This is a genomic window from Pseudomonas entomophila, assembly GCF_023277925.1.
Taxonomy (GTDB): domain Bacteria; phylum Pseudomonadota; class Gammaproteobacteria; order Pseudomonadales; family Pseudomonadaceae; genus Aquipseudomonas; species Aquipseudomonas entomophila_D.
On sequence record NZ_CP063832.1, the window covers coordinates 1,680,731 to 1,911,416 of the forward strand.

The window sequence follows — 230,686 nt, forward strand, 5'->3', positions numbered from 1 at the left end:
GTGAAATTGAGGCTTCTTTTGCCGCTCGACCAGCGCCAGACCTATATACGACCCGTGGCCCCGCCAGGACGGGTCTGATGGGCCTTTTGCAAGGAACCGCACATGGACTCGAACACCCCCAACCCACACCAGGCCCTCCTCGAACGCCAGTTGCCCGCCTGGGCCCGTGACGCCGCCCCTGAACACTGGCAACGGTTGGGCGAGGGTATCGTGCCGGCACAGGGCCTGCCCGGCGCCGAGGCCGACTGGTTCGCCAATGCCGCGCCCCACCTGCGCGAGGCCGCGCAAGCCAGCCAGGCACGCTTGATGGCCTCGCAACGTTCGTTGGCCGCGCAACTACGCGGGCTGAAGAACATCACCGAGTTCGCCGAGCCCCTGCTTGCCGAACGCCTGCGCAACACATACGAATTCAACGCCCCGCTCCGTACAGCCGGGCTGGTGTGGCTACGGCACTTGTTTACCTTCCAGGTGTATGTCACCCACCACGAACACCGCACGCTGCTCGAAGCGGCCCTGCAGAACTTCGGCGACCCCATCACCTTCAGCAAGGACAGCGCCCTTGCCCTGGACGGTGACTGGACAGTGCGCGAGACCACGGTGACCGGCAGGACGACCCTGGGCGACAGCGAAACGATGGTGGACATCACCCTGCCTTCCGAGCAGGTGACCATCAAGCCGCTGGCGCTCTCGCCCGCCGACTTCGCCAGGGCTTGCCGCGAGCTGGACCTTGGCCAACGCTACCAGACGCACCTCGATACCCTGTTCGCCCCCTCTGCCGTTCGCCAGGCCGCGGTCCGTGTCCATCAGGACAGCCTGCGCCTGGCGAGCGACCTGGCCAGGGTGCGCCATCAACTGAGCGGCGCAGGCCGGGATGCCGTGCAATCGATGCTGGCTGACGGCTGCGCGTATACCTGCAAACAGATGTGCCTGTTCGGCGTTACCCTGCACGAAGCCGTCATTATCGACACAGGCGCGACCGGCCTGCTGCTCTATCTGCCAGGGCACCAAGAGGCACTCCGCGCGTTCGACAACCTCGATGCCCTGCACCAGCGGTTATGCCAGGATCTGTTGGCCGCAGCGTTCCGCCAGCGCTTCATGGACTACGTGCCGAGATCGCAAATTGCCCTGTTTTCCAGCCGGCTCCAGCAGAACCTCGACGCCAGGGGGAACACGCCCGCAGATCAGCGCTGGGCACTACGTGATGGCGCCGACCTGCACCTGGCAACGTCACCGATCACAGGTGATCTGTACGATTTCCTGCACGATGACCACCTGGCGCGTCTCAAGCGCGAGGCCAGGCAAGTGGCCGTGCCAACCGCCGATGCCGACGAGCTGGTGTACAAGGCCCGCAAGGCCCTGTGGGACAGCGTTGGGCTCAATGCGCTCATGATCGGCGCCCTGTTCGTGCCGGCATTGGGCACGCTCATGACCGCCGTCATTGCCTACCAACTGCTGGATGAAGCCTACGAAGGCTATGAAGCCTGGCAGGTCGGCGACCGCAAGCAAGCCATGCAGCATCTCAAATCAATCGCGATCAACCTCGCCGTGATAGGCGGCTCGCACCTTGCCGGAAAAGCCGTGAAAGCGCTTGGCTCGAGCGAGTTGATGGAAAGTCTCGAGCCCGTGACCTTCGACGACGGTAGCCAGCGCCTGTGGCGGCCGGTACCAGGGCGCCTGCTGCAGGACTACCCGCGCTTGACAGCGCCAATGGTCAGGCGCATGCAGGTCGAGGGGCAACTTCCATCGCAAGCCCTTTCCTCCGTGCAAGACGACTCGGCCCAGCAGTTCCTGAACAGTGCGCTGGAAGGTCTTTACCTGCCAGAGCAAGCCAGCGCCGATAGCGAACGGCTGATCATCAATGCCCTGCCCCAGCTCCCCGGATGGCCAGCGCAATTGCGCCTGGAGCTGCGTGCGGGCTCTCCGCGAGGCGCGTTGCTGATGGCCTCGGGCGCCGAGCAGGGCAGCCGCACATGCATCGTGATCAAGTCCGCCGAGGGCTACGAAGCCTACCTCGGGGAACGGCCAACACCGCTGCCTCGGGATCACGACCTCGGTAGGGCTGTCCTCCAGGCACTGTCCCAGGGCGATCGCCAAGCTCTGGGGCTGGCACACGATGATATCGGCAGTCTGCGCAGTGCGATCCACCGCCTGGTGGCGTCTGATAACACCCGCGCCATGCGCCTGCTCGAACCCTCTGCGATGGGCTGGGGATCGGGCGGCGGGCTGTCGGGCGGCATGGAAGCGCCGGCCCCGGATATGGATATCGGCGCGGCGTTTCGACGCTACCGACAACTCTATCCCGAGGTCGCTGACGTCCAGGTCAACCAACAACTGACACAATGGAGGGAAGCTGGCCTGGACCCTGCGCAACAAATAGCCGACCTGGAACGCCAGCTCATGGACTTTCGCGAGGCGCTGCGGACCTGGGCCGGCAACCATCCGTTGCGCCATGCCACCGCCCGCAGGCTGGTGAGCAACTGGCAATGCATTTCGGAATACGCCGAAGAGGAAGGGGAGGCAGTACACCAGCTCAACCTGACCGACCTCGCGTTGACCGATGAGGACCTGGCCGCCCTGGCGTTACCGGACCGCTTCCAACATATCCAGCGGGTTGAACTGAGCGGCAATCGCGACCTGACCGAGCTGCCCGCGGAGTTCCTCGAACGATTCCCCCGCTTGGAGCGCTTGCACCTGATGAACTGCGGGCTGACGCAGATCCCCAACATCGCGGTGCCGGAGTCCCTGCAATGGCTCGACATGCAAGGCAATCGAATCGTCTGGAGCGACGCCAACCAAGCGGCACTCGACCGTCTGAGCGACTTGCGCATGCTGGACCTGTCGCACAACCCTCTGGCCCGAAGCCCCGACCTCGGCCAATTGGACGACCTCGACCTGCTCAACCTCAACCACTGTGAGCTAACAGAATGGCCTACGGGTATGCGCACTGATGACGACTGGCGCCCGACGGTGTTCGACCTGCGCGACAACCGCTTCGCGAGCCTGCCGCAAGACTTGCAACTGTCGCGGGTTGCCGCCCAGAACCTGTGGCTGGAGAGCGAAGAGCTGAGCGAGCAAGTCAACCAGCAGATCCAGGCCTACTACGATCAGCACGGCATCGACCTGCTGGTCGCCGATATCGACTATGAGGACATACTCGAAAACACCGACGTCACGGACAGGACAATCTGGAACGACCTGCCGCTGGCCTATCGCCGTGAGCTCCGCGGGCTGCAGGATTTGCCCGACTACAGCCAGCCGCAGTTGTGGCAGCGGCTGCGCACCTTCACCGATCCTCGGGTGAAGGACTACGCCTTGTCGATTGGCGCAATGAGGTTGCTGGACGGCGAGGTATTCCCCCCACCTTTCGAGGAATGATGCCTGGGCGGATGGTTCATTTCGCCTCCTGAGCCAGACTGGTGTTTTTCAGCCGATGAGCGCATGCTCGTCGGCTGAAGCGTTTCATCATCTGAATTAGAGAGGTGCAGTGCCCATGGACCGTCTGCTCGATTCGCTGTTTCCCACCCCCGAGGACATTCCCGAAGCCTGGCGCCTGGGTGAGCCCCTGGAACAACGTGATTACCTGGTCGCCGGTGAACTCAGGCGCTGGGACGGGCCACTGGCCACGGTGCGCAGCCCAGTCTGGCTGAAGGATGGCGACGGCGAACGCCAGGTTACCCTCGGCAGCGCTCCACTGCTGGACGCCGACACCGCGCTCACCGCCCTCGACGCCGCCGTCGCCGCCTATGACAAAGGCCGTGGCGCCTGGCCCAACATGCGTGTGGCCGAACGCATCCAGCATGTCGAGGCGTTCCTCGCGCGCATGCGTGAACAGCGCACGGCCGTGGTCAAGCTGCTGATGTGGGAGATCGGCAAGAACCTCAAGGATTCGGAAAAGGAATTCGACCGCACCTGCGACTACATCGTCGACACCATCAACGCCCTCAAGGACCTGGACCGCCGCTCCAGCCGCTTCGAACTGGAACAGGGCACCCTCGGCCAGATCCGCCGTGCGCCATTGGGCGTGGCATTGTGCATGGGCCCCTACAACTACCCGCTGAACGAGACCTTCACCACGCTGATCCCGGCGCTGATCATGGGCAACACCGTGGTCTTCAAGCCGGCCAAGTTCGGTGTGCTGCTGATCCGCCCGCTGCTCGAGGCATTCCGTGACAGCTTCCCGGCCGGGGTGATCAACGTCATCTACGGCCGTGGCCGCGAGACGGTGAGCGCCCTGATGGCCAGCGGCAAGGTCGACGTGTTCGCCTTCATCGGTACCCATAAAGCCGCCAGCGACCTGAAGAAACTGCACCCGCGCCCGCACCGCCTGCGCGCGGCCTTGGGCCTGGACGCCAAGAATCCCGGTATCGTGCTGCCCCAGGTCGACCTGGACAACGCCGTGGACGAGGCCGTCACCGGCGCGCTGTCGTTCAACGGCCAGCGCTGCACCGCGTTGAAGATCCTCTTCGTGCACGAGGATGTGGTCGATGCGTTCCTCGACAAGTTCCAGCGCAAGCTGGCGGCGCTCAAGCCCGGCATGCCCTGGGAGCCGGGCGTGGCCCTGACGCCGCTGCCGGAGCCTGGCAAGGTCGACTACCTCGATGCGCTGGTGGCCGACGCCACAAGCAAAGGTGCCAAGGTACTCAATGAAGGCGGTGGCCAGAGCCGCGGTTCGTTCTTCTACCCCGCCCTGCTCTATCCGGTCAGCCGCGACATGCGGGTGTACCACGAGGAACAGTTCGGCCCACTGGTGCCGGTGGTGCCCTACCGTGATCTGCAGACCGTCGTCGACTATGTGCTCGACTCCGACTACGGCCAGCAATTGAGCCTGTTCGGAAACGACCCCGAGACCATCGGTGCACTGGTCGACATCTTCGCCAACCAGGTGGGGCGCATCAACCTCAATGCCCAGTGCCAACGTGGCCCGGACACTTACCCGTTCAACGGCCGCAAGAACAGCGCCGAGGGCACGCTGTCGGTGCACGACGCACTGCGGGTGTTCTCCATTCGCACCCTGGTGGCAACCAAGTTCCAGGATGCAAACAAGCAACTGATCAGCGAGATCATCCGCAACCGCCAGTCGAGTTTCCTGTCCACCGACTACATCTTCTGACATCCCGTTCGCCGGTTTGCCGGCGAACCGTTTTTCATAGGAAAACGATCTAAGGCGATTGTCGATTTTCCAGCCGTTTGAACGACTCTAATCACCCAGGTATTGCAACCCACCCACGTGAAAGGAGTTACGACAATGGCAGTCAAACCCATCCCCGAAGGCCAGCACAGCATCACCCCCTACCTCGGTATCGAGGGTGCCGCCAAGGCCATCGAGTTCTACAAGAAGGCCTTCAACGCCGTCGAGATGTTCCGCCTGGAAGGCCCGGATGGCCGGATCGGCCACGCGGAACTGAAAATCGGCGACTCTTCGCTGATGCTCGCCGACCCTTGCAACATGCCAGACAGCCTCAAAGCCACCCAGAGCATCAAGGATCCGGCTGTCGGCCTGCATCTCTATGTCAAAGACTGCGACAAGATCTATGCCCAGGCCATCGCCGCCGGCGCCAAGCAGGTCACGGAATTGAAGGATCAGTTCTACGGTGATCGCAGCGGCGCCCTGAAGGACCCGTTCGGCAACGTCTGGTTCGTCTCCACCCACAAGGAAGACCTCAGCGTCGAGGAGATCCGCGCCCGCGCCGCGAAAATGTTCGCTGGCCAGTAAGCCCCAGGCCGCGAGCCTCAAGCCAGAGTTGAAAGCATCGCCGCTTTGCTTGAAGCTTGAGGCTCGTAGCTTGGAGCTGCTTCTTAATGCGTATCATCGAAAAATCCGGCGCGCAGGTGCGCAGCCTGACCCTGGCCGAAGAGGAACTGCTGGCCGGTTTCGCCACCGGCACCCTGTCCGGCCCCCGCCTGCTTCAGGCCAATCAACTGCTCATGAAGGTACGTGGCGCCAACCAGTGGCTGGCCTGCGACTGCCGCAAGGATGCCCTGCCGGTGCTCAACGTCAGCCTCAACGGCAATACCGGCACGCTGTTCCTGCGCAACAACCCCGACACCCCCGAGCACAGCACAGGCTGCCCATTCACCAAGGATCCACGGGAAGCCGGCGAGCACGGCGAAGAAATCACCCAGCCCGCCGCCTGGCTGGCACCGGATACGCCCTTGCGCCTGCTTGGCGACTATCGCCGCACCCATGACAGCGAAACAACCGTTACCCCTCGCGAACCGGGTGAGCGCCGTGAGCAGCAACGCCTGTTGTCGTTGCTGCTGACCTGGATCGAAGCCAGTGGCCTCAACGTCTACGCCACCCATTTGAAGAAAGACCTCACCGCGCAGTTCGCCGAACTGCGTGGCGTCGCCAGCCGCTACCCGCTGCTGGAACGGGTACCGGCCAGCAACTACCTGGAAACCCGCCTGGACATGAAGCACATGATGATGCTCAAGGCCCGGCTGCGTGAAGCCACGGTATTCGGTAACCACCGCCGCCATGGCTTGCTGCTCGATTGTGTCGAACAGGTCAAGGGGCGCAAGGTCGTCACGGCTCGCAGCGAAGACGGCTTCGACTTCCAGGGCCATCACCAGTACTGGGGCGGCAGCCGTGCGGCCGGCCCGTTGCTGGCGCTGGCGCTTTATTCGCCCGCCACCGCGGGCAGCCACTTCTACGAACTGATTCATGTGACCAGCGTCCCCGTGTTGTCACGGGCGCATCTGTTCCCGGTCTACCGCGACGAAGAACGCGAGCCACTCAAGGCGCTGGTGTCGCTGATCGACTGGATGGCAGGCAAAGGGGTGAAGGTGTTGATGCGCCGGCCGGTGATCGGCGGCCAGGTGATGGACGAACTGGTGCTGACCTCGGACCAGGACCGTGTGCTGTCAGTGTCGTTGCTGGAGCAGCCGCTGGGGCCGGAGCCGGACACCGAGAACTTCAAGCGCTATGCCGACTTCAAGAGCCTGGAGACCTTCCGCAAGTATGTGGCGGGGTTCTTCATGCGCGAGCGTTAGGTGCGCCACCCCTAAGCCTTGCGCGCCCCCTGTAGGAGCGGCTTTAGCCGCGATCACCCGCGAAGCGGGTGCTGGACACCGCAGCGCCTGCATCGCGGCTAAAGCGCCTACAGGCTAGAACGCCGCCTTGAAGATCGCTTCGATCTCCACCTGGCTCGCCACCCGCGGGTTGGTCAACCCGCAGGCATCCTTCAGTGCATTGGCCGCCAGCACCGGTACATCCTCAACCTTCGCTCCCAGCTCTGCCAGCCCGGCCGGAATACCGATCGCCACAGCCAGGTGCTCGATGGCCGAGATCGCCGCGCCGGCGCCCTGCTGCGCATCAAGACCGCACACCTTCACGCCCATGGCCTTGGCCACGTCGCGCAGGCGCGCCGCGCTGACCTTGGCATTGAAGCGCTGCACATGGGGCAGCAGCACGGCGTTGCACACGCCATGGGGCAGGTCGTAATAACCGCCCAACTGGTGCGCCATGGCATGCACATAACCCAGCGAGGCATTGTTGAATGCCATGCCCGCCAGGAACTGCGCATAGGCCATGTTCTCCCGCGCCCGCAGGTCGTTGCCGTCAGCCACCGCCTGGCGCAGGTTGTCGCTGATCAGGCTGATGGCCTTGAGCGCGCAGGCGTCGGTGATCGGCGTGGCCGCCGTCGAAACATACGCCTCGATGGCGTGGGTCAGGGCATCCATGCCGGTGGCGGCGGTCAGCCCCTTGGGCATGCCGACCATCAGCGCCGGGTCGTTGACCGAAAGGATCGGGGTGACGTTACGGTCGACGATGGCCATTTTCACGTGGCGTGCCTCGTCGGTGATGATGCAGAAGCGCGTCATCTCGCTGGCCGTGCCAGCGGTGGTGTTGATGGCGATCAGCGGCAATTGCGGCTTCGCCGAGCGGTCCACACCTTCATAGTCACTGATATGGCCACCGTTGGTGGCGCACAGGGCGATGCCCTTGGCGCAATCGTGGGGCGAGCCGCCGCCCAGCGAAACCACGCAGTCACAGCGCGATTGGCGCAACAGCGCCAGGCCCGCCTCGACGTTGGCAATGCTTGGGTTGGGCTTGGCGCCGTCGAACACCACCGAGTCGATGTCACGCATGGCCAGCATGCCCGCAATACGTTCGGCCACCCCGGCCTTGGCCAGGCCCTGATCAGTGACGATCAGGGCCTTGCGCAGGCCGTAGCCGGCGATGGCGGTCATCGCCTCGTCCAGGCAGTCGATGCCCATGATGTTCACGGCGGGAATGAAGAAGGTGCTGCTCATGGCCAAGTCCTCTCACGCTGACGGTTTGCCTTGAGCATCCCCCTGAACGACAGCGGGCATCTTGACCCAGGGCAATGTGCCGCGCACCTCCACAGCAGAAGCCGGCGTGCCGGCGAACCGCCGCTTGACCTTACCCCAGGAACAGCCGATATGCCGGGTTCTGCGTTTCATCCCAGTATCGATAGCCCATTTCATCCAACGCTTGGGGCAACCCAGCCAGCTCGTCATCCGGCACCTCCAGCGCAGCGAACACCCGTGCCTCCGCCGCGCCGTGGTTGCGGTAATGAAACAGACTGATGTTCCACCGCTTGCCCAGGCGCTCGAGGAAACCGAGCAATGCGCCCGGTCGCTCCGGAAACTCGAAACGCAGTACCCGTTCATTGACGCCTGGCGCCGCATGCCCGCCCACCGTGTGGCGCACGTGCAGCTTGGCCAGCTCATTGTCGGTCAGATCAAGCACCTGGTACCCCTGCTCACCCAAGCTGGCCAGCAACTGCTGGCGCGGATCGTGCTGCGGATGGGTCTGCACCCCGACGAACAATCGCGCTTCCTTGTCCGGGTAATAGCGGTAGTTGAACTCGGTGATCTGGCGCTTGCCCAGGGCCTGGCAGAAAGCGCGGAAGCTACCGGGCTGTTCAGGGATGGTCACGGCGATCACCGCTTCACGCTGCTCGCCCAGCTCGGCGCGCTCGGCCACATGGCGCAAGCGATCGAAGTTGACGTTGGCACCGGAGTCGATGGCCACCAGCGCCTGCCCCTGCACCCCCTCACGGGCCACGTACTTCTTGATACCCGCCACCGCCAGGGCACCGGACGGCTCGGTGATCGAGCGGGTATCGTCGTAGATGTCCTTGATCGCCGCGCACAGCTCATCACTGCTGACCGTCACCACCTCGTCGACGAAGTGGCGGCACAGCTCGAAGCAATGGGCGCCGATCTGGGCCACCGCCACACCGTCGGCGAAAGTGCCGACCTGCGGCAGGATTACCCGTTCACCGGCAGCCAAGGCCGCCTGCAGGCAGTTGGAGTCTTCCGGCTCGACACCGATCACCCTCACTTCAGGGCGCAGGTACTTGACGTAGGCGGCGATGCCGGCGATCAGCCCGCCGCCACCGACCGGCACGAAGATCGCGTGCAGCGCGCCGGGGTGCTGGCGCAGGATCTCCATGGCCACAGTGCCTTGGCCGGCGATTACGTCCGGGTCGTCGAACGGCGGCACGAAGGTCGCGCCGTCGCTGTCGGCCAACGCCAGCGCGTGGGCCAGGGCATGGGGGAAACTCTCGCCATGCAGCACCACGTGCCCGCCACGGGAGCGAACACCCTCGACCTTGAGCGATGGCGTGGTGGTAGGCATGACGATGGTGGCCTTGATGCCCAGGTGCGCAGCCGCCAGTGCCACACCCTGGGCGTGGTTGCCGGCCGACGCGGTGATGACCCCGCGCTCGCGCTGGGCGGGCGTCAGGCGTGACAGCCGAGTGTAGGCGCCACGGATCTTGAAGGAGAACGTCGGTTGCAAGTCTTCGCGCTTGAGCAGCACCCGGTTACCGAGCGCCGCGGACAGCGCGGGCGCCACTTGCAGGGGGGTCTCGATGGCCAGGTCGTACACGGGCGCGCCAAGAATGCGGCGCACCTGCTCGGACAGCAGCTGCTGGGGTGCTGCGGGGGTACGGGGGCTGACGTTCAGATTGGTCATCGATGGCTCCTGGTTCTTGTTTGAAATGCCCAGGAGTCAGAGAGAAGAAACCCGCCTCCAGGGCGGGTTCGGTGCACGTACGCGCTAGCCCGCCAAACCGATAATGGCGGTAATAATAATGCTGGCGGCGAAGGGGTGCGGGAATGTGTTCATGGGTCGGGAACTTAGCGCGGGCGAAGCCGGCGCGTCAACACCCTTTCGCCACTTCCTGCGCCGAAACCGGCACGTCGAACACTTTGTCGAAGCCCCACTGGAACACGAATGCATAGACGAAGAAGAACACGAACAACGCCAGGTTGGTCACCAGTGCCGCCCACAGGCTGATATCCAGCCAGTAGGCCACCAGCGGCAGCAGGATCAGCACCAGCCCACCCTCGAAACCCAAGGCATGCAGCAGGCGGCGCATGAAGGTACGGCTGCGCTTGTGCTGGCGCGCTTCCCAACGCTCGAACAGCCAGTTGTAGGCCATGTTCCAGCTCATGGCGATGGCCGACATGAGGATCGACAGCACCGTCGACTGGGCCATACCGGCACCGAACACCAGCTCCAGCGCCGGTGCCACGCAAGCCACGGCGATGGCTTCGTAGAGGATGGCCTGGACGATCTTGCGTGCCTTGCCTTGCATGTGCGACTCCCTGAAGAAAAGACCTACAAAGTTACTCGAAGCAGCCTGTAGGAAAAAGCCTGAAATACATTGTTAACTGATCATTCAGTCAAGATTCGCTAGCATAAACGTTTCAGCATCACCCTTCTCCCTGGCACACGAACAGTCGCCGGGCTTCTTCAGCCCTGGCCTTCAGACACGTTCGGCACTGGCCTGTCGCCACAATTCGCGACAGCCTCCCCATTGGACAACCCGATATCCGGCTGCTTGTATCTATGACTTGCAAGCAGCGGCAAGTCCTACCACTTCGTCCAGGGAATCGTACGAGGATTGAGACGATGGATCACACCGTCATGATGGTATTCGGTACCCGCCCTGAAGCAATCAAGATGGCCCCGCTGGCCCGCGTGCTGCGCACCTGGCCCGGGATCGACCTGCATATCTGCTCCACCGGCCAGCACCGGGAAATGCTCGAACAGGTCCTCACTGCGTTTGGCCTGAAGGTCGACCAGGACCTGCAGGTGATGACCCAGAATCAGACCCTCAACGGCCTGTCCCGCGACCTGCTGGACAAGCTCGACCAGGCTTACGAGCAGGTCAAGCCCGAGATCGTGCTGGTCCACGGCGATACCACCACCAGCTTCGTCGCCTCGCTGGCCGCCTTCCAGCGGCACATCCCCATCGGCCATGTCGAAGCCGGCCTGCGCACTGGCAACCTGCAACAACCCTGGCCCGAGGAGGCCAATCGGCGCCTGACTGGGGTGCTCGCCGACCTGCACTTCACACCCACCCGCGACTCCGACGCTAACCTGATCCGCGAAGGCGTACCCCCCGAGCACATCGAGGTCACCGGCAACACGGTGATCGATGCCCTGCTGTGGATGCGCGACAAACTCAAGCACAACCATTGGCGCCCGGCCGCCGACTCGCCACTCAATGTGCTACGCGACGACCAGCGCATGGTGCTGATCACCGGCCATCGCCGCGAAAACTTCGGCAGTGGCTTCGAGCGTATCTGCCTGGCCCTGGCCGAGCTGGCCCTACGTTACCCTGACGTGCAGTTCCTCTACCCCGTGCACCTCAACCCGCAGGTGCAGCATGCCGTGTACAGCGTGCTTTCCGGGCGCGCGAACATTCACCTGGTGGACCCCCAGGACTACCCGCATTTCGTCTGGCTGATGAACCGCGCCCACGTGATTCTCACCGACTCCGGCGGCGTGCAGGAAGAAGCGCCCGCGCTGGGCAAGCCAGTACTGGTACTGCGCAAGGTCACCGAGCGGCCCGCCGTGCTCAAAGGCGGCACGGTCAAGCTGGTCGGCACCCTGACCGAGCGCATTGTCCAAGAAACCAGCCAGTTGCTCGACGACCCGGCCGCCTATGAACGCATGGCACGGGTCTTCACCCCATTCGGTGACGGCCACGCCAGCGAGCGCATCGCCGAGCGCCTGACCCACTGGTTCGCCGAACAATCCGCCGCACGGGACAACGCATGAGCCTGGCTTTCATCGATTTCCTCACCTATGTCCTGTTCGGCCTGAAGATCCTCGCCATCATCCTGGCCACGCTGATGTTCGTGCTGGGCCTGGACGACCTGTTCATCGACCTGTGCTACTGGGGCCGCAAGCTGATCCGGCGTTTCCGCATCTATGACAAGTTCGAGAAAGCCGACGAGAAACGCCTGTTCGAGGTGCCGGAAAAACCCCTGGCGATCATGGTCCCGGCCTGGAACGAAGTGGGCGTGGTCGGCGAGATGGCGCGCCTGGCGGCCTCGACCATCGACTACGAGAACTACCAGATCTTCGTGGGTACCTACCCCAACGACCCACAGACCCAAGCCGACGTAGACGCGGTATGCCTGCACTACCCCAACGTGCACAAGGTGGTCTGCGCCCGCCCCGGCCCCACCAGCAAGGCTGACTGCCTGAACAACATCATCGACGCCATCCTGCGCTTCCAGCAGGACGCACGCATCGAGTTCGCCGGGTTCATCCTGCATGACGCCGAAGACGTCATCTCGCCCATGGAACTGCGCCTGTTCAACTACCTGCTGCCGAACAAGGACATGATCCAGATCCCGGTGTACCCCTACGCGCCGGAGTGGAAGGGCTTCACCGCCGGCCACTACGTCGACGAGTTCGCCGAGAACCACGGCAAGGACGTCATCGTGCGCGAGGCGCTCACCGGCCAGGTGCCCAGCGCCGGGGTCGGCACCTGCTTCAGCCGCCGGGCGATCAGCGCGCTGCTCGAGGATGGCGACGGCATCGCTTTCGACGTGCAGAGCCTGACCGAGGACTACGACATCGGTTTTCGCCTGAAGCAGAAGGGCATGAAGTGCATCTTCGCCCGCTACTCGATCACCGACCCAGCGCTTGCCCTCAAGCAGGACTGGCGCCCCGGCATGAGCCGTGAGTTCTCCCAGGTGATCTGCGTGCGCGAGCACTTCCCGCGCGACTGGCAACACGCCATTCGGCAAAAATCGCGATGGATCGTTGGTATCGTCTTCCAGGGCACCAGCAACCTCGGCTGGAGCCGCAAGGGCGCGCTCAACTACTTCCTCTGGCGCGACCGCCGCGGGCTGTTCGCCTACCTGCTGAGTTTCCTGGTCAACTTGTTGTTGCTGGTGCTGCTGGCCATGTGGCTGGTCACGGTGATCGCGCCGGAGTCGTGGCGCTTCATGTCGATCCTCGGCGACAGCAAGCTGCTCTCCACCCTGCTCTGGCTCAACGGCTTGCTGCTGGTCAACCGCCTGTTCCAGCGCGGCTGGTTCGTCACCCGCTATTACGGCATCTTCGAGGGGCTGCTGTCGGCGCCACGGATGATGTGGAGCAACTTCGTCAACTTCTTCGCCAACCTGCGCGCCCTGCGCCAGGTCATGGAGATGGGCGACTCGCGCCGAGTGGCCTGGGACAAGACCACCCACGAGTTCCCTGCCCTCGCCTCGCCTGCGCGCACACCCCTGGGCCAGCGCCTGGTGGAGAAAGGCCTGATCAGCGAGGAGCAACTGCACCAGGCGATCACCAGCCCGGTGCGCCGGCGCCTGGGCCGCGAGCTGCTGCTGCGCGGCTGGCTTGACAGCGAACAACTGGCCGAAGCCCTGGCCGAGCAACTGGACCTGCCGTGGGCGCCACTCAACCCGTTCAAGATCGCCCCCGCGCTGATTGCCAAGCTGCCGCGCAAGCTCGCCACCCATTACGGCGTGCTGCCAGTGGACGAAGACGGCGAGACCCTGGTGCTGGCCAGCGAGAGCCCGGTCAGCCAAGTATCGCTGGGGGTCATCAGCCGCCAGCTCAAGCGCCCGGTACGCGCCCGCCTGGCCCCCCAGGGCCGGGTAACGCTCGGCCTGCGCTACCACTACCCAAGCGAATGGCAAAAACCCGAGACTCGCGAGATGCTCGCTGTGCTCGAGCGCCACCAGGACGATGCCAGGTTGCTGGAAGAGGTCAGCACCCACCAGGTCATGCTCGGCACCCTGTTGCAGGTTCGCGGCATGGTTCCGGCGACCCTGTTCAACCAGGCGCTGATCGACTTCGACCCCGAACAGCAGAGCCTGGGCGAGCACCTGATCAGCCGCGGCATCATCACCGAAGAGGTCCTGCAGCAGGCCCTCGCCGAACAGGCCAGCGAGCAGCAGGCCGCCTTTGACCTGACCCGGGAGGTGGCATGAAGCCCCGTCTTTCCCTGTCGTTCGCCAGCCTGCTGCTGTGTGCTTGCGCCCTCGCCGCGCCGACGGCACCGATGACCGACTTCCAGCGTTTCACCAGTTTCCCGTTCATGGAGCGCGGCTACCGTGAAGCGCAGAAAGACAACTGGCCCGAGGTCGAGCGCCTAGCCCGCCATGTGCTCAAGCGCGTGCCCAACAACAACGAGGCCCGTGCCCTGCTGGCCGAGGCCCTCGCCCACCAGCGCCGCTACAAGGAGGCCGAGGCGATCGCCGAGGTTCTCGACGACAACCCCGAGCACGCCGATGCCCTGCTTGAGCTACGCCTGACCTGGATCGAGCAGGACCCACCGCCCGCCAGCCAGGTCGAAGGCTGGATCGCCAGCAGCAACAGCAATCAACGTATCCGCCTGTGGCAGGCCTACAGCCTGAGCCTGGCCAAGTTCGGCGGCGCACACCGAGCCCTGGACTGGCTCAACCACTTGCCGCCGCGCGACGACGGCAGGGTGCTGCGCCTGGCCCGGGGCAACTTCTCCGAACAGTTGCGCAACTGGGGCGAAACCATCGATCAGCTGCAACCGCTGGCCGACAAGGGGCAACTGCCACCAGAGGACTGGCAGCGCCTGGCCAATGCCTATATCCAACGGGTCGACGAAAAAGGCCTGAACACACTCCTGGCCAGTGCACCCTCGCAAGCAGCTGCCACCCGTGCCCGGCTGGCCATGGCCGAGCGCGCCATCGCCATGGGCCACAACCAGCAGGCCGAGCGCTGGCTGCACAGCCTGCCGGCCGATCAACTGCAACAGCCTGAACAACGCCGGCAGCTGTGGGCGCTCGCTCGCGAGGGTGACGACGCACCGCTGGTGCAGCACTTGAGCAATGAACTGCAGCGCCCCTGCCTGGAAACCGTCGACTGGCTGTCACGCAAGGACCTGGCCTTGGCCCGCGAACAGCTCAAGGGCTGCCAGGCCAGCGACGATCCTCGCGCCTACGCCATCCTCAAGCAGCGCCTATATGGCGACCCGCCTCAACCTGCGCAACCACGCACGGCGGCGCAGTGGGAGCAGCGCTACCGCCAGACCGGCGACCTCGCCGCCTTGGAGCAAGCCAGCTTCATGCTGCTCGACCAAGGCCACGCCGAGCGCGCCCGACAACTGCTGGATCAAGCCTACGACCGCCACCAGGGGCGCCTGGCGCCCTCGCTGTTGCAACGCCTGGGCACCCTCTACGCGCGCAACGACAGCCCGCTGGACACCCGACGCATGCTTGCCCTGCTGCCCCAGGTCGATGCCACCACCCGTGGCCTGCTGCTTGCCCGCCTGGCCGAGGCCGGCCAGTGCGAGGCGGTGCGCGGCGCGATACCGGCCAACCCGAGCGAAACCGGACAGTACCGAGCCCTGGGCCGCTGCGCGATGCCCGACCAGCCCGGTGAAGCAGTGGTTTACTACCAGGCCGCCGAACGCCTGGGCGACTCGGGCAGCCGCCTGCCCCTGGCTTACGCCCTGGAGGCCTCCGGCGACTCGCAGGCAGCCCTGCCGATCTGGAACAGCCTGCCCGCCAGCGCCTGGACCGACAACGCACGCCTGACCGCGGCGCGTGGCGCGCTGAACACTGGCGACGCCAGCAGCGCCCGGCGTCATTGGGACGCCGCCGCACACGCCAGCGCCGACGACTGGGCGTTGGGCGCGGCCATCGCCCAACGCCAGGGCGACCTGCCACAGGCGCTTGCTTACCAGCGCGAGGCCCTGCGCCATGCCCCGCGCGCCGAGCACTACTACGCCGCCGCAGGTACTGCCCACCAAGCCGGCGATACGGCCCAGAGCACCGCCTGGCTGGCCGAGGCCGTGCGCCTGGCCCCGGACCAGCCGCGCTACCGCGCCGACTATGGCATGCGCCTGGCCGCCGCCGAGGACAAGGTCCAACGCCGCCAGTCGATCCCCTACCTGGAGCAGGCCACCCGCGACTTCCCCGAAGACTACCGCCTTGGCGAAACCCTCGCCCTGCGCTACGACGAAGTCGAAAACAGCGCCGCGGCCCGCCGTGAGTTGCGCCGGGTACTGGATGTGGAGCAGAACCTGGTCGACGGCGATGACCAGTACGGCAGCCTGGAAGCACGCAAGTACCGCCAGCGCCGCGCCCATGAAACCCTGTCGCGGCGCGACAGCGTCACCCTGGCCAGCACCTGGTCACCCGCCGGCACCTCCACCAACGACCGCTTCCTCGACAACGGCACCCGCAGCGGCAGTTCGCGCAAGGCGCAATCGCAGAACGTGCAGCTGGCGCTGTGGGACCACGCCCTGGGCGAGGAGCCCAGCCGCAACGGCAGCACCCTGTCGGTGTATGGTCGGGTACTGTTCGGCGGCCAGAGCCGCACCGACTACGCGCAGAGCATGGGTACCGGTGTAGGCCTGCGCTACAAGCCGCTTGGCCAGGCCAACCTCAACCTGTATGCCGAGCTGTACCACCAACGTCAGATCGACAGCGCGCACTACGGCGGCCTGAGCCTGGGCGAGCTGCTCAGCCCGACCAAGGTCGGCAGCAACTGGGGCGACCTGCGTCACAACGCCGAATCGAGCAACGACCTGCTGCTGCGCGCCACCGCTTCGTTCCTGGATCAGGGTAAGTACCGCAACGACTGGCGTATCGACGAGGACGCCTGGGACGAGCGTTTCCTCTACCTCGACGCCGCCTGGTGGACCCGTGCCGGCGACCATGCGTGGCTGTCGCGCTTCCAGCAGGGCCATGCGTGGAAGCTGCCCAGCCAGTCGCCGCAGACGATCATGCCCTACGGTTTCCTCGAGTTCTCCAGCCAGGACCCGAGCAACGACTGGCGCCAGGACGCCCGTGCCGGGGTTGGTGTGCGCTGGCAATGGTGGTTCGACGATGACCGCTACAACGCCTACCGCGGCTCGCTGAAAGTGCGTGCCGAGTACCAGCAGGCGTTGGGCGGCAACCTCTACGAACGCGCCAACGGCGTACTGCTGGGTGTGGAGATGAACTTCTGATGCGTACCTTCCTGGCTGCCTGCCTGCTCGCCCTGTGCCTGCCCGTCCAGGCCGACCAACGTCTGTTCTATCAACCACTCAACCGCGACGCGAACGTCACCTCAGCGCAATGGCAACACCTGTGGCGCGCCACCGTCGCCCAAGGCGGCAAGACCCTGATCGTGCAGTGGAGCGTCTATGGCGACAGCGACTTCGGCGGTGCCCGGGGCTGGCTGGCCAACAGCCTGCGCCAAGCCCGTGCCCAGGGCCTGGAACTGGTGCTCGGGCTGTACATGGACCCGGCCTACTACCAGCGCCTGGAAGCACTCGATGGCGAAGGCCTGACCGGCTACTTCAAGGCCCAACTGGGCCGTTCGCTCAGCCAGTACCAGCAACTGCGCGCCAGCTGGGAGCTGCCGGTCAGCGGCTGGTACCTGCCGCTGGAGCTGGACGACCTGCACTTTCGCGACCCCACCCGGCGCGATGCGCTGTACACCCAGTTGCAGGCCTTCAACCGCCAGCTGGACAAGCCCCTGCACATCAGTGCCTTCAGCGCCGGCCAGCTGTCGCCACGGGTCACCGGCGCGTGGCTCGACCAACTGGCGAGCCTTGGCCTGAATGTCTGGTGGCAGGATGGCGCGGGGACCGGGCGCTTGGCACCGCTGGTGCGCGAAGGCTATGAACAGGCGCTGCCCTGCCGTGTGGGAATAGTGCGCGAGGCATTCCGCCAAATCAGCCCGCCCGCCCACCCCTTCCGCGCGGAACCGGCACAACCGTCACTGCGTGGCGGCTGTCACGCCGAAGCGGTATTCGCCCTCAGGTATCGGCCCTGGGCCAAGGGCGTACTTTCCCAAGATTGAGTACTACCCCCTGGATCAACACTGTATCTGTAGGAGCCGGCTTTGCCGGCGAAGAGGCCAGAGCAGCCACCCCTGCACAGACCTTGAAACGACCAGCCAACAAATCTGAAGGACCTCGCCGGCCTGCCATGTACAAGACCCTCGAAGCCCACGTCCGCCAGCAGGTCGCCCCCGCTGCCCTGCGTGCCGAATTCCGCCAGCACGAATTCGAGGCCATGCGCCGCTTCTGCCAACTGATCTTCTGTATCGGCATCGCCATCTGGCTGGTCTTCGACCTGATCGTCAGCTACCTGGGCGGCCAGGGCTTCACCTGGCTGTCGGGCCTGTTCGTCGCCCTGCTGTGCAGCCTCACCGTGGTCCTGGGCTTCACCCGCAAGAGCCAGCACTTCGACGTGCTCAACCTCGTGTTCGTGGCGGTGATCACCCTGGCCATGCGCCTGGTGATCGAGGGCATCCCCATCGCCCTGCGCCCGGTGTGGCTGGTGCTGGGGGTATCGACCGTGCTGTACACCGTGTCGGTGCTGCCGGTGCGGCGCTGGTCGTTCTTCTGCGCCATGGGCATCACCTGGATCATGCTCAATCCTTTCTTCCACACCCGCATCGAAGCCTTGGAGCTCGAAGGCGCGATGCTGATCAGCTACGCGGTGTTCCTCAGCGGCCTGGTGATCTACAGCTACCTGCGCATCCGCCAGGCCAAACTGCACAACTTCTACCTGACCAAGGTGCTGCTGGAGCAAGCCTACATCGACGCCCTGACCGAGATCCCCAACCGCCGTTCGTTCATGGCCAAGGCCGAGAAGCAGCTGCAACTGACCGGCCCTGGGCAGTTCCTGGCGATGATCGATATCGACAATTTCAAAAAGGTCAACGACCGCTTCGGCCACGACATCGGCGACGTGGTGCTCAAACGCGTGGCGGGGCACATCAAGGCGGCGATGGTCGGCTTCGAAATCGCACGGTTGGGCGGCGAGGAGTTCGCGATCTTCTTTCAAGGGCTGGACGAGCAAGGCGCCGAGCAGCAGGTCGAGGCCTTGTGTCGGCGGGTGCGCGAAGACGCTGCGGAGCACCCGGTGACCATCAGCATCGGGCTGACCCGGGTCGATAGCGGGGACACCCTGACCCTAGCGCTGATTCGCGCGGACCAGGCGTTGTATGCGGCCAAGCACACAGGCAAGGACCGGTTCGTGGTGTGGGACCACCGTCTTGTGAATGCCTGAAGTGCGCTGTTCGCTAGTAAGGCTGGCCCCTACAGGCTAACCGGTGCTAGCCGGCCGGCAATCGAATCCTGAACTGTGCGCCCCCCAATGCCGACTGCGCCACGGTCAGTGTCCCGCCCTGCCCCTCGATGGCCCGCCGACTGATCGCCAACCCCAACCCGAACCCACCGGTATTGCGATCACGGCTGCGGTCCAAGCGGTAGAACGGCTGGAAAATCCGCTCGCGCTCCTCGCTCGGGATACCAATGCCATCGTCCTCCACCGTCAGCAGGCAGGTGCCATCCTCATCGAGGTGCAAGCGCAGCAACAGGCTTTCGTCGCAATAGCGCATGGCGTTGCGCACCAGGTTCTGCACGGCGCGCGCGGTCAGCCGTGGATCAAGCACGAAGCGCGGCAGGTTCGCGTCGGCGCGCACCTCCCACTGGATGCCACGGCTGTCGAGCTCCTCGGCGAACCCCCCCAGCACACTGTCCACCAGCTCCAGCAACGACACCTCGACCCGCTCGCGGGCCTGATCGAGGCTTTCCATGCGGCTGTACGAAAGGAGCTCAAGCACCAGCTCATCCAGCTCCCGCACGTGACCAACCAGTTCCAGCAGGCGCTTGCGGCTGGGCTGCGGCACCTCGTCGAACAACAGCACCAGGCCGAAGTCCAGGCGGGTCAATGGGGTGCGCAGCTCGTGGGACACCGCATTGAGCAGTTCACGCTGTTGATTCACATGACGTTCCAGATCGCTGGCCATGGTGTCGAACACCCCGGCCAACTCGCCGATATTCGAGCGTGGCGAGATGTGCGTGCGCTCGGACATCTCGCCATGGCCCAGGCGTCGGGCGGTATCCTTCAAGCGCTCCAGGTCGCGCCAGTGCGGCCACACCCACAGTAGCAGGCAGCCAAGCATGGCCGCGCCGATCAGCACGGTCACGCCCCACGACAACACGTTGATGTCCAGCGGGTCGTCCGGCGCATGCAGGCGTACCATCCACTCCCCGTCCAGCGGCGCCAACGCCGTTTCGTAGTAGCCCCAGTCGGCCAGCCGCACCACGAACAGGCCACGCTCGAGCCGGGCTTTCTCCTCGGTGCTCAGGTCGGCGTCGGCGATGCGCTGCAAGCGCACCTCCAGCGGCTTGAACGCTGTGGCCAGGTCCTTTTCCACCGCCGGCCACTGTTCCTGCGGCGCCTGCTGGAACTGGCGCACGATCAGGGTCTGCACACCCTTGGCCTGTTCAAGGTTGTAGGCCAGGAAGCGCTCATGGAACAGCCCGACGATGGTGTCGGGAATCAACGCGATCGCGCCGGCATAGGCGACGATGATCACCAGGTACAGCCGCACCAGGATCTTGAGCATGGCCTGTCAGTACTCCCACTCGACCCGGCTGAACAGGTAGCCCTTGCCCCACACGGTCTTGATCTTGCGCGCCTCGCCGGCGTTATCGTCGAAGCGCCGGCGCAGCTTGGAGATGGCCACGTCCACCGAACGGTCGGTGCCGTTGAACTCGATGCCGCGCAATTGCTGGAGAATGCGGTCGCGGCTCATCACCTCACCGGCATTGCGCGCCAGCACCACCAGCAGGTTGTACTCACCGCTGGACAGTTCCACCTCCTCACCGCGCCAGCTCACGCTGCGCTCGGCCAGGTCGATGCATAGGCCGCCGACCTGGATCAGGTCGCTGTCCAGGCGCGGCTCGTTGACGCTGCTGCGGCGCAGCAAGGTGCGCACACGGGCCAGCAGCACCCGGGGCTCGCAGGGTTTGGTGACGTAGTCGTCGGCCCCCATTTCCAGGCCCAGCACCTGGTCGTGGCTGTCGTCGCGGGCGGTCAGCATCAGGATCGGCAGGCATTGCGTCTCCTGGCGCAGCAGGCGGCATACCTGCAGGCCATCCAGGCCGGGAAGCATGAGATCGAGGATCACCAGGTCCGGTTTCTGCCGGCGAAACTCGTCCAGCACATGGTCGCCCCGGGCAATCACCCGGACATGGAAATCGTTGCGTTGCAGGTAGCTGGCGATCAGCTCGGACAGCGCGCTGTCGTCTTCGACCAGGAGAATGTTGGGCATAAGTGAATTTGACGAAAGATTGAAGTTAGGCAGGATATAGAATCCTGCGCCAGGCACCGCCAACGCTTCACACTTTTTCACATACCGCCTACACAGCTTAACAGCGGCCACGCGAACGGCTGCCTTAACATACGCTCGATCAATTCCGGAAGATCTGTATGTCCACTCCACGCTCCCTGCGCCTGCGCCCCTTGGCGTTGCTGGCGCTGATGACCCTTTCCCTGGCCGGCTGCAATGACGCCACCGACCAGGAAGAACAGGCCCCTGCCCCCCAGGTCCGGGTCGAAACTCTCGCCGTCCAGCCGCTGGCCATCAGCACCGAGCTCAGCGGCCGCATCCTCGCGCCACGCACCGCCGAGGTCCGCGCCCGGGTGGCCGGCGTGGTGCTCAAGCGGGTGTACCGCGAAGGCAGCGACGTCAAGCAGGGCGATGTGCTGTTCCTGATCGACCCGGCACCGTTCAAGGCCGACTTCGATAGCGCCCGCGCAACGTTGGCCAAGGCCGAGGCAACCGTGTACCAGGCGCGCCTGCAGGAGCAGCGCTACCGCGAACTGGTCGACGACAAGGCGGTCAGCCGCCAGGAATACGACAACGCCCGCGCCGCCTTCCTCCAGGCCGATGCCGCGGTCGCCGAGTCCAAGGCAGCCTTGGAGCGCGCGCGTCTGAACCTCGGCTATGCCACCGTGACCGCACCGATTTCCGGGCGCATCGGCCGCGCCCTGGTCACCGAGGGCGCGCTGGTCGGTCAAAGCGAGACCACGCCGCTGGCCACCATCCAGCAGTTGAACCCGATCCACGCCGACGTCAGCCAGTCGACCCGCGAGCTCAACGCCCTGCGCCGCGCCTTGCGTGCCGGCGAGCTGCAACAGGTCGGCCAGGACCAGGTCAAGGCCACCTTGGTGCAGGATGACGGCAGCGCCTACCCGCTGCCGGGCAAGCTGCTGTTCTCCGACATCAGCGTCGACCCAAGCACCAACCAGATCACCCTGCGCAGCGAGTTCCCCAACCCCGACCTCGACCTGCTGCCCGGCAGCTACGTACGCGTGCGCCTGGAGCAGGCCGTGCAACCTCAAGGTATCAGCGTGCCGCAGCGGGCCATCCTGCGTGACAGCGCCGGCGTGCCCAAGGTGCTGGTGGTCGATCACCAGGACCGTGTCAGCGAGCGCCCGGTCACCCTCGGCAGCGCCCAGGGCGACCGCTGGATCGTCAGCGAAGGCCTGGCCCCAGGCGATCGCGTAGTGGTCGAGGGCCTGCAACACGTCAAGGCCGGCGACCAGGTGCAGGTCGACGAGCAACCGGGCGCCACCGCCGTCGCCCAACACAACGGCCAATGAGGGCCTGATCCATGCCGCAGTTCTTCATCGACCGCCCGGTGTTCGCCTGGGTGGTCGCCTTGTTCATTCTCCTGGTCGGCGCCCTGGCCATCCCGCAGCTGCCGGTGGCCCAGTACCCCGACGTGGCACCGCCACAGGTGGAAATCTACGCCGTGTACCCGGGCGCCTCGGCGGCGACCATGGACGAAAGCGTGGTCAGCATCATCGAGCAGGAGCTCAACGGTGCCGACAACCTGCTCTACTTCGAGTCGCAGAGCAGCCTGGGCAATGCCACCATCACCGCCAGCTTCCAGCCTGGCACCAACCCGGACATGGCCCAGGTGGACGTGCAGAATCGCCTGAAGGTGATCGAGTCGCGCCTGCCACGCCCGGTGACGCAACAAGGCCTGCAGGTGGAGAAGGTGTCCACCGGCTTCCTGCTGCTGGCCACCCTCACCTCCGAGGACGGCAACCTGGATGAAATTGCCCTGTCGGACATCCTCGCGCGCAACGTGATGAATGAGATCCGCCGCATCAAGGGCGTCGGCAAGGCGCAGCTGTATGGTTCGGAACGGGCCATGCGCATCTGGATCGACCCGGCGAAGCTGGTCGGTTTCAAGCTCACTCCCAACGACGTGGCCGAAGCCATCGCCGCGCAAAACGCCCAGGTCGCCCCCGGCAGCATCGGCGACCTGCCCAGCCGCCCGACCCAGGAAATCACCGCCAACGTGGTGGTCAAGGGCCAGTTGAGCACGCCTGAAGCGTTCGCCGCGATCGTGCTGCGCGCCAATGCTGACGGCTCGACAGTTACCGTCGGCGATGTCGCCCGGGTCGAGATCGGCGCCCAGGAATACCAGTACGGCACCCGCCTCAACGGCAAGGCCACCAGCGCTTTCAGCGTCAAGCTGTCGCCCGGCGCCAACGCCATGGAGACCGCGGCCCTGGTCAAGCAGAAGCTCGACGAGCTGTCGCGCTACTTCCCGGCCGGCGTGAAGTACGACATCCCCTACGACACCTCGCCGTTCGTCAAAGTGTCGATCAAGCAGGTGATCAGTACCCTGGTCGAGGCCATGGTGCTGGTGTTCGCCGTGATGTTCCTGTTCCTGCAGAACCTGCGTTACACCCTGATCCCGACCCTGGTGGTGCCGGTGGCGCTGATGGGCACCTTCGCGGTGATGAACGCGCTGGGCTTCTCGATCAACGTGCTGACACTGTTCGGCATGGTGCTGGCCATCGGCATCCTGGTGGACGACGCCATCGTGGTGGTGGAAAACGTCGAGCGGATCATGGCCGAGGAAGGCCTGCCGCCGAAGGAGGCCACGCGCAAGGCCATGGGCCAGATCAGCGGGGCCATCGTCGGCATCACCCTGGTGCTGGTGGCGGTGTTCCTGCCGATGGCCTTCATGCAGGGCTCGGTGGGGGTGATCTACCAGCAGTTCTCGGTGTCGATGGCGGTATCGATCCTGTTCTCGGCGTTCCTCGCCCTGAGCCTCACGCCAGCCCTGTGCGCCACCCTGCTCAAGCCACTGGAAAAAGGCGAGCACCACGAGCGCAAAGGCTTCTTTGGCTGGTTCAACCGCCGCTTCGAGGGCATGAGCAACGGCTACCAGCGCTGGGTGACCCACGCGTTGGCCCGCAGCGGTCGCTACCTGCTGGTCTACGCCGCATTGGTGGCAGTGCTGGGCTACGGCTTCAGCCAGCTGCCCACCGCCTTCCTGCCCACCGAGGACCAGGGCTACACCATCACCGACATCCAGTTGCCGCCAGGCGCCAGCCAGGCACGGACCATCGAGGTAGCGCAGCAGATCGAAGCGCACAACGCGGAAGAGCCGGGCGTGGCCAACACCACACTGATCCTCGGCTTCAGCTTCTCCGGCAGCGGGCAGAACGCGGCCCTGGCCTTCACCACGCTCAAGGACTGGTCCGAGCGGGGTGGTGACGACAGCGCCCAGTCCATCGCCGACCGTGCAACCATGGCATTCACCCAGTTGAAGGACGCCATCGCCTATGCGGTGCTGCCACCGCCGGTGGACGGTCTGGGCGAGTCGACCGGTTTCGAATTCCGCCTGCAAGACCGCGGCGGCATGGGCCACACGGCGCTGATGGCCGCCCGCGACCAACTGCTGGAACAGGCGCGCAAGAGCAAGGTACTGGTCAATGTGCGCGAAGCCTCGCTGGCGGAAAGCCCGCAGGTGGAACTGGAGATCGACCGTCGCCAGGCCAATGCGCTGGGGGTGTCGTTCGCCGACATCGGCGCGGTACTCGACACCGCGGTGGGCTCCAACTACGTCAACGACTTCCCCAACCAGGGCCGCATGCAGCGGGTGGTGGTGCAGGCCGAGGGCGACCAGCGCAGCCAGGTCGAGGATCTGTTGAGAATCCACGTGCGCAACAGCAGCGGCAAGATGGTCCCGCTCGGCGCCTTCGTCAGCGCCCACTGGCGTAGCGGCCCGGTGCAGTTGACCCGCTACAACGGCTACCCGGCGGTGTCCATCTCCGGCGAGCCGGCGGCGGGCCACAGTTCGGGCGAGGCGATGGCCGAGATCGAACGCCTGGTGGCACAGTTGCCGGCAGGCTCCGGCCTGGAATGGACCGGCCTGTCGTTGCAGGAGCGCCTGTCCGGTAGCCAGGCGCCGCTGCTGATGGCCTTGTCGCTGCTGGTGGTGTTCCTGTGCCTGGCGGCGCTGTACGAGAGTTGGTCGATCCCCACCGCGGTGCTGCTGGTGGTGCCATTGGGGGTGCTCGGCGCGGTGCTGGCGGTGACCCTGCGCGGCCTGCCCAACGACGTGTTCTTCAAGGTCGGCCTGATCACCTTGATCGGGTTGTCGGCGAAGAACGCCATCCTGATCATCGAGTTCGCCAAGGACCTGGTGGACCAAGGCCACAACGCAGCGGACGCGGCGATACAGGCGGCGCGCCTGCGCCTGCGCCCCATCGTCATGACCTCGCTGGCGTTCATCCTCGGCGTGGTGCCCCTGGCCATCGCCAGCGGCGCCAGTTCGGCGAGCCAGCAGGCGATCGGCACCGGGGTGATCGGCGGCATGCTCAGTGCCACGTTTGCCGTGGTGTTCGTGCCGGTGTTCTTCGTGGTGGTGATGCGGTTGGCGGGGCGCAAGCCCGTTAAAGCCGGAGTGGCCACCGCTCGCGAAGCCTGACTGGACAGGCGCCCCGTTGAATGAGAGGGTTCCCGGCATCGACTGCCCGGAACCCTTTTTCATGTCCACTACCCTGCCCCCCTGCTCCATCCTCATCCTCGCCGGTGGCCGTGGCCAGCGCATGGGCGGCCGCGACAAGGGCCTGATGCCCTGGCATGGCGAACCGCTGGTGGCCCATGTGCAACATGTGGTGCGCGAGTTCTCCGACGACGTGGTGATTTCCTGCAACCGCAACCAGGACCGTTACGCCCTCTACGCAGACCAGTTGGTGTCGGATTTCGAGGCAGACTTCCCCGGGCCGCTGGCCGGGGTGATCGCGGGGCTCGGGGTGGCACGTCATGATTGGGTGGTGATGCTGGCGTGCGATGCGCCGCTGATTGACCAGGCGTTGGTCGAGGGGCTGTTGAGGTTGGCTGTCGAGCATGACAGCGCAGCCATGGTGCGCCAGGGTGGGTACTGGCAGCCGATGTTCAGCGTGCTGCCGCGCCGGGTGCTGCCGATGCTGGAGCAAGCCTGGGCATCCGGTGAACGCAGCCTGCAGAAAGCCTTGTTGGGGGTGGTGCCGGTACAGGCGCTGGAATGCATGGACAATGACCAACGCCTGAGCAACTTCAACAGCCCGGAGCTCCTGCGGTGATCACCGCTGTGGTCGACGCAACCCGGTAGGAGCCGGCTTGCCGGCGAACACGCCATGACATGTCAGTTGCCCGTCACGGCCCTTTCGCCGGCAAGCCGGCTCCTACCGGATCGTACCGACCAGGACGCTGCGTCAACGCGCAAGCTCCTCGATGCTGATCTCGCGCATCCTGAATTTCTGCACCTTCCCCGTCACCGTCATCGGGAACTCATCGACGAAGCGGAAATGGCGCGGCACCTTGAAGTGCGCGATCCGCGCTTTCGCCCACTCGCGCAGCTCATCCTCGCTGGCGGCATGCCCGGGGTGCAGGCGCACCCAGGCGACGATCTCCTCGCCGTACTTGCTGCACGGAACGCCGATCACCTGCACGTCGGCCACCGCCGGGTGGGTGAAGAAAAATTCCTCCAGCTCACGCGGGTAGATGTTCTCCCCGCCGCGGATGATCATATCCTTGCTGCGCCCGACGATACGCACATAGCCCTGCTCGTCCATCACCGCCAGGTCGCCGGTGTGCATCCAACCGTCGCCGTCGATGCTCTCGGCCGTGGCCTTGGGGTTGTTCCAGTAGCCGATCATCACGCTGTAACCACGGGTGCACAGTTCACCGACTTCGCCGCGCGGCAGCGTGGCGCCCTCGCTGTCGATGACCTTGGTTTCCAGGCGCGGCTGGGTGCGGCCAACGCGGGTCACGCGGCACTCGAGATCATCGGCGGCGCCTGTTTGCAGTGACACCGGGCTGGTCTCGGTCATGCCATAGGCGATCTGCACCTCTCTCATGTGCATCTCGTCGATCACCCGGCGCATCACCTCGATCGGGCAGGTGGCACCGGCCATGATCCCAGTGCGCAGGCTGGACAGGTCGAATTCGCCCCGCCGCGGGTGGTCCAGTTCGGCGATGAACATGGTCGGCACGCCGTACAGCGCGGTGGCGCGCTCCTCGGCAACCGCCTGTAGCGTGAGTAGCGGGTCGAAGGCGTCACTGGGGTAGATCAGGGTGCTGCCATGGGTCATGCAACCGAGGTTGGCCATGACCATGCCGAAGCAGTGGTACAGCGGCACCGGCACCACCAGCCGGTCGTGCTCGGTGAGGCCTAGGCTCTCACCGACCATATAGCCGTTGTTGAGGATGTTGTGGTGGCTCAGCATCGCGCCCTTGGGGAAGCCGGTGGTGCCGGAGGTGTACTGGATGTTGATCGGTTCGTGGCGGTGCAGGCTGGCCTGGCGCGCGGCCAGTGCCTGTGGGGTGACCTCATCGGCCCGCGCCTGAAGAGCGTGCCATGTCAAGAAGCCCTTGGGCGGCTCGGCGGCCAGGCTCACCACCCCGCGCAACTCGGGAAGACGCTCGCAGACGAGCTCGCCACAGCGACTTTCGCCAAGAGCGGGCGCCAGCCCCAGCACCATGGCGTGGTAGTCGGAGGTTTTGAACGCGTCGGCACAGATCAGCCACTTGCAGCCAGACTGGCTCAAAGCGTATTCCAGTTCGCTGGTGCGGTAGGCCGGGTTGATATTGACCAGGATCGCGCCGACCTTGGCGCTGGCGAACTGGGTAATGCACCATTCGGCGCAGTTCGGCGCCCAGATCCCCAGGCGGTCGCCGGCTTGTACACCCAAGGCCATCAGGGCACGGGCATGGCGATCGACGGCCTCGGCCAGTTGCCGCCAGGTGAAGCGCAGGTGCTGATGGCGAACCACCAGTGCCTCGCGGTCGGGGAAGCGAGCAACGGTGGTATCGAAAGCGTCGCCGATGCACTGGGTCAGCAGCGGTTTGTCCGGGTTGCCCTGGGTGTGGCTTGGCTGGGTCATGGGGTGCTCTTGTTATTGTGGTGAGTGTTCAGGCCCTTTCGCCGGCAAAGCCGGCTCCTATACCTGTAGGAGCCGGCCTTGCCGGCGAAGGTCGCGACACCGATCTAGCGGACGAACACCTGCGGTGTGGTGGTGGACATGTCGCCACCCGGCAGCTTGATGCTCCCCACTTTCTCCAAGGTATTGGGGTCGAACACCGCCAGGTCGTTGAACGTGCCGCCCAGGTACAACTTGTCGCCCTTCTTGTCGAAGGTCACGCAGTAATAGGTGTGCTCCAGACTAGCCGCCTTGATCAGCTTGCGCTGCTTGATGTCGTATTTGGCCAGGCGGTTGAGCACCCCGTACATCTGGTTCGGGTCCTTCGGCGAGCGCAGGCCGGTGAAGTACAGCTCGGTCAGCTCGGCGAACTCCTCGGTATGCGCCTTGCCGGTCTTCAGGTCGATGCTCAGGTAGCCGTACAACGGCTCGGCGGTGGCCGGGTCCTGCTTGGCATCCTTGAACCTGGCGATGGTGTAGAGCATCGAGAACTCGTGCCGGGCGCTCTGGTGCGGCCAGAAGTACAGCACGTCCGGCGCGCCGTACCCTGGGCGGTTCCAGCTGCGCAGCGGCAGCGCCACGCTGTACTGACCGGTCTTCACGTCCATCTTGTAGATGTCCGGCCCAGCCACATACAAGCTGCCGTCATCGGCGGCACGCATCAGGTAGACCTGGCGCGGCATCGGGAAGGTGCGCACCGGCTTGGCATCCAGGCCATCCCCGGTACTGAACACCTCCAGACGCGGCGGCTTGACCACATAGTGGTCGTTAAGGCGCTGGCTGGGGTTGACCGTGGCATACACCTCCTTGCCATCGGGGCTGATGGCGAACGAGTACATCGCCTTGCCCACCTCGCCCGGCACGCTGGACAAGTTGGCGTGGAAGGTGGTCCTGCAGCTGTCCAGGTCGATGCCGTAGAGATCGGCGAAATGGTTGTTGAGCACATAGGCGGTGCGGTTGTCCGGCGCCATCACCGCCGTGCCGGGGCCGAACGCATCGGGCATGCGGCAGGTCTTGTACAACGAGTCACTGGCCACCTCGACCACGTGCAGGTTGTTCGGGTAGTTGGTGGCGATCAGGTACTCATGGCCGGCCTTCAGGGCCGGGCCTGCGTCATCGGCCTGGGCCGCCCAGGTGCAGGCCGTGGCGGCAACGGTGAGCGCGAGTTGCGCGCAGAGTCCAGGTTTCATGCGGTTTCCCCTTGTCGTTCTATTTGTCTTTCGGGAATACGGTGCCCAGGTTGCGCCAGTCTTCCTGGGAGTTGGTCGCCTGGGCATTCCAGTCCTGGTAGGTGCTCATCATGTCCGGCACCTGGGCCGGCCACCAGCAGGGGTCGGAGCAGCCGTACAGGTCGGCTTCCATCGGCTGGCACAGCGAGCTGACGCCACCGAAGGCATCGACCTCCCAGCCCGGGTCGGTGGTGGCGGTGCAGCCGGCCACGGCGCTCATGGCCAGCACTTCGTCGACGCGGTCTTCGGCGGCGGCCTGTTCGAGGATGCGCGCCTTGTTGTTCAGCGGTTTGAGGTGCTTCATGTCAATGCGCCTTCCGAGGAGTGATGTAGCGATCGATGAAGGCCGGGTTATTGGCCATGATGCGGCTGTAGACCTCGATGCCGAAATCGACCCAGTCGCGCATCAGCTCGCAGTAGTGGTAGGTCGGATGCTGCGGGTCGCCGTAACGGGCATAGCTCTCGTGGTAGCAGCCACCGGAACACAGGTTGCGGATGCGGCAGCTGTCGCAGCCGGTGCCGCTGCGGTCCAGGCGTTGCGAGAGGAAGTCGTTGAGCTGCGCCTGCTTCACGCCTTGATGCACGTTGCCGAAGGTCGGCAGGCTGGAGCCGGTGAAGCGGTGGCAGAGGTTCAACTCGCCTGCGTGGTCCACGGCCAGCATCTTCAGGCCCGCGCCACACGGCAGGGCCTTCTTGTGGCCCTCGTGGATGTCGGTGATCAGCTGGTGCAGGTTGGAGAAGCCAATGTTGCGGTGCTCCAGCGCCGCGTCCAGGTAACGCCGCCCCAAGGCCTTCATGCTGGCGAACACCTGCACCAGTTCCTCGCCGGTGAGGTTGAAATCGGCCATGTCGCCGGAAGTCACCGGGGCAAAGCCCACTTCAGCGAAGCCCAGCTCGTTGAACAGGTGGTTCCAGATGGTCTCGACATCGGTGATGCCGCGGGTCAGGGTGACCCGCGCACCCACCGGCCGGCTGCGGTAGCGCGACAGCAGCATGTCGGCCTTGCGCCGCACCACGTCGTAGGTGCCCTGCCCACCCACGGTGATACGGTTGCGGTCGTGCACGGTCTTCGGCCCGTCGATGCTGACGGACAAGCCGAAACGATGGGCGTCGAGCCAGTCGACGATCTCTTCGTTGAGCAGCGTGGCATTGGTGGTCATGATGAACTCGACCTGCTTGCCTGCCTCGGCGAAGCGCCGCTCGCAGTAGGCGACCATGTGCTCGATCAGCGCCCGGTTGGACAACGGCTCGCCACCGAAGAACACCACGCTGTAGCGCGCTTCATCGGGTGACTCTTTGAGCAGCATCTCCACCGACGCCTCGGCGGTGGCGCTGTTCATCTTGCGGCCGGCCGAAGGTTTGTCGAGGTCCTCCTTGTAGCAGTAGGTGCAGCTCAGGTTGCAACCGGTGTTGACGTTGAGCACCACGGTGTTCAGCGCGGTGCGCTCGACCTGCTTGAGCGCGATCTCCGGCGTCAGCGGCGAGCCGTCGCTGACCACCTCCAGGGCAATCAGCTCGCGCAGGGTTTCCTCGATGTCCTGTCCGCTGAAGCGCTGGCCGAGGAGCTGCATCAGTTCCTCGGCGGAGCAGCCCTGGCGACGCAGGGTGTCGATGATGCCGCCGGTTACCGCGTCGGCGGCGAACAGCGAACTGCTGGGGATATGGAACAGCATGCGGTCGGCATCCACCTGCACTTCATGCAGGTTGCGTTCGACCAGGTTCAGTAGTGCGCCCATGGCGACCTCCCGGTAATCGATTCGTCAGGTTGATGCCTATGGCAGCGGCGGGTTGTTCCAGCGCTGCACGGTGACAATCAGATGCCCCTCACCCTGCTGGCCGCCGTCGGCGAGCGTGGCGATCACTTTCAGGTTGCCGGCGTTATTGGTCATCATCTTGCGCTCGGGGTTCGGCCCCGCGCCGCCTGGCACGAACACGCCGTCGGCCTGCATCTGCCCGGCGAACTTGAGGTCCTCGTCCTCGACGGCCCGCTCGTTGAACGGCTCGACCTTCCAGCTGGCCGGCAGGTAGCCGATGCGCAGTGGCTGGCCACTGGCATCCTTGCCCCAGGCCTCGGCCTCGAAACGCCCCTGGACCTTCGGCACCGAGGCACCGTTCTCGCCGATACGGGCGATGGAGAACGCCGGCACCACCTTGACCTCTTCAACCTTGTCGTACACCGCCAGTTGCAGGCCCTTGAGGGTGCCCACCGCGACTTCACGCAGCCCCACGGCGGCATCCTTGGCGGCGCGCGCCTTGACCCGGATCAACGTCGGGGACGACTCCAGCACCTCGGTCACCTCCACGCCCACACCCAGCGCCGGCGTGCCCGACAGGTCACTACCCACCAGGGTGACCTCGCTTTCGCTGCCCACCTTGATGAACGCCGGCTGCACCGCCAGCAAGCGGCCCTGGCCGGCCTTGGCGGCGCTGAAGTCCAGGCCACGCTCGTCGTGCTCGGCCTCGAACATGCGGCCTTTCATCTGCCCGTCGATGGCCGCGAACACCTGGCGCAGGTTGGCCTCGCCGACCTTCACAGTGCCGCGCCACTCATAGCCGTTGTAGAGGATCGCCGAGCCGCTGCCGTTGAACGGCGTGCCGTCGGCATAACGGCCCTTGACCTCGACCTTGAAGGTGTCGCCCTGGTCGGCGCTGACGCTCATCACCCCGCGCACATCGCCCTTGGCCAGCATATGGCCGCTGAACGCCCACTGCCCGGCCAGGGCCTCGGCCTTGGGCCGGGCCTTGAGCCACTCGGCCCAGGCCGGGTTGTCGAGGGGGTAGCGCTTGGCCAGGTCGGGCACCATCTGCTTGAGGGCGATGTCCAGCCAGTCGCGGTCGCGGGCCTGGGCCTGGTATTCGAGGGACGGCCACTGGCTGAGGTGGAAGTTGACCAGGTGCTCCCACTCCTTGGCCGGACGCCGTTGCAGGGCGACCCGGGCACCGGAGTGGCAGCGCCCGCACATCTGGCTGAGTTGATCGTCGAAGTGCTCGACGGTGTTCAGCCGACGCTCCATGGCGTAGCGCACACCCTCGGTCTCGCTGGGGGCCAGACCCTGCTTGTCGGCCAGGTACTTGACCAGGGTGCGGCGGTCGTCGTCGCTGATCGAAAGGCCGTGCATCACCTGCATGCGGGCGATGCTCATCAACCAGCCTTCCGGGGTCTTGCGCTGATGGCTGATGCGGCTGTAGCTGTCGTTGCCCTCGGGGATATGGCACCCCATGCACTTGTTCTGCAACAGGCTCGGGCCCTGCTCGGCCGCCATGGCCTGGGCGGACAGCAGGGCGGTGGCGACCAGCGCCAGAGTGCCCGCCCGCCGCCGGAGTCGAGTCGTGTTCAAGGTCAGACCTCCACGGTGTTGTTCTTATCGTTTTTCGCACGCTTGGGTACTGCGGTGTGCATGTGACAGTGGCGATACAGGAAGTGTGCCAGTTGGGGCAAAGGTGTTGCGGATCAAGCGTTTGGATAGTTTCAGGGAACAGTTCGGCGCGCCATGGCGCGCAAGCAAACGTTCCATTTCGCGACTGTGTGTTTCACCTTGAGACACCGGGCCCGCGGCACAGGCCATCGCCGGCAAGGCCGGCTCCTGCAGAGTAGCGAGAGGCGAAATGGCCGCCCCGGTCAACTGTTCCATCGCAGTCTCAACAGCGTCTCAATGTGCAACAGGCGGCTTGCCTCAGCGCCGCCACTTAAGCCCTGAAAATGTCCAACTATCAAAGCGTTGGATGACCAGCCGGGTATTGGCACGGCCATTGCCAATGGCTGTTCACATCCAATGACAAGAGGCACCGCCCCATGCATTCCGAACTGCCCATCCTCCCCGCCACCCGCGCCTTCCTCGCGCGCAAGCTGAAGATGCGCATCGGCGCCGACTGGCAGGACGCCGCCAGCGGACGCACCATGACCTTGCGCAACCCGGCCACCGGCGAGGTGCTCGGCGAGGTGCCCGCGGCCGCGCCAGCGGATGTGGACCGGGCAGTGCAGGCCGCGCGCCAGGCCTTCGACGCCTCGCCCTGGAGCCGCCTGCGCCCGCGGGAGCGGCAGAACCTGCTGTGGCGCCTGGCCGACCTGATGCAGCGCGACGCCCAGGAGCTGGCCGAACTCGAATGCCTGAACAATGGCAAGAGCGCCGCCGTGGCCCAAGTGATGGACGTGCAGTTGGCCATCGACTTCCTGCGCTACATGGCCGGCTGGGCGACCAAGCTCGAGGGCAGCACCGTCGAGCCGTCGCTACCGCTGATGCCCAACGACGAATTCCACGGTTTCATCCGCCGTGAGGCCGTGGGTGTGGTCGGTGCCATCGTCGCCTGGAACTTCCCCCTGCTGCTGGCCTGCTGGAAGCTCGGCCCGGCCCTGGCCACCGGCTGCACCCTGGTTCTCAAACCAGCCGACGAGACGCCGCTGACCGCCCTCAAGCTGGCCGAGCTGATCGATGAAGCCGGCTATCCGGCCGGCGTGTTCAACGTGGTCACCGGCACCGGCCTCGAAGCCGGCGCCGCCCTCAGTCGCCACCCCGGTGTCGACAAGCTGACCTTCACCGGCTCCACCGAAGTTGGCAAGTTGATCGGCAAGGCAGCCATGGACAACATGACCCGCGTCACCCTCGAGCTGGGCGGCAAGTCGCCGACCATCGTCCTGCCCGACGCCAACCTGCAGGACGCCGCCGCCGGTGCCGCCACGGCGATTTTCTTCAACCATGGCCAGGTGTGCTGCGCAGGGTCCCGGCTGTATGTGCACCGCAAGCATTTCGACAACGTGGTTGCCGATATCGCCGCTATCGCCAACGGCATGAAGCTGGGCAACGGCCTGGACCCCTCGGTGCAGATGGGGCCGCTGATCTCGGCCAGGCAGCAGGAACGGGTCACCGGCTACATCGACCTGGGCCGGGAGCTGGGCGCCACCATCGCCTGCGGTGGCGAGGGTTTCGGCCCGGGCTACTACGTCAGGCCGACAGTGATCGTCGATGTCGACCAACGTCACCGTCTGGTACAGGAAGAAATCTTCGGGCCGGTGCTGGTGGCCATGCCGTTCGACGATATCGACGAAGTACTGCGCATGGCCAATGACAACCCCTATGGCCTGGGCGCGAGCATCTGGTCCAACGACCTGGCGGCGGTGCACCGGATGATTCCGCGTATCAAGTCCGGGTCGGTGTGGGTCAATTGCCACAGCGCACTGGACCCTGCGCTGCCGTTCGGTGGCTACAAGCTCTCCGGTGTCGGCCGCGAGATGGGCGCGGCGGCAATCGAGCATTACACCGAGTTGAAGTCGGTGCTGATCAAGCTCTGAATGCGCATTGCCTTTGCGATCGAGCGCCGCCCGCGCGGCGTATCGCGGATGAATCCTACATCGGTTGCAACGTGCCGCACCTGTAAGCGCATGGCATGCCTGGCTCGAAACAAACCTGTAGGAGCGGATTCATCCGCGATACGCCGCACAGGCGGCGCTCGATCTGGAGACCGCTGCATGACACTCGCCTGGCACTTGGCCACCCCGGTGATCTTGCCCAACCTTCTACCGAGGCTCACTCCTGGTGCTGCTGTTGCTTCCACAACGCCAGGTTCTGCGCCAGCCACTGCTCGGGCAAGGGGCTGGCAACGATCTCCCGCATCTTTTCCGCCATTTGCTTGCGCAGGGCCGGCTGGTTGCAGGGCACATTGCGCGACAGTGCCAGGTACAGGCCCTCGCTGGAAACCGGCGGGTCCAGCACTTCCAGGCGCGTCTCCATGCCCTGGGTCTCGGCCAGCGCCATGCCGGGGTAGCGCTCGTAGATCACATAGTCGTTACGCTTGAGCAGAAGCTTCTGGAATGCCTGCGCCGCGCTAGGCACCGCCTCAAGGTTGAGGTTGGCTCGGGCATAGTCGTCGAACTGCTGGCCGTAGCTGTTGTTGACCAGCGTGCCCCCGCTACGCCCCTTCAGATCCGCCCACCCTGAGTAGGCAAAACCATCACCCTGGCGCACCCAGACCACACTGGGGGTGTTCAAGAAGGCGGGCTTGATGAAATCCATGACCTGCTGTCGCGCCCGGGTCAGAAAATACCCAGCGAGCATGTCGATGCGCCCAGTGCGCACTTCTTCCTGGGCCCGTGACCAGGGGCCGGCATACACCACATCGACCACCAGCCCCAGTTCTTCGGCCAGGTGCTTGAGCAGGTCGGCGTTGGCACCGATCAATTGCCCGGGATTGTGCGGATCTCGCCAGAGATAGGGGGGGTACTCGGGGTTGCCCGTCGCCTTCAGGTGCCGGCAGTCGTCCGCCGCCTGTGCGCCTGTGGCCGTCAGCGCCAGGACCAGGCACAGTGACCGGCCCACATTACGTCCGCTCATTTGCGACCCTCGGCTCATTGGACATTTTTCAGAAGTGAGTGGACGGGGTCCGATGCCCTTCAGGGCACAAATGGCACATTCTGCACGATAAATGGCCACTCGCCACTGCTCACTGAAGCCTCTGTTGCTGCGGTACATCGTCACACTGCGCCACCCAGGCGAAACAGCTAAGCTGAACAAGCCATTCCCACACAGGCCCATGGCCTGCCCAGCAAGAGCCTCGACATGACCGACCGACCCGTTTCCTGCTTGCTGCTCTGTACCCTCGCCCTGGGCCTTGCGCTTGGCGCGGGCTGCTCCAGCAAGGCCCGTTACACAGCCGCCAACGCAGGTTCCAACTGCTATGCCAAGGCCATGCCCAGCAATGGTGAAGGTGGCCTGGCCTTCGCTAACACCCTGGCCATGGCGCGCAAGAAGTCCATGGCCAGTTGCATCCGCTACGCCGGGCGCTCCGGCGGCACGCCTGACTCCTGCCAGGTGGTGCTCGCCCAGTGCAAGCGTTAGCTCAGCGCTTTCACCGCCTCATCGATCAGGTTCGCTACATCCTTCGCCCTCGACGCCAGGGAGGCATGGCTGGCGTCTAGCGTGATGACCTTCTTGGCGCCTAATCGATCAGCCATCTTGCGCTGGTTGTCCGGGTGGATCATGTGGTCCTTGCTGGAGATCTGGTACCAGGACGGCTTACTCTTCCATGCCGGCTTGGTGATGGTGTCGCCAAAGGTGCTGGCCAGCGGCGCCTTCTGCGTTACCCCCATGACCAGCCCATCGTCCTTCGGCAGATCCTGGCAGAAGCTTTCATGGAACTTGTCGGCCTTGAGCCATAAGTAACCATCGCTGTCCGGCGCCAGGTTTGGTGCTGCGGCGGGCAGTTTCTCCTGCGTGATGGCGCCAGGGCTTTCGCCCGCATCCGGCGCGAAGGCGGCGATGTAGACCAGCCCCTTCACATTGTCCGCATTGCCCGCCTCGGTGATGACCGCGCCGCCATAGGAGTGCCCCACCAGTACCACCGGCCCCTCGATCTGCGCCACCACCTTGCGGGTGCGCTCGACATCGTCGGCCAACGACGTCAATGGCATTTCCACGGCGCGCAGGCCTGTGTGGCCCTTGCGGTCCAGCTCGACGATGACCCGCCCCCAATGGGCGGCTCCGCCCCAGAAACCATGAACCAGGACAACAGTAGGCTTGGTGCTCATGAAGGCATTCCCTCGGAGGGTGGCATGGCTGGGAAGTGGGTGCATCACACCCGTCGAAACAGCATAGGTGAGTGGTGCAATGGCGATAGATCAAAGCCATTGGCCGTCGCCCGCGCTCATTCCCAAAGCCACTGGATTCATGCGGTCCAATCCCGAGCTTGACGTATACGTAAACCTGGCTTTAGGTTATCCCCATTCCACCCGCCGAGCCCAAGCATGACCAGCCAGACCTACAGCATTTCCGACCTCTCCCGCGAACTGGACATCACCACCCGCGCCATTCGCTTCTACGAGGAACAGGGCTTGCTCAGCCCCGAGCGCCGAGGCCTGGAGCGCATCTACTCGGCCCGCGACAAAGTCACCCTCAAACTGATCCTGCGCGGCAAGCGCATCGGTTTCTCGCTGGCCGAGTGCCGCGAGCTGATCGGCCTGTACGACCCTACCGGTGGCAACCTCAAGCAGCTCAACAGCATGCTCGCCAAGATTGCCGAACGGCGCGCCCAACTGGAGCAGCAGATGCTCGACATCCAGCAGATGCACCTGGAGCTGGACACCGCCCAGGAGCGCTGCGAGCAAGCCCTGGCCGCCACCCTGAACCAGCAGCACCCCAACCGTTGACCCGCCACAGGAACCCCGCCATGTCATTGCCAGAAAGAGTCCGCCTGGTCGAAGTCGGCCCGCGCGACGGCCTGCAGAACGAAGCCCAACCCATCAGCGTCGCCGACAAGGTGCGGCTGGTGAACGACCTTACCGATGCGGGGCTCGGCTATATAGAGGTGGGCAGCTTCGTTTCGCCCAAGTGGGTGCCGCAGATGGCCGGTTCCGCCGAGGTGTTCGCCGGTATCCAGCAACGGCCAGGTGTCACCTATGCAGCGTTGGCGCCCAACCTGCGCGGTTTCGAGGATGCACTGGCCGCAGGCGTGAAGGAAGTGGCGGTGTTCGCCGCAGCCTCCGAGGCGTTCTCCCAGCGCAATATCAACTGTTCGATCAGCGAAAGCCTCACGCGTTTCGAACCGATCATGGAAGCGGCGCGCAATCATGGCGTGCGGGTGCGCGGGTATGTCTCTTGCGTGCTGGGCTGCCCCTACGAGGGCACGGTCACGGCCGAACAGGTCGCGCCGGTGGCCCGCGCCCTGCATGACATGGGCTGCTACGAGGTCTCGCTCGGCGACACCATCGGCACCGGCACCGCCGGCGCCACCCGCCGCCTGTTCGATGTGGTCGCGGCCCAGGTGCCCCGTGAGCAACTGGCCGGACACTTCCACGACACCTATGGCCAGGCACTGGCCAATGTCTATGCCAGCCTGCTCGAGGGGATCGCGGTGTTCGACAGTTCGGTGGCCGGGCTGGGCGGCTGCCCCTACGCCAAGGGCGCCACCGGTAACGTAGCCACTGAGGATGTGGTGTACCTGATGCAAGGCTTGGGTATAGACACCGGCATCGACCTCGAGCGCCTGATCGGCGCGGGCCTGCGTATCAGTAAAGTGCTCGGCCGGGCCACCGGTTCGCGGGTTGCCCGTGCACGTGGCGCACGCTGATTCACACGAATGTCACGCAACTGTGGGCGGAGTGTTACCGCCCACAGGTTGCTCAGGGAAAAATCGGGTAACAGGGAAACAATTCGACAGAATCCCACCCTTGAGCATTCCGTGGGATTCATGCAAGCCATTGATTTTAAAGGAATTTGAAAAGTTGGCACGCTACCTGCTTTATCTCTGGTACAACAAGAACAAAAAACGCGACAACCAATAAGAACAATAGAGAACGGCTCTGACATAACAAGAACAACACGGCAGAGGCGTAGCAAGCAGATTTTTTTGGAGTCGACGTGCTTTTCAGGGGCCCGCCCCGCAACCTGACACAGAACAATAAAACTACCCGCAAGGTAGCGGCAGTCACGGTTGGATCACGTTGGATGAACGCAGGTCAGCGCTCAAAAAAATACGTTTGCTCTTGGCCCCGGATAGGGGCCCTGCGGTACCGAGGCAACGGCTGACAAAAACAACAACAGGCCCGTCTCCAATAATAATAAAAGAGCAGGCAACAACGCTTTGAGGGGAGCTTCGGCTCCCCTCAGTGCTTCCTGCCCTCCTCGTCCTTGTGCATCCTCCCTTCGTTCCCACCCTCCACCTTCTCCACCAGTACCGGCATGCTGCACAGCACCAGCAGCGCCAGCACCGTGCTGATCAATGCCGTGGCCTCTCGCCCCATGCCCGCGGCAGTGCCGATGGCGGCCGTCATCCAGAGCCCAGCGGCGGTGGTCAGGCCTTTCACGTGGCTGGTGTCCTGGCCATGCCCCTTGAGAATGGTTCCAGCCCCCAGAAAGCCAATACCGGCGACAATGCCCTGGATGATCCGGCTCAACGCCTGTTGGTCCGCACCGGCCATGCCAGGGGCGAGCACGAACAGCGCCGCGCCCATGCATACCAGCATGTGCGTGCGCACCCCGGCTGCCTTGCCCTTGCTCTCTCGCTCGAACCCCAGCACCGCGCCCAGCAATGCCGCCATCAACAGGCGCAAAAGCACCTGCGTCACTTCGCGCTCATCGGTGATATCGGCAAATTCGGCCTGCACCGCCATCCAGATGGATTCCCAAGTCTGCATGGTCGCACCTCCCGCTCTCTAGCTCACCCGCCTCTGCAGGGACCGGCTTGCCGGCGAGGCGGGCAACGCGGTCCTGGCACCGGCCATGCCGGTGTTCGCCGGCAAGGCCGGCTCCTACAGGCGTTCATGTTGCGGTAGACCTCCATCCATCCCCTGAGTGCGCCACAATCTGCCCAGCGACCGGCGCAGGTGCGGTAGAAAGCCGCAGGTATCTGCCAATAAGCGCTCAAGGTTGCGCGATACAAGGGATGGAAGGTGGACCACGATCATCTGATATGGTTTTTATCGAGTTACCTGAGTCTGTGCTGCAAACAGATCGGAGGCCATAGTGCCCTGGCCTGATCGAGGCCTGATGAGCGATGAACCATGAGCGATAGAATCCCCTTCCGAGTCATCGAGATTGCCCCTGCCGCCGCCAACAAGAGCAAAAGCCAAGCGGATGGCAGCATTCACACCCGTAGCTTCACCGGCTTCTACCGCACCCTGCGGGTCGCCTTCGCGGGCCTGTTGTTCGCCCTGTTCTTCGGCACCGCGTGGTTGCAATGGAATGGTCGCCAGGCCGTGCTCTGGGACCTGGCCGAAAGCAAGTTCCATATTTTCGGCGCCACGTTCTGGCCCCAGGATTTCATCCTGCTCTCGGCGCTGCTGATCATCTGTGCATTCGGCCTTTTCGCCATCACCGTATTCGCCGGCCGGGTGTGGTGCGGCTATAGCTGCCCACAGAGCACCTGGACCTGGTTGTTCATGTGGTGCGAGAAAGTCGCCGAGGGCGACCGTAACCAACGCATCAAGCTGGCCGCGGCGCCCTGGGGCCTGAACAAGCTGGCCCGACGAACCCTCAAACATGGGTTGTGGCTGGCGATCGGCGTGGCGACCGGGCTGACCTTCGTCGGCTACTTCACCCCGATCCGCCCGCTGGCACAGGAGCTGTTCACCCTTGAGCTGAGTGGCGTGGCGCTGTTCTGGGTGCTGTTCTTCACCGGCGCCACCTACATCAACGCCGGCTGGATGCGCGAGGCGGTGTGCATGCACATGTGCCCCTATGCCCGCTTCCAGAGCGTGATGTTCGACAAGGACACCCTGGCGGTGGCCTACGACCCCAGCCGCGGCGAGTCCCGCGGCCCACGCAAGAAAGGCAGCGACCCGCGCAGCCAGGGCCTGGGCGATTGCATCGACTGCACCTTGTGCGTGCAGGTCTGCCCCACCGGCATCGACATCCGCGACGGCCTGCAGATGGCCTGCATCGGCTGCGCCGCCTGCATCGATGCCTGCGACGGAGTGATGGACAAGATGGGCTATGCCCGAGGCCTGGTCGGCTACAAGTCCGAACACAACCTGCAGGGTGGCAAGACCCACTGGCTGCGCCCTCGCCTGCTGGGCTACGCGACCGCGCTGGTAGTGATGATCGGCGCGCTGATCGTCGCCCTGCAGATGCGGCCGATGGTGTCGATGGATGTGATCAAGGACCGTGGCCTGTTCCGCGAGAACGCCCTGGGCCAGATCGAGAACATCTACCTGCTCAAGATCATCAACAAGACCCCACAAACCCAGCACTATCGCCTGCGCCTGGTGGATGCCGACGGCTTCGAGCTGCATGGGCGCACCGAATTCACTATCGCGCCGGGTGAAATGAGCGAACTGCCAGTGTCGGTGGCGATGCTTGCCGATCGCCCGGCCAGCAGCTCCCAGGAGCTGGCCTTCGAGATCCAGGACAGCGACCAGCCTGGCGTGCGCAGTGTCGCGACGAGCCGCTTCGTGGCGCCGATGAACCGCTGATCCCTTACACTGCCCCTCACCTTGCCTGCAGGTTGCGACAGATCATTACAATGAAACGCTACGAACGATTCGCCGACGACATTGCCGAACTGATCCGCTCCGGGGTGCTCGGCCCTGGCCAGCGCGTGCCCTCGGTGCGTTATGCCAGCCAAACCCACGGCGTCAGCCCGTCCACGGTGTTCCAGGCCTATTACCTGCTGGAGCGCCGTGGCCTGATCCGCGCCCGGCCGCGCTCAGGCTACTTCGTCAATGCTCACGCCCCACGCCCGTTCAGCGAACCCCAGGCGCAAGCGCCGGCCAGCGAGTCCACCGACGTGGATGTCAGCGGCCTGGTGTTCTCCATCCTCGACTCGATCAAGGATCCGCACACCGTGCCGTTCGGCTCGGCCTTCCCCAGCCCCACGCTGTTTCCCCTGCAACGCCTGTCGCGCTCGCTGGCCAGCGCCAGCCGGGCAATGGACCCGCGCATGGTGGTCACCGACCTGTCGCCGGGCAACCCGCAACTGCGCCGGCAGATCGCCCTGCGCTACATGGTCGGCGGGCTGATGCTGCCCATGGAGGAACTGCTGATCACCAACGGTGCGCTGGAGGCGCTGAACCTGTGCCTGCAGGCGGTGACTCAGCCCGGCGACCTAGTGGCGATCGAGGCGCCGGCCTTCTACGCCTGCCTGCAAGTGCTCGAGCGCCTCAAGCTCAAGGCCGTGGAAATTCCGGTACATCCGCGCGAAGGCATGGACCTTGGCGTGCTCGCCAAAACCCTGGAAAAACACCCGGTCAAGGCCGTGTGGTGCATGACCAATTTCCAGAACCCAGTGGGCGCCAGCATGCCGGAGGCGAAGAAGCAGCAACTGGTCGAGCTGCTGCGCCGCCATCAGGTGCCGCTTATCGAAGACGACGTCTACGCCGAGCTGTACTACTCGCAGCAAGCACCGAAGCCGGCCAAGGCCTTCGATACCGAGGGGCTGGTGATGCACTGCGGCTCGTTCGCCAAGAGCCTAGCCCCGGGCTACCGCATCGGCTGGGTCGCCGCCGGGCGTTTCGCGCAGAAAATCGAACGGCTCAAGCTGATGACCTCGCTCTGCGCGTCGATGCCGGCCCAGGCAGCCATCGCCGACTACCTGCAACACGGCGGCTACGACCGCCACCTGCGCAAGCTGCGTTATGCGCTGGAAGGCCAGCAGGCCAACATGCTCGCCGCCATTGCCCGCCATTTCCCGGCGCAGACCCGCGTCAGCCAACCTTCCGGCGGCTACTTCCTGTGGCTCGAACTGCCTGAGCAGATGGATGCGCTGAAGCTGTTCCACATGGCCCTGGCCCAGGGCATCAGCATCGCGCCGGGGCCGATCTTCTCGCCGACCCGACGCTTCGGCAACTGCATTCGCCTGAACTACGGCAGCCCCTGGGGCGATGGCCCCGAGCAAGCCATGGAGACCCTCGGACGGATCGTGCGCTCGTTCTAGCCGCGGGCGGGCCGGCAGGCTAAAGTGGGGCCTCGCCCTCCTGCGGACTCCTGCATGCCCGACAGTGAAATCAAGGCTTTGCGTCAGCGCAACGCCGAACTCGAGAATCGCCTGACCCAGCAAAATGGCATAGACGACAGCCTGTACCGTTTTCTGTTCGACACCATGGATGAAGGCTTTTGTGTCATCGAGTTCTTCGACGGCCCCCACGGCCCGCTGAGTGACTACATCCATATCGTCGCCAACGCCGCCTACGCCCGCCACGCCGGCATCCCAGACGTGGTCGGGCAGAAGCTGCGGGAAATGGTGCCGGACGAGGCCGACGACTGGGTCGCCCGTTACGGCGAGGTGTTGCGTACCGGCCAGCCGTTGCAGTTCGAACAGGAACTGGTGGCCACCGGGCGGGTGCTGTCGATCACCACGTTCCGTATCGAGCCCGCCGAGCGGAACCAGGTAGCCGTGCTGTTCCAGGATGTCACCGAGCGGCGCCGCGCGGAGACTGCGCTACAGCAACTCAACGATCACCTCGAACAGCGCGTGGCCGATGCCCTGGCCGAACGCAGCCTGTTCGCCGAACTGGTCGAACGCAGCGTGGCAGGGGTGCAAGTGGTCGACACTTCGTTGCGTTTCCTGGCCGTGAACGCACGCGCGGTGAAAGACTTCGAGTTGCTGTTCGGGCGCACGATCAAGGCCGGAGACACGTTGGCAGCCTGCCTCACCGGGTTTCCCGAGGAGTACCAACGCTCACTGGCGTTCTGGCGCCGAGCACTGGCGGGTGAAAGCTTCATCGAAGTGATCGAGTACGGCCGCGCAAAGCACCTGCAGCATTTCGAATTGCGCTTCAACCCGTTGCGTGATGTCAGTGGCACGATTATCGGTGCTTACCTCTTTGTCTACGACATCAGCCGTCAGGTCAGCGAGCAGCAACGCTTGCTGGAGGCCGAGGATGCATTGCGCCAGGCGCAGAAGATGGAAGCTGTCGGCCAGCTCAGCGGCGGCATCGCCCATGACTTCAACAACCTGCTCGGAGGCATCCTCGGCGCCCAGGAGCTGGTTCGCCAACGCCTGGAGCAGGCACGCCTGGGCGACATCCCAGCCTTGCTCGATACCGCGAGCGATTCGGCGCGACGGGCTGCGGCACTGGTGCATCGGTTGCTGGCCTTCTCGCGCCGCCAGACCCTGCTGCCACAGGCCACCTCGGTTGGCGTGCTGATCCTCGACATGGAGGAACTGATCCGCCGCAGCGTGGGCCCGGCCATTACCGTGAGTGTCAGTTGTAGCCCGGACCTGTGGGCGACCTTCATCGACCCCCCGCAACTGGAAAGCGCCCTGCTCAACCTGTGCATCAACGCCCGAGATGCCTTGCCCGGTGGAGGACGCATCGACATCCGCTGCGCTAACCAATCGTTCGATCTGGCACATGCCGCCACGCTGGATCTCGCGGCAGGCGATTACCTGCAACTAAGTGTCGAAGACAATGGCCGCGGTATGCCAGCGGAGGTGGTCGAGCGCGCCATCGACCCCTTCTTCACCACCAAGCCGCTCGGCCAGGGCACAGGGCTGGGGTTGTCGATGGCCTTCGGTTTCGTACGCCAGTCTGGTGGACAGTTGCAGATCCAATCGACGCCAGGAGCAGGCACGCGAATCGATCTGTACCTGCCCCGTCACCATGAAGCGCCCAAGGCGCCGCAAGCCCGCCCGATGGCCGAAAGGCTGACGCAGCCTGAGCGTGCGCGGATCCTGCTGGTCGAGGACCAGGCCGCGCTACGCCTGGTCATTGGCGAGGTGCTCGATGAGCTCGGGCATGAGGTGGAAGGGGTTGAGCACGGCCCGGCCGCGCTGGAGCTGTTGGAGCACGGCTTCGTACCGGACCTGCTGATCAGCGATATCGGCTTGCCAGGCGGCCTCAACGGGTGCCAGGTCGCCGAGGCCTGCCGAGCCTTGCATCCGAGCCTGCCAGTGCTGTTCATCACCGGCTATGACGAGAGCGCGGCACTCAGCGACGGGCAGTTACCTGCGCGCACCGCCGTATTGCGCAAACCGTTCGAGCTGCCGGCCATCGCCGACCTGGTCGCGCAGTTGCTGGCGACCGAGTAACCGGCGTCAGCGCCCGCCACTCAGGTCGATGAAGGTGCCCGTCGAGTAGGACGCGCTGTCCGACAGCAGCCAGAGGATCGCCTCGGCCACTTCCTCGGGGCGCCCACCGCGCCCCATGGGCAGGCCTGGCTCGAGCTTGGTGACGCGTTCGGGGTCACCGCTCAAGGCGTGGAAGCCGGTATGGATATAGCCTGGCCGTACGCCATTGACGCGCACCCCCTCGCTCGCCACTTCCTTGGCCAGGCCAATGGTGAAGGTATCCAGCGCGCCCTTGGAGGCGGCGTAGTCGACATACTCATTGGGCGAGCCAAGCCGCGCGGCCATGGATGAAACGTTGACGATCGCCCCGCCCTGCCCGCCATGGCGCCGCGCCATGCGCAGCAAGGCGTGCTTGGCGCAGAGCATCGGGCCGACCACGTTGGTCTTCATGACCTTGAGCAGACGGAACTCTGACATCTCCTCCACCCGGCCCTGCTGGCCAATGGTACCGGCATTGTTGACCAGCGCGGTGACCGGCCCCAGTTCGTGGTCGACGCGCTGGAACAACCGCACCACCTCGTCCTCGACGCTGGCGTCGGCACGCACGGCGATGGCCGTGGCGCCCAGCTCGCGAACCTGGGCCAACACCGTCTCGGCGGCCTCGTCGTTGGCGTGGTAGTTGATGCAGATGCGATACTCCTGTTGCGCCGCCAGCAATGCGGTGGCGGCGCCGATGCCCCGGCTGGCGCCGGTGATGACGATGACCTTGTCCATGGATCTGCCAAATTGCCCGGAAAAGACCTACAAGATTAGGGGAAACACCCCAGCCTGATCAATGCCACCGCCCGCTGCAGGAGCCAGCTTGCTGGCGAACCGCACCACCACCGTGTGCCCGCTGTTCGCCAGCAAGCTGGCTCCAACAGCTCTTTTTTTGTCAGTGCCCTGCCGCAGCGGGTCCCGCCTTGGCGGTGAAAGGTGGCTTGGCCAGCCACACCAACACGATCAGCCCGGCGAACACCCAGGTCAGCAAGGTGAAGTAATCCACCGTCGACATCATGTAGGCCTGGCTGTTGAGGATCTGCTCCAGCTTCGCATAGCTCTGCTGGCCGGCCCCACCCAACTGCTCCAGGGCATGCCGGGTGGCCGGGTCGAAGGTGCTGATGTGCTCGCTCAGGTAGGCATGGTGCTGGTCGGCGCGGCGAATCCAGATCCAGGTGGTGAGCGACGCGGCGAAACTGCCGCCCAACGTACGCAGGAAGGTGGCCAGCCCCGAACCATCGGCGATTTGATGCGGCGGCAGGTCGGACAGCAGGATACTCAGGGTCGGCATGAAGAACAGCGCTACTCCGATGCCCATGAACAGCTGCACCAGGGCGATATGGGTGAAGTCCACCTCGTTGGTGAAACCGGCGCGCATGTAACAGCTGGTGCCGATGGCGAGGAACGCGATGCCGGCCAGCACGCGCAGGTCGAAGCGGTGTGCATACTTGCCGACGAAGGGCGACATCAACACCGGCAACAGACCGATCGGCGCCACCGCCAGCCCCGCCCAGGTGGCCGTGTAGCCCATCTGCGTCTGCAGCCATTGGGGCAGGATCAGGTTGATGCCGAAGAACCCGGCATAGCCGCCCACCAAGACCAGCGTGCCAATGCGGAAATTGCGGTGCACGAACAAGCGCAGGTTGACCACCGGGTGGCGGTCGGTCAGTTCCCAGATGATGAAAATCGCCAGGAACACCACCGAGATCAACGTGCCGACGATGATGAACGACGACTCGAACCAGTCCAGGTCATTGCCCTTGTCCAGCACCACCTGCAGCGCCCCCACCCCCACGATCAAGGTCAGCAGACCGATGTAGTCCATCGGCTGGCGGCTGGTGACCACCGGCCGCGCACGCATCTGCTGGCGCACCACGGCCGCGGCGAACAGGCCGATAGGAATATTGATGAAGAAGATCCACGGCCAGCTGTAGCTGTCGGTGATCCAGCCACCCAGTATCGGCCCGGCGATCGGTGCCACCACGGTGACCATCGCCAGCAACGCCAGGGCCATGCCCCTTTTCGCAGGCGGGTACACGGCGATCAGCAGGGTTTGCGTCATCGGGTACAACGGGCCGGCCACCACCCCCTGCAGCACCCGGAAGCCGACCAGCTCGGGCATCGACTGGGCAACGCCGCAGAGGAACGAGGCCAGCACGAACAGCAGTGTGGCCCAGATGAACAGCTTCACCTCGCCGAAGCGCCGGCTCAGCCAGCCGGTCAGCGGCAATGCGATGGCGTTGCTCACCGCGAACGAGGTAATCACCCAGGTGCCCTGCTCGTAGCTGACCCCCAGGTTGCCGGAAATGGTCGGCAAGGCGACGTTGGCGATGGTGGTGTCGAGCACTTGCATGAACGTCGCCAGCGACAGACCAATGGTGGTCAGCAGCAGGCTTGGTGGGGTGAACTGCGCGGGGGCCGCCTGGCTCATCGCTGGGCCGTCTTGCCGGTGGCGCTGTTTTCGTGGATCAGCCGGGCGATCAGGTTGTCGGCTTCGACCAGCTGGCGATCATAGACCTGGGTGGTGTAGCTCGCCTGCTGTGGCGCTTGCTGGGCCAGGGCCGGACCGCTCTGATCGTGCAGATCGACTTCGGCGACGGTGGACAGGCCAATGCGCAGCGGGTGGTCTTTCAGCTGTTCGGGGTTCAGGTGGATACGCACCGGCACGCGCTGGACGATCTTGATCCAGTTGCCGGTGGCGTTCTGCGCCGGCAGCAGGGCAAAGGCGCTGCCGGTACCGGCCCCCAGGCTGTCGACGGTGCCGTTGTACTTCACCTCGCCGCCGTACAGGTCGGCGGTGATCTGCACCGGTTGGCCGATGCGCATGTCGCGCAGTTGGGTTTCCTTGAAGTTGGCATCGATCCACACCTCGTCCAGGGGAATCACTGCCATGGTCGCGGTGCCCGGTTGCAGGCGCTGGCCCAGTTGCACAGTGCGCTTGGCGACGTAGCCGGTGACCGGCGCCACCAGAGTGGTGCGCGCGTGGTCGAGGTAGGCCTGGCGCAGGTCGGCGGCGGCGGCCATGACCTCCGGGTGCGAGGACACCACCGTGTCGTCGACCAGCGCAGTGCTGGTGTTGAGCTGCTGGCGTGCACCATTGACGGCCGCCTGGGCCACGACCAGGTCGTCGTGGGAATGGGCGATTTCTTCCTGGGCGATGGCACCGCTGTCGGCCAGCACCTTGCGTCGGTTGTAGTTCTGTTGGGCCTTTTGCAGCTCGGCCTGGCGGGTTTCCAGCTGGGCCTTGAGCGAATCGACGTTACTGTACAGCCCTCGCACCTGGCGCACGGTACGTGCCAGCTTGGCCTCGGCGGCCTGCAGGGCAACCTCGCTGTCGGCCGGGTCGAACTGCAACAGCACCTGGCCGGCGTGCACCAGGTCGCCGTCGTCGGCACCGATGCTGGTGACGGTGCCAGTGATCAGCGGGGTGATTTCCACCACGTTGCCATTCACATAGGCATCGTCGGTGCTTTCGTGCCAGCGCCCGACCACGCTGTACCAGGCCCAGGTGCCGGCACCCGCGAGGGTCAGCAACAGCAACAGGGCGAACAGCCAGGCCTTGCGCTTGCGTGTGTTGTCGGGCGCGACGGCGAGGGTGGAGGTGTCGGCGGGAGTGGCCATGACGGTACCTTGGAAAATGCGTGACAGGGATCAACGATCGCCGAAGCGGCGGATCGTCAGGGGGTCGCCGGCGCTGATCAGCACCTTGGCCAGCAAGCCTTCGAGGGTCTTGAGCTCTTCAGGCTGCAGCACCCCGACCAGCTCGTTCATCGCCGCCGCGCCCACCTGTGGCAGACGGTCGGCCAGGCGCTGGCCGTCGGCGGTCAGGGCCAGGCGTACCTGGCGACGGTCGTCCGCGCAGCGATGGCGCAGGACCAGGCCCTTCTGCTCGAGGCGGTCGAGCATGCGGGTCATCGAACCGCTGTCCAGGCCCAGGTAGCGGCACAGCTCGGCGGGCGTGTCGACCTGATACTGGGTGACGATGATCAGCACCTTGAACTGGGCGGCGGTGACGCCGTCGGCTTCGAGGTGCCAGTCGAGGATGCGGTCCTTCAGCAGGGCGGCGCGACCGAGCAACATGCCGATGGTGCAAGTCTGGAAGTTTTCCGGGGTGAAATGGGACATCGGGATCTGCTCGGGGAATTGTATGAAAATATTACTGCTTAGGCAGTGAATGTCAAAGCCTTGATTAGCTGACTAACAAAAAATTCATGGATGGAGCAAAACCCACTGTTTTGACGCGGCCTCTGTAGGAGCGGCTTTTAGCCGCGATCACCCGCGAAGCGGGTGCCAGAGATCGCGTTGCCTGCATCGCGGCTGAAGCCGCTCCTACAAGTCAGGGCTGCGCCCGCAACCCCAACGCCTCGACCAGGCCACAAGCGATCGCCATCCCCACCAGTTCGGGCAGGCTCGCGGCCTGCATGCGCTTCATCACCCGCCCCCGGTACAAGTCGATGGTCTTCACGCTCACCCCCAATTGCTCGGCAATCTCACGATTGCCCAGCCCCTGCACCAGTGGAATGAACACATCACGCTCACGCGGGGTCAGGCCGTCGATGCGTGCCTGTACCTGCGCCACCTCACCACTGCCCGCCCGGACCACATCGGCGCGGCTGAGCGCGGCCTGCACGCTGTCGAGCAACAACTGGTCGTTGTAGGGCTTCTCGATGAAATCGATGGCGCCGGCCTTGAACGCCCGCACCACGATCGGCACGTCGGCGTGGCCACTGACGAAGATCAGCGGGATCTGCAGCCCCCGCTCGCGCAGCGCTTGCTGTACCGCCAAGCCACCCAACCCTGGCATGCGCACATCCAGCAGCACGCACGCCGGCCCCTCGTCCACACAGGCCTCCAGAAACGCCTGGCCACTGGTGAACGGCAGCGCCCGCAGCCCCACCGACTCCAGCAGCCATACCGTCGAGTCGAGCATGCCCGGGTCGTCGTCCACCACATACACCTTCGCTTGCACCACCGTCCCCCTCCTCATCCGCGATTCACCGCCAGGCGGCAGCACAGCACCAGCCCACCCTCTTCACCCGCCCGCGCCCAGAGACTGCCGCCAAAGCCCTCCACGATGCTGCGGCTCATGCTCAGCCCCAGGCCCAGGCCGTCGACCTTGCTGGTGGTGAACGGCGTGAAGATGTCGTCCAGCCGCTCACGTGCAACACCCGGCCCTTGGTCAGCCACCTCCAGCAGCACCCCATCGTCCTGACGCGAGGCGCTGAGCAGGATACGTGACGACTGCCCAGGGTGCTGCTCTCGATTGGCGTCGATGGCATTGCGCAGCAGGTTGACCAGCACCTGCTCCAGCAAGACACGGTCGGCGTACACGGTCGGCAGCGCCCCGCTCACCCGCTGCTCGATGCGTACCTGCGCCCCTGCGGCCTCCCAGGCGCACAGGCGTTGTGCTTCGTTGGCCACCTCGGCGGCATCGAGGGCTTGCAACTGCCGTGGCCCCTTGCGCAGGAACGCGCGCAGCCGGCGAATAACCTCGGCGGCGTGGGTCGCCTGCGCGCTGATGCGTTGCAGCCCCTGGCCGACCCGCTCGCGGGCGTGCCGATCTTGGTCGGGATTGTGCAGGTAACGCAGGCTGGCGTTGGTGTAATTGAGGATCGCCGCCAAGGGCTGGTTGATTTCGTGGGCGATGCCCGAGGCCAATTCACCCAATGTCGCGACCCGGGCGCTATGAGCCAGGCTTTCCTGGGCTTCGATACGCAGGGTGATGTCGCGAGACACCGCGACAATCTCCACCACCGCGCCGGTGTAGGTCTCTCGAATCGCTCGGCAGGCAATCTCGAACCAACGGTAATGGCCATCGGCGTGGCGCACTCGGCAGGTCATGGTGTAATAGCCATCCTCGTCCAGGGCGGCGGCGGCCTGCAACAGCACCTGGCGCCGCTCGCGCGGGTGCAGGAATGGGCGCACGGCGCTGCCGCGCAATTGCTCCGGCCATACCCCCAGCAGGCGGAATGCGGCGGGCGTGGCGTCGAGAAAGCGCCCGTCTGGGCTGTGCCGGGAAATCAGGTCCGTGGTGTTTTCGGTAATCAAGCGGTAGAGCCGCCGGGCCCGACTGGCGTCCCGCACGGCCTGGCGTTCGTCGCTCGCGTCACGACAGCGGGCCAGTACCTGCTGGCCCAGGTCGTCGGGAATGAAGGTCCAGAGCAGTATGCGCTCACCCACCTCGGCCTCGACCTCGCTGATCGCCCGCCCCTGGCGAAGGCAGGCACGCACCAATGCGCCATGGTTGGGCGGCAACCAGCGCCTGAGTTCGGCATCACTGCCCATCAGCGCCTGCAAGGCGAGATTCAGCCGCAGCGGCCGAGCATCGGGGGCCAGCAATACACTCGGCTGGGGGTCCTTGGCGAGTAAGGAAGTTGTCATGGTATCCACGGGCAACGGCTCTTTTATAGTAGTTTTACCATATTGCTATAGTCGATCTTCCATATACGATAACGGTTCGCGTAAAAAAGCGACAGGGAGGCATCGCCCTCCCTCACCCTGATCAGAGCTAACAATCAGCCACCGGGGGCCAGGCGCACAGAATGCGCACGCCTCCTTCACAGGACCACCGCATGTCGATCTTCTCCCAGGGCCTGATGCCTGCCCCCGTCAATCATGTAGCCCTCACTCCGCTGAGCTTCATCGAGCGCACCGCCTCGGTATATGGCCACTACCCGGCCGTGATCCACGGCGCCATCCGCCGCGACTGGCGCCAGACCTACGCCCGCTGTCGGCGCCTGGCCAGCGCCCTCCAGGGCCGGGGCATCGGCCATGGCGACACGGTGGCGGTGATGCTGCCGAACATTCCGGCCATGCTCGAGGCGCACTTCGGCGTGCCGATGATCGGCGCGGTGCTCAACACCCTGAATGTACGCCTGGATGCCGAGGCCATTGCCTTCATGCTGCGCCATGGGGAAGCCAAGGTGCTGATCGGCGACCGTGAGTTCCACGGTGTTATCCGTGAAGCCCTGGCGCTGCTCGAATACCCACCGCTGGTGATCGACGTGGACGATCCGGAGTACGGCGAAGGCCAGCCAATCAGTGAGCTGGACTACGAGGCCCTGCTCGCCGAGGGTGACCCTGCCTTCGCCTGGGCATGGCCCGACGACGAATGGCAAGCGATCTCGCTCAACTACACCTCCGGCACCACCGGCAACCCCAAGGGCGTGGTCTACCACCACCGTGGCGCCTACCTCAATGCCCTGGGCAACCAGATGACCTGGTCGATGGGCCAGCACCCGGTGTACCTGTGGACCTTGCCGATGTTCCACTGCAACGGATGGTGCTACCCCTGGACCATCACCGCCCTGGCCGGCACCCATGTGTTCCTGCGCCGGGTCGACCCGCAGAAGATCCTCACCCTGATTCGCGAGCACCAGGTCAGCCACCTGTGCGGCGCGCCCATCGTGCTCAATGCGCTGGTCAACATGCCCGACAGCGCCAAAGCCGCCATCGACCACCCGGTGCACGCCATGGTCGCCGGCGCCGCGCCGCCGGCCAAGGTGATCGGCGCCGTTGAAGAGATGGGCATTCGCATCACCCACACCTACGGGCTGACCGAGGTCTACGGCCCGGTGACGGTGTGCGCCTGGCATGCCGAATGGGACGACCTGGCGCTGGAGGCACGGGCGGCGATCAAGTCGCGCCAGGGCGTGCGCTACCCCACCCTGGATGGGCTGATGGTGGCCGACCCGCACACCCTCGAACCGGTGCCGCAGGATGGCGAGACCCTGGGGGAGATCTTCATGCGCGGCAACACCGTGATGAAGGGCTACCTGAAGAACCCCGAGGCTACCGCCGAGGCCTTCCGTGGCGGTTGGTTCCACACCGGCGACCTGGCCGTGCGACACCCGGACGGCTATGTCGAGATCAAGGACCGGCTCAAGGACATCATCATTTCCGGTGGCGAGAACATCTCCACCATCGAGGTGGAGGACGCCCTGTACAAGCACCCCGCCGTGCTCGAGGCCGCGGTGGTCGCCCGTCCCGACGAGAAATGGGGCGAGACGCCCTGCGCCTTCGTGACGCTCAAGACTGGCCATGGCGCCACCCGCGAAGCCGAGATCATCGCCTGGTGCCGCGAGCACCTGGCCGGCTTCAAGGTGCCGAAGACCGTGGTGTTCGGCGAATTGCCCAAGACCAGCACGGGCAAGATCCAGAAGTACGTGCTGCGCGATCGGGCCAAAGCCCTGTAACCCCCCTGATTGTCCTGTAGGAGCGGCTTCAGCCGCGATCACCCGCAAAGCAGGTGCCAGGCACCGCGATGCCCGCATCGCGGCTGAAGCCGCTCCTACAAGCCCCAAGCTGGGCACTTTCCCACAGAAACCAGACAAGAGCCTCAGATGACCGACTACAACGCCCCTTTGCGCGACATGCGCTTCGTCCTCAAGGACGTGTTCCAGGGCCCTGCCCTGTGGGCCCGCCTGCCCGCCCTCGCCGAACGGGTCGACGCCGACACCGCCGATGCAATCCTTGAAGAAGCCGCCAAGCTCACCCGCCAGCTGATCGCGCCGCTCAGCCGCCTCGGCGACGAACAAGGGGTGCAGTTCGAAAACGGCCAGGTCCGCACACCGGATGGCTTCCGCGACGCCTGGCGCACCTACCGCGAAGGCGGCTGGGTAGGTTTGGGCGGTAACCCCGAGCACGGCGGCATGGGCATGCCGAAAATGCTCGGGGTCCTGTTCGAAGAGATGATGTACGCCGCCGACAGCAGTTTCAGCCTGTACTCGGCCCTCAGCGCCGGCAGTTGCCTGGCCATCGATGCCCATGCCAGTGAAGCGCTCAAGGCCACCTACCTCGCCCCACTGTACGAGGGCCGCTGGGCCGGCACCATGTGCCTGACCGAACCCCACGCCGGCACCGACCTGGGCCTGATCCGCACCCGCGCCGAGCCCCACGCCGATGGCAGTTACCGTGTCAGTGGCAGCAAGATCTTCATCACCGGCGGCGAACAGGACCTCACCGAGAACATCGTCCACCTGGTACTGGCCCGCCTGCCCGACGCCCCACCCGGCCCCAAGGGTATCTCGCTGTTCATCGTGCCGAAGCGCCTGGTTGACCAGGACGGCAACCTGGGCGCGCGCAACGCTGCATATTGCGGCTCGATCGAGCACAAGATGGGGATCAAGGCCTCGGCGACCTGCGTGATGAATTTCGACCAGGCCGAAGGCTATCTGGTGGGTGAACCGAACAAAGGCCTGGCGGCGATGTTCACCATGATGAACTACGAACGCCTGTCCATCGGCATCCAGGGCATCGGCTGCGCCGAGGCCTCCTACCAGAGTGCCGTGCGCTATGCCAGCGAACGCCTGCAGAGTCGCGCTGCCAGTGGCGCCCTGGACAAGCAGCGGATCGCCGACCCGATCATCGTCCACGGCGATGTGCGGCGCATGCTGCTGACCATGCGGGTCATGACCGAAGGTGGCCGCGCCTTCGCGGTCTATGTCGGCCAGCAACTTGACATCGCCCGTTACGCCGAAGACCCGTCCGAACGCGAACGCGCCCAGCGCCAGGTCGCCCTGCTGACGCCCGTGGCGAAGGCGTTTTTCACCGACAACGGCCTGGAAAGCTGCGTGCTCGGCCAGCAAGTGTTCGGCGGGCACGGCTACATTCGCGAGTGGGGCCAGGAGCAACGTGTGCGCGACGTGCGCATCGCACAAATCTACGAGGGCACCAACGGCATCCAGGCCCTTGACCTGCTCGGGCGCAAGGTCCTGGCTGACGGTGGCCAGGCACTGGCCAGCCTGGCCGCAGAGATCCGCGCTTTCTGCGTCGATGCCGCGCTGCACCGCGAGGCGCTGCAGGAGGCGCTGGTGCGCCTGCAGCGAACCAGCGCCTGGCTGCAGGCGCAGGCGGGCAAGGATAGCAACCTGGTCAGCGCCTCGGCGGTGGAATACCTGCACCTGTTCGGGCTGACCGCCTACGCCTACATGTGGGCGCGCATGGCCCATGTGGCCATGGCGCGTCACGCCGAGGACCCGACGTTCCATGATGCCAAGCTTGCCAGCGCGGCATTCTTCTTCCAGCGCGTGCTGCCGAGGAGCCTGGCACTGGAAGTGACGATCCGTGCAGGCGCAGGCAGCCTCTATGCAATGGCGGCGGGGCAGTTCTGATAAGCAGGGTCGTATCTGCGCAGGCCTGCCCTGGCACAGATACGACCCATCCTCATATGCGACGATTTTTCCTACAATTGATAGTCATTCGCCATTAACACGTTCTCGACAGGCCCGCCCGCAGGTAGAATGCCGCAAAACCGGGAGCCGCAATGAACCAGGACCGCCTCATTCCCAGCGAAGACGATGCCATCACCGACGCCGCCGCGCACTGGTGCATGCGCCTGCACGCCGACGATTGCACGGCGGCCGAGCGCCAGGTGTTCAGCCAGTGGCTGGCCGCTGACCCACGGCATGCCGAGGAATACCAGGCGATGCTGGAGATCTGGCAGACCGCCGACCTGCTCCCGCGTACGGCCACGGTCGTCGAGCTCAAGCCCTCGACAGCACGGCAGGCTCCAGCGCGCCATTGGCGCCCTTTCGCTTGCGCGGCGGCGGTTGCCCTGCTCGCCCTGCCCCTGGCCGGCTGGGTCGGCTGGGAGCAAGGCTGGCTGCCCAACAGCTACCAGCACTTCGCAACCACTGACCACCTGCAACGGGTGCGCCTGAGCGACGGCAGCAGCGTCGAGCTGAACCTGCACAGCGAGCTGCGCTACCTGAACTACAAGGACGAGCGTCGCGCCACCCTGGTCAAGGGCGAGGCGTTCTTCAAGGTCGCGCACGACAGCAGCCACCCGTTCATCGTCCATGCCGGCAACGGCCAGACCCGGGTGACCGGTACCCAGTTCAACGTGTGGAAGTACCAGGACCAGGTCAAGGTGACCCTGGTGGAGGGTTCGGTGCTGGTCAGCAGTGCCGGCAACTCCGGTGGCTACCGGCTTGGCCCGGGCATGCAGGCCAGCTACGACAAGGGCGATTTCGAGCCCCAGCTGGCCCAGCGCGACGACTACGACAATAACCTGGCCTGGCGCAACGGCAAGTTGGTGCTGGACAACCTGAGCCTTGCCCAGGCGCTGCCGCTGATCAACCGCTACCTCGACAAGCCGCTGCTGCTGGCCGACGACAGCACCGCCGGTATTCGCATCAGCGGCATCTACAGCACGGCAGAGGTTGAACGCCTGGTCGACACCCTGCCCAAGGTGCTGCCGGTCTACCTCACCCGCAGCAAGGACGGCAGCACCGTCCTCAACCGAATCGTCCCGGCCCCCAGCCGCGGCTGAGGCCGTGCCTCAGAGGGTCATCGCCGCCAGCCAGCCAAAGGCCAGCAATGGCAGGTTGTAGTGGATGAAGGTCGGCACCACGGTATCCCAGATATGGTGGTGCTGGCCGTCCACGTTCAGGCCGGAGGTCGGCCCGAGGGTGGAGTCCGAGGCCGGCGAACCCGCATCCCCCAAGGCCCCGGCCGTACCAACGATGCATACCGTGGCGACCGGGTCGAAGCCAAGTTGCACGCACAGCGGCACGAAGATCGCCGCCAGGATCGGCACCGTCGAGAACGACGAACCGATGCCCATGGTCACCAGCAACCCCACCAGCAGCATCAGCAGCGCGCCGACACCCTTGCTGTGGTCGATCCACTGAGCCGAGGCCTCCACCAGAGTCTTCACTTCCCCCGTGGCCTTCATCACCTCGGCAAAGCCGGAGGCGGCAATCATGATGAAGCCAATCATGGCCATCATCTTCATGCCTTCGGTGAACAGGTCGTCGGTCTCCCTCCAGCGCACGATGCCCGACAGCGAGAAGATCAGGAAACCGACCATGGCGCCGATGATCATCGAGTCCAGCCACAGCTGGATGATGAACGCCGAGGCGATGGCGACACCCGCCACCAGCAGGGTCAACGGGTTGTACTGCACGCTGACCTGTTCCACCTGCTCGATGCGCGCCAGGTCGTAGTCACGCTTCTTGCGGTAGCTGAAGAATACCGCCAGCAGCAGGCCGGCCAACATGCCCGCGGCCGGGATGGCCATGGCATGGGTCACGTTCACGCCACTGACATCCACGCCGGCACGGCTGACGTTGGCCAGCAGGATCTCGTTGAGGAAGATGTTGCCAAAACCCACCGGCAGGAACATGTAAGGGGTGATCAGGCCGAAGGTCATCACGCAGGCGATCAGGCGGCGATCAAGGCGCAGGCGCGTCAGCACATACAGCAGCGGCGGCACCAGCAGGGGAATGAAGGCGATATGGATCGGCAGGATGTTCTGCGACGAAACCGCCACCACCAGCATCAACCCGATCAACAGCCACTTCACCTTGCCGCCATCTTTGTGGCCCTGCCGGTCGACCATGGCCAAGGCGCGGTCGGCCAGGGCATGGGCCAGCCCAGACTTGGCGATGGCCACGGCAAACGCGCCGAGCAAGGCATACGAGAGCGCCACCGTGGCACCGCCGCCCAGGCCGCCGTTGAAGGCCTTGAGGGTGCCTTCGATACCCAGCCCACCGACCAGCCCCCCGGCCAGGGCGCCGATGATCAGCGCGATGACTACATGCACGCGGGACAGGCTCAGTACCAGCATCAGCCCGACCGCGGCAATCACTGCATTCATGGTGTGCAAACCTCGTTACGACAGACAAAAAGCGAGCGTTCCGGCAACAGGCCGCGCACAGGCGGTAGCCGGACCATGGGATGTTGTTATGAAGGGCGCACACTCTGAAGCACAGGCCGTGATATGTCAAAACCGTCTGCCCCGCGGCCCTTCGCTTGCTATAGACGAACGTCGAAGCTTTAAATTGAACGTTTGAATAAAGAAAAAAGGGCGACCGCCGACACAGTCGGCAGCATCAAACCTATTAGAACGGAATTGCCCCAATGCCTTCGCTGCGACAACTCTCGATTCAATGGAAGATCACACTGCTGGCAGGTTTGTGCCTGGCGGCCATCGTCACCCTGCTGGTCGGCCTTTCGCTGTACCGCATGGACCACAGCTCGGACCTGGTCAAGGCCAGCAGCATGAAGATGCTCACCGAGGCGGCCCAGTCGCGCATCGAATCCCAGGGCGAGGTCCAGGCCCTGAACATCCGCCGCCAGTTCATGGACGCCTACCAGTACGGCGCCGGCTTCGCCCGCCAGGTGCTGTTCCTGCGCGAGCAGGCGGAAAAACGCTTCCTCGATGCCTACGACCTGCGCCAGGACATGACCGCCCAAGTGCGCGCGGCCTTGCAGGCCAACCCCGACCTGCTCGGCCTGTCGCTGGTGTTCGAACCGGGCGCGCTGGACGGCAAGGATAAGCTGTTCGCCGGCCAGGACGCGCTGGGCAGCAACGAAACCGGGCGTTTCGCCCTCTACTGGTCGCAACCCCGCGCCGGCCAGCTGACCTCGATGGCCCTGCCCGAGCACGACATGGCCAACACCGAGATCGGCCCCAGCGGCCAGCCGGCCAACACCTGGTGGGTGTGCCCGCGCAGCAGCGGCCAGGTGTGCGTGGTGGAGCCGTACTTCTATGACATCGACGGCCAGCGCGTGCTGATGACCAGCATCGTCTTCCCGCTCAAGGCCAACGGTAAAGTGATCGCCACGCTGTCCATCGACATCAACCTCAACAGCCTGCAGGCCCTCAGCCAGACGGCCAGCCGCAGCCTGTACGAAGGCCGCACCACGGTCGGCATCCTCAGCCCGGTCGGTTTGCTGGCCGGCTACAGCGCCGACGCCACCAAGCTGGCCCAGCGCTTCGACCAGGTCGACCGTGCCCAGGGCGCCGAGATGGTGCGCAAGCTCGGTGAAGGCAAACTGCAGATCCTCCACGACCAGCAACGCCTGAAAGTGCTGGCCGCGTTCGAGCCGATTCCCGGCGGCAAACCCTGGGGCGTACTGCTCGACGTCCCGGAAAGCGCCCTCACCGGCCCGGCCGAAACCCTCAAGGTCGAACTCGACGCCCTCAACACCAGCGGCACCCTGCTGGAACTGGGCCTGGGCCTGGCCGCCGCCATCGCCGGCCTGCTGCTGGTATGGCTGATGGCCCGTGGCGTGACCCGGCCTATCCTCGGCGTGGCAACCATGCTCAAGGACATCGCCAGCGGCGAAGGCGACCTGACCCGCCGCCTGCAGTACGCCAAGCAGGACGAACTGGGTGAACTGGCGGGCTGGTTCAACCGCTTCCTCGACAAGTTGCAACCGACCATCGCCGAGGTAAAACGCTCGGTACAGGCCGCCCGTGGTACCGCCGACCAGTCGGCGGCCATCGCCGCCGAGACCAGCGCCGGCATGGAGCAGCAGTACCGCCAGGTCGACCAGGTGGCCACCGCCTCCCATGAAATGAGCGCCACCGCCCAGGATGTCGCCCGCAGCGCGGCCCAGGCCGCCCAGGCCGCGCGCGATGCCGACCAGGCCACCCGCGAAGGCCTGGCGGTGATCGACCGCACCACCACCAGCATCGACACCCTGGCCGCCGACATGAGCAGCGCCATGGCCCAAGTCGAAGGGCTGGCGCAGAACAGCGAGAAGATCGGTTCGGTGCTGGAGGTGATCCGCTCGATCGCCGAACAGACCAACCTGCTGGCGCTCAACGCCGCCATCGAGGCCGCCCGTGCCGGTGAAGCTGGACGTGGCTTCGCGGTGGTCGCCGACGAGGTGCGCAACCTGGCCCGCCGCACCCAGGAATCGGTGGAAGAAACCCGCCAGGTGATCGAGGCCCTGCAGGCCGGCACCCAAGTGGTGGTGGGCGCCATGGACAGCAGCCATCGCCAGGCCCAGGGCGGAGTGGAACAGGTCGGCCAGGCCGTCACCGCGCTGCAACGCATCGGCCAGGCCGTAACGGTGATCACCGACATGAACCTGCAGATCGCCAGCGCCGCGGAAGAGCAAAGCGCAGTGGCCGAGGAGATCAACAGCAACGTCGCCACCATCCGCGATGTCACTGAATCGCTGTCGGGCCAGGCCAACGAATCGGCGCGAGTCAGCCAGTCGCTAAACAGCCTGGCCAACCAGCAGCAAGGCTTGATGGACCAGTTCCGCGTCTGACCCTCACCCCAGAAAATGGCCGGCCTCCTGCTGGGGTCGGCCTTGCCGAGCCCCCTTAGGAGCCAGCCTTGCTGGCGAACACCGGCAAAGCCGGTGCCATCTCCCACTCAGTAATCGAACCGTTCCACCGCCCGCCGCCGATCATTGTCATCCCGCCGGTCATACCCCGCCGTGGTCTGGATATTGGCGTGGTGCGCCAGCTTCTGGGCGATCGACAGGTCGTGTTCCTCGATCACCCGGGTAATGAACGCCCGGCGAAAATCATGGGGCATGATCTTCGCCCCGACCTGCGCCCCACGCTGGCGGGCGATGTAGTAGATGGCGTGCTTGGTGATGCGCGCCCGGGTGATATGGCTGCCCCGGCGAATACGGTTGAACAGGAACGCATCGTCACGCTCCCCCGCCGGCAAGTGCTGGCGGCGTAGGTCGAGCCAGGCCTGCAACTTGTCAAACGCCCAGGCCGGCGCGTACTTGACCAGTTCACGATTGCCCTTGCCCAGCACCTGCACGCTGCGCTCGTTGAAGTCGACCTGGGCCAGGTTCACGTCCACCGATTCCGACTTGCGCATGCCGGTGCCATACAGCAGCGCGAGGATCGCCGCATCGCGCACGCCCTGTGGTCGCGGATCGGCGGCGCAAACATCCATCAGCTCACGGATCAGGCTGCGCCGCAGGTTGCGTCCTGCGGGCAGTCGGCTGCCGCTGGCCGGCTTGATTTCACGGATCTTCAGCAGATGCTCGTGTTCGATCAGACCCTGGCGCCAGGCTTCGTTCATGACCCCACGCACCGCATTCACATACAGCGACGAGGTATTCGGTGCATAGTCGTCCGCGCGCAGGGCCGCCACCAGGGCGATCACATGGCCGGGCTCGAGATGGTGCCAAGGCACATCGACGATATCGCAATCGACGAAACCCAGCCGATCGGCGGCGTCCTGGAGGATGTAGCGCATGGTCAACTGGCTGGACGGCGCCAGGCGCGCGAGATACTGCAACAGTGGGTTGCGCAGGAGGTCGGTCACAACGGGAATCCTGTAGCGGAGCTTCGGCGCGAGATGGCAACGAGAAGCGCAAGGCAAGTCATATCGACCATGATTCAAGTCAGAATGACAATAAAGCATCAGGTCATTATGACCTATGCAAGTGCCATCACCTTGATATACAACGGTTTCGGCGATGGCACGGATCGTGATGGTACCCCATACACTCCCGCTGATCGAACCAAGGTTCTCCTCATGCTCATCCAGCCCATCGCCGCACGTCCGCGCCAGGCCCTCTGGGCCCTTGGCTTTCGCCCGTTCTTCCTAGGCGGCAGCCTGTTCGCCTTACTTGCCTTGCTGCTGTGGGCCGGTACCCTGACGGGCACCCTGCAGCTTTCACCCTCGGGGGGCATGCTGGCCTGGCACCGCCATGAAATGCTCTATGGCTTTGCCGCTGCCATCGTTGCTGGTTTTTTGCTGACGGCCGTGCAGAACTGGAGCGGCATTCCCGGCCTGGGTGGTCGCCCCCTGATGGGTTTGTTCCTGCTCTGGCTGCTGGCACGGGCAAGCTGGTTCCTGCCGCTGCCGGCAGGGTTGATGGTAGTGCTCCAGGGCGCTTTCCTGCCCCTGGTTGCCGTGGCCCTGGCACGGCCAATCATCCAGCGGCGCCTGCGTAACAATTACCCGATCGTGGTGCTGGTCCTGCTGCTGGCGTCCTGCCAGTGGTTGACGCTGGTGGGCTGGTTGAACCACGACGAAAGCTGGCAACGGCGTGGCGTGCTTGCCGGGCTCTGGCTGGTGGCAGCGATGATGAGCGTGATCGGCGGCCGGGTGATCCCCTTCTTCACCCGTCGCGGGCTGGGCAACATGACCCCGGCACCCGCACGCCCCTGGCTGGACCGCACCTGCCTGGTGGCGAGCGTGGCCCTTCCAGTCAGCTACCTGGCGGGGTTCAACGACACCCCACAGCCGTTGATGGCCTTGCTGTTCGGCACCCTGGCCGTGCTGCACGGGGCACGCCTGGTACTGTGGCACGACCGTGGCCTCTGGTACGTGCCACTGTTGTGGTCGCTGCACTTGGCCTATGCCTGGCTGGTGCCGGCGTGCCTGGGGCTGGCGGTGTGGCATGCCGGGGTGGAAATCAACCCGAGCCTGGCGGCCCATGCGCTCACGGTCGGGGGCATGACCGGGCTGATCGTGGCCATGATGGCGCGGGTCAGTCTCGGACACACCGGGCGCCCCCTGCAGGTGCCGCGCAGTGTCGGTTGGGCCTTCGCGCTGATCCAACTGGCGGCGCTGGCACGGGTGGCACTGGTGCCGTTCACGCCGCTGGGGCTGGGTGTGTCGGTGCTTTTGGGCTGTGCTGCGTTGTTGCTGTTCCTGTGGCATTACCTGCCGATCCTGATGCGCCCCAGGGTGGATGGGATGCCGGGATAGCGGAGCGCCTGCAATGGTTGCGAGCTGTAGGAGCGGCTTCAGCCGCGATCACCCGCGAAGCGGGTGCCAGACACCGCGTTGTCTGTATCGCGGCTAAAGCCGCTCCTACAGAGGTCCTGTCAAACCGATGTTCCATGAAAGCAGGTTGGCATTGCTGCTCGCCCGGCAACGTCGTGTGGTCTACAGTTGCAGCGCCCCCCTCCAAGTCCGAGACAGCATGGCCTTCCACCACCTGACCCGCACCCACCCCCGCCTCAGCATCGCCACCCTGGCCGGCCTCCTCGGCGCCTGGCTGATCCCCGCCGACGATACCGTGCAGCGCATCCTTGCCGGCTGGAACGTCGGCGTGTGGCTGTACTTGTTCATGGTCCTGTGGCTCAGCGTGCGAGCAACAGCGGGCAAGGTCCGCCAGGTGGCCAGCATCGAAGACGAGAACGCCGGCCTGGTGCTGGTCACCGTGATCGTGGCGGCCATCGCCAGCCTGGCCGCTGTCACTTTGCAACTGGTGTCCAGCCGTGGCCTGGAAGGCAGCGCGCAGGCTCTGCACTATTTGTACACCGGCCTGACCGTGGCCGGCTCATGGCTATTGATCGGCTGCGTTTTCAGCCTGCACTACGCGCGGTTGTTCTACACCAACGACCACCGCGAGCCGCCGTTGCGCTTCCCCGATAACGAGCGCAACCCGGACTACTGGGATTTTCACTACTTCTCGTTCACCATCAGCGTCGCCGTGCAGACCTCGGACATCGGCGTCGGGGGGCGCGCCATGCGTAAGGCAGTACTGGCCCACTCACTGGTAGGCTTCGTGTTCAACACGGCGATCCTCGGCTTCACCATCAACATCGCCGCCGGCCTGCTCGGCTAGCACTCGCCGGGCGCAGGCGACGATGCGCCGGCAGGCCTCCTCCAGCACCTCGGCATCCAACACCAGCCCCAGCCGCACATGCCCGGCCGCGCTTGGGCCGAAGGCATCTCCGGGCAACAACGTCACCCCCTCCTCCAGTAGCAGGCGCTGGGCGAAGATCTGCGCGCTGAGCCCACTGCCGCGGATATCGAGCATCACGAACATGCCGCCCGCCGGACGATGCACTCGCACCCCCGGGCAGCCTTCCAGCGCCGCGCAGACCCGATCACGCCGCTGGCGGTAGGCCTCGCGCATCCGCCGTACTTCCGGCAAATCGCGCTCCAGCGCCAGGCAGGTGGCCTGCATGACGAATTCCGGCAGGCCAAACAGCATGGCCATGGCCAGGTTGCCCAGATGCGCCGCCAGCGCCTTGGGCCCGATCACCCAGCCCACTCGCCAGCCGCTCATGGCATGGGACTTGGACAGGCTGTCGATCACCACGCAGCGCTCGGCCATGCCCGGCAGGCTGAGCGGGCTTGGCGCCGGGCTGTCATAACTCAGGTTGCGATACACCTCGTCGCAGACCAGCCACAGGTCATGTTCACGGCACAGCTGTGCAAGGCTCGCCATGTCGGCCGCATTGATGGTCGCGCCGGTGGGGTTGTGCGGGCTGTTGAGCAGCACGCCACGGGTATGCGGGGTGATGGCTCGGGCCACTGCGCCAGGGTCAAGCCGAAAGCCCTCTTCCGAGCTGACCGCCACCGGCACCGCCTGCGCGCCACAAGCACCGAACACACCGTGGTAGGTGACATACATCGGCTCAGCGACGATCACCTCGTCGCCGGCTTCGAACAGGCACTGGAAAGTCGCGTACAAGGCGCACTGGGCGCCAGCGGTGACAACCACCTGGTCCGGGTCGAGGGGCAACTGGCGGTCGTTTACGATGGCCTGACGCAAGGCCAGGCTGCCGCGCACATCGCTGTAGTGGGTGTCACCATGCCGCAAGCTGACGACCGCTGCCTCGACCACCGCCGGTGGCGTGTCGAAGTCCGGGTCGCCCATCGACAGCAGAAAGATCTCGCGCCCCTGTCGGCGCAGGGCCAGGGCCTGGTAGTGGATATCCCAGGCAGCGGCCGCCTCGCCGGCGATGCGTTGGGTGAGCGTGGAAAATCGCATGGCTACCTCCCTGTCTGCCCGACCCGCACCGCTGGTCCGAAATCGCTGCCAGTAAACATAGCAGAGCCGGGCGCCTCGCCAGTGCCCGGCCCACAGGACAAACGTTTGCCCCGCCCTACGCCCGCCGACCGGTCGCGATGACAGCAATGTGACAACCGTCATGCATTAGCACATTTGCCATATTTTCCAGGGAACACTGCCATGGCAGGTGCTATGGTTAATTCCCGACGGCCAGGCACGGCCAGGCACGGCCACCCTGATCACCACGTTCACGTACGAACAAGGAGGCTGGCATGAACAAGATGACGTTCCCCAACGCCTGCCAGGTGATGCGTTGGCATTTTCACCCACTGGGGTTCGAAGCCAGCATGGACGCACCTCGCAGCATGGTTGCCCGGCTCTTCGACCGGGCCACGGGCGTGACACTGCTGGCCATCGCCGGCATTCCCTGTACCGCGATCATGGCCGCCGCCGACGTCGAGCGCATCATCGAAGCCGTCGAAGCAGAGCTGGAAACCTTCGACCTGGTCGGCGGCTCGCTGCACGACGCGGTCTGAACTCAAACACCCCACTTGCGAACGACCGGAATGGCCGTGGTGTCCCGCTGGCCAAAAACCTGGCAACGTCTTTACTTGCTGTTACACCCCTTCACCCTGGTGTGAGCCTATGAAGATCGTGGTCACCAGCATTCTCGTCGACGACCAGGCCAAGGCCCAGGCGTTCTATCACCACGTACTGGGTTTCCAACCCAAGCACGATATCCCGATGGGCAAGCACCGCTGGCTCACCTTCACCTCACCCAACGACCCCAACGGCGTCGAACTGTCGCTCGAACCGGATGCCCACCCCACGGCAAAAGCCTACAAGACCGCCCTCAAGCAGGACGGCATTCCCGCCACGTCATTCGGCGTTCGCGACATCCAGGCCGAATACATCCGCCTGTGCGCCGCGGGCGTACACTTCACTCAGCCACCGACGGTGATGGGACCGGTTACGGTGGCGGTGTTCGACGACACCTGTGGCAACCTGATCCAGATCGCCCAACGTCACTGAGAAAGTGGCTGGCGGCACACGTGCAGTCCATCTACATTCCTGACTTCACCCAGCGCAGCCACAACAAGGAAAATCCATGCGCTTCGAGTTCAGCGAAGTCCTCAACGACCTGGTCGACTACTTTCTTCTCGGTGATATTCAACTGCTCGAACACTTCAAGGATGAACACGACCTTCCCGACGACCTGGCCCGGGCCTTCACTCAAGGCGACAGTGGCGACCAGGCGGTGCGCGAAGGCGTGATCCTGCCCCTGGCCGGTATCGACAACCTGCCCTACCGTATCGTCTTCAGCCTCGGCGCTGGCACTCCCGCCCTGCTCGAGCCCGGCAGTCGCCTTAAGCACCATCGCAAGGGCTATCGGCTGCGGGTCGAGAACCGTTCGCTGATGCTATTCACCTGGCGCGTGCTGCAGCATTTCACCCGCAAGAGCATGGGCGACCTGTTGGCGCGCTACCAGGAGCCGGGGCGGCCGCTCATCGAGCTGGACAATGGCTGGTATGAAGTGGAAGTGCTGGCGGGTGCCGTGGTGCGGGATGGTTTGTACGAACCGGCGTTCGAGTTCGTGTTAACGAAGACCCATGGCCCTCGCGCCGATGCCGAGGTCGACACCGGTTATCGTTATGGCCTGCGCGGGTACTTCGACTGAGTACAGGGAACAGAGCCTTCCGTAGGAGCGGCTTTAGCCGCGGTGCCGACGACGCGGTGCCCGGCACCCGCTTTGCGGGTGATCGCGGCTGAAGCCGCTCCTATGTATGGACTCGCCTACATTGTCTACCTGCTTTTCGAACAAGGTTACCCGGTTGCATCTATGTATCAGGCCTATTCGAGGAAGCTTGGTGCTTCTGGCCAACATCGGGGTGAGCTCGCAGCATGCCCATTACATTTAGGCCTCTTGGGCCGGTAGGAGCGTAGGCATTAATCCGCGACGGTCTTACCTAGGGTCGATGTTCACTAGCAGGGGCTGGGGCGCTCGGCACCCCGGTGGCGTAACACCGTAAGTCAGTGGCTCATGGCGGGCTCCTGACGATCGTTCGGTTGGCGTTGGTAGACCTGCTCACCTTGTAGCAGCACCCAGATGATGCGCAGATTTCGATTAGCCAGTCTGATCGCCGCCTCCTTGCGACCAAGTCGAGTTAACCATCGCAAGAGGCGGCGATCGTCTGGCTGATCGGAATCAGGCTTCAAATGGCTAAGAACCGCGTGCGCACCCTGGATCATCATGCTGCGCAGGTAGCCGTCACCTCGCTTGCTCATCTTGCCTAGCCTGACCTTCTTTCCACTGCTGTGCTGGTCGGGCACCAGGCCAAAGTAAGCGGCAAACTGTCGAGCATTGGGGAAACGCGAGGGTTCAGGCTGCTTGGCCAGCATCGCTGTGGCGATGATCGGGCCGACACCGCGTATCGTCATCAGGCGGCATGCGACCTTGTCGGCCTGCGCCGCTGTTTCGAGCCGTCCTGTCAGGATGGCGATACGCTCACTCAGATAGCGCCATTCGGCGAGCAGTTCATCGAGCAATTCACGCAGCAGATCTGGCAATGGTTGAGTCGTATCTTCAAGAATGCGCGGTACACCGTGGCTGACGGCTAAATCGCCTTGCGCCAGGGCGACGCCCTGTTCCAGTAACAGGCCGCGGATCTGGTTGCCTAGCGCGGTGTGGCGCCTGACATAGCCTCTGCGGGCGCGGTGTAAGGCTTGAATCGCCAAAGCGGCAGTGCTCTTGATCGGCACCGCAGCAATGCTGGTATCCCGGCCTGCGCGCAAGATGGCATGGGCGTCGTTACGATCGTTCTTGGCACCACTGCGGTGCTCCGCCACTCGCTGCGCGGGCAGGATGCGGACTGGCGTTCCCTGCGCCTGTAGCAAACGCCCCCATGCTTGAGCGCCGGGGCCACTTTCCATCAGGACCGTCACGGTGGGTGGCAGCCTGGTCAGGAACGCATGAAAGGCTTCACGGGATTTGATTCGATCTTCGTAGATGACGCGCCCGGAACCGTCATCTCCGGCCACCTGAAAGACTTGCTTGGCCAGGTCGACTGACAGATGTTGGCAAAGCGTTACATCGTTGGAAGACAGGGAATTGCGCTTCGTCCTATGCTTGCTCATGGTCTCGCCCTCGCTGCCGTTGGCTTTTTAGAACGCCACCGTGGCACTGTGATGCCTCGGCGGGGGCGAGTCCATCCGATTACAGTGGTCCTGCCAAATCAATGGATATCCCTATCCTTGGTCTCCGGCAGGAAGAAGATCCCCAGCACCGCCGTCATCACCGCGATCACGATCGGGTACCACAGCCCGTAGTAGATATCCCCGGTCGCCGCCACCATGGCGAACGCCACGGTCGGCAGGAAGCCACCGAACCAGCCGTTGCCGATGTGGTACGGCAACGACATCGAGGTGTAGCGGATACGCGCCGGGAACAACTCCACCAGCCAGGCGGCGATCGGGCCGTAGACCATGGTCACGTAGATCACCAGGAGGGTCAGCAGCACTAGCACCATCGGGTAGTGGATCTTCGCCGGGTCGGCTTTTTCCGGGTAGCCGGCTTCCTTCAGCGCCGCCCCGAGACTGGCGGTGAAGGCATCGTTCTGTGCCTTGAAGTCCGCCGCCGCCAGGCTGCGGCCATCGAAGCTCGACAACACCCGCTCACCGATGTGCACCTGGGCGACGCTGCCGGGCTCGGCGGCCCGGTTTTCGTAGGGGATGGCGCGCTTGGCCAGCAGGCTCTTGGCGATGTCACAGGAACTGGTGAAACGGGCCTTGCCCACTGGGTCGAACTGGAACGCGCATTGCCCAGGGTCGGCCACCACCACCACCGGGTTCTGCTCCTGGGCGACGAACACATCCGGGTTGCCGTACTCGGTGAGCCCCTTGAAGATCGGGAAATAGGTCAGCGCCGCGATGATGCAGCCGGCCATGATGATCGGCTTGCGCCCGATGCGGTCCGACAGGCTGCCGAAGATGATGAAGAACGGCGTACCGATCAACAGCGAGCCGGCAATCAGCAGGTTGGCGGTCTGCGGGTCGATCTTGAGCATCTGCATCAGGAAGAACAACGCGTAGAACTGCCCGGTGTACCACACCACCGCCTGGCCGGCGGTGCCGCCGAGCAGCGACATGATCACCACCTTGAGATTGTCCCAGCGGGCGAACGACTCGGTGAGCGGTGCTTTCGACGCCTTGCCCTCGGCCTTCATCTTCATGAACACCGGCGACTCGTTGAGTTGCATGCGGATGTACACCGAGATGGCCAGCAGCAGGATCGACAGCAGGAACGGGATACGCCAGCCCCAGTCTTCAAAGGCTTCGGTACCCATCGCCATGCGGCAGGCCAGGATCACCAGCAGCGACAGGAACAGCCCAAGTGTGGCGGTGGTCTGGATCCACGCGGTGAAGAATCCGCGCCGGCCCTTCGGCGCATGTTCGGCCACATAAGTGGCCGCGCCGCCGTACTCGCCGCCCAGTGCCAGCCCTTGCAACAAGCGCAAGGTGATGAGGATGACCGGCGCGGCCACGCCAATCGCCGCATAGCTCGGCAGGATGCCCACCACCGCGGTGGACAGGCCCATGATGACGATGGTGATGAGGAAGGTGTACTTGCGCCCGATCATGTCCCCCAGGCGGCCGAACACGATGGCGCCGAACGGCCGTACCGCGAAGCCGGCGGCAAAGGCCAGCAAGGCAAAGATGAACGCAGTGGTTTCATTGACGCCGGCAAAGAAGTGCCTGGCGATGATCGCCGCCAGCGAGCCGTACAGGTAGAAGTCGTACCATTCGAACACGGTACCCAGTGAAGAGGCGAAAATGACCTTGCGCTCCTCCCGGGTGATACCACGTTGGGGCGCGCTACTGCCCGTGGATGCGCTGTCGAGGACCGCCATGGGTCGCCTCCGTCAAGTTGTCGCGGGCCGGAGTGTCCCAAACAGAATCAAACGCACGCACCCAGGCCCCAGGGCTTTACCGGTTGCGCGAACCACGACGAGGCAGGCCTCGGATCGCGGCAAGGTCACCTGAAGCATAATCGGCTTTGTCGGGATAGCCAGTGTGCCCCGGCCCTCACACCAGGAAGCGAGCGACCTCGTCAATCACCTGCGGCATCTGTTCGCGGTGCGGCGCTCGTCCGCAACCTGCCACGATCCGATTCAGCTCGATCCGGTTGCATCCGAATCCAATATGTACCACCCCTGCCAGCTTCTGCCGCTGTTGAATGGCCGCTTACCTTCATGGAGCACGACCATGCACAGCATCCCCCCCCCTACCACCAGCAGCAGATCCTGCGCAGCTTGCCCGGCTGGACGAAACACCTTCATCACACACAGGCCAGCAGGCTGCTGAGCCGCGCGCGTGCGGAGCACGTCAACGCAGAAGGCCAACTCCCGGAATGGTTCACGCAGGCTAGCCCCAAACAGAGGGCCGACCTGCGCAATGCCATCCATCGCCGGGCCACCAGCCACAAGGCATTGGCCAAGGCGCTGAACGGTCTGCGTGGTATCACCGAGTTTTGCGAACCCCTGCTGCAGGCGGAACTCGGCCTGACGGTCCCCGTGACAGACGCACAATTTCGCTTCCAACCCTTCACTTCACACCAGGAAGGCGACTTTCCCGACCCTGATGCCTCGCACTACACCCCTCGCCCGCCGTTGTTTACCGAGCAGCCGACCGGCAGCGCGACCCTCACCAGCCTGCTAGAGGCCGCCCTGCACAACTTCGAGGGCATGGCCGAGGTCGGCTCGTTCAGTACCTTGCAAGCTAGCATTACAGACAGCGCCGAGCTGCCTGGCCTGACCACCAGCCAGTTCGTGAGCCGCTGCCGCATGCTGGACCTGGGCAAGCGCTACCAGGCCCACCTGCAAAGCCTGTATGGCGGTGACCGCAAGGCCCAGGTGCAGCCAGCATGGGTCCAGGCCCGCCGCGACGAACTGGCAGTGAAATGCATGATCGCGCATTTGCGGGGCAAACTCAGCGACGCGGGCTACCAGGCGCTGCGCCAGTTCTGTGTCACCGATACCGCCCCGCGCTACGGCACCCACCCCATCGTGGCGCAGACCCTGACCATGCTCGACATCCAGGTGCACGACCTGCTCCTGTTGACGCCCACAGGCATAACCACACCACCTTGTATCGCCTATCTGCCTTTCGATGACGAACATCCCGTGCAGGAGTTCGCCAACTTGCTGGCCCTGGGCAGGTATGTGCGCCGGCGCCTGCTGGAGCCCGCCTATCGCGGACGCTTCCTTGAGCATGTCGCGCTGAAGGATCGCCCGGAGATGGCCAGGAAGCTGACGGCCAGGCTGTTCGAAAAACGCCGTCCGGATGTGATCCCCCTCGAACCGCCTTCACCCGCTTTTGGCGAAACCGAACCCGGCGTGCATCCCTGGCAAGGGCAGGTGGCCGACGAGGCGCACGAGGAAGATGACGCACCGCGGCCCGCCCGCTTCCCGGCGCTGGCGGTGCATCAAGTGCCGATCGCCTTCCCCGTCTGGCCCAAACTCTTCAATGCCCATGTTCAGCGCCTGCAGGCTGATGCCCGCGGGGTCGCGGTCCCGACGGCGGACATGGATGCCAAGGCACGTGCCGAGCGCCTGAAACACTGGGCCGAACGCGGCCTGACGCTGCTCAACGTCGCCGCCATGTTCGTCCCGGGCCTCGACGCGGTCATGCTGGCCGTGGGAGCCGCGCAAGTAATGGCGAGCATCTTCCATGGTTTCGAAGCCTGGTCCGAAGCAGACAATGCCGAAGCGGTGGCGCAAGTCGAGTCGCTGCTCGTCAATCTCGGCGGCGTCATCGTCATCGCAGGTGCCGCCAAGGTGGCGAAGGCCTCCGGGTTCGTCGACTGGATGCAGAGCATCTGGGTCGACGGCGAGCAACGCCTGTGGCACCCGCAACTCGAACAGTACCGCAGCCCGGTCGCGCTGCCTGAGGGCCTGCTGCCAGATGCAGAAGGCATCCTTGACCATGACGCGCGACACTTCATCAAGCTGGCTGACCACCTCCACGAAGTTACCCGGGACGCCGAGGGCCACTGGCGCATCGTGCATCCGCACGATCCACAGGCTTATCAGCCGCGAATCGAGGGTAACGGCAAAGGGGCCTGGCGAATGCAGCACGAACGCCCACAGGACTGGAGCCGCGTCACATTGATGCGCCGCCTCGGCCCACTCGGCACGGGCTTGAAGGACGAAGACCTGCTCGCCGCACTCGACAGCACGGAGCTGGACCGTGGCGTGCTGGAACAACTGCATGCCGATGGCAGGCGCCCCCCGGCGCTGCTCGAAGACGCCTTGCGACGACTTGAAGCCGACACAACCACCGACGACATCATCGCTCGTACCCGTGCGGGCAGCCCGTTGGCCGCCTACAAGCAGTTCGCCATCAGCGTGCTGGGCGAACTGCCCGGCTGGCCCGAAGATGTCGTGTTGGAAGTGTTCGACGGCACCGAGCCAATGGGAAGCGCGACGCGCTATGGGCGCGACTGGCTGGGTGACACCGTGATCCAACTGACCCGGACCGATCTGGACAATGGCGATCTGGCACGCATCGTCCTTGAGCATCTGGACGAAGACGTGGTCAACGCACTGTTACCCGAGGGTACCGATACCGCGCACCGCCAGCAGGCGCTGCAGAACCTGATGGCCGACCAGCTCGCAACGAAGCGTCAGTCGCTGTTCGACAATTTCTACAAGAGCACCTGCGAAGCCGCCTGGCCCTCGACAGGCCCCCTCGGCCGACAGTTTCCGACCTTGCCCAGGCAAGCGCTGGAGGAGCTGGCTGGCCAGGCCAATACCCTCGAACGGGAAACCCTGCTCGCCGGCCGCGTGCCCCTGCGCATCGCCGAGGAAGCTCGCCTGATGCAAGCCCGCGTACGCCTGGACCGAGCCATCCTGGGCCTGTACCGAAGCAGCCTGGCAAACGCCGACACCCAGAGCATCCGTGCCAGCCTGCTTGCCCAACATCCACAGTGGACGGCCGAGCAGTGCTACCACGCCGCATTGGCCGATCGCCCACGCGCCGCCCGCCTGATCGGCCAGCAACCGCTGCCCAGGGGTTTTCGCTCGCCGTTACGCCTGAGCGATGGGCGTTTTGGCTACCCCCTGAGCCCCGGCATTTTCGCCTCCAGGGCCGAGCGCGAACTGCACGCGCTGTACCCAGGCCTGGCCGACCGTGAGCTGCGCCAGTTGCTCACCACCCTGCGTGCCAGGGGCAATGCGACCGAACAGATCCAGGCGCTACGCACACAGCTGGATGGACTGCGCCAACAGCTGACGGACTGGGCAAGCATGGGTGCCAACGACTGGGGCGAGGAAGTCGGGCAGTTCTACAACCGAGCTTGCGATGTTCTGATACGCGCTTGGCAGCGAATGGAAGGGGAAACGCTCACCCTGTCCAACCTGGCACTCGATGCAATGCCATCACTTTCGACGCGTTTCGACCACATCACCGAACTGGTGCTGGAGAATCTCAATGTGATCGAGTTGCCCGACGACTTCCTGCAAGCGTTCCCATCATTACGACGGGTCGAGGTGATAAACAGCCCACAGATGAGCGCATCCTCCATCCTGCGCGCCTTGCGTAACGCCCCACAACTGCGCGAACTGCGCCTGGACGGCATGCCCATGGGGCAACTGCCCGCCGAGGCCAATGAAGTACTGCCACAACTGCAGCACCTGCGCAGCCTCTCCCTGCCTCGCAACAGGCTGACGCTCACCCCACAGGATCTGCAGATGCTGGCCGGACTGCGCCTGGAAACCCTGGACCTGCGCTTCAACAACATCACGCTGGACGCAGACACGGCGAACCAGTTCCGCAATATGGGCGAACTTCGCGAGTTGCGCCTGAGCATCAACCCACTGGTTACCAGCCCCGACCTGACCGGCCTCGACAACCTCGCCACCCTGCATCTGGACAACTGCCAGCTCGAACGCTGGCCCGCTGGATTGAGCGGCTTGATGCAGCGCACACCGAGCATGCTGCGCGAGCTCGACCTGAGCATGAACCGTATCGACCAGGTGCCCGACATGCAGGCCTTGCTGGTATCCCCCTACGCGGACGGACTGCTGGGAAGGCGCTCCCAGTACCGCTGGCGATTCAACTACAACCCACTGGACGAGAACGTCCGCCGCGGCCTCGAGGTGGCGGGTGTATCAGTCGAACCGCTCTTCGAAGACCCAGGCCAGGGGCTTGCGCCCGCCCCTGCGACAACACCACGCATCAACTGGCTGGAGCACGCGACCGAACCACAGAAAACGACGTGGAAAGCACTGTTCGATGGAGACAGGCATGCCAACCTGCGCCAGGTCGTCGAACAGGTCGGCATGTCCGCCAGTGCGCGACGCCAACCCGAGGCGTTCGCCCGCCAGGTCTGGGCATTGCTGGAGCGGGCCGCAGCCAGCACCCGCCTGCGCAAGCGGCTGGAGCAAGTCGCCAGTGAGTTTCCGGTATCCTGTGGCGACGCCGGCGCCGATGCATTCGGCACCCTGCAGATCGAAATCATGGCCTACGATGAAGCCGCTGGCGCGCAGGTAACCACACCGCGGCTGTTCCAGTTTTTCCGTCGCCTGTTCCGTCGCGATCAGGTCAACGAACTGGCCCAGGCGCTGTTCAACGCCCGCCAGGCCAGGCGCAATGCCATGCAGGCCCTGGACGCCTGGCGCGCCTTGCCGGTAGGCGATCGTGGCGTGAAGCCGACGGTGCCACCCCTGCACCGTTTCGACACCGTGTCGGACGACGTGCTGATCAACGGCCTGGGCCAGGGGCTTGACCTGATCGAGATGCGCCTGGCCCTGCGCACGGGTTTGTCGAGCAGGCTCGACTTCCCCGAGCTTCAACGCGACATGCTGTACCGGGACACCGCCGATATTTCGGTCTGGACTGAGGAAGCCATCGGCGATGAAGTCGAGAAACGGGACCTGGACGCCCAGGCTCGCCGTCAGTGGATCTCGCGGCAACCGACCTGGCGGCGCCTGTTGCGCTCAGAATATCGAGCCCGGTTCGATGCCCTCAGGAAGCGCTGGGATGTTGGCGTGGACTATCTGGAAGGGAATGACCTGGAAGGGCCGCTAGAGCCCCCCGTGGCCGATGCGCTGTCAAAGGCACTGCAACGCAGCCCGCTGGGTGAGGATGGCCAGCCACTGCGCCTGGAGATCGCCAGCGACCAGTACGTCACGGGCATGAACCGCATGGCGCTGGGCCTGGAGGAGGACCAGGACGCCCTCTACCTGAAACTGACCACGCGCCGCGACCCCAACAACTGATCTACAGGCCACGCAGGTCTTCGAAGAAGGCCTGCCGCCCCTGCACCTGGCTCGACGCGCGAGGCTGCCCTGCGGCCTCGCCACTGGGCTTCTCCACATACCAGTAGCAGTGCCTGGCCGCCCGCGTGACCGCAACATAGGCCAGGCGCTGCACTTCCTCTTTCTGTGCCGTGTCGAACGCCTGCGCATCCCCTGGCTTGCCCAGGCCGGCCAACCGGTACACCTGGTTCTTGTAGGGCGAGCTGGTCAGGTACTGGCAGTCCCCCAGCATGAACACGGCATCGGCCTGCAACCCCTTGGCACTGTGATAGGTCAGCTGGCGCAGCCGGCGCTGCCCCGGCGGCAAGCTAGAATCAGCTTTAAGTAAAGGTAATATTTCTTTTTCAATCAATAACTTATCGATACTTTTTCGAAACAGAATCATCACTGTTTCACCGCGTTCGTAATGCTCGATCAAGGTCTGCGCCAACGCTGCCTCGTCACGTTCGAACACTTTCACCGGTGACAACGGCAACGTTGCCGCCAACCCGCTCGCCCGGGCCTTCTTGCCCGCGATCGCCGGCGCGCCTTTCACCAGATGCTCGGCGGCATCGATGATGTGCTGCTGGCTGCGGTAGTTTTCCACCAGCATCACCCGGGTGTTCGATGGTGACGGGAATGCCTTGGTGAACTCCATGAAGTACTTGGGCGAGCTGCCGCGCCAGCCATAGATCGACTGCCAGTCGTCACCAACGCACATCAATGACCCATGCTGGGCCGCGCGCCCCGTGTGCATGCCCGGGCCACGACGACGAATCTCCGCCAGGCTGGCGCGCAGCCAGCTGACGATCTGCGGCGAAACATCCTGGAACTCATCGATCATCAGGTGCGCCAGCGGACGCAGCAGCGGGTCAGGCAACAGCGCCAGGTTCTCCGGATTGTTTTCGCCGAACAAGGCGAACATGCGGTTGTAGGTCATCACCGGCGGCGACTGCGCCATCAGGTGCGCCTCAAGGGCCTTCCAATAGAGCGCCAGGGCCTCGAAGAATGCCGCGTCGCTGTCACCGGCGGGGAAACTCATGGCGGCCACGGCGGCATTGACGTCCAGGCCAAGGTTCTCGATGAAGCTGGCGGCAGTGACGAAAGCGTCGAGCAATGGCGATGCCGCCAGCTCCCCCTTGACCTTGTACTCAAAGCCCGGCCCGGCCATGGCATCGCCTGCGAGCGACGCCGCCAAGCGTTTTGCCGAAGCATAATTATCCAGCCATATCAGAGGCTTATCGCAGAAAGCTTGAAACAGCGTGCGCTTCACTGCCCACTCCGCCCGCACCGTCAGCTTGGCGCCGGGACGCTGGTACTGAGCGCTCTCGGAAGGATCGAAGCCCAGGACCACCCAGGCATCCAGCCCTTCCAGACGACCTTGCACGTGGAAACGACTACCGCGAATCTGCACCGTGTCGCGGCAGGGCTCGATGCCCTTGATCGGCCAGGCGCCGGCGGCGAACCAGAGGTCCTCGATCACATCGCACAGCTCCTCGTCGCGCTGGGCCGCCAGTTGCGTGACCTGCGCGCGCTTCTGCACATCCGGGTGCTCCGGGTCCAGTGGCTTGAGCAACAGGGCTTCCTGGCGCAGCACGCCGACCAACTCGGCGAAACGAGGGCTTTCGCCCAGCAGCACGCTGTAACAGAGGTTGAGCTGCTGGCGCTGAGCATCGTTCAGGCGCAGGTCGAAGGGGTTGCTCTCGGCATTGGCTTCACCACCGACGGGCATCTCGTTGCCCAGGGTCTCGAACGCACGCACCTGGGCGAACCCTGGCAAGCTGCGCACCAGCGGCAGGATGCGTGAGTGGAAGGTGCGCACCAGCTCACGGCCCTGGGCAGGCGACAGCTCGATCTGCCACAGCGCGAACACCTGCAGCAGGCGCTGGATGAAATCCTTGCGCGACTCGCGGGTGAAGGTCACCACGGTCATGGCGTCCAGCTCGAAACCCAGGTAATGGCGCAACAGCAGGATACGCAACACCAGCGAAGTCGACTTGCCGGCCCCAGCCCCCGCCACCACGCAGGTGGTCGGCGTGTCGCTGAAGATCAGCTTCCACTGCGCCGTGCTGGGCTGGGCCGAGGCTGGCAAGCGCTGGGCCACGTCGGCCTTGAAGCGCTTTTTCAGCTCGGCGGTCAACGGCAGGCGCCAGTCGTCGAACAGGTTGTCGTCCCGGCCCGGCACGCCTGAACCGTCGGGCCGGCTGTCACGGATCACCAGTACCTGACGCCCGGCTTCGTAGCCCTCCACGCGGCCACGCTCGTAGCCGTCACGCAGGCCGTCGGCGTGGCCGTTGCGCAAGCCATCGGCATGGCCAAGGAACCACGAGTCGCGGTGCTGTGCCCGCAAGCGGCTCAGGCCACGCCCCAGCAGGCGCGCGGCGAAGCGGCGCAGCCAGGGCAGTTGGGCGGGCGGGGTCAGGTCGGCCGGAGCCTGGGGATGCTCGTGAGACACGGTCACTCCATTGAAAATCGAAACAGCAGGCATGTTCGCCTCATCCGCGGCAAAGCGCCAGCGAATGCTTATGGATCAGTGGATTAGGCGATGAATCGCATGCGGTATAGCATCTAAATTATCTATTTTATTGATCATATCTAGCCGATATTTACGCTTTTTTTAGATATTTAAGCCGCGCATCATGGCCCCATTCCACCGAATCCAAGGAGCATCATCATGCTGCAACTGCGACCGTTCGAAAGCCTGGGCCACGCCAACCACGGCTGGCTCGATGCCCACCACCACTTCTCGTTCGCCGAATACCACGACCCGGCACGGCTGCACTGGGGCAACCTGCGGGTGTGGAACGACGACCTGATCGCCGCCGGCAGTGGCTTCCCGCCGCACCCGCACCGCGACATGGAGATCATCACCTATGTCCGCGAAGGCGCCATCACTCACCAGGACAGCCTCGGTAACAAAGGCCGTACCGAAGCGGGCGACGTGCAGGTGATGAGTGCCGGCAGCGGTATCGTCCATAGCGAATACAACCTGGAGAAGGTCGATACGCGCATCTTCCAGATCTGGATCATCCCGCAGAAGCTGGGCGACGCGCCGTCCTGGGGTACCCGGCCATTCCCCAACGGTGAGCGTGGCGAAGGTTTCGTGACCTTGGCCAGCGGCCGTGAAGGTGACGAGGACAGCCTGCGCATTCGCACCGATGCCCGCCTGGTGGCCGCCACCTTGCGTGCCGGAGAAAGTGCCGAGTACCACTTCGACAGTGGACGCCGTGGCTACCTGGTGCCGGCCAAGGGCGTGATCGAGGTAAATGGTTTGCAGGCCAAGGCCCGCGATGGCGTGGCGATCGAGCAGGAAAGCGTGTTGAGGGTGACCGCGCGCGAGGACAGCGAGATCGTGCTGGTGGACGTGGCCTGACTCAGCACCGTCTTGCCCCACTGATCCGATATGACCTCCGTAGGAGCGGCTTCAGCCGCGATGCAGGCACCGCAGTGCCCAGATCGCGGCTGAAGCCGCTGCTACACCTGTGGGAACCACCTGCGAAACGCGTCATTGCCGACGCCTGAAGGTCTCCGACGGCAACTCACCAAATTGCTGCCGATAGCTCTCCGAGAACCGCCCCAGGTGCAGGAAGCCATAGTCCAGTGCCAGCTCGGTGACACTGCGCACGCCGCAACTGGCATCGCCCAGGCACGCCCTCACCCGCTCCAGCCTGCGCTGGCGAATGTACTGCTTGGGTGTGGTCCCCAAGTGTCGATCGAACAACCCGTACAACGACCGTAGGCTCAGGTTCGCCTGCTCGGCCAGGGTTTCAGCGCTCAGCTCGAATTTCAGGTTGTCTTCGATGTACCCCAGGATCCTTTCCAGGCCCGCCCCGCCCAACGACTCCCGGCGCACATTGGTGCTCATCAGTGTCAACAGCTTGCTGGCGACGATCTGGCTGTAATGCCCCTGCACCCGAGGCAGCGAATCGCTGACTTCGGCTTCGTTGCAGACCATCCCCAGCAAGCCGAGAAAACCATCCAGCTCATCCAGCCGGTAATGATTGCGCAGAAAGCGCACGCCACCGCTGGGCCGCTGCCAGCGCTGCTCGTCGCAGATCGACTCGAGCAGACGCACCGGCACCTTGAGAATGAACTTCTCGCAGTCTTCGGAGTAGGTCAGGTCCACTGGGTCGTCCGGGTTGATCAGCAGCAGCTCGCCCGGCACCAGGTAGTGCTCACGCTGGCGGCCGCGCCAGAGGCAATTGCCGTTGAGCAACACCTGCAGGTGGTAGATGGTTTCCAGCGCCGGCGAGGTGACACGCACGCTGCCACCATAGCTGATACGGCACAGGTCCAGCTCGGCGAATTTGCGATGGCTCAGGCTGGCCTGGGGGTGCGTGGTGCGGGACAAGCCGATATGGTGCTGGCCCACATGCTGGTTGACGTAGTCGGACACCGCATAGGGGTCGGCGCGGTGGAACACGCAGCTTTGCTCGCTCAACAGGCGGCTTTCCATGGGCAAGGCACTCGCCATCGTTATTGTTATGGGCGCCGTATCCTGCGGCCCGGGCGGGCTGCGAACGCGGTCGGTCACGGTCATTCTATCCGGCCGCCACAGGGGCGTCGGGGCAGTCGACAGTCGGCTGGTAGCGCCCACACTAAGCAAAAAACCTGGCTATGGGCAATGCGGCCTGGGCAAACGATGGGCGGATAGCGGACATCGGTCCAGGCCATGCAGTTCGATAATCGGACAGTACCCGGACCGTTGGTAATCTCTACAGGGAGGCAGAGCGGCTCACATTCACATGGCGTGACGCAGCATCTCCACCACCTGCGCATGCAGCGCCTTGTCACCACAGGCCACCACGCAGCCGCCATTCTGCGCCGAGCTACCGTCCCATGCCGTGATCACCCCACCCGCGCCCTCGATGATCGGCATCAGGGCCTGCACGTCATAGGGCTGCAGGCTCGCCTCGACGATCACGTCGACGAAGCCCGACGCCAGCATGCAGTAGGCGTAGCAGTCGCCGCCGTAGCGCATCAGCCGAGCCTGGCCTGCCACCTTGTGAAAGGCCGCCTGGCGCGCTTTGGTGTCGAACATGTCGGGGGTGGTGCACATCAGCGTGGCCGAGGCCAGGTCGGTGCAGGCACGGGTCTTCAGGGGGGCGCCACTGCGCCAGGCGCCTTCCGGCGTACCGACGAACCGTTCACCGGTGAACGGCTGGTTCATCACGCCAATCACCGGGCGGGTACCGTCGTTGAGGGCAATCAGCGTGCCCCAGAGCGGCAGGCCGGTGATGAAGGCGCGGGTGCCGTCGATCGGGTCGAGCACCCAGGTCAGCGGGCTGCTGCCAACGGCCTCGCCCTGCTCTTCACCCAGAATGCCATGGTCCGGGTAGCGCGCCTGGATCAGCTCGCGCATGGCGTCCTCGGCGGCTTTGTCGGCCACGGTCACTGGGTCGTACAGGCGCCCGCCCTTGTCCTCCACCTCCAGGCTTGCGCGAAAATACGGCTGGATCGCGGCGGCAGCGGCGTCGGCCAGCTGTTCGGCGAAGCCGCGGAATTCGCCAATCTGTTCTGCGCTCAGGGACATGGAACGGGCCTCGTTGTGTGCAAAGGGCTTGCATCATACCCGACTGCCAGGAGAACCGAAGCGGCCCTGCAACAACCGATATTGTCATGCCATTATTGCCGCTTCATTTAACCGTCACTGAACCGTTGTACTAGGATAGCAAGCAGCTCCAACGGCCGTGCCGTCAACCAAGGACGCTGGTTACTGGCGTGCACGGGCCTTCGTTCCACAGCACATCATGGATGACACGATGAATTCGCACCTGCTTTTTCCGCAGATCGGCAAAGTCATAGCCAGTACCGGCAGCCGTCATTTCCCCCAGCGGCTGCACGACCTGATCCAGACCCACTTGACCATCGATGCCACCCTCATTCGCCAGATGCGGGTGGCTGGCGCCTGCTCTTCCCGCCCCGACGCCACCTTGCTCAGCGAGACGGTGTTCAGCACAGGCGAGCCAGGCGATGCCTTCGACGAGCCAGCGCGCCTGCACCTGGCGCGGCGCAAGGATGGCTACCGCTACGAGATCACGGTCTTGCGCGCGAATCCGCGCTATGGGTTCTCCGCCGTCGAACGCAGTCGGCTGGAGGATATCTCCCCACTGCTGCTGCCCATGCTCGAGAAACACATCAGTGCCCTGCAGCCCACGCAGCCAGAGCCGAGCGAGCCGGAAAGCCTGGAGCAGCGCTTCATCGAACGCCTGCGCCAGGCCGATATCACCTTGTCGGAGCGGGAGATGCAGGTGTGCAAAGGGCTGCTCGCCGGACGCACGGCACCACAGCAGGCTGAGCACCTGCAGCTGAAGGTCAACACCGTCGAAAGCTACCTGCGGCGGGCGGCGATCAAACTGGGGATCAGTGGGCGCAATTCGTTGATGCGATGGATGTATGCACAGGGCGATTGAACCGAGTATTGAACTGAAACGACCTCTGCAGGAGCGGGTGCCAGTCACCGCGATGCCCGCATCGCGGCTAAAGCCGCCCCCACGCAGAACTGACAGCCGACAGCCAATCGACTGTTACCACTGAATCGTTTCACATGCGGCCAGCGGTTGCGGCTAGAATCCCGAGGAACCCTCCGCCCGCAACCGTTTCGCCAGGATACCCGATGCTGACCGCCCTGCTGTTCGACCTCGATGGGACCCTCACCGACACCGATACCCTGCATCTGCAGGCCTTCCGCAAACTGCTGCATGACCATGACGGCCGCGCGCTGACCCAGGAGCAGTTCGATACCCAGGTCAGCGGGCGCTCCAACGGCCTGCTGTTCGCCGAACTGTTCCCGCACGCGGACAACGCCGAACGCCAGAGGCTGGCGGAGCGCAAAGAGGCACTGTTTCGCGAGCTGTCACCCAACCTGTCGCCCCTGCCTGGCCTGCTCGACCTGCTGACGCACGCCGAACAGCACGGCATCGGCATGTGCGTGGTGACCAACGCCCCACGCCTGAATGCCGAGCACATGCTGGGTGCCATGGGCCTGGATGAGCGCTTCAAGCATGTGCTGGTCGCGGACGAGCTGGAACGCCCCAAGCCCGACCCGCTGCCGTATCTCACCGGCCTGCAACGCCTGGGCGCCGACGCTGGCCAGGCACTGGCCTTCGAGGACTCGCTGCCAGGCGTCAAGGCGGCCGTCGATGCCGGGATCTTCACTGTGGGGTTGGCGACCACGCAGCCGGCCGAACGGCTGCGGGAGGTTGGGGCGCAGTTGGTGATCGAGGACTACGATGACCCGCGTTTGTGGGCATTGATCGAGCAGATGCAAGCGCCTCTGTAGGAGCGGCTTCAGCCGCGATGCGGACAACGCGTACCTGACACTCCCCTGACACCCGCTTTGCGGGTGATCGCGCCTGAAACCGCTCCTACAACGGCCCTTCCTCCCATCCCCCGCCGTTCGTCGGCCACGTGCCTTTAACTGTCGATTCCACCGCAGCCCCGTTCGACCACAGGTTGAATCCCTCAGCCTGGAGTCACCACCATGACCCACCCCAAGCACACCGTGGTCTCGCGCAGCCAGTGGCTAGCCGCCCGGCAACAACTGTGGCTGCACGAAAAGGCGTTCACCCATCACCGCGACGAACTGGCCGCCGCCCGCCGCGCCTTGCCATGGGTGAGAATCGAACACGACTACCGCTTCCAAGGCCCTGACGGCGAACTTGGCCTCGACGGGTTGTTCGCCGGACGCAGCCAGTTGCTGGTCTACCATTTCATGTTCGTCGAAGGCTGGCAGGAAGGCTGCCCGGGCTGCTCGTTCCTGGCCGACCACTTCGATGGCGCCAACCTGCACCTGGCGCACCACGACGTGTCGTTGGTGGCGGTGTCCCGCGCCCCCTACGCCGAGTTCCAGGCATTCCGCCACCGCATGGGCTGGCACTTCCCGTGGTTTTCCTCCCACGGCAGCCGCTTCAACCAGGACTTCGGCGTCAGCGTCGCCACCGACGGCACCGCCCAGTACAACTACGAGCCTTACACAGGCAGCGAGAACGAGCTGCCCGGGCTGAGCGCCTTCTACCGCGACCAGGATGGTAGCCTCTACCACACCTACTCCACTTACGCCCGGGGCCTGGATATCCTGGTCAACGCCTACAACTTCCTCGACCTGGCCCCATTGGGCCGTAACGAGGCGGGCACGATGGACTGGGTGCGTCACCACGACCGCTACGAAGGCACCGATGCCAAGCCGCACTGCTGCGCGAAATGAGTCAGGAAGCCACCACCTCGTTGCTGGCCTCAATCCGCGCCGCGTAGCGCTGGGCCAGCACCGCGCAGACCATCAGCTGGATCTGGTGGAACAGCATCAGCGGCAGGATCATTGCGCCGATGCCACCACCGACGAACAACACCTGCGCCATCGGCACGCCGGTGGCCAGGCTTTTCTTGGAGCCGGCGAACAGGAGGGTGATGCGATCCTCGACGTTGAACCCGAACACACGCCCGAGCAGGCGCGTGCCCAGCAGCACCACCGCCAGCAGGATGCCGCACACGGCGAACAGCCCCGCCAGGTGCTGCGCCGAGACGCTGTGCCACAGCCCGGTGACCACCGCTTCGCTGAACGCGGTGTAGACCACCAGCAGGATCGACGCCTGGTCGACCATTTTCAACCAGCGGGCGTTGCGCCGGACCCAGTCGCCAATCCAGCGGCGGGCGATCTGCCCGGCGACGAAAGGCACCAGCAGCTGCAGGGTGATCTTGAGCACGGCATCCAGCCCTGAGCCGGTATCTCCGGAGGCACCGAGCAGCATCATCACCAACAACGGCGTGAGGAAGATCCCCAGCAGGCTCGATGCCGCGGCGCTGCAAATGGCCGCCGGCACGTTGCCACGGGCCAGCGAAGTGAAGGCGATCGCCGACTGCACCGTAGCCGGCAGCGCGCACAGGTAGAGCACCCCCAGGTACAGCTCGTTGCCCACCAGTGGCACGAACAGCGGCTTGAACGCCATGCCCAGCAAGGGGAACAGCACGAAGGTGCAGGCGAATACCAGCAGGTGCAGCCGCCAGTGGCCGGCGCCGGCGATGATGGCCTCGCGCGACAGCTTGGCGCCGTGCAGGAAGAACAGCAGGCCGATGGCCAGGTTGGTCAGCCAGCCGAACAGCACCGCCCCTTCGCCGGAACAGGGCAGTACGGTGGCAATGAACACCACCCCGAGCAACGCCAGGGTGAAATTGTCGAAAAGCATGCGCAAATACTTCATCACGTATTCCGTCTTGTCATTGTGCAAGCCCGGACGATAAGGTCTGCGCTTTTCCCGCGCTAACGCCGGAACCCCTGGCAATGTCGCCCAACGGACAGGCGCAGGCTACAGGTTCCCGTATCGCACTTCGACAAGGACTGCTTTTCCATGAAACACACCCACCGCCTCTGCCTCGCCGCCACCCTGGCGTTGGCCAGCCTGCCGGCCCTGGCCGACGATCTGCAGTCGACCGTCGATGACGTCATCCAGCCGCTGATGCGCGAGCAAGGCATCGCCGGCATGGCCGTGGCCCTGTACGTCGATGGCCAGTCGCACTACTTCAGCTATGGCTATGCGAACACGCAGGAAAAACAGGTCGTGACCCGCGATACCCTGTTCGAGGTCGGCTCGGTGAGCAAGACCTACACCGCCACCCTCGCCGCCCTGGCCAGCGCCGAAGGCAAGCTCGACCTCGCCGCGCCTGCCAGCCGCTACCAGCCAGCCCTGGCCGGCACCGCGATCGGCAGCGCCAGTGTGCTGGAACTGGGGGCCTACAGCGGCGACTGCCTGCCACTGCAATTCCCGGACGAAGTGCAGACCGACAAACAGGTCCTGGCGTTCTACCAGCACTGGCAGCGCCGGTTCGAACACGGCACCATGCGCTGCTACTCGAACCCCAGCCTGGGCCTGTTCGGCAATCTGGCAGCGCGCTCGCAGCAACGCCCGTTCGCCGAAGTGATGACCCAGGATGTGCTGCCACGGCTGGGCCTGCACCACACCTACCTGGAGGTACCGGCCAACGCTCGCGGGCTGTATGCCCAAGGTTACGACGCCGCCGACAAGCCGGTGCGGGTCGGCCCCGGTCCCTTCGCCGACGAAGCCTATGGCATCAAGACCAGCGCCAGCGACATGCTGCGCTACGTCCAGTTGCAGGTGCGACCAAACGAACTCGACCCGGCGCTGCGCAAGGCCATCGCCATCACCCAGGCCGGCTACTTCCAGGTCGGCGCCATGACCCAAGGCCTGGGCTGGGAGCGCTACCCGTATCCAGTGGCCCTGGACACCTTGCTGGCGGGCAATGGCGCCAACATGATCCGCGAGCCCCAGGCCACCAAGGCCCTGGTCCCCAGCCTCCCCGCCGAGCCCGCCGCCTGGTACAACAAGACCGGCGCCACCAACGGTTTCGGCGCCTATATCGCCTTCGTGCCCTCGAAGCAGATGGGCATTGTCCTGCTCGCCAACCGCAACTACCCCAACGAGGAGCGCGTGCGCGCCGCCCAGCGCATCCTCGCCAGCCTGGAGCGCTGAAACATGTTGAGAATCCTCGGCAAGGCGTCATCGATCAATGTACGCAAGGTGCTGTGGACCTGCACCGAGCTGGGTCTGCCCTATCAACGCGAAGACTGGGGCAGCGGCTTCCAGGCCACCGACACACCGGAGTTCCTGGCCCTGAACCCCAATGCCATGGTGCCGGTGATCGTCGATGACGACTTCGTGCTGTGGGAGTCCAACAGCATCCTGCGCTACCTGGCCAACCAGCATGGCGGCGCCCACCTCTACCCTGCCGCGCCGCGTGCCCGCGCGGCCGTCGACCAATGGCTCGACTGGCAGGCCACCGACCTCAACGATGCCTGGCGCTACCCGTTCATGTCCCTGGTGCGCCAGTCCCCCGCGCACCAGGACCCGGCGTTGCTGGCCGCGGCTAGCGCACAGTGGACCGCGCGGATGCGCCTGCTCGAACAGCGCCTGCAAGCCACCAATGCGTACGTGGCCGGTAGCCACTTCAGCCTGGCCGACGTGGCCATCGGCCTGTCGCTCAACCGCTGGCGCCGTACGCCGCTGGAGCACCCGCCACTGCCGGCGCTGGAGGCGTATCACACGCGCCTGCGCCAGCGCGCGGGCTTCCTCGAGCACGGCGACAATGGAACCCCATGAACTAAAAGCAGGATTGTCCGACAAGATGTAGTGCTAAAAAATATTCACTACAAAACTGTTGACGCCCTTCCCGGCCCTTGTGCATGATGAGGCCGTCTCCCCGATCGGGAGCGGTGGCAAGGGTGTTCCAGACGGCCTGCGCGGTAACGCAGGCCGTCCGTGGAGAGGGAAACTGCCCAGAAGGCAGCGTGAGAAAGCCCCTGTTGCGATGCTGCTGTAGCAGCCTTGGTTAGTGCGCTACATGGTGTAGCGCCGAATGTGAACTTCACCTGCGAAATTCACCGACGAATAGAGTAATGGGGGCTTTGAAATGATGAACTTGAACAACAATCCGACCATCCACCAACTGGCCCAGCTGTTCGCCGCGCGCAAGGACAGCCTCGACGACCACCTGCTGTGGGTCAGCCAGTCCGGCGAGGTCCGCCTGGACCGCCTGCCGCCCAACACGGTCGAAGCCGAATTCGAATCGCACATGCCCAGCATGCGCGCCCGCTTCAAGGTCTACCGCCGTGGCCAGGGCTACGTCGGCAAGAAGGCCGCCGCCGACACCACCTTCGTCGGCCGCGTGCTCCAGACCCTGCAACAAGAATGGCCTGCGGCCCGTGAGCGGCAGGCAGTCAAGGTGATCGACTCGCTGAACTGAAACAGGTTCAACCAGTAGTACGCCGCTTCTTGAGCCCGGCCTGAACCGCCGGGCTTTTTCATGCCTGCTAGTATCCTGCTCTTTTCACCCTGGAGCATCCGATGAACACCCCTGCCTTTGGTACCGATGACGCCTCCTACCAGGCCGCTGGCGGCATTGACGGCCTGCGCCGGCTGGTCGATGACTTCTACCGGCTGATGGCGCAAAGCCCGTCGGCCGCCAGCGTACGGCGCATGCACCCGGACGACCTGTCCGGCTCGCGCGACAAGCTGGCGTGCTTTCTCAGCGGCTGGTTGGGCGGGCCGCGGCTGTACAGCGAACGCTACGGTTCGATCGCCATCCCTTCGTTCCACGCCCAATGGCCGATCAGCGAAGCCCACAGCGCCATCTGGCTCGACTGCATGGCCCAGGCCATTGCCCTGCAACCTTGGTCAGGCGAGTTCGCTGAGTACCTGCTGCGCCAGCTGCGGGTGCCTGCCGAACGCATCGTCCAGGCCAGCCGCAACCGCCACGCTCAGGCCTGAAGCCGGCGCGGCAAGCGCTCTGGCAGCGGTACGGCGCCGGTGGCCAGCGCACGGGCGCGATCCACACCCCAGACCAGCGCACGGGTCATGGTCTCGCCGGGGCGCGCGGGGTAGTACTCTTCCAGCAAGGCCTTGCCGTTACTGGCATACAGCCCGAGAAACAACTGCGTGGCGCCGAGACGCGACAAGCGCACCTGCACATCGAGGCTGGTGCCATCGCTCAGTTCTTCGTCGTGGCTGCGGCTGTGCAGTTGCGCATCGGCCCACTGCCAGTAGGTCTCTTCCCTGATTCGCATTGAAATCAATACTCCGTTTGGTCAAATGCCGCGCAAGAAAAACACAGTCGCCAGCCTCCGGCGAGGGCGACACACCGATACCATGAGCAGGATCAAGGAATGCAAAAAAAACCCCGCCGTTGGGCGGGGCGCTGTGTGCGTCGGCTTACTTCCTGGCGGGGAAGCGAGGGGTGAAGCGACCTTTCTTGGCGCGCTGCAGGTGTGCCGGTGGCAACTGTTCAGTCTCGTCCAGGGTCATGTTGGCGAAGCCCAGGCGCAAGAACGACTGCCCGCAGCGCACCTGGTTGTTGATTGGGAATGCATCGTTCAGGTCTTCGAAATAGGATTCGCTCATGCCCAGACTCCCTCAAGCGGTGACCGTGCCGACAAACAGTTCGTTTGCCTAGATAAACAGCGGTCCGATGAAGTGAGACTAGCCGGTCATTTGCAGACCTGTCGGACAATCCGGCATTGCCCGACCGATGGCAAACTTACATCACTTCAAGCGCACCGCCGTGCCGGTGGCGAAGACCACGACCATGCCCCCCTGCACCGACGGCATGCTGATTTCGAAGTCCACCCCCACCACTGCGTCGGCTTGCAACTGCCGTGCCCGCGCCTTGAGTTCCTCGGTGGCTTGCTCGCGAGCCTCCTTCAGCGCGCTCTCCAGGGTCTGCGAACGGCCGCCGAAGAAGTCGCGAAAGCGTGCGAAGAAATCGCGCACGAAGTTGATCCCCTGCACCGATTCGGCGCTGACCACGCCGAGGTACTCGGCGACGGGGCGGCCTTCAAGCTGGCTGGTGGTGCTGATGATCATGGGCTTGCTCCTGACAAAAAGAAGCCGATGCTAACAAATTAAATGCCTGTAGGAGCCAGCCTTGCTGGCGAACCGCGGTGACGGGGTTCGCTAGCAAGGCTGGCTCCTAAAAGAGTTGTGGCGCTTTTTAATGGGCGGTGGCGGCGCGCAGTCGCTGCCCCAGGCGTGGCCCGAACACGTTGATCAGCAACCCCAGCATCACCAGCAACGCCCCCCAGCACTGCGCCGTGCTCAGGCGTTCCCCCAGCAGCACGGCGGAAGAGCTCAGGCCAACCACCGGCACCAGCAACGAGAACGGCGCCACCTTGCCCGCCGGGTGGCGCGACAGCAGCGTGCTCCACAGGCTGTAGCCGACCATGGTGGCGACGAAGGCCAGGTAAAGCAGCGCCAGTACCGAACTCCAGCTGATGTTGGCCAGCGCATGACCAATCCGCTCTGGCCCTTCCAGCCACCAGGACAATGCCAGGAACGGCAACGGTGGGATCAACCCGCCCCAGATCACCAGCGCCACCAGGTCAACCTTGCCGAAGCGCCGAGTGATGATGTTGCCCATGCCCCACATGGCGCCGCCACACAGGGTCAGCAGCAGGGCGATCACAGGCACGTGGCTGCTGTTCTCGCTACCGATCACCGCCAGCCCGCTGGCCGCCACCAACAACCCCAGCACACTGGCCAGGCGCAGCCGTTCACCGAGAAACAGCGCGGCGAAACCGAGGGTGAAGAACGCCTGGGATTGCAGCACCAGCGAGGCCAGCCCCGGTGGCATGCCGCTGTACATGGCCTGGAAGAGAAAGGCGAACTGGCCCAGGGAAATGGTCGCGCCATAGGCGATCAACCAGCGCCAGGGCAGGTTCGGCCGCTTGACCAGCAAGACCGCCGGGAAGGCCACCAACAGAAAGCGCAAGGCCCCCAGCAACATGGGCGGCAGGCCATCGAGGCCAACCTTGATGACCACGAAGTTGACGCCCCAGGCGATGATCACCACCAGGGCGATCAGCAGGTCCTTGAGTGGCATTGCACGCATTCCTTCTTCAGGCTGTTATAGAAATATTTCGTTGCAGCATAAGGTCAATCGCCTGCGAGGGACCAGCACAGTTAGCCCCTAGCCTTGCGCAACAGTGGGCTGTGATGGCCCCAAGAATGGGGCTGAAATTCGCGTGAACCTTCACTTGACCAGACTTGTATATACATGCTCATATCAAGCCTCGGTCATCCGCCCTGCGTTGCGCCGATGGCCGCCGCCCCTCACAAAAACAACGAAGCGGAGCCCTCCCCCGATGTCCAGCAAACCTGTGATCGAGCGGCGCTCGATCGACTACATCCCCGAGTCTGAACGCCATGGACGGGTGTACAGCCAATTCACCCTGTGGCTGGGAGCCAACCTGCAGATCACCGCGATCGTCACCGGCGCCCTGGCCGTGGTATTGGGCGGCGATGTGTTCTGGTCGCTGATCGGCCTGCTGATCGGGCAACTGGCCGGGGGCACGGTGATGGCCCTGCACGCCGCCCAGGGGCCGCGCCTGGGGCTGCCGCAGATGATTTCCAGCCGGGTGCAGTTCGGCGTCTACGGCGCGGCCATTCCCATGGCCCTGGTGTGCCTGATGTACCTGGGTTTCACCGCCACCGGCACGGTGCTTTCCGGCCAGGCCATCGGCCAGTTGCTCAGCGTCAGCGATAGCACCGGCATCCTGATCTTCGCCGGGGTGATCGTGCTGGCCACGTTGGCCGGCTACCGGGTGATCCACTGGATCGGGCGCCTGGCCAGTGTGCTGGGGATCATCGCCTTCATCTACCTGTTCAGCCGCATCCTGATGCTCGCCGACATCGGCCAGTTGCTTGCCAACCGCCATTTCAGCTGGGGCAGCTTCCTGCTCGCGGTGTCACTGGCGGCGTCCTGGCAAATCGCCTTCGGCCCCTACGTGGCCGACTACTCGCGGTACCTGCCCAGCAGCACGTCGCCGGTGAAGACCTTCCTCGCCGCCGGCCTGGGCTCGGTGATCGGCGCCCAGGCCTCGATGATCCTCGGCGTGTTCGCCGCCGCCATTGCCGGCGGCCAGTTCTCGGGACGCGAAGTGGCCTATATCGTCGGCCTGGGCGGTGCCGGTACCACCGCGGCGCTGCTGTATTTCTGCATCGCCTTCGGCAAGGTGACCATCTCCACCCTCAACAGCTACGGCAGCTTCATGTGCATCGCCACGATCATCAGCGGTTTGCGTGGCCACCTGCACATCAGCCGCGTGCAGCGCCTGGTGTTCGTGCTGGCGATCGTCGGTGCGGCCACCCTGCTCGCCCTGCTCGGCCAGCATTCGTTCCTCAGTGCGTTCAAGTCGTTCATCCTGTTCCTGCTGACCTTCTTCGTGCCCTGGAGCGCGGTCAACCTGGTGGATTACTACTTCATCACCAAAGAGCGCTACGACATTCCGGCGCTGGCCGACCCCAACGGCCGCTACGGGCGCTGGAACTGGCCGGGTATCACGGTATACACCTTTGGCGTGCTGGTGCAGATGCCCTTCATCGACACCAAGCTGTACACCGGGCCGATGGTCGCGCACCTGGGGGGCGTTGATGTGTCGTGGCTGATCGGGTTGGTGGTGCCGAGCGTGCTGTACTACTGCGTGGCCCGCCGTCGCGCCGGCGAGGCGCCGTTGCACATCATCGTGCCTGAGGCACGCTGATCGCCTGTAGAACCGATGGGGTGCCTCTCGCTCATGGCGCTGAACGCACCCCATCGACTTGACTGCGCCCACGGACCCGTTGCCAGGCCCGCGGGGCAGGTGCAACACCTTGTCTATCCGTTGCAGGGGCCTTAGAACGCCCAGTCCAGGGTCAGGCCGACACCGTGGCTGTTGTCGCGGCTACCCAGCAGCCCGTTGTAGTCCAGGTTGACCCGGGCCTGACGGCCCAGGGCGACCCCCGCCCGTAGACCGACCACCGCCGCATCACGATCCAGGGACAGCGCCTGCACCTTGTAGCTATCGCCCTGGCCAGCGAAGGCCAGGTGCTGGTCAGCCCCGGTGGAGCTGAGGTTGTGCTGCCAGCCCAGGGTGGCGGAAAGCTCCACCGCCTGGCCGCCGGACAGTTGCAGTTGCTTGCCGGCACGCATGCCCAGGGTCGAGAGCCAGGCGTCGCGGTTATCCTGCCCTCCCTTGAGCGCGGCAGCGCCGCCATGCTCCTTGAAGCTGTCGCTGTCGATATGCACATAGGCCAGGTTGGCGAACGGCTCCAGCGCCATGCCCGGCACGGCGACCTTCCAGGCGGCTTCGCCGAACACCTGGGTGCTCTGGGCATCGCGCTTGCTCTTCAGACGGTCACTGACCTCGTTGTACTGCAGCTCGCGCTTGGTCTCGATGCGGTGCCAGCTGTGGCTGCCGCCCAGGCTCAGGCGCACCTGCTCCAGTTCCTTGCCGGCATAGGCACCCAGATGGTAGCTATCGACGCTGGCCGAGGAATGACGACCATCGCCCATGCTCAGTGAACTGTCGCTGTAGCCGGTGAAGACGCCGATGCGGGTGTCTTCGCTCACCTGCCCGTCGGCCCCCAGCAACAGGCCGCCAATGGAACTGCTGTAGCGCGCCCGAGCGGAATCACCGTCGGCCTTGCCCCAGGCCCCCAGGGCCTTGACCCACAGGCCGTTGCCCTGGCCATCCACGGTCGCAGCGGCGAGACGGGTACGCTCGCCCATGGCGTCGCGCAGCTGGCGGCTGTCGTTGAGCAGCAGGTTGCCCACCGCCGGGTGGATTTCCCCGGACAGTTGGTCGAACGCCTGCCGGGCGCTGGCGGCATCGGTCGACAGCAGCAGGCTCTCGTAGACCGGGTTGCCCGCGCCGAGTCGATCAGCGGCTGCGGCCACCGAACGCTGGTTGGCGGTCAAACCGACACTGGCGAAGCTGGCGCTGCGTTGCACCGCCAGCTGCACCCCGTTGCCGCTATAGGCCAGGCCGCCCCCAAGGAACAGCAGGTTGGACTGCACGTTGGCGAAACTGCCCTGCACGCCGCCCGCCGCATCCAGGATGTCAAACTGACGCCCCACCAGGCTCGGCGCCTGCTGGGATTGCAGCGAAACCCCGGGGTTCTGCAGGTCCAGGGCCAGGTTCGCCCCGCCCAGAGACACCTTGCCACCGCTGACCAGGCGGTCGCTGCCCGTGGCATCCACCTCCACGGCATAGGTCGAGCCCGGCTGGAAGGTCACGTCGGAGCTCACCTGCAAGGTGCCGATGGAGTTGCCTGGCGCCACCACGCCGCCGGGGTTGACCACCAGCGCGCCGATCCGGCCATTGCCGCCCAGTACGCCACCGGCATTGACCGCCACCGTCGATTGCAGCGAACCATTGACCGCCAGGCGTCCCTGGTTGACCAGGGTCGGGCCGGAGTAGGTGTTGTTGCCGCTGAGCACCAAGGTGCCGATGCCTTGCTTGGTCAGGCCGCCATGGCCAGCGATATCGTTGCTCCACAGGTCCAACCCGCAACCCAGGCTGTTACAGAGCCGCTGGGTCGGCTTGCCGGCATCCACCACGGCGCCGATACCCGGCAGGTCGACCACGAACTGGCTCGGGCCGTAGCCACCGGCGATGCGGAATTCCTCAGGAATGTCCTGTTCAGTGACCAACATGCCCGGGCCACGGATCCCCTTGTCCAGGTCGATCATGCCCCAGCCGTACAAGGCATCGATGCCGGGCGCGCCCATGTCGGTGGCGGTGGTGCGCAGCACGCTGGCGATCTGTGCGCCGCTCATGTAGGGGAAGCGCTCCATCAGCACCGCCGCCGCACCGGCGGCATGGGGCGCGGCCATGGACGTACCGTTCTTGTTGGCGTAGCCCTGGGTCAGGTCGGCCAGGCTGGTACCACCAATCACCGCGCTGTAGATCCGGGTGCCGGGGGCCGAGACGCAGAAGCTCGCGGTATAGCCGCAACGGGAGGAGAACGTGCTGACCAGGTACGGGTTTGTGCTGCTGGTGTCGGGGTTTTGTTGCAACGCCGCCACGGTCAGCCAGTTGGGGGCGATGTCCGGGACGAAATAGCCCAGCCCGGCAATCGCATCGGGGTTGTTCAGGTTGTAGTCGTTGCCGGCGGCGAAGATCGTCAGGACCCCGCTGCGGGCGGCGGCGATGGCCCCGTCATAAGCGCCACCGGGCAAGGTGCCCAGCAGCGGCTGGATCTGCGCGAACTGCGCCCGGGCATCGTCCACGGTGAAGTGCGGGAAATCCGGGTTGCGGCCGCCCTTGGCGAAGCGATCGGTGATGCCGATGCCCCAGCTGTTGTTGATGATCCGCGCGCCGCTGGTCACCAGGCTGTCCCAGCCGGCCTTGTACACCGCGCCATCGTTGCCCAGGACGATACCGTCCTCGGGGCCAGGGTCACCGTTGTCGGCGCTGATGATCTGCGCGGCGTAGGCCACGCCGTGCATCGACACGCCATCACGGTTGCCGGCGGCGATCCCGCCGACGTGGGTGCCATGGGAGCCGAGTTTGCCGTCCGAGCCCACCGACGGGCTGCCGTCATAACGGAAAGCATCGCCGGCCTTCACCGGGATGTAGGGGTCGGTGTACTGGCGGATACCGCTGGTGACCAAGGTCACGATCTTATCCTTGCCGGCGAACTCGGGGTGTGGCGCGTAGACCGGCTGGTCGAAGATCCCCAGCTTCACCCCCTTGCCGCTGTAGCCGGCGGCATAGGCGCTGTCGGCGTGAATCGCCCCCAGCCCCCAGTCGGCCTTGAATTCGTCGCTGCGCCAGCTGCCGGCGTCGCCGAGGCGACCACTCTCCACGTAGGGCGCGGCCTGGGCCGTGCCCATCAGCGCCGCCCAACCCAGCAATGCCCGACCCAGCGGGGCCAGGGCCCAGCCCTGCGCGAACGCGCTGTCATCCTTTCTGACTTGCTTCACTACGACCTTCCTTAGTTGCATTGATGAAAAACCGCGTTGTTAACACTCCGTATTGCAACGCCCGGCCGGCGAGCTCCAGGCCAGCGCCAAGACGCTTCAGAAACGCCATTGCAGGTTGAGCCCCGCGCCATGCTGTTGCTCACGACTGGCCAGGCGCCCCTGGTAGTCCAGGCTCAGGTCCAGGTCGCGGGTCAGCCCCACCCGGGCCTGGAGCCCCACCAGCGCGGCATCGCGCAAGGCGGGTGCAGCCTCCACCCGGAACGGCTGGTCGCTAGCGGCGAAGGCCAGGTGCTCGCGGTCCTGGGTGCCGCTCAGGCGGTGCTGCCAGCCCAGGCTTGCCGCCAGTTGCAGGTCCTGCTGCGGGCCCAGTTGCCATTGCTGGCGCCCACGCAGGCCCAAGGTGCTGAGCCAGGCATCACGCTGCTCGTCACCGGCATGCAGCGCCGCCGCGTCGCCCTTCTCGTGGAAGCCGTCGCGGTCCAGATGCTGGTAGGTCAGGTTGGCGAAGGGCTCCAACTGCACCGCCGACAACGGCAGGCGATACGCCGCCTCGGCGAACAGCTGCTGGCTGCGGGCATCGACCCGCGCACGCTGGCGGCCGGACACTTCGCCATAGGCCAGGTCGCGCCGGACCTCGGCACGGTGCCAGCTGTAGCTGGCGCCCAGGCTCAAGCGCAGCCGGTCCAGGTCGTGGCGGGCATAGGCGCCCAGGTGGTAGCTGTCGACCGTGGCGCGTGAGTGGCTGCCGCCCATGCCCAGGGAGCTGTCGCTATAGCCTGCGGCCAGGCCGGCCCGGGTCTGCTCGTCGAAGTCACGATCCAGGCCCAGCAGCATGCCGCCCAGGGAGCTGGTATAGGATTCGGTGCCCTGCACGCCCTCGATACGTCCCCAGCTGCCCAGGCCCTTGAGCCAGAGCTGGGTCGAACCTGGCTCGCCCGCGGACGCGCCTGGCGCATTGGCATTGCGTGCAGCACCTTGCACACGCTCACCGAAGGCATCGCGCAAGGCCGAACCCTGGCTGAGCAGCATCGAGTCCAGTGCTGGGTAGATTTCCCCGGCCAGCTGCCGCAGGCCATCCCGGGCTTGGTCCGGCGAGGTCGAGAGCAGCAGGCTTTCATACACGGGATTGCCCGGCCCCAGCCGCTCCACGGCGCCGCCGCTGGCGCGCTGGTTGGCCGTGGCACCGATACTGTCAAACGTCGTGCCGCTGCGCGTTATGTCCAGTTGCACGGCGTTGGCCGAATAATCGAGTACGGTCCCCAGAAACAGGTAAGCGGGCTGGACCTGGGCGAAGCGCCCGTTGACGCCACCCGCTGCCTGGAGGATGTCGAACTGGCGCCCTACCAGGCTGGCTACCGGGCCACCGGCCAACAGGTTCGGCCGAGCCTCGGGCGCCAGGCTCAGATTGGCGCCACCGACACTGGCCTGGCCGCCAACGACAAGCCGGTCGCTGGCCGTGGGCGACAGCTCCAGCCGGTAGCTCGAGCCCGGCTGCAAGTCGAGGTTGCCAGCGACATTCAAGGTACCGATGGAGTTACCCGGGGCCACCACGCCCCCGGCGCTGGCGGTCAGGGCACCGATGCGGCCGTTGCCACCCAGCGTGCCACCTGCGTTGACCGTCACCGCCGATTGCAGGCTGCCGTTGACCACCAGCAAGCCACCCTCGACCCGGGTCGGGCCGCGGTAGCTGCTGTCCCCCGTGAGCGCCAGCCAGCCAGCCCCGGACTTGACCAGGCTGCCTTGGTAGACCCGCTGCGCGGCAGCCGCGTCGCGGGCCATGCCCAGGGCATAGTCGCTGCGATCCTGCTGGCTGGCGCCCGCGGCCAGCCCATGCTCCCAACCGCGATCCTTGAGAGTCTGCTGCCAGGCTTGACGTTCCGCGGCGTCCTCGGCCTGACGCTGCACCAAGGCCTGGTCGGAGATGCCGTTGCTCCAGCTATCGCCCTGCCCGCGCCCCAGGTTGACGTCGAACTCACCCAGCAACTGCCCGGGGCCGTGCAACGCCCGGCCCAGGTCCGGGACGCCCCACCCCACCCGGTCGCTAGGCCCCTGGGTCGGCGAACCATCGAGCTGGCGTGAGGTGGTCAGCAGCACTTGCAGGGCCTGCTGGTTGTTCAGGTAGGGGTAACGCTCCATGACCAGGGCCAAGGCCCCGGTGGCATGAGGCGCGGCCATGGAGGTGCCGTTGTAGGTGGCATAGCCGCCCCCGGCCACGGTACTGGTGATCGCCGCCCCCGGGGTCGCCAGGCACCAGTACTTGGCGATGCCGCACTGGTTGTATTTCTGCTGGTTGTTCTTGTCCAGGCCCGACACCGCCAGCCAGTGGCCCTCCAGCTCCGGCTGGAAGTACGGCAGCGCCGAGCGCACGCTGGCATTGGCATATCCGCTGTTGCCGGCGCTGAACACGTTGATCACGCCACGGCGCGCCACGTCACCGGCGGCGTCGAGCCAGGTGTCCTGCTGGAAGTGCTGGGCATAAGCCGCACGCAGGCCGCCCAAGGTGTTGTAGTTGACATCCTTGGGCTGGCTGCCCCAGCTGTTGTTGATGGCCCGCACCCCGGCATCCACCAGGGCATCGTAGACCGCCTTGAAATACTTCGGGTCGGGGCCGGGGCCGAACAGGAAACTGTCGTTCTTGTTGGTGTTGCCCACGTAGACCTGGGCATTGAAGGCCACGCCATGCATGCCAGCGCCATCACGGGCCGCGCCCATGGTGCCGGTGACATGGGTGCCATGGTTGTCGTTGGCGCCATTGAGCACCCCGGACACACTGAACGGGGTGCCGTCCAGGTACTGGCCGGTGGCGGTCACCGGGTGAAATCGTCCGGGGCTGGCCTCAGGATGGGCGGCATCGAAGCCCGAGTCCAGGGCACCGATGCGGACCCCGGCGCCGGTGATTCCGGCGGCGTAGGCCTGGCTCGCCTGCATGCGCTCCAGGCCCCAGTCCTGCTGGTACTCGGCCGAACGCCAGCTGGCGGGGTCGCCCAGGCGGCCGGTTTCCTGATAGGCCGCCGCAGCCGACAGCGGCAGCCCGGTGGCGAACGCCAGGCACAGGGTGCCCGTCAGCGTCTTGAGCTGATCACATCTCACATCCATGTTGATGACTTCTCTTGTTTTTGTTGTCGGGTCGCCCGTTCCTGGTCGACCGGTGTGTCGCTGCATTGTTCGGCCGCAAGCCTGCGGCACCAGAGCCAAAGGCGCTCTTGCGTCTCTGGTCAGGTTACTTCGGCCTCAGGCCAAGTAGGTTGCCTTCGGTTACAAAAATGCGAGCTTCTGAAATTGGTCACAATAAGTCAATCCGTCTTGATACACCCTCGGCAGAATCAGCGCACTGTCAGGCCAATGCGCTGGAGCATGGTTGAGTACGGCCGATTGAAATGGAGTGGGGCATGAAGATGCTAATGTGCAGCACCGCGACCCCGAGCAAGTGAGGAACCCCAAGATGGTTGACACCCCCTCCACCGTGAGTGAACAGCCGCCCTCGCAAGCGGCCCGGCAGCCCGTCGGCTTGTTCGAAGCCTTCCTGTTCTGGCTCAAGTTGGGGTTCATCAGCTTTGGCGGGCCCGCCGGGCAGATCGCGATCATGCACCAGGAGCTGGTCGAGCGCCGGCGCTGGCTCAGCGAGAAACGCTTTCTGCATGCGCTGAACTACTGCATGTTGCTGCCTGGCCCTGAGGCCCAGCAGCTCGCCACTTACATCGGCTGGCTCATGCACCGCTCCTGGGGCGGTGTGATTGCCGGCGCCTTGTTCGTGCTGCCTTCGCTGTTCATCCTGATCAGTTTGTCCTGGGTCTACGTCGCTTTCGGCGAGGTGCCCGTAGTGGCCGGGATCTTCTATGGCATCAAGCCGGCCGTCACGGCGATCGTCGTTCACGCGGCCCACCGGATCGGCTCGCGAGCACTGAAGAACGGTGTGCTGTGGGCCATGGCCGGGGCCTCGTTCGTTGCCATCTTCGCCCTCAATGTGCCGTTCCCGGTGATCGTGTTGGTTGCCGCCATCGTTGGCTATGCAGGAGGCCGCCTTGCCCCAGGCAAGTTCGCGATCGGCGGCGGCCATGGGGCTATCAAGGACAGCGTTGGCGGGGCCCTGATCGATGACCACACCCCACCGCCGCCGCATGCCCGTTTCAGCTGGGGGCGCCTGCTGCGTCTGCTGCTGGTCGGTGCCGCGCTCTGGGGCCTGCCCATGGGGCTGCTGACGCTGTCATTCGGCTGGGGCGCAACCCTGACGCAAATGGGCTGGTTCTTCACCAAGGCCGCCCTCTTGACTTTCGGTGGCGCCTACGCGGTATTGCCCTATGTCTACCAGGGCGCTGTCGGGCATTACGGCTGGCTGACACCGCCCCAGATGATCGATGGCCTTGCCTTGGGGGAGACCACGCCAGGCCCCCTGATCATGGTGGTCGCCTTCGTCGGCTTCGTGGGGGGGTATGTGCATCCGATGTTTGGCACCGACCACCCGTTCCTTGCCGGCGCGGTTGCAGCGAGCCTGGTCACCTGGTTCACCTTCCTTCCATCGTTCCTGTTCATCCTCGCCGGTGGCCCGTTGGTGGAGTCGACGCACAACGAGATGAAGTTCACCGCACCGTTGACCGGCATCACGGCGGCGGTTGTGGGGGTGATCCTGAACCTGGCCCTGTTCTTCGGCTACCACGTGCTTTGGCCGCAAGGCTTTGGTGGGGCCTTCGACTGGCCTTCAGCGGTGATCGCAGTTGCTGCAGCCATTGCCCTGTTCCGCTTCAAGCAGGGTGTGATCCAGGTGCTGCTTGCCTGCGCCCTGGCCGGGCTGGCGGTCCACCTGTTGCGCGTGTGATACCCGCAGCCCCGTCATCCAGCTGTCACTCAACTGTCGTAATCTGCGGCGCAACTCCGTGCCAAAGGTCCCCGGCATGCCTCGCCTGATCCCTCTGTTGCTGTGTCTGCTCCCGGTGCTGGCCATGGCCGCCCCCATGCAGTTGCGCATTCAGGGCTCCAACACCATCGGTACCGCACTGGCCCCAGCGCTGGTCAGTGGCCTGCTCAAGGCCCAGGGCGCCAGCTCAATCGTGGTGACGCCTGGGCCCGCGCCCAACGAGACGCTCATCAGCGCCCGGGGCCGCGACAACCAGCCGGTGCGTATCACCATCGCCGCCCATGGCACCCGCACCGGCTTTGCCGCCCTGGCCAGCGGCGAGGCCGACCTGGCGACCGCCTCGCGGCCGATCAGCAATGCCGAAGCGCAGCAGCTGCAGGCCCTGGGGGACATGCGTGGCGCCCGCAGCGAACAGGTCATTGGCCTGGACGGCGTAGCGGTGATCGTCCACCCCGACAACCCGCTTTCACAGCTGAACACCACACAACTGGCGCAGGTTTTTTCCGGGCAGGTCCAGCGTTGGGAGCAACTGGGCGTGCCCGGCGGCGCCATCCACCTGTATGCCCGTGACGACCGCTCCGGCACCTTCGAGACCTTCAAGGCGCAGGTGCTTGACCCTCGGCACGGCGAGCTGTCGCCCCAGGCGCGGCGCTTCGAATCGGCCGACGCGCTGGCCGAGGAGGTCCTGGGCGACCGCCAGGCCATCGGTTTCAGCGGCCTGGCCACGGTGCACGGCACAAAGATGCTGGCAGTGGCCGAGGGCGATGCGCCCGCCCTCCCCCCCAGCCTCGCCCTGGTGGCGAGCGAGGATTACCCGGTGTCGCGTCGCCTGTTTTTCTATCTGCCCGACAATGCCAAGCCCCTGGCCCGGGCGCTCGCCGAGTTCGCCCAGAGCCCCGCCGGCCAGGCCATCGTCGCCGACCAGGGATTCGTCGCCCAGCAGATCAAGGCGTTGCCCGTCCCCGTCCAACCCGGCATGCCGCCGCGCTATCGCGCCCTGGCCAGTGAAGCCCGGCGCCTGACCGTGAACTTCCGTTTCCAGGAAGGCAGCGCCAACCTCGACAACAAGGCCCTGCGTGATGTGCAGCGGGTCGGCGACTACCTGCGCCACGCGGGCAAGTTGCATGAGCAGGCCGTGCTGGTGGGCTTCGGCGACCCCAAGGAAACCCCGGGCCGCGCCGCCCTGCTCTCGCGCCTGCGGGCCATGGCGGTGCGCCGTGAGCTGGCCCGCGCAGGGGTGGCGGTCAAGGATGTGGCGGGGATGGGCGACGAGCTGCCGGTGGCCGGCAACGACCTGGAGCAGGGGCGCTTGCGCAACCGGCGTGTCGAGGTCTGGGTGTACTGACCCGTTCAGCGGTAGTCGGGCAGTTCGACCCGCGCCACCAAGCCTGCGCCATTGCGATTGCGCAAGGTCAACTCGCCCCCCTGTTCACGCACGCTGGCCCGGGCGGCCGACAACCCGAGGCCGACGCCACCGGTGTCGCGATTGCGCGACCCCTCCAGCCGGTAGAACGGATCGAACACACGCTCCAGCGCCTCGTCGGGAATGCCCGGCCCCCGGTCACTGACCTCGATGACGATCAAGTGCGCACTGCGACTCAGCGCGATCTGTGGGTCACGTGCATATTTCACGGCATTTTCCAGCAGGTTGACGATCACCCGCTTGGTCGCCAGCGGGCGGCCGTCATGCACCAGGTGCGCAGGGCCGCTGTACTCGACGGCCACCTGCTGGTCGCGGTAGTCGTCGACGAGGGTCTGCAACAGCTCGGCCAGGTCGTAGGCAGTGCGCTGCTCCAGTTGCGTGCCTTCGCGGAAAAACGCCAGGGCAGCGTTGATCATCGTCTGCATCTCGTCGACATCGCTGACCAGCTTGCGTTGATGGTCGGTATCCTCCATGAACTCGCTGCGCAGGCGCATGCGCGTCAACGGTGCGCGCAGGTCATGGGAGATGGCCGCGAGCAGGTGGGTGCGCTCGCGCAGGAAATGCTGGATCTGCGCCTGCATGGTGTTGAAGGCGATGATCGCCTGGCGGATCTCCTCGGGGCCTTCGACCACGATGGGTGGCGCCTGCAGGTCGCCACCGAAACGCCGTGCCGCGCTGGCGAAGCGCTGCAGCGGGTTGGCCAACTGGCGGGTGGCCCACCAGGCGACCAGCAGGGTCGCCACCAACCCCAGGCCGATGACCACCGCCAGCCGCGCCGTCACGCTCAGGCCCCAGCTGCGCTGCGGCGGCACGAACGACAGCCAGCTGCCGTCGGGCAGCGCAACCAGCGCCGCGTAATGCGCTTCGGTGCTGCCCGCGGGCCAGTCAGCTGGGTTGTACACCTCGATGGCACGCTCAGGCCCCAGCAACTGCTCCAGGGCCGGCACTTGCCGCGAATAGAGCTGCGTACCAGGGCCAGGCAAGCCAAGCTCATCACGCTGAGTGCTCCAGCGCACCTGTAGTGTGGGTGTGCTCGCCGCCTGTGCCAGTTGCAGGCGCAACGATGCCGGCGCGGTCTCGATCACCCGGGTGGTCACGGCGATCTGCTCGAGCAGGCCGGTACGGTCGATGGGCGGCCGCGCCCAGCTGCCGGCCACCTGGACGAACAAGGCATTGAGCGCCAGCGAGGCCAGCAGCGCGATGAAGATGGTCAGGGCGATCCGCCGCCTGAGCGTGTCGCGGCCGAGCAGGCGCCAGATCACGCGCGGGTCACCTTGGCGGTGAACAGGTAGCCGCCGTTGCGCACGGTGCGGATCAGGTCCGGGCGTTTGCTGTCGGGTTCGATCTTGCGCCGTAGCCGGCTGACCTGCACGTCGATGCTGCGATCGAATGCGTCATGGCCATGGCCACGGGTGAGGTCGATCAGTTGCTCGCGGGTGAGGATGCGCTGGGGGTGCTCGAGAAACACCACCAGCAGGTCGAACTCCGCACCCGACAACGGGATCATCACATTCTCGGGCGAACGCAACTCGCGGCAGGTGATATCCAGGCGCCACCCGGCAAAACCGATCACCGGCCGGGCGGCCTCGCCTCGTGGCACCTGCTCGCCAGCGCGACGCTGCACGGCGCGCAGGCGGGCCAGCAGCTCGCGGGGGTCGAAGGGTTTGGTCAGGTAGTCATCGGCGCCCAGTTCCAGGCCGATGATGCGGTCGCTCAGTTCCGCCATGGCGGTAAGCATGATGATCGGCACCCCGAGCTGCGCACGCAGCTTCTGGCACAGGCTCAGGCCACCCTCGCCCGGCATCATCAGGTCGAGGATGATCGCGTCCGGGCACTGCCGCTCGATCGCCGCCCACATCGACTGGCCCTCGGTGGCCAGGTCCACCTCGTAGCCCTGCTGGACGAAGAACTGCTTCAACAGGGCAAGGATTTCCACGTCGTCATCGACGATCAGCAATCTGCTCACGGTCATACCGGTCCAGGAAAAAGGCGTATCTAAAACCATTGCACAGCGCCGGTCATATATTTCAATCGCGCAACATTTCATCACGCCCGACACGTTCCAGACATCACCTGGCAAAAATAGCCCTGCACCCTGCGGGCCTTCAACTACTCGAGGGCTCATCATGACGATCACCGACACCCGCAACTGCATCGACCGCCGCGAAGGCATCGCCCCCCTGGTGCTCAGCGCGCGCACCACGAGCCGTGGGCAAACGGGTTCGCTGCTCGTGCAGCAGGTGAGCCTGGACCTCGCGGACGATCAGAGCCAGATCACCCTGCGCCGTTACTTCGAGCATTACGACCCGCAGTGCGGCGAATGGGTCGAGTACTGCCACAGCGTGCCGACCCGGGACCTCGTCAACTGGCTGATGGCCCACGGGCAACTGCACATCCATGAATCGCGGGACGGCGCCCCCCGTCGGGCCCTGCAAGCAACGCCACATGAAGGCACGCGCCCATGAGCCGCCGCCATCTGCTGGCCGTGGTGCTGACCAGCACCCTTGGCCTGTCGGCGTGCAGCAGCAAGCCGGCGCCGTCCGGGTTTCTCAGCGACTACAGCCTGCTCACCCGGCAGCAGGCGTCATCGGACCAGACCGTGCTCAGCTGGGTCGACCCGCGATGGCCACGGGGCCGCTACATCGAGGTCTACCTGCAACCGAGCCAGTACTATCCCGCGCCGACACCCAGCACGCGCATACCCCAGGCCACCCTCAGCGCCATCAGCCACTACTACGACAAAACGCTGCGCAGCGAGCTGGGCAAAGTGATGACCGTGGTCGACAAGCCCGGCCCCAACACCTTGGTGGTCAGGCCGGCCATCACCCGCGTCAGCGCCGATACCCAGAGCCTGCGCTTCTACGAATGGCTGCCGGTCACCCTGGTGGCGGCGGGGGTCAGCAGCGCCGCGGGTATTCGTGACCGCGACAGCGACATCGCCACCGAGCTGGTCTTCGAGGCGGGCACCAGCGGCCGGGTCATCGCCGAGGCGATGCTCAGCGGCACCGGCACACCGCTGGAAAACGATGCGCAGGCAATGACCGCCGACAACGTCAAGGCCGTGCTCGACGGCTGGGCGGTCGGCTTGCGCCAGGCGTACGTGGCGAACTACCGGTAGTGGACTGCGCTCGAAGCAACGAAATGTAACAGCCTCGTGCAGGCACCTCCGGCATTCACATCTAGTATCAACTCCATGTGATGCCGGGCCCCTCTGACGGTTAGCGCCGCCATGTCGGAATCACTGTTGCCATGCAACGTCGACAATCAAGGAGGGGCTCATGACGGCTCTGCATACATTCCTCACCGATTCATTCCTCGGCACCAGCACCTGGTTGTGGCTGGTGTTCATCGTCATCGTCATCGGCCTGCTGGTGCTCGACCTGGGGGTGCTGCACCGCCAGGAGCGCGAGATCGAGATGCGTGAAAGCCTGCTGCTGTATGCCGGCTACTTCAGCGTCGGCGTGCTGTTCGGCGCGTGGGTCTGGCATGAGCTAGGGGCCCAGGCGGCGCTGGAGTTCTACACCGGTTTCCTGGTCGAGCAGTCGCTGTCGATGGACAACGTGTTCGTCATGGCGTTGATCTTCAGTTTCTTCGCCATCCCCCGCCGCTACCAGCACCGCGTGCTGTTCTGGGGCATCCTCGGCGTGGTGGTGCTGCGGGCGATCATGATCGGCGTGGGCGCGGCGCTGGTGCAGCACTTTGCCTGGGTGCTGTACATCTTCGGCGCCTTCCTGCTGTTCACCGGGGTGAAGATGGCGCTGGCCAGGGACGATGCCCACCCGGACCTGGCCAACAACCCGGTGCTGCGCTTCGTGCGCCGGCACATGCGGGTCACCGAGCAGATCCATGGCCCGCGCTTCTTCGTGCGCCTGACGCCTCCCGGGGCAACCAGTGCGATCCGCTATGCGACGCCGCTGTTCCTGGCCCTGGTGCTGATCGAGCTGGCCGACCTGGTGTTCGCCGTCGACAGCGTGCCGGCGATCTTCGCCATCACCCAGGACCCGTTCATCGTCTACACCTCGAACATTTTCGCCATCCTCGGCCTACGCTCGCTGTATTTCGCCTTGGCGGCCTTGCTGCACCGGTTCATCTACCTCAAGTACGCGCTGGCGATGGTGCTGATCTTCATCGGCTGCAAGATCTTCTACCACGGGCTGGTGGGCAAGGTGCCGGCAGCCTTGTCGCTGGGGGTGACGTTCGGGTTGCTGCTGGGTGGGGTGTTGTTGTCGCTGCTGCGTACCCGTGACAAGAAGCCGGATGCAGTGGACAGCGATGAGGCCAGGCGGTCGTGAACCACCTGGAGCGCATTCGCGGGTGAACCCGCCCCCACCAGCTGAACGCCGAACCTGTAGGAGCGGGTTTACCCGCTATGGGCTGCAAAGCAGCCCCAATTCCACCAGCACGCAGGCTCTGAAGTCAGGGGGCCACCCCCTCGACAATGATCACCCGCGCCTGGGCCACCCCCTGGCGATGCCGGCAGGCCGCCTGGTACAGCTCGGAGCGATAACACGCGACGGCCTGCTCATACGAATCGAACTCGATCACCACGCTACGCTGGGGCGTCACCCCGCCTTCCATCGCCTCGCTGCGCCCACCCCGGGCCAGGAAACGCCCGCCAAACGCGGCGAACGCCGCCGGCGCGCGCTGGGTGTATTGCTGGTACTGCTCGGGGTCGCTGACATCCACATGGGCGATCCAGTAGGCCTTCATTCGTCGTGCTCCTGTTGCAGGGTGAATTATGTATTATGGTATACCATAATTTCACTCAACCACCGTGAGCGTGCAGCATGGCCTTCAACCGCATCGAAGAACTCCTCGACGACTATCGCCAAGGCAGAATGGTCCTGCTGGTGGATGACGAGGACCGGGAAAACGAAGGCGACCTGCTGATCGCCGCCGAGCGCTGCGACGCCCAGGCCATCAACTTCATGGCCCGCGAGGCGCGGGGCCTGATCTGCCTGACCCTGACCGACGAGCACTGCCAGCGCCTGGGCCTCGAGCAGATGGTGCCGAGCAATGGCAGCGTGTTCAGCACCGCCTTCACAGTGTCGATCGAAGCGGCCAGCGGTGTCACCACCGGCATATCCGCCGCCGACCGGGCGCGCACCGTGGCCGCCGCCATGGCGGCTGATGCCCGCCCCGAAGACCTGGTGCAGCCCGGCCACATCTTCCCCTTGCGTGCCCGCGAAGGCGGCGTGCTGACCCGAGCTGGCCATACCGAGGCCGGTTGCGACCTGGCCCGCCTGGCCGGCTTCAGCCCGGCGTCGGTCATCGTCGAGGTGCTCAACGACGACGGCACCATGGCCCGGCGCCCGGACCTGGAAGTGTTCGCCGCCCGCCATGGCATCAAGATCGGCACCATCGCCGACCTGATCCACTACCGCCTGAGCACCGAGCAGACCATCAAGCGCATCGGCGAACGCGAACTGCCCACGGTGCACGGCACCTTTCGCCTGGTCACCTACGAGGACCGCATAGAAGGCGGTGTGCACATGGCCATGGTGATGGGCGATATCCGCCGCGAACAGCCGGCCCTGGTGCGGGTACACGTGATCGACCCGCTGCGCGACCTGGTGGGGGCCGAATATGCCGGGCCGGCCAACTGGACGCTGTGGGCGGCGCTGCAGAAAGTGGCCGAGGAAGGCGCCGGGGTGGTGGTGATCCTGGCCAACCATGAGTCTTCGCAAGCCCTGCTGGAACGGGTGCCGCAGCTCACACAGCCGATGCGACCCTACCAGCGCGGGCAGTCGAAGGTGTATTCGGAGGTCGGCACCGGTGCGCAGATTCTTCAGGACCTGGGCGTGGGCAAGCTGCGCCACCTCGGGCCACCGCTGAAATACGTTGGCCTGGCTGGGTATGAGCTGGAAGTGGTGCAGAGTATTCCGTTCGAGGGCAACTGATATTTGTGGTGCCTGCAATCGCGGGGCAAGCTCACTTCCACAACCTGTGGGAGCTGGCTTGCCCTGCGATTACGCCACCTTGATTCAGATATTGGCAGGGACAACAGCTACCCATGAACGCGATAGAGGCCTACTGCGATGCAGGATAGAAAGAGCCCACCAAGCATCATTACCTCGCCAGCAAACAAGCGCCGCCTGAGGTCTGCTGGAAAATTTCGCAATTCGAGCCTATCGAGCTCGCCGCGCCTGATGTGAATGCTGGACCAAGCGAGAATCCCACTGACCGCCCCCAGCAAAAGCCATCTAGACCCAAAGGCGGTAGTTCCCCAAATGTTTTTCTGAAGTTCAAGCCAACTGCTACTGCGAAGGGCGGTCATGACCCGATCGAAATCACGGCCCCATGCAAGATGGGCAATCAAGGCCATTCCTGCCAGGAAACTTGCAATAGGCCCTAAAAGAAAAATCATCTGATAACCCACCCACCAATTACGCGGATTAGGAATCATTGAGGCATCCATTCGTATATGACCTCCCCCGTGATTTCTCCAATCTCGTTTCCTGATGGACCAAACCATGGGAAGCTCATCCGATGCCGCCCTATATAAATGCTCATAGCTTCCCAGACTGTATCAACATGCAAGCAACAATTAACCAACCTGCACCTAGGAATTCCAGAGAGATCGCCAGCTTCATCCGTCGTCTCAGATAGACAGGGAAACTTTGACTATCCTCAGGGTCTAGCCACCCCTGTCGAAGTGCCAATTTCGGCCACAGCGCAGCCACTGACATGGCACTCACAACTAGGAACCTCGACTTCAGCGTTGACCCCCCATATCTTCACCTCTTCGTACAGACCGCTACTTCGCCGAAAGGAAGTACACATCACTTCGAAGTGACGTTTACTTGCAATGTGCAATAAAATTATGAGCCCTGAAAGCAGGATCAGAAACGGTGCCACCAAGAAAGCAATCCTGTAGGCCAGGGCCCACTCTCTGAAATCAGTCATTCGATGCCTCATAGATCAGCTTCCCTGCCACTTCACCACCTTTACCAAGAGATAATTAGCTGCCACCCACAATGGTTATACCGCAGACTGTTTTACCCCAGAGATCCAATACAACGCCTGACCTGGCCCAATGCATCGCCCCCTTGGCTGCACGCAGGGCTCGCTATGAAAACTACATTTCAAAACCGAAAAATATACATGGACAACAACAATAACACCCCAATAGTAAGGCAATTTATTGCTAATTTAATACGGAATTTCAGGTACTTCGGAAACTCGTCAACATCTCTAGGGTCCAACCATCCTCGGCGAACCCCCAGAGATGGCCAGGTGAATGCCGAACTCATCGCCGATATTATTAATGCCCGAGACCGAAGGGAATGTGTTCCCCATACCCTGATTTCTTCCTCCAGCCCTGAGCTTCTCCCAAAAGCGCAACACATCACTTGAAAATGGCGGGACCCAGCAATTTGGAGCGTTATAAAAATGCCTGTCAACATGAGCAGAAATGGAGTACCCAGCAACACAAGCTTGAGGATATTAGGCCAGCCGCTTATATCAATCATATACGACCTCATAGAGCAACTCCCCAAACTCACCCCCGAAGTACTCACCCGACTTCGCCGCAACCAAAGAAGATCCACCGACCAAGGCTATACCGCAGACTGCTTTACCCCAAGGGCCAAGCCTACATACGGCGTTGGCTGCGTACGACCCTGAAGCAGCTCCCGCTCCAGCGCCTACTACCCCCCCAGAGAAGCTCCCCGTTTCAGTAAAGCGAATTTTCCGGCATTCCTCCGTCTCTCCTGCGCGACAAGCTTCCTGCACCTTCAAATACGACGCAGCTGCTCCCAGCCCTATCGCCACATACCCACCGTATTTCAAATACCGTGCTGTCTTCGCCACTTCATCCAGATGCGTGGCATACCCCGGTATCTGTCCCGCTCCACCAGCCTTTTTCCAGTGGTGCACCAAGCGCTTGGGCGATATCCCAAGGTCACGGCGCAGGGTGTCGTAGGTGCCCAGGTTCAAGCGTTTGTGCAAGAACGAAGTGCTCAACTGCGCACTGAGCTGCTGATACAGCGCCTGGCGCGATGCGAAGAACTCTGGGCTTCTGAGGTGCCCCTGCAAGGCGAACTGACGTTGATGCAGCGCTTCAATGCCTTTGAGAGTGTTCTTGACCTGCCCCAGACCTTTTTCAAGCATGTCTTTGCCCACCCCCATCGAAGTACTTGCACCACTCAGCACACCCGCGATTTCACCGATGTGCTCCATCATGAAATTGGCTTCTTCCTCATCGAGCATCGCCAGCGCTTGACGCGCACGTTCGGCGGCACGCATCAGCTCCGCTTCTTCGCGGGTGCAGGCGGTGGTGTTCCAGGGGTCGCCAATGATGAACATTTCCCCGGCCTTGAACCCTTCGTCGAAGGTCGGGTTCAAGCGCCTCAACCGATTGATCGGCAGCGAAGCCTGGTCCGTGCTCAGGTTTAGCAGCACCCGTTCACCGGACATGCTGCGCGGCACGATGTAGAAGCCGGGTTCGAGCGCAGCCTGCGAAGGCGAGACGCGGCCCGGCGTAGATATCGCGGAAAATGCCTGGGCGTTTTCGGCAGCGGGTGCCGGCCGGGCAACGGGGGTTGCAACACCAGGCGTTCGGTTGTGCAAAGCGTTGTCGTGCAATGGTGCCATCACCCTGTTGCTACCACTCGGACAGCCACAGGTCACCTGCGCGCCATCCATCACCACTGCCTGGCCGTCGGAAGTGAACCAAGGGACACCCTCGACGACTACGCCTGCTTTGCCACACCGCGGGCATCGTGTGGTCACATCCCCAACCCGGAGGACCTTGCGCCCGTCATAGATGTAACTACTACCACTGGCAATGCAGACTGCCCCCGTCGTGGTGACGTCGCCATCGACTGCCTGGCCTTTGCCATCAATATTGGCGCGATTCATGTGCAGGTTCCTTTTGCTTGGGGAAGCTCGGGAACCTAGCAGGTGAATTTGCGTGCGTTGGCTGGGCGGTAGCGGAAGAGACGCTTCCTACATCCAGAGAGGAAGTTTCTGCGATCGAGTCGCGGGACAGGTCAGTGAATACGACAGGCCCTTGGGCGCAAGGCAATGGTTCGAGTGGCGGCGGCCACATGCCTGGCGATGGCCTGGCAGTGCTCTTGAGATCGAGCGCCGCCCGCGCGGCGCATCGCGGATAAATCCGCTCCTACATTCGTTGCAACGTGCCTATGCCTGGCAGGCCATGGTTGTCCGCCTTGTTGGTATGACGCGATCTATCGATTGGCGCTACCGCCCTGTAGGAGCGGATTTATCCGCGATGCGCCGCGCAGGCGGCGCTCGGCCTCAGCGGCGCTGCAACGCCAACGCCGCCCCCCTAGAAGGGTTCTCCGCCATCCGTGGGTAATCCGCTGATGGCCGGTCGCGCCGTCCTCTTGCGAAAAGTTTGGAATACCATAATATGATATCCCGTAGACCTTAAAGACTGCCGGCCACACCTACACTTCAGAAACGGCCACGCATCACCCGTTTGTAGCTGCTCCCCGAACACATTTGGCGGGCGCCAGAAGCCCGCCTCGAATAACAAAAGCAACGAGGGCGTAACCATGCTGTTGAGCAAACGAGTCACCGCAGTGCTGGCTGCCAGCCTGCTGACCTTGGCCTGCCAGGCCACCCAGGCGGCCGACAGCCTGAACTTCGTCAGCTGGGGCGGCACCACCCAGGACGCGCAGAAACAGGCATGGGCCGAGCCCTTCTCCAAGGCCAGCAACATCAAGGTCGTGCAGGATGGCCCCACCGACTACGGCAAGCTCAAGGCCATGGTCGAAAGCGGCAACGTGCAATGGGATGTGGTCGACGTGGAAGCCGACTTCGCCCTGCGCGCCGCCAGCGAAGGCCTGCTCGAACCCCTCGACTTCAGCGCCATCCAGCGCGAGCGCATCGACCCGCGCTTCGTCTCCGACCACGGTGTCGGCTCGTTCTTCTTCTCCTTCGTGCTCGGTTACAACGAAGGTAAGCTCGGCACCAACAAGCCGGTGGACTGGACCGCGCTGTTCGACACCAAGACCTACCCCGGCAAACGCGCCCTGTACAAATGGCCGAGCCCCGGCGTGCTGGAACTCGCTCTACTGGCCGATGGCGTCCCGGCCGACAAGCTCTACCCACTGGACCTGGACCGCGCCTTCAAGAAACTCGACACCATCAAGAAAGATATCGTCTGGTGGGGCGGCGGCGCTCAGTCGCAACAGTTGCTGGCCTCGGGTGAGGCTTCGCTGGGTCAGTTCTGGAACGGCCGCGTGCATGCCCTGCAACAGGACGGCGCGCCGGTCGGGGTGAGCTGGAAGCAGAACCTGGTCATGGCCGATTTCCTGATCATCCCCAAGGGCGCGAAAAACAAGGACGCGGCCATGAAGTTCCTGGCCAACGCCAGCAGCGCCAAGGGCCAGGCCGACTTCGCCAACCTCACCGCCTACGCCCCGGTCAACCTCGACAGCGTCAGCCAGCTGGACCCGAAGCTGGCCCCCGACCTGCCCACCGCCCATGCCCCGGACCAGGTGACCCTGGACTTCGCTTACTGGGCGAAGAACGGCCAGGCCATCGCCGCCCGCTGGAATGAGTGGTTGGTCAAATGAAAGTCGCCATCAACGCCCTGCACAGTGCGCAAGGTGCCCCCAGCGGCACCGGCGCACCCACGGCGGCCCCGCGCCGCCAACCCCTGGCCCAGCGCTGGCGCGGCAGCCGCAACCTGCTGCCAGCGCTGCTGTTCCTGGGGCTGTTCTTCTTCGCGCCGCTGATCGGCTTGCTGCTGCGCGGGGTACTGGAGCCCGTGCCGGGCCTGGGCAACTACGAACAGCTGTTCGCCAACTCGGCCTATGCCCGGGTGCTGTTCAACACCTTCTCGGTGGCCGGCCTGGTCACCCTGATCAGCGTGCTGCTGGGTTTCCCGCTGGCCTGGGCAATCACCCTGGTGCCACGGGGCTGGGGCCGCTGGCTGCTGAATATCGTGCTGCTGTCGATGTGGACCAGCCTGCTGGCGCGCACCTATTCCTGGCTGGTGCTGCTGCAGGCGTCGGGGGTGATCAACAAGGCGCTGATGGCACTGGGCATCGTCGACGCGCCGCTGGAGATGGTGCACAACCTCACCGGCGTGGTGATCGGCATGAGCTACATCATGGTGCCGTTCATCGTCCTGCCGCTGCAGGCGACCATGCAGGCCATCGACCCGATGGTGCTGCAGGCTGGCGCCATCTGCGGCGCCAGCCCCTGGACCAACTTCTGGAAGGTGTTCATCCCGCTGTGCCGCTCGGGCCTGTTCTCCGGGGCGCTGATGGTGTTCGTCATGTCGCTGGGGTACTACGTGACCCCGGCGCTGCTCGGTGGTGCGCAGAACATGATGCTGCCGGAGTTCATCGTCCAGCAGGTGCAGTCGTTCCTCAACTGGGGCCTGGCCAGCGCCGCCGCCGCGTTGCTGGTGTTGATCACCCTGGTGCTCTTCTACTTCTACCTGAAGCTGCAACCGGAATCCCCGGTCGGCAACGCGAGGTAAGCCGCCATGCTCCTGACCCCCAACGCCATGGGCCGCCCGCTGCGCACGGGCCTGTACCTGACCACCGGGCTGATCGCGGCGTTCCTGTTGCTGCCGATCCTGTTCATCGTCCTGCTGTCGTTCGGCTCTTCGCAGTGGCTGGTGTTTCCACCGCCAGGCTGGACCCTCAAGTGGTACGGCCAGTTCTTCTCCAACCCCGAATGGATGGACGCCGCCCTGGCCAGCCTCAAGGTCGCCGTGCTGACCACCCTCGCCGCCGTGGCCCTGGGCCTGCCCACCGCCTTCGCCCTGGTGCGCGGGCGCTTCCCCGGCCGCGAACTGCTATACGGGCTGTTCACCCTGCCGATGATCGTGCCGCTGGTGATCATCGCCGTGGCGGTGTATGCGCTGTTCCTCAAGCTGGGCTACACCGGCACGCTGGTCGCCTTCGTGGTCAGCCACGTGATCGTCGCCCTGCCCTTCACCATCATCTCGATCATCAACTCGCTCAAGCTGTTCGACCAGTCGATCGAGGACGCCGCGGTGATCTGCGGTGCCTCGCGCCTGCAGGCGATCATCAAGGTGACCTTCCCGGCCATCCGCCCGGGGATGATCGCCGGTGGCCTGTTCGCCTTCCTGGTGTCCTGGGACGAAGTGGTGCTCAGCGTGATGATGGCCAGCCCCGAACTGCAAACCCTGCCCGTGAAGATGTGGACCACCCTGCGCCAGGACCTGACCCCGGTCATCGCCGTCGCCTCGACGCTGCTGATCGGCCTGTCGGTACTGATCATGGTCATCGCCGCCGCCCTGCGCCGGCGCAACGAAGTCAGCGCCTGAGCGCCCGGAGACAACAACAATGAGTGCAGTGATGAAAGACGATGCGCGCGGCTTGCCCCTGGTCAGCCTGCGCAACCTGAACAAGCACTACGGCGACTTCGCCGCGGTGGACAACATCGACCTGGATATCCAGGACGGCGAGTTCCTCACCTTCCTCGGCTCCAGCGGCTCGGGCAAGTCCACCACGCTGTCGATGCTGGCCGGGTTCGAGACCCCGAGCAGCGGCGAGATCCTGGTCCAGGGCCAGTCGCTGGTGAACGTGCCGCCGCACAAGCGCGGTATCGGCATGGTGTTCCAGCGCTACTCGCTGTTCCCGCACCTGAACGTGCGCGACAACATCGCCTTCCCCCTGGCCATCCGCAAGCACAGCGCGAGCGAGATCGCCAAGCGCGTGGACGCCATGCTCAAGCTGGTGCAGCTGGAGCCGTTCGCCCACCGGCGCCCTGCCCAGCTCTCCGGTGGCCAGCAGCAGCGCGTGGCGATTGCCCGGGCGCTGGTGTACGAGCCGCGCATCCTGCTGATGGACGAACCGCTCGGGGCGCTGGACAAGAAGCTGCGCGAGGACCTGCAAGACGAGCTGCGTCAGCTGCATCGGCGCCTGGGCATCACCATCGTCTACGTGACCCACGACCAGGAGGAAGCGATGCGCCTGTCGCAGCGCATCGCCATCTTCAGCCATGGGCGGATCGTGGGGCTGGGCACGGGCTACGACCTCTACCAGAACCCGCCCAATGCCTTCGTCGCCTCGTTCCTGGGCAACTCCAACTTCCTGCGGATCACGGCCAGTGGTAATGGCGCGGGCAGTTTCGAGGGGCAACCAGTGGCGATTCGTCTGACACCGGGGTTGGCGAACGGGCAGGCCGCACAGGTCATGGTGCGGCCGGAAAAAGCAGTGGCGTTGACACTTGAGCAAGCGACACGCGAGCCGCTGCCTGGCGGCTGGAACGAGGTGGACGCCCGTGTCGGCGAGGTGCTGTTCCTGGGGGAAAGCCAGACCTGCCATGTAGTGACCCAGGGCGGGACGGAACTGACGGTCAAGGCGTTGTCCGCCGCCGGCATGCCCATGCAGCCGGGCGACCGGGTCAAGGTGCGCTGGGCGCTGGCTGATGCCTGCATCTACACCGAGCTGTAGCTGAAAAGCTTTCGCCGGCAAGCCGGCTTCTACGGGTACAGCGCCGACTGCGCGCCTGTAGGAGCCGGCCTTGCCGGCGAATGGGCCTCAATCCCGCGCCAAGGCCTCGATCGGGTCCAACCGCGCGGCATTCCTCGCCGGCACGAAACCGAACACGATGCCGATCAGTGTCGAGCAGACGAACGCGGTCACGATCGACCCCAGCGAGAACACCATTTCCCACTGCTTGACGAACAACGCGAACAGGTAGCCGATCCCGTACGACAGCCCGATCCCGATCACCCCGCCGATCAGGCAGACCATCACCGCCTCCACCAGGAACTGCTGGCGGATATCCGACTGTCGCGCCCCCACCGCCATGCGGATGCCGATCTCGCGAGTACGCTCGGTCACCGACACCAGCATGATGTTCATCACCCCGATGCCCCCCACCACCAGCGAGATCACCGCGATCAGTGACAGCAGCAGGGTCAGCGAGCGGCTGGTCTTCTGCACCGTCTGCATGATGCTGTCGAGGTTGTTGGTGAAGAAGTCCTTGGTGCCATGGCGCTGCAGCATCAGCTTGTTGACCTCCTCCTCCACCCGCTTGCTCGGCAGGCCGTCCTTGATCCGCACGCTGATGCTGTCCAGGTGGCGCTGGCCCAGCACCCGCCCGGCGGCGGTCTCGTAGGGCATCCACACGTTCAGCGAGTTGCCGGCGACGAACAGGTTCTTGTTCTCGGCAGTCACGCCGATCACCGTACACGGCAGGCTACCCACCAGGATCACCTGCCCCAGCGCCTCGACCCCGGGCGCGAACAGGCGCTTGCGGGTGTTGTGGTCGATCACCACCACCTGCGCCTGGCGCCGGGCGTCGTCGGCGCTGAACACGATGCCCTCGGCCAGGGGGATGTTGCGTACCTGGAAGTACTGCTCGCTGACCCCGTTGAGCTGCACGTCGGCGTCGATGTTGCGGTAGCGCACCAGCGAACCCTGGCCGATCACCGGGGTGGCGCTGTCGACGTAGTACAGCTCGTTGAGCGCGGTGACATCGGCCGGCGACAGGGTTTCGATGGCCTTGGCGCGGCTGTCACCAAAACTTTTGCCCGAGTAGATGTCGATGGTGTTGCTGCCGATCGCCTGGATATCCTTGAGCACATAGCCCTTGGCGCCCTCGCCGATCGCCGAGATCGACACCACCGAGGTGATGCCGATGATGATCCCGAGCATGGTCAGCAAGGTACGCATGCGGTGCGAAATCAAGGCGATCCAGGCCATCTTGAAGGCCTCGCGGAACAGCCCGAGGCTGGCCACCAGCCGCCGTGGCGCCCGTTCGGCGGCCGGCTGCACCTCATCAACCGGCTTCGCCACCTCGCGCACCGTGCGCCGGTCGTCGACGATCTGCCCGTCGCTGACTTCGATGATGCGCTCGGCATGGGCGGCCACCTTGGGGTCGTGGGTCACCAGGATCACCGTGTGCCCGGCGGCGTGCAGTTCCAGCAGGATGTTCATCACCTCCTTGCCGCTGGCGGTGTCCAGGGCCCCGGTGGGCTCGTCGGCGAGGATCACCTCGCCGCCGTTCATCAGCGCCCGGCAGATGCTCACCCGTTGCTGCTGGCCACCGGACAACTGGCTGGGGCGGTTCGCCAGGTGCCCGGCCAGGCCCAACCGCGTCAGCAGTTCGCGGGCCCGTTGGTGGCGCCCGGCCTGGGGCACGCCGGCGTAGACCGCAGGGATCTCCACGTTGCGCAGGGCATCCAGGTGCGGCAACAGGTGATAGCGCTGGAAGATGAAACCGAAGTGGTCACGCCGCAGCGCGGCCAGGGCGTCGTCGTCCAGGTCGCGGGTTTCCTGGCCATTGACCTGGTAGCTGCCGCTGCTGGCGTGGTCCAGGCAACCAAGGATGTTCATCAGCGTCGACTTGCCCGAGCCCGAGGCGCCGATGATCGCCACCAACTCGCCGGCACGGATCTGCAGGTCGATATCCTTGAGTGCCAGGAACTCGCGGTCGCCGGCCATGAACCGCCGGCTCACGCCCGTCAGGCGCAACAGCGGCTGGCCCTGCGCCACCGCCCGCGTTCGCTGCGGCGACAACTCGACAGTCATGTCCATGGTCATGCCCCCGCCTCGCCTGCCACCGGCTCGCCGATCACCACCCGGTCGCCCTCGGCCAGGCCCGCCTTGACCTGCACCTTGACGTTGTTGTTGATCCCGGCCTGCACCTTGCGCACCTGGGCGAAGCCCTTGGCGTCGAGCACCCGCACCGCGAAGCTGCCATCCTTGTCGCGTGGGCCCAGCGCCGCCACCGGCACGGTCAGCACCCCTTGCGCGGTGTCGAGGACGATACGCACCTGGGCGGTCATCGAGATGCGCAGGCGGTGCTCGGGGTTGGGCACCTCGAACAGCGCGTTGTAGAACACCGCGCTGGCCTGGCGGGACGCGCCGCTGCTCTTGTCGCTGCTTTCCAGGTAGTTCTGCGGCGCAGGCTCGGTGCCGCGCAGCTTGGCGTAGTAACGCTGGTCGTCACCGAGGATGGTGAAGTACACCTGCTGGCCGGGGCTGATGTGGATCACATCGGCCTCGGACACCTGCGCCTTGATGGTCATGGTGTCCAGGTCGGCGAGCTTGAGCAGTATCGGCGCCAGCTGGTTGGCGATCACGGTCTGGCCTTCCTGGGTGACGACCCCCACCACATGGCCATTGATCGGCGCGACGATGCGGGTGTAGCCCAGGTTGACCCTGGCCGTGTCGACCTGCACCTGGGCGCTCTTGATCTGCGCGTCCAGCGACAGCAGGTTGGCCTGCTGCACCTCGTACTCGGACTCGGCGTTTTCAAAGTCCTGTCGCGAGATCGACTCGTCCGTCTGCAGCACTTCGTAGCGCTCGTAGACCCGCTTGGCCTGCTTGAGCTTGGCCTGGGTCGAGCGGCGTTCGGCCTGTAGCTTCTCTGCGTCCACCTCGGCCTGGCGCAGGGTGTTGCGCAGCACCAGCGGGTCGATTTCGGCCAGCCACTGGCCTTCGGTGACTTTGTCGCCCAGCTTGACCTTCAGCGACTTGAGCTGCCCGGAAACCTGGGCACCGACATCCACCTGGCGGATTCCCTCCAGGGTGCCGGTAGCCAATACCGCGTTCTCGATGTCGCCCCGTTCGACCGTGGCGGTGATGTACTGCGGCGGCTTGGCCGGCGCCTGCACCGCGTACAGCACGATACCGGCGACCAGGGCGGCCGCGGCGCCCAGCGTGACCTTGCGAAACTTCGACTTTTCCATGAGTTCCCACTACTGATCAGAGAGGGGCCGCGCTGCGGCCCTTTCGCGACACAAAGCCGCTCCCACAGACAATCTTTCGCCTGGCTTCACGACAACCTCGTCTTCAAGGCCAAGGCCTGGCCGTCATGCCACCACGCCGCCAGGCTGAACACATCCGGCACCTTGAGGATGCTGAAGTGGTTGCCTGGCCCCTGCCACACCTCCAGGGTTGGCGTCAGTTGCCGCCAGCCCTCCTCCATGGCCCGTTGCTCGCGCTGGTTGCCAGCGGCATCCAGGGCCGGGTCGGTCACCAGCACCAGCCGCGCCAGGCCGTCGAAAGGCACCTGTGGCCGGTAGACTGTGCGCAACGCACTGGCGAAGGTGCGTACCACGCCCGCCAGGGCCAGGGGCGTGGAGCGCGACGGCAACAGCCCGACCCGCACCATGGCCCCGTGCAATTGGTTCAATTGCACATGGTCGTCCGCCTCGGCGAAGGCTTCGGCGGCAATGCCCAGCGACTTGCCGGTGGACAGCTGCAACGACTCGACCAGCCGCTGCAAGGCTTCGGTGAAGGTGTGCGGCTTGCCGCAACCGCCACCGCCGCCCGGCGCCTCGCTGTCGATCAGGGTCAACGACCGCACCTCGCGGCCCTTGGCCTGCAAGCGCGCCGCCATGGCATGCGCAACCCAGCCGCCAAACGAATGCCCGACCAGGTTCACTGGCCCCTGGGGGTAGAACGCTTCGATGGCCCGTACATGGCAATCCGCCGCGGCCTCCACGCTGCTGTGCGGCACTTCGCCTGCGGCCAGGCCCCTGGCCTGCAGCCCATGCACCGGCCAATCCTGGCCCAGGGCCTCGGCCAGCCCAATGAAGCTGGTGACGCTGTCCCCCGCGCCCGGCACGCAGAACACCGGCACATGCCCGGGCGTGCCGCTCTGGATCGCCAGCAGCGGCTGGTGGGCCGGCAACGCGTGGCCTTGCGCGGTCGCCATGGCCTGGGCGATGGCCTCGCCGAGCACCGCCGCGTTGGGCGCCTGGATCAAGCTCTGGTGGTCGCCGGGCACCGTCAGGCAGTGCAACACCTGCCCCGGAAGCGCTTCGGCCCAGCCCAGGGTCGGGCTGTCGCAGGCGACGCTGTTCTCGCGCTGCTCGGCCTTGAACAGGTGCAACGGCACCGGCAGCGGCGCCAGGTGGTAATGGGCCAGGGCGTGGCCGTGGGCGACATGGCGCTCGAAGAAGTGGCGCAGTTGCTCATCGCTGGCCTGGGCCAGGCCCGGTACCAGCAACTGGCGCTCGCGGCAGTGGGCGAGCAGCGCATCGAACGCCCTGTCGTCGCTTTGCAGTGCCTCGACTTGCGCCCGTTGCGCAGCCCCCGCCTCTCCCTGGTCCTGCCAGTGCAACCGGCAGTGCTGCAGCAATTGCGCCTCGGCCTGCCGCGGACCTTGCCAGCGCGCCTTGCCCTGGTCGACCAGGCGCGGCACATAGGTGTCGATCAGGCCGACGAAGGCCACCGCTTCGTCCGCCCCCAGCAACTGGGCGGCCACCTCGTACGCCAGCACCCCGCCAAACGACCAGCCGGCCAGGTGGTACGGGCCATGCGGCTGCACCGCCCGGATCCGCCGCACCAGGCGCGCCGCCAGGCATTCCAGGGTGTACAACTGCGGCTGGCCGACGGGGACGCCGGGTAGCCCGTAGATCGGGAAGTCACCCGGCACATGCCGGCCCAGGACCGGGAAGTACAGGTCCAGGCCGCTGAACTCGTGAAGCAGGAACAGCGGCGGCAGGCTGCCCTCGGCACGCACGGTGACCAGGCTGTCGTCGTCCGTCCGCGCCTCACGCTCGCCCAGGCACTCGGCCAGTGCGGCGATGTTCGGATGCTGGAACAACTCCGCCAGGGTGGTGCGCAGCCCGCTACGCGCCATCTCGCTCACCAGGCGGATCGCCAGCAGCGAATGCCCACCCAGCTCGAAGAAGTTGTCATGCCGACCGACCCGTTCGACCTCCAGCACCTGCGCCCACAACGCCGCCAGGGTATGTTCCAGGGCATTGGCCGGGGCCTCGAAGGCAGCCACCAGCATGTCCTGCGCGCCAGGCAGCGGCAGTGCCTTGCGGTCGACCTTGCCGTTGTTGGTCAGCGGCAGTGCCTCCAGTGCCACGAAGGCCGCTGGCAGCATGTACTCCGGCAGCCGCTCGCGCAGGAACGCCCGCACCTTCAGACCGTCGAGCGCCGGGTCGTGACGGGTGAACCAGGCCACCAGGCGCAGCGGCCCCTGTTCCAGGCGCAAGGCCTGCACCACCCCTTCATCCAACCCCGGGCATTGGGCCAGGTGCTGCTCGATCTCGCCCAGCTCTATGCGGAAGCCACGGATCTTGACCTGGTCGTCGTTACGCCCCAGGCACTCCAGCTGGCCGTCCGGGCGCCAGCGCGCCAGGTCGCCGGTACGGTACATCCGCGCGCCGGGAACAGCGCTGAACGGGTCGTCGAGGAAGCGCTCGGCGGTCAGTTGCGGGCGTTCGAGGTAACCCAGGGCCACGCCGTCGCCGCCGATGTACAGCTCCCCGGTCACCCCTTCGGGCAGCACCCGGCCCTGGTGGTCGAGCACATAGACCGTGGTGTTGCCAATGGGGCGGCCGATCGGCACGTGCTCGGCATCCTCGGCCAGCGCCCGCACTTCATGGGTGGTGGCGAAGGTGGTGGTTTCCGTGGGCCCGTAGCAATGCACCAAGCGCACGTTCGGCGCCTGGGCCAGCAACGAACGGAAGGCGCCGGGGTCGCCACGCTCGCCGCCGCACAGCAGGATGCGCAGCCCGGCCAGGGCTTCGGGGATCAGTTGCACGTACTGGTTGAACAGTGCGGTGGTGACGAACAGCACGCTGGCACCGCCCTCGCGCAAGGTGGCGCCGAAGCGTGCCGGCTCCAGCAGCGTCTGGTGATCGATCACCAGCACCTGGCCACCGTTGAGCAGCGCGCCCCAGACATCCAGGGTGGCGGCGTCGAACGCCGGGTTGGCGGCGAAGGCGATACGGTCCTGGGCATTGAAGTCGGCGTAGCCGTTGTTCAGTACCAGGCGGGTGATGCCCCGATGCGCGACACGCACCCCTTTCGGCGTGCCGGTGGAACCGGAGGTGTACATCACGTAGGCCACGTCGGCGGCGTCCACGGCCAGGCCCGGGTTGTGCCCGGGCTGGTCGTCGAGCGCCAGGCAATCGAGGTCGACGCGCCGCACACCCAGGTCCGCGGCAATACCGCCAAGGGTCAGCAGCGCCACCGCCTGGCAATCGAGCGCCATGAACGCCTGGCGCTCGGTGGGCGCGTTGATGTCCAGCGGCACATACACCGCGGCGCATTTGAGCACTGCCAACTGGGCCACCAGCAATGGCAGCGAGCGCGGCAGCAGGACCGCCACGTGGTCACCCGGCGCCACGCCTTCGCCGATCAGCCAGTGGGCCAGCTGGTTGGCCTGCTCGTTGAGCTCGCCGTAGGTCAGCTGGCGTTCATCGTGCACCGCGGCGGGGGCCAGCGGGTGACGCGCCACGCGCTGTTCGAACAGGCGCTGCACCGGCTCTTCGCGTGGGTAGTCGCGGTCGCTGGCGTTGTACTCGACCAGCAAGCGCTGGCGCTCCTCGGCCGGGACGATGCCGAGCCGCTCCAGGCCCTGCTCCGGTGCCGACTCCAGGGCTTGCAGCAGCCCTTGCACAGCGTGTTCGAGATAACCACACAAACGACCGGCGTCGATGCCTGGCGCGCACTGGGCGGAGAAACAGAAGGCCTCGCCCAGGTCGTCGATGCTCAGCACCAGCGGATAATTACTGCCTTCACGGGCTTGCAGCAGCTGGATGCCCGCCCAGGCCTGCGCGGCCTGCGCATCGGCACGCACAGCCGCAGCGCTGTGGCGATAGTTCAGCAAGGCACCGAACAGCGGCGCCCCGGGGGGCAGTGCACTGCAACGCTGGGCCAGGGCGAGCTGGGCATGCTCATGCACCAATAGCCCGGTCAGGCGGCGATGGGTGTCGAGCACCGCCTCGCGCACCGACAGCCCGCTGACATCCAGGCGCAGCGGCAAGGTGTTGATGAACATCCCCAGCGCCCGCTCCACCCCTTCGCCACCCTGCAGCCGGCCCAGCAACACCGTGCCGAAGACCACGCTGTCGCGCCCCGACAGCTGCCCCAGTACCAGCCCCCAGGCCAGGTGCAGCAGGCTGGCGGCGCCGACGCCAAGCTGGCGGGCCTGTTCGCGCAGCCGGCGTGACAGCGCATCGTCCAGCATTTGCCGGACCTCGGCCTCGGCGTCCTGGTGTGGGTGTGGATGGGCGCCGTAGGCCAAGGTCGGCTCGTCGATGTCGCCCAGCTGTTCACGGAAGTAAGCCTCATGCTGGGCTTCATCCGCGCCTTGCAGCACCTGGGCGATGTAGTTGCGGTACGGCACTGGCGCGGGCAACTGATGTGCTTTACCGAGCAGGCAGGCTTGCAGTTCGGCACGCAGTACGTCTTGGGCGACGTGGTCCATGACCATGTGGTGGAACAGCAAGGTCGCCTTGATCGCACCGTTGCCCTGGGCCTGGTGGTGAACCAGGCGCAGCAGGGGGGCGCGGGTCAGGTCCAGGCGCAGGGCTGGGGTTTCGCCGTCGCCGATGGCCACGACTTCCAGCGGGGCCCGGCGCCAGACCACCTGCACCGGCTGCGCCAGGCCCTCCCAGTACAGCGAGGTGCGCAGGATGTCGTGGCGCGCGATCACCTGGTCCAAGGCACGCTGCAAGGTCGCCAGGCGTTCGGCATCATCCAGCAGGAAAGTGACCTGCTGGACATAGGGGTCGGCCCCCTCGCTGGCCAGGTGGTGGAAATGAATACCTGCCTGCAAGGGGCCCAGGGGGTAGATGTCCTGCACATTGGCGGTGCCCCCCGGCACGCTGGCGACGATCCGGTCGATAGCCTGTTGCTCCAGCGCGACCAGCGTCAGCAGCTCCGGCGTGATGTGGGTGCAGTCGTCACCGATGCGATTGGCCGGCACCTGCGTCTCGGACGCCTGGCCGAGGGTGGCGGCCAGGGCCGCTACGGTCGGCTTGTCGAACAGCACGCGGATATCCACCGTCATGCCTTGCGCACGCAGACGCGAGGTCAGGGTCACGGCCAGCAGCGAGTGGCCACCCAGCTCGAAGAAGTTGTCGTGCCGCCCTACCCGCTCCACCCCCAGCAACTCGGCCCAGAGATCAGCCAGCAGTTCCTCGGTCGCGCCTTCGGGCGCCTCGTAGGCCCGGCTCTGCATCATCTCCGGCACTGGCAGCGCCTTGCGGTCGAGCTTGCCGTTGGGGCTCAGCGGCAGCGCCTCCAGGTGGATGAACTGCGCCGGCACCATGAACTCCGGCAGCCGCTCCAGCAGCGCCGCGCGCAGGACCTCTGTGGCGTGCGGGGTGCCGGTGCAGTACGCCACCAGGCGCTGCTCGCGGGCCAGTACCACCGCCTCCTTGACCCCCTCGATGCGCGTCAGGCAGGCCTGGATTTCGCCCAGCTCGATGCGCAGGCCACGCAGCTTGACCTGGTCGTCGTTGCGCCCCAGGTACTCCAGGTTGCCGTCGGCCAGGTGCCGCGCCAGGTCGCCGGTGCGGTACAGCCGCCCGCCCGGGCGGGTGCCGAACGGGTCGTCGAGGAAGCGTTCGGCGGTCAGTTCGGCTCGGTTCAGGTAACCGCGGGCCACCTGCACCCCGCCGATGTACAGCTCGCCCGCCACCCCTTGCGGCACCGGCTGGCCGTGGCCGTCCAGCACGTACAGCGTGGTGTTGGCGATTGGCTTGCCGATCGGCGTGTTATCCGGCGCCGTCGTGCAGTGCCAGGCACTGACGTCCACCGCCGCCTCGGTCGGGCCGTACAGGTTGTGCAGCTCGACCGTCGGCAGTTGCGCCTGGAAGCGCCGCACCAGCGCGCCGGGCAAGGCTTCGCCGCTGCACAGCACGCGCTTGAGGCGGTCGGCCTGGACCGCGCCATGGGCGAGGAATACATCCAGCATCGAGGGCACGAAGTGCAAGGTGCTGACCTGCTCGGCGCGAATCACCTCGCGCAGGTATTCCGGGTCGCGGTGGCCACCGGGCCGGGCCATGACCAGGCGCGCGCCGGTCTGCAACGGCCAGAGGAATTCCCACACCGACACGTCGAAGCTGAACGGGGTCTTCTGCAGCACCACGTCGTCCAGGCCCAGCGGATAGGCGTCCTGCATCCACAGCAGGCGGTTGACCACCCCGGCGTGCTCGTTCATCACGCCCTTGGGCAGGCCGGTGGAGCCGGAGGTGTAGATCACATAGGCCAGGTGGCGCGGGGTCAGCCCGGCCAGCACCGGGGCCTGCGTCGGTTGCGCCAGCCAGCTCGGTTGGTCGAGGTCGATCAGCGGCACCGTGGCGGCCTCGGGCACGTGGCGCGTGGCCGCGTGCACCAGCACCGCCACCGGGGCGCTGTCACTGAGCATGTGGCGAATGCGTTCGGCCGGGTACTCCGGGTCCACCGGCACATAGGCGCCGCCGGCCTTGAGGATGGCCAGCAGGCCGACCACCATCGCCAGGCTGCGTTCGACGCAGATCGCCACGCGGTCGTCGGGTTTTACCCCCAGGGCGAGCAGGTGATGGGCCAGGCGGTTGGCCTGCTCGTCGAGCTGGCGATAAGTCAGCGCGCCCTCCTCGGCCTTCACCGCCACCGCGTCCGGAGTCCGGCGCACCTGGGCTTCGATCAGCCCGTGCAGGGTTTGCTCCAGGTCGTAGTCCACCCGCGTGTCGTTAAAGTCCACCAGCAGTTGCCGGCGTTCCGCAGCACCCAGCAATACCGACTCGGACGGGATCACTTCACCCGAAGCGATGAAGCTCCACAACAGTTGCTCCAGATATCGGGCATAGCGCTGCACCGTCTCGTGGTCGAACAGCGCCGTCGCGTAGACCAGCGCGCCGACGAAACCGTCGGTACTTTCGCCCATGCTCAGGCTGAGGTCGAACTTCGCTACGCGAGCCTCGGCTTCCAGCAGCGAAAGCGACAACCCCTCAAGGTGCAGCGGCGGCTGGCCAACGGTGCCGTCCCAGTCCAGCGCGGCTTGGTACAGCGGCGTGTGGGACAGGCTGCGCGGTGGGCGCAGCAGCTCCACCACTTGCTCGAACGGCACATCCTGATGGTCCTGGGCGGCGATCACCACCGCCTTGACCCGGGCGAGCAAGGTGCCCAGGTCCGGCGCCCCCGAGGTGTCGATGCGCAAGGCCAGGGAGTTGACGAACAACCCGATAAGCCCCTCGACCGCGGTTTGCCGACGGTTGGCCACCGGCGTACCGATTACCACCTCGGCCTGCCCCGACAGACGCGCCAGCAGCACCGCCCAGGCGGCGGTGAACAGCATGAACGGCGTGATCCCGTGGTGCTGGCAGAGCGCCTTGAGCTCGGTGCTCAGGCGTGGGTCCAGGCTCAGGTCGACACGCTCGCCGGTGTAGTCCTGGTGCGGCGGACGCGGCCGATCGCTGGGCAGGGCCAGCAACACCGGCGCACCGGCCAGCGCCTGGCGCCAGTAGTCGCCCTGGCGCTGCAACTCGTCCCCCGTCAGCCAGCGGCGTTGCCAGATGGCGTAGTCGCCGTACTGGATCGCCAGGGGTACCAGCGGGTCCTCGCCACCGGCGGCGAATGCCGGGTACAAGGCCGCCAGTTCCTGGGTGAGCACGCCCACCGACCAGCCGTCGGCGACGATATGGTGCAGGGTGAGCAGCAGCACGTGGTGGTCCGGCGCCAGGCACAGCAAGCGGCCACGGATAGGTAACTGATGCGCCAGGTCGAACGGCAGCGATGCCTCCTCCTGGGCCAGCGTTCGCAACAGCTGCGGCTGCCCGCGCAAGTCGTGCCAGGCCAGGGCGAAGCCGCCGTGCCCGGGCACCACCCGCACCCGCGCTTCGGCGCCCTCCTGGTTGAACTGGCTGCGCAGGCTCTCATGGCGTTCGACGATGCGCGCCAGGGCGCGCTCCAGCGCCGTGCGCTCCAGCGGCCCACGCAGCTCCAGGCCCAGCGGAATATGGTAGGCGGCGCTGGCATCGCCCATCTGCGCCAGGAACCACAGGCGCTGCTGAGCAAACGACAGTGGCTGCGACTGGCCCCGCGCCGCCGCTTCCAGCAACGGCAACGCCCGCCCCTGGTTGCCCGCCAATGCCGCCGCGACGGCCTGCAGGCGGTCATCGGCGAACAACGTGCCCAACGCCAGCTCCAGGCCCAGGCGCTGGCGCAACTGGCCGACCATGCGCATGGCCAGCAGCGAGTGGCCGCCCAGCGCGAAGAAGCGGTCCTGGCGCCCGACCCGCTCGACCTGCAGCAGCTCGCTCCAGAGCTGGGCCAGGGCAATTTCCAGTTCACCTTCGGCCGCTTGGTAAACCTGCTCGGCCAGCGCCTCGCGCTCGGGCGCCGGCAGCGCGCGGCGGTCGACCTTGCCGTTGGCGGTCAATGGCCACGCCGCGAGCCGCACCAGCGCCACCGGCACCATGTAGGCTGGCAGGCGCTGCTGCAACAGCGCGCGCAACTCGGCGGGCGTCGGCGCCTCGTCCCGGGCGATGAACCAGGCCACCAGCCGTGGCTGGCCCGCTTGCTCCTCGCGGGCCAGTACCAAGGCCTCTTCGATACCGGGCACTTGCAGCAATTGGGCTTCGATTTCACCGAGTTCGATGCGCAGGCCGCGCACCTTCACCTGGTCATCGTTGCGCCCCAGGTACTCCAAGGTGCCGTCGGTGTTCCAACGCGCCAGGTCACCGGTGCGGTACATCCGCGCCCCCGGTGTTTCGCTGAACGGGTCTGAGAGGAAGCGGGCCTCGGTCAGGTCAGGGCGGTTGAGGTAACCCCGCGCCACGCCCGCACCGCCCACATAAAGCTCGCCCGCCGCACCGGATGGCACCAGTTGCAGGGCCTCGTCCAGCAGATAGGCGCGGGCATTGGCGATCGGCCGGCCGATATCCAGCGCGCCGCCCGGCAGTACCAGCCCGGACGTGGCGACCACAGTGGTTTCGGTGGGGCCGTAGTTGTTCACCACCACGCAGCCCGGATCGCTGTTGAACTGGCGCAGGCGATCGCCGCCGATCAGCAACACGCGCAAGGTCGGATGGCGCAGCCCTTGGCTGAAGGCGTACTCGGCCACCGGGGTGGGCAGGAAGGCCACCTTCAGCGGCTGCGCCAGCCACCAGGCCAGCAGCGCGTCGAGCTGCTCGTTGCCCAGCGGCTCTGGGGGCAAATGCAGCACCGCGCCGGCGCACAGGGCCGGCCAGACCTCCCAGGCCATGGCGTCGAAGCCAAAGCCGGCAACGCTGGCGGTGTGGTCCCCGGCCCTCAGCTCGAAGGCCTTGCGGTGCCAGTGGATGAGGTTGGCCAGGGCCCGGTGTTCGACCATCACCCCCTTGGGCTCGCCGGTGGAGCCGGAGGTGTAGATCACATAGGCCAGGTGAGCGGGGGCCAGGCCCGCGACCACGGGGTTGTCGGGGCGCGCCGGCCAGTCGGGCTGGTCGAGGGCCAGTAAAGGCACCTGCAGACCTTCAAGACGCTCGAACAGCACCCGCTGGGCCAGCACCGCCACCGGCGCGCTGTCGCTCAACAGGTAACGCACGCGCGAGTCGGGATGGGCGGGATCCACCGGCACGTAGCCGGCACCGGCCTTGAGCACCGCCAGCAAGGCGACCAAGGTGTCCAGCCCGCGCCGTGCCACCACCGCCACGCGGTCGTCGGGGCGTACGCCCAGCTCGATCAGGCGATGGGCCAGGGCATTGGCCTGGCGGTTCAGTTCGCCATAGCTCAGGGTTTGCTCGCCGGCCTTGGCCGCCAGGGCTTGCGGCGCCTGGGCCACCTGGGCCTCGAACAGCCCCGGCAGGGTCTGGCCACGGGGGAAGGCCCGTGTCGTGTTGTTGAAACCATGCAGCAGGCGCTTGCGCTCCGCGTCACCGACCAGCGCGACTTCGGCCAGCGCTTGCCGGTCATTGTCCACCATGGCCTGCAGCAGCGTTTCGAAGTAGCCGGCAAAGCGCTGCACGCTGGCCTGGTCGAACAGCGCGGTGGCGTACTCCAGGCTGCCGACCAGCGCCTCGCCCTGCTCGCCCATGTTCAGCGACAGGTCGAACTTGGCCACCTGGATGCCCTGCGCCACCGCCTCCAACTGCAGCCCTGCCAACTGCAGGACGGCGCCATCGCTGGCCAGCCAGTTGAGGGTGGTCTGGAACAGCGGCGTGTGGCTGAGGCTACGTGCCGGGCGCACGATCTCCACCACCTGCTCGAACGGCAAGTCCTGGTGCGCCTGGGCCTGGAGCAGGCGCTGCTGCACCTGGGCCAGCAAGGCTGCGGCGCACGGCGCGCACGCCAGGTCGATGCGTATTGCCAAGGTGTTGACGAACAGCCCCACCAGGGGCTCCAGTTCGGTGCGGCCACGCCCGGCCACCGGGCAGCCCACCACCACCTCGGCCTGGCCGGCCAGGCGGGACAGGGTCGTGGCCCAGGCACTCATCAGCACCGTGTACAGGGTCACCTGGTGACGTTGGGCCAGGGCCCGCAGGCCGGCCGCCAACTGCTCGTCCAGGCGCAGCACCAGGCTGGCGCCGCTGAAGTCCTGGCGCGCCGGGCGCGGCCGGTCGCTGGGCAGGCTAAGCAGGGTCGGCGCACCGTCCAGGGTTTCACGCCAGTAGTCGGCCTGGCGCTGCAGTTGCTCGCCCGCCAGCCAGCGGCGTTGCCACACAGCGTAGTCGCCGTACTGAATCGCCAAGGGTGGCAGCGGGTCTTCCTGGCCCTGGCACAGGGCCGGGTACAACACGCCGAGCTCGCGAGTCAGCACACCCAGGGACCAACCATCAGCAATGGCATGGTGCACGGTCAGGGCCAGCACATGGTGCTGCTCGCCCAGCTGCAACAAGCTGGCGCGCAGCAATGGCCCGGCGACCAGATCGAACGGCGCGACGGCCTCGTTGCGCAGGCGCGCGGGCAGGTCTTTGTGTGCCAGTGCCTCGCGGCGCAACCAGCCCGGTTGCGGGGTCGCATCGACGCGCACTGCGGCGCTGTCGCCACAGGGCACGAAGCGGCTGCGCAAGGTTTCGTGGCGCTCGACGATACGTAGCAAGGCACGCTCCAGCGCCGTAGCATCCAAGGCACCTCGCAGGCCCAGGGCCAGCGGCATGTTGTAGGCCTGGTTGCCGCCTTCCAGCTGGGCCAGGAACCACAGGCGCTGCTGGGCGAACGACAACGGCAGGGCCTGCTCGCGATCGATCGCCACGATCGCTGGGAGGTCGCTGGCACTTGCATTGGCCAGCACCTGGGCCAGTGCGGCCAGTTCGGCATTGGCGAACAGGTCGGCCAGGGCCAGTTCCACGCCAAGGCGCTGGCGCACCTGGGACACCAGGCGCATGGCCAGCAATGAGTGGCCGCCCATTTCGAAGAAGTGGTCGTGGCGGCCGACCCGCTCGACCTTGAGCAACTCGGCCCAGATCGCCGCCAGGGCGGTTTCCACCTCACCCTGGGGTGCCTCGAAGCCTCGGCGGATCACGTCTTCGTTGCCCGGCTGCGGCAATGCGCGGCGGTCGAGCTTGCCGTTGGCGGTCAGTGGCAGAGCCTCCAGTTGCACATAGGCCGACGGCAGCATGTAGTCCGGCAATTGGCCTTGCAGTTGCTGGTGCAACTCGGCGATTGCTTCATGGCCGGTGAAATAAGCCACCAGGCGCTTGTCGCCCGGGGCGTCCTCGCGCAGCACCACGGCCACGTCGCGCACACCTGTGCACGCCGCCAAACACGCCTCGATCTCGCCCAGCTCGATACGGAAACCACGCAGCTTGACCTGCTGGTCGGCGCGCCCCAGGTAGCGCAGGGTGCCGTCCGCCTGCCAGCAGGCCAGGTCACCGCTGCGGTACATGGTCCCGCCGTGGAACGGGTCGGCCAGGAAACGCTCGGCGGTCAGCTCGGGCTGGCCCAGGTAGCCCAGGGCCACGCCGTCACCGGCAATGTACAGCTCGCCCACCGCGCCCACCGGCAGCAACTGCCGACGGGCATCGAGCACATAGCAACGGGCGTTGCCGATCGGCTTGCCGATGGGGATGCTGCCCTCTCCCACGCTGACGATTTCGTGGGTGGTGCTGAACGTGGTGGCTTCGGTCGGGCCGTAACCGTTGAGCAGGTGTTGCGGCGCGCCGTCACGCAGCACGCGGGCGATGACTGCCGGGTCCAGCACATCACCGCCGACCATCAGGTAGCGCAGCCTGCGGAACGCCGGCAGCAGGTCATCGGCGAACTGGTGGAACAGCCCGGCCGTCAGCCACAGCACGGTCACGCCCTGGGCCAGCAGTGCGTCTCGGAGGGCCTGGCGCGACAGCACCTGGTCCTGGTCGATCACCACCACCGCGCCGCCATTGAGCAGCGGCGCCCAGACTTCCAGGGTACTGGCGTCGAACGCCGGGTTGGAGGCGAACGCCACCCGGTCCTGGCTGTTGAAATCGGCAAAGCCGTTATTGATGGCCAGGCGCACGATGGCCCGGTGCGGCACCTGCACCCCTTTCGGCATGCCGGTGGAGCCGGAGGTGTACATGATGTACGCGGCGTTGCCGGCGTCCACCGCCAGGTTCAGGGGCTCGCTGGCGTAGCGGCCGAGGTCGAGCCGGTCCAGCGCGATCCTACGTGCGCCCTCCACATCTGGCTGGTCACTGTGGGTCAGCAACACCACGGCCTGGCTGTCCGCGACCATGAACGCCTGGCGTTCGACCGGCGCATTGCCGTCCAGCGGCACGAACACCGCCGCGCATTTGCTCACGGCCAACTGGGCCGCCAGCAGGTCGAAGCAACGGGGCAGCAGCAAGGCCACCCGATCACCAGCCTGCACGCCCAGCTCCAGCAGATAGCCCGCCAGTCGATTGGCGTGCTGGTCAAGCGCGCGATAGCTCCAGTGGCGCTCGCCATGGATGACTGCCAGCGCCTCAGGGTTCAGGCTGGCGTGCGTCTCGAATACGGTATGCACGGCCCTGTCGCGTGGGTAATCGCGCGGGGTGTCGTTGAACAGCCGCAGCACTCGCTCGCGCTCGTTCGCCGGCAGCGCGACCAGGCTGTGCAGCGGTGTCGCTGGCGCGTGCTCCAGCGCCTCGGCCAGGTGTGCCAGGACAACCTGCAACAGCTGGCAAACCAGACGCCCGTCCACGCCCGGCACGGCCTGCACGGTCAGGGAGAAGCCACTGCCCAGGTCATCGACGCTGACCACCAGCGGGTAATTGGTGGCCTCGACGGAGTGCACGATCTCGATACCGGCCCAGCCGGTACGCAACACCGCCTCACTGCCCCCATGGCCACTGTGCCGGTAGTTGAGCAAGGTGTTGAATAACGGCGTCGGCGCCGCCACGCCACTGCAGCGCTGGGCCAGGGCCAGCGGTGCGTGCTCATGGCGCATCAGGGTGCTCAGGCGCTGGTGGGTGGCCTTGACCGCCGTGGGCAGGTCGCTGCCCACCAGCGCCACACTGAACGGCAAGGTATTGATGAAGATACCCAGGGCCCGGTCGGCGGCTTCGGCACCGACCAGGCGGCCCATCAGCACCGTGCCGAACACCACCTGGTCACGCCCGGTCAGCATGCCCAGCACCCGCGCCCAGGCCAGGTGGAACAGGCTGGCGACACTCACCCCCTGGGCCCGCGCCTGGTTGCGCAGGCCTTGGCACAGGGTCGGGTCGAGGGCCAGGCGCTGTTCGTCCAGCACCGCGCCATCACCCTGCACATCGCCCAGGCCATAGGCCAGGGTCGCCTCGTCGATCATGCCGAGCATGTCGCGGAAGAACACTTCGTGCTCGGCTTCGCTCACGCCCAGCAGCGCCTGGGCCACATGGTTGCGGAACGGCACCGGGCGACCCAGCTGTTGCGGCTGGCCTAACAGGAAAGCGAGCATCTCGTGGCGCACCACATCCAGGGCGCTGTGGTCCAGGGCGACATGGTGGAACTGCAAGGTCGCCCGCACCCGACCATCCGCCTCCTCAGGCTGGCATTGCAGGCGGATCAGCGGCGCCTGGGTCAAGTCGAAACCGGCCTCGGGCGCCTCGCCTTCGGCCAGTTGCGTCACCCGCAGCTCGGCCTTGCGCCACACCACCTGCAACGGCTGGTCGAAGCCCTTCCAGTGCACCGAGGTGCGCAATATGTCGTGACGCTCGATCACCCCTTGCAAGGCCTGGGTAAAGGCTGCCACGCGCTCGCGGCTGGCAAACACGAAGGGCGCCTGCATCACGTAGGGGTCATGCTCGCCGGCACTGGCGTGGTGGAACAGCATGCCTTGTTGCAGGGGCGCCAGTGGGTAGATGTCCTGTACGTTGGCGGCGCCACCAGGGATGGCGGCCACCAGGCGATCGATGTTCGCCTGGTCGAGCTCGACCAGGCTGAGCATGGCCGGGGTGATTCGCGTACAGCCAGGCAGGATGCGGTTTTCCGGCACCTCGACCGCGCCCTGGCGGGTGGCCACGTACTCACCACGTTCGAGCATCGCCAGCAGCGCCGGCTTGTGCTCGCGCAGTTGCGCCACCAATGCCACGTCGGTCAGGGCCTGGCGGTTACCCTGGACCACCAGCTGGCCATCCTTGAGCGCCAGTTGCACGTTGTTGGCTGTCAGTGTTGCCAGTAGTTCGTTGATGCTCACAGGACGATCTCCATTCTGTCTGTGATGGCGGCATAGCCTGCCAGCGTCGGTTGCTCGAACAGGGTGCGCACGTCGGCTTCCAAGCCGGCTTCGCGCAGCCGCGAGATCAGGGTCACGGCCAGCAGCGAGTGGCCACCCAGTTCGAAGAAGTTGTCGTGCCGCCCTACCCGCTCCACCCCCAGCAACTCGGCCCAGAGATCAGCCAACAGTTCCTCGGTCGCGCCTTCGGGCGCCTCGTAGGCCCGGCTCTGCATCATCTCCGGCACTGGCAGCGCCTTGCGGTCGAGCTTGCCGTTGGGGCTCAGCGGCAGCGCCTCCAGGTGGATGAACTGCGCCGGCACCATGAACTCCGGCAGCCGCTCCAGCAGCGCCGCGCGCAGGACCTCTGTGGCGTGCGGGGTGCCGGTGCAGTACGCCACCAGGCGCTGCTCGCGGGCCAGCACCACCGCCTCCTTGACCCCCTCGATGCGCGTCAGGCAGGCCTGGATTTCGCCCAGCTCGATGCGCAGGCCACGCAGCTTGACCTGGTCGTCGTTGCGCCCCAGGTACTCCAGGTTGCCGTCGGCCAGGTGCCGCGCCAGGTCGCCGGTGCGGTACAGCCGCCCGCCCGGGCGGGTGCCGAACGGGTCGTCGAGGAAGCGTTCGGCGGTCAGTTCGGCTCGGTTCAGGTAACCGCGGGCCACCTGCGCCCCGCCGATGTACAGCTCGCCCGCCACCCCTTGCGGCACCGGCTGGCCGTGGCCGTCCAGCACGTACAGCGTGGTGTTGGCGATCGGCTTGCCGATCGGCGTGTTATCCGGCGCCGTCGTGCAGTGCCAGGCACTGACGTCCACCGCCGCCTCGGTCGGGCCGTACAGGTTGTGCAGCTCGACCGTCGGCAGTTGCGCCTGGAAGCGCCGCACCAGCGCGCCGGGCAAGGCTTCGCCGCTGCACAGCACGCGCTTGAGGCGGTCGGCCTGGACCGCGCCATGGGCGAGGAATACATCCAGCATCGAGGGCACGAAGTGCAAGGTGCTGACCTGCTCGGCGCGAATCACCTCGCGCAGGTATTCCGGGTCGCGGTGGCCACCGGGCCGGGCCATGACCAGGCGCGCGCCGGTCTGCAACGGCCAGAGGAATTCCCACACCGACACGTCGAAGCTGAACGGGGTCTTCTGCAGCACCACGTCGTCCAGGCCCAACGGATAGGCGTCCTGCATCCACAGCAGGCGGTTGACCACCCCGGCGTGCTCGTTCATCACGCCCTTGGGCAGGCCGGTGGAGCCGGAGGTGTAGATCACATAGGCCAGGTGGCGCGGGGTCAGCCCGGCCAGCACCGGGGCCTGCGTCGGTTGCGCCAGCCAGCTCGGTTGGTCGAGGTCGATCAGCGGCACCGTGGCGGCCTCGGGCACGTGGCGCGTGGCCGCGTGCACCAGCACCGCCACCGGGGCGCTGTCACTGAGCATGTGGCGGATGCGTTCGGCCGGGTACTCCGGGTCCACCGGCACATAGGCGCCGCCGGCCTTGAGGATGGCCAGCAGGCCGACCACCATCGCCAGGCCGCGTTCGACGCAGATCGCCACGCGGTCGTCGGGTTTCACCCCCAGGGCGAGCAGGTGATGGGCCAGGCGGTTGGCCTGCTCGTCGAGCTGGCGATAAGTCAGCGCGCCCTCCTCGGCCTTCACCGCCACCGCGTCCGGAGTCCGGCGCACCTGGGCTTCGATCAGCCCGTGCAGGGTTTGCTCCAGGTTGTAGTCCACCCGCGTGTCATTGAAGCCTTGCAGCACTTGCAAGCGCTCGGCCGGGGCCAGCACCGGCAGTTGCAGCAATGGCTGCTCCGGCTGCTCGTCCAACGCCTGGGCCATACGCTGCAGCACCTGGCTCAACTGCTCGCAGATCCGCGCCGCGCCCACCTCGTTCGAGGTCATGGCCACCAGGCGGAAGCGCTCGCCGATGCTGTCCACGTTCACCCCCAGCGGGTAGTTGCTACGCTCCTTGCTCTCCAGCGTCTCGATGCCTTGCGCGGCCTGGCGCTGGGCCTCGCTGGCCTGGCTGCCGTGGCGGTAGTTGAGCATGGCGCTGAACAACGGCGTCGGCGCGGCCACGCCACTGCAACGCTGGGCCAACGCCAGCGAGGCATGCTCGTGGGCCAGCAACCCGCTCAGGCGTTGCTGGGTGGCCTGCGCCGCCTCGCGCAAGCTCATGCCCGTCAGGTCCAGGCGCAGGGGCAAGGTGTTGATGAACATGCCCAGGGCCTGCTCGGCCCCCTCGCCACCTTCAAGACGGCCCAGCAGCACGGTGCCGAACACCACGCTGTCACGGCCGCTGGCGGCGGCCAGCAGGCGTGCATAGGCCAGGTGGAACAGGCTGGCGACGCTGATGCCCAGGCGCCGGGCCTGCTGGTGCAGGCACGCGGCCAAGGTGTCGTCGAGCCACAGCTGCGCCTCTTCGATGCTTTGCACATCCACCTGCACGTCAACCAGGCCATACGGCAAGGTCGGCTCATCGATATCGCCCAGTTGCGCACGGAAGAACGCCTCGTGCTCGGCCTGGCTGACACCCAGGCGGGCCTGGGCTACATAGTTGCGGTACGGCACGCCGGGTTCAGCCGGTACCGGCGCCCCTTGCAGGTAGCCCGCCAGCTCACGACCGATCACCTCCATCGCCACATGGTCGAGGACGATATGGTGCAACCGCAGAGCCGCCAGCAGGCCGGGCCCGTTCGGGTCTTGCCAGTGGTACAGGCGCACCAGTGGCGCCTGCGCCAGCGGTAAGCCATGCGCCACTTGCGCCTCGTCGGCCACCTCGAGCACCGCCAGCGCCGTGCGCCGCCAGACTACCTGCACCGCTTGCGGCAGCCCTTCCCAGAGTACCGAGGTGCGCAGCACGTCATGCCGGCCGATGACCTTGTTCAGGGCATCGACGAAGGCCTCCAGCCGCTCGCGGCTGGCAAAGGCCATGCGCGAGCCGAGCACATAGGGGTCGTGCTCCGGCGCGCTGAGGTGGTGGTAGAGAATGCCCTCCTGCAACGGCGCCAGCGGGTAGATATCCTGCACGTTGGCCGCGCCACCCGGCACTGTGGCGACGATACGCTCGATGGCGGCCTGATCCAGCACCACCAGGGGCAGCATATCCGGCGTGATGTAGGTGCAATCGGCCGGGATCAGATTCGCTGGCACCTGCACCTGGCGGCTGTGGCCCAGGGTGGCCGCCAGCGCCGCCACCGTCGGCTGGCCGAACAGCGTGCGCACGTCGGCTTGCAGGCCGGCCTGGCGCAGGCGCGCGGTCAGGCTCACGGCCAGCAGCGAGTGGCCACCCAGTTCGAAGAAGTTGTCGTGCCGGCCTACTTGCTCGACACCCAGCAACTGCGCCCAGATATCGGCCAGCAAGCGCTCGGTCTCGCCCTGCGGTGCTTCGTACTCGCGCCCTTGCACGTCCGGCACCGGCAGCGCCTTGCGATCAGGCTTACCGTTGGGGGTCAACGGCATCGCGTCGAGGTGAATGAACAGCGCCGGCACCATGTATTCCGGCAACTGCGCCAGCAAAACAGCCCGCAGGTGATCGGCGGCCTGTGGCTCGCCGGTGTGGTACGCCACCAGGCGCGGGCCGCTGTGCGGGTGCTCGTGCACCAGCACCAGCGCTTCGCGTACACCCGCGATCCGGTTCAGGCAGGTCTCGATCTCACCCGGTTCGATGCGCAGGCCACGCAGCTTGATCTGGTGGTCGGTGCGGCCGAGGAACTCCAACACGCCGTCCTGGCGCTGACGCACCAAGTCGCCACTGCGGTACAGACGGTCGCCTTCGACGAACGGGCTGGCAATGAAGCGCTCGGCCTGTTGCTCCGGCAAGCCGAGGTAACCGCGTGTCACACCGGCACCACCGATGTGCAGTTGGCCAGTCACACCGAATGGCACGGGTTGGTCATGCGCATCGAGCACATACAAGCGGGTGTTGTCGATCGGTCGACCAATCGGCAGCGCACCGGACGGCAGCGGATCCTGCGGTTCCAGGGTCCAGGCACTGCAATCCACCGTGGTCTCGGTCGGGCCGTAGACGTTGTGCAGCCGCACCTGCGGCAGGCGCTCGCGCACCTGGCGGGCCAACGCCTCGGTCAGTTCGCCGCCACCGCAGACAATGTCGGTGAGGCTGGAGCAACGGGCGCTGCCCGCCTGCTCAAGGAACTGCTGCAACAGCGCCGGCACAAACTGCACCACACCGACCCGTTGTTGCTCGATCAGCTCGACCAGGTACTGCGGATCGCGCTGCCCATCCGGGCGCGCCAATACCAGGCGCAACCCGCTGCACAGCGGCCAGAACAGCTCCCACACCGAGGCGTCGAAGCTCACCGGGGTCTTGTGCAGCACGGCGCCGTCTACCGGGAACAACCCGGCACTCCAGTGCACCAGGTTCACCACGTTGCGGTGCTCGACCATCACGCCCTTGGGCACGCCGGTGGAGCCAGAGGTGTAGATCACATAGGCCAGGTGATCCGAAGTCAGGCCAGGCACCTGCGGGTTGCTGGCCGGCAGCGCCGCCCAGGTCGGCTGATCCAGGTCGACCAGCGTCGTCGGCGATACCACCAGGGCTCGGGTAGCCCCCTGCACCAGCACCGCCCGTGGCTGGCTGTCGCCGAGCATGTGGCTGATGCGCTCGGCCGGATAATCCGGATCGACCGGCACATAGGCACCACCCGCCTTGAGAATGGCCAGCAGACCAACCACCAGCGACAGGCCTCGTTCGACACAGATCGCCACCCGATCATCGGGTTTTACCCCGAGCGCAATCAGGTGATGGGCCAGGCGGTTGGCTTGTTCATTGAGCTGGCGATAGCTGAGCTCACCTTGCTCGGCCGTGACCGCTATCGCTTCGGGCGCCTGGGCCTCGATCAGGCCATGGAGCGTCTGCGCAACGTCACGGGATACCTCGGTGCGGTTGCACTCGGACAGCAGCCGACGGCGCTCCTCCTCCTGCAACACCGGCAATTGCAGCACTGGCAGCCGCTGCGCCTGGTCCAGCGCCTCGGCCATGCCGAGCAGCACCTGCCCCATCTGCCCGCAGACACGCGCCGCCCCTACGTCGGCCGGAGTCATGGCGACCAGGCGGAAGCGACCGCCGATATCGTCCACGCTGAGGCTCAGCGGGTAGTTGCTGCGCTCGCTGCTCTCCAGCGTCTCGATGCCCTGCAGGGCCAGGCGCTTGGTCTCGCTCGCCTGGCTGCCGTGGCGGTAGTTGAGCATGGCGCTGAACAGCGGCGCCGGCGCGGCCACGCCGCTGCAACGCTGGGCCAGGGCCAGCGAGGCGTGCTCGTGCACCAGCACGCCGCTCAGGCGCTGCTGGGCGGCCTGGGCCGCTTCGTGCAGGCTCAGGCCCGCCAGGTCCAGGCGCAACGGCAAGGTGTTGATGAACATGCCCAGCGCCTGCTCGGCACCTTCACCGCCTTCCAGGCGCCCCAGCAACACGGTGCCGAACACCACGCTGTCGCGGCCACTGGCGGCGGCCAGCAGCCGTGCATAGGCCAAGTGGAACAGGCTGGCGACGCTGATGCCCAGCTGGCGGGCCTGGCGTCGCAGGCGCGCGGCCAAGGCGTCATCCAGCCACAGCTGCGCCTCTTCGATGGCCTGGCCGTCGATCTGCACATCGCCCAGGCCGAACGGCAAGGTCGGCTCGTCGATATCGCCCAGTTGCGCACGGAAGAACGCCTCGTGCTCGGCCTGGCTGATGCCCAGGCGCGCCTGGGCCACATAGTTGCGGTACGGCGCGCCGGGCTCGGTCGGCAGCGGCAGGCCTTGCAGGTTGTTCACCAGTTCCTGGCCGATCACCTCCAGGGCGGTGTGGTCGAGGACGATATGGTGGAACTGCAAGGTCGCCAGCAGGCCTGGGCCCTGCGGGGCCGGCCAATGGTACAGGCGCACCAGCGGTGCCTGTGCCAGCCCCAGGGCATGGGGCACCGCCTGCGCGTCGGCCACGGCGTACAGCGCAAGCCGGGCCTGGCGCCAGACCACCTGCACCGGCTGCGGCAGGCCGTCCCACAGCACCGAGGTGCGCAAGGCGTCGTGACGGGCGATGACCTTGTCCAGTGCCTCGGCAAAGGCATTCAGCCGCTCAAGGCTGGCAAAGGCCATTTGCGAGACCAGCACGTAGGGGTCGTGCTCCGGCGAACTGAGGTGGTGGTAGAGAATCCCCTCCTGCAACGGCGCCAGTGGGTAGATGTCCTGCACGTTGGCCGCGCCACCCGGCACCGTGGCAACGATCCGCTCGATATCGGATTGTTCCAGCGCCACCAACGGCAGCATGTCCGACGTAATTTGCATGCAACCGGCCGGAATCAGATTGGCCGGCACCTGCACCCGACGGTTCTGGCCGAGCGTGGCCGCCAGCGCCGCCACGGTCGGCTGGCCGAACAGCGTGCGCACGTCGGCTACCAGGCCCGCCTGCCGCAAGCGCGCGGTAAGGCTCACGGCCAGCAGCGAATGGCCGCCCAGTTCGAAGAAGTTGTCGTGCCGCCCCACCTGCTCAACGCCCAGCACCTCGGCCCAGATTGCCGCCATCGCGGCCTCGGTTTCGCCCGCTGGCGCGACATAGGCCTGCTGCGCCTGGAGCAAAGGTTCCGGCAGCGCCTTGCGGTCGAGCTTGCCGTGAGGGGTCAGCGGCATGGCATCCAGGCGCGTGAAGGCCTGTGGCACCAGGTGCGCCGGCAGGCAGGATTGCAGTCCTTGCCGCAGAGCCTCGACATCGACCGGCGCCACCTCGGTGAACCAGGCCAGCAGGCGTTCGTTGCGCACCAGCACCACGGCATCGGTAACGCCCGGTTGGGCCTTCAGCGCCGCTTCGATCTCACCCAACTCCACCCGCACACCGCGAACCTTCACCTGGTCGTCGTTGCGCCCCTGGTAATCCAAGGTGCCGTCGGCGTTCCAGCGCACCAGGTCGCCGCTGCGATACATCCGCGCCCCCGGCTCGTCACTGAACGGATCGGCGAGGAAGCGCTCCTCGGTCAGGTCGGGACGGTTGAAGTAGCCTCGGGCAACCTGGGCGCCGCCAATGTACAGCTCGCCGATCACACCCACCGGTACAGGCTGGCGGTGTTCGTCCAGCACATAGGCGCGGGTGTTGGCGGTTGGCTTGCCGATATGCAGCACACCGCCTGGTTGCAGGTGCCCGGAAGTCGCCACCACCGTGGTTTCGGTCGGGCCGTAGTTGTTGACCAGGGCGAAACCTGGGTCGCGGTCGAACTGGCGCAGGCGGTCACCGCCCACCAGCAGCGTGCGCAGGGTCGGGTGCTGACGCTCGCGACGCAGCGCCTGCTCGGCTACCGGCGTAGGCAGGAAGCTGACCTGCAACGGCTGCTCCAGCCACCAGTCGAGCAGTTCGTCCACGTGCTCGCCGCCGATATGGGCAGGGGGCAAGTGCAGCACCGCCCCGGCGCACAGCGCTGGCCAAGCCTCCCAGGCCATGGCATCGAAACCGAAACCCGCGACGCTGGAGGTATGGCCGCCCGCCCCCAGTTCAAAGGTATCGCAGTGCCAATGCACCAGGTTGGCCAGCGTGCGGTGCTCGACCATCACGCCCTTGGGCTGGCCGGTGGAACCCGAGGTGTAGATCACATAGGCCAGCTGACGGTCATCCAGCCCCGCCACGACAGGGTTGCTGTCCGCTTCACCGCGCCAGGCCTTGCCGTCCAGTGCCACGGTCGCCACCTCGCCCACCAACGCGGTGGTGGTCGACTCGACCAGCACCAGCGCTGGCCTGCTATCGCTCAGCAGGTAAGCGATACGGTCGGCCGGATAGGCCGGGTCGACCGGCACATAGGCGGCACCGGCCTTGAGCGCGGCGAGCATGGCCACCAGCCGTTGCGGCCCCCGCTCAAGGCACAGCGCCACCCGGTCGCCACGCAGGACGCCGCGCTTGATCAGATGATGGGCCAGGCGGTTGGCGCGCAGGTTCAGCTCGCCGTAGCTCAGACGCTGTTCACCCTGCACCAGCGCCAGTGCTTGCGGCGCCGCGCTGGCAAAGGCCTCGACCTGCGCATGCACGGTCTGCCCCTGCGGGTAGGCCTTGCCGGTGGCATTGAAGCCCTCCAGCACCCGGTGCTGTTCGTTAGCGTCGAGGATCGGCAGTGCATCGACCTGGGCCCCACCGCCTTGCTCCAGGGCCTCGACCAGTTGCGTCAGCGCGCCGGTCATCCAGCCCGCGACCCGTTCGGCGCCGATACCCTGCTGGGCCAGCACGCTCAGGCTGAAGCCCTCGCCCAGGTCGTCCACGCTCAAGGTCAGCGGGTAGTTGCTGCGCTCTTCACCACCGAGCTGGTAGATGCCGTGGAAACTGTCGACATCGGTCGCCGCGCCTGCCGCCGTGTGGCGGTAATTGAGCAAGGCGCTGAACAACGGCGCCGAGGCCGCCACGCCGCTGCAACGCTGGGCCAGTGCCAGCGACGCATGCTCGTGGCCGAGCAACGCCGACAGCCGCTGGTGGGTGACCGCGACTGCCGCGCTGGCGCCCACCGCCGTCTCGATGCGCAGCGGCAACGTGTTGATGAACACCCCAAGCGCCCGGTCGGCGCCCTCGCCGCCTTGCAGGCGCCCCATCAGCACGGTGCCGAACACCACGTCATGCCGCCCGGCCAGCACCCCCACCACGCGGGCCCAGGCCAGGTGCATCAGGCTCGCGGCACTGACGCCGCGCTGTCGTGCCTGCTCGCGCACCCGGCGCGCCAGCGCCGGTTCGAGCAGCTGCCGCGCCTCTTCGATATCGCCGCCGTCGCCCTGCACGTCGGCCAGGCCCATGGGCAGGGTCGGCGCGTCGATATCCCCCAGCAAGTCGCGGAAGAACGCCTCGTGCCCGGCCTCGGCGGCGCCCAGGCGCACCTGGGCCACATAGTTGCGGTAAGGCACCGGGGCCGTCAGCAGGTGCCCACGGCCGGCCAGCAATGCCTGCATCTCGTGAACGATCACCTCCATCGCCGTGTGGTCCAGGGCCAGGTGGTGGAAATGCAGGATCGCCACCACCCGGCGCTGGGCCGGGTCCGCGGCATAGGTCAGGCGCAGCAACGGCGCACGGGTCAGGTCCAGGCGCTGGCGACGGGCATCGAAGTGCGCCTGCAGGTGCTCGACCACGGCCGTCTCGCCCAGCCCGGTGACCTCGTTCACCTCGAGCCTGGCCTGACGCCAGACCACCTGCACCGGCTCGTCCAGACCTTCCCACACCACCGAGGTGCGCAGGATATCGTGGCGGTCGATGACCTGTTGCAGGACAGCGGCGCACGCCTGCAGCCGTGTCAGGTCATCGAACGCCAGCCGCGACTGCAACAGGTAGGGGTCGCCTTGCTCGGCGCTCAGGTGGTGGTAGAGGATGCCCTCCTGCAATGGCGCCAGCGGGTAGATCTCCTGCACGTTGGCCGCGCCGCCCTGCACCGTGGCGACGATGCGATCAATAGCCACCTGGTCGAGGTCGATCAGGCTGAGCATGTCCGGGGTGATATGGGTGGCCCCTTCAGGCACCCGATTGGCCGGCACCTCGACCTCACGACCACTGCCAACGGCCGCGGCCAGCGCGGCCAGGGTCGGCTGGGCGAACAGCACGCGCACGTCGGCGGTGAGCCCGGCCTTGCGCATGCGCTCGATCAGGCTCACCGCCAGCAGCGAGTGGCCGCCGAGTTCGAAGAAGTGGTCGTGGCGGCCGACCCGCTCGACCTTGAGCAACTCGGCCCAGATCGCCGCCAGGGCGGTTTCCACCTCACCCTGGGGTGCCTCGAAGGCGCGGCTGACCACGGACGCGCTATCTGGTTGCGGCAATGCACGGCGGTCGAGCTTGCCGTTGGCGGTCAGTGGCAGTGCGTCCAGTTGTACATACGCCGACGGCAGCATGTAGTCCGGCAATTGGCCTTGCAGTTGCTGATGCAGTTCGGCGATCGCCTGTTGGCCAGTGAAGTAGGCCACCAGGCGCTTGTCGCCCGGGCTGTCCTCGCGCAGCACCACGGCCACGTCGCGGACACCCGCGCACGCCGCCAAACGTGCCTCGATCTCGCCCAGTTCGATACGGAAACCACGCAGTTTGACCTGCTGGTCGGCGCGCCCCAGGTAGCGCAGGGTGCCGTCCGCCTGCCAGCAGGCCAGGTCACCGCTGCGGTACATGGTCCCGCCGTGGAACGGGTCGGCCAGGAAACGCTCGGCGGTTAGCTCGGGCTGGCCCAGGTAGCCCAGGGCCACGCCGTCACCGGCAATGTACAGCTCGCCCACCGCGCCCACCGGCAGCAACTGCCGACGGGCATCGAGCACATAGCAACGGGCGTTGCCGATCGGCTTGCCGATGGGGATGCTGCCCTCTCCCACGCTGACGATTTCGTGGGTGGTGCTGAACGTGGTGGCTTCGGTCGGGCCGTAACCGTTGAGCAGGTGTTGCGGCGCGCCGTCACGCAGCACGCGGGCGATGACTGCCGGGTCCAGCACATCACCGCCGACCATCAGGTAGCGCAGCCTGCGGAACGCCGGCAGCAGGTCATCGGCGAACTGGTGGAACAGCCCGGCCGTCAGCCACAGCACGGTCACGCCCTGGGCCAGCAGTGCGTCTCGGAGGGCCTGGCGCGACAGCACCTGGTCCTGGTCGATCACCACCACCGCGCCGCCATTGAGCAGCGGCGCCCAGACTTCCAGGGTACTGGCGTCGAACGCCGGGTTGGAGGCGAACGCCACCCGGTCCTGGCTGTTGAAATCGGCAAAGCCGTTGTTGATGGCCAGGCGCACGATGGCCCGGTGCGGCACCTGCACCCCTTTCGGCGTGCCAGTGGAGCCGGAGGTGTACATGATGTACGCGGCACTGCCGGCATCCACCGCCAGGTTCAGAGGTTCGCTGGCGTAACGGCCGAGGTCGAGCCGGTCCAGCTCGACCCGGCGCACGCCCTCGACTTGCGGCTGATCGTTATGGGTCAGCAACACCACGGCCTGGCTGTCCGCGACCATGAACGCCTGGCGTTCGACCGGCGCATTGCCGTCCAGCGGCACGAACACCGCCGCGCATTTGCTCACGGCCAACTGGGCCGCCAGCAGGTCAAAGGATCGCGGCAGCAGCAAGGCCACCCGATCACCAGCCTGCACGCCCAGCTCCAGCAGATAGCCCGCCAGTCGATTGGCGTGCTGGTCAAGCGCGCGATAGCTCCAGCGGCGCTCGCCATGGATGACTGCCAGCGCCTCGGGGCTCAATTCGGCGTGCGCCTCGAACAACGCATGCACAGCCCTGTCACGCGGGTAGTCGCGTCGGGTGTGGTTGAACTGGCGCAGCACCCGCTCACGCTCAACCGCAGGCAACGCGACCAGGTTATGCAATGGCGTCACGGGCGCATCTTCCAACGCCTGGGCCAGCTGTGCCAGGGCGGCCAGCAGCAGTTGGCAGACCAACGTGCCATCCACTTGCGCCACGGCCTGCACGGTCAGAGAGAAGCCGCTGCCCAGGTCGTCGACACTGACCACCAACGGGTAGTTGGTGCGTTCGTGGGCGGTCAGCAGCTCGATGCCCACCCAGGCTTCGTGCTGCTCGGTACTGGCGGCGGCGCTGTGGCGGTAGTTCAGCAGGCTGGTGAACAGCGCCTGCGAGGCCGGCACGCCACTGCAGCGCTGGGCCAACGCCAGCGACGCCTGCTCATGGGTCAACAGTTGTGCCAGGCGCTGGTGGGTCAGGCGCACGCCATCGGCCACGCCGGCGGCATTGACGCTGACCCGCAGCGGCAAGGTGTTGATGAACATGCCCAGGGCCTGCTCGGCCCCTTCGCCGCCTTCAAGACGGCCCAGCAGCACGGTGCCGAACACCACCTCTTCGCGGCCGGACAACTGCGCCAGCACCTGGCCCCAGGCCTGGTGCACCAGGCTGGCGACGCTGATCCCCAGTACCCTGGCCTGTGTGCGCAAGCGTTGTGCCAGGGCGATATCGAGCACGTGATGGTGGTCGTGCACCTGGCCGCCATCGCCGCGCACATCGCGCAGGCCGAACACCTGCGTCGGTTCGTCGATATCGCCCAGCAGTGTCCGGAACAGCGCCTCTTGCGCTGGAATATCAGCCCCCAAGCAGGCCTGGGCCACGTAGTTGCGATACGGTACGCCGGGCTCAACCGGCACCGGTGCCCCTTGCAGGTAGCCGGTCAGCTCGCGGCCGATCACTTCCATCGCCACATGGTCGAGGACGATATGGTGCAGTCTTATCGCCGCCAGCAGGCCGGGCCCGTTCGGGTCTTGCCAGTGGTACAGGCGCACCAGTGGCGCCTGCGCCAACGGCAAGCCGTGTGCCAACGCAGCCTCGTCGGCCACTTCGAATACCGCCAGCGCCGTGCGCCGCCAGACTACCTGCACCGCTTGCGGCAGCCCTTCCCAGAGTACCGAGGTGCGCAGCACGTCATGCCGGCCGATGACCTTGTTCAGGGCATCGACGAAGGCTTCCAACCGTTCACGGCTGGCGAAGGCCATGCGTGAGCCGAGCACATAGGGATCGTGCTCCGGCGCGCTGAGGTGGTGGTAGAGAATGCCCTCCTGCAACGGCGCCAGCGGGTAGATATCCTGCACGTTGGCCGCGCCACCCAGCACTGTGGCGACGATACGCTCGATGGCGGCCTGCTCCAGTTCCACCAGGGGCAGCATGTCCGGCGTGATGTAGGTGCAATCGGCCGGGATCAGATTCGCTGGCACCTGCACCTGGCGGCTGTGGCCCAGGGTGGCTGCCAGCGCCGCCACCGTCGGCTGGCCGAACACTGTGCGCACATCAGCTTGCAGGCCGGCCTGGCGCAGGCGCGCGGTCAGGCTCACGGCCAGCAGCGAGTGGCCACCCAGTTCGAAGAAGTTGTCGTGCCGGCCTACTTGCTCGACACCCAGCAACTGCGCCCAGATATCGGCCAGCAAGCGCTCGGTCTCGCCCTGCGGTGCTTCGTACTCGCGCCCTTGCACGTCCGGCACCGGCAGCGCCTTGCGATCAGGCTTACCGTTGGGGGTCAACGGCATCGCGTCGAGGTGAATGAATAGCGCCGGCACCATGTATTCCGGCAACTGCGCCAGCAAAACAGCCCGCAGGTGATCGGCGGCCTGTGGCTCGCCGGTGTGGTACGCCACCAGGCGCGGGCCGCTGTGCGGGTGCTCGTGCACCAGCACCAGCGCTTCGCGTACACCCGCGATCCGGTTCAGGCAGGTCTCGATCTCACCCGGTTCGATGCGCAGGCCACGCAGCTTGATCTGGTGGTCGGTGCGGCCGAGGAACTCCAACACGCCGTCCTGGCGCTGACGCACCAAGTCGCCACTGCGGTACAGACGGTCGCCTTCGACGAACGGGCTGGCAATGAAGCGCTCGGCCTGTTGCTCCGGCAAGCCGAGGTAACCGCGCGTCACCCCGACACCGCCGATGTGCAACTGGCCGGCCACACCGAATGGCACCGGCTGATCATGCGTATCCAGCACGTACAGCCGCGTATTGTCGATCGGCCGGCCGATCGGCAGCGCACCGGACGGCAGCGGATCCTGCGGCTCCAGGATCCAGGCACTGCAATCCACCGTGGTCTCGGTCGGGCCGTAGACGTTGTGCAGCCGCACCTGCGGCAGGCGTTCACGTACCTGGCGGGCCAACGCCTCGGTCAGTTCGCCGCCACCGCAGACAATGTCGGTGAGGCTGGAGCAACGGGCGCTGCCCGCCTGCTCAAGGAACTGCTGCAACAGCGCCGGCACAAACTGCACCACACCGACCCGTTGTTGCTCGATCAGCTCGACCAGGTACTGCGGATCGCGCTGCCCATCCGGGCGCGCCAGCACCAGGCGCAACCCGCTGCACAGCGGCCAGAACAGCTCCCACACCGAGGCGTCGAAACTCACCGGGGTCTTGTGCAGCACGGCGCCGTCTACCGGGAACAGCCCGGCACTCCAGTGCACCAGGTTCACCACGTTGCGGTGCTCGACCATCACGCCCTTGGGCACGCCGGTGGAGCCAGAGGTGTAGATCACATAGGCCAGGTGATCCGAAGTCAGGCCAGGCACCTGCGGGTTGCTGGCCGGCAGCGCCGCCCAGGTCGGCTGATCCAGGTCGACCAGCGTCGTCGGCGATACCACCAGGGCTCGGGTAGCCCCCTGCACCAGTACCGCCCGTGGCTGGCTGTCGCCGAGCATGTGGCTGATGCGCTCGGCCGGATAATCCGGATCGACCGGCACATAGGCGCCACCCGCCTTGAGAATGGCCAGCAGACCAACCACCAGCGACAGGCCTCGTTCGACACAGATCGCCACCCGATCATCGGGTTTTACCCCGAGCGCAATCAGGTGATGGGCCAAACGGTTGGCTTGTTCATTGAGCTGGCGATAGCTTAGCTGGGCACCATCCGCCTGCACGGCAATCGCTTCAGGATGGCGCTCGACCTGCCGTTCAAACAGCGCATGCAGAGGCTGCGTCAGATCGTGGTCTCGTACGGTCGCGTTGCACGCCTGATGCAGATGCTCACGCTCCTCGGGCAACAGCACCGGTACGTGCAGCAACGCCTGCCGGGGCTGCGCATCCAGGCCTTCGGCCAGGGCCTGCAGCACCTGCCGCAGTTGCGCGCAGATCCGTGCGGCGCCCACCGACGCCGGGGCCATGGCCACCAGGCGCAGCCTTTCACCCATGTCGTCCACGCTCAGGCTCAGCGGGTAGTTGCTGCGCTCCTGGCCATCGAGGAACTCGACCCCCTCCCATTCCAGGCGCCGCGCCTCGTCCACCTCACTGCCGTGGCGGTAATTGAGCATGGCGCTGAACAGCGGTGCCGGCGCGGCCACGCCACTGCAACGCTGGGCCAGGGCCAGCGAGGCGTGTTCGTGCACCAGCAGCGCGCTGAGGCGTTGCTGGGTCTGGCGCACGGCCTCTTCGAGCGTCAGCCCTGCCAGGTCCAGGCGCAGCGGCAAGGTATTGATGAACATGCCCAGGGCGCGCTCGGCGCCCTCGCCCGCTTCCAGGCGCCCCAGCAGCACGGTGCCGAACACCACGCGGTCGGTGCCGCTGACCGCGGCCAGCAGGCGTGCATAGGCCAGGTGGAACAGGCTGGCGACGCTGATGCCCAGGCGCCGCGCCTGGTGGCGCAGTTGCGCGGCCAGGGCGTCATCCAGCCACAGCTGCGCCTCCTCGATACCCAGGCCGTCACCTTGCACATCGCCCAGGCCGAACGGCAGGGTCGGCTCGTCGATATCGCCCAGTTGCGCGCGGAAGAACGCCTCGTGCTCGGCCTGGCTGACGCCCAGGCGCGCCTGGGCCACGTAGTTGCGATAAGGCACCGGCGCCTGGAGCGGTGTGCCAGCCCCTTGCAAGTAGCCCAGCAGCTCCTGGCCGATCACCTCCAATGCGGTGTGGTCGAGGACGATATGGTGGAACTGCAACAGCGCTTCGATGCGCTGATTGCCCGTCGCCGGGCCATGGAGCAGGCGAATCAGCGGTGCCTGCCCGATATCGAGGGACTGCGTGCGCTGCGCGTCGAGCGGTGCGACCTGCAACGCGGCCTCGCGCCAGACCACCTGTACCGGCTGCGGCAAGCCATCCCACAGCACCGAGGTGCGTAGCACGTCATGCCGGGCGATGGCTTGGCGCAGCGCGTCGGCAAATACGTGCAGGCGCGCCGGGCTGTCGAAGGCAATGCGCGATTGCAGCACGTAGGGGTCGTGCTCCGGCGAACTGAGGTGGTGGTAGAGAATCCCCTCCTGCAACGGCGCCAGTGGGTAGATATCCTGCACATTGGCCGCGCCACCCGGCACCGTGGCAACGATCCGCTCGATATCAGATTGTTCCAGCGTCACCATGGGCAGCATGTCTGGCGTGATATGCGTGCAACCGGCGGGAATCAGATTGGCCGGGGCCTGCACCTGACGGCTTTGGCCCAATGTGGCGGCCAGCGCCGCCACCGTCGGCTGGCCGAACAAGGTGCGCACATCGGCGTCCACGCCCGCCTGCCGCAAGCGCGCGGTAAGGCTCACGGCCAGCAGCGAATGGCCGCCCAGTTCGAAGAAGTTGTCGTGCCGCCCCACCTGCTCAACGCCCAGCACCTCGGCCCAGATTGCCGCCATCGCGGCCTCGGTTTCGCCCGCTGGCGCGACATAGGCCTGCTGCGCCTGGAGCATAGGTTCCGGCAGCGCCTTGCGGTCGAGCTTGCCGTGAGGGGTCAGCGGCATGGCGTCCAGGCGCGTGAAGGCCTGAGGCACCAGGTGCGCCGGCAGGCAGGATTGCAGGCCTTGGCGCAGAGCCTCGACATCGACCGGCGCCACCTCGGTGAACCAGGCCAGCAGGCGTTCGTTGCGCACCAGCACTACGGCGTCGGCAATGCCCGGTTGGGCCTTCAGCGCCGCTTCGATCTCACCCAACTCCACCCGCACACCGCGAACCTTCACCTGGTCGTCGTTGCGCCCCTGGTAATCCAAGGTGCCGTCGGCGTTCCAGCGCACCAGATCGCCGCTGCGATACATCCGCGCCCCCGGCTCGTCACTGAACGGATCGGCGAGGAAGCGCTCCTCGGTCAGGTCGGGACGGTTGAAGTAGCCTCGGGCAACCTGGGCGCCGCCAATGTACAGCTCGCCGATCACGCCCACCGGCACCGGCTGGCGGTGCGCGTCCAGCACATAGGCCCGCAGGTTGGCGATGGGTTTGCCAATATGCAGCGCCCCGCCTGGAACCACCGTACCGGCTGTCGCCACCACCGTGGTTTCGGTCGGGCCGTAGTTGTTGACCAGGGCGAAACCTGGGTCGCGGTCGAACTGGCGCAGGCGGTCACCGCCCACCAGCAGCGTGCGCAGGGTCGGGTGCTGACGCTCGCGGCGCAGTGCCTGCTCGGCCACAGGCGTGGGCAGGAAGCTGACCTGCAACGGCTGCTCCAGCCACCAGTCGAGCAGCTCGTCCACGTGCTCACCGGCAATATGAGCCGGTGGCAAGTGCAGCGCTGCCCCGCTGCACAGCGCCGGCCAGACCTCGAAAGCCATGGCGTCGAAGCCGAACCCGGCGACGCTTGAGGTATGGCTGCCCGCCTGCAACGCGAAGGCTTCGCGGTGCCAGTGCAGCAGGTTGGCCAGGGTGCGGTGCTCGACCATCACGCCCTTGGGCTGGCCGGTGGAACCCGAGGTGTAGATCACATAGGCCAGCTGACGGTCGTCCAGCCCCGCTACGACGGGGTTGCTGTCGCGCTCATCGAACCAGGCGCCGCCATCCAGATTGACGGCCGACACCTCGCCCACCAACGCTGCGGTGGTCGACTCGACCAGTACCAACGCTGGCCTGCTATCGCTAAGCAGGTAGGCGATACGGTCGGCCGGATAGCTCGGATCGACCGGTACATAGGCGGCACCAGCCTTGAGCGCGGCGAGCATGGCCACCAGCCGTTGCGGGCCCCGCTCTAGGCACAGTGCCACCCGGTCGCCACAGGTAACGCCGTGCTCGATCAGATGATGGGCCAGGCGGTTGGCGCACAGGTTCAGCTCGCCGTAGCTCATCCGCCGCTCACCTTGCACCACCGCCAACGCCTCGGGCGCCGCCACGGCACAGGCCTCGACCATCGCATGCACGGTCTGCCCCTGGGGATAGGCCCTGGCGGTAGCGTTGAAGTCCACCAGCACCTGGCGCAACGCTTTGTCATCGAGCATCGCCACCTGGTCGAGCGCCTGCCTTGGGGCATGTTCCAGCGCCTGTACCAGGCGGGCCAGCACATTGACCATCCCGGTCGCGACCTGGGCGGCATCGATGCCCTCGACGGCCAGCACGCTCAGGCCGAAGCCCTCGCCCAGGTCGTCCACGCTCAAGGTCAGCGGGTAGTTGCTGCGCTCCTCGCCGCCCAGCAGCCGCACGCCTTGCCAGATGCCCTCGCCGTCGCGGGCGACCGCCCCTGCGCTGTGGCGATAGTTGAGCAAGGCGCTGAACAGCGGCGCCGAGGCTGGCACACCGCTGCAACGCTGGGCCAACGCCAACGGTGCGTGTTCATGCCCGAGCAGCGCCGACAAGCGCTGGTGAGTGGCCTGCAACGCCTGCTCCAGCGGTTGCGAGGTCTCCACCCGCAACGGCAAGGTATTGATGAACATGCCCAACGCCCGGTCGGCACCTTCGCCACCTTGCAGGCGGCCCATCAGCACGGTACCGAACACCACGTCATGCCGCCCGGCCAACACGCCCACCACGCGGGCCCAGGCCAAGTGCACCAGGCTGGCGGCGCTGACCCCACGTGCGCGGGCTTGCGCGCGCAGCACCATGGCCAACGCAGGCTCCAGGGTCAATCCGGCGTGTTCGATGCGACCGCCGTCGCCCTGTACATCGGCCAGGCCGAACGGCAAGGTCGGCTCGTCGATATCGCCAAGCTGCTCACGGAAGAACGCCTCATGGCGGGCCGCGTCATCACCGAGGCACACTTGGGCGACGTAGTTGCGATACGGCACCGCGGTCGGCAAGTTGGCGCTCCGGCCATCGAGCAGTGCCTGCATTTCCTCGCCGACCACGGCCATGGCCGCGTGGTCCAGGGTCAGGTGGTGGAATTGCAGGATCGCCACCCATTCGCCATGGCGTGGATCCTCGGCATAGACCAGCCGCAACAGCGGCGCCCGCGACAGGTCCAGGCGCTGCTGGCGAGCATCGAAACGCGCCTGCAGTTGCTCGATCACCGCCTCTTCGCCCAGCCCGGTGACCGCGACAGTGTCCAGCCGGGCTTCGCGCCAGACCACCTGCACCGGCTGCGCCAGCCCCTCCCACACCACCGACGTGCGCAGGATGTCATGCCGCGCGATGACCTGTTGCAGGGCCTTGGCCCAAGTCTGCAGGCGCGCCAGGCTGTCGAACGCCAGCCGCGACTGCAACAGGTAGGGGTCGCCTTGCTCGGCACTCAGGTGGTGGTAGAGGATGCCCTCCTGCAATGGCGCCAGCGGGTAGATCTCCTGCACGTTGGCCGCGCCGCCCTGCACCGTGGCGACGATGCGATCAATAGCCACCTGGTCGAGGTCGATCAGGCTGAGCATGTCCGGGGTGATATGGGTGGCCCCTTCAGGCACCCGATTGGCCGGCACCTCGACCTCACGACCACTGCCCACGGCAGCGGCCAGCGCGGCCAGGGTCGGCTGGGCGAACAGCACGCGCACGTCGGCGGTGAGCCCGGCCTTGCGCATGCGCTCGATCAGGCTCACCGCCAGCAGCGAGTGGCCGCCGAGTTCGAAGAAGTGGTCGTGGCGGCCGACCCGCTCGACCTTGAGCAACTCGGCCCAGATCGCCGCCAGGGCGGTTTCCACCTCACCCTGGGGTGCCTCGAAGGCGCGGCTGACCACGGACGCGCTATCTGGTTGCGGCAATGCACGGCGGTCGAGCTTGCCGTTGGCGGTCAGTGGCAGTGCGTCCAGTTGTACATACGCCGACGGCAGCATGTAGTCCGGCAGTTGGCCTTGCAGTTGCTGGTGCAACTCGGCGATTGCTTCATGGCCAGTGAAATAAGCCACCAGGCGCTTGTCGCCCGGGGCGTCCTCGCGCAGCACCACGGCCACGTCACGCACACCTGTGCACGCCGCCAAACGCGCCTCGATCTCGCCCAGTTCGATACGGAAACCACGCAGTTTGACCTGCTGGTCGGCGCGGCCCAGGTAGCGCAGGGTGCCGTCCGCCTGCCAGCAGGCCAGGTCACCGCTGCGGTACATGGTCCCGCCGTGGAACGGGTCGGCCAGGAAACGCTCGGCGGTCAGCTCGGGCTGGCCCAGGTAGCCCAGGGCCACGCCGTCACCGGCAATGTACAGCTCGCCCACCGCGCCCACCGGCAGCAACTGCCGACGGGCATCGAGCACATAGCAACGGGCGTTGCCGATCGGCTTGCCGATGGGGATGCTGCCCTCTCCCACGCTGACGATTTCGTGGGTGGTGCTGAACGTGGTGGCTTCGGTCGGGCCGTAACCGTTGAGCAGGTGTTGCGGCGCGCCGTCACGCAGCACGCGGGCGATGACTGCCGGGTCCAACACATCACCGCCGACCATCAGGTAGCGCAGCCTGCGGAACGCCGGTAGCAGGTCATCGGCGAACTGGTGGAACAGCCCGGCCGTCAGCCACAGCACGGTCACGCCCTGGGCCAGCAGTGCGTCTCGGAGGGCCTGGCGCGACAGCACCTGATCCTGGTCGATCACCACCACCGCGCCGCCATTGAGCAGCGGCGCCCAGACTTCCAGGGTGCTGGCGTCGAACGCCGGGTTGGAGGCGAACGCCACCCGGTCCTGGTTATTGATATCGGCAAAGCCGTTGTTGATGGCCAGGCGCACGATGGCCCGGTGCGGCACCTGCACCCCTTTCGGCGTGCCAGTGGAGCCGGAGGTGTACATGATGTACGCGGCACTGCCGGCATCCACCGCCAGGTTCAGAGGTTCGCTGGCGTAACGGCCGAGGTCGAGCCGGTCCAGCTCGACCCGGCGCGCGCCCTCGATTTGCGGCTGATCGTTATGGGTCAGCAACACCACGGCCTGGCTGTCCGCGACCATGAACGCCTGGCGCTCGACCGGCGCGTTGCCGTCCAGCGGCACGAACACCGCCGCGCATTTGCTCACGGCCAACTGGGCCGCCAGCAGGTCGAAGGAACGGGGCAGCAGCAAGGCCACCCGGTCGCCAGGTTGCACGCCATGCTCGACCAGGCAATGGGCCAGGCGATTGGCCTGGGCCTCGAGCTGGGCATAGCACCAGCGTTGCTGCCCATGCACCACCGCCAACGCTTGCGGCGTGCGCAAGGCATGCTCTTCGAACAGCCGGTGCAGCGGCTGGACGCGAGGATAGTCACGTAGCGTGGCATTGAACCGGTGCAGCACGCGATCACGCTCGGCTGCCGGTACGCCATGCAGGCTGTGCAAGGCGGTCGACGGCGCCTGTTCAAGCGCCGTGACCAGCTGTTCCAGGGCCAGGTGCAGCAGTTGGCAGACCTGATCGCCCGCCACCGGCGCCACCGCCTGAACCGTCAAGCGCAAATCACTGCCGAAGTCATCGACACTGACCACCAGGGGATAGTTGCTGCGTTCCTGCGCCTCCAGCAACTCGATGCCCTGCCACACCGGCCCCTGGGCCGGCTGCCCCGCGCTGTGGCGGTAGTTCAGCAGGCTGGTGAACAACGCCAGCGAGGCCGGCACGCCACTGCAGCGCTGGGCCAGCGCCAGCGACGCCTGCTCATGGGCCAGCAGGTGCGCCAGGCGTTCATGGGTCAGGCGCACGCCATCGGCCACGCCACCGGCACCGACACTGACCCGCAGCGGCAAGGTGTTGATGAACATGCCCAGCGCCCGGTCGGCGCCCTCGCCACCCTGCAGGCGGCCGAGCAGCACGGTGCCGAACACCACCTCTTCGCGGCCGGAGAGTTGCGCCAGCACCTGGCCCCAGGCCTGGTGCACCAGGCTGGCGACACTGATCCCCAGCGCCCTGGCCTGCTCGCGCAGGCGGGCGGCCAGGGTCGATGCCACAGGCAGGCGGCTGTCGCTCACCGGCCGGTTGCCGACCGAGACCTCGCGCAGGCCGTACACTTCGGTCGGCTCGTCGATATCGCCCAGCAGCTCGCTAAACAGGGCTTCATCACCCTCACGGTCCACGCCCAGTCGCGCCTGGGCGACGTAACTGCGGTAGGCAATGCTCGGTGGCAAGTCGTCCCGCCCCTGCAGCAGGGCCCCAACCTCGGTCACCAGCTGCTCCACGGCCGTGTGGTCGAGCAGGATGTGGTGCAGCAGCAGGGTGGCCTCCAGGCGGTCGCCCTCGACATGACTGCTCAGGCGCATCAGCGGCGCGCGTCCCAGATCCAGGCGTGGCACCTCCAGCGCAGCAGTCAGCAGCAGCGGCGCCTCGCGCCAGACCACCTGCACGGCTTCCTCCAAGCCCTGCCAGTGCACGCTGGTGCGCAGGATGTCATGGCGGGCGATGACCCGGTTCAACGCCACCACAAATGCGTCCAGCGCGGCCTGCCCGGCGAAGGCGAAGCGCGCCTGCACCACATAGGGGTCGGCGCCTTCGCTGGCCAGGTGGTGGTAGAGGATGCCCTGTTGCAGCGGGGCCAGACCGTAGATGTCCTGGACATTGGCCACACCACCAGGGATGCGCATCAGCAGCGTATCGATGGCGCTCTGGTCGAGGCTGGCCAGGGGCAGCATGGCCGGGGTGATGCGTGCGCAGTTCGCGGGGATGAGGTTGTCCGGCACCGTGACGGGCGCCTGCCCGCCCACTGCGGCGGCCAGCGCTGCCACGGTGGGCCGGCCAAACAGGACGCGCACATCGGCATGCAACGCCTGCTGGCGCATCCGCTCCACCAGCCTTACCGCCAGCAGCGAATGCCCGCCCAGCTCGAAGAAATTGTCATGCCGCCCTATGCGCTGCACACCCAACAGGTCCGACCAGATGGCCGCCAGCCGTTGCTCAGCCTCGCCCATGGGCGCCTCGTACTGTCGCGTTTGCGCCTCCGGTGCCGGCAATGCGTTGCGGTCGAGCTTGCCGTTGGGGGACAGCGGCATGGCATCCAGATGCATGAACAACGCGGGCACCATGTACTCCGGCACATGCTCCAGCAGGGCGTCACGCAGGTGCTCGGCGGGGTGCTCCACGCCGCAGTAGTAGGCCACCAGGCGCGGGCCGCTGTGCGGATGCGCGTGCACCAGCGCCAGCGCTTCGCGTACACCTGCGACGGCATTCAGGGCCATCTCGATCTCACCGGGTTCGATGCGCAGGCCATGCAGTTTGATCTGCTGGTCGGTGCGGCCAAGGAACTCGAGGACGCCGTCCTCGCGCTGGCGTACCAAGTCGCCACTGCGGTACAGGCGTTCACCCTTGACGAACGGGCTGGCGATGAAGCGCTCGGCCTGCTGTTCCGGCAAACCCAGGTAACCGCGCGTCACCCCGGCCCCGCCAATATGCAGGTGCCCGGCGACGCCCCAGGGCAATGGCTGGTCGGCACTGTCCAGCACGTACAGCCGGGTGTTGTCGATCGGCCGACCAATCGGCAGCGGGCCTGGTGGCAGCGGATCCTGCGGTTCCAGGGTCCACACGCTGCAGTCCACCGTGGTCTCGGTCGGGCCGTAGACGTTGTGCAGCCGTACCTGCGGCAGGCGCTCGCGCATCAGGCGGGCCAGCGCCTCGGTCAGCTCGCCACCGCCACAGACGATATCGGTGAGGGAAGCGCAACGCGCACTGCCCGCCTGTTCGAGGAATTGCTGCAGCAGCGCCGGCACGAACTGCACCACAGCGACTTGCTGCTGTTCGATCAACTCGACCAGGTACTGCGGATCGCGCTGCCCATCCGGGCGCGCCAGCACCAGGCGCAGCCCACTGCACAGCGGCCAGAACAGCTCCCACACCGAGGCGTCGAAGCTCACCGGGGTCTTGTGCAGCACAGCCCCCTCGGCCGGGAACAACCCGGCGCTCCAGTGCACCAGGTTGACCACGTTGCGGTGCTCGACCATCACGCCCTTGGGCACGCCGGTGGAGCCGGAGGTGTAGATCACATAGGCCAGGCTGCGCGGCGTCAGCTCAGGCACCAAGGGATTGCGCCCTGGCAAGGCGCCCCAGGTCGGCTGATCGAGGTCGACCCTCGGTACCTCGGTGGTCCCTGCAACGGCACGCGTGGCAGCGTGCACCAGCACCGCGACCGGCGCGCTGTCGTCAAGCATGTGGCGGATGCGTTCGCCCGGATAGGCCGGGTCGACCGGCACATAGGCGCCGCCGGCCTTGAGGATGGCCAGCAAACCGACGAGCAAGGAAGGCCCGCGCTCGACACAGATCGCCACGCGGTCGTCCGGCTTCACACCCAGCCCGATCAGGTGGTGGGCCAGGCGGTTGGCCTGCTCGTTGAGCTGGCCATAGGTCAGTTGCCCGTCTTCGGCCTGGACCGCGATGGCCTGCGGCTGTGCCTGCGCCCGGTGCTCGAACAAGGCGTGCAGCGGCAGGTCCAGGTCATGGGCCACCGCCGTGGCATTGCAGTCCACCAACAGGTGCTGGCGCTCCCCCGCTGTCAGCACTGGCAGGCGCAGCAATGGCAAGTCCGGCTCGCCTTCGAGCGCCTCGACCAGGCTTTCGAAGACCTGCTCCAACTGCTCGCACAAGCGCTCGGCCCCCCAGGCGGCAAGCGCCTGGACGGTCAGGCGCAAGTCCTCCCCAAGGTCATCGACCGCCAGGCTCAATGGATAGTTGGTCCGCTCCTCGGCACCGACCACATCGACCCCCGGCGCTACCGCGATCACCTCGGCGGCATCGCCCGCGGCGCTGTGCCGGTAGTTGACCATGCTGTTAAACAACGGCGTCGGCGCGACCACGCCGCTGCAACGCTGCGCCAAGGCCAACGGCGCCTGCTCGTGGCCCAGCAGGGCGGTGAGCACGCGATGCGTGGCCAGCAACCCCTCGCGCACACCCTGCCCGCCCAGGTCGACGCGCAACGGCAAGGTGTTGATGAACATCCCCAGCGCCTGCTCGCTGCCCTCGCCGGCCGCCATGCGCCCGAGCAGCACGCTGCCGAACACCACCGACGCTCGCCCGGACAGCGCCCCCAGCAGGCGCGCCAAGCCCAGGTGCATGACACTGGCCGGGCTCACCCCCAACAGGCGCGCCTGGGTGCGCAGGCGCTGGCTGAGCGAGGGTGCCAGGGTCAGCCGTGCTTCTTCGATCGACTGGTTGCCCACTTCGCGCACCGCGAAGGCCAGGGTCGGCTCGTCGATGTCCGCCAGCATTGCCCGGAAGAACGCTTCATGGGCCCGTTCATCACGGGCCAAGCGGGCCCGGGCCAGCAGGTCGCGGAACGGCACGGGGGCCGGCAGTTGCTCGCCTTCGCCGGCCAGGCAGGCCTGGATCTCCCGGCGCACGATGTCCAGCCCAGTGTGGTCCATCACCGTGTGGTGGAACAGCAACAGCGCCACCACCTGCCCGCCCGGCTCGACGGCGTGCACCAGCCGCAGCAGCGGCGCCTGGCCCAAGTTCATGCGGTAGTGGCTGGCGTCATGGCGTGCACGTAGCTGGGCCAGGGCGTCCCCCTGCGCCTCGAAGTCGATCCGCTCGCTGTTGAGCGGCGCCCGGCGCCAGACCACCTGCAACGGCTCGTCCAGGTTTTCCCAGACCAATGCCGTGCGCAGGATGTCGTGCCGCTGGATCACCCAGTCCAGCGCCTCGGCGAACGCCTCAAGATGAGCTTCGCTGGCCAGGCGCAGTTGCGCCTGCAGAATGTACGGGTCGCCATCGTGGCTGGCGAGATGGTGGTAGAGCATGCCCTCCTGCAGGGGGGCCAGGGGATAGATGTCCTGCACGTTGGCCGCCCCGCCAGGCACCGTGGCGACGATGCGGTCGATGGCGGCCTGGTCGAGGTCGACCAGCGGCAACATGGCCGGCGTGATGCGCAGCGCCGGGCTCAGCCAATCGTTGTCCTGCTCCGCGAGCATCTCCAGCAAGGCCTGCTTGTGCGCCGCCAGGGCGTCCCACAGGGCGTCGTCGAGGGCATCGTCATCGCCGTCGACGACCAGGTCGGCCTCGTCGCGCTGAAGCCTGATCGCACGGGTAGAGAGCGTTGCCATGAGTTCGCTGAAGAGCATCGGTAAGCATCCTGCTTTGCCAGTCGGAAATGCTCGGAACGCTAATGGATCGGGGGTGGGGGGGATGACATGGGAAGGGGGGACAAAGGCCTGGGGCCTGGGCCTGCATGCCTTGGCGCCTTGCGGCGCATCGCGGACGAATCCGCTCCTACAGGCAACCTACGTAGGAGCGGATTCATCCGCGATGCGCTGCGCGGGCGGCGCTCGACCTCATCGGTGCTGCAACGTGCTCGACTAACACCGGCAAAGGCCTGCCGCTCAGAGCGCGTTGACCGCCAGCAGTTGTGTCAGCACATCGGCCAGCGCCTTGACCATCACATCCGCCGTCGGCCGATGCACGATCACGATCTCGTAGCTGTCGACCTCCGGCAGCCCCTGCGCGCTGCCCAGCACCCGGTGTTCGGCGGTTGCCGCCCGCGGCGGCAGCAAGCTGACACCCATGCCATCGGCCACCGCGGCCTGGATACCGCTCAGGCTCGAGCTGGTGAAACTGATGCGCCAGCGCCGCCCCATGCCTTCGATCGCGCTGATCATGTCGTCACGGTACAAGCCGCGTGGCGGGAAGGTCACCAGGGGGATCGGGTCGAGGTCGAAGGATGGCGCGCGCTCACTGTCGATCCACTGCAACCGCTCAGGCCAGCAGGCCACGCCTTCCCGGCTGTTGCGTCGCTGCTTGAGCAGCACCAGGTCCAGCTCACCGTTGTCATAGGCCTGGCTCAGGTCGCGGCACAGCCCGCTGGTGACTTCCAGCTTGACTTGCGGATGGCGCCGGCTGAACGCCGCCAAGGCGTTGGTGGTACGCCCACCCACGAAATCCTCGGGCACGCCGAGGCGCACGGTGACGCCGACCATCGCCCCGGCCAGGGCCTCGAGCATCTGGTCGTTCAAGGCCAGCATATGGCGGGCGTAACCCAGCAACGTCTGACCGGCATCGGTGGGCAGCACATCGCGATTGCCACGTACCAGCAAGCGATGCCCGACCATGTCTTCCAGGCGTCGGACTTTCTGGCTGATGGTGGACTGGGTAGAGTGCAGGCGCGCCGCTGCGGTGGTGAAACTGCCGCAATCGGCGACCACGACGATGGCGCGCAGCAGATCGAGGTCGAACAGGGCTCTATTCGGTTTTACGCTGATGGACATTCAAGTATTCGATTTATGAATGGCAAAGCGAATTTCTACCATGCCCCTTGTCGCCCGACAACCGTAGGAGCCCGCTTGCTGGCGAAGCAGCCAACAGATTGGCGCCTACCTGTCGCACCAATCCCCCCGTTTGAGCGGGCCTGCGTTTTACTCGACCGCCTCGAACGGCAACCCCACATAATTCTCGGCGATGTTCACCAACCCCGCCGGCGAACTCAGGAAGTACTCGCGGTCAGCCTCCTGCATCTTGCGGTCCCAGTCGTCTTGCTGGTCGCCAAAGTCATGCAATAGCTGGGTCATGAACCAACTGAAGCGCTCCCCTTTCCAGACCCGGCGCAAGGCCATGGGTGAATAGTGGGCCAGCAGGTCGGTGCGCCCTTCGCGGTACACCTTGACCAGGATCCGGTACAGGTAATTGACATCCGAGGCCGCCAGGTTCAGCCCCTTGGCGCCTGTGGGTGGGACGATATGGGCAGCATCGCCGACCAGGAACAGCCGGCCATGCTGCATGGGTTCGACCACATGGCTGCGCAGCGGCGCGATGCTCTTCTCCAGCGCGGGGCCAGTCACCAGGCGCGCCGCGACTTCCTGCGGCAAACGTGCCTTGAGCTCACCCCAGAAACGCGAATCCGGCCAGTCCTCCACCCGCTCCGCGAGCGGCACCTGCAGGTAGTAGCGGCTGCGGGTCTGGGAGCGCTGGCTGCACAGCACGAAGCCTCGGTCGTGATGGGCGTAGATCAGCTCGTGACTGACGGGCGGCGTGTCGGCCAGCAACCCCAGCCAACCAAACGGGTAGACCCGCTCGTACACCTTGAGCACCCCTGCCGGAATGCTCTGCCGGGAGACCCCGTGAAAACCGTCGCAACCAGCGATGTAGTCACAGTCGACGCGCTGCAAACGGCCATCCTTCTCGAATGTCAGGTACGGTCGCGTCGTGTCGATGTCATGGGGCTGCACCGCGCCGGCTGAATAGATGATCGGCGCGCCGCTTTGTTCACGGGCCTGCATCAGGTCGCGGGTCACCTCGGTCTGGCCGTACACCATGACCGTCTTGCCGCCTGTCAACGCCTTGAGGTCGAGGCGCTGGCGACGTCCGCCGACCACCAGTTCGACCCCCTCGTGGACCAGGCCTTCGCGGTCCATGCGCGCCGCCACTCCCGCCTCGCGCAGCAGGTCCACGGTACCCTGCTCCAGGACTCCGGCGCGAATGCGTCCAAGCACGTAATCCGGCGCCTGGCGCTCGACGATCAGCGTGTCGATACCGGCCCTGTGCAGCAGTTGACCGAGCAGCAGGCCGGAAGGGCCCGCACCGATGATTGCAACCTGAGTCTTCATTGTTGTTGTCTCTTTCTGGCGACGCCGGCCCACGACTGGCAGTGGCCGGGCATCTGCTGTTAAGGTTTACCTCCGCATTTTTAATGGCAAAAGGCCCGTTGAAAGTGTGATTTCCGGTTTGAAAACTGCACTTTCGCGAAAATCGTTCGATTAACGAACAGGCCCCCATGCTGACAGCCCTTCCTGGCATCCCACTGTTCCAACTGTATGGCGAGAGCCACACGCGGCCCGACACCGACCTGCTGCACTGCGAGTCGATCTCCGCGCGCAGCCGTCTGCACCACTGGGAAATCAAGCCACACCGCCACGCCGAGCTGCTGCAGCTTCTTTATGTGCAACGGGGCGAGGCGCAAGTGGAAATCGAGGGTTCGCGCAGCGTCATTTGCCAACCGGCCATCCAGGTGGTTCCCCCCCTGACCGTCCATGGCTTTCGCTTCAACGAGCAAATCCAGGGCCATGTACTGACGTTTGGTACAACACTGGTGGCTGAGCTTGAGCAGCGTCTCGGTGCCCCACTCAGCGTGCTGGCAGCGCCGGGCTGTTATCCGCTGGGCCAGGCGCATCGACGCCTGCACACCCTGATCGACGCCCTGCAACAGGAGTACCAGGGCAATGCCCCGGCACGGGCTGCGATGTTGCAGGCGTTGGTCACCACGCTGATGGTCTGGATCAGCCGCCAACAACACGACCAGCCGCCGCGCAATCGAGGCGAACGCGACCGCCAGTTGCTCAGCCAGTACCAGCGCCAGGTCGAAGCGCACTACCGCGAGCATCTGCCTGTCGATACCTTCGCCGCCCGCCTGGGTATCACCAGCGCACAGCTCAACCAACTGTGCCGTGGATTGACCGGCCAGAGTGCGTTGCAGATCCTCCACCAGCGCCTGCTGCTCGAAGCCCGGCGCAACCTGGTGTACACCCGCATGAGCATCGGCCAGCTGTCGGACAACCTGGGCTTCAGCGACCCGACCTACTTCGCCCGATTCTTCAAGCGCCTGAGCGGGCAGACCCCCAACGGCTTCCGGCGCTCGGCCCCCTGCGCATGAGCGCACGGGCCAGGCAGCCCCACGCGGTTGCAATTCACGCCGGGCTGTCCCAAGCTCTGCCCTCCCCTACGCCGCAGAACGTCCGATGCCCAGACGCCAGCTCATCCTGATCGCCCTGCTGCTCCTGATCCTGGTGCCAGGCGTGCTCGTCTATTGGTGGCATGCACCACAACCCACGCCGCCCAGCGTGCCCCCGCACAGCTACGCCAAGGCCTTGCGCCAGGCCCATGATGGCCAGCCCGGCGCCGCACGCGTGCTGTACCAGCAACTGCAACGTGACGACCTGGCGCCGATCCGCCGTGCCGCCCTGTACGCCGAACTGCCCAACTACCCTTCTCCCCTGGCGCTGAAGCTGGCCCAGCAGGATCTCGAACACGGCGACCCCATGGTCCGCCGTGCGGCCATCGCCAGCATCCGCCGATTGCTGCCGGCCGCCCAACGCAGCCTGGTGCTCGGGCCGCTGTTGGAAGATGACGAGCAAAGTGTGCGCTTCGCCGCGGTCGATGCCCTGCTCGGCCTCGACCCGGATGCCATCGGCCTGTATTTCGGACCGCTGCAGGACGCGCTGGAGCAATACGAGCAGACACTGGAGCAACAGCCCGACGACGCTGCCGCTCAAGTTCACCTGGCCAGGCTGTACATGCATGAGCAAGCGTTCGAACCCGCGACCAGAGCGCTGCAGCGCAGTCTCAGCCTGGCCCCCGAGGGGTTGCATGCCCTGGCCACCCAGGTGCGCCTGCTTGAACGGCAGGGCCAGCATGACGCCTCGCGCCAGGTGCTGGCCAAGGCCCTGGCGTTGCGCCCGGACTCGGCGTTCCTGCAGTACGAGTTGGGGCTGTGGCTTACGCGCCACGAACAACCGGAATATGCCCTGCTCGCATTGGCCAGGGCCGTCGAACTGGAACCGGACAACAGCGACTACCGCTATACCCTCGCCGTCACCCTGCACCAGCTGGAGCAAGTGGACGCCGCACAGAAGCAGCTGGAGGCCGTCCTCAACCACGAACCCGCCAATCGGCGAGCGCGGATCCTGCTGATCCAGTACTGGAAGGAGACCGGTCAGTTGCAGAACGTCCAGGTGCTGCTCGCCGAACTGGAGCGACAGAACCCAGACGACCCTTACCTGCAGCAAGGCCTGTGAAGTTGAATGCACGCCCCTGGGCTCACCCCTGCAGAATGCGGTGAACCTGCCCGACCAGGGTCTCCAGGGAAAACGGCTTGAACAGCAAGGCCGTGCCTGGCTCGTCGAGCATGGTCTGCTCGACAGGGTGCTCTGTAAAACCGGTGATGAACAGGATCTTCTGCTCCGGCTTGATCAGCCGCAACGCCCTGGCGACCTGACTACCGCTGAAGCCTCCCGGCAATCCGATATCGGTGATCACCAGGTCGAACGGCCCGGCATGACGGAACTGCCCCAAAGCGGCGTTGGCGTCCGTCACGTCGCACACCTCGAAGCCGCGCTCCACCAGCACTTCCTTCATCAAATTGCGCAGCGTGACTTCATCATCGACCAACAACACCCGCTCGCCCCGAGCTTGGCCAGTCACTAACGGCAAGGGTTCGGGCAGCGTGCCGTGGAACCTGGGAAACATCAGCACTACCCGGGCACCTTTATCCTTGGTCGACTCGATCCAGGCCTGCCCCCCCGACTGGCGTACGAAGCCATGGACCATGGGCAAGCCGAGCCCTGCCCCCTGGCCCAGTGGTTTGGTGGTGAAAAACGGTTCGAAGGCGTGTTCCAGGTCCTCTTGCGACATGCCATGGCCGTCATCTTCGACCTGGATCAGCACATAGTCGCCAGCCGGGACACCGGCCACCCCTTCAGTGGCGACGACAAGCCTTTCATTGACGGTACGGATCGACAGGTTGCCACGGCCCAGGCAGGCATCACGCGCATTGGCGCACAGGTGCAGCAGCGCGTTGCGCAGCTGGTCAGGGTCGAGCTGGACGGGCCAGGGGGCTGTGTCCAACTGCCACTCCAGGTTCATCTGACCACCCAGGGCCTGTTGCAGGACGGGTTGTGCCTCGCGCAGCACACGGTTGACATCCAACGCCACGGGGGAAAGTGGCTGACTGCGGGCAAACGCCAGCAGGTTGTGGGTCAGGCCTATGGCCCGCTGGGCACATTCACGGGCCATTCGCACGTAGCTGTCCAACCGTTCCAGCTGCCCTTGGGCGATACGTCGATCCAGCAGTTCCAGGCTGCTGCCAACCCCGGACAGCACGTTGTTCATCTCATGCGCCAGGCCTCCGGCCACGCTGACCACCGACTCCATGCGCTGGCTATCGCGCAAGGCCGCCTCGGCAAGCCGTTGGACGGCCTGGCGCTCATGAGTGATATCCCGCCCCACGAGAATCGGGAACTCTTGACCGGGTGTCGTGCGCCACCGGAACGAGCAGTAATGACCTTCACAGTGGCGCATCCGGGCTTCGAAGGCGTTGGTGACGATCCCCTGCTCGAGTGCCATGAGAGCCAGCTGAACCTCGCTGCGATCAGCTGGATGAAACAGCTCCAGCAAGGGTCCCTCGACCTGCGCTGCCTGCTCCCAGCCCAGCAACCGGGACCAGGCAGGGTTGGCCGTGCGTAAGCGCAGCTGCCCGTCGAGTATCAGCATCACATCTGGAGACAATTGCCAGGTATGTTCAGTATCGGCCAGGTAATGCGCCAACTGCCCTTCGAAGGACTGCGCCAGATCGCGCCATTCGCGCGTGCTCTGCCTGCTCGCCGTAGTGTCGAGCAACGTGTGCAGAAAACCGGCGACCGCCCCTTGATCGTCGCGGATCGGCGAATAGCAGCAAGTGAACCACGCCTGTGTTTGCTTGCCGCCACGCGATACTGTCAGCTCGGTGTTCTCCACCAGACTGCCTTGGCCTTCCAGGGTTTTGAACACAACGCCCCCCATGTGGTCCCAGGCGTCGCGCCAAAGCTGGTCGAAGCTTTCGCCCTGAGCGGCGCTTTTCTGCCCCAACAACGCCAGGTAGGCATCGTTGTGGATCACCGTCAGGTCCGCCCCCCACACCAATGCATTGGGGAAAGGTGACAACAACAACATGTCGACAGCGATACGCAAGGTCGGTGGCCACTGCGTCACAGGCCCCAACGGCGTGCGGCCCCAGTCGAAACGGGCAATCGCTTCGCTCATCCGCGCCGCAATCGGGGACGCGGGCGCCAGATGTATCACCTGGATAGCTCCGGGCGCTGGCAATGCGTCAGCGGCCAATATCTTCATTCCACAGTTGCGGTTTTTCCTTTATGAACTGGTTCATCAAGTCTCGACAGGTTTGGTCGTGACGTACGTCAAGCACAACGCCTCGGCTTGTGAGCAGTTGCTCTTCGCCCATAAATGTTTCGTTCTCGCCGATGACCACGCGCTTGATGCCGTAAAGAAGAATCGCGCCACTGCACATGGCACAGGGCGACAAGGTGGTGTAGAGCGTCGCCTCTTGGTAGACACTGGCCGGCTGACGCCCGGCGTTTTCCAGGGCGTCCATCTCGCCGTGGAGGATGGCGCTGCCATTCTGCACCCGGCGATTATGTCCCCGGCCGATGATCTTGCCGTCGTGCACCAGCACCGAGCCGATGGGGATCCCCCCTTCTGCCAGCCCCTTGTGGGCTTCGTCGATGGCCGCCCGCATGAATGCAGAGGTGTCCTGTTCCATGGTGTCGCCCCGTAATGCGTTTGTTGTGCAGCAGCCTAGCACAGCGTCGGAAGGTCATGGCACCTTGCCAATCGACGGCTATGCTCAATAGGCTTTCCCCTGCCGGTTAATGACTCTCACTGGGTTCAATGGGCATGCGAACATGAACAAGAAGATCCTGATCGTGCTGACCAATACCGCCAAGTACCCCGATCTCAAGCGGGCCACAGGGTTGTGGCTGGGTGAGGCCGTGCACTTCGTCGACAAGGTGCAACAGGCCGGCTACACGGTCGACTATGTCAGCCCGGCGGGTGGCTACGTGCCCATCGACCCGCACAGCCTGCAGATGGCACCAGAGCTGGACTGGCAGTGGTACAACGACAAGGCCTTCATGAACCGCCTGGGTGCAACCCTGAACCCGACCCAGGTCAAGGCCGAGCACTACAGCGCGATCTATTACACCGGCGGCCATGGCGTGATCTGGGATTTTCCCAGCAACCAGCCATTGCAGGAGCTGGCGCGGCGCATTCACGAACGCGGCGGCGTGGTCGCCTCGGTATGCCATGGTGCGGTGGGGTTGTTGAACATCAAGCTCAGCGATAACACCCTACTGCTCAAAGAAAGGGAGGTGACGGGCTTCTCCAACACAGAGGAGAAACTCGCCGAGCTGGATAGCGTAGTGCCGTTCCTGACCGAGAACGAACTGGGCGCGCGCGGCGGCATATACAGCAAGGCGGAGGATCCATGGATGCCCTTCGTGGTCGAGGACGGCAACCTCATCACCGGGCAGAACCCGGCCTCTACCACTGGCGTGGCCGAGGCGGTCCTGCGCTACCTGGACACCAGGAAATAGCCAGAAACATCGCGGGGCCAGCCGGCTCCCACACCATGAAGGGCGTGAGAGCCGGCTGGCCCCGCGATAGGTGTTGCAGGTGACGCGTGTTACTCGACGTTCAGCACGCCACGGCGCACCTGATCACGCTCGATCGACTCGAACAGCGCCTTGAAGTTGCCTTCGCCGAAGCCATCGTCGCCCTTGCGCTGGATGAACTCGAAGAATACCGGGCCCAGCAGGGTCTCGGAGAAGATCTGCAGCAGCAGGCGCTTGTCGCCCGCCTCGGACGCGCCATCCAGCAGGATCCCGCGGCTCTTGAGCTGGTCGACCGGCTCGCCATGGCCCGGCAGGCGTTCCTCGAGCATCTCGTAGTAGGTCTGTGGCGGCGGGGTCATGAAGCGCATGCCGAAGCCCTTGAGCGCGTCCCAGGTCTTGAGCAGGTCGTCGGTGAGGAAGGCCACGTGCTGGATACCCTCACCATTGAACTGCATCAGGAACTCTTCGATCTGCCCCGAGCCCTTCGACGATTCCTCGTTGAGCGGGATGCGGATCATGCCGTCCGGCGCGGTCATGGCGCGGGAGGTCAGGCCGGTGTACTCGCCCTTGATGTCGAAGTAGCGGATCTCGCGGAAGTTGAACAGCTTCTCGTAGAAGCCCGCCCAATACGACATACGCCCGCGATAGACGTTGTGGGTCAGGTGGTCGATGATCTTCAGGCCGGCACCGACCGGGTTGCGGTCAACGCCTTCGATGAACTTGAAGTCGATGTCGTAGATCGAGCTGCCTTCTTCATAGCGGTCGATCAGGTACAGCGGCGCGCCACCGATACCCTTGATCGCCGGCAGGCGCAGCTCCATCGGGCCGGTTTCGATCTCCACCGGCTGGGCGCCCAGCTCAAGGGCACGGGCGTAGGCTTCGTGGGCGTTACGCACGCGGAAGGCCATGCCACACACCGACGGGCCGTGCTCGGCGGCGAAGTACGAGGCAATGCCCGGTTCGTTGTTCAGAATCAGGTTGATGCCACCCTGGCGATACAGGTGCACATCTTTGGAGCGGTGGGTCGCCACCTTGGTGAAACCGAGCATCTGGAACACAGGTTCCAGCACGCCAGGGGTCGGCGAGGCAAGCTCGATGAATTCGAAGCCTTCCAGGCCCATCGGGTTGTCGAAGATATCTGCCATTTCTATGTCCTCATCTGCAGCGAAATACGATTGTTCAGTTGCTTTCGATGTAGAACTGGCGTGGTGGTGAGCACGGTATCCCGCGCACGCTGCGGGCGAGGAAGTCACCAATGATCAGCTTGAACCCATGGTATGTCATATGGACCCATTCTCGGCGGGTTTGATTCCCCGGGGGCGGAGAACCTTATTCTTGTATTCGTAACCGGATTCTATAGTGCGTAAATCGGTTTGTCGCGCTTTAGTTCGAAGGCCGCTCGACAAACGGCTATCCTCTGCATAATTCACGTCCGCCCGTCCGAAGGTCCCCCGCGCATGCCCCTGACACCCAAACGCCCTGCCCGCTGGAGCTGGCGCATGTTGCTACCCTGGTGCGTGGGCGTGCTGCCGCTGCTGTGCGGGCTGGCGGTGATGCGCTGGCAGACCGAGCGCGAGCTGCAGGCCAGCAGCGCGGCAACCGCCCACGAGGTGGTGCAACACCTCGAGACCGTGCTCGACAGCCTCTCCATCGCCGCCAGCCACCTGCTACCAAAAGCCGGCCAGCCCTGCCAGGACGTGCAACTGGCGTTGCGTATCGAAGTGACGCGCAACGCCTTCGTGCGCTCCACCAACCTGTTCGAACGCGACACGCTGTATTGCTCCTCCCTGTTCGGCGAATTCGACGAGCCGGTGGACGCCAGGGACTACACCGGTGGGCAACTGTGGCTGATGGATGGCAACTCGGTCACCCCTGGCCAACCGCTGCTGGTCTACCGCATCAGCGAGGGTGACCGCGGCGCCATCACCACGGTGGATGGCAATCATCTGCTCACCGCCTTGCGCCTGATCGGCGAGGACGAAGAACTGCAGGTGCAGGTGGGCAACCACTGGATGGGCAGGGACGGCCTGGTGCACAACGGCAGCCCACCTGCCGCGGCCAGCGCGGCGGTCACGTTCTCCTCGACGCGCTACCCGATCAGCGTGCACGGTGGCTATGGCCCTGCCAAGCCGGGCGAGCTGATGCGTTCGCGCTACCCGGCCCTGCTTAGCCTGCTGCTGGTACTGGGGATACTGGCCGGCGTCACCTGCCGCTGGCAGATTCGCCGCGCCTCCTCGCCCCGCGCCGAACTGCACCGGGCGCTGGAGGCCGGCGAGTTCCTGCCCTACTTCCAACCGGTGGTGCGCAAGGGCGACTACCACTGGGCCGGCGTCGAAGTGCTGATGCGCTGGCAACATCCGCGCGAAGGCCTGGTGCGCCCCGACCTGTTCATCCCCTACGCCGAGCACAGTGGGCAGATCGTCGCCATGACCCGCAGCCTGATGCTCAACACCGCGCAGGCGCTGGCCCCACACGCCGAGCTGCTGGAGGACGGGTTCCACATCGGCATCAACATCACCGCCGACCACTGCCGCGACCTGGGCCTGCTCGACGACTGCCAGACCTTCCTCCAGCATTTCCCGCCCGGGCGCGTGGTGCTGACCCTGGAACTGACCGAGCGCAAGCTCATCGAGCCGACACCGGTCACCCTGGCGCTGTTCGAAAGGCTTCACGCGATGGGGGTGATGATCGCCCTGGACGACTTCGGCACCGGCCAGTCCAGCCTCAACTACCTGCGCCAGTTCAAGGTCGACTACCTGAAGATCGACCAGGGTTTCGTCGCCATGATCGGCGGCGATGCGCTCTCCCAACACATTCTCGACACCATCATCGAACTGTCCGCCAAACTGGGGTTGGGCATCGTCGCCGAGGGTGTGGAGACCGACGTCCAGCGCGACTACCTGGCCCATCACGGCGTGGACTTCCAGCAGGGCTACCTGTTCGCCCGGCCGATGCCCATCGCCGAGCTGCTCCTGGCCCTCGCCGCGCGCCCCGGCAGCCCGCGGTTGCCGCAAGGCGCGGCCCCTGAGATCATGCGCGGCTGATCCCACCGCTCACTTCCCGTTTTCGAGGCATTCGTGTCAAAAGGCATTGTTTCGTCGGTCATGGCATCCTGCCTGTTCGCCGTGATGTACTTCTATACCTCCTTCCTCAAGCCGCTGGATGGCGAGGAAATCTTCGGCTGGCGAACCCTGCTGACCCTACCCTGCCTCACCCTGTTCATGCTCATTTCCAAAGACTGGAAGCGCGTCGGCGAGCTGCTGGGGCGTGTCCGGCGCACACCGCTCCTGCTGCTGGGCATGGTCGGCACCTCCTGGCTGATGGGCGTGCAGCTATGGCTGTTCCTCTGGGCACCGTTGCACGGGCGCAGCCTGGAAGTCTCGATGGGTTATTTCCTGCTGCCGCTGGCCATGGTCCTGACCGGGCGGCTGGTGTATGGCGAGCGCCTGTCACGCCTGCAGAAGGTGGCAGTGAGCTGCGCGGCCCTGGGCGTGGGCCACGAGCTGTACCAGCACGGCAGCTTCGCCTGGGAGACGCTACTGGTGATGATCGGCTACCCGATCTACTTCGTCCTGCGCCGCCGCTGCCGCACCGACCACCTCGGTGGCCTGTGGTGCGACATGTGCCTACTGCTGCCCTGGGCCCTGTACTTCGTGATCCAGGGCCCGCTGTCGGCGGCCGACCTTGCCGAACACCCCGGCCTTTACGGGCTGATTCCGCTGCTCGGGGCGATCAGTGCCTGCGCCCTGATCGCCTACGTGCTGGCCAGCCGCCTGTTGCCGTTCAGCCTGTTCGGCCTGCTCAGCTACGTCGAGCCGGTGCTGCTGGTGGGCGTTGCCCTGCTGCTGGGCGAGACCATCGGCCCGGACCAGTGGCTCACCTACCTACCGATCTGGGCCGCCGTGCTGGTGCTGGTGCTCGAAGGTTTCAAGCACCTGCTGCGCCAGCGTCGGCGCTCGGTGTAAGGCGCACCTGGCGTACCCGTCGCTCCTCCACCGCGACCACGGTCAGGGTCCAGCCGTTCCAGGCCAGCCGGTCGCCGACCATCGGCAAGCGATCCAGCAGGCTCATCACCAGGCCCGCGAGGGTCTGGTAGTCCTCGGTGGCGCGGGCGGCGAAGCCGGTCCGCGCCTGGATCTGGGCCAGGTTGAGTGCGCCACTGACCACGAAGCCGCCCTCCTCCTCGATTACGCCCGGCCCCTCGACCTCGCTGGCGTCCGGCAGTTCGCCGGCAATCGACTCGAGGATGTCGGTCATGGTCAGCACACCGGTGAAGTCACCGAACTCGTTGACCACGAAAGCAATGTGCGTGGATTGCCCGCGCATCTGCTCCAGGGCGTTGAGGATGCTGAAGCTCTCCAGCAGGTTGAGCGGCGCCCGCGCCAGGTTTTCCAGGTCCGGCTGATTGCCGGCCAGCAGCTCCCTGAGCAGCTCCTTCTTGTGCACGAAGCCCAGCGGTTCCTCGATCCGGCCATCGCGAATCAGCGGCAGGCGCGAGTACGACGAGCTGACCAGTACCTGGGTTATAGCCTCGGTGGGCTGCGACAGGTCGATCACGTCGACCTTGGCGCGCACGGTCATCAACGTGCGGATCGGCCGCTCGGCCAGGTTCAGCACGCCGCTGATCATCACCCGCTCGCGGCGGTCGAAGACCACGTGCTCGTCACCACCCTCGACCAGGTCGGCGATCTCCTCGCCCAGTTCGTCGGCCTCCACCCGCCGCCCGCCCATCAGGCGCAACACGGCGTGGGCGGTGCGTTCACGCAGCGGCCGATGCTGCTGCAGGCTGCGCTTGCGGCGGGCACGGGCCAGCTGGTTGAACAGCTCGATCAGCAGCGAGAAACCAATGGCCGCGTACAGATAGCCTTTGGGGATATGGAAGCCCAGGCCCTCGGCGGTCAGGCTGAAGCCGATCATCATCAGGAAGCCCAGGCACAGCATGATCACCGTCGGGTGAGCGTTGACGAAGCGGGTCAGCGGCTTGCTGGCGACGATCATGATGCCGATGGAGAAGATCACCGCGATCATCATCACCGACAGCTGTTCGACCATGCCCACCGCGGTGATCACCGCGTCCAGCGAGAACACCGCGTCGAGCACCACGATCTGCGCCACGATCGGCCAGAAGGCGGCATGACGCGCCACACCACCCGACTGGGCGACATGCCCTTCCAGGCGTTCGTGCAGCTCCATGGTGGCCTTGAACAGCAGGAACACACCACCGAACAGCATGATCAGGTCACGGCCGGAGAAGGTCTTGCCGAAGATATCGATCAACGGCGCGGTCAGGGTCACCATCCACGAGATGCTGGCCAGCAGGCCCAGGCGCATGATCAGCGCCAACGACAGGCCGATCACCCGCGCGCGGTCGCGCTGATGCGGCGGCAGCTTGTCCGCCAGGATGGCAATGAACACCAGGTTGTCGATACCCAGCACCAGTTCGAGGACGATCAGCGTCAACAGGCCCAGCCAGGCCGTGGGGTCGGCTAGCCATTCCATCAGCGGGTACTCACGGGGAAAGCGTCACGAGGACGGGGGAAGGTTGGCCGGGACGGCCGGGGACTGGGGGGCTCCGCGAAGGTGCTCATATAGACCTTGTTCGAAAAATGGGATGTCGATCCTACAATCGATGCAGATTTTTCTGATAGCGCGAAACTATTACAAAAGCTGTAACAGATGACCCCGGGCACGTTTGGCGCTGAACGCTGAACCCTGTAGGAGCGGCTTAAGCCGCGATGCAGCCATCGCGGTGGCTGGCACCCGCTTTGCAGGTGATCGCGGCTAAAGCCGCTCCTACAGAGGCCGTGTCAGACCATCGTTTCATGTTGCGCGCCATTAGCGCCGGCCTCCCGGCAGACCAAGGATGCTCCCGCTGCAAATCACCGCTACAATGCCCGCCTTACCGTGACAGCCCGACCTATAACGACATGTCCCTTCCAAAGAATCACCTGGAACTGCTCAGCCCTGCCCGTGACGTGAGCATCGCCCGCGAGGCGATCCTGCACGGCGCTGACGCCATCTACATCGGCGGCCCGAGCTTCGGCGCGCGCCACAACGCGTGTAACGAAGTCAGCGATATCGCCGAGCTGGTGGAGTTCGCCCGCCGCTACCACGCGCGCGTCTTCACCACCCTCAACACCATCCTCCACGACAACGAGCTGGAACCGGCGCGCAAGCTGATCCACCAGCTGTACGACGCCGGGGTCGACGCGCTGATCGTCCAGGATCTCGGGGTGATGGAGCTGGACATCCCGCCCATCGAGCTGCACGCCAGCACCCAGACCGACATCCGCACCCTGGAGCGGGCCAGGTTCCTCGACCAGGCCGGCTTCTCGCAACTGGTGCTGGCCCGCGAGCTGAACCTTCAGCAGATCCGCGCCATCGCCGCCGAGACCGACGCGGCCATCGAGTTCTTCATCCATGGCGCGCTGTGCGTGGCCTTCTCCGGCCAGTGCAACATCTCCCACGCCCAGACTGGGCGTAGCGCCAACCGTGGCGACTGCTCCCAGGCCTGCCGTCTGCCGTACACGCTCAAGGACGACCAGGGCCGCGTGGTGGCGTTCGAGAAGCACCTGCTGTCGATGAAAGACAACAACCAGACCGCCAACCTGCGCGACCTGGTCGATGCCGGCGTGCGCTCGTTCAAGATCGAGGGCCGTTACAAGGATGTGGGCTATGTGAAGAACATCACCGCCCACTACCGCAAGGAGCTCGACGCGATTCTCGAAGACCGCCCGGCGCTGGCCCGTGCCTCCAGCGGGCGCACCGAGCACTTCTTCGTGCCGGACCCGGACAAGACCTTCCACCGCGGCAGCACCGACTACTTCGTCAGTGATCGCAAGATCGACATCGGCGCCTTCGACTCCCCCACCTTCACCGGCCTGCCGGTGGGCGTGGTCGAGAAAGTCGGCAAGCGCGACCTGCTGGTGGCCACCGACGTGCCGCTGACCAACGGCGACGGCCTCAATGTGCTGGTCAAGCGTGAGGTCGTGGGCTTCCGCGCCAACATCGCCGAGCTCAAGAGCGAGTCCGAGGAAGACGGCCAGAAGCGCTACCGCTACCGCGTCGAGCCCAACGAAATGCCCGAAGGCCTGCACAAGCTGCGCCCCAACCACCCCCTGTCGCGCAACCTCGACCACAACTGGCAACAGGCCCTGCAGCGCACCTCCGCCGAGCGCCGCGTGGGTGTCGAGTGGCATGCGGTGCTGCGCGAGCAGCGCCTGATGCTCACGCTCGGCAGTGAAGAGGGTGTCAGTGTGCAAGTGGCCCTCGACGGGCCGTTCGGTGCCGCCAACAAGCCGCAACAGGCACTGGACCAACTGCATGACCTGCTTGGTCAGCTGGGTACTACGATGTACCACGCCACGGCCATCGAACTCGATGCACCGCAGGCCTACTTCATCCCCAACTCGCAGCTCAAGGCCCTGCGCCGCGAAGCCATCGAAGCGCTGACCGAAGCGCGGGTCAAGGCGCACCCGCGTGGCGGGCGCAAGGCCGAGACCACGCCGCCGCCGGTGTACCCCGAGTCGCACCTGTCGTTCCTGGCCAACGTCTACAACCAGAAGGCCCGCGATTTCTACCACCGTCACGGCGTGCAACTGATCGACGCAGCCTACGAAGCCCACGAGGAGCACGGCGAAGTGCCGGTGATGATCACCAAGCACTGCCTGCGCTTCTCCTTCAACCTGTGCCCCAAGCAGGCCAAGGGCGTCACCGGCGTGCGCACCAAGGTCGCGCCGATGCAGCTGATCCAGGGCGACGAGGTACTCACGCTGAAGTTCGACTGCAAGCCCTGCGAGATGCATGTGATCGGCAAGATGAAGGGCCATATCATCGACCTGCCGCCCCCGGGCAGCGCGGCGGTGGCGCAGGTGGTCGGGCATATCAGCCCGGAAGACCTGCTCAAGACCATCCCCCGCGCACCGCACTAAGCGATACCCCCTGTAGGAGCCGGCTTGGCGGCGAACACCGGCACAGCCGGTGCCAGCCACCGCGTTGCCTGGTTCGCCGGCAAGCCGGCTTCTACAGGTCCGCAGAATTTAAAAGTCTCATATGAGCTAATTTCGTCTCATATGTTATAGTCCACGATCTTTCGTCAGCTTTCGCCCGCCATCGGCACCTGCGGGCGATCATCGACTCGAGGTCATTCATGCGTAGATCCCTCCAAGAAGAACGCCTGCTCAAGGCGCTTGCCCATGCCATCGTGATTCAACCGCGTGCCACCCTGAAAGAGCTGGCGGAAACCGCCGGCGTCAGCAAGGCCACCCTGCACCGCTTCTGCGGCACCCGTGAGAACCTGGTGAACCTGCTCGAGGACCATGGCGAGCAGGTGCTGAACCTGGTCATCCAGGAGGCCGACCTGGAGCGGGCCGAACCCCTGGACGCCTTGCGCCACCTGATCGCCGAACACCTCAAACACCGCGAAATGCTGGTGTTCCTGATGTTCCAGTACCGCCCCGACACCCTGCTCAACAACGCTGAAGACCGCCGTTGGGAGGCCTACACCCAGGCCATGGATGCGTTCTTCCTGCGCGCCCAGCAGATGGGCGTGCTGCGCATCGACATCAGCGCGGCGGTGTTCACCGAAATGTTCATGACCATGATCTACGGCATGGTCGACGCCGAGCGTCGCGGGCGCGCGGCCAGCGCCAACACCGCCCAGGCCCTGGAGCAATTGTTCCTGAACGGTGCCCGCACGCCGGCTTGACGCTCAGGGCGCGGCCAGCCGCGCGACAATCGCCTCGGCCAGCGCCCGCACCCGCCGTGGCTGCACCCGGCTCGGCGGGTAGACGATCTGCAGCGCTACCTCACCAGCGCCGTAGGCGGCCAGCACCTCCACCAACCGGCCGCTGTCCAGGTCAGCCTGCACATCGCGGATCGACTTCAGGCACAGGCCATGCCCGGCCAACGCCCAGCGCCGCACCTGTTCGCCATTGTTGGCCACCCGACGCCCGCTGACCCGCACGGGGTATGCGTTGCCCCCCAGGCGAAACGGCCAGGTACGCTCGGCATGGATGCCAAAGCGCATGACGATGCAGTCGTGGTCCGCCAGCTCATCGGGATGGGCCGGGATGCCATGACGTTGCAGGTACTCCGGCGCGGCGCACACCACCCTGCGGTTGTCCCCCAGCACCCGCGCGCGCAACGAGCTGTCGGCCAATGTGCCATAGCGAATGGCGAAATCGATGCCCTGCCCCACCAGGTCGACATAGCCATCGGTAAGGTCGAGGTCGATGGCCACCTGCGGATGGTCCGCCAGGAAGCGGTCGAGGATGGGTGCGATGACGTTCTGCCCCAGGTCGACCGGCGCACTCAGGCGGATCAGCCCCGCGATGTTCTCGCTGCCATGCCTGATGCGCCCTTCCAGTTCGTCGGCCTCGGCCAGCAGGCGCCGCGCGCCATCGGCCAACACGCGCCCCTCGTCGGTAAGATTGAGCGAACGCGTGGTGCGGGTAAGCAGCGCCACGCCGTAGTGAGCCTCCAGCGCCGACAGGCGTTCGGACACCGTCGCTGGCGACAGCCCCCGCTCACGGCCTGCGGCTGACAGGCTGCCTTTTTCGATGATGGCCAGGAACAGCGCCAGGTTATCCAGCATGGTTTTCGCTTTTTCCGAAATATGAATTTGTCTGCCACCTGATTATTAGCGATTTACCCACTAATTACACTGACGCCTCCCCTACCCACCCCATCGGGAGACTATCGATGACCAGCAGGAGAGATTTCGTCAAAGGCACCCTCGTCGGCGGCATCGCCGCAGCGGCCGCAGGCACGGTGCTGACCAGTGGCGCCGCCACCCCGCCCCGCAGCAGCCCCGCCCCGGCAGGCGGTGGCGGGCCGTTCTGGCCCAACGGCGCGCAATTGGTGATCTCGATCTCGTTGCAGTTCGAGTCGGGCAGCCAGCCCGCCCACGCTGAAAGCCCGTTCCCGCCGCTGGATGCGCGCTACCCAGACACCATTGCCCCCAGCTGGTACCGCTATGGCCCGCTGGAGGGTGTGCCGCGCCTGCTCGACCTGTTCGACCGGCACGGTATCAAGGTCACCTCGCACATGGTCGGCAAGGCTGTCGAAGCCTACCCGGAGCTTGCCGCCGAAGTGGTGCGTCGCGGCCACGAGGCCGCGGCCCATGGCCTGTACTGGGCACCGCAATACAGCCTGACGCCCGCCGAGGAACGCCGTCACTACGAGCAGGCGGCGGCCATCGTCGAACGGGTTACCGGCCAACGCCCGGTGGGTTTCAACGCCTTCTGGATGCGCCATTCCCGGGACACCCTGAACATCCTCCAGGACCTGGGCTTCCTCTACCACATCGACGACCTGTCCCGGGACGAGCCGTCGATCACCCCGGTACGCGGCAAACCCTTCGTCGTGGTGCCCTACACCCTGCGCAACAATGATATCGGCCGCATCGCCGGCTCCACCGCGATGACCGGCGCCGCCCTGCTGCAGGAACTCAAGGACGAGTTCGACGTGCTGTATGCCGAAGGCCGCCAGCGGCGCCGGCTGATGTCGCTGTCGGCCCACGACCGCATCGGCGGCACGCCGACCGTGGCCCACGCCCTCGACCAGTTCATCGCCTATGCCAAGTCCCACCCCGGCGTGGCCTTCCTGCGCAAGGACGAGATCGCCCGCTGGACCCTGGCCCAGGGCAATGCACCGCTGAACCCGGCCAGGGTCTTCGACTGACTGCGCTCAGCGCGCGGCCAGCCCGGCCTGCTGCAGGAAGGTCAGGTTGTCTTCCAGGTGCCAGTCCTCGGCAATGCGGCCATCGGCGATGCGATAGATGTCCATGGCGATGAAGTCGATGGCCTCGCCCTGCCCCTGGCGCTCGCCCAGCTTGCCAGTGAAATGCCCGGTAAAGCGCAGGGCCGCGGTAACCCGGTCACCGGCAACGATCATCTGCAACACCTCGCAGCGCAGGTCCGGCACCGCCGCGCGGAAGGCCTTCGAGGCTTTCAGCGGGCCTTCGATACCTTGCGGCCGCCCCGCCGGCAGGGTGTTGTCGCGAAAGTCCGTGGCCAGCGCGGCGCGGGCCATGGCTTCGTCGCCGGTATTCCAGAAGGTGTCGTAGCGCCGGGCGGCGAGGATCTGCTGTTCGAGCTGTGCCTTGGGCGGGCTGTGGTCGACCACCAGCACGGCTGGCGTGACCAGTTCGCCGGCACTGGACAGGTTCGCGGCAGCCGCCAGCACCAGAGGGGTCAACCAGCGGCCGGCACGCAGCCCCGAAACCTTGGATTCGGTATTCATGTTCAATTCCTAAAAGTGTCGTCAGAGAAGGCATGGCGCGGCCGCGAACCATGCAGACAAGCCTATCCAGTTGGCGCCAAGCCCTCAAGAAGGCACTTTCCACTCACCTGGTCACCCTGGAGTAACCCCGTATGGCCCATTACCGGGAATGCCCCGCCTATGACGTATTCGCCCTCGCCTGCCCCGCGCGGATGGTGCTCGACCGCCTGGCGGACAAATGGGCCCTGCTGCTGATCGACCGCCTCAGCGCCGGTGAACGCGTGCGTTTCAACCAACTGCGCCGGGACATGGCCGGGATCTCGCAGAAAATGCTGTCGCAAACCCTGAAGCGCCTCGAGCGCGACGGGCTGATCGAGCGTGAAGTGCATCCCACCGTGCCGCCCACCGTCGAGTACGCGCTGACCGAACTGGGCGCGACCCTGGGCGACACGGTCGAGCGCCTGGCACGTTGGGCGGAGTCGAACATGCCTGCGATACAGCTGGCCCAGCAGCACTACGACCGCCAGGCTGCGCGCCACCTTGATTGACTCGCCCGCGCATAAATGCTCAGATGCGCCCCTTGTTTCAGGTGTCCCTGGCCGCCGTGCCAGGGGTTAAACGGGAAGCCGGTGCCTCGTTCAGCGAGAAGTCCGGCGCTGCCCCCGCAACGGTAAGCGAGCAAGGTATTCGACAGACCACTGTGCCAACGGCATGGGAAGGTGAATGCCCGTGCGCCTCGCAAGCCCGGAGACCGGCCTGCAACCTCTGTTTGGCAACTCCCGCGGTGGGCGGGCGCGTGCCGGTCTTGGGGCAGCCCGCTGCCTGCAATGCCTTCATGCGTCCACCTCGCCGGGCTTCACTTTCTCGCTACGGGCGCGTCCGCATGTCTTCACCCCTCCTGCGCATCGAGCGCCTGCACTGGTCACCCGCTACCGGCGAGCCTTGCCTGCTCGACGATGTCACGCTCGAAGTGCGCCCCGGCGAGTTCGTTGGGTTGATCGGCCCCAACGGCAGCGGCAAGACCAGCCTGCTGCGCTGCGCCTACCGTTTCAACCGCCCACAGGCCGGGCGCGTGCTGCTCGAGGGTGAGGATGTCTGGCAACGCCCGCCGCGCTGGGTGGCCCAGCGCATCGCGGTGATGCTGCAGGAGTTTCCCGAAGACTTCGGCCTCAGCGTGCGCGACGTCGTCGCCATGGGCCGCACGCCGCACCTTGGCTGGCTCGACGGCGACGGCGACCCGGCGCCCATCGAGGCCGCCTTGCGCCAACTGGGCCTGGAAGACCGCGCCGAGCAAGGTTTCGCCCACCTGTCCGGTGGCGAAAAGCAGCGTGTGCTGCTGGCCCGGGCCCTGGCCCAGCAACCGCGCCTGCTGGTGCTCGACGAACCGACCAACCACCTCGACCCGCGCTACCAGTTGGCCCTGCTGCAGCACCTGCGCGGCACCGGCCTGGGCCTGTTGGCCAGCTTCCACGACCTGAACCTGGCCGCGGCCTTCTGCGACCGCCTGTACGTCATCGAGCAAGGCCGCATCAAAGCCGGCGGCACGCCCGCCGAGGTGCTGACCGAGCAGTGCCTGGCCGAAGTCTTCGGCACCCGCGCCCTGGTCGACCGCCACCCCCTGGCCCATCACCCGCGCATCACCTGGATCAGCCCCGCATGAAGCGATCGTTACTCCCCCTGCTCGCCGCCTTGCCCCTCGTGGCGGCAGCCAGCGACTACCCCGTGAACGTACGCAGCTGCGACCGCACGGTGACCTTCCAGCAGGCACCGCAACGGGCGGTCAGCCACGACATCAACCTGACCGGCATGCTCCTGGCCCTCGGCCTGCGCGAGCGGATGATCGGCTACAGCGGCATCAGCGGCTGGAAAACCCTTGCCCCCTCCTTGAGCCAGGCATTGACGGGCCTGCCGGAACTGGCGCCACGCTACCCATCGGTGGAGAACCTGCTGGACGTGGACACCGACTTCCTGTTCGCCGGCTGGGGCTACGGCATGGAGGTCGGCGGGACGCTCACACCGCAGCGCCTGGCGTCGTTCGGTATCCCCGTCTACGAATTGAGCGAGTCTTGCTCGCGGATCATGCCCCGGCACCCGGCAAGCCTCGACGACCTCTACACCGACCTCGACAACCTCGGGCGCATCTTCGACGTGGCGCCACGGGCCCAGGCGCTGGTCACCCAGTTGCGCGGGCGTATCGCCAAGGTTGCCAAGACCCTCGCCAACGTCCACGACCGCCCCAAAGTGTTCCTCTACGACAGCGGCGAGGACCGCCCCACCACCTCCGGCAGCCTGGGCATGCCCCAGGCGCTGATCGCGGCGGCCGGCGGCGACAACGTGATGACCGACGTGCAAGCCAGCTGGACCGAAGTCAGTTGGGAAAGCGTCGTCGAACGCGACCCCGACATAATCGCGATCGTCGACTACGGGCCGACCACCTGGCAGCAGAAGCGCGATTTCCTGCTCCAGCTCCCGGCGCTGGCCGATGTGAAAGCCATTCGCGAACGTCGCTTCGTGGTGCTGTCCTACCTGCAGGTGACGCCCTCGGTGGACAACGCCGATGCCATCGAACAGCTGGCCGCTGCCCTGCACCCGCAACTGTTCGCGCAGGCGCGGCCGTGATGCCGCTACGCAGCCCCACGGCCTACCGGCTGCTGCTCGTCGGGTTGGTGGCCGCCCTGCTGCTGTCCTGCCTGGTTTCGCTCGGTTTCGGCGCGGCCCAGGTGCCACTGGCCAACGTACTGGACATCGTTCTGAAGCAGGTAGGGCTTGCCGAGGCCGGCAACTTCAGCCGTGGCCAGGAGCAGATCGTCTGGCAGATCCGCGCGCCACGGGTGCTGCTCGGCGCGCTGGTGGGCGCCGGGTTGGCGCAGGTTGGGGCCGCATTGCAGGCCGTGACACGCAATCCACTGGCCGACCCGCATTTGCTGGGGGTCAGCTCCGGGGCCGTGCTGGGCGCCGTGCTGGTGGTGTTGTTCCTCGGGCCCTTCGCCGGCGTGCTGAGCCTGCCACTGGCGGCGTTCCTCGGCGCCCTGGGCTGCATGCTGCTGGTGCTGGGCGTGGCCAGCCGGCGCGGCCGCCTGGACAGCGAGCGGCTGCTGCTGGCCGGCGTGGCGGTGTCGTTCGTGGTGATGGCGCTGGCCAACCTGCTGCTCTACACCGGCGACCCCCACGCCGCCAGCTCGGTGATGTTCTGGATGCTGGGTGGCCTGGGCCTGGCGCAATGGTCGCTGCTGTGGCTGCCGGCCCTGGCCGTGCTCGCCGGATTCATCTTGCTGATGAGCCTGGCCCGGGCGCTCAATGCCCTGATGAGCGGCGAGCAGACCGCCGTGAGCCTGGGCTTCGACACCCGCCGCGTGCGCGCCCAGGTGTTCGTCGGCACGGCGCTGCTCACCGGGGTGCTGGTATCGCTGTCCGGCGCCATCGGCTTCGTCGGCCTGATGCTGCCGCACATGGCCCGGCGCCTGGTCGGCGCCGAACATCGCCGGCTACTGCCGACCTGCGCGTTGCTGGGGGCGCTGTTCATGGTCTGGGTCGACATGGGCGCGCGCACCCTGATCGCCCCCCAGGACCTGCCGATCGGCATCGCCACGGCGGCCATCGGCGGGTTGTTCTTCATCGCGCTGCTGCGCCGTCGCGGCTAGGTTCTGGCGCCACGCCACGCAGCCCCCGCAGCGCTGCGCGCAGCTCGGCGGGGCGCACCGGCTTGGCCAGCACCGCGATCCCCCGCGCCTGCAACGCCGCCTGCAGCCGGTCGATATCGTGCCCGGTCATGATCAGCGCCGGCACCGCCCAGCCGCGCTGGGCGCGCAGGTAATCGATGCAGTCGATGCCGGTGGCCTTCGGCCCCAGGTCGTAGTCGGCGACGATCACGTCACAGTCGCTGGCCAGGCCCTCGGCCGAATCGTGGGCCTGCACCTCGCAGCCCCAGCGCTGCAACAGCGCGCAGGTGGCCTGCAGGACATTGTGGTCATCCTCCACCAGGCACACGCGCAAGCCGGTGAGCAGCCCCGCCTGCAAGGCCGGGTCGATGGCCAGTTTCGGCATCTGCGCGACAGCCCTGGGCAAACCACTGAGGCGCACTGTGGTGCCGTGGCCAGGCCGTGAACGCAAGCTCACCGCCATCCCCATCAGGCGGCCCAGGCGCTGGACGATGGACAACCCCAGGCCAACGCCTTCGACGTCCTTGTCGCGGGCCTCGCGCACCCGGTAGAACTCCTCGAACACCTTGCCCTGGTGCTCCTCGGCGATCCCCCGGCCCTGGTCGCAGATGACGATGGCCAGCCCCTCGCCACAGGGCCGCACCCCTACCAGCAACGGCCGGCCGGCGGCGTACTTGAAGCTGTTGGACAGTACGTTCTGCACCATGGTCGCCAGCATCCCGGGGTCGGCGCGGGTCCAGTGCCGGCTGGCCACCTGGCGCATTTCCACCCCCGCCCAGCGCGCCGCCTCGGCGTTCTGGCGCAGCAGCTCGCGCAGGAAGCCATCCACCGCGAAGGTCTCGAACTTCGGTTGCACCCGGCCGTTGTCCAGGGTGTAGAGGTCGAGGATCGAGCGAAACAGTTGCGAGACGTTGAGCAGCGAACGGTCGATGCTGTCCACCAGGCGCCGCTCCTCATCGCCCAGGCGCGCCTCGCGCAGGCAGGCGGTGAACAGGCCGATGGAGTGGATCGGCTGGCGCAGGTCATGGCTGGCCTGGGCCAGGAAGCGGGATTTCTCGCGGGTGGCGGCCTCGGCCAGGGCCGTGGCCTTGCGCGTGCGCTCCAGCAGCAGGTGGGCGTAGAACGGGATCAGCGTGCTGGTGGTCAGCAGCATGGGCAGCAGGAACGGCTGCTGCTGCCAGTAGGGCGTGAACCACCACACCGCCACCAGCGCGCCCAGGGCCAGCACGGTGGCGATGGCCAGGTAGCGCGAGCCGAAGCGCATGCCGTTGCCCAGGTTGATCCAGACCATCACCGCGTACAGCGGCAACGCGGTCTCGCCGCCGACCACCAGGCCGAAACAGGTGCCGGTGTAGTCGCCCAGCATGCCGAAGATCCGCCGCGCCGGATAGTGCCCGGGCCAGCGCTTGATGGCCTGGCGCATGCCCACCGACACCACCACGAAGGCGGCGTAATAGAGCAGCACCGGCAGGTAGGTGGCGAGCGAACGGCCCGGCAGGAAGCCCAGCAGGGCCACGTAGCTGATCGCGCACGAGGCGACGATGATGCGCAGGTTGGCCTGGTCCAGTTCGTTGTTCTTCTCGAACTTCATGGGTAACGTCCTTGTGCGCCAGTCGGCATCTTCGCGAACAGCCTGGGGAAACGGCGGTCCAACCCTGCTAAGTTAACATGTGTCGCAAGACAGGGAGTTTCACGACGTGAGTTGCCGCATCATCGTGGCGGATGATCATCCGCTGTTCAGGGACGCCATGGCCAGCACCGTGCGGCGCCTGCTGCCCGCGGCCGAGGTCGAGCAGGCCGGCACCCTCCAGGACGTGCTCCGCCTCGTCGCCCAGGGCGAAGCGCCCGACACCCTGATCCTCGACCTGCGCTTTCCCGGCCTGACCTGCATCGCCCGGCTCGCCGAGTTGCGCCAGCAACTGCCGCGCACCGCGCTGGTGGTGCTCTCCATGGTCGACGATCCCGAGGTCATCAGCGAAGTCATGGCCGCCGGGGCCGACGGTTTCATCGGCAAGAGCCTCACGCCCGAGGAAATCGGCGCCGCCCTGCTCGCCGTGCGTGAAGGCGAGGTGGTGGTCCGGTATGCCCCGTCGGGCCTATTGCATCAGGAGGGGGCCGACAGCGAGCTGGAACAGCTGACCCACCGCCAGCAGGACGTGCTGCGCCTGATCGCCCAGGGCAAGACCAACAAAGAGATCGCCCGCGAGCTGGACATCTCGCCGTTTACCGTGCGCATCCACGTGTCGTCGCTGCTCAAGACCCTCAACGTGCCGACCCGCACAGCGGCGGCCGTGAAGTACTCGGGTAACTGAAGCGTGTAAGGCGCCGCCATACCTGTAACACTGCGGTCCCACACCGAACCGAAATTCGGCGCGACCTCTGTAGGAGCGGCTTCAGCCGCGATCACCCGCAAAGCGGGTGCCAGGCACCGCGTCGCTTGCATCGCGGCTGAAGCCGCTCCTACACAGGCCTGCTGCCCCCTCAGCATTCCCACACCCACCTCAGGGTTTCCCCCATGGGCGGACCGCCCCTGCCTTAGTATCATTTCGCCCTCACGGACCACCCGGGACCTCAACGTCCCCCGCCTAGGAAGGCCCTTTCACGATGTCTGCCGCACCCGCCGTTCCCGCGCCCAGCGAGCGCGAAATCCAGATCGCCATCGCCCCCCTCGACACCCTCCTCAGCGAAGACCTCGGCGCCGCCGCCGCTTCCGTCGACCACTGGCTGCAAGAAATCAGCTACGGCCTGGTCGATCTGCAACTGCTGCGCCAGCACGCCGAGAGCATCCCGGCCATGGCCAACTCCCTGGCCTGCATCGACGCGCTGATCGACATCCTCGAACTGGTCGAAAACCCCGACCCCGATCCGCTGGTGTGGGTCAGCCTGGGCATCAACCTGATCGGCATCGTCCCCTACCCACCCGGCCTGTCTCGCGCCCGCACCGTGCTGCGCCCGGTGCTGCAACTGACCCGCCAGACCCTGCGCCGCCGCCCCGGCGCGCACATCGGCGCGGTGATCCTGGAAATCATCGACGGCCACCTGCACGCCAATATCCGCGGTGCCCTGGAACACTACGTGCGCGAGGCCCTGGCCCAGTTGCCGGCGATGCTCAGTGCCGCTGCCGACACCGCACGCCTGTTGTTTACTTCCTTGGCCAAGACCATTGACTCTGCGGCCCGTGGCAAGCTGGATGCCGCCAGCAGCCACCGCCTGGCCCGCGCGCAGATGGCCCAGGTGGCGCTGTACGACTCGGCCCTGGAGACCGACGCCTGGCGCCTGGCCCTATCGGCCCTGGCCAACGCCACCGAGGGCAGCCTCAAGGACGGCTACAACAGCGTCGCCCGCCACTTCAAGGGCGAGCTGGACAGCCTGCTCGGGCCGTTGATCCGCACCCTCGAAGACCTGGCCAAGGTCGTGCCCCGCCGCCTCGAGGCCCTGGGCAGCGCGGGTATGGAAAACAGCATCGCCTGGCTGCTGACCCGCCTGCTCGACACCGTGCTGGCCAACCCGCGCCGCCCGGGCATGGCCGTCGCCATCCGCCCCGGCGTCACCCACCAGGCCCGGCATGTCCACCCCGAAGGGCCGACCGAGGTGGTGCGCAGCCAGGTCCGCGCCAACAAGCAGCCCAAGCCTGCGAAGAACGGGCCGTGTGCCTGCACCGGCTTCAGCATCGGCCATGTGCTCGGTGACGAGACGCTGGCCCATCAGGATTTCAGTCTGTCCGGGCCGTTCCCGGTCAACTGGACGCGGGTGTACAACTCGCGGCTGGCCAAGCTGGACGACGGCAGCCTCGGCGTCCGCTGGATCACCGAGTTCACCACCTGCCTCGATGTCGTGGACAAGGGCGTGGTGTTCCACGACAGCGACGGCCGCAGCCACGACTACCCGCTGCCCAAGGTCGGCAAGCCGCACTACGATCCGATCGAGTACCTCAGCCTGGTACGCACCGCCGAGCAGCAACTGGTGGTGCTACGTGGCCTGGACCGCCGCGAAACCTATGCCCGCCAGGGTGACCGCTTCTACCTGACGCACATCCAGCTGCGCAGTGGCGCCGGGGCAATGCTGCACTACGAGCACCAATTCAACGGCCGCCCGGTGCTGTCAGACATCAACACCTACTCCGACAACGACCCCGAAAAAGTCCACCTGCAACTGGGCACCCTGCTCGACGACCATGGGCATATCCAGGGCCTGTGGCAGGTGGTCGACGGCACGCCGCTGCGCCAGCTGTGCGGCTACCACTACGACGCTCAAGGCGACCTGATCGCCGCCCAGGACGAGCACGGCGCCGCCTGGCACTACCAGTACCAGCATCACTTGGTGACCCGCTACACCGACCGCACCGGGCGCGGCATCAACCTGGAATGGGACGGCAGCGGCCCACAGGCCAAGGCCATCCACGAGTGGGCCGACGACGGCAGCTTCGAGACCCGCTTGGCCTGGGACCCGAACATCCGCCTGACCTATGTCACCGACGCCCACGGCCAGGAAACCTGGCACTACTACGACGCCCTCGGCTACACCTACCGCCTGATCCACCCGGACGGCCGCGAGGAGTGGCTATTCCGCGATGAACGCAAGAACGTCATCCGCCACGTCCACCCCGACGGCAGCCAGGACCGCTACACCTACGATGAACGCAGCAACCTGTTGCAGCACATCCGCGCCGACCACAGCACGGTGCACTACGCCTACGACGAGCACGACCAGCCGATCAAGCTGCGCGATGCCGAGGGGGGCTTGTGGCTACGCGACTATGACGAGCGCGGCAACCTGGTCGAGAGCGTCGATCCGCTGGGCAACAAGACCGAGTTCGCCTATACCCCGGCCGGGCTGGTCAAGGCGATCAAGGATGCGCTGGGCAACGAGAAGACACTGGCCTACAACGCTGCCGGGCAGTTGCTTGAGTACACCGACTGCTCGGGCAAGACCAGCCAGTGGGCGTACAACGCCCTCGGCCAGCTGACCGAATTCGCCGATGCAGCGGGTAACACAACCGCCTACGAGTACCAGGCCGGGCAACTGGCCAAGGTCACCCATCCCGACAAGACCGAGGAACGCTTCAACTACGACGCCGAAGGTCGCCTGCTGGCCCACGTCGACGCGCTCGACCGCTGCACCACCTGGTCCTATACCGCTGCCGGTATGCTCGCTGAGCGCGTCGACGCCAACGAGCACACCTTGCGTTATCGCTGGGACAAGCTCGGCCGCTTGATCGGGCTGGAAAACGAGAACACCAGCAAGGCCACCTTCCTCTACGACCCGGTCGGCCGGCTGCTGCAAGAAACCGGCTTCGATGGCCTGGTCACCCGTTACCAGTACGACCCGTACAGCGGTCGGTTGGCGAGCACCCAGGTTGGCCAGCGCCGTATCGAGCTGACCTTCGACCCCATGGGCCGCTTGAGTGAACGCACGGCCCGCCTGGGCAACCAGAGCCAGAGCGAAACCTTTGCCTACAACGGCAACGGCCAGTTGATCCAGGCCGTCAACGCCGCCAGCAAGTTGCAATGGTTCCACGACGAAGCGGGCAACCTGACCCGCGAGCATCAGTATTACTTGGCCACCGGCACGCCGATGGTCGCGGTGTGGCAGCACGAGTACGACGCGCTCAACCAGCGCACCGCGACGATCCGTCCGGACGGCCACAAGGTCAGCTGGCTGACCTACGGCAGCGGCCACCTGCTCGGCATGACCCTCGACCAGCACGAAATGCTGGCTTACGAGCGCGACGACCTGCACCGCGAAACCGTGCGGCATCAGGGCAATAAGCTGATGCAGACCCAGGCCTGGGACCCGGCCGGGCGCTTGCAGGAACAGTTGTTGGGCAGCCACGACGGCCAGTCCACGCTGCTCAAGCGTCAGTACCGCTATGACGCCGCCGGCCAGCTGACCAATATCCACGACAGCCGTCGTGGGCAGCTGGAGTACCAGTACGATCCGGTCGGTCGCCTGCTCAAGGCCACCAGCCGCCTGGGTGTGGAAACCTTTGCCTTCGACCCGGCCGGTAACCTGCTGGACCAGAAAACCCAGGAACTGAACCGCCCGCTGGAAGCCGATCCACGGCGTAACAAGCTGATGGACAACCTGCTGCGCGAGTACGCGGGTACTCATTACCGCTACGACGAACGCGGAAATTTGATCCACCGCCTGCACAACGGCGCCCACGCGCACTTCACCTGGGACCTGTTCGACCGGCTGGCCTCTTACAACGACGATAAGCTCAAGGTCGACTACAGCTACGACGCCCTGGGCCGGCGTCTGCACAAGCATTCGGTGGCGCACTTCTGGGACCGCCCCGAGGCGGGCACCGGCTGGAACCAGCTGCAACGGGCCAAGCGCCAACGCGAACTCGGCTGTGGCTTCACCCTGTTTGGCTGGGACGGCGACACCTTGGCCTGGGAGAGCTCACCGCCACGGGATGACGGCGACACTGGCCGCACCGTGCATTACCTGTACGAACCGGGCAGCTTCGTGCCGGTGGCCCAGGCTCTGCGCAACAGCCCGATCCGCCTGCATAAGCAACCGGATTGGAGCCAACGCGAATACGACTTCGATCAGGATCCGTTGTGGCACACCGAGGTGAAGCCACAAGCGTTCGACGCGATTGCCTGGTACCACTGCGACCACCTCGGCACGCCGATGGAGCTGACCGATGAGCACGGCCACATCGCTTGGGCAGGGCAGTACAAGGCGTGGGGTGAAGTGAGGGAGGAGCGCTCGACGTGGGCCAAACAGCACGGCCTGAGCAACCCGATTCGCTTCCAGGGTCAGTACCACGACCATGAAACGGGGCTACATTACAACCGGCACCGGTACTACGAACCCATTGCTGGACGGTTTGTTAGCCAAGACCCTATCGGTTTGGCTGGTGGGCTCAATTTTTATCTTTATGCGCCGAATCCGATAGACTGGCTCGACCCACTCGGCTTGAACCGCTTCAAAAAGGGAAGCTGGGGACCCTGTAACCGAGGCACAGGGCTTACCTACACTGTTTACCAGCAAAATATCGACTGGGATATGGAACACAAAGGTAAGACAAACTTACAACGGGCCATGGAAGGTGGCGCACCCTACATGATGAAGAATGGTGTGCCGCAACAGCTTCAGCTGCACCACTCCCGTCAACAGTCGGTCGGGCCACTGTTCGAGGTAACGACAAGCACACACAGAGCTGCAAAAGGTCGAGGCCGAGAAGCCTTGCACCCACACGGAAACAAGAAAAACCCAGAATTCCCTGTTGATCGTGATGCTTTTGACATTGACCGAAGACAGTACTGGAAAGATCGTGCGGCAGAAGCAAATAAATCGAGAACTGGAGGCTGCAGCATATGATTCCACTGAATGTTACAAAGTACTTAAGCGGCTACAAGGGCGATATCGCCAGAGCGGATCAAAATAGAGCAGCATCGGCACTTCAACGCCTAGGAGTGGCGACAGACTCTGAATTCGGACGCTTCTACCTTAAGTATCAAGGCAGTTTTATAAGCCCCCGACCTGCCGCCGAACTCCTTGACATTGAAGGCCCAGACATCCCTGCAATCCCAGATCAAACTGACTATGTCTGGGACAGGTACGAGATACCGACAAACTACCTCGCACTATCTTCCGACGAAAGTGAGGGAATGTACTTGTACGAAATAAACGACGGCGCCGTTTACGATCTCGACATTTCGCACCTTAATGAGTTCATTAGTGGCAAACTCCCTGCTCGCTGGAAAAGCTTTAACGAGTTTTTAACCTGGTACTTCGAACCATCATCTTAAACTTCCGACATGAGCTTTCCCCGCGCCAGACCGGAACTCACCGGTAGCCACAGCGACTGTGGCTACCGCCTATGCGCGTCAACCATTGATAAAAATACACAAACCATCATGACCTACTGCGATCTCACCACAGTCGCAGCCTGACTCAGCAGAGAAAATAAATCTATCCCAAGTTGTGCTAGATGAAAGACCTGATCGAAAAACTACAAAGCTGGTACTGCAGTCAATGCAATGATGTATGGGAACATTCATTCGGCATTGAAATCACCAACATTGATAACCCAGGCTGGAAAATCAAAATCACAGGCGCAAATAACAAAAGCAACCTAACTATCAACGTCGAAAGAAGCGACGCGGACTGGATAGTAATCAACGCAGACGACACAGCATTTCAAGCATATGGCGGCTCACTAAATCTACAAGAGCTTCTGGAGGCGGCTGTTAAATGGCTTGAGTGACCTTGCTTATCAGGAAGGGCGACATCTGTCGCCCTGCGTAATCTTGTCTCGTACTGTCGGAGCTCGCGAATTTCAGTTCCTACCTCAGTGCCTCATACCCAGCTCCGCATCATCCATCAGCGCTTTGGCCAACGCGCTCAGCTAATACGACGCCCAGAGCAGTTGAGGCTTTGCTTCCATGATCCCGGCAATGGTCAGGTCGCGCACACAGCCCATCAATTCCGAGGCCTGTTCGCGGGCGTGCTGGCAGGGGATGCCGGGTTCGATGCAGAACAGTGGGGAGGTCTGGCCCTCGCCTTGGTGAACTTGGTTTTGCCTGCTGTGGTGCTGGGGGTGGTGTCGTCTGTGGTCATTATTTTTCTCCCTGAAGTTGTGGGGGCCTGGGCGGGCCCTTTCGCCGGCAAGCCGGCTCCTACAGGTGGAGCGTGGCGTTTTAGGAGCCGGCTTGTCGGCGAACAGGGCCAGCCAGGGCCTAGTGCAGTACCTGCGGCTGCGCCGACATCTGCACCTGGATCAACGCCGATTCGAGCAACACACGCAGCGATTCGACTTCGCGGATCGACGCCATCATCAGGGTGGTGGCCGGTGACCTGGGCTGGGCGTGCACGGCCTGATGGGCCACGGTCAGCGCGCAAAGGGCGTACTCGGTGGCCTGGATAAGGGTGTCTTCGAGGGAGTGAGGGTGATGGGGTGGATCGGGAACGATCTTTAGCAGGGTCATAGTCTTGTTCGTGAATGAGGACTACCACAGCCTGCTGTCAAACAAGAAGGTGGCAGCTGCACATGGGTTGACAGACCGGCGAACAAGACCAGAAACCGGCGCACACGAGGTGCCCCACGCACAGCTGCCATAACGGCAAGGCCATACGGTCTGTTCAGAGCGGCCTGTCAAAGCCGATCGCTGATTCAAGCGACCCGCCGAGACTAGAGCCGTGCCAGAACGACCGCAACGAAAAAAAGGCGGCGGGAGTATGTTTGGGAAATGGACTATAGGAAAGGGATTTAATCTGATTTCCAGGCCAGAAAGGCAATCCCATTCAGGATTGCCCGGCTCGGCCCAGGGCATCTGCGGTGCCGATGTTCGCCGGCAAGCCGGCTCCTACAGAGGCATCTGCGAGCGCCGTTACAACGCCCCTGCCGGCTTGCTGCCCGACACCCGCCAGCGCACCTCGGTAATGCCATAGCGCTCGGCCATCGGCCGGCTCATTTTCCTGATCTTCTCGCGCCCGAACTTCGGGATGATGCCAATGCCCGCATCGCAACTGGCCCAGTGCCAGGCCTCGGCGTTGTCCAGGTGCTCCAGGCGGATGACGAAACTGCGTGGCTGGCTGTGCAGCAGGTATTCGATGACGTACAGCTGGGGACTTGGCATTGCTCGCGGCCCTCCTCTTCTCCTTGGATGACGCCTTCATTGATCATCGGTCGTCGCTAAAAATTCAAAAAAATTGTCGGACACTTTCAGGCATGCACGCTCCACTGGATGGCGTCCGCCTCGATGGGCACGTCGTCGATGGCATGGATCAAGCCGCAGGCCAAGGCTTCCTGTGGGTCAAGGATGCGTGGGTGGGCCATCAGGTAGCGTGGCACATCCAGCACCTCACCGGCACCCGCCGTGCGCTCGGCGACGATCTGCGCATACAGGCGCAGGTCGTAGTCCAGGCTCATGGCGTACTCCGCCATGCGCGCATGGTCCACCGAGCCGTGCAAGGTCCAGTGGAACGGGTGGAACAGGAACTTGCTGCAGGCGCAGGCCGTGCGGTGCGCGCCGGCCAGGAACAGGATATTGCCCATCGACTCGACCGTACCCAGGTTGTGGCTGTGCACCGGCACGGGCAACGACAGCAGGAAGTTGTACAGGGTGAAGCCGTAGCTGCATTCGCCGCCCATGGTGGCGATGTTCAGTTGCAGCAAATCCGCGCCCTGCTGCAGGGCCCGCGAGCAGGTATTGATCAGGTTGCCGCAGGTCGATGAATTGATCGGGCCGGTGTAATGGATGATGTGCCTGGCCATGCCGTTCTCCAGAGTCAGTCCTTCGCGTGGTCGTCCACGGACGCGCTACCGGGTGCCTGCGCACCGTGCTCCCCCATCCGCTGGTACTGCTTGCGCAAGGCATGCAACGCGGCGGGGTCAAGGTCTTCGAGGTCGAGCAAGGCCTTGTGGGCGCGCTGGGTGGTGCGCAACAGCTCGTCGATCTTGATGTGCAGCTCGTCGTTATCGCGGTTCTGGGTGTTCTGGATGAGGAACACCATCAGGAACGTGATGATGGTGGTCGAGGTGTTGATCACCAGTTGCCAGGTGTCGTTGAAACCGAACAACGGCCCGCTGACACCCCAGGCCAAGATCAGCAAGACGGCGACGGCGAAGGTCAGCGGGCGCCCGCTCCAGTTGGCCAGCCATTGGGCGAAACGATCGAATCTCATGGTGTGCCCTCTTTCCATCCCAGCCGACGGCAGGGCGACGGTAAGCCCGTACCCCACCCTGCGGTGGAGGGGTGTTGCCGGGACAAAGTTCCAACCGGCCCGTCGCCCCGTGATGCCGCCCGCTTGTCCGTCGCCCTGAACCCGGCCGCCGCCCACCGGGTCGCAACCCAAGACACCTGGAAAAATTCGGGAAGACTGCGTGAACAAACCCTTGGCCACCCCCTGCCCCATCGACGACACCCAGGTGCGACGCCTGACGGTGATGACCCTCAACGTGCACAAGGGCTTCACCCCGTTCAACCGGCGCTTCATCCTCCCCGAGCTACGCGAGGCCGTGCGTGCCAGCAGGGCCGACCTGGTATTCCTCCAGGAAGTGCATGGCCGCCACCAGCGGCATGCCTCGCGGCACCCAGGCTGGCCCGAGGCGCCGCAGTACGAGTTCCTCGCCGACAGCATGTGGCCGCAGTTCGCCTACGGCCGCAACGCGGTCTACCCCCATGGCGACCATGGCAACGCGCTGCTGTCGAAGTTTTCCATCCGCGACCACGTCAACCTGGACGTGTCGGTCCACGGCAACGAGGAGCGCGGCCTGCTGCACTGCCTGCTCGACGTGCCAGGCCATGGGCCGGTGCACGCCATCTGCGTGCACCTGGGCCTGCGCGAAGGCCACCGCCAGCGCCAGGTCGAGCTGCTGCTGGCATTGCTCGGGCGCCTGCCGCCCACCGAGCCGGTGATCGTTGCCGGCGACTTCAACGACTGGCGCCTGAAGGCCGATGCGCTGCTTGCCGAGCAGCTGGTGGAAGCGTTTGGCACGCCGGCGCGCAGTTTCCCGGCCCGCCTGCCGCTGCTGCGCCTGGACCGCATCTACCTGCGCAATGCGCGCGCCGAGCAAGCCCGGGTGCTGTCCCGCTACCCGTGGTCACATTTGTCCGACCATGCCCCCCTGGTGGCGGAGGTGATCCTGTGAAGCACACGTGGAGCGAGGGCAACCAGGTCGAACTGCTGATCAATGGCGAGCAGTACTACCCGCGCGTGTTCGCGGCCATGGCCCAGGCTCGGCGGGAAATCCTCCTGGAAACCTTCATCATCTACGACGACAAGGTCGGCCAGCCCTTGCGCCTGGCGCTGATCGACGCGGCGCGCCGTGGCGTGCGGGTGGAGGTGGCGGTGGACGGTTACGGCACGGCGGACCTGCCCGATGCCTACCTCGCGTCTCTGATCGACGCCGGCGTGCGCCTGCATGCCTTCGACCCACAACCACGATTGGTGGGCGTGCGCACCAACCTGTTTCGCCGCCTGCATCGCAAGATCGTGGTGATCGATGGCCAGCGGGCGTTCATCGGCGGCATCAACTACAGCGCCGACCATCTGGACGACTTCGGGCCACAGGCCAAGCAGGACTATGCCGTGGAAATCACAGGCCCGGTGGTGGCCCAGGTGCATGCCTCCAGCTGCCGGATGCTGGCAGCGGTGCTGGAAAGCCCCCGGCCAGCCATTGCGCCCGGGGCAACCGTCGGCACCGCCGGCGCACTGCTGGTGGAGCGCGACAACCGGCGCCACCGCAACGATATCGAGGCGTGCTACCTGCAAGCCTTGCGCGGTGCGCGGCAGCGGATCGTGATCGCCAATGCCTATTTCTTCCCCGGTTACCGCCTGCTGCGCGAACTGCGCAACGCCGCCCGCCGTGGCGTGGACGTGATGCTGATCCTCCAGGGCCAGCCCGACATGCGCTGGGTGCGCGCGCTGTCGCGCCTGCTCTACAACTACCTGCTGCGTGACGGCGTGCGGATCCTCGAGTACCGCCAGCGCCCGCTGCACGGCAAAGTGGCCCTGGTGGACGATGACTGGTCCACCGTGGGCTCCAGCAACCTCGACCCGCTGAGCCTGTCGTTCAACCTCGAAGCCAACCTGCTGATCCGCGACCGCGCCTTCAACCAGGGCTTGCACCGTCACCTCGCCGAGCTGGCCAGGGACCACTGCAAGGCCGTCACCCTGGAGCGCATGGTGCGGGGTTACTGGTGGCGCGCCCCGCTGATCTTCCTGGGCTTCCACCTCACCCGCTATTTCCCGCGTATCGCCGGTTGGTTCCCGGCGCACCGGCAACGCTTGCAACCGCTGCAGGCGCCAAGCGATGCCCCGGTCGATTGCCACGAGGGCAAAACCTGATGGCCGGGCAACGCTGCAAGACCTGGGGCAAGCGCCTGCTCACCTTGCTGTTCCTGGTGCTGGTCCCGGTACTGCTGTTCAACCTCGCCCGCAACCTGGACTGGCACGAGGTGCGCCAGTCGCTGCTCGCCTACAAGCCGACCACCCTGGCCTTGGGCCTGCTGCTGGCCCTGGGCAGCTACCTGGTGTTCGCCAGCTACGACCTGCTGGCCCGCACTTACACCGGCCACCGCTTGCCGGCGCGCCAGGTGCTGCCGGTGGCGTTCGTCTGCTATGCGTTCAACCTCAATTTCACCACCTGGGTCGGTGGCGTGGCCCTGCGCTACCGCCTGTACAGCCGGCTGGGGCTGGAGACCGCGACCATCACCCGCATCCTCACCCTGGGCCTGCTGACCAACTGGATGGGCTACCTGCTGCTGGCCGGCTCGGTATTCGCGCTGGGCCTGGTCAAGCTGCCCGCCAGCTGGGCGGTGGGTGCGGGCGGGCTGCGCCTGATCGGGGTGCTGATGGTCGCGGTGGCGGTGACCTACCTGCTCGCCTGCGCCCTGGCCCGGCGCCGCACATGGCACCTGCGCGGGCACGAAATCACGCTACCGACCCTGCGCCTGGCGCTGTGCCAAGTGGTGCTCGGGGCCAGTAACTGGGCGTTGATGGCGGCGCTGATCCACCTGTTGCTCCCCCCCGAGCTGTTCTACCCGTCCGTGCTGGGCGTGCTGCTGATCAGTTGCGTGGCGGGTGTGGTCGCACATATCCCTGCAGGGCTCGGCGTGCTGGAGGCGGTGTTCCTTGCCCTGCTCCACGGCCAGCTGGGCCAGGGCACCCTGGTCGCCGCGCTGCTGGGCTATCGAACGCTGTATTACCTGATCCCGCTGCTGCTGGCGCTGATCCTCTACCTGGTGCTGGAAAAACGTGCCAAGGCCCTGCGCCAGCAGGCCGGGCCGACGCTCGACAACCACTGACGCGAAGGAGAACCACCATGGCCCGTGGCGACAAAGACAAGTACACCGACAAGCAGAAGCGCAAGGCCGAACATATCGAGCAGAGCTACGAGGCCAAGGGTGTTCCCGAGGATGAGGCCCAAGCGCGTGCCTGGGCGACCGTGAACAAGCAATCCGGCGGTGGCGAGCGCAAGGGTGGCTCGGGGCAGAAGAAGAGCCCGGCCGCTAAAGCGAAGGCACGGCAGTCGTCGGCGCGCAGGGCAGTGGCGACCCGCCATGGCGTGCCCCGACCCGAACAGCGGTTGGAGGACATGACCAAGCGTGAGTTGATGGATTTGGCGCGCAAGCAGGGTATCGCTGGGCGCTCCAACCTGGGCAAGGACGCATTGCTCGATGCCGTGCGCAAAGGGAGTGAAATGCGCGATGCCTAGGTATCGAACGGCTGATGGTAGCGCAGGGCGCCACAACGCTCGCAGCATTGGCATTCGAGCCCGCTGAACTCATGGGGCGTGACGCTGCGCCACAGGCAGCCCCGCACCAGGCAGACGCGTTTCATCAGGCACCTCCCTGGCCCACATGCACGCGGGCTCTTGCAAGGACTGACTGCGCGGCGCAACGAAGGTTTACTCGATTTCACCCTGTGGCAACCCAGCACTCGGAAAATGCTCGGCCATGACCTGCCTGGCCACTGCTCGCAGCGCCTCGCTGCCGGCCAACCCGTTCTCCCGCGCCAGGGCATACACCTCGCGCTGGCGATCGGCACTGGTGCCGTCGCGCAGAATGCGCCGGGCCTGCATGAACGAGCGCTCGGCATCGGCGCTGTCGGCTGGCAGGCATGACTGCAATTGCGCCAGCCAGCCTTCGGCACTCACCGGTTGCTGGACGACGGCACCGATGAACGTCCCGCGACGGCCATACCGTACTGCACGCCAGTAGTTCTCCTGGGTGATCCAGCGCATCTCGCGGCTGACGGCCATGCCTTCGTGGCGCGCCAGGGCCTGTTCCACAAGGTGGCGGAACAGGCCCGCGATGGCCAACCCATCCTCCAGCCGCGGGCAGCCGTCGCAGATACGCAGTTCCACCGTGGGGAAACGCCGTGACGGCCGGATCGCCCACCAGAAGTCGCCGTCCTCGGCCAACGCGCCGGTGCGCTGCAGCAACGCCCGGTAACGCAGGTACGCACTCCAGTCGGCCAGGGGTTCCGGCAGGCCCATGTGCGGCCACTCGCCACAGATGACCCGCCGATAGCTCATGTACCCAGTGTCCTGTCCACCCCACAGGGGTGATGAAGTACTCAGCAACAGGAGCAAGGGCAGCCAGTACAGCACGCGGTTGATCAGTTGCATGCGGTCGGCGCCGGCCGGCACGCCGACGTGCACATGCAGGCCATTCAGCAGGCTGCGCCGGGCGACCAGCCGGTAGTCGTCGAACAATTGCCTGAAATGCGCGGTACCACGCGGATGCTGGCGCAGCCACTGGGCGGCGGGATGACTGGCCGCGCCATACAAGCCAACGCCGAAATCGCCAAGGGTCTCGCCCAGGCGCTGGCGGTGCTCGCCCAGGAAGTCGCGCGCCTGGTACAGGCTGTCGAAGACTGGCGAGGCCACCTCGATCTGGCTGAGGAACATCTCTTCGGCGAACGCGGCCCCCAGCACCTCCCGGCAACATCGGGCCACGGCGGGTGAAGGGCTCGCCAGTACCTGCCCAGTGGCCACGTCGACCAGCAGGTATTCCTCCTCGATCCCAAACGTGCAGGCCCGCGCCATGGCGGTATCAGCCGTTGCGGGTGACCGTCAGGGCCACGGCGGCGATGCGTTCGACCTGCTCGTAGCCAGGCTCGAGCAATTGCTCCCCGAACACGTCAGGGTCGAGCTCTTCGTAAACCCAGCTGAACGCAGGGCCCGCCAGGCGCAGGCGGATCGCTTCGAGCAATGCATCCCGGGCGTCGACAACGGCGACGCCCGTGTAGAGCAGCAAGGTGCCACCGGGCAGCAGGCGTTCGCAGGCCTGCTCGACGATGCGCAGCGACAGCCCCGCGCCCAAGCTCCCGCCACCATGGCGATAGACGCGCTCGCTGGCGTCGAGCATGTAGGGTGGGTTGGCCACTATCAGGTCGAAGTTGCCGCTGACGCTGCTGAGCAGATCGCTGGTTTGCAGCGCGACATTCGTGACCCCGGCCAATGCCGCGTTGACCGCCGTGTAGCGCAGCGCCAGCGGGTTGATGTCCACGGCGATGACCTGGGCACGCGGGGCCGCACGGGCAATCGACAAGGCCCCGACGCCCGCGCCGCAACCGATGTCCACGGCATGCCGCAGCGGCCGGGGGCAATGTTGAAGGTGGTGATGGATGGCCCGGACGAAACGGTAGCTGTCCGGGCCGAAGAACACCGCGTCATGGCTGTCGGTGGGCCAGGCCGAATGGACCAGCAGCAGGGTGTCCAGGCTCGACCAGCGTACGGTGCTGCGCAACTGGTCACCCTGCTTTACCAGCACGCCCGCCGTCGTCAGCAGCGCCACCTCGTCGGCACTGATCAGCGAGGGGGCGAACGGTCGGCTCCAGCCGAACACATCACGCAGGTTGCGTGCGTGCTGCGCCTCGGGTCGCCCGTTGACCCGGGCCTGGGTGGCCGGGGTCACGCAGGTGAAGCGGTAGCCGTCGGCGTGCAGGCGCCGCCCCAGCTGCAGCAAGGCCTCGTCAGCGTGAGCCTGATTCTGGTCGAGCGGCATCAGCCCTGCCCTCCGCTGGCCAGTCCCGTGGCGAAGATGTAGGCACGGGTAGCCTGCAAGCCTTGAGGCAAGGCATGGCGGTTGCCGGCCATCGCCTCGATGGACTGATCGATATCGAACCCTTGCTGTCCTGCAGGCGGCTCATCATCCAGGGCCAGAGCGTTCTCCCATTGGCCCGGCGGCACCCGGCGAATCTCGCGGCCCTGCCAGCTGCCGGCAATCCAGTCATGCCAGAGCTGCTTCTCGTAGGTATTGAACACCCCGAACATGGCTGCAGAGGGGCCCTCGATCAGCGTCCACAGCCGGCTTTGCGCGGGGTCTGCGTCGCGCTTCACCCAGCCTTGCGCCTGCAATGCATCAAGGAACGCGGGGATTGAACCCGGCTCGGCGAGCCATTGGTTGACAGTACGCCCTAGCAGGCGACAACGGTCCGAATGCATGAATTGGCCAAACACTCGCTTGCGCTCCAACGCCGCGAGCAGTTCGGCTTGAAGGTCGAACGAGGCGATCATCGTCGGCGTATCGATGCCAAGGTCGTTGAGCCGGTAGCCGTGGCGGACACGCCGGTAGAACGCGCCGCCGTCATCTCTGGGCAACAGCAGGCGCAAGCTTTCCAGCGAGCGCCGGGCGTGGCCACTGGCCGCGTTGTCGATGGTGACGTGCAGCTGGAAGTAATGGGCGTCGATACCCAGCTCGGCCAGTTCGTGCGTGGTGATGAGCAAGTGCAGCGGCGGTTGCTCATAGCCCAGGTTGTAGCCGATCACTTCGGGCAGGAAGCGTTCGCAGTGCTGGCCCAAGGCGAGCTGCACGGCACCTTGCAGGTAACGTTCGGGGGGCAGTGGCAGCCCTTGCAGGCAACCCAGATGGCTGAGCAGGCGCTGGTAGATCAGCACATGGTTGCAGCGCGGGTCGCCGTCGCCCAGCTCTTCGAGGTAAGTGCGGATTAGCCCGTGGAAGCGCGGGTCACGCCAATGGCGCAGGGTGCCGTGCAGCCAGGCGCCGTCGACCGCCTTAGTCGGCGCGACCTGTTGCAGGAACCACAAGGCGTGGGCGCGGGTGGCAAAGTAGCGCCGCCCCGCCCCCTGACGCCGTTGCCGTAGATAGGCCGCATGCTCGCGAGCGACCTGCGCCGCGCGGGCAGCAGCCCATTCGGGTAGGTGGCCGGGGTGATCGGGCAAGTCGTCGTCCAGGGTGCTCACGCGGCGCAACAGCGCCTCCAGCCTGGCCTCGGCCTGAATGTCGTGGCCTTCCAGCAATACCCGGTATCGATGCGCCAGTCCATGGGCCGTGCTCGGGGCGGTCACTTTGAAGGCGGTGTCACGGGTCAGTGCCACCATGGCAGGCACCTCGCTTGTCATTCTTTGATGGGGCTTCGGGAGAGGTTGGTTTGCTCCAGGCGGCGCGATACGGATGGGGAGAGGGACCACGCAGTGCCAGGCGAACCCGGCACTGCACACCCTTGCTTAGGAACGGCCGCCTTTACGACCGGATTCGGTTTCGCGCTGGCCGCCACCCGTGCTCTGGCCACCCTTGCGGCCTGCCTCGGAGGCTTTCTCACGATCGTTGGCGAAATTGCCCGGGTTCTTCGACCCACCCTGGCTGCCGGTTTTGTGGCTGTCCTCGCGACCCGTCATGTGGCTGTCTTTGTTGGCCATGGTTGCAAAAACCTCATATCGCTGAAGGGATGCACGGCGGTGTGCCGTACATGGATTGGGAGTACGGCGATTAAGGCGGATTCGGTTTATTGCGCACGGATCGGACCGGTGGCGCTAAACATGCGGCCACGCTGTATTTGGGGCACAAGTGGACGGCGCAGCGACCGTGCCGGGATTGACCCCTGGAGGAAAGCACCTTAACCTTCGCAACCTACCGATAGGTAGGTTGATTTTTCGCTTAAATGGATACCCTTCATGCAGTCCTCCAACCTGCGCTTCGCCGCCTCCCTCGCCCTGATCGGCGCCCTCGGCCCTTCGGCCATCGATATGTACCTGGCCAGCCTGCCGGAGATGGCCCACGACTTCGCTACCAGCTACCCCCAGGTGCAACTCACACTCACCGTGTTCCTGCTGGCCATGGGCATCGGGCAACTGCTGTTCGGCCCGTTGGTGGACGCGCTGGGGCGCCGCCGGCCTTTGCTTGCCGGCCTGCTGCTGTTCAGCGTCACCGCCTTTGCCGCGGCGGCCGCGCCCACGCTCGAAGCGCTGCTGCTCGCTCGCTTGCTCCAGGGCCTGGCCAGTGCCCTCACCCTGGTGGTGATCATGAGCATGGTCCGCGACGTCGCCGAAGGCGCGCGGGCTGCGCAGATCTTCGCCCTGCTGATGACCATCGAAGGCCTGGCGCCGATTCTCGCCCCGGCCCTGGGTGGGGTGGTCGATGCCGCCTTTGGCTGGCGGGCGATCATGCTGGTGCTGGGTGCCCTGGGTGTGCTGACGCTGCTCAATTCCAGCCTGGCGCTGGGCGAAACCCTGCCTGCCGAGAAACGGGGACGCCTGGCACCTCGGCAGGTCTGGGCGGCCTACGCTCGGATCGCCACCGATGGCGCGTTCCTGCGCCCTGCCCTGGCCCTGTCGGCGGTGTTCTTCTTCCTGTTCGCCTACATCGCGGGCTCCGCGTACGTCTATCAGCAGCACTTCGGGCTCTCCAGCACGCGCTTCGGCCTGGTGTTCGGCGCCTGCGGCGTGGCCATCCTGCTGGGTGCGGCGTTGTCCGGGCACTGGGTGACGCGCCACGGCGTGGCCCAGGTGGCCTGGTGGGGCGCGCTGGCCATGGGCGGCGGCGCACTGCTGGCGGTGGCCGGTGGCGTGGCGGGCGGCGGCCTGGCGCTGCTGCTGGCGGGGGTGGCACTGGCGTTGTTCGGCTTAGGGATTTGCGAAGCCACGCTGATGGCCCTGGCGATGTCATCGCAACAGCGTGATGTGGGCGCCACGGCGGCGCTGCTGGGTGCCTTGCAGTTGGGCATCGCGTCGAGCGCCACGCCCCTGGCCGGTTACCTGGCGACCCTGGGGCCGTTGCCCTGGGCCTGGCTGCTGGCGGCGGCCGCGGTGGTCATCGTCGGTTTGACCCGCGCCGCCCTGGCACAGACAATCAGCGCCTCGCACTGCAGCGTCAACCCGGAGTGACCGCCTTGAAAACCCTTTCCCCTTCCGCCGCGCGCATCTGCGACCACGCCGTCGAACACTTCGCCGCGCATGGCTACGACGGCTCGTCGCTGAACGAAATCGCGGCCCTGGCGGGCATGCGCAAGGCGTCGTTGTATGCCCATTTCGCCAATAAGGATGCATTGTTCGTGCAGGCGTTCGAACGGGCGCTGGCCGATGAGACCGCCTACGTCGAGGCAGGCTTCGTGCACGAGACGGCAGGCAGGGAGGCGCCGGGGCACTGGCACCCGCTGCACCTGGCCGAGCGCTACGCCGGCTCGGCCAACCTGCGCTTCGTGCTGCGCACGGCGTTCCTGCCACCCGCGTCGATCCATTCGGTGGTCACCACGGGCTTCGAGCAATACCTGGAGCGGATCCGCCTTGGCTTCTGCCAGGCCCTGCGCGAGCGCCACGCCTGGGCGCGCAGCGATGGCAACAAGCTGGAGCTGTACGGTGATGCCTACCTGGGGATCATCGACAGCCTGCACGTGGAGCTGTTGTATGCGAACCCGGCGGTGTATGCACGGCGGGCGGCGTCGTTGCTGAAGATTCTCGATGATTCGCTGCAGCTCGCCGCGTACCCCATGGATTGCGCACGCCCCCTGTAGGAGCGGCTTCAGCCGCGATCACCAGCAACGCTGGTGCCAGGTACCGCGGTGTCTGCATCGCGGCTGACGCCGCTCGTACGGGGCTTGACCTTCTTCAGCTCGTTCAACAACCCCATCAACTGCTCCAGCTTGTCCGCGCCGAACTGGCACTGGATCTCCTGGTAGTTGCTGGCGCAGGATGCGGATCACCCGCCATTGCTGAAGCCGCGCAAGGCGCAGAGCAATGGCGGGAACCAGGTGGGGAGCGGGACCAATGTGTACAGCCAACTGAAGGTGGCGGTGCCGTTCTGAGCAGCGGTTCGCCAGCAACGCTGGCTCCTACAAGGGCATTGTGAACCTGTAGGGGCCAGCCTTGCTGGCGAACTGGCCGCCACTAGCCCAGCAACAGACGCAGGTCAGCGCCGGTCTCGGTCAGCGGCGGGCACCAGTAGTAGCCGCCGCTCAGCGGCCGGCTGAAGCGGTACAAACCATCGATCACACCGTCTTCCAGCCCGCTCATGCGGCGCAGCTGCACCTCGAAGGCGTCGAGCGAATGCCCCAGGGCCACGAACGCCAGGCCGGCGCCACGCTCGTCGGCCCAGGCCAGCGAACGGCGGACGACGAACGCCTCGGGTTCAAAGCTCTCCTGGGCGGTGCGCTTGACGTGGGCCGACTCGGGCGCGTCGTCGAGCTCTTCGTTGTCGCTCAGGCGGCGGCCGATGATGTTGTCCTGTTCTACCTGGGGCAGCGACTTGAAGTAGTTCAAGTCGTGCTTCCACAGCTGGAACGCGGCAAAGCTCGAGCCTGCCAGGCCAGGCACATCGCCCGGCACGATGGCGGCGGCAACGGCGTCTTCGTCCACCGGGTTCTCGGTGCCGTCTTCGTAGCCGGTCAGGTCATGGCCACCGCGGTGCAGGAAACCCTCGAGGCTGTCCACCAGGCGCAAAGCCGGTGCCAGGGCTTGCTGCAGGGCCTGGGCGCGCAGGAACAGCTCGCCGCGCTCCTCGCCACGCAGCCACAACCACAGGGCGTGCTGGGTGGCCGGGTTCTCCACCACGGCCTCCAGCTGCGGGAAGCTGCGCAGGCCAGGTACTTCGCGGCCCAGGGCCTTGGCCAGCGGCGCGCCGACAGCGAGGATCAGGGTCTTGCCGTCGACCTGCGGCAACAGTTGGTCCAGGACAGCGGGCAGGGCCTCGACCGCATCGAGGGCGAAGAACAGGTGGCGGGCATGGGCCGGCACCGGTGTGGCAAGCAGACCTGGCTGGAACGGCATGGCAGGCTAATCCTCGGCAAAAGCGGGAATGCTACTGCGCCGGACGCGGCATCGCAACGCGACCCGGGGCCGCTGCTCGGCGTGGGTTTAGTAACAAACGGTTACCAAGAAAGGCGTATTGCAATTAGCTATCGTTCCAGCTCCACCTAGACTCCCGGAATCCTTCGCCCGAGAGACCGCCCATGACCGCCTCGCCGCTGCTCACCGCCGTCCTGCCCCTCGCCCTGGGCATCATCATGCTGGGCCTGGGGTTGTCGCTGACCCTGGCCGACTTCGCCCGGGTGGTCAAATACCCGAAACCCGTGCTGGTGGGGCTGACCTGCCAGGTCCTGCTGCTGCCGCTGGTGTGTTTTCTGATTGCCAACGGCTTCGGCCTGGAGTCGGCCCTGGCGGTGGGCCTGATGCTGCTGGCGGCCTCGCCGGGCGGCACCACCGCCAACCTGTTCAGCCACCTGGCCCATGGCGACGTGGCGCTGAACATCACCCTCACCGCCGTCAACTCGCTGATCGCCATCCTCACCATGCCGCTGCTGGTGAACCTGTCGCTGACCTGGTTCATGGCGTCCGACCAGGCCATCCCGCTGCAATTCGCCAAGGTCATGCAGGTGTTCGCCATCGTCCTGCTGCCGGTGGCGCTGGGCATGCTGATCCGCCACTGGGCGCCGCGCTTCGCCGCGCGCATGGAGAAACCGATGAAACTGGTGGCGGCGTTGTTCCTGGCCTTTACCATCGTGCTGGCGCTGGCCAAGGACTGGCAGACGGTGGTCGAGTATGCGCCAGTAGTGGGCGGCGCCGCGCTGCTGTTCAACCTGCTGAGCCTGGGGGTGGGCTACTGGGTGCCGCGGCTGCTGAGCATCCCCCGGCGCCAGGCGATCGCCATCGGCATGGAGATCGGTATTCACAACGGCACGCTGGCCATCGCCCTGGCCCTGAGCCCGACGCTCTTGAACAACGCGACCATGGCGGTACCGGCGGCGATCTACAGCCTGATCATGTTCTTCACGGCGGCGGGGTTTGGCTGGTGGGTGAGCCGGGGGCAGAAGGCCGGTAGCACCGTCGGCGATTGCGCGTAGCACGCGTTTTTTGTCGGGGCGGCTTCAGCCGCGATGCAGGCAACGCGGTGCAAGCCCCGGCCTTGCCGGGGTTCGCGGCTGAAGCCGCGCCTACAGGCCCCTGCGCCGCTTCAACTGTTGCTTCAACACCCGCAGCGGCGGCGCGTAGAAGAAGCCGAACGACACACTGCCCTCGCGCCCCTTCACCGCATGGTGCAGCCGATGCGCCCGGTACAGGCGCTTGAGGTAGCGATTGACCGGCTTCGGCGCCCGTGGCCAGTGGCGATGAAAGAAGCCGTCATGGGCCAGCACATAGGCCACACCATACCCGGCCACGCCGCCGCCGACCCACTGCAACGGCGCATGCCCGGCCTTGCCCAGCGCCACCAGCGCCGTGGCGATCAGCCCCAGGGCGACCAGATACAGGTCGTTGGTCTCCAGCATGCCCAACTGTGGTTCATGGTGCGAGCGGTGCAGCCACCAGCCCCAGCCATGCATGACGTACTTGTGGGCCAGCGTGCCGACGCCTTCCATGGCCACCAGTGTGCCGAACAGGATGGCGAGGTTGAACAACATGGGACGATCCGGGGGTTGGCAACGAAGGGCGCAAGGGTAACATTGCCGGCAGGTCATTCGGAGGGTTTTTCCATGAAGGATGTACACGCCTCGGCCAGCACCGGCTACACCCGCCAGTCAGGCAACTACGAGCAGGGCCGGCCGGACTACCCCATCGCACTGCTGGACTGGTTGCGCGACGCACTGGGCGTCAGCAACGGCACGACAGTGCTGGACCTGGGCGCCGGCACCGGTAAGTTCACCCGCCTGCTCACCTCGCTGGCACCGCGCCTGACGGCGGTGGAGCCGGTGGCCGCCATGCGCGAGCGCCTCCATGAGCAACTGCCCGACGTGCCCGTGCACGCAGGCACCGCCCAGCACATGCCGGTGGCCGACGCCAGCCAGCAGGTGCTGGTCTGCGCCCAGGCCTTCCACTGGTTCGCCGATAGCGCCGCCCTGGCCGAGATGCACCGGGTGCTGGCGCCCGGCGGCCGCCTGGGGCTAGTCTGGAACGTGCGTGACGAGTCAGTGGACTGGGTGGCGCGTATCACCGAGATCATCACCCCCTATGAAGGCGACACACCGCGCTTTCATACAGGCCGCTGGCGCGAGGCTTTTGACGGCCGCTGGTTCAGCCCGCCAACCCTGACCACCCTGCCCCATGTCCACGAAGGCAGCCCGCGGACCGTGATCATCGAGCGGCTGCGCTCGGTCAGCTTCATCGCCGCCCTGCCCCAGGCCGAACAGGACAAGGTCATGACGCGGCTGCAGGACCTGATCGACCACCACCCCGACCTCAAGGGCCGCGAGCGCATCGCCTTCCCCTACCGGACCCAGGCCTACCGCTGTCAACGCCTGGATTAACCGGATTGTCATGTTTCGCGCCTTGACCCGATGGCGGTCGAGGCGTATGGTCCGCCGCGCACTCAAGCATCCCTCTGAACAGGAGCCCCCTGCATTGGACAGTAGCCCCAGTCGATTGCGACAGGCCCACACGGCGAGCTAGTCCGGCAGCGTTCCTGCCACTGTCTTGCCGCATACGGTAGACGGTGGTTTCCTCCAGCCCTCCACGGCTGAGCCCCCTTTTCCCAGCCGCGTTGCCATCCGGCATCGCGTGTGGTCCTGCGCATTCCTCGCTTTCATTCGCGCCGCCTTCGGCCGGCGCTGCCGCGGGCCATCGCCCGCGCAACGGAGTTCGCTATGGATTGGAAAATCTTTCTGCTGCGCGTGAGCGTGGCCCTGCTGCTCGGTGCCCTGATCGGTGCCGAGCGTCAACTGCGCCAGCGCCTGACCGGCCTGCGCACCAACGCGCTGGTGAGCACCGGCGCCTGCCTGTTCGTGCTGATGACCCAGGCGGTGCCGGGCATGGCACCCACCGACGCCTCGCGCATCGCCGCCTACGTGGTGTCGGGCATCGGCTTCCTCGGCGGTGGCGTGATCATGCGCGATGGTTTCAACGTACGCGGCCTGAACACCGCCGCCACCCTCTGGTGCACCGCGGCGGTGGGCGTGCTGTGCAGCCTCGGGCTGCTGCTCGAGGCATCGCTGGGCAGCCTGGTGGTGCTGTGCGCCAACATCCTGCTGCGCGACATCGCCCAGCGCCTGGACCGCCAGGACATGGTGCCGGCCAGCGAGGTCGAGCAGCGCTTCGAGGTGCGCATCGTCTGCCGCGCCGAGGACGAGATCCAGGTGCGCAGCCTGATGCTGCACAGCCTGAGCGACCCGGGCCTGCGCTTGCAGTCGCTGCACAGCGAGGACCTGGCTGATCCGGCGCGCCTGGAAGTGCGCGCGGAACTGCTCGGCACGCCCCAGGCCCCCACCTCGCTGGAGCGCCTGGTCAGCCGGGTCAGCCTGGAGAAAGGCGTGAGTTCGGTACGCTGGCAGTTGCAACGCCCAGTGCTGGATGCCGACTAGCCGTCACGGCGCAGGTGGCGCTCCCTGAGCTCCTGGCGCTCCTTGGCCTCGATGCTCAGGGTCGCGGTGGGGCGCAACAGCAGGCGGCGCAGGCCGATGGGCTCGCCGGTTTCGGCGCACCAGCCGTAGTCGCCCCGGGCCAGGCGTTCCAGCGCCTGGTCGATCTTGTCGAGCAGCTTCTTCTCGCGCTCCAGCGAGCGCAGCTGCCAGTGGCGTTCCTCCTCGGCGCTGCCCAGGTCGGCGGCGTCGCTGTGCACTTCCTGTTCGCGCAGGGCACGAAACTCCTGTTCGATGCGCGCTTGCAGGTCGCGGCGCTGGGCCAACAGCAGGGTGCGGAAGAACTGGCGCTGGGGTTCGCTCATGTAGGCGTTGGCGGGTTGCTGCAGCAGTTGGTCTTCGGTCATGGTGTTTCTCCTGGACGGGTTCGCCGGCAAGCCGGCGCCTACCGTGGGCATGGACGGTCGAACAGCAGTGGCAGCCCCTGGCAATGCGGCTGTACGCGCCCTTGGTGCCAGGCCAGTTGCCCGGACACCACGGTGCTGCGCACCACATGCTGGAAGCTTCGCGACTGGAACGGCGTCCAGCCGCAACGGGCCAGCACCGGGTCGTCGGCCACCGCGCGCGGCGTGCCCAGTCGCTCGACCAGGGCAAGGTCCGCCCAATACCCCTCGCGCAAGAAACCACGCTCGCGGATGGCGAACAGCTCGGCCACCGCATGGCTGGTCTTGGCCACCACCTGCGCCATGCTCAACACGCCTTCGCTGACCAGCTCGAGCGCCGCTGGCAACGCGTGCTGCACCAACGGCAAGCCAGACGGCGCACGGCTGTAGCGCTGGCGCTTTTCTTCCAGCGTGTGCGGCGCATGGTCGGTGCCGATCACATCGATGCGGTCGTCGAGCAAGGCCCGGCGCAGGGCGTCGCGGTCGCTGCGGGTCTTGATCGCCGGGTTGCACTTGATCAGGTGGCCGAGGCTGGCGTAGTCGCCGTCGTCGAACAGCAGGTGATGCAGACACACCTCGGCGGTGATGCGCTTGCCCGCCACCGGGCCCGCCTGGAACAGTTCCAGTTCGCGCGCGGTGGTCAGGTGCAGCACGTGCAGCCGTGTGCCGAAACGCCGGGCCAGCGCGACCGCCAGGCTGGACGAGCGGTAGCAGGCCTCGGCGTCACGGATCAACGGGTGCGCGGCAGGCGGGATGAACTCGCCGTGGTGCGCCTGCCACCTGGCTTCGTTTTCCAGGATGCTCGGGGTGTGCTCGCAATGGGCGAGCAGAAGGGTCGGGGTGTAGATGAACAGCTTTTCCAGCACCTGCGGGTCATCCACCAGCATGTTGCCGGTGGAGGCGCCCATGAACACCTTGACCCCGGCCACCTCGCGCGGGTCCAGCGCGGCGATGGTGTCGAGGTTGTCGCGGCTGACGCCGAAGTGGAAGCCATAATTGGCCAGCGAACTGGCCGCCGCCCTGCGCTTCTTGTCCGCCAGGGCCTCGAGCGTCAGGGTGGGCGGGTGGGTGTTGGGCATGTCCATGAAACTGGTGATCCCCCCCGCCACCGCCGCCCGCGACTCGCTGGCGATGCAGCCCTTGTGCGGCGCGCCCGGCTCGCGAAAGTGCACCTGGTCGTCGATCATTCCAGGCAGTAGCCAGGCACCCCGGGCATCGATCTCGCAGCGCGCCCGGGCCCCCTCGAGGCTGCCGGCGATACGTTCGATCCGGCCATGGCGCACCAGCAGGTCACCTTCGAACTCACGCCCTTCATTGACCAGCCGCGCATTGCGCAACAACAAGTCGTCCATGCTCAGAACTCGTTGCGCAGGGCCTTGTAGCCCTGCACCAGGTCGATGTTGGTGCGCGCCACGTCCTCCGAGAACTCGGACGCCGAAACACTGACCGGTGGAAAACGGCCCAGGTCGGTATGCGGCCCGATGTGCTCGGTGGGCGGCACGTAGAAGCGCGCCGGCAAGTCACGGCCATCGACCACCGAGTTGTGCCGCACCACGCTGCCGTCGCCGACCTGGCAGTTGAACAGCACGCTGTTGAAACCGATGAACACCCGATCACCCACCTGGCAAGGGCCATGCACGATGGAACGATGGGCGATCGAGCTGTACTGGCCGATGCGCACCGCCGCGCCGGACTTGGAGTGGATGACCACGCCGTCCTGGATATTGGAGTTGGCGCCGATGATGATCGGCTGCATGTCGCCGCTGGCGTCCACCTCGTCGGCACGAATCACCGCGTAGGGGCCAACGAAGACGTTGTCGTGGATGATCACCTTGCCGCAGATGATCGCGGTCGGGTCGATGTAGGCCGAAACGGCGATGTCGGGGAGATGGCCGGAGGGGTTTCTGCGGATCACGGGGGCGCCCTGAGAGAAAGGAAGACAAACAATTGTTATATTATAACATTTAATTCGCAAGCCCCCTTGTCCTCTGTAGGAGCGGCTTCAGCCGCGATGAAGCCGCCGCGGTACCTGGCACCCGTTGCGCGGGTGATCGCGGCTGAAGCCGCTCCTACAGAGGGCGTATCAGATCAATGGTTTGCCGGCGAACATCGGCCACTCGCTTTGCGGCACAATCGCCAGGCAACCCCCAGCCCACGTAGCGAGTACCGTTCATGACCGTCCGCCCCACCCTCGCCCAGGATCTACCACGGCTCCCCGCCCTCGAGCGCTCTGCCGCCCAGGCATTCAGGCAATACCCTGCCCTGGCCTGGCTGGCTGACAGCGACGTGATGGCTGAGGCGGAACATGCACGGTTCCAAACCGAGAACGGCAGCTGGGTCGCCGTGAACGACCAGGACCAGCCACTGGGCTTTCTCTGCGCCGCCGTGATCGGCGACAACCTGCACATCCACGAACTGTCGGTGTGCCAGCAAGCCCAGGGCCAAGGGCTTGGCCGGCAGTTGCTCGACCAGGCGATCCAGGCGGCCCGTGCCGCAGGATTACGCGCGGTGACCCTGACCACGTTCGCCGACGTGCCCTGGAATGGGCCGTTCTATGCGCGTTTTGGTTTCGAGTTGTTGACGGCCGAACAGCTGGACCCACGCTTGACCGCGATACTTGCCCAGGAGCGCGCGCACGGCCTGGAGGGGCGCTGCGCCATGCGCATCGGCCTCTAGGGGTTGCTGCGCGCCGCAACCGGCACGCTCCCCGCCACGCAATAGCGATCCCGCCCCTGGCGTTTTGCCGTGTACAGCGCCTCGTCCGCCGCCGTGATCAGGTTCTCCGGGGTGACGCGCCCCAGCGAGGGCGCAACCACCGCGATACCAGCACTGGCGGACACCCGCCCCAACGGGCTGCCCAGGTGCTCGATGGCCGCACGGCGCAACGCTTGCAGGATCTCCTGAACGATCAGGCTGGCGCCTTGAGTGTCGGTGTCCGGCAGCAGCAGCGTGAACTCCTCCCCGCCATAGCGCACCGCCAGGTCCCCCGGGCGCTTGAGCGCCTGGCGCAACAACTCGCCGAAACGCCGCAGGCAAGCATCCCCCGCCGGGTGCCCGTAACGGTCGTTGTAGAGTTTGAAGTAGTCCAGGTCGAGCATCACCAGCGCCAGTGAATGCCCCTGGCGCCGCGCGCGGCGGATCTCGGGCTCGAGCACCGCATCGAGTCGACGCCGATTGCCCAGGCCGGTGAGGCTATCGTTCAGCGCCATGGCCTTGAGCGTCTGATGCGCCTGGTGCAAGGCGCGCTCGATGGCGATCCGCTCGCGCAACTGGCGCAATACCACCCAGCCAAAGCCGGCCAGGCCAATCAGCAGCAGCACCAGCACCGCCACCGACTTGAGCATGTCGTGGCGCCAGGGGGCGATGATCGATTCACGCGACAACCCTGCCTCCACCACCAACGGATAGCTCGACAACGCACGGAAGGCATACAGCCGCGGCGTGCCATCGACCACCGCCACTGCCTCGGCCACGCCTTCGCTGGTATAGGGTAAGTGGTTGCGGAAGATCGCACTGGCCGCCAGGCTCCTGCCGATCACCTGCTCGACGAACGGCCGGCGCACGAGGAGGGTGCCGTCGCGCATGGCCAGCACCAGTGCGCCGCGTTCGTCGATCTTGAAGTCGCCGTAGTAACGCACGAACCAGTCGACCTTGATGGTGCCCAGCAGCACCCCGGCAAAACTGCCGTCGGGGTAGTCCAGGCGCCGCGAGATGGGGATGATCAGGTCGCCGGTGGACCGGCTGCGCACCACCGAGCCGATGCGCACCTGACGGTCCGGATGGGTGCGGTGGTAGATGAAATAGTCGCGGTCGGCGTTGTTGGCGCCGGGGGGCACCACGTCCTTGTCGGTGACGATCCAGCTGCCGTCGGGGGCATAGACGAACAAGCCATGCAACTGCGGGATGATTGCCGCCTGCTGCTTGAGCAAGGCGTGCAGCCGGGGCCGGTCGATGTGATCGAAACCATCGCCCTCGAGGCGCTCGGCCAACGCGGCGGTGATGGCGTCGACCTGGCGGATGGCATCCTCGGCGTGCTGGGCGGTAGCCCGGGCCAGGTTGGTCACCGCCCGGTCGGCGTTGATGAACACCTGGCGATAGTCGCGCCAGATCCGCCAGCCCTCGATCAGCACGAAGGCCAGCATCACCACCGCCATGAAGCACAGCACCAGGCGAAACAGCGCCGTCGCCCTGCCCTCGCTGGTCATCGTGTAGACACCGTCCTCAGTCGTTTTCCTGGCTGCGCGCATTGAAGTCCCTTGCCCTCTGGCATGTGCCGCCCATGACTATAGTCCAGGCGCTTGCGGGCAAAAAAAGCCCCGGGACACGCGGTCCAGGGGCCGAGGTGGCTGGAATACCCAACCAAAGGAGGTCTTCAGGGCAATGCCCCTTCGTACCGGGTGTCACGTCACATTTTCGTCGGCCAACCACCGCCCAGGGCGCGGAACAGGTCGACCAGCGCCAACTGGTGCTGGGTGCTGGCCTCGATGTAGCTCGCCTCGTTCACATAGTTGCCGCGCTGGGCGTCGAGGTAGCGCAGGTGGTTGTCCACCCCGCCCTCGTAGCGCGCCTTGGCCAGCGCCAGGGTCGCCTGGCTGGTATCGGCCAGGGCCCGGCGCGCGGCCTCTTCGCGGCGCAAGGTGTCGGTGGCGGCCAGGGCGTCGGCCACTTCGCGGAAGGCGACCTGGATAGTGCCTTCGTAGGCGGCCACCGCCGAGTCCTTGCGCGCCTCGGCCAGGCTCAGGCCGGCCTTGTTGCGCCCGGCGTCGAACAGCGGCAGCGACAATTGCGGCATGAAGCTCCAACTACGCGAACCGCCGTCGAACAGCCCGGACATCTGCGCACTCGAGGTACCAAAGCTGCCGGTCAGGCTGATGCGCGGGAAGAACGCCGCCCGCGCCGCGCCGATATCGGCGTTGCGCGCCCGCAGCCGGTGCTCGGCGGCGAGGATATCCGGGCGCCGCTCCAGCAAAGCCGACGGCGCGCCCGGGGCGATGTCCTGCAGCACCATGGGCGCGGCGGAACGCTCGCCCGGGATGGCCTTGGCCGCGTCCGCGCTGCCCAGCAGCAGCACCAGGGCGTTGTAGGCCTGGCGCTGCTGGCGCACGGTGGTTTCCAGCTCGGCCCGCGATTGCTCCACCAGGCCCAGGGCTTCCTGGTGGTCCAGGGCGGTGGCGGTGCCGACGGCGCGGCGCTGGCCGACCAGGGCCAGCGAGTCCTCGCGGCTGGCCAGGGTCTGGCGGGTCAGGGCCTGGCGGCGTTCGGCGCCGTCGAGGCTGAGGTAGGCCTGGCTGACCTCGGCGACCAAGGCAACGCGCGCGGCGCGCCCGGCCTCCTCGGTGGCCAGGTACTGCTCCAGCGCCGCGTCACTCAAGCTCTTCACCCGGCCGAACAGGTCCACCTCGTACTCCGGCAGCGACAGCCCCACCTGGTAGGTGCTGTTCACCCCTTCGCGGCCATCGCTGGCCAGCTCCGCCGGCAGGTGCTGGCGGTTGCCGGAGGCCCCGGCGTTCAGGCCCGGCACCCGGTCGGCGCGCTGGATACGGTATTGCGCACGGGCCTGCTCGATGTCCAGCAGGGTCTGGCGCAGCGAGCGGTTGTTGTCCAGCGCGGTGGCGACCAGCTGGCGCAGGGTCGGGTCGACGATGAACGCCTGCCAGTCCAGTTGCTCCACCGCCCGGCCCTGGTGGGCCGCCGCGTCGCCCCACTGGGCCGCGACCGGCGCCTCGGGGCGCTGGTAGGTCGGCGCCAGCGAGCAACCGGCCAGGGCAAACGCCAGCACACAGGGCAAAACGAAATTACGCATGTCCATCACTCCACGGCCTCGACCGCATGTTTCACCGGGGCCGGCTTGCGCTTGAGCAGCTTCAGCACGAAGACGAAGCAGATCGGCACGAACACCACGCCCAGCAAGGTGGCGCTGAGCATGCCGCCAATCACCCCGGTACCGATGGCGCGTTGGCTGGCCGCGCCGGCACCGGTGGCGATCGCCAGCGGCACCACGCCGAGGATGAAGGCCATGGAAGTCATCACGATCGGACGCAAGCGCAGGCGCGCGGCCTCGATGGCGGCGTCGCCCAGGCTGTAACCCTGCTCCCACAGTTCCTTGGCGAACTCGACGATGAGGATGGCGTTCTTCGCCGCCAGGCCAATGATGGTGATCAGGCCGACCTTGAAGTACACATCGTTGGGCATGCCGGTGAGCATCACCGCCCACACCGCGCCCAGGGCGCCGATCGGCACGATCAGCATCACCGTCAACGGGATCGCCCAGCTTTCGTACAGCGCCACCAGCAGCAGGAACACCACCAGGATGGCCAGGGCGAACAGGCCGGCGGCCTGGCCGCTGGAGACCTTCTCCTGGTACGACAAGCCGGTCCAGGCGTAACCGATGCCGGGCGGCAGCTCACTGACCAGGCGTTCCATCTCGGCCATCGCCTGGCCAGTGCTGGAACCCGGGGCAGCGTCGCCGGCGATGCGGATCGACGGGTAGCCGTTGTAGCGCACCAGTTGCACCGGGCCCTCCTCCCACTTGGTGGTGACAAAGGCACTGAACGGCACCTGCTCGCCCCTGACATTGGGCGCGTACAGGCGCAGCACGCTTTCCGGGGTCATCCGCTCACCCTGCTCGGCCTGCACCACCACGCGTTGCTGGCGCCCGGCATTGGTGAAGTCGTTGATCACCGCCGAACCGAAAGCGGTGGCCAGGGTGCTGTTGATGGTCTCGAAGCTCACGCCCAGGGCGCGGGCCTTCTCGCGGTCGATCTGCACCCGCAGCTGCGGCGCTTCGGCCAGGCCTTCCATCATGGCGTAGAGGATCACCGGGTTGGCATTGGCGCGGGCCAGCAGTTGGTCACGGGCCGCCAGCAATGCTTCGCGGCCCAGGCCGCCACGGTCCATCAGGCGCAAGGCGAAACCACCCGAGTTACCCAGGCCGTCGATCGGTGGCGGCATGACCGCAGTGATGGCGCCGTCGCCATTGGCCGCGAACTGCGCGTTGACGGCCGCGGTTTCCGCCTCCGCCGACTGCTCCTGGCCACGCACGGACCAGTCCTTGTAGGTGGGGAACGCCAGCGCGGCATTGTCACCCTGGCCCGAGAAGCTGAAGCCGCTGACGATGAACGAGCTGGCCACCGCCTCGCGGGACATCAGGAACTTCTCCAACGCTTCGGCGGTGTGGTCGGTACGCACCCGGCTGGCGCCCGGTGGCAGTTGCACATCGACGATGCTGTAGCCCAAATCCTCGGACGGCACGAAGGCCTCCGGCAGGCGCAGGTAGGAGTAGCCAAGCACCACCAGGATGCCGACGTAGGCCAGCATCCAGCGCCCGGCGCGGGCCACCAGGGCGCTGTTCATCACCGAGTAGCGCTCGGTCACCCGGGCGAAGGCGCGGTTGAAGGCGCCGAAGAAACCGCCCTTTTCGTGGTGGCCGTGGGGCACCGGTTTGAGCAGCGTGGCGCACAGCGCCGGGGTGAAGGTCAGGGCCAGGAAGCCGGAGAACAGGATCGACACCGCCAGCGACACGGAAAACTGCTGGTAGATCACCCCCACCGAACCTGACATGAACGCCAGCGGCAGGAACACTGCGGCCAGCACCAGGGTGATACCGATGATCGCCCCCGACACCTGCCCCATCGCCTTGACCGTGGCCGCCGCCGGCGACAGGCCTTCTTCGGCCATCAGCCGCTCGACGTTCTCCACCACCACGATGGCGTCGTCCACCAGGATGCCGATGGCCAGCACCATACCGAACATGGTCATCATGTTCACCGAAAAACCAAGCAGCTTCATCACCATCAGCGTGCCCAGCAGGCACACCGGCACCACGATCGACGGGATCAGGGTGTAGCGCACGTTCTGCAGGAACAGGAACATCACCAGGAACACCAGCACCATGGCTTCGATCAGGGTGTGGATCACCTTCTCGATGGCCACATCGACGAAACGCGAGGTGTCGTAGGGCACCGAGTACTCGACGCCCTCGGGGAAGAACGGCGACAGCTCCGCCAGGCGCTCCTTGACCAGCGTCGCGGTCTGGATGGCGTTGGCGCCGGGCGCCAGTTGCACCGCGCCGGCCACGGCCGGGTGGCCGTCCAGGCGCGAGGACAGGTTGTAGTTCTCGCTGCCGATGGCCACGCGCGCGACATCGCCGAGCAGCACGCGGGAGCCATCGGGGTTGGCGCGCAGGACGATACCAGCGAACGCCTCGGGGGAGTCCAGGGTGCCCTGCACCGCCAAGGTCGCGGTCAGCTCCTGCTCGCTGGCCCCCGGGGTGCTGCCAAAGCTGCCGGCCGGCACCTGGACGTTCTGGCCACGGATGGCAGTGTTGATGTCGTCGATGGACAGGCCATAGCCCACCAGCTTCTGTGGGTCGACCCAGACCCGCATGGCCGCTTCGGAAGAGAAGAACTGCAGCTTGCCCACGCCGGGCACGCGCAGCAGTTCGTTGTTGATGTTGCGCACCGCGTAGTCGGCCAGGGCCGTGGTGTCGCCGCTGTCGCTGGCGGTGCTGGTCAGGGCGTAGATCAGCAGGAAGCCGGAGCTGGCCTGCTCGACCTTCAGGCCCTGGGTCAGCACAGCCTGGGGCATGCGCGCCTCGGCCTTCTTCAGGCGGTTCTGCACGTCCACCTGGGCCATGTCCGGCTCGGTGCCAGGCTCGAAGGTCACCAGCACCTCGGCGACGCCGTTGGAGTTGTTGGTGGACTCGTAGTACAGCAGGCCCTTGGCGCCGTTGAGCGACTCTTCGATGATGCTGGTCACCGACTCCACCAGCACCTTGGCCGAAGCGCCCGGGTAGCTGGCGGTGATGGAGATCTGTGGCGGTGCCACGCTGGGGTACTGGGCCACCGGCAGCGCCGGGATCACCAGCAGGCCGGCCAGGGAAATGAACAGCGCCATGACCCAGGCGAAGTTCGGCCGATTGATGAAGAACTTGGACATCTCGCTACCCTCGCCTTATTGCGCCACGGCTTGTTGCGCCTGGGCCAGGCTGACCGGCATGCCGGGGGCCAGACCCGCCGGGCTGCCGACGATGACCTGGTCACCGGCGCGCAGGCCCTCGGTGATCTGCCAGCGCGCGCCCTGCATCACGCCGGTGCGCACGCTGCGCGCCTCGGCCAGGTTGCCGGTGCCCACCACCATCACCCGCGCCTCGCCATCGCTGCCGCGCTGCACGGCGCGTTGCGGCACCAGGATCGCCTGCTGGTCGGTGCCCTGCGGCGTGCGCACGCGCACGTACATGCCCGGCAGGAGAATGCCGTCGGCATTGTCGAAGCGCCCGCGCAAGCTGACCTGGCCCGTGCCGCGGTCGACCGCCACGTCGGTGAACATCAGCGCGCCCTGGCGCTGGTAGTCGGTGCCTTCGACCTGGGCCGTCAGCGCCTTGTCGTCGCCACCGGCCAACGCACCATCTTTCAGTGCCTGGCGCAAGCGCAGGGCATCGGCGGCCGATTGAGTGAAATCGACATAGATCGGGTCGAGCTGCTGGATACGCGCCAGCAGCGTGGCATCGCCCTGCCCCACCAGTGCCCCTTCGGTGGCAAGCGCACGGCCGATGCGCCCGGAGATCGGCGCGGTGACCGTGGCGTAACCCAGGTTCAGGCGCGCGGTCTGCACGTCGGCCTGGGCCGAACGCACGGCGGCCTGGGCGCTGCGCAGCTCGGCGGTGGCGCTGTCGAAGTCCTGCTGGCTGACCGCTTCGATCTTGACCAGCGGCTCGTAACGCTTGACCCGCGCCTGGGCTTGCTGCTGTACCGCCTGGGCGCGGGCCTGGTCGCCCTCGGCCCGCGCCAGGGCGGCCTTGAACGGCGCCGGGTCGATCTGGAACAGCACATCGCCGGCCTTGACGTCGGCGCCTTCTTCGAAGCGTTTGTGCAGGACGATGCCGGCCACCCGGGCGCGCACCTCGGCGACCCGCATCGGCTCGACCCGGCCAGGCAGGGTCGAGGCCAGGGCCAACGCCTCGCCGGCCACGGTCACCACCGCTACCGGATACACGACCTCGGCCGCGGCCTGGGGCTGATCCGCCCCGTCGCAGCCCGACAGCGCGATCGCCGCCGTCAGCAGGCTGGCCATCCCAATTGCACGCAAGTTGCCCATGAATTTCACCCGAGCCTTTGATTTGAAAACGGCGCGAATGGTACTCATGAAGTGTTATTGAGTCAATTTAGTCTCATTTGAATCTCTTGTTAAAGTTTGTAATCACGATGGCCGGTCGTCGCCTGGTGGCACCCTTGAGCATGGGCAGGCGTCAAATGAGCACACTGGACTCAGGAGAACGCCCATGACCCTGCACGCCGTCGCCACCTTCGCCGAGCTCGATGAACAGCGCCCGTTGCGGGCCCAGGCCGGCAGCGAAGAAGTCATCCTGGTGCGCCATGGCGATCAGGTGCGCGCCTACCAGGGCAACTGCCCCCACGCCGGGGCGCCCCTGGATGAGGGCGTGGTCTGCGCCGGCCTGCTGGTCTGCCCCTGGCACAAGGCGGCGTTCGCCGTGGACGAAGGTGCCGTGTGCGAGCCACCGGCGCTGGTCGACCTGCGCCGCTACCCGGTGCAGCTCAAGGATGGCCAGGTCTGGGTGGATGACCAGCCGCTGCCCAGGGCCGAGCCACCCTTGCACAGCGATGCCCGCACCTTCGTCATCATCGGTGCCGGCGCGGCAGGCAGCGCCGCCGTGGCGACCTTGCTCGGCCATGGCTTTGCCGGGCGGCTTTTGTGGATCGACCAAGAGCCGCAAGGGGCCTACGACCGCACGGCCCTGAGCAAATTCGTCATCGCCGGGCAGATGCCCCCCGACGAAGTGCCATCGTTGCTGGAGCCTGACGATTTGCGCCGGGGCCAGTTGCAGCGCCTGCACGCCAAGGTCCGTGCGCTGGATGTCGACAAGCGCGAGATCGCGCTGGCCGACGGCAAGTCGCTCAAGTACGACGCCGCCTTGCTGGCCACCGGTGGCAAGCCCCGGCGCCCGGACCTGCCTGGCGCCCAGTTGCCCGGTATCTGTGTGCTGCGCTCGCGGGAAGATGCCGCGCGCCTGCTCGACCTGGCCGAACCCGGCCAGCCGGTGGTGATCGTCGGGGATGGCTTCATCGGCCTGGAGGCCGCCTCGGCGCTGCGCAAGTATGGCTTGCAGGTGCACGTGGTCACGCGCCATCCGCTGCCTCTGGTCAAACAGCTGGGTGAGCGCATTGGCCGAACGCTACGTGAACTCCATGAACGCAAGGGCGTGGTGTTCCACGGCCCGACCGAAGTGACCGCCTTTGAGGGCAAGGAACGCGTCGAAGCTGTAGTGCTGGCCAACGGCGAACGCCTGGCCACCCCGCTGGTGCTGCTGGGCACCGGCGTCTCCCCGGCGACGCGTTATGTGCAGGGCCTGCCCCTGGCCGAGGACGGCGCCATCGAGGTCGACGCCCATCTACAAGCCAGCGCCGGCCTGTGGGCAGCCGGCGACATTGCCCGCTTTCCCCTTGCCGGCCGCCCGGTGCGCATCGAACATTGGCGCCTGGCCCAGCAGCACGGGGTGATCGCCGCCGCCAACATGCTCGGTGAGCGGCGCCGCTATGACGACGTGCCGTTCTTCTGGACCTACCAGCACGGGCGCACCTACGAGGTGCTCGGGCATGGCCGCTACTGGAACCGCATCGAGTTCGTCGGCGAGCCGGAGCATGGCGATTTCATCGCCTTGCAGTGCATTGACGACGAAGTCGAGGCGGTAATCGCCAAGGGTTATTCGGATGCCATGGCCCTGTTGTCGCAACGCATGAAGCGCCCACTGTCGAGCCGCGAAGCCCGCGAACTGATCGACACCGCTAGCCACATGACCCAATGATTTGGCACAACCTCTGTAGGAGCGGCGTTAGCCGCGATCACTCGCGAAGCGGGTACCAGGCACCACGTCGCCTGCATCGCGGCTGAAGCCGCTCCTACAGACAACCCTGTTCCACGGCCCTTTCAAACATGGGCGGTTATGTGTAAAACCACTGGATCACATCGCCTGACAAGGACCCGCGAGCATGATCTACCGCCCCCTCGGCCACTCTGGCCTGCAAGTCTCGGCCCTCACCCTGGGCAGCATGATGTTCGGTGAACAGACCAGCACCGAAGACGCGCTGCGCATCATCGACAAGGCCTGGGACCAGGGCATCAACTTCATCGACACCGCCGACGTGTACAACGGCGGGCGCTCGGAGGAGATCGTCGGCGAAGCGGTGGCGCGCAACCGGCAGGACTGGATCGTCGCCTCCAAAGCCGGCTACGGCCCGGCCGATGGCGTGCCCAACCGTAGCGGCCTGTCGCGCAAGCACCTGTTCAACGCCCTCGAAGCCAGCCTCACGCGCCTGGGCAGCGACTACCTGGACATCTACTACCTGCACCGCGAGGACCACGCGGTGCCGTTGGAAGAAACCGTGCGCGCCATCGGCGACCTGCTGGCCCAGGGCAAGATCCGCTACTGGGGCGTGAGCAACTTCCGCGGCTGGCGCATCGCCGAGATCTGCAACGTCGCCGAGCGCCTGGGCGTGGCCAAGCCGGTGGTCAGCCAGCCGCTGTACAACATCGTCAACCGCCAGGCCGAGCCGGAGCAGCTGACTGCCGCCGCCTACCACGGCCTTGGCGTGGTGCCGTTCAGCCCCCTGGCCCGGGGCGTGCTCAGCGGCAAGTACGCGCCGGGCTCGACACCGGAGGCAGGCAGCCGCGCCGGGCGCCAGGACAAGCGGATCATGGAGGTCGAATGGCGCCAGGAGTCGCTGGCCATCGCCCAGAAGATCCACGCCTACACCGAGGCCAAGGGCGTGGGTATCGTCGAGTTCGCCATCGCCTGGGTGCTGAACAACCGCCTGGTCAGCTCGGCCATCGTCGGGCCGCGCACCGAAGCGCAGTGGGCCACCTACGCCGGCGCGCTGGAGGTCAAGGTCACGGCGGAGGATGAAGCCTTCATCGATTCGCTGGTGACGCCGGGGCATGCCTCGACGCCTGGGTTCAACGACGTGGCGCATTTCGTGACCGGGCGCGTGCCGCGGGCATGATGGTCGCGCAGGACCTGCAGGAGCGGCTTTAGCCGCGCTGCGTGGCCCCCCTGCCCCGCCTGCGCAGCCCGGACCCGGCGATGTGCCGACGCCACTGATGGCCGAGTATTATCGCCACATTGGGTTGCGCGTGCGCCTGCTCAACGCCCGGGCGGTGTAGGCCACGCCAGGCGCGCCCCCCGCAGGTCGATGCCCCCTCGCACCGGCGATATCGCCGCAGCGTTGGGTTGCATGGTCGGTTCCTGAACAAGACAAGCCCTGCTAGAGGGGTGCGTTTGAGCCTATTGCAAGGGTCAGCGCGCCTGGGACAGGTATTTGTCCATCCAGCTGGCCAGCGGCAACGGCGGTTGCGGCTCGAGGATGCGCCGCCAGATCAGAGCGAGGTCCTCGGCATTGAACATGGAACTGACCCCGATGCCAACCCACGGCCGTGGCTGGATCGCGGCCCACTGCCCGGCGCCGTCGCGGCGGGCCATCTCGAAGCGGAAACTGTAGTTGCCCGGGGTGCCCATGCGCAGGTCGCTGACCACCAGCGAATCGCCCATCACGTCGTAGCGCAGCCAGTTGTCGGTAAACCAGCGCAGACGCTCGTGCAGCGGCACGCCTTCAAGCACCTTCGCCGCCGCCAGGTTCAGCGGCTGGCGCTGCATCTCGGGCGGCGCACGGTCGAACCAGCTGCTCACCCCCTCGTAGTAATCGCCTTCCGGGGTTTTCGCCAGTACCCGCCAGATCAGGCTGTTGAAGGCCAGCGGTACTGCGCGCACCTCGCTCGTGGCGATCCCTTGCTGGTTCAGCGCCTGCTGAAAACGCTGCTCGGCGGCGAGCCGCCCGGCCAGGCCAAAGCCTAGGTAGAAAGTACTGAAGGCCAATGCCAGGGCCAGCAGCGGCATCGCCCTGCCAGCCAGGCCACGGACCAGCGCGTAGCCCACCGCCAGCAGCAACGGCACGGTGTAGACCGGGTCGATGATGAACACCGCTGCCCAGCTGGCCGGTATCGGCTGCAATGGCCAGAACAGTTGGGTGCCGTAGACGGTGAATGCATCGAGGATCGGGTGGGTGACCAGCACCAGCCAGAACGCCAGGAAGGCCCTCGGCCAGGTGTAGCCCTTTTCCGGCCAATGTCTCTGCCCTAGCCAGGTAACCAACAGGGCCAGCAGCAATGCAAGGCCGGTGAGCACGAACAGCGAATGGGAGAACCCACGGTGGTAGGTCATCCGTGACACCGGGTCGGCGTAGCGGATGAGCACGTCGAGGTCTGGCAGGGTGGCCAGGGCGGCGCCGTAGAACAGTGAACGACGGCCCTGGATGCGGCCCAGCACGGTGCCCTGCAGGGCGGCGCCGAGGACGGCTTGGGTGAGTGAGTCCAAAGGGAGGCTCCACGATAATGATTCGCGAAACCTACCTGCATAACGCCAGCCGGTGCAAATCGAGATACCTGCACCGGCCCTGTTCGCCGGCGAAGCCGGCTCCTACAGGAATGCGTCAGCCTCAAGAACAGGGGCCGACCGGGTCAGAACAACTGCCAGGTGTACACCAGGATCAAGCGGTTCTCGTCGATATCACTGCGGTAGTTCGACCGCGCCATGGCGTTCCTCACCCGGATCCCCAGCCCCTTGAGCACCCCGCTCTGCACCGCGTAGCCCAGGTCGATGTCGCGCTCGCGGTCCTGGCCTTCGAAACCCTGCCCCGTGTCGACATTGTTGCCGGTGATGTAGCGTACCGTCGCCGTCAGCCCAGGAATGCCCAAGGCTGCGAAGTTATAGTCGTAACGCACCTGGTAGGAGCGCTCGTCGGTGTAGGCGAACTCATACGTCGGCACTTCGTTGCCCAGCGGCGTGATGTTGGCGAACACCCGGGGAAACGGGCTGTCGCCGTACATGGCCTGGTAGCCGGCACCGAAGCTGTGGCCGCCAAGCCGGGCGGTAAACATTGAAAAGAACGCCTGGTTGTCGATGTTGCCCAGCAGTGCGTCGCCGTCTTCACGGGCGGTGAAGTAACCGAGGTTGGCGCCCAGCACCCAATCGCCCAGCGGCTTGCTGTGCTTGAGGCCGACGAAGCCCTGCTGGTAGATATCCTCCAGCTGGCCATACCACAGGCTCAGGCTGCTCTGGTTGGCGTTGAAGGCGTAGTCGCCGCCCACATAGTTGAAGGCATCACTGGCGACCTGGCGCTGGGGCACATGGCCGAGCATGGCGTTGAGCTTACCGTCGCCCGCTTCGTTGCGCAGGTGGCTGGAGCTCAGGTGGCCGGTTTGCAGGGTCAGGCCATCGAGTCCAGCGGAACTCAGGCTCACGCCCTGGTAGGTCGGCGGCAGCAGGCGGATATCGCTGAAGGTCAGCACCGGCAGGTTGGGTTGCAGTTCGCCGACCCGCAGCTCGGTTTTCGACAGCCTTGCCTTGAACGTCGGCGCCAGGCGGCTGTACTCGCCGGCGGCGCGGCCATCGCCATGCACCGGCAGCAGCCCGCTGTTGACCCGGTCAGGGCTGCTGTCGAGCCTGACCCCCAGCAGGCCCAACGCATCCACGCCAAAGCCGACGGTGCCAGGGGTATAGCCGGACTTGAAGTCGAGGATGAAGCCCTGGGCCCACTCCTCGGCTTTGGATTGCCGATTGGCGCCAACGATATCCGAGAAGTCTCGGCTGAAGTAATAGTTGCGGGCACTGAGGCTGGCCTTGGCGTCCTCGAAGAAACCGCCTTCGGCGGCCAGCGAAGGTTGGCTGAGCAGGCTCAGGCCAGTAGCGACACAAAGGGTGTGGTTCATTCCGAAGCTCTCTGATCTTGTTGTTATGTGATGAAGCGCTGAACCGTGGAGTGATGCTGGGCTGGGCCTCCTTACTTGGCAGCCGAGGAAGGTCTCGCCCGAAGCCGTTACCAAGAAAAGGGACAACCCGGCGTCGCGTTCGCCGGGGTTGGCCAGGTTGCGTGCCAGGGCCTGGCTGATCGCGCCATACAGGGCAAGTTCGGCGAACGTGGCGGGGAACGCCGCGACCAGCGAAATCAGGGTGGTGCCAGCGATACCCAGCGCCAGGTACGGCACACTGCCCGCCACCTAGCGGCGAACCGACCTCAAGCCTGCTGCAAGGCCCGCGGCCGCCCGCTGCGTTGCTCGGCCTCACTGCCTTGCGCCTGCTGCAACTGGAAGTCGAACTCAAGCTCGGCAACCCGCCCCTGCTCGCCATCACGGAACACCACTTCCCCCACCAGCCCGTCACGGGTGGCATAGGCGAAGTCGTCCCACAGGTACTTGTCGCCAGCCAGGTTGATCTGGGTGGTCAGGTGACGGTACCCCGGCGCCGAGATGAAGAAGTGGATATGCGCCGGGCGCTGGCCATGGCGGCCGAGCAGGTCCAGGCATTCCTGGGTCGGCCCCTGCGGATCGCAGCCATACCCCGACGGCACGATGGAGCGCGCGCGGTAGCGGCCGTCCCTATCGGTGACGATGCGCCGACGCAGGTTGTACGCGGACTGGCTCTGGTCGAAGAACGAGTAGGTGCCACGGGTGTTGGCATGCCACAGGTCGACGGTGGCACCCGCCACCGGCTGGCCGCTGGGGTCGAGCACCTGCCCTTCGAGGAACATCACCGTGGCCACACCCTCCTCGCTGCCATCGTCCATGCGCGCCTCGCCCTGGGCGATCGGCGCCCCGGCCACATACAACGGGCCCTCAATCGTGCGCGGCGTGCCGCCGGTGAAGCCGGCCTGTTCGTCCTTGGCATCCTGCAGCAGGTCGAGGAAATGCTCGATGCCCAGCCCCGCCACCAGCAACCCGGCCTCGCCGCGCCCGCCCAGGCGGTTGAGGTAGTCGACGGCGTGCCAGAACTCGTCCTCGCTGATCTCCAGGTCCTCAATCAGCCGCGCGGTGTCTTGCAGCACACGCTGGACGATGCGTTTGAGGCGCGGGTTGCCGCTGTCGTTGCGAAAGCCTGCGGCCTCTTCGAAGAACTGTTGCACCTCAGGGGTATGGGAAATCTTCACGGTCATGATCAGGTACCTCGTGTTGTTCTTGTCGGGTGGGGTTCAGCGGTCGTCGGCGTGGATCGACGAGGGGTGGCGGCACAGGCCGTCGACCTCGATGGCCATGTACGGGAACAGCGGCAGTTGCATCAGCGTGTCGTGCAGGGCCTCGACGCTGGGCACGTCGAACACGCTGTAGTTGGCGTAGTGCCCGGCGATGCGCCACAGGTGGCGCCAGGTGCCCTCCTGTTGCAGGCGCAGGGCCAGTTCTTTCTCCTCGGCCTTGAGCTGCGCGGCTTTGGCCGGGTCCATGTCCAGCGGCAGCTTCACGGTCATCTTCACGTGGAACAGCATGTCTCTCTCCTTGCAACGTCGATTTGGCGGGGGCCCCTGTAGGAGCGGCTTCAGCCGCGAACACCGGCTTGGCCGGTGCCATCCACCGCGTCGTCTGTATCGCGGCTGAAGCCGCTCCTACAGAGGTTCAACAACCGCGGGCGAAGCGCTTCAGTTGCGCTTCATCCAAGGTCAGGCCCAGGCCGGGCGTAGTCGGTACATGCAGCTGGAAATCGCGATACTGCGGCGGTTCGCAGACAATCTCCTCGGTCAGCAACAGCGGCCCGAACAGCTCGGTACCCCAGGTCAGCTGGCGCAGGGTGAGAAAGGCATGCGCCGAAGCCAGGGTGCCGACCGCACCTTCGAGCATGGTCCCGCCGTACAGGGCGATGCCTGCGGCCTCGGCAATCTGCGCGGTGCGCAGCACGGCGCGAGGGCCGCCGTTCTTGGCGATCTTCAGGGCGAAGATGCTTGCCGCACCAATGGCGGCCAGGCTGAAGGCATCCTCGACGCTTTCGATGGACTCGTCGGCCATGATCGGCGCCGGGCTGCGTTGGTTCAGGCGAACCTGGCCAGCGCGATTGATCCGCGAGATGGGTTGCTCGATCAGGTCGATGCCGTTGTCGCCCAGCACCTGGCAAGCGCGGACGGCCTGGGACTCGTCCCAGTACTGGTTGACGTCCACCCGCACGCTGGCGCGCTCACCGAGCTCGCGCTTGATCGCCAGCACATGCCTGAGGTCCTGCTCCAGCGGGTTGGCGCCGATCTTCAGTTTGAACAGGCGGTGGCGGCGCGCTTCGAGCATGCGCTCGGCCTCTTCGATGTCCCGTGCGGTGTCGCCACTGGCCAGGGTCCAGGCCACTTCCAGGCTGTCGCGTACCCGCCCGCCCAGCAGCTCGCTGACCGGCAGCCCCAGGCGTTTGCCCTGGGCATCGAGCAGCGCGCTCTCGATGCCGGACTTGGCGAAGGTGTTGCCCTTGGCCAGCTTGTCCAGCATGAGCATGGCGGCGTTGATATTGCCTGCCGGCAAGCCGACCAGCGCGGGTGCCAGGTAGGCGTCGATGTTGGCCTTGATCCCTTCCGGGCTTTCATAGCCGTAGGCCAGGCCACCAATGGTGGTGGCTTCGCCAATGCCCTCGATACCGTCGCTGCAACGCAGGCGAATGATCACCAGGGTCTGCTGCTGCATCGTGTGCATGGCCAGCTTGTGCGGGCGGATGGTCGGCAGGTCGACGATGATCGCCTCCAGCCGGTCGATGGTCGGGCTTGTCATGCCAGGCTCCAGTTCAGTCAAGGTAGGTTTCAGGCCGTCGCAACCAGGGCGTGGCGCCGGCCGCTGGCCAAGTGCACGGCCATGGCCAGCGCGGCGACCGCGCCGGGGATGGCGAAGGCGATGAAGTTCAGTTGCAGTGGCAGGTTGATGCCCATCAGCGCGCCACCGAGTAGCGGGCCGACGATGGCACCGTTGCGGCCGATGCCGGAGGCCCAGCCAAGCCCCGTGGAGCGCACCGGCAGGCGGTACAGCTGGGCAGCGCCGGCATACAGCAGGATCTGCGTGCCGATGGTGGTGGCACCGGCGATGAAGATCAGCAGGTACAGCACCGGCATCGGGCTGTTCACCCCCAGCAGGCTGATCGACAGCGCGGCGGCGAGGAAAAACGCCACCTTGACCTTGACCAGGCTGTAGCGGTCGCCCAGCCAGCCGCCGACGATCGCCCCGGCCATGCCGCCAAAGTTCAGCACCAGCAGGAACGACAGGCTCGAACCCAGGCTGTAGCCGGCGTTGGCCATCAGCTTGGGCAGCCACGCGCTCAGCGCGTAGACCATCAGCAGGCAGCAGAAGAACGCCAGCCACAGAGCCAGGGTGCGCACCGCCAGGCCCTCGCGGAACAGTGCCAGCACCGAAGTGCCTTGGCCTTTGTTGTCCTGCGCCTGCAACTGGTCGTTGGCTTGCACGTCACAATTTGGATCGAGACGTTTCAACAGCGTGCGAGCCTCCTGCTGGCGACCCTGGCGCACCAGGAAACCGATGGATTCAGGCAGGTAGTAAAGGATCACCGGCAGCAACAGCAAGGGTACGGCGGCGGCGAAGAACATCGACTCCCAACCAAAGCGCGGCAGCAGGAAAATGCCGATGCCCGCCGAAAGCATGCCGCCCAGCGAATAGCCGCTGAACATGATCGCCACCAGGGTGCTGCGCAGGCGCTTGGGCGCGTATTCGTTCATCAACGCCACGGCATTGGGCATCAGGCCGCCGCAGCCCAAGCCGGCGAAAAAGCGGTAGATACCGAACTCGCTGGGGCTGCTGGCGAAGCCATTGAGGATGGTCGCCCCGGAGAACAACGCGAAACACAGGGCGATGCCCTTCTTGCGCCCGATACGGTCGGCCAGGCTGCCGAACGCCAGGGCACCGAACATCATCCCGAACAACGCGTAGCTGCCCAGGGCGCCGGCCTGCAACGGCGTCAGGCCCCAGGCTTTCATGATCACCGGCAGCACCACGCCGTAGATGAACAGGTCGTAACCGTCGAAGATCAGCAGCAGGCCGCACCAGGCCATGACCATCCAGTGGAAGGGGGTGAAGCGGGCGTTGTCGATGATCTGGTGGACGTCGAGTGTTCGCATGGCATCTGTCTCATTTGTTTTTGTTGTGTGATGAGCAAAGCTTGCCGGGGCGGCCTTCAGCCGAGGTCGCCACCGCCCACCGGCAGGGTCACGCCGGTGATGTACGAGGCCTCGTCGGAGGCCAGGAACAGGATCGCGCCGACCTGTTCGTCGAGGCTGCCGTAGCGTTTCATCAGGCTGCTGGCCACGGTCTGGTCGACGATCTGCTGGTACCAGGCCCGCTCCTGCTCGCTCTGTTGGGCTTCGTTGCGGGGAATGCGCCGGGGCGGTGCCTCGGTGCCGCCGGGGGCGGTGGCGTTGACCCGGATGCCGCGCCCGGCGGTCTCGAACGCCAGGCAGGCAGTGAGCGCGTTGACACCGCCCTTGGCCGCGCCGTAAGGCACGCGGTTGACGCCACGGGTGGCGATGGACGAAACGTTGACGATGGCACCGCTGCCGCGCTCGAGCATGTACGGCAGCGCGGCGTGGCAGCACCACAGGGTGGGGAACAACGAGCGGCGCACTTCGGCTTCGATCTGCTCGACCGTGTAGTGCCCGAAGGGCTTGGCCCAGATAGTGCCGCCGACGTTGTTGACCAGGATGTCGAGGCGGCCGAGTGTGTCCACCGCGGCGGCCATGACCCTGGCGCAGTCGTCGTGGCGCTCCAGGTCGGCAGTGAGGGTGAGTACGCCCTCGCCGGCCAGTTCATGGACCAGCTCGGAGCGGTCCACCGCCACCACCTGCGCGCCTTCGGCCTTGAGCCGCCAGCACACGGCGCGGCCGATGCCCTGGGCGGCGCCGGTGACCAGGGCGACCTTGCCTTGGAATCTTGGGTTCATATGTCGTTCTCCATTGCCACGCTGTTGAACCTGCTGGCCTTTTCGCGGATGAATCCGCGCCTACAGGGACCGCGCCGGCCTCAACATCAGCGCGGTACCTGTAGGAGCCGGCTTTGCCGGCGAATGGGCCAGTGCAGTCAGCCCAAGACAGTGGCGTTGTTGCATGAGAAAAAGAGGCCACCCTCACCCGCACGATGCGGGCGGCCCCGTGAAAACCTCAGGCCGCCGCGGCGAACTTCTCGAAGTAGAAGTTGGCCGGGCTGATGCCCTGCTCGCGCAGGTACAAGCTGACGGCCTCGACCATCGGCGGCGGCCCGCACAGGTAAACGTCCACGTCGCCGTCGTTGAGGTGGCCCGGCGCAATGTGCTCGGTCACATAGCCCTTCTGCGGGTACTGGCTGTCGGGGTTGGCCACGCAGGCGCTGAAGGTGAAGTTGGCAATCCGTGCGGCCAGGGCCTGCAAGCGGTCCAGCTCGACCAGGTCGAAGTCGTTGGTGACGCCGTAGATCAGGTGCAACGGGTGCGCGCTGCCCTGCTCGGCGATCTTCTCCAGCATCGCGGTGAACGGCGCCAGGCCCGTGCCGCCGGCCAGCAGCAACAGCGGGCGCTGGATCGGACGCAGGTAGAAACTGCCCAGGGGGCCGGCCAGGGTCATGCTGTCGCCGGCCTTGGCCAGGCCGGTCAGGAAGCTGCTCATCAGCCCCCCCGGTACATTGCGGATCAGGAAGCTGACCTCGCCATCCTTCTGCAGCGAGCTGAACGAATAGGCGCGGCTCTGCTCGCTGCCCGGCACCTTGAGGTTGACGTACTGGCCCGGCAGGAACGCCAGGCGGCTCAGTGCCTCGCCCTTGATCGACAGGGCGATGGTGCTCGCCGACAGCTGGCGTACGTCGCTGATGGCCGCCTCGAAGCTGGCCTGTTCGGTCTTGCACAGCTGCGACGACGCCGGGATGCGCACCACGCAATCCGACTCGGCGCGCATCTGGCAGGTCAGCACGTAGCCTTCGGCGATCTCGTCCTCGCTCAGGGCATCCTCGATGAAGTTGTCACCCAGGTCGTAGCGCCCCGATTCGGCCTTGCACTTGCAGGTGCCACAAGCACCGTCACGGCAGTCCAGCGGGATGTTGATGCCCTGGCGGTAGGCAGCGTCGGCCACGGTCTCATGGCCGTCAGCCTCGATGAAACGGGTGACCCCGTCTTCGAAATTCAGTGCGATCTGGAAGCTCATGTTGCACCTCGCGGGCGAGCCTGCCCACGGCGCGCCGCAGGGCACGCCGACAGGCTCGGCCTTGAATCAGATGTGGTAGATGTCGATGACCTGACGCACGTAGTCGTTCTTCAGCACCACCTTCTTCGCCTTGATAAGCGGCTGCTCGCCGCGCAGGTCGAGGGTGTAGAAACTGGTGCCGAAGTAGCTGTCGGTGGTCTTGTAGCGAAAGCTCAGGGTGTGCCAGTTGAAGCGCACCTGGCACATGCCCTCGCCCGCCTCGACGACCTCGATGTTGCTCAGGTTGTGCGAGGTGCGGGTGTCCGGCACGGTGGCGCTGGAGCGCTCGGTCTTGATGCGGAACACCCGATCTTCCAGGCCGCCACGGTTGCCGTACCAGATCAGCGAGATCTCGCTTTGCGGGTCTTCGGTCAGCGTGTCGTCGTCACCCCAGCATGGCATCCAGAAGGTCGCGTCGCTGGCGTACAGCTCCAGCCATTGGTCCCACTGGGCATCGTCCAGGTAGCGCGCCTCGCGGTAGAGAAAGTCGCGCACGGTGTCATGCAGGCTCATTGCACGGCCTCCACGGGGATCAGCTGTGTTTCCTGTTCCAGGGCCTTGAGCAGGGTGTCCTGCCAGTACTTGTGCTGCAGCACGAACAGCCCTTCGTCCTCGGTGCGCCGCCCCGACAGCAGCGGCTTGAGCTCGATCTCGCGGGCCGCCTCGTCGGCGCCCTCGATCCAGTGCCGCGCGCCCCGGGACATGTCGTTCCAGCCGGCGCCCGCACCATAACCGGTCTGGCACGAGCGGAACTCTTCCAGGTCGTCCGGGGTGGCCATGCCACTGACGTTGAAGAAGTCCTCGTACTGGCGAATACGGCTGGCACGGGCCTCGGGGCTTTCGCCCTTGGGCGCGATGCAGTAGATGGTGATCTCGGTCTTGTTCACCGAGATCGGCCGGGCGATACGGATCTGCGAGCTGAACTGGTCCATCAGGTACACGTTCGGGTACAGGCACAGGTTGCGCGAGTTCTCGATCATCCAGTCGGCGCGGGCCTGGCCGAAGTCGGCGGCCAGTTGCTCGCGGTGCTCGTAGGCCGGGCGGTCCTCGGGGTTGGCCCAGCGGGTCCACAGCAGCAGGTGGCCGTGGTCGAAGGAGTAGAAACCGCCCCCCTGCTTGGCCCAGCCGCCGGCGCTCATGGTCTTGATCTCATCGCCCGCCTCGCGTTGCTTGCGCTGGTTCTGGGTGGCGGCGTAGTTCCAGTGCACGGAGCTGACGTGGTAGCCGTCGGCGCCATTCTCGGCGGTGAGTTTCCAGTTGCCTTCGTAGATGTAGGCGCTTGCGCCGCGCAACACTTCCAGGCCTTCGGGGGACTGGTCGACGATCATGTCGATGATCTTCGCCGACTCGCCCAGGTGCTCGACCAGGGGTTTCACGTCGGCGTTGAGGCTGCCGAACAGGAAGCCCCGGTACGACTCGAAGCGGGCGACCTTGGTCAGGTCGTGGGAGCCGTCGCAGTTGAAGCTGTCGGGGTAGCCGGCGTTGCTCGGGTCCTTGACCTTGAGCAGTTTGCCGCTGTTGTTGAAGGTCCAGCCGTGGAACGGGCAGGTGTAGCTTGCACGGTTGCCACGCTTGTGCCGGCAGAGCATCGCGCCACGGTGGCTGCAGGCATTGATGAAGGCATTGAGCACCCCATCCTTGTTGCGCGCGATGAAGATCGGCTGGCGCCCCATGGTCAGGGTGAGGAAGTCGTTGTTCTCGGGGATCTGGCTTTCGTGGGCCAGGTAGATCCAGTTGCCCTCGAAGATGTGTTTCATCTCCAGGTCGAACAGGCGCGGGTCGGTGAACATCTCCCGCTTGCAGCGATAGACGCCCTTCTCCCGGTCATCCTCGAGCAAGGCGTTGAGATAGTCGAATCCCAGGGACATGGCCAGGGCCTCCATTGTTATTGTTCAGGCCAGGTCAGGTTATGGGTGTGGAGGAGGCGCCGATATCCGGATCGTGCAGAGTGCTATCCGTTTTGTGCAGGCGACCTGTAGGCGCCAGCCTTGCCTGCCGGCACCGTGTCACCCCGTTCACCAGCCAGGCAGGCGCCTACAGATTGCATCGCACCGATAGCAATTACCCATTGAACGCCAAGGCCAAGGTGCAGTAAGCTCGGGCTCATTCACTGGAGAGCAACATGTCGAAACAAACCTGCAACCACACAAACCACACCGGTCGCACCGCGCGCCCTGTGCTGGCCGTTGCCGGTCGTAACGCCGTTGCCAGCTTTTATTTTGGGTATTGGTTTAGCCACTAGGCGCCGCTGATACTCAACCGGCGCCCACCTTCGAGGGGCCGCCGAACATGAGAATACTCAAACCCCCGGTCGGCTCCCCGACCGGGGGTTTTGCTTTTCCAGGCCAACGAAAAACACCGATTCAGACTGAGGACCGATTCATGAACTACGCCACCTACGCCTACGCAAACACCTACACCTGGCGATTTAGCCAATCCCGTTCGGGCCAGCCTGCCGCCTCCGTTCGGTCGATTTCCGGTGGCAATGCCGCACAACAAGCCCATTTGACGACCAGTCGAACACCTCGATAGGGCCGACCGCGCGGGCCAGAACCCGCCGTCCGCCCAGGGAAGCACACGCATGCAAGCCACCAATCTCGCCCTGCCCCTGACTCAACCGCAAGCGGCCAACACCACCGTCAGCCAGCGCTTGCCCAGCCCGCACCTGCTCAAGCAGCAGATGCCGATGACCACCGAACTCGCCCAGCAAGTCCAGGCTCACCGCCAGGCAATCCGCGCCATCCTCGAAGGCCGCGACGAACGCCTGTTGGTGGTGGTCGGGCCGTGCTCGATCCACGACCCGCGCTCGGCCCTGGAATACGCCGACCGCCTGGCCGCCCTCAGCCGCGAAGTCGATGACAAGCTGCTGCTGGTGATGCGCGCCTACGTCGAGAAGCCCCGCACCACCGTGGGCTGGAAAGGCCTGGCCTACGACCCGCGCCTCGATGGCAGCGACGACATGCACGCCGGCATCGCCCTGTCCCGTGGCCTGATGCTGAGCATGCTCGAACGCGGCCTGCCGATTGCCACCGAGTTGCTGCAACCGATGGCCGCCGGCTACTTCGACGACCTGCTGGGCTGGGCCGCCATCGGCGCGCGCACCACCGAGTCGCAGATCCACCGCGAGATGGTCAGTGGCCTGGAGTTGCCCGTGGGCTTCAAGAACGGCACCGACGGCGGCATCGGCATCGCTTGCGACGCCATGCGCAGCGCCGCCCACCCGCACCGGCATTTCGGCATGGACGCGCAAGGCTACCCGGCGATCATCGAGACCCTGGGCAACCCAGACACCCACCTGGTGCTGCGCGGCGGCCACAAGGGCCCGAACTACG

The 230,686-nt window shown here is 65.7% G+C and carries 156 protein-coding genes, 5 pseudogenes and 1 riboswitch (1 of these 162 only partly in view); of the genes and pseudogenes, 78 read left to right on the plus strand and 83 right to left on the minus strand.

The genetic code is table 11. The features are described from left to right. Positions 1-102 precede the first annotated feature (102 nt). From IM733_RS07360 to IM733_RS07375, 4 genes are all read left to right on the plus strand, one after another. Positions 103-3,375, plus strand: a complete 3,273-nt coding sequence (locus IM733_RS07360) for a leucine-rich repeat domain-containing protein (RefSeq protein ID WP_248920240.1) — start codon at positions 103-105, stop codon at positions 3,373-3,375. Between the two features lie 115 nt (positions 3,376-3,490). Next, positions 3,491-5,110: an NADP-dependent glyceraldehyde-3-phosphate dehydrogenase gene (locus IM733_RS07365; RefSeq protein WP_248920241.1), complete on the plus strand. Its 1,620-nt coding sequence runs from the start codon at positions 3,491-3,493 to the stop codon at positions 5,108-5,110. A 135-nt stretch (positions 5,111-5,245) separates the two neighbouring features. Beyond that, positions 5,246-5,713: a VOC family protein gene (locus IM733_RS07370; RefSeq protein ID WP_248920242.1), complete on the plus strand. Its 468-nt coding sequence runs from the start codon at positions 5,246-5,248 to the stop codon at positions 5,711-5,713. A gap of 86 nt (positions 5,714-5,799) precedes the next feature. Next, complete coding sequence (locus tag IM733_RS07375; RefSeq protein ID WP_248920243.1) at positions 5,800-6,993, plus strand: hypothetical protein; 1,194 nt, start codon at positions 5,800-5,802, stop codon at positions 6,991-6,993. 114 nt (positions 6,994-7,107) lie between these two features. On the opposite strand, the gene yiaY is transcribed toward IM733_RS07375, so the two are convergent. The 3 genes from yiaY to IM733_RS07390 all read right to left on the minus strand — a co-directional run bounded on the left by yiaY (position 7,108) and on the right by IM733_RS07390 (position 10,574). Further along, positions 7,108-8,256, minus strand: coding sequence for an L-threonine dehydrogenase (yiaY, locus tag IM733_RS07380; protein WP_248920244.1), 1,149 nt, complete (start codon positions 8,254-8,256; stop codon positions 7,108-7,110). 130 nt (positions 8,257-8,386) lie between these two features. Continuing rightward, positions 8,387-9,949: a threonine ammonia-lyase, biosynthetic gene (gene ilvA / locus IM733_RS07385; protein WP_248920245.1), complete on the minus strand. Its 1,563-nt coding sequence runs from the start codon at positions 9,947-9,949 to the stop codon at positions 8,387-8,389. A gap of 187 nt (positions 9,950-10,136) precedes the next feature. Next, complete coding sequence (locus tag IM733_RS07390) at positions 10,137-10,574, minus strand: PACE efflux transporter (protein WP_248920246.1); 438 nt, start codon at positions 10,572-10,574, stop codon at positions 10,137-10,139. A gap of 317 nt (positions 10,575-10,891) precedes the next feature. Here IM733_RS07390 and wecB point away from each other — a divergent pair, with 317 nt between their 5' ends. The 5 genes from wecB (at position 10,892) to IM733_RS07415 (ending at position 19,272) form a co-directional block, all read left to right on the plus strand. Continuing rightward, on the plus strand, positions 10,892-12,046 hold the full coding sequence (wecB, locus tag IM733_RS07395) for a non-hydrolyzing UDP-N-acetylglucosamine 2-epimerase (protein WP_248920247.1): 1,155 nt from the start codon (positions 10,892-10,894) through the stop codon (positions 12,044-12,046). Next, positions 12,043-14,217 (plus strand): cyclic di-3',5'-guanylate-activated glycosyltransferase NrfB, encoded by a 2,175-nt coding sequence (gene nrfB, locus IM733_RS07400; RefSeq protein WP_248920248.1) that lies wholly within the window; start codon positions 12,043-12,045, stop codon positions 14,215-14,217. Before wecB ends, nrfB begins: the two co-directional genes overlap by 4 nt. Further along, positions 14,214-17,216 (plus strand): phage receptor, encoded by a 3,003-nt coding sequence (locus tag IM733_RS07405; protein WP_248920249.1) that lies wholly within the window; start codon positions 14,214-14,216, stop codon positions 17,214-17,216. Before nrfB ends, IM733_RS07405 begins: the two co-directional genes overlap by 4 nt. Continuing rightward, positions 17,216-18,055 carry a DUF4434 family protein gene (locus tag IM733_RS07410; RefSeq protein ID WP_248920250.1) on the plus strand — a complete coding sequence of 280 codons (840 nt, stop codon included), beginning with the start codon at positions 17,216-17,218 and terminating at the stop codon, positions 18,053-18,055. Before IM733_RS07405 ends, IM733_RS07410 begins: the two co-directional genes overlap by 1 nt. Before the next feature lie 128 nt (positions 18,056-18,183). Then, a complete protein-coding gene (locus IM733_RS07415) occupies positions 18,184-19,272 on the plus strand; it encodes a GGDEF domain-containing protein (protein WP_248920251.1) in 1,089 nt (362 codons plus the stop codon). A 46-nt stretch (positions 19,273-19,318) separates the two neighbouring features. Here IM733_RS07415 and IM733_RS07420 read toward each other — a convergent pair whose 3' ends face one another. Both IM733_RS07420 and IM733_RS07425 read right to left on the minus strand, forming a co-directional pair. Beyond that, positions 19,319-20,617, minus strand: a complete 1,299-nt coding sequence (locus IM733_RS07420; protein ID WP_248920252.1) for an ATP-binding protein — start codon at positions 20,615-20,617, stop codon at positions 19,319-19,321. A 6-nt stretch (positions 20,618-20,623) separates the two neighbouring features. After that, the gene (locus tag IM733_RS07425; protein WP_248920253.1) at positions 20,624-21,325 is read right to left on the minus strand and encodes a response regulator transcription factor; all 702 of its coding nucleotides are present in this window, start codon (positions 21,323-21,325) and stop codon (positions 20,624-20,626) included. A 158-nt stretch (positions 21,326-21,483) separates the two neighbouring features. Between IM733_RS07425 and IM733_RS07430 the strand changes: the two genes are divergently transcribed. From IM733_RS07430 to mobA, 3 genes are all read left to right on the plus strand, one after another. After that, on the plus strand, positions 21,484-22,659 hold the full coding sequence (locus tag IM733_RS07430) for an efflux RND transporter periplasmic adaptor subunit (protein ID WP_248920254.1): 1,176 nt from the start codon (positions 21,484-21,486) through the stop codon (positions 22,657-22,659). An 11-nt stretch (positions 22,660-22,670) separates the two neighbouring features. Next, positions 22,671-25,793, plus strand: a complete 3,123-nt coding sequence (locus tag IM733_RS07435; RefSeq protein WP_248920255.1) for an efflux RND transporter permease subunit — start codon at positions 22,671-22,673, stop codon at positions 25,791-25,793. A 61-nt stretch (positions 25,794-25,854) separates the two neighbouring features. After that, positions 25,855-26,430, plus strand: coding sequence for a molybdenum cofactor guanylyltransferase MobA (mobA, locus tag IM733_RS07440; RefSeq protein WP_248920256.1), 576 nt, complete (start codon positions 25,855-25,857; stop codon positions 26,428-26,430). A gap of 132 nt (positions 26,431-26,562) precedes the next feature. On the opposite strand, the gene IM733_RS07445 is transcribed toward mobA, so the two are convergent. From IM733_RS07445 to peaA, 5 genes are all read right to left on the minus strand, one after another. Then, positions 26,563-28,233, minus strand: a complete 1,671-nt coding sequence (locus IM733_RS07445) for a fatty acid CoA ligase family protein (RefSeq protein WP_248920257.1) — start codon at positions 28,231-28,233, stop codon at positions 26,563-26,565. A gap of 104 nt (positions 28,234-28,337) precedes the next feature. Next, the gene (peaD, locus tag IM733_RS07450; RefSeq protein WP_248920258.1) at positions 28,338-29,459 is read right to left on the minus strand and encodes a quinohemoprotein amine dehydrogenase subunit beta; all 1,122 of its coding nucleotides are present in this window, start codon (positions 29,457-29,459) and stop codon (positions 28,338-28,340) included. Positions 29,460-29,478: 19 nt separating this feature from the next. After that, positions 29,479-29,802: a quinohemoprotein amine dehydrogenase subunit gamma gene (gene qhpC, locus IM733_RS07455; protein ID WP_248920259.1), complete on the minus strand. Its 324-nt coding sequence runs from the start codon at positions 29,800-29,802 to the stop codon at positions 29,479-29,481. Between the two features lies 1 nt (position 29,803). Further along, entirely contained in the window at positions 29,804-31,234 is a 1,431-nt protein-coding gene (gene peaB / locus IM733_RS07460) for a quinohemoprotein amine dehydrogenase maturation protein (protein WP_248920260.1), read from the minus strand. Between the two features lie 36 nt (positions 31,235-31,270). Further along, positions 31,271-32,836 (minus strand): quinohemoprotein amine dehydrogenase subunit alpha, encoded by a 1,566-nt coding sequence (gene peaA, locus IM733_RS07465; RefSeq protein ID WP_248920261.1) that lies wholly within the window; start codon positions 32,834-32,836, stop codon positions 31,271-31,273. A 455-nt stretch (positions 32,837-33,291) separates the two neighbouring features. Between peaA and IM733_RS07470 the strand changes: the two genes are divergently transcribed. Continuing rightward, the gene (locus IM733_RS07470) at positions 33,292-34,785 is read left to right on the plus strand and encodes an aldehyde dehydrogenase family protein (RefSeq protein ID WP_248920262.1); all 1,494 of its coding nucleotides are present in this window, start codon (positions 33,292-33,294) and stop codon (positions 34,783-34,785) included. Positions 34,786-35,020: 235 nt separating this feature from the next. Here the strand turns inward: IM733_RS07470 and IM733_RS07475 are convergent, their stop codons facing one another. Then, positions 35,021-35,824, minus strand: coding sequence for a substrate-binding periplasmic protein (locus IM733_RS07475; protein WP_248920263.1), 804 nt, complete (start codon positions 35,822-35,824; stop codon positions 35,021-35,023). Between the two features lie 225 nt (positions 35,825-36,049). Between IM733_RS07475 and IM733_RS07480 the strand changes: the two genes are divergently transcribed. After that, a complete protein-coding gene (locus IM733_RS07480; RefSeq protein WP_248920264.1) occupies positions 36,050-36,328 on the plus strand; it encodes a hypothetical protein in 279 nt (92 codons plus the stop codon). On the opposite strand, the gene IM733_RS07485 is transcribed toward IM733_RS07480, so the two are convergent. After that, the gene (locus tag IM733_RS07485) at positions 36,325-37,017 is read right to left on the minus strand and encodes an alpha/beta hydrolase (protein WP_248920265.1); all 693 of its coding nucleotides are present in this window, start codon (positions 37,015-37,017) and stop codon (positions 36,325-36,327) included. The two genes, IM733_RS07480 and IM733_RS07485, sit on opposite strands and share 4 nt — an antisense overlap. Positions 37,018-37,233: 216 nt before the next feature. Here IM733_RS07485 and IM733_RS07490 point away from each other — a divergent pair, with 216 nt between their 5' ends. Next, entirely contained in the window at positions 37,234-37,635 is a 402-nt protein-coding gene (locus tag IM733_RS07490; RefSeq protein ID WP_011534144.1) for a MerR family transcriptional regulator, read from the plus strand. A gap of 20 nt (positions 37,636-37,655) precedes the next feature. Then, entirely contained in the window at positions 37,656-38,555 is a 900-nt protein-coding gene (locus IM733_RS07495; protein ID WP_248920266.1) for a hydroxymethylglutaryl-CoA lyase, read from the plus strand. A 535-nt stretch (positions 38,556-39,090) separates the two neighbouring features. Here the strand turns inward: IM733_RS07495 and IM733_RS07500 are convergent. Beyond that, on the minus strand, positions 39,091-39,621 hold the full coding sequence (locus IM733_RS07500; protein WP_248920267.1) for an MgtC/SapB family protein: 531 nt from the start codon (positions 39,619-39,621) through the stop codon (positions 39,091-39,093). Between the two features lie 366 nt (positions 39,622-39,987). On the opposite strand from IM733_RS07500, the gene ccoG reads away from it, so the two are divergent. Genes ccoG through IM733_RS07515 form a run of 3 tightly spaced genes read left to right on the plus strand, consistent with a single transcriptional unit; the run spans position 39,988 to position 44,954 of the window. Then, on the plus strand, positions 39,988-41,397 hold the full coding sequence (ccoG, locus tag IM733_RS07505; RefSeq protein ID WP_248920268.1) for a cytochrome c oxidase accessory protein CcoG: 1,410 nt from the start codon (positions 39,988-39,990) through the stop codon (positions 41,395-41,397). A gap of 50 nt (positions 41,398-41,447) precedes the next feature. Continuing rightward, positions 41,448-42,857, plus strand: coding sequence for a GntR family transcriptional regulator MpaR (mapR, locus tag IM733_RS07510; protein ID WP_248920269.1), 1,410 nt, complete (start codon positions 41,448-41,450; stop codon positions 42,855-42,857). 54 nt (positions 42,858-42,911) lie between these two features. Next, positions 42,912-44,954, plus strand: a complete 2,043-nt coding sequence (locus IM733_RS07515; protein WP_248920270.1) for a PAS domain-containing protein — start codon at positions 42,912-42,914, stop codon at positions 44,952-44,954. A gap of 6 nt (positions 44,955-44,960) precedes the next feature. Here IM733_RS07515 and IM733_RS07520 read toward each other — a convergent pair whose 3' ends face one another. The 6 genes from IM733_RS07520 to IM733_RS07545 all read right to left on the minus strand — a co-directional run bounded on the left by IM733_RS07520 (position 44,961) and on the right by IM733_RS07545 (position 51,353). Further along, the gene (locus tag IM733_RS07520) at positions 44,961-45,707 is read right to left on the minus strand and encodes an SDR family oxidoreductase (protein WP_248920271.1); all 747 of its coding nucleotides are present in this window, start codon (positions 45,705-45,707) and stop codon (positions 44,961-44,963) included. A gap of 160 nt (positions 45,708-45,867) precedes the next feature. Then, a complete protein-coding gene (locus tag IM733_RS07525) occupies positions 45,868-47,403 on the minus strand; it encodes a DHA2 family efflux MFS transporter permease subunit (RefSeq protein WP_248920272.1) in 1,536 nt (511 codons plus the stop codon). Beyond that, on the minus strand, positions 47,400-48,593 hold the full coding sequence (locus IM733_RS07530; protein WP_248920273.1) for an HlyD family efflux transporter periplasmic adaptor subunit: 1,194 nt from the start codon (positions 48,591-48,593) through the stop codon (positions 47,400-47,402). The genes IM733_RS07525 and IM733_RS07530 overlap by 4 nt, the downstream gene beginning before the upstream one ends. Positions 48,594-48,623: 30 nt before the next feature. Next, positions 48,624-49,097: a MarR family winged helix-turn-helix transcriptional regulator gene (locus IM733_RS07535; RefSeq protein WP_248920274.1), complete on the minus strand. Its 474-nt coding sequence runs from the start codon at positions 49,095-49,097 to the stop codon at positions 48,624-48,626. Positions 49,098-49,308: 211 nt separating this feature from the next. Continuing rightward, positions 49,309-49,944 (minus strand): response regulator transcription factor, encoded by a 636-nt coding sequence (locus tag IM733_RS07540; protein ID WP_283107520.1) that lies wholly within the window; start codon positions 49,942-49,944, stop codon positions 49,309-49,311. 11 nt (positions 49,945-49,955) lie between these two features. Then, positions 49,956-51,353 (minus strand): sensor histidine kinase, encoded by a 1,398-nt coding sequence (locus tag IM733_RS07545; protein WP_248920276.1) that lies wholly within the window; start codon positions 51,351-51,353, stop codon positions 49,956-49,958. 191 nt (positions 51,354-51,544) lie between these two features. On the opposite strand from IM733_RS07545, the gene IM733_RS07550 reads away from it, so the two are divergent. The 3 genes from IM733_RS07550 (at position 51,545) to IM733_RS07560 (ending at position 56,244) form a co-directional block, all read left to right on the plus strand. Further along, positions 51,545-53,167: an acyl-CoA synthetase gene (locus IM733_RS07550; protein WP_248920277.1), complete on the plus strand. Its 1,623-nt coding sequence runs from the start codon at positions 51,545-51,547 to the stop codon at positions 53,165-53,167. Positions 53,168-53,314: 147 nt separating this feature from the next. Next, positions 53,315-55,084: an acyl-CoA dehydrogenase C-terminal domain-containing protein gene (locus IM733_RS07555; protein WP_248920278.1), complete on the plus strand. Its 1,770-nt coding sequence runs from the start codon at positions 53,315-53,317 to the stop codon at positions 55,082-55,084. Positions 55,085-55,236: 152 nt separating this feature from the next. Next, positions 55,237-56,244: a FecR family protein gene (locus IM733_RS07560; protein WP_248920279.1), complete on the plus strand. Its 1,008-nt coding sequence runs from the start codon at positions 55,237-55,239 to the stop codon at positions 56,242-56,244. 9 nt (positions 56,245-56,253) lie between these two features. On the opposite strand, the gene IM733_RS07565 is transcribed toward IM733_RS07560, so the two are convergent. After that, entirely contained in the window at positions 56,254-57,573 is a 1,320-nt protein-coding gene (locus IM733_RS07565; protein WP_248920280.1) for a Na+/H+ antiporter family protein, read from the minus strand. Positions 57,574-58,160: 587 nt separating this feature from the next. Here IM733_RS07565 and IM733_RS25680 point away from each other — a divergent pair. Then, positions 58,161-59,126, plus strand: a pseudogene (locus IM733_RS25680) (HAMP domain-containing protein); the annotation flags it as partial. Positions 59,127-59,471: 345 nt separating this feature from the next. After that, positions 59,472-59,984, plus strand: a pseudogene (locus IM733_RS25685) (methyl-accepting chemotaxis protein); the annotation flags it as partial. A 107-nt stretch (positions 59,985-60,091) separates the two neighbouring features. Here the strand turns inward: IM733_RS25685 and IM733_RS07575 are convergent. Next, positions 60,092-61,006, minus strand: coding sequence for a site-specific integrase (locus IM733_RS07575; protein WP_248920282.1), 915 nt, complete (start codon positions 61,004-61,006; stop codon positions 60,092-60,094). Between the two features lie 213 nt (positions 61,007-61,219). On the opposite strand from IM733_RS07575, the gene IM733_RS07580 reads away from it, so the two are divergent. Together IM733_RS07580 and IM733_RS07585 are read left to right on the plus strand one after the other, a co-directional pair. Then, positions 61,220-62,401 carry an NnrS family protein gene (locus IM733_RS07580; protein WP_248920283.1) on the plus strand — a complete coding sequence of 394 codons (1,182 nt, stop codon included), beginning with the start codon at positions 61,220-61,222 and terminating at the stop codon, positions 62,399-62,401. A gap of 217 nt (positions 62,402-62,618) precedes the next feature. After that, a complete protein-coding gene (locus IM733_RS07585) occupies positions 62,619-63,266 on the plus strand; it encodes a DUF1345 domain-containing protein (RefSeq protein ID WP_248921138.1) in 648 nt (215 codons plus the stop codon). Here the strand turns inward: IM733_RS07585 and IM733_RS07590 are convergent. Then, positions 63,192-64,421 carry a pyridoxal phosphate-dependent aminotransferase gene (locus IM733_RS07590; protein WP_248920284.1) on the minus strand — a complete coding sequence of 410 codons (1,230 nt, stop codon included), beginning with the start codon at positions 64,419-64,421 and terminating at the stop codon, positions 63,192-63,194. The genes IM733_RS07585 and IM733_RS07590 overlap by 75 nt on opposite strands. Positions 64,422-64,714: 293 nt before the next feature. On the opposite strand from IM733_RS07590, the gene IM733_RS07595 reads away from it, so the two are divergent. The 3 genes from IM733_RS07595 to IM733_RS07605 all read left to right on the plus strand — a co-directional run bounded on the left by IM733_RS07595 (position 64,715) and on the right by IM733_RS07605 (position 66,120). Continuing rightward, on the plus strand, positions 64,715-64,978 hold the full coding sequence (locus tag IM733_RS07595; RefSeq protein ID WP_248920285.1) for a DUF1652 domain-containing protein: 264 nt from the start codon (positions 64,715-64,717) through the stop codon (positions 64,976-64,978). 109 nt (positions 64,979-65,087) lie between these two features. Then, positions 65,088-65,474 carry a VOC family protein gene (locus tag IM733_RS07600; protein WP_248920286.1) on the plus strand — a complete coding sequence of 129 codons (387 nt, stop codon included), beginning with the start codon at positions 65,088-65,090 and terminating at the stop codon, positions 65,472-65,474. A gap of 76 nt (positions 65,475-65,550) precedes the next feature. Beyond that, on the plus strand, positions 65,551-66,120 hold the full coding sequence (locus tag IM733_RS07605) for a hypothetical protein (RefSeq protein WP_248920287.1): 570 nt from the start codon (positions 65,551-65,553) through the stop codon (positions 66,118-66,120). A gap of 353 nt (positions 66,121-66,473) precedes the next feature. Here IM733_RS07605 and IM733_RS07610 read toward each other — a convergent pair whose 3' ends face one another. Both IM733_RS07610 and IM733_RS07615 read right to left on the minus strand, forming a co-directional pair. Beyond that, complete coding sequence (locus tag IM733_RS07610) at positions 66,474-67,577, minus strand: IS110 family transposase (RefSeq protein ID WP_248917269.1); 1,104 nt, start codon at positions 67,575-67,577, stop codon at positions 66,474-66,476. Between the two features lie 98 nt (positions 67,578-67,675). Continuing rightward, positions 67,676-69,349 (minus strand): MFS transporter, encoded by a 1,674-nt coding sequence (locus tag IM733_RS07615; protein WP_248920288.1) that lies wholly within the window; start codon positions 69,347-69,349, stop codon positions 67,676-67,678. Between the two features lie 342 nt (positions 69,350-69,691). Between IM733_RS07615 and IM733_RS07620 the strand changes: the two genes are divergently transcribed. Further along, positions 69,692-74,719, plus strand: a complete 5,028-nt coding sequence (locus IM733_RS07620) for a dermonecrotic toxin domain-containing protein (RefSeq protein ID WP_248920289.1) — start codon at positions 69,692-69,694, stop codon at positions 74,717-74,719. Position 74,720: 1 nt separating this feature from the next. Here the strand turns inward: IM733_RS07620 and IM733_RS07625 are convergent, their stop codons facing one another. Beyond that, the gene (locus IM733_RS07625; protein ID WP_248920290.1) at positions 74,721-77,225 is read right to left on the minus strand and encodes a UvrD-helicase domain-containing protein; all 2,505 of its coding nucleotides are present in this window, start codon (positions 77,223-77,225) and stop codon (positions 74,721-74,723) included. A gap of 186 nt (positions 77,226-77,411) precedes the next feature. Between IM733_RS07625 and IM733_RS07630 the strand changes: the two genes are divergently transcribed. Continuing rightward, positions 77,412-78,110 (plus strand): pirin family protein, encoded by a 699-nt coding sequence (locus tag IM733_RS07630; protein WP_248920291.1) that lies wholly within the window; start codon positions 77,412-77,414, stop codon positions 78,108-78,110. Positions 78,111-78,242: 132 nt separating this feature from the next. Here IM733_RS07630 and IM733_RS07635 read toward each other — a convergent pair whose 3' ends face one another. Together IM733_RS07635 and hisN are read right to left on the minus strand one after the other, a co-directional pair. Then, positions 78,243-79,193, minus strand: a complete 951-nt coding sequence (locus IM733_RS07635; protein ID WP_248920292.1) for an AraC family transcriptional regulator — start codon at positions 79,191-79,193, stop codon at positions 78,243-78,245. A 285-nt stretch (positions 79,194-79,478) separates the two neighbouring features. Further along, positions 79,479-80,270, minus strand: a complete 792-nt coding sequence (gene hisN, locus IM733_RS07640) for a histidinol-phosphatase (protein WP_248920293.1) — start codon at positions 80,268-80,270, stop codon at positions 79,479-79,481. A gap of 229 nt (positions 80,271-80,499) precedes the next feature. Here hisN and IM733_RS07645 point away from each other — a divergent pair, with 229 nt between their 5' ends. The 3 genes from IM733_RS07645 (at position 80,500) to IM733_RS07655 (ending at position 82,943) form a co-directional block, all read left to right on the plus strand. Beyond that, positions 80,500-81,150 (plus strand): helix-turn-helix transcriptional regulator, encoded by a 651-nt coding sequence (locus IM733_RS07645; protein ID WP_248920294.1) that lies wholly within the window; start codon positions 80,500-80,502, stop codon positions 81,148-81,150. A 203-nt stretch (positions 81,151-81,353) separates the two neighbouring features. After that, entirely contained in the window at positions 81,354-82,019 is a 666-nt protein-coding gene (locus tag IM733_RS07650) for an HAD family hydrolase (protein ID WP_248920295.1), read from the plus strand. Between the two features lie 201 nt (positions 82,020-82,220). Next, the gene (locus IM733_RS07655; RefSeq protein ID WP_248920296.1) at positions 82,221-82,943 is read left to right on the plus strand and encodes a DUF899 domain-containing protein; all 723 of its coding nucleotides are present in this window, start codon (positions 82,221-82,223) and stop codon (positions 82,941-82,943) included. Between the two features lies 1 nt (position 82,944). Here IM733_RS07655 and IM733_RS07660 read toward each other — a convergent pair whose 3' ends face one another. After that, positions 82,945-83,934 (minus strand): bile acid:sodium symporter family protein, encoded by a 990-nt coding sequence (locus tag IM733_RS07660; protein WP_248920297.1) that lies wholly within the window; start codon positions 83,932-83,934, stop codon positions 82,945-82,947. 147 nt (positions 83,935-84,081) lie between these two features. Between IM733_RS07660 and ampC the strand changes: the two genes are divergently transcribed. The 4 genes from ampC (at position 84,082) to IM733_RS07680 (ending at position 87,015) form a co-directional block, all read left to right on the plus strand. After that, positions 84,082-85,221, plus strand: coding sequence for a class C beta-lactamase (gene ampC, locus IM733_RS07665; protein ID WP_248920298.1), 1,140 nt, complete (start codon positions 84,082-84,084; stop codon positions 85,219-85,221). Between the two features lie 3 nt (positions 85,222-85,224). Next, the gene (locus IM733_RS07670) at positions 85,225-85,848 is read left to right on the plus strand and encodes a glutathione S-transferase family protein (protein WP_248920299.1); all 624 of its coding nucleotides are present in this window, start codon (positions 85,225-85,227) and stop codon (positions 85,846-85,848) included. A 310-nt stretch (positions 85,849-86,158) separates the two neighbouring features. Next, positions 86,159-86,491 carry a hypothetical protein gene (locus IM733_RS07675; protein WP_248920300.1) on the plus strand — a complete coding sequence of 111 codons (333 nt, stop codon included), beginning with the start codon at positions 86,159-86,161 and terminating at the stop codon, positions 86,489-86,491. Between the two features lie 101 nt (positions 86,492-86,592). Further along, positions 86,593-87,015 carry a group II truncated hemoglobin gene (locus IM733_RS07680; RefSeq protein WP_248920301.1) on the plus strand — a complete coding sequence of 141 codons (423 nt, stop codon included), beginning with the start codon at positions 86,593-86,595 and terminating at the stop codon, positions 87,013-87,015. Here IM733_RS07680 and IM733_RS07685 read toward each other — a convergent pair. From IM733_RS07685 to IM733_RS07700, 4 genes are all read right to left on the minus strand, one after another. After that, positions 87,006-87,311 carry a hypothetical protein gene (locus IM733_RS07685; protein WP_248920302.1) on the minus strand — a complete coding sequence of 102 codons (306 nt, stop codon included), beginning with the start codon at positions 87,309-87,311 and terminating at the stop codon, positions 87,006-87,008. The genes IM733_RS07680 and IM733_RS07685 overlap by 10 nt on opposite strands. Positions 87,312-87,456: 145 nt before the next feature. Then, the gene (locus tag IM733_RS07690; protein WP_011534181.1) at positions 87,457-87,645 is read right to left on the minus strand and encodes a hypothetical protein; all 189 of its coding nucleotides are present in this window, start codon (positions 87,643-87,645) and stop codon (positions 87,457-87,459) included. Between the two features lie 141 nt (positions 87,646-87,786). Next, positions 87,787-88,107, minus strand: coding sequence for a YbjQ family protein (locus IM733_RS07695; protein ID WP_011534182.1), 321 nt, complete (start codon positions 88,105-88,107; stop codon positions 87,787-87,789). Between the two features lie 127 nt (positions 88,108-88,234). After that, positions 88,235-89,122, minus strand: coding sequence for an EamA family transporter (locus tag IM733_RS07700; RefSeq protein WP_248920303.1), 888 nt, complete (start codon positions 89,120-89,122; stop codon positions 88,235-88,237). A gap of 262 nt (positions 89,123-89,384) precedes the next feature. Between IM733_RS07700 and IM733_RS07705 the strand changes: the two genes are divergently transcribed. Continuing rightward, positions 89,385-90,782, plus strand: coding sequence for a purine-cytosine permease family protein (locus IM733_RS07705; protein ID WP_248920304.1), 1,398 nt, complete (start codon positions 89,385-89,387; stop codon positions 90,780-90,782). A gap of 131 nt (positions 90,783-90,913) precedes the next feature. Here IM733_RS07705 and IM733_RS07710 read toward each other — a convergent pair whose 3' ends face one another. Both IM733_RS07710 and IM733_RS07715 read right to left on the minus strand, forming a co-directional pair. Next, positions 90,914-93,898 (minus strand): autotransporter domain-containing protein, encoded by a 2,985-nt coding sequence (locus IM733_RS07710; RefSeq protein WP_248921139.1) that lies wholly within the window; start codon positions 93,896-93,898, stop codon positions 90,914-90,916. 186 nt (positions 93,899-94,084) lie between these two features. Next, a complete protein-coding gene (locus tag IM733_RS07715) occupies positions 94,085-97,084 on the minus strand; it encodes an autotransporter serine protease (protein WP_248920305.1) in 3,000 nt (999 codons plus the stop codon). A 346-nt stretch (positions 97,085-97,430) separates the two neighbouring features. Between IM733_RS07715 and chrA the strand changes: the two genes are divergently transcribed. Both chrA and IM733_RS07725 read left to right on the plus strand, forming a co-directional pair. Beyond that, complete coding sequence (chrA, locus tag IM733_RS07720; protein ID WP_248920306.1) at positions 97,431-98,801, plus strand: chromate efflux transporter; 1,371 nt, start codon at positions 97,431-97,433, stop codon at positions 98,799-98,801. A 76-nt stretch (positions 98,802-98,877) separates the two neighbouring features. After that, entirely contained in the window at positions 98,878-100,185 is a 1,308-nt protein-coding gene (locus IM733_RS07725) for a substrate-binding domain-containing protein (protein WP_248920307.1), read from the plus strand. A gap of 5 nt (positions 100,186-100,190) precedes the next feature. On the opposite strand, the gene IM733_RS07730 is transcribed toward IM733_RS07725, so the two are convergent. Then, a complete protein-coding gene (locus IM733_RS07730) occupies positions 100,191-101,525 on the minus strand; it encodes an ATP-binding protein (protein WP_248920308.1) in 1,335 nt (444 codons plus the stop codon). Beyond that, positions 101,522-102,235, minus strand: coding sequence for a response regulator (locus IM733_RS07735; protein WP_248920309.1), 714 nt, complete (start codon positions 102,233-102,235; stop codon positions 101,522-101,524). Before IM733_RS07735 ends, IM733_RS07730 begins: the two co-directional genes overlap by 4 nt. 154 nt (positions 102,236-102,389) lie before the next feature. On the opposite strand from IM733_RS07735, the gene IM733_RS07740 reads away from it, so the two are divergent. The 3 genes from IM733_RS07740 (at position 102,390) to IM733_RS07750 (ending at position 104,555) form a co-directional block, all read left to right on the plus strand. After that, entirely contained in the window at positions 102,390-102,728 is a 339-nt protein-coding gene (locus IM733_RS07740) for a hypothetical protein (protein WP_248920310.1), read from the plus strand. Next, on the plus strand, positions 102,725-103,381 hold the full coding sequence (locus IM733_RS07745) for a DUF3313 domain-containing protein (RefSeq protein ID WP_248920311.1): 657 nt from the start codon (positions 102,725-102,727) through the stop codon (positions 103,379-103,381). Before IM733_RS07740 ends, IM733_RS07745 begins: the two co-directional genes overlap by 4 nt. A 160-nt stretch (positions 103,382-103,541) precedes the next feature. Continuing rightward, positions 103,542-104,555: a TerC family protein gene (locus IM733_RS07750; protein WP_248920312.1), complete on the plus strand. Its 1,014-nt coding sequence runs from the start codon at positions 103,542-103,544 to the stop codon at positions 104,553-104,555. A gap of 124 nt (positions 104,556-104,679) precedes the next feature. On the opposite strand, the gene IM733_RS07755 is transcribed toward IM733_RS07750, so the two are convergent. Further along, a complete protein-coding gene (locus IM733_RS07755; RefSeq protein WP_248920313.1) occupies positions 104,680-104,973 on the minus strand; it encodes a DUF1330 domain-containing protein in 294 nt (97 codons plus the stop codon). 77 nt (positions 104,974-105,050) lie between these two features. Here IM733_RS07755 and ribBA point away from each other — a divergent pair, with 77 nt between their 5' ends. After that, the gene (gene ribBA / locus IM733_RS07760) at positions 105,051-106,163 is read left to right on the plus strand and encodes a bifunctional 3,4-dihydroxy-2-butanone-4-phosphate synthase/GTP cyclohydrolase II (protein ID WP_248920314.1); all 1,113 of its coding nucleotides are present in this window, start codon (positions 105,051-105,053) and stop codon (positions 106,161-106,163) included. A gap of 107 nt (positions 106,164-106,270) precedes the next feature. Here ribBA and IM733_RS07765 read toward each other — a convergent pair whose 3' ends face one another. Further along, entirely contained in the window at positions 106,271-106,669 is a 399-nt protein-coding gene (locus IM733_RS07765) for a hypothetical protein (RefSeq protein WP_248920315.1), read from the minus strand. 1,058 nt (positions 106,670-107,727) lie between these two features. Further along, the gene (locus IM733_RS07770; protein WP_248920316.1) at positions 107,728-109,125 is read right to left on the minus strand and encodes a PAAR domain-containing protein; all 1,398 of its coding nucleotides are present in this window, start codon (positions 109,123-109,125) and stop codon (positions 107,728-107,730) included. Positions 109,126-109,784: 659 nt separating this feature from the next. On the opposite strand from IM733_RS07770, the gene IM733_RS07775 reads away from it, so the two are divergent. Genes IM733_RS07775 through IM733_RS07790 form a run of 4 tightly spaced genes read left to right on the plus strand, consistent with a single transcriptional unit; the run spans position 109,785 to position 113,672 of the window. Then, positions 109,785-110,810 carry a polyamine ABC transporter substrate-binding protein gene (locus IM733_RS07775; RefSeq protein ID WP_248920317.1) on the plus strand — a complete coding sequence of 342 codons (1,026 nt, stop codon included), beginning with the start codon at positions 109,785-109,787 and terminating at the stop codon, positions 110,808-110,810. Further along, positions 110,807-111,724 (plus strand): ABC transporter permease, encoded by a 918-nt coding sequence (locus IM733_RS07780; RefSeq protein WP_248920318.1) that lies wholly within the window; start codon positions 110,807-110,809, stop codon positions 111,722-111,724. The genes IM733_RS07775 and IM733_RS07780 overlap by 4 nt, the downstream gene beginning before the upstream one ends. Before the next feature lie 6 nt (positions 111,725-111,730). Beyond that, the gene (locus tag IM733_RS07785) at positions 111,731-112,540 is read left to right on the plus strand and encodes an ABC transporter permease (protein WP_248920319.1); all 810 of its coding nucleotides are present in this window, start codon (positions 111,731-111,733) and stop codon (positions 112,538-112,540) included. 19 nt (positions 112,541-112,559) lie between these two features. Continuing rightward, positions 112,560-113,672: an ABC transporter ATP-binding protein gene (locus tag IM733_RS07790; RefSeq protein ID WP_248920320.1), complete on the plus strand. Its 1,113-nt coding sequence runs from the start codon at positions 112,560-112,562 to the stop codon at positions 113,670-113,672. Between the two features lie 87 nt (positions 113,673-113,759). Here IM733_RS07790 and IM733_RS07795 read toward each other — a convergent pair whose 3' ends face one another. The 6 genes from IM733_RS07795 to pobA all read right to left on the minus strand — a co-directional run bounded on the left by IM733_RS07795 (position 113,760) and on the right by pobA (position 159,476). Then, the gene (locus IM733_RS07795; RefSeq protein WP_248921140.1) at positions 113,760-115,763 is read right to left on the minus strand and encodes a MacB family efflux pump subunit; all 2,004 of its coding nucleotides are present in this window, start codon (positions 115,761-115,763) and stop codon (positions 113,760-113,762) included. Positions 115,764-115,765: 2 nt separating this feature from the next. Next, positions 115,766-116,920, minus strand: a complete 1,155-nt coding sequence (gene macA / locus IM733_RS07800; RefSeq protein ID WP_248920321.1) for a macrolide transporter subunit MacA — start codon at positions 116,918-116,920, stop codon at positions 115,766-115,768. Positions 116,921-117,006: 86 nt separating this feature from the next. Continuing rightward, positions 117,007-131,517 (minus strand): non-ribosomal peptide synthetase, encoded by a 14,511-nt coding sequence (locus IM733_RS07805; protein WP_248920322.1) that lies wholly within the window; start codon positions 131,515-131,517, stop codon positions 117,007-117,009. Further along, positions 131,514-157,001 carry a non-ribosomal peptide synthase/polyketide synthase gene (locus tag IM733_RS07810; RefSeq protein ID WP_248920323.1) on the minus strand — a complete coding sequence of 8,496 codons (25,488 nt, stop codon included), beginning with the start codon at positions 156,999-157,001 and terminating at the stop codon, positions 131,514-131,516. The genes IM733_RS07805 and IM733_RS07810 overlap by 4 nt, the downstream gene beginning before the upstream one ends. A 258-nt stretch (positions 157,002-157,259) precedes the next feature. Further along, positions 157,260-158,141, minus strand: a complete 882-nt coding sequence (locus tag IM733_RS07815) for a LysR substrate-binding domain-containing protein (protein WP_248920324.1) — start codon at positions 158,139-158,141, stop codon at positions 157,260-157,262. A 147-nt stretch (positions 158,142-158,288) separates the two neighbouring features. After that, positions 158,289-159,476, minus strand: a complete 1,188-nt coding sequence (gene pobA / locus IM733_RS07820) for a 4-hydroxybenzoate 3-monooxygenase (protein ID WP_248920325.1) — start codon at positions 159,474-159,476, stop codon at positions 158,289-158,291. A gap of 167 nt (positions 159,477-159,643) precedes the next feature. On the opposite strand from pobA, the gene IM733_RS07825 reads away from it, so the two are divergent. Next, complete coding sequence (locus tag IM733_RS07825; RefSeq protein WP_248920326.1) at positions 159,644-160,519, plus strand: helix-turn-helix domain-containing protein; 876 nt, start codon at positions 159,644-159,646, stop codon at positions 160,517-160,519. Between the two features lie 85 nt (positions 160,520-160,604). Continuing rightward, a complete protein-coding gene (locus IM733_RS07830; RefSeq protein ID WP_248920327.1) occupies positions 160,605-161,660 on the plus strand; it encodes a tetratricopeptide repeat protein in 1,056 nt (351 codons plus the stop codon). A 22-nt stretch (positions 161,661-161,682) separates the two neighbouring features. On the opposite strand, the gene IM733_RS07835 is transcribed toward IM733_RS07830, so the two are convergent. Further along, positions 161,683-163,662: a hybrid sensor histidine kinase/response regulator gene (locus tag IM733_RS07835; protein ID WP_248920328.1), complete on the minus strand. Its 1,980-nt coding sequence runs from the start codon at positions 163,660-163,662 to the stop codon at positions 161,683-161,685. Positions 163,663-163,729: 67 nt separating this feature from the next. Next, positions 163,730-164,179 carry a nucleoside deaminase gene (locus tag IM733_RS07840; protein ID WP_248920329.1) on the minus strand — a complete coding sequence of 150 codons (450 nt, stop codon included), beginning with the start codon at positions 164,177-164,179 and terminating at the stop codon, positions 163,730-163,732. A gap of 142 nt (positions 164,180-164,321) precedes the next feature. On the opposite strand from IM733_RS07840, the gene IM733_RS07845 reads away from it, so the two are divergent. Then, positions 164,322-165,011 (plus strand): type 1 glutamine amidotransferase domain-containing protein, encoded by a 690-nt coding sequence (locus IM733_RS07845; RefSeq protein WP_248920330.1) that lies wholly within the window; start codon positions 164,322-164,324, stop codon positions 165,009-165,011. An 89-nt stretch (positions 165,012-165,100) separates the two neighbouring features. Here the strand turns inward: IM733_RS07845 and hppD are convergent, their stop codons facing one another. Continuing rightward, positions 165,101-166,174, minus strand: a complete 1,074-nt coding sequence (gene hppD / locus IM733_RS07850; RefSeq protein ID WP_011534212.1) for a 4-hydroxyphenylpyruvate dioxygenase — start codon at positions 166,172-166,174, stop codon at positions 165,101-165,103. 312 nt (positions 166,175-166,486) lie between these two features. On the opposite strand from hppD, the gene IM733_RS07855 reads away from it, so the two are divergent. Next, the gene (locus IM733_RS07855) at positions 166,487-168,073 is read left to right on the plus strand and encodes an EAL domain-containing protein (protein ID WP_248920331.1); all 1,587 of its coding nucleotides are present in this window, start codon (positions 166,487-166,489) and stop codon (positions 168,071-168,073) included. Between the two features lie 33 nt (positions 168,074-168,106). After that, positions 168,107-168,994, plus strand: coding sequence for an EamA family transporter RarD (gene rarD / locus IM733_RS07860; protein WP_213657136.1), 888 nt, complete (start codon positions 168,107-168,109; stop codon positions 168,992-168,994). Here rarD and IM733_RS07865 read toward each other — a convergent pair. Further along, positions 168,957-170,528, minus strand: a complete 1,572-nt coding sequence (locus tag IM733_RS07865; protein WP_248920332.1) for a TerC family protein — start codon at positions 170,526-170,528, stop codon at positions 168,957-168,959. The two genes, rarD and IM733_RS07865, sit on opposite strands and share 38 nt — an antisense overlap. A 428-nt stretch (positions 170,529-170,956) precedes the next feature. On the opposite strand from IM733_RS07865, the gene IM733_RS07870 reads away from it, so the two are divergent. Together IM733_RS07870 and IM733_RS07875 are read left to right on the plus strand one after the other, a co-directional pair. Continuing rightward, positions 170,957-172,960, plus strand: a complete 2,004-nt coding sequence (locus tag IM733_RS07870; protein WP_248920333.1) for a peptidase U32 family protein — start codon at positions 170,957-170,959, stop codon at positions 172,958-172,960. 218 nt (positions 172,961-173,178) lie between these two features. Then, positions 173,179-173,736: a TetR/AcrR family transcriptional regulator gene (locus tag IM733_RS07875; protein WP_248920334.1), complete on the plus strand. Its 558-nt coding sequence runs from the start codon at positions 173,179-173,181 to the stop codon at positions 173,734-173,736. A gap of 3 nt (positions 173,737-173,739) precedes the next feature. On the opposite strand, the gene IM733_RS07880 is transcribed toward IM733_RS07875, so the two are convergent. Beyond that, positions 173,740-174,624, minus strand: a complete 885-nt coding sequence (locus tag IM733_RS07880) for a LysR family transcriptional regulator (RefSeq protein WP_248920335.1) — start codon at positions 174,622-174,624, stop codon at positions 173,740-173,742. 107 nt (positions 174,625-174,731) lie between these two features. On the opposite strand from IM733_RS07880, the gene IM733_RS07885 reads away from it, so the two are divergent. Further along, a complete protein-coding gene (locus tag IM733_RS07885; protein ID WP_248920336.1) occupies positions 174,732-175,712 on the plus strand; it encodes a polysaccharide deacetylase family protein in 981 nt (326 codons plus the stop codon). Positions 175,713-175,718: 6 nt separating this feature from the next. Here IM733_RS07885 and IM733_RS07890 read toward each other — a convergent pair whose 3' ends face one another. Continuing rightward, positions 175,719-176,273 (minus strand): ester cyclase, encoded by a 555-nt coding sequence (locus tag IM733_RS07890; protein ID WP_248920337.1) that lies wholly within the window; start codon positions 176,271-176,273, stop codon positions 175,719-175,721. A gap of 131 nt (positions 176,274-176,404) precedes the next feature. On the opposite strand from IM733_RS07890, the gene IM733_RS07895 reads away from it, so the two are divergent. The 4 genes from IM733_RS07895 (at position 176,405) to IM733_RS07910 (ending at position 179,893) form a co-directional block, all read left to right on the plus strand. Further along, on the plus strand, positions 176,405-176,800 hold the full coding sequence (locus IM733_RS07895; protein WP_248920338.1) for a winged helix-turn-helix transcriptional regulator: 396 nt from the start codon (positions 176,405-176,407) through the stop codon (positions 176,798-176,800). A gap of 22 nt (positions 176,801-176,822) precedes the next feature. Next, positions 176,823-177,026, plus strand: a riboswitch (cobalamin riboswitch). 109 nt (positions 177,027-177,135) lie between these two features. Then, positions 177,136-177,912, plus strand: coding sequence for an ABC transporter ATP-binding protein (locus tag IM733_RS07900; protein ID WP_248920339.1), 777 nt, complete (start codon positions 177,136-177,138; stop codon positions 177,910-177,912). Further along, positions 177,909-178,871 (plus strand): ABC transporter substrate-binding protein, encoded by a 963-nt coding sequence (locus IM733_RS07905; protein ID WP_248920340.1) that lies wholly within the window; start codon positions 177,909-177,911, stop codon positions 178,869-178,871. Before IM733_RS07900 ends, IM733_RS07905 begins: the two co-directional genes overlap by 4 nt. Further along, positions 178,871-179,893 (plus strand): FecCD family ABC transporter permease, encoded by a 1,023-nt coding sequence (locus IM733_RS07910; protein WP_432760398.1) that lies wholly within the window; start codon positions 178,871-178,873, stop codon positions 179,891-179,893. The genes IM733_RS07905 and IM733_RS07910 overlap by 1 nt, the downstream gene beginning before the upstream one ends. Here IM733_RS07910 and IM733_RS07915 read toward each other — a convergent pair. Then, positions 179,865-181,502, minus strand: coding sequence for an ATP-binding response regulator (locus tag IM733_RS07915; RefSeq protein WP_248920342.1), 1,638 nt, complete (start codon positions 181,500-181,502; stop codon positions 179,865-179,867). The genes IM733_RS07910 and IM733_RS07915 overlap by 29 nt on opposite strands. Positions 181,503-181,608: 106 nt before the next feature. Here IM733_RS07915 and IM733_RS07920 point away from each other — a divergent pair, with 106 nt between their 5' ends. From IM733_RS07920 to IM733_RS07935, 4 genes are all read left to right on the plus strand, one after another. Then, positions 181,609-182,223: a LuxR C-terminal-related transcriptional regulator gene (locus IM733_RS07920; RefSeq protein WP_248920343.1), complete on the plus strand. Its 615-nt coding sequence runs from the start codon at positions 181,609-181,611 to the stop codon at positions 182,221-182,223. 292 nt (positions 182,224-182,515) lie between these two features. Next, positions 182,516-187,243 (plus strand): RHS repeat-associated core domain-containing protein, encoded by a 4,728-nt coding sequence (locus IM733_RS07925; protein WP_248920344.1) that lies wholly within the window; start codon positions 182,516-182,518, stop codon positions 187,241-187,243. Continuing rightward, positions 187,240-187,674, plus strand: coding sequence for an SMI1/KNR4 family protein (locus tag IM733_RS07930; RefSeq protein WP_248920345.1), 435 nt, complete (start codon positions 187,240-187,242; stop codon positions 187,672-187,674). The genes IM733_RS07925 and IM733_RS07930 overlap by 4 nt, the downstream gene beginning before the upstream one ends. Positions 187,675-187,856: 182 nt before the next feature. Further along, entirely contained in the window at positions 187,857-188,132 is a 276-nt protein-coding gene (locus IM733_RS07935) for an Imm53 family immunity protein (protein ID WP_248920346.1), read from the plus strand. Positions 188,133-188,273: 141 nt separating this feature from the next. Here the strand turns inward: IM733_RS07935 and IM733_RS07940 are convergent. The 5 genes and pseudogenes from IM733_RS07940 to IM733_RS07960 form a co-directional block, all read right to left on the minus strand. Next, positions 188,274-188,485: pseudogene (locus tag IM733_RS07940) on the minus strand (DUF3077 domain-containing protein). A 119-nt stretch (positions 188,486-188,604) separates the two neighbouring features. After that, complete coding sequence (locus IM733_RS07945) at positions 188,605-188,847, minus strand: hypothetical protein (RefSeq protein ID WP_248921141.1); 243 nt, start codon at positions 188,845-188,847, stop codon at positions 188,605-188,607. Between the two features lie 408 nt (positions 188,848-189,255). Beyond that, entirely contained in the window at positions 189,256-189,504 is a 249-nt protein-coding gene (locus IM733_RS07950) for a DUF6555 family protein (protein WP_011534233.1), read from the minus strand. Positions 189,505-189,590: 86 nt separating this feature from the next. Continuing rightward, positions 189,591-190,142 (minus strand): ATP-dependent Clp protease proteolytic subunit, encoded by a 552-nt coding sequence (locus IM733_RS07955; RefSeq protein ID WP_248920347.1) that lies wholly within the window; start codon positions 190,140-190,142, stop codon positions 189,591-189,593. A 14-nt stretch (positions 190,143-190,156) separates the two neighbouring features. Continuing rightward, positions 190,157-190,552, minus strand: a complete 396-nt coding sequence (locus tag IM733_RS07960; protein WP_248920348.1) for a low affinity iron permease family protein — start codon at positions 190,550-190,552, stop codon at positions 190,157-190,159. Positions 190,553-190,751: 199 nt separating this feature from the next. Between IM733_RS07960 and IM733_RS07965 the strand changes: the two genes are divergently transcribed. The 4 genes from IM733_RS07965 to IM733_RS07980 are packed head-to-tail and all read left to right on the plus strand — an operon-like array spanning position 190,752 to position 194,087. Beyond that, entirely contained in the window at positions 190,752-191,519 is a 768-nt protein-coding gene (locus tag IM733_RS07965) for an endonuclease/exonuclease/phosphatase family protein (protein WP_248920349.1), read from the plus strand. Further along, complete coding sequence (clsB, locus tag IM733_RS07970) at positions 191,516-192,718, plus strand: cardiolipin synthase ClsB (RefSeq protein WP_248920350.1); 1,203 nt, start codon at positions 191,516-191,518, stop codon at positions 192,716-192,718. Before IM733_RS07965 ends, clsB begins: the two co-directional genes overlap by 4 nt. Further along, positions 192,718-193,677: a lysylphosphatidylglycerol synthase domain-containing protein gene (locus tag IM733_RS07975; RefSeq protein ID WP_248920351.1), complete on the plus strand. Its 960-nt coding sequence runs from the start codon at positions 192,718-192,720 to the stop codon at positions 193,675-193,677. Before clsB ends, IM733_RS07975 begins: the two co-directional genes overlap by 1 nt. A 17-nt stretch (positions 193,678-193,694) precedes the next feature. Continuing rightward, positions 193,695-194,087: a termination factor Rho gene (locus IM733_RS07980; RefSeq protein ID WP_248920352.1), complete on the plus strand. Its 393-nt coding sequence runs from the start codon at positions 193,695-193,697 to the stop codon at positions 194,085-194,087. On the opposite strand, the gene IM733_RS25525 is transcribed toward IM733_RS07980, so the two are convergent. From IM733_RS25525 to IM733_RS08000, 5 genes are all read right to left on the minus strand, one after another. After that, positions 194,084-194,212 carry a PSPA7_2676 family Cys-rich small protein gene (locus IM733_RS25525; protein ID WP_283107521.1) on the minus strand — a complete coding sequence of 43 codons (129 nt, stop codon included), beginning with the start codon at positions 194,210-194,212 and terminating at the stop codon, positions 194,084-194,086. The two genes, IM733_RS07980 and IM733_RS25525, sit on opposite strands and share 4 nt — an antisense overlap. A gap of 67 nt (positions 194,213-194,279) precedes the next feature. Then, positions 194,280-195,422: a carboxylate-amine ligase gene (locus IM733_RS07985; protein ID WP_248920353.1), complete on the minus strand. Its 1,143-nt coding sequence runs from the start codon at positions 195,420-195,422 to the stop codon at positions 194,280-194,282. A 7-nt stretch (positions 195,423-195,429) separates the two neighbouring features. Continuing rightward, positions 195,430-196,383 carry a methyltransferase gene (locus tag IM733_RS07990; protein ID WP_248920354.1) on the minus strand — a complete coding sequence of 318 codons (954 nt, stop codon included), beginning with the start codon at positions 196,381-196,383 and terminating at the stop codon, positions 195,430-195,432. Beyond that, positions 196,383-197,720: an iron-containing redox enzyme family protein gene (locus tag IM733_RS07995; RefSeq protein WP_248920355.1), complete on the minus strand. Its 1,338-nt coding sequence runs from the start codon at positions 197,718-197,720 to the stop codon at positions 196,383-196,385. Before IM733_RS07995 ends, IM733_RS07990 begins: the two co-directional genes overlap by 1 nt. A gap of 126 nt (positions 197,721-197,846) precedes the next feature. After that, complete coding sequence (locus IM733_RS08000; protein WP_248920356.1) at positions 197,847-198,038, minus strand: general stress protein; 192 nt, start codon at positions 198,036-198,038, stop codon at positions 197,847-197,849. 255 nt (positions 198,039-198,293) lie between these two features. On the opposite strand from IM733_RS08000, the gene IM733_RS08005 reads away from it, so the two are divergent. Further along, positions 198,294-199,502 (plus strand): Bcr/CflA family efflux MFS transporter, encoded by a 1,209-nt coding sequence (locus IM733_RS08005; protein ID WP_248920357.1) that lies wholly within the window; start codon positions 198,294-198,296, stop codon positions 199,500-199,502. Positions 199,503-199,507: 5 nt separating this feature from the next. Next, positions 199,508-200,128, plus strand: a complete 621-nt coding sequence (locus IM733_RS08010) for a TetR/AcrR family transcriptional regulator (RefSeq protein WP_248920358.1) — start codon at positions 199,508-199,510, stop codon at positions 200,126-200,128. 80 nt (positions 200,129-200,208) lie between these two features. Here IM733_RS08010 and IM733_RS25690 read toward each other — a convergent pair. Together IM733_RS25690 and IM733_RS08020 are read right to left on the minus strand one after the other, a co-directional pair. After that, positions 200,209-200,365, minus strand: a pseudogene (locus IM733_RS25690) (hypothetical protein); the annotation flags it as partial. A gap of 136 nt (positions 200,366-200,501) precedes the next feature. Next, positions 200,502-201,380 carry a Dyp-type peroxidase gene (locus IM733_RS08020; protein ID WP_248920359.1) on the minus strand — a complete coding sequence of 293 codons (879 nt, stop codon included), beginning with the start codon at positions 201,378-201,380 and terminating at the stop codon, positions 200,502-200,504. A gap of 182 nt (positions 201,381-201,562) precedes the next feature. On the opposite strand from IM733_RS08020, the gene IM733_RS08025 reads away from it, so the two are divergent. Beyond that, positions 201,563-202,453, plus strand: a complete 891-nt coding sequence (locus IM733_RS08025) for a bile acid:sodium symporter family protein (protein ID WP_248920360.1) — start codon at positions 201,563-201,565, stop codon at positions 202,451-202,453. A 90-nt stretch (positions 202,454-202,543) separates the two neighbouring features. On the opposite strand, the gene IM733_RS08030 is transcribed toward IM733_RS08025, so the two are convergent. Then, entirely contained in the window at positions 202,544-203,008 is a 465-nt protein-coding gene (locus IM733_RS08030; RefSeq protein WP_248920361.1) for a sterol desaturase family protein, read from the minus strand. A 72-nt stretch (positions 203,009-203,080) separates the two neighbouring features. Between IM733_RS08030 and IM733_RS08035 the strand changes: the two genes are divergently transcribed. Further along, a complete protein-coding gene (locus tag IM733_RS08035; RefSeq protein WP_248920362.1) occupies positions 203,081-203,851 on the plus strand; it encodes a class I SAM-dependent methyltransferase in 771 nt (256 codons plus the stop codon). Between the two features lie 336 nt (positions 203,852-204,187). Further along, complete coding sequence (locus tag IM733_RS08040; protein WP_248920363.1) at positions 204,188-204,901, plus strand: MgtC/SapB family protein; 714 nt, start codon at positions 204,188-204,190, stop codon at positions 204,899-204,901. On the opposite strand, the gene dksA is transcribed toward IM733_RS08040, so the two are convergent. From dksA to IM733_RS08055, 3 genes are read right to left on the minus strand one after another with little or no spacing between them, the layout of a single operon-like run. Continuing rightward, a complete protein-coding gene (gene dksA / locus IM733_RS08045; protein WP_248920364.1) occupies positions 204,898-205,305 on the minus strand; it encodes an RNA polymerase-binding protein DksA in 408 nt (135 codons plus the stop codon). The two genes, IM733_RS08040 and dksA, sit on opposite strands and share 4 nt — an antisense overlap. Before the next feature lie 38 nt (positions 205,306-205,343). Beyond that, positions 205,344-206,693 carry a dihydroorotase gene (locus tag IM733_RS08050; RefSeq protein WP_248920365.1) on the minus strand — a complete coding sequence of 450 codons (1,350 nt, stop codon included), beginning with the start codon at positions 206,691-206,693 and terminating at the stop codon, positions 205,344-205,346. 2 nt (positions 206,694-206,695) lie between these two features. Then, positions 206,696-207,256 (minus strand): DapH/DapD/GlmU-related protein, encoded by a 561-nt coding sequence (locus IM733_RS08055; RefSeq protein ID WP_248920366.1) that lies wholly within the window; start codon positions 207,254-207,256, stop codon positions 206,696-206,698. Positions 207,257-207,513: 257 nt separating this feature from the next. Here IM733_RS08055 and IM733_RS08060 point away from each other — a divergent pair, with 257 nt between their 5' ends. Beyond that, complete coding sequence (locus IM733_RS08060; RefSeq protein ID WP_248920367.1) at positions 207,514-208,017, plus strand: GNAT family N-acetyltransferase; 504 nt, start codon at positions 207,514-207,516, stop codon at positions 208,015-208,017. Here the strand turns inward: IM733_RS08060 and IM733_RS08065 are convergent. The 4 genes from IM733_RS08065 to IM733_RS08080 all read right to left on the minus strand — a co-directional run bounded on the left by IM733_RS08065 (position 208,014) and on the right by IM733_RS08080 (position 215,436). Beyond that, on the minus strand, positions 208,014-209,588 hold the full coding sequence (locus IM733_RS08065; RefSeq protein WP_248920368.1) for a sensor domain-containing diguanylate cyclase: 1,575 nt from the start codon (positions 209,586-209,588) through the stop codon (positions 208,014-208,016). The genes IM733_RS08060 and IM733_RS08065 overlap by 4 nt on opposite strands. A gap of 158 nt (positions 209,589-209,746) precedes the next feature. Next, on the minus strand, positions 209,747-211,150 hold the full coding sequence (locus IM733_RS08070; protein ID WP_248920369.1) for an efflux transporter outer membrane subunit: 1,404 nt from the start codon (positions 211,148-211,150) through the stop codon (positions 209,747-209,749). Beyond that, the gene (locus IM733_RS08075; protein ID WP_248920370.1) at positions 211,150-214,278 is read right to left on the minus strand and encodes an efflux RND transporter permease subunit; all 3,129 of its coding nucleotides are present in this window, start codon (positions 214,276-214,278) and stop codon (positions 211,150-211,152) included. Before IM733_RS08075 ends, IM733_RS08070 begins: the two co-directional genes overlap by 1 nt. 15 nt (positions 214,279-214,293) lie before the next feature. After that, positions 214,294-215,436 (minus strand): MexC family multidrug efflux RND transporter periplasmic adaptor subunit, encoded by a 1,143-nt coding sequence (locus IM733_RS08080; RefSeq protein WP_248920371.1) that lies wholly within the window; start codon positions 215,434-215,436, stop codon positions 214,294-214,296. 184 nt (positions 215,437-215,620) lie between these two features. Here IM733_RS08080 and IM733_RS08085 point away from each other — a divergent pair, with 184 nt between their 5' ends. Together IM733_RS08085 and IM733_RS08090 are read left to right on the plus strand one after the other, a co-directional pair. Beyond that, on the plus strand, positions 215,621-217,162 hold the full coding sequence (locus IM733_RS08085; RefSeq protein ID WP_248920372.1) for an FAD-dependent oxidoreductase: 1,542 nt from the start codon (positions 215,621-215,623) through the stop codon (positions 217,160-217,162). 184 nt (positions 217,163-217,346) lie between these two features. Continuing rightward, entirely contained in the window at positions 217,347-218,357 is a 1,011-nt protein-coding gene (locus tag IM733_RS08090) for an aldo/keto reductase (protein ID WP_248920373.1), read from the plus strand. Between the two features lie 293 nt (positions 218,358-218,650). On the opposite strand, the gene IM733_RS08095 is transcribed toward IM733_RS08090, so the two are convergent. The 11 genes and pseudogenes from IM733_RS08095 to benA all read right to left on the minus strand — a co-directional run bounded on the left by IM733_RS08095 (position 218,651) and on the right by benA (position 229,222). Then, positions 218,651-219,724, minus strand: coding sequence for a metal-dependent hydrolase (locus IM733_RS08095; RefSeq protein WP_248920374.1), 1,074 nt, complete (start codon positions 219,722-219,724; stop codon positions 218,651-218,653). A 143-nt stretch (positions 219,725-219,867) separates the two neighbouring features. Next, the gene (locus IM733_RS08100) at positions 219,868-221,118 is read right to left on the minus strand and encodes an OprD family porin (protein WP_248920375.1); all 1,251 of its coding nucleotides are present in this window, start codon (positions 221,116-221,118) and stop codon (positions 219,868-219,870) included. 93 nt (positions 221,119-221,211) lie between these two features. Further along, a pseudogene (locus tag IM733_RS25695) lies at positions 221,212-221,406 on the minus strand (benzoate/H(+) symporter BenE family transporter); the annotation flags it as partial. 17 nt (positions 221,407-221,423) lie between these two features. Then, on the minus strand, positions 221,424-222,338 hold the full coding sequence (gene catA / locus IM733_RS08105; protein WP_248920376.1) for a catechol 1,2-dioxygenase: 915 nt from the start codon (positions 222,336-222,338) through the stop codon (positions 221,424-221,426). A gap of 36 nt (positions 222,339-222,374) precedes the next feature. Beyond that, the gene (gene catC / locus IM733_RS08110; protein WP_248920377.1) at positions 222,375-222,665 is read right to left on the minus strand and encodes a muconolactone Delta-isomerase; all 291 of its coding nucleotides are present in this window, start codon (positions 222,663-222,665) and stop codon (positions 222,375-222,377) included. Between the two features lie 127 nt (positions 222,666-222,792). After that, positions 222,793-223,917: a muconate cycloisomerase family protein gene (locus IM733_RS08115; RefSeq protein ID WP_248920378.1), complete on the minus strand. Its 1,125-nt coding sequence runs from the start codon at positions 223,915-223,917 to the stop codon at positions 222,793-222,795. Between the two features lie 29 nt (positions 223,918-223,946). After that, positions 223,947-225,269, minus strand: coding sequence for an MFS transporter (locus IM733_RS08120; RefSeq protein WP_248920379.1), 1,323 nt, complete (start codon positions 225,267-225,269; stop codon positions 223,947-223,949). A 56-nt stretch (positions 225,270-225,325) separates the two neighbouring features. Then, entirely contained in the window at positions 225,326-226,087 is a 762-nt protein-coding gene (locus IM733_RS08125; RefSeq protein ID WP_248920380.1) for a 1,6-dihydroxycyclohexa-2,4-diene-1-carboxylate dehydrogenase, read from the minus strand. Between the two features lie 217 nt (positions 226,088-226,304). Beyond that, positions 226,305-227,315, minus strand: a complete 1,011-nt coding sequence (benC, locus tag IM733_RS08130; RefSeq protein WP_248920381.1) for a benzoate 1,2-dioxygenase electron transfer component BenC — start codon at positions 227,313-227,315, stop codon at positions 226,305-226,307. Between the two features lie 66 nt (positions 227,316-227,381). Beyond that, positions 227,382-227,867, minus strand: a complete 486-nt coding sequence (gene benB, locus IM733_RS08135; protein WP_248920382.1) for a benzoate 1,2-dioxygenase small subunit — start codon at positions 227,865-227,867, stop codon at positions 227,382-227,384. Beyond that, positions 227,864-229,222, minus strand: a complete 1,359-nt coding sequence (gene benA / locus IM733_RS08140; RefSeq protein WP_248920383.1) for a benzoate 1,2-dioxygenase large subunit — start codon at positions 229,220-229,222, stop codon at positions 227,864-227,866. Before benA ends, benB begins: the two co-directional genes overlap by 4 nt. A gap of 713 nt (positions 229,223-229,935) precedes the next feature. On the opposite strand from benA, the gene IM733_RS08145 reads away from it, so the two are divergent. Then, a protein-coding gene (locus tag IM733_RS08145) for a 3-deoxy-7-phosphoheptulonate synthase (protein WP_248920384.1) crosses the window boundary here: on the plus strand, positions 229,936-230,686 show its 5' portion. It continues 311 nt past the right edge of the window; 751 of the gene's 1,062 nt are visible here — the first part of the coding sequence; its start codon is at positions 229,936-229,938; the stop codon falls past the right edge of the window.

What these genes read in the sequence shown, in the direction of transcription:
- IM733_RS07360 (WP_248920240.1), top strand. Translation starts at nt 103, where the DNA reads ATGGACTCGAACACCCCCAACCCACACCAGGCCCTCCTCGAACGCCAG.
- IM733_RS07365 (WP_248920241.1), top strand. Translation starts at nt 3,491, where the DNA reads ATGGACCGTCTGCTCGATTCGCTGTTTCCCACCCCCGAGGACATTCCC.
- IM733_RS07370 (WP_248920242.1), top strand. Translation starts at nt 5,246, where the DNA reads ATGGCAGTCAAACCCATCCCCGAAGGCCAGCACAGCATCACCCCCTAC.
- IM733_RS07375 (WP_248920243.1), top strand. Translation starts at nt 5,800, where the DNA reads ATGCGTATCATCGAAAAATCCGGCGCGCAGGTGCGCAGCCTGACCCTG.
- yiaY (WP_248920244.1), bottom strand. Translation starts at nt 8,256, where the DNA reads ATGAGCAGCACCTTCTTCATTCCCGCCGTGAACATCATGGGCATCGAC.
- ilvA (WP_248920245.1), bottom strand. Translation starts at nt 9,949, where the DNA reads ATGACCAATCTGAACGTCAGCCCCCGTACCCCCGCAGCACCCCAGCAG.
- IM733_RS07390 (WP_248920246.1), bottom strand. Translation starts at nt 10,574, where the DNA reads ATGCAAGGCAAGGCACGCAAGATCGTCCAGGCCATCCTCTACGAAGCC.
- wecB (WP_248920247.1), top strand. Translation starts at nt 10,892, where the DNA reads ATGGATCACACCGTCATGATGGTATTCGGTACCCGCCCTGAAGCAATC.
- nrfB (WP_248920248.1), top strand. Translation starts at nt 12,043, where the DNA reads ATGAGCCTGGCTTTCATCGATTTCCTCACCTATGTCCTGTTCGGCCTG.
- IM733_RS07405 (WP_248920249.1), top strand. Translation starts at nt 14,214, where the DNA reads ATGAAGCCCCGTCTTTCCCTGTCGTTCGCCAGCCTGCTGCTGTGTGCT.
- IM733_RS07410 (WP_248920250.1), top strand. Translation starts at nt 17,216, where the DNA reads ATGCGTACCTTCCTGGCTGCCTGCCTGCTCGCCCTGTGCCTGCCCGTC.
- IM733_RS07415 (WP_248920251.1), top strand. Translation starts at nt 18,184, where the DNA reads ATGTACAAGACCCTCGAAGCCCACGTCCGCCAGCAGGTCGCCCCCGCT.
- IM733_RS07420 (WP_248920252.1), bottom strand. Translation starts at nt 20,617, where the DNA reads ATGCTCAAGATCCTGGTGCGGCTGTACCTGGTGATCATCGTCGCCTAT.
- IM733_RS07425 (WP_248920253.1), bottom strand. Translation starts at nt 21,325, where the DNA reads ATGCCCAACATTCTCCTGGTCGAAGACGACAGCGCGCTGTCCGAGCTG.
- IM733_RS07430 (WP_248920254.1), top strand. Translation starts at nt 21,484, where the DNA reads ATGTCCACTCCACGCTCCCTGCGCCTGCGCCCCTTGGCGTTGCTGGCG.
- IM733_RS07435 (WP_248920255.1), top strand. Translation starts at nt 22,671, where the DNA reads ATGCCGCAGTTCTTCATCGACCGCCCGGTGTTCGCCTGGGTGGTCGCC.
- mobA (WP_248920256.1), top strand. Translation starts at nt 25,855, where the DNA reads ATGTCCACTACCCTGCCCCCCTGCTCCATCCTCATCCTCGCCGGTGGC.
- IM733_RS07445 (WP_248920257.1), bottom strand. Translation starts at nt 28,233, where the DNA reads ATGACCCAGCCAAGCCACACCCAGGGCAACCCGGACAAACCGCTGCTG.
- peaD (WP_248920258.1), bottom strand. Translation starts at nt 29,459, where the DNA reads ATGAAACCTGGACTCTGCGCGCAACTCGCGCTCACCGTTGCCGCCACG.
- qhpC (WP_248920259.1), bottom strand. Translation starts at nt 29,802, where the DNA reads ATGAAGCACCTCAAACCGCTGAACAACAAGGCGCGCATCCTCGAACAG.
- peaB (WP_248920260.1), bottom strand. Translation starts at nt 31,234, where the DNA reads ATGGGCGCACTACTGAACCTGGTCGAACGCAACCTGCATGAAGTGCAG.
- IM733_RS07470 (WP_248920262.1), top strand. Translation starts at nt 33,292, where the DNA reads ATGCATTCCGAACTGCCCATCCTCCCCGCCACCCGCGCCTTCCTCGCG.
- IM733_RS07475 (WP_248920263.1), bottom strand. Translation starts at nt 35,824, where the DNA reads ATGAGCGGACGTAATGTGGGCCGGTCACTGTGCCTGGTCCTGGCGCTG.
- IM733_RS07480 (WP_248920264.1), top strand. Translation starts at nt 36,050, where the DNA reads ATGACCGACCGACCCGTTTCCTGCTTGCTGCTCTGTACCCTCGCCCTG.
- IM733_RS07485 (WP_248920265.1), bottom strand. Translation starts at nt 37,017, where the DNA reads ATGAGCACCAAGCCTACTGTTGTCCTGGTTCATGGTTTCTGGGGCGGA.
- IM733_RS07490 (WP_011534144.1), top strand. Translation starts at nt 37,234, where the DNA reads ATGACCAGCCAGACCTACAGCATTTCCGACCTCTCCCGCGAACTGGAC.
- IM733_RS07495 (WP_248920266.1), top strand. Translation starts at nt 37,656, where the DNA reads ATGTCATTGCCAGAAAGAGTCCGCCTGGTCGAAGTCGGCCCGCGCGAC.
- IM733_RS07500 (WP_248920267.1), bottom strand. Translation starts at nt 39,621, where the DNA reads ATGCAGACTTGGGAATCCATCTGGATGGCGGTGCAGGCCGAATTTGCC.
- ccoG (WP_248920268.1), top strand. Translation starts at nt 39,988, where the DNA reads ATGAGCGATAGAATCCCCTTCCGAGTCATCGAGATTGCCCCTGCCGCC.
- mapR (WP_248920269.1), top strand. Translation starts at nt 41,448, where the DNA reads ATGAAACGCTACGAACGATTCGCCGACGACATTGCCGAACTGATCCGC.
- IM733_RS07515 (WP_248920270.1), top strand. Translation starts at nt 42,912, where the DNA reads ATGCCCGACAGTGAAATCAAGGCTTTGCGTCAGCGCAACGCCGAACTC.
- IM733_RS07520 (WP_248920271.1), bottom strand. Translation starts at nt 45,707, where the DNA reads ATGGACAAGGTCATCGTCATCACCGGCGCCAGCCGGGGCATCGGCGCC.
- IM733_RS07525 (WP_248920272.1), bottom strand. Translation starts at nt 47,403, where the DNA reads ATGAGCCAGGCGGCCCCCGCGCAGTTCACCCCACCAAGCCTGCTGCTG.
- IM733_RS07530 (WP_248920273.1), bottom strand. Translation starts at nt 48,593, where the DNA reads ATGGCCACTCCCGCCGACACCTCCACCCTCGCCGTCGCGCCCGACAAC.
- IM733_RS07535 (WP_248920274.1), bottom strand. Translation starts at nt 49,097, where the DNA reads ATGTCCCATTTCACCCCGGAAAACTTCCAGACTTGCACCATCGGCATG.
- IM733_RS07545 (WP_248920276.1), bottom strand. Translation starts at nt 51,353, where the DNA reads ATGACAACTTCCTTACTCGCCAAGGACCCCCAGCCGAGTGTATTGCTG.
- IM733_RS07550 (WP_248920277.1), top strand. Translation starts at nt 51,545, where the DNA reads ATGTCGATCTTCTCCCAGGGCCTGATGCCTGCCCCCGTCAATCATGTA.
- IM733_RS07555 (WP_248920278.1), top strand. Translation starts at nt 53,315, where the DNA reads ATGACCGACTACAACGCCCCTTTGCGCGACATGCGCTTCGTCCTCAAG.
- IM733_RS07560 (WP_248920279.1), top strand. Translation starts at nt 55,237, where the DNA reads ATGAACCAGGACCGCCTCATTCCCAGCGAAGACGATGCCATCACCGAC.
- IM733_RS07565 (WP_248920280.1), bottom strand. Translation starts at nt 57,573, where the DNA reads ATGAATGCAGTGATTGCCGCGGTCGGGCTGATGCTGGTACTGAGCCTG.
- IM733_RS07580 (WP_248920283.1), top strand. Translation starts at nt 61,220, where the DNA reads ATGCTCATCCAGCCCATCGCCGCACGTCCGCGCCAGGCCCTCTGGGCC.
- IM733_RS07585 (WP_248921138.1), top strand. Translation starts at nt 62,619, where the DNA reads ATGGCCTTCCACCACCTGACCCGCACCCACCCCCGCCTCAGCATCGCC.
- IM733_RS07590 (WP_248920284.1), bottom strand. Translation starts at nt 64,421, where the DNA reads ATGCGATTTTCCACGCTCACCCAACGCATCGCCGGCGAGGCGGCCGCT.
- IM733_RS07595 (WP_248920285.1), top strand. Translation starts at nt 64,715, where the DNA reads ATGAACAAGATGACGTTCCCCAACGCCTGCCAGGTGATGCGTTGGCAT.
- IM733_RS07600 (WP_248920286.1), top strand. Translation starts at nt 65,088, where the DNA reads ATGAAGATCGTGGTCACCAGCATTCTCGTCGACGACCAGGCCAAGGCC.
- IM733_RS07605 (WP_248920287.1), top strand. Translation starts at nt 65,551, where the DNA reads ATGCGCTTCGAGTTCAGCGAAGTCCTCAACGACCTGGTCGACTACTTT.
- IM733_RS07610 (WP_248917269.1), bottom strand. Translation starts at nt 67,577, where the DNA reads ATGAGCAAGCATAGGACGAAGCGCAATTCCCTGTCTTCCAACGATGTA.
- IM733_RS07615 (WP_248920288.1), bottom strand. Translation starts at nt 69,349, where the DNA reads ATGGCGGTCCTCGACAGCGCATCCACGGGCAGTAGCGCGCCCCAACGT.
- IM733_RS07620 (WP_248920289.1), top strand. Translation starts at nt 69,692, where the DNA reads ATGGAGCACGACCATGCACAGCATCCCCCCCCCTACCACCAGCAGCAG.
- IM733_RS07625 (WP_248920290.1), bottom strand. Translation starts at nt 77,225, where the DNA reads ATGCCTGCTGTTTCGATTTTCAATGGAGTGACCGTGTCTCACGAGCAT.
- IM733_RS07630 (WP_248920291.1), top strand. Translation starts at nt 77,412, where the DNA reads ATGCTGCAACTGCGACCGTTCGAAAGCCTGGGCCACGCCAACCACGGC.
- IM733_RS07635 (WP_248920292.1), bottom strand. Translation starts at nt 79,193, where the DNA reads ATGGAAAGCCGCCTGTTGAGCGAGCAAAGCTGCGTGTTCCACCGCGCC.
- hisN (WP_248920293.1), bottom strand. Translation starts at nt 80,270, where the DNA reads ATGTCCCTGAGCGCAGAACAGATTGGCGAATTCCGCGGCTTCGCCGAA.
- IM733_RS07645 (WP_248920294.1), top strand. Translation starts at nt 80,500, where the DNA reads ATGAATTCGCACCTGCTTTTTCCGCAGATCGGCAAAGTCATAGCCAGT.
- IM733_RS07650 (WP_248920295.1), top strand. Translation starts at nt 81,354, where the DNA reads ATGCTGACCGCCCTGCTGTTCGACCTCGATGGGACCCTCACCGACACC.
- IM733_RS07655 (WP_248920296.1), top strand. Translation starts at nt 82,221, where the DNA reads ATGACCCACCCCAAGCACACCGTGGTCTCGCGCAGCCAGTGGCTAGCC.
- IM733_RS07660 (WP_248920297.1), bottom strand. Translation starts at nt 83,934, where the DNA reads ATGAAGTATTTGCGCATGCTTTTCGACAATTTCACCCTGGCGTTGCTC.
- ampC (WP_248920298.1), top strand. Translation starts at nt 84,082, where the DNA reads ATGAAACACACCCACCGCCTCTGCCTCGCCGCCACCCTGGCGTTGGCC.
- IM733_RS07670 (WP_248920299.1), top strand. Translation starts at nt 85,225, where the DNA reads ATGTTGAGAATCCTCGGCAAGGCGTCATCGATCAATGTACGCAAGGTG.
- IM733_RS07675 (WP_248920300.1), top strand. Translation starts at nt 86,159, where the DNA reads ATGATGAACTTGAACAACAATCCGACCATCCACCAACTGGCCCAGCTG.
- IM733_RS07680 (WP_248920301.1), top strand. Translation starts at nt 86,593, where the DNA reads ATGAACACCCCTGCCTTTGGTACCGATGACGCCTCCTACCAGGCCGCT.
- IM733_RS07685 (WP_248920302.1), bottom strand. Translation starts at nt 87,311, where the DNA reads ATGCGAATCAGGGAAGAGACCTACTGGCAGTGGGCCGATGCGCAACTG.
- IM733_RS07690 (WP_011534181.1), bottom strand. Translation starts at nt 87,645, where the DNA reads ATGAGCGAATCCTATTTCGAAGACCTGAACGATGCATTCCCAATCAAC.
- IM733_RS07695 (WP_011534182.1), bottom strand. Translation starts at nt 88,107, where the DNA reads ATGATCATCAGCACCACCAGCCAGCTTGAAGGCCGCCCCGTCGCCGAG.
- IM733_RS07700 (WP_248920303.1), bottom strand. Translation starts at nt 89,122, where the DNA reads ATGCCACTCAAGGACCTGCTGATCGCCCTGGTGGTGATCATCGCCTGG.
- IM733_RS07705 (WP_248920304.1), top strand. Translation starts at nt 89,385, where the DNA reads ATGTCCAGCAAACCTGTGATCGAGCGGCGCTCGATCGACTACATCCCC.
- IM733_RS07710 (WP_248921139.1), bottom strand. Translation starts at nt 93,898, where the DNA reads ATGGGCACGGCCCAGGCCGCGCCCTACGTGGAGAGTGGTCGCCTCGGC.
- IM733_RS07715 (WP_248920305.1), bottom strand. Translation starts at nt 97,084, where the DNA reads ATGGATGTGAGATGTGATCAGCTCAAGACGCTGACGGGCACCCTGTGC.
- chrA (WP_248920306.1), top strand. Translation starts at nt 97,431, where the DNA reads ATGGTTGACACCCCCTCCACCGTGAGTGAACAGCCGCCCTCGCAAGCG.
- IM733_RS07725 (WP_248920307.1), top strand. Translation starts at nt 98,878, where the DNA reads ATGCCTCGCCTGATCCCTCTGTTGCTGTGTCTGCTCCCGGTGCTGGCC.
- IM733_RS07735 (WP_248920309.1), bottom strand. Translation starts at nt 102,235, where the DNA reads ATGACCGTGAGCAGATTGCTGATCGTCGATGACGACGTGGAAATCCTT.
- IM733_RS07740 (WP_248920310.1), top strand. Translation starts at nt 102,390, where the DNA reads ATGACGATCACCGACACCCGCAACTGCATCGACCGCCGCGAAGGCATC.
- IM733_RS07745 (WP_248920311.1), top strand. Translation starts at nt 102,725, where the DNA reads ATGAGCCGCCGCCATCTGCTGGCCGTGGTGCTGACCAGCACCCTTGGC.
- IM733_RS07750 (WP_248920312.1), top strand. Translation starts at nt 103,542, where the DNA reads ATGACGGCTCTGCATACATTCCTCACCGATTCATTCCTCGGCACCAGC.
- IM733_RS07755 (WP_248920313.1), bottom strand. Translation starts at nt 104,973, where the DNA reads ATGAAGGCCTACTGGATCGCCCATGTGGATGTCAGCGACCCCGAGCAG.
- ribBA (WP_248920314.1), top strand. Translation starts at nt 105,051, where the DNA reads ATGGCCTTCAACCGCATCGAAGAACTCCTCGACGACTATCGCCAAGGC.
- IM733_RS07765 (WP_248920315.1), bottom strand. Translation starts at nt 106,669, where the DNA reads ATGATTCCTAATCCGCGTAATTGGTGGGTGGGTTATCAGATGATTTTT.
- IM733_RS07770 (WP_248920316.1), bottom strand. Translation starts at nt 109,125, where the DNA reads ATGAATCGCGCCAATATTGATGGCAAAGGCCAGGCAGTCGATGGCGAC.
- IM733_RS07775 (WP_248920317.1), top strand. Translation starts at nt 109,785, where the DNA reads ATGCTGTTGAGCAAACGAGTCACCGCAGTGCTGGCTGCCAGCCTGCTG.
- IM733_RS07780 (WP_248920318.1), top strand. Translation starts at nt 110,807, where the DNA reads ATGAAAGTCGCCATCAACGCCCTGCACAGTGCGCAAGGTGCCCCCAGC.
- IM733_RS07785 (WP_248920319.1), top strand. Translation starts at nt 111,731, where the DNA reads ATGCTCCTGACCCCCAACGCCATGGGCCGCCCGCTGCGCACGGGCCTG.
- IM733_RS07790 (WP_248920320.1), top strand. Translation starts at nt 112,560, where the DNA reads ATGAGTGCAGTGATGAAAGACGATGCGCGCGGCTTGCCCCTGGTCAGC.
- IM733_RS07795 (WP_248921140.1), bottom strand. Translation starts at nt 115,763, where the DNA reads ATGGACATGACTGTCGAGTTGTCGCCGCAGCGAACGCGGGCGGTGGCG.
- macA (WP_248920321.1), bottom strand. Translation starts at nt 116,920, where the DNA reads ATGGAAAAGTCGAAGTTTCGCAAGGTCACGCTGGGCGCCGCGGCCGCC.
- IM733_RS07810 (WP_248920323.1), bottom strand. Translation starts at nt 157,001, where the DNA reads ATGCTCTTCAGCGAACTCATGGCAACGCTCTCTACCCGTGCGATCAGG.
- IM733_RS07815 (WP_248920324.1), bottom strand. Translation starts at nt 158,141, where the DNA reads ATGTCCATCAGCGTAAAACCGAATAGAGCCCTGTTCGACCTCGATCTG.
- pobA (WP_248920325.1), bottom strand. Translation starts at nt 159,476, where the DNA reads ATGAAGACTCAGGTTGCAATCATCGGTGCGGGCCCTTCCGGCCTGCTG.
- IM733_RS07825 (WP_248920326.1), top strand. Translation starts at nt 159,644, where the DNA reads ATGCTGACAGCCCTTCCTGGCATCCCACTGTTCCAACTGTATGGCGAG.
- IM733_RS07830 (WP_248920327.1), top strand. Translation starts at nt 160,605, where the DNA reads ATGCCCAGACGCCAGCTCATCCTGATCGCCCTGCTGCTCCTGATCCTG.
- IM733_RS07835 (WP_248920328.1), bottom strand. Translation starts at nt 163,662, where the DNA reads ATGAGCGAAGCGATTGCCCGTTTCGACTGGGGCCGCACGCCGTTGGGG.
- IM733_RS07840 (WP_248920329.1), bottom strand. Translation starts at nt 164,179, where the DNA reads ATGGAACAGGACACCTCTGCATTCATGCGGGCGGCCATCGACGAAGCC.
- IM733_RS07845 (WP_248920330.1), top strand. Translation starts at nt 164,322, where the DNA reads ATGAACAAGAAGATCCTGATCGTGCTGACCAATACCGCCAAGTACCCC.
- hppD (WP_011534212.1), bottom strand. Translation starts at nt 166,174, where the DNA reads ATGGCAGATATCTTCGACAACCCGATGGGCCTGGAAGGCTTCGAATTC.
- IM733_RS07855 (WP_248920331.1), top strand. Translation starts at nt 166,487, where the DNA reads ATGCCCCTGACACCCAAACGCCCTGCCCGCTGGAGCTGGCGCATGTTG.
- IM733_RS07865 (WP_248920332.1), bottom strand. Translation starts at nt 170,528, where the DNA reads ATGGAATGGCTAGCCGACCCCACGGCCTGGCTGGGCCTGTTGACGCTG.
- IM733_RS07870 (WP_248920333.1), top strand. Translation starts at nt 170,957, where the DNA reads ATGTCCCTTCCAAAGAATCACCTGGAACTGCTCAGCCCTGCCCGTGAC.
- IM733_RS07875 (WP_248920334.1), top strand. Translation starts at nt 173,179, where the DNA reads ATGCGTAGATCCCTCCAAGAAGAACGCCTGCTCAAGGCGCTTGCCCAT.
- IM733_RS07880 (WP_248920335.1), bottom strand. Translation starts at nt 174,624, where the DNA reads ATGCTGGATAACCTGGCGCTGTTCCTGGCCATCATCGAAAAAGGCAGC.
- IM733_RS07885 (WP_248920336.1), top strand. Translation starts at nt 174,732, where the DNA reads ATGACCAGCAGGAGAGATTTCGTCAAAGGCACCCTCGTCGGCGGCATC.
- IM733_RS07890 (WP_248920337.1), bottom strand. Translation starts at nt 176,273, where the DNA reads ATGAATACCGAATCCAAGGTTTCGGGGCTGCGTGCCGGCCGCTGGTTG.
- IM733_RS07895 (WP_248920338.1), top strand. Translation starts at nt 176,405, where the DNA reads ATGGCCCATTACCGGGAATGCCCCGCCTATGACGTATTCGCCCTCGCC.
- IM733_RS07900 (WP_248920339.1), top strand. Translation starts at nt 177,136, where the DNA reads ATGTCTTCACCCCTCCTGCGCATCGAGCGCCTGCACTGGTCACCCGCT.
- IM733_RS07905 (WP_248920340.1), top strand. Translation starts at nt 177,909, where the DNA reads ATGAAGCGATCGTTACTCCCCCTGCTCGCCGCCTTGCCCCTCGTGGCG.
- IM733_RS07910 (WP_432760398.1), top strand. Translation starts at nt 178,871, where the DNA reads ATGCCGCTACGCAGCCCCACGGCCTACCGGCTGCTGCTCGTCGGGTTG.
- IM733_RS07915 (WP_248920342.1), bottom strand. Translation starts at nt 181,502, where the DNA reads ATGAAGTTCGAGAAGAACAACGAACTGGACCAGGCCAACCTGCGCATC.
- IM733_RS07925 (WP_248920344.1), top strand. Translation starts at nt 182,516, where the DNA reads ATGTCTGCCGCACCCGCCGTTCCCGCGCCCAGCGAGCGCGAAATCCAG.
- IM733_RS07930 (WP_248920345.1), top strand. Translation starts at nt 187,240, where the DNA reads ATGATTCCACTGAATGTTACAAAGTACTTAAGCGGCTACAAGGGCGAT.
- IM733_RS07935 (WP_248920346.1), top strand. Translation starts at nt 187,857, where the DNA reads ATGAAAGACCTGATCGAAAAACTACAAAGCTGGTACTGCAGTCAATGC.
- IM733_RS07950 (WP_011534233.1), bottom strand. Translation starts at nt 189,504, where the DNA reads ATGCCAAGTCCCCAGCTGTACGTCATCGAATACCTGCTGCACAGCCAG.
- IM733_RS07955 (WP_248920347.1), bottom strand. Translation starts at nt 190,142, where the DNA reads ATGGCCAGGCACATCATCCATTACACCGGCCCGATCAATTCATCGACC.
- IM733_RS07960 (WP_248920348.1), bottom strand. Translation starts at nt 190,552, where the DNA reads ATGAGATTCGATCGTTTCGCCCAATGGCTGGCCAACTGGAGCGGGCGC.
- IM733_RS07975 (WP_248920351.1), top strand. Translation starts at nt 192,718, where the DNA reads ATGGCCGGGCAACGCTGCAAGACCTGGGGCAAGCGCCTGCTCACCTTG.
- IM733_RS07980 (WP_248920352.1), top strand. Translation starts at nt 193,695, where the DNA reads ATGGCCCGTGGCGACAAAGACAAGTACACCGACAAGCAGAAGCGCAAG.
- IM733_RS25525 (WP_283107521.1), bottom strand. Translation starts at nt 194,212, where the DNA reads ATGAAACGCGTCTGCCTGGTGCGGGGCTGCCTGTGGCGCAGCGTCACG.
- IM733_RS07985 (WP_248920353.1), bottom strand. Translation starts at nt 195,422, where the DNA reads ATGGCGCGGGCCTGCACGTTTGGGATCGAGGAGGAATACCTGCTGGTC.
- IM733_RS07990 (WP_248920354.1), bottom strand. Translation starts at nt 196,383, where the DNA reads ATGCCGCTCGACCAGAATCAGGCTCACGCTGACGAGGCCTTGCTGCAG.
- IM733_RS07995 (WP_248920355.1), bottom strand. Translation starts at nt 197,720, where the DNA reads ATGGTGGCACTGACCCGTGACACCGCCTTCAAAGTGACCGCCCCGAGC.
- IM733_RS08000 (WP_248920356.1), bottom strand. Translation starts at nt 198,038, where the DNA reads ATGGCCAACAAAGACAGCCACATGACGGGTCGCGAGGACAGCCACAAA.
- IM733_RS08005 (WP_248920357.1), top strand. Translation starts at nt 198,294, where the DNA reads ATGCAGTCCTCCAACCTGCGCTTCGCCGCCTCCCTCGCCCTGATCGGC.
- IM733_RS08020 (WP_248920359.1), bottom strand. Translation starts at nt 201,380, where the DNA reads ATGCCGTTCCAGCCAGGTCTGCTTGCCACACCGGTGCCGGCCCATGCC.
- IM733_RS08025 (WP_248920360.1), top strand. Translation starts at nt 201,563, where the DNA reads ATGACCGCCTCGCCGCTGCTCACCGCCGTCCTGCCCCTCGCCCTGGGC.
- IM733_RS08030 (WP_248920361.1), bottom strand. Translation starts at nt 203,008, where the DNA reads ATGTTGTTCAACCTCGCCATCCTGTTCGGCACACTGGTGGCCATGGAA.
- IM733_RS08035 (WP_248920362.1), top strand. Translation starts at nt 203,081, where the DNA reads ATGAAGGATGTACACGCCTCGGCCAGCACCGGCTACACCCGCCAGTCA.
- IM733_RS08040 (WP_248920363.1), top strand. Translation starts at nt 204,188, where the DNA reads ATGGATTGGAAAATCTTTCTGCTGCGCGTGAGCGTGGCCCTGCTGCTC.
- dksA (WP_248920364.1), bottom strand. Translation starts at nt 205,305, where the DNA reads ATGACCGAAGACCAACTGCTGCAGCAACCCGCCAACGCCTACATGAGC.
- IM733_RS08050 (WP_248920365.1), bottom strand. Translation starts at nt 206,693, where the DNA reads ATGGACGACTTGTTGTTGCGCAATGCGCGGCTGGTCAATGAAGGGCGT.
- IM733_RS08060 (WP_248920367.1), top strand. Translation starts at nt 207,514, where the DNA reads ATGACCGTCCGCCCCACCCTCGCCCAGGATCTACCACGGCTCCCCGCC.
- IM733_RS08065 (WP_248920368.1), bottom strand. Translation starts at nt 209,588, where the DNA reads ATGCGCGCAGCCAGGAAAACGACTGAGGACGGTGTCTACACGATGACC.
- IM733_RS08070 (WP_248920369.1), bottom strand. Translation starts at nt 211,150, where the DNA reads ATGGACATGCGTAATTTCGTTTTGCCCTGTGTGCTGGCGTTTGCCCTG.
- IM733_RS08075 (WP_248920370.1), bottom strand. Translation starts at nt 214,278, where the DNA reads ATGTCCAAGTTCTTCATCAATCGGCCGAACTTCGCCTGGGTCATGGCG.
- IM733_RS08080 (WP_248920371.1), bottom strand. Translation starts at nt 215,436, where the DNA reads ATGGGCAACTTGCGTGCAATTGGGATGGCCAGCCTGCTGACGGCGGCG.
- IM733_RS08085 (WP_248920372.1), top strand. Translation starts at nt 215,621, where the DNA reads ATGACCCTGCACGCCGTCGCCACCTTCGCCGAGCTCGATGAACAGCGC.
- IM733_RS08090 (WP_248920373.1), top strand. Translation starts at nt 217,347, where the DNA reads ATGATCTACCGCCCCCTCGGCCACTCTGGCCTGCAAGTCTCGGCCCTC.
- IM733_RS08100 (WP_248920375.1), bottom strand. Translation starts at nt 221,118, where the DNA reads ATGAACCACACCCTTTGTGTCGCTACTGGCCTGAGCCTGCTCAGCCAA.
- catA (WP_248920376.1), bottom strand. Translation starts at nt 222,338, where the DNA reads ATGACCGTGAAGATTTCCCATACCCCTGAGGTGCAACAGTTCTTCGAA.
- catC (WP_248920377.1), bottom strand. Translation starts at nt 222,665, where the DNA reads ATGCTGTTCCACGTGAAGATGACCGTGAAGCTGCCGCTGGACATGGAC.
- IM733_RS08115 (WP_248920378.1), bottom strand. Translation starts at nt 223,917, where the DNA reads ATGACAAGCCCGACCATCGACCGGCTGGAGGCGATCATCGTCGACCTG.
- IM733_RS08120 (WP_248920379.1), bottom strand. Translation starts at nt 225,269, where the DNA reads ATGCGAACACTCGACGTCCACCAGATCATCGACAACGCCCGCTTCACC.
- IM733_RS08125 (WP_248920380.1), bottom strand. Translation starts at nt 226,087, where the DNA reads ATGAACCCAAGATTCCAAGGCAAGGTCGCCCTGGTCACCGGCGCCGCC.
- benC (WP_248920381.1), bottom strand. Translation starts at nt 227,315, where the DNA reads ATGAGCTTCCAGATCGCACTGAATTTCGAAGACGGGGTCACCCGTTTC.
- benB (WP_248920382.1), bottom strand. Translation starts at nt 227,867, where the DNA reads ATGAGCCTGCATGACACCGTGCGCGACTTTCTCTACCGCGAGGCGCGC.
- benA (WP_248920383.1), bottom strand. Translation starts at nt 229,222, where the DNA reads ATGTCCCTGGGATTCGACTATCTCAACGCCTTGCTCGAGGATGACCGG.